The organism is Streptomyces sp. DF42, assembly GCF_058267695.1.
This window is the reverse complement of record NZ_CM177859.1, coordinates 282499-510224: the sequence shown is the minus strand read 5'-3', so window position 1 is coordinate 510224 and position 227726 is coordinate 282499. Positions and strand designations below refer to the sequence as shown.

Below are 227726 nucleotides of genomic sequence, written 5' to 3'. Positions count from 1 at the left end.
CGTCCCGTCGTACGGCGTCCACCTCGCCCTTGAGCCGGCGAGTCTGCGATATCAACGCGTCGACCGAGCCGCGTCCTGGCGGCTGGGCGGCTGGGTGATCCGCAGAGAGATGGGACGACATGACGCACTCCGATGCGGGACGGTACGACCGGGGCTGACGGCTTGGGGACCGTTACGACTGTGGCACAGCCCGCGACGCCCTGTAAGGGATTCGGCAACACCCGATACGGTGGTGCTTCTGGCATATGCCACAGTCTTCACGGAGCGACCGTGCAGTGCGGATGGCGTATACCGCTGACGGACCAAGTCGTAGGCAGGATACGCGATTTGATGTCCCGGCGAGGACTCCCGGTGGGCGTTCAATCGCACGTTCGACGGCTGCTTGTTCTATGGCGGCTCAGTGATCCCGCCCCGCCTCTTGCGCGGCAGGGAAGGCTCTGGCCGCCAAGTGACGCAGGTCACACAAACCCGCAAGCGCTTCCACGTAATGCGAACGGCACCTGCGTGCTCGTACAAGCACACCGGATAATCCGGCCGACCTCCTACCGCAGGGGAGACCGACCATGGACATCACCCTCCGACAACCCGCCCACGGCTGTCTGGTCACAGGCGATGAGCAGGAGCTCCCCGTTCCCGCCACGTTGCGCTATGCCGCCACGGACCCGCTGGCCGTGTACCTCGACTTCCCGCCCGAGGTCTCCCTCGACGGCACGGGGGTCACCTGGACCTTCGGCCGTTCCCTGCTGGAGGAGGGGCTGCGTGGCCCCGCCGGCGGGGGTGACGTGCACATCTGGCCGTGCGGCCGCGCCCGTACCGTCGTGGAGTTCCACTCGCCCTACGGCCTGGCCCTGCTGCAGTTCGACACCGAGGCCCTGCGCCGGTTCCTGCTGCGCACGTACGCCGTGGTCGCCGCCGGGCAGGAGGACATCGGGGCGGCCGTGGACGAGGGCCTGAACTCGCTGTTCGGCAGCGTCTGACGACCCCCGGGCCGCTGTGGAGAACGGTTTTGACTGCTGTTCATCTCGGGCTCACCGCACCGGTACGGCCTCTGACGGGCACTCCGGGCAACGTTGCCGCGGTGCGCCGCCCGGACACTCCAGCGCTGACGAGGACGGGGCGAATGACACCGATCACCCGAAGGGGCTTCGTGAGTTTCGGCGCGACCGTCGCGGCGGGCATGGCGACGGGCGTCGGAACGGGCACGGCGCCCGCACTTCTCCCTCCACCCGGGCGCCTACCGGGACACCACACCGTGGCAGTACACGGTCGATCCGGGCGGCACGGCCACCGAGTCCTTCAACATCGGTGCCGGGTACGGCGACGGCAGGTACGACCTCACGAGGGCCGGCCCCAACCGCTTCCTGCGGCGCTTTCGGGGCGACGCGACGAAGGCCGGCAAGTCGGCCGAGGTGAGCACCCGTTACGCCGTCGAAGCGGCCAAGGGAAAGCTCGCGATCCACTTCAGGATGGTCAACTCCGGTTCCGTACCGGTGCAGTTCACCATCACCGCCGGCCACTACCGCGGCGACGGCCCGTGGACGTACACCGTCGCCGCGGGGGGATCGGCCCAGGACCCCTTCAACGCGGTGGCGGACCAGGACGGCTGGTACGACTTCACGCTCACCGTCGACTCCGACGCTTCCTGGTCGCGCCGGTTCACCGGCACCTGGAGACGGGTGCGCCGAGCGTCAGCGGCTGACGCTCGGCGCGGTACTCGTGCCGGGCGAGGTTCAGTAGCGCAGGATCCCCGCGATCCCGTGGGCGTCGACCAACATGCCGTCCGGTACGAACCGGACGTCCGCGCCCGTCTCCAGGCACTGCTCGACGATCTCGTCCACGATGTCCTCGCGGGAGTCGAGGTCACCGCCGGCAGCCGGCACGAGATGGTCGCCGAGGACATCGCGCACCGTCATGCGGTAGTTCTCCTCGACGGCCAGCAGCCGTACCCGGCCCTCGCGGGCGCTCTGCCAGACCTCGTCGACACCGGCCGCGAACGCCTTGCGGCCACGGGCCGTCTCGAGTTCCCGGGCCACGGCGTCGCTGCTTCTGCGGGCCTCGGCGGCGACCATCGGCCGTACCGCCTGCCACACGGCGTCGGGAGTGCCGTGCGCGAGACCGCCGTGGGGCAGGTGCACCGCCTCCTTGGTGACGCTGCCGACCTCGTCCAGCACGGACAGCGCCGCCTGTTCACCGGTGACGTAGAGGGGCCGCCGCTGCTCGCGCAGGACCATCCCCATCGTGGCGTCGGCCTCCCGCAGGAAGTGCCGGGTGCCCTCGTCGCGGTAGGTGCTCGGGAAGTCGCCGATCCGCTCCTGCCGCTCGGCGTCGAAGTTCTCGGGGTGCCGGGTCAGGGGGAACCCGCCGGTCCGGTCCTCGACGACGCGATCCGTGCCGCCGCTCCACAGGGTGGCCTGGTCGGAGGAGACCGACAGCACCCAGAACGGCCGCTCGGCGGCGTGCGCGGAGACGAGGTTGCGGGTCAGGAAGGTGTCGGAGAGCACCACGCGCTCCGGCACGGTACGGGCGAGCGACCACACCTGGTGCTCACCCGGTGCGGCGAAGATCACCAGACCGTCCTCGGCATGCGCCAGATCCACCTCCCTGAGGGCCTGGTCGAGCTGATGAACCACGTCGTGGCGCCGTTCCCGGGTGACCGAGGGATCGGACTCCAGCTGCTTCTTGGCCTCGGCCACCACATTGCGCAGCCGGACCGGATCCTGGGCGTTTTCGGGCTCCCGGCGATGTGTCGGCGTCAGCACGGACACGGCCGGATAGGCGCGCGGGCGCCGGAGCTCGGACAGGGTTGAAGGACTCAGGTCGTGCTCCATAACTAGCACCATAGGACCCTTTCGCCGATCGGGCATCAGGGGCAGTCGAGCCAGGCATACGGGACATCGCAGAGGCCTCAGTCCTCCTCCTCGGGCCCGCACGAACTGCCGGTCGGCGGCAGGCTGCCGTACAGCAGGAAGCTGTCGACCTTGAGGTGTACGCACTTGGACGACGCGTAACCGGTGTGTCCCTCGCCCTTGTTGTCGAGCACCACGGCCGAGGAGCCGAGCCGCTGCGCCGTCTCCACGGTCCAGCGGTACGGCGTCGCCGGGTCGCCGCGGGTGCCGACGAGGAGCATCTTCGGAGTGTGGACGTCGTGCACGTCCTTGCGGATGAAGTCGGTGCCCTTGGGGCGGCCGTAGCACATCAGCAACTCGGTGAGGCGGTAGCGGCCGAAGACGGGGGACGCCTGCTCGTACTCGGCGCGCAGCCGGCCGAGGTCCTTGCGGATCGTGTCCGCGGCGGGCCGATCGGGGTCGTCCGCGCAGTTGATCGCCATCAGCGCCGCCGGAAGGTTGTCGAGCGGCACGTCGTTGGCGTCGACCAGCCCGCCACCGGTGCGTCCGCGTACGGGGAACACGGCGCCGCCGCTCACGAAGCCCATCACTCCGCGTGTGTCACCGTCCTCGACCAGCTGGCCGAGCGCCCGCTCCAGTGACGGCCACAGCTCCTTGCTGTAGAGCGCCTGGCCGATGGCGCCCACGAGGTCCTGCCCGGAGAACTCCTGACCGAAGTCCGTCGGCACCGGGTCCTCGTCGAGGGAGTCGACGAGGTGGACGAGCTGCTCCCGGCCATCACGCGGATCCTGTCCGAACGGGCAGGCGACGTCCTTGGCGCACCACGTGATGAAGTCCTCCAGCGCCGTCTGCTGCCCTTGGGCGCCCGCAACTCCCTGTTCGGACATCGGTTCGGTCAGCGTGTCCACCCCGTCGAGCACCAGCCGGCCGACCTTCTTGGGGAACTGGGCCGCGTAGACCGCGCCGAGCCGCGTTCCGTAGGAGAAACCGAGGTAGTTGAGCTTCTTGTCGCCCAGTGCCTCGCGCATCACGTCCATGTCGCGCGCGGAGTTCACCGTGCCGATGTGGGGGAGTACCGGACCCGAGTGCTTCGCGCACTGGGCGGCCGCCGTCCGCAACGCGTCGAGCATGGCCCGCGGATCGTCGGCCACCGCGCTCCCGTCGGTCGCCGCCGAGGCCTCGGCGGCGCCGTCTCCGCAGCTGACGGGCGAGGACCTGCCGACCCCGCGCGGGTCGAACGTCACCACGTCGTAGCCGTTCGTCAGGCCCATGAAGTCGTCGCCGCCCGCGGCGAGTTCAGGGACACCCGCGCCACCGGGACCGCCGAAGTTCAGCAGCACCGAGCCGCGCTTGCTGCCCGTCGCCCGGTAGCGGGCCAGCGCCAGGTCGAGCGTGCCGGCCTTCGGCTCGGTGTAGTCGAGAGGGACCGTGAGCTTGCCGCACTGAAGGTCCTTGGGCATGTCGTCGCCCTGGCACGCGGACCAGACGATCTTCTGCCGGTAGAACCGCGTCAAATCGGGGCCGGAGCCGTCCGAGGCCGCGGCGGGCAGACCCGCGGCCACCAGGGCCAGACCCACGGCTCCGCTGACGGCGCAGCGTCGGACAGCGGGCCGCGTTGACAACTTGGCCAGCATCGATGCCTCCAGGGGCGCCCGCCGGGGACCGGGAGAACGGCGCCTCGATCACGATAAGCGGGCGCTGCGGGGCCCGCCTCCGGGCCAGCGGGACCTCACGGAGTGCCCTACCCTGCGCACCCTCCGTGCGCATACGGCAGTTTTGCTGCTAGTTCGATAACCGTGCCGCTCGATGGGGTGAAAGACCGATAAGCCATAACCCGGATGGTTCGCCCGCGTTTTAACCCGTGCGGGCCGGTGCCCGCTTCTCCGGCGCGGGTACGTGCCCGCGACCATGTCTGGAAGGCAGGGAACCTATGAGAAGGGTTACCCGAAACGGTGTGATCGCCGTCGCCGCGGCTTCGGGCGCGATGGCTCTGGCGGGTCCGGTGAGCGTCGCTTTCGCGGCCGACGGAGGCTCTGCCGCGAACGGTGCCGGCGCCGATTCGCCCGGCGTGGTCTCGGGCAACACCGTCCAGCTGCCGGTGCACGTCCCGGTGAACGTGTGCGGGAACACGGTGAACGTGGTCGGGCTCCTCAACCCCGCCGTGGGCAACAGCTGCGTCAACAGGAGCACGGGAGGCAAGCACGCGGCGCGCGGAGCCACCTCCGGCGGCAGCGCGGCGCACGGCAGCGGAAAGGATTCGCCGGGGGTGGTCTCGGGCAACACCGTCCAGCTCCCGGTGCACGTCCCGGTGAACGTCAGCGGGAACACGGCGAACGTGGTCGGCGTCGGCAACGCGGCCGTCGGCAACGAGTCCGGGAACGTCTCCGGCCACGCACACCACTGCGCCAAGCCGGCGCCGAAGCCGTCCGCCCCGGCCAACGCGCATCCGCAGCCGGTGACCGCCCAGCGCGCCACGCCACGGCAGGGCCCGCCCTCCCTCGCCCACACCGGCGCCGACCAGACACTGCCCGCCGCGGCGGCGAGCGTCGCGCTGGTCCTGGGCGGAGCCGCCGTCCACCGGAGCGTCCGGCGACGGGCGACACGCTGACCGCACACACGCACCGCAGCGGAGAAGGGCCCTGCCGGGCGGGGGACCGGCAGGGCCTTCGGTGACTCCGGTGGGGCCACGTCCTCCAGGTCGGCTAACGGGCCACCGCGGTCATCAGCACCATCCCGGAGTCCCCGTACTCCGGCAGCGTCGGATCGCTGTCGATGCGAGTGACGGACAGGTCGCGGGTCATCGGGGTGAACACCCTGGTGACGATCTCCGGGTTCACCGGGCAGCCCGGCCAACGGGACGCGGGCCCGATGCGGTAGGTGGGCATGTTCTCCATGAAGGCGGCCACCAGGTACCCGCCGGGGACCACGCAGCGGACGAAGGCGCGGCAGAAGTCCGTGAACTCCGCGTAGTCCTCGGTGGCGCCCTCGGCGACGAAGTGCATGGACGCCAGCTCGTATCCGGCGGGCTCCAGCTCCCTGACGTCTGCGTGGACGACGTTGACGTGTGCCAGCGCCCCGGCCAGCGTGGGCGGCAGGTCGGGGTTCAGGCGCCGGGACAGCGCGTGGAACGGCAGCCAGCTGGCGTCGGGTCCGCAGAGGATCTGGTCCTCGAGGTAGGCGATGTTGCCCGCCCCCGCCTCGACGGCCTCGATACGGCGGCTCGCGGCGGCCGCGAGGATCAGGGGATACAGGTTGGGGCCCGCCCCGAACTCCACCGAGCGGCCGACGGAACCCGGCACGAACCGCCGGTAGAACGCCGAGTGGTGGCTGATGACCGCGGCGTCGGACCGGTGCAGGTCGCGATAGTTCTCCGCGAGGTAGTCCGCGACCGGCCAGGTGTCCCAGTCGACATCGTCGTTGTGGGTCGCCATGGCGGGCTCAGCCCTTCGCCTTCAGCGGGAAACGCGCGGACAGCCGGGTCAGGGTGCCGTTCAGCCGGTCGATGTCGGCGTCCGAGTTCAGAGCGGTGATCTGGACCCGGAAACCGACCCGGTCGCGCGGCACGAGCGGATAGGCGGCCAGCGTCACATAGATGCCCTCCTCCCACAGGAACGCGGCGACCGCGTCGAGATCGTCCGCGTTCGCCAGCGGTATCTCGATGATCGGCAGCCGGTCCGCGTTGAGCGTGCCGACGTCCAGCCCGTCGAGGTGGTCCAGCACCCGGACCGTCCTGCGGTACAGATCGGCACGCAGCACGTCCCCGCGCCGGTCGTTGACATCGAGCCCGGCGAGTGCCGTGGCTAGGGAGGCCGTGGGGGAGGGGCCCGAGTACAGGTAGGGCCCGGCGGCCGTCTTCAGCCGGTTCTTCAGCTCGGTGGGCAGGGCCAGGAAGGCGAGCAGCGACGAGTACGCCTTCGAGAAACCGGAGACCAGGACGATCCCGTCGTAGGACTCGCCGGTGTGCCGCACCACGCCGTTGCCGCGCGAACCGTACGGACAGGGCTCCAGCGGTCCGCGCTCCCCGATCACGCCGAACCCGTGTGCGTCGTCGACGTAGAGCGTCGCGCCCCCCGCGCGGCACACCGAGGCCAGCGCGGGCAGGTCGGGAACGTTGCCGCTCATGCTGTTGACCCCGTCCAGACACACCAGCCGCGGCAGACCCGCGGGCACCGAGGCCAGCAGGGTCTCCAGCTCGTCGGGGCGCTCGGCGTGGAAGCGGTGCAGGGTGGCCCCCTGGCCGCGGGCCACGACACAGCCGTCGTACACCGTGCGATGCGCGGTCGCCTCCACGAACACATGGCCGCCCTCGGCCAGAACGGGGATCACCGACGAGTGGATCAGCGTCAGGGTGGGCAGCAGCAGCGTGTCCGGGGCGCCCAGCAGCGCCGCGAGCCGTGCCTCGATCTCCGGGTACAGGCGTGGGCTGCCCAGCAGCCGCGACCAGCTGGGGTGCGTGCCCCACCGTCGTACGGCGGGGTCCACGGCCCCGATGACGTCCGCGTCCCAGTCGAAGCCGAGGTAGTTGCAGGACGCGAAGTCGATCAGCCAGTGACCGTGGCTGCGGATGTGCCGGCCGCGCACCTCGTCCAGCACCGCGTCGGTCATCGGGCTGGTCCGCCGCAGATGTTCGAGGTCCGTCCACAGCGCCGCGCGGCGCTGTGGGGACGAGGGCCGCGCCGTCGGCACGACCGCCGCCTTCGGGTGGCCGTTCGCGCGCGGGTAGCACCGCCCGACTCGCTCCCGCAGCACCCGCTCGCTCTGCTCCAGCGTCATCGGCCTGTCGAACAGGTACCCCTGGCCGAACCGGCACCCCATGCCGGCCAGCAGATCACGCTGCGCCGCCTCCTCGATCCCCTCGGCGATCACCTGCATGCCCAGGGTGTCGGCGATCCGCACGATGCCCTCGACCAGCGCGACCTGCTGCGCGTCGCGTGTGATGTCGTCGATGAACGTCTTGTCGATCTTCAGTGTGTCGATGGGGAAGTCCCGCAGATAACGCAGCGAGGAGAAGCCGGTCCCGAAGTCGTCGACCGCGATGTGCACGCCCAGCTCCTTCAGCGAGCGCAGCACCGACTGGATCTGGGTGTCGCGGCGCAGCAGCACCGTCTCGGTGAGCTCCAACTGCAGCGAACCGGGTGCCAGGCCCGGCGTGCGCAGCGCCTGGTCGACCTGCTCCAGGAATCCGGCGTCGCGGAACTGGCGGGCGGACACGTTCACGCTGACGTACGGCGGACTGACCGGGCCGGGCAGCCGCTGCAGGCCGACGATGTCACTGACCGCGTTCTCCAGGACCCACGCCCCGAGCGGCGCAATGTGCCCGGTCTCCTCGGCCAGCGTGATGAACTGCTCCGGTGTGATGGGTCGGTGCGGTGCCCTCGGCCAGCGGACCAGCGCCTCGAAGCCGACGACCTCGCCCGCACCGATGTCCACGACCGGCTGGTAGCGCAGGGCGAACTCCTTGCCGGCGACCGCCTCGGCGAGCCGGCTCTGCAGGTCGTGGCGCTCGACCATGCGGGTGTGCAGCAGCGGCTGGAAGCGGCGCCACTGACGTTTGCCGGCCGACTTCGCCGCGTACAGCGCGAGATCGGCGTGACCGAGCAGCTCCTGCGCGTCCGTGCTGTCGCGGGCTGTGGCCACGCCCACGCTGGCGGACACGGTCACCGACTCGTCGGCGAGGTCGAACGGCCTGGTCAGCGTCTGGATCACCTGGGCCGCCAGGAGTTCCGCGTCCAGCGGTTCCCGGGCGTCCTCCATCAGGACGGCGAACTCGTCGCCGCCGAGCCGGGCCGCGGTGTCGGTGCGCCGCAGGGTCTTGGAGAGACGGTCGCCGACGGCGATCAGGAGGTGGTCACCGGCCGAGTGACCGAGGGTGTCGTTGATCAGCTTGAAGTCGTCGAGGTCGATGAAGAGCAGACAGGTCATGGAGGACTCGCGGCGGCCGCGCAGCAGGGCGCGTTCGATCCGTTCCAGCAGCAGGGTGCGGTTGGGCAGGCCGGTCAGCGAGTCGTGGAAGGCCCGCTCGGTCAGCTCCTGCGCCAGCCGGCGCTGTTCGGTCACGTCGCGCAGGGTGACGACCAGTCCGGCCACGGTCCGCTCGTCCCGGAAGTCGCTGCACCGCACCTCCACCTCGACGCGGCCCGCGCGGTGCCGCACCCACCAGTGGTCGTGGGTGGCCCGCGGGCCGTTGTCCCGCACGGCCGTCAGTTCCCGCGTGGCGCGTTGCCGGTCGCGGGGGTCGACCAGGTCGGGCAGTGACTCACCGACCACCTCCGCGGTACCGAAGACGGTCGCCGCCGAGGGACTGGCGTACCGGATGGTGTTGTCGTCCTCGACGATGAGGATGACGTCCGAGGTGTTGCGCACCAGCGTGCGGAAGTACGCCTCGCTCTCCCGGCTGATGATCTCCTGGCGCAGGGCGATACGCTCCATGGCCAGCCCCGCGTGCGAGGCCAGGATCTCGACGGAACCCCGTGTCTCGGTGAGCGGTCCGGCCGGCCCGGTGACCAGGAGAACGCCCGGAACATCGCCGTACGGGCGCTCAGGCGGGATCATCAGGCACACCAGGACGGTCGCCGCGTCGTCCAGCTCGGCGACGCCGCCGGGACCGAGGTCGCGGGCGTGCACGATCCGCGCGTGGTGCGGCGCCAGGTCCGCCGCCCGCTCGGCGGGCAGCAGCAGGGTCCGATGGCCGACCTCGGTGCCCAGCAGCCGGTCGACGGCGGCCTCGCAGGACTGCGCGACCTCCAGCGGCCGGACCGCCGAGACCAGCGAGGCGGCCGCCTCGCGCAGCGCCAACTCCCGCGCCACCGCACTCCGATGGGCCACCACCATCCCGGCCAACCGCCAGATCACCAGCAGGAACAGCAGGGCCGAGAACGCGGCGATGACGGCCGCGTCGTGCGCCGAGCGCGTCAGCGCCTCGTACAGCAGGATCCCCGGCGCGATGAGCGTCGTCACGGCCAGCATCAGCAGTCGGCGCGGCGGCGGCAGCAGCGACCCGCGCTGGGGCGCGGCAGCGGTCAGCTCCACCATGTCCGGGTGCAGCGCGGCCTGGCCCCAGGCCGTGTAGAAGATGATCCACCCGGCATCCAGCCCCGTGCCGGCCTGCCAGGAGTTGTTGAGCTGCAGGATCCCGTATGCGATATCGAAGCCGAGGAGCGTCACCGTGCCGACGACCAGGAACTGCACGGACCGGTTGGGCCCCTCGACGGGATTCGGTGACAGCAGCCGCGCCAGCAGGGCCAGGACCAGTACGTCGCCGAGCGGGTAGGCGATGCTGATGGCCCGCTGCTGCCAGGTCAGCCCCTGCACCTGTGTGAGCGGCTGCACCAGATACACCCACACGGGCAGCGCCAGACCTGCCGTGATGATCAGCGCGTCCAGCATGCTCGGCAGGTCGTGGCCCGCCCACCGGTAGCGGACCAGGCCGGACAGCCCGATGGCGAAGAGAGGGTACGTGGTCAGGTACGAGGCGTCCGAGGGGGAGGGGAAGGGGTTGGAGGCCTGGAAGTACTGCTCCACGATGTTGTAGTACGTGTCGCCCGCGATGAAGGTGAGCAGGGCGGCGGCCAGGACCCACCAGGGCCAGCGGTGGGCAGGTCGGTTGACATGGCTGCCGATCACCACGGCGGCCGTGCCGGCGAGGCCGATGACGGCCCAGACGGGGGCGCGGGCGGCGGGCAACGCCATGTAGAGGGACGTGGCGACGGCGACCAGCGCAAGGTGAGCTGCCATCAGCCGATGTGCCGACAACAAGGGCAAGCGCCTCCCCCCTTGGAGGAGACCGGGCCGTCCACCTGGTCTGGTTCCCCATAGATCGTAGGCACCGCGGCCCGGGCCTGCATCTCGGGAACAGCAGCCCCGGGATGCTCAGGCGCCCCAGCCGTGAAAGCGCCGGTGCAGGGCCCGCACTTCCTGGGCCGGCTCGGGCACCGGGCCTTCCACCATCAGGTCCGGCGCGGCCTCGTTCACAGGCAGCGCCCGCACCGGTGCCGTGGGAACCCCCCACTCGGCCGGCCGCTAGGACGGTCGCCGCGCCGAGGCGAGGTACACGATCCGCCCGAGGTCCACCCAGGTGTGCGCGGCACCACGGTCACCGACACCACCAACCACGGCAAGGCCGAGACCCAAGTGTGGGACCGGGTTCGCCCCCGGCTTTTCTTCAGCCTCTGGCCTGGGCTCACACCATGAGCGTGTCGGATTGTTTGACGGTTTCGTCAGTCGACGATCTGAACTGGTTGGCCGTATCCCACGTGAGCGGATGCAGAACGGCTGGTCAAAGACGTGTTGCTACGCGGATCAGGTCGGCGGCTGCGCGAAGTCGGCTCTGCGACGGCCAAGCGATCACGGTTGTCACGGGCGGGGCATCCAGGACCGGCACGGCGGCGAGATCCCGGCGCAGGTCGCCGCCGGCAGACTCGGGGATGATCACGGTGGTGTGGCCGAGCGCGATCAGCTGGAAGAGCTGTGTCAGGTTCCGTACCTCCGGCCCTGGTCCCTCCGGGTAGCTGCCGCCGTGGCCCGGCCAGCGTGCCATCGGGAGTTCCGGCAGCGCGGTGACCTCGGCCACCCGGATCTGGGTGCGGCCGGCGAGGCGGTGAGAGGCGGGCAGGATCGCCACCTGTCCCTCGGTGTACAGAATTTCGGTGTCGAGTCCGGCCGCCGAATCGAAGGGCAGGTGCAGCAGAGCCACATCGGCTTGCCCGTTCTGCAGCAGTTCCTGTTGCTGATGCGCTTCGCAGAGCAGCAGATCAACGGTGGCTGCGCCGGGCTCCGCGCGGTACGCATCGAGCAGTTTGGCCAGCAACTCGCCGGTGGTGCCGGATTTGACGGCGAGGACGAGGCGGGGGCGGCTTTGCGCGGCCTGCTGGGTACGCCGCTCGGCTGCGGCTACCGCGCTGAGGATCGAGCGTGCCTCGGACAGCAGGACTGCCCCGGCCGCGGTGAGGGCGACCCTGCGGCTGGTGCGCTCCAGCAGCGTGACCCCGAGCTGTCGTTCGAGCTGGGCGATGGCGCGGGACAGGGGCGGCTGGGCTATCTCCAGACGCTGGGCGGCCCTGCCGAAGTGCAGCTCCTCGGCGACGGCGACGAAGTACCGCAGCTCGCGTATCTCCATGCATGCACGGTAACCGTGGGAAGGGCCGATTGATACCGTCCGGGTATCGCTGCGCTGCCGAGACGGTGTTGGTGCCCGGCCGAAGCGCAGCCATGCTCGGTGTCATGAGTGAGAAGACGATTGCGCTGGTCACCGGCGCGAACAAGGGAATCGGGTACGAGATCGCGGCCGGGCTGGCTGCGTTGGGTTGGAGCGTCGGTGTCGGCGCCCGGGACGAGCAGCGCAGGACGGACGCCGTGGCGAAACTGCGCGCGGCAGGCGCCGACGCGTTCGGCGTGCCCTTGGACGTGACCGACGACGAGAGCGTGACCGCCGCCGCGCGGTTGATCGAGGAGCGGGCGGGACGCCTTGACGTGCTGGTCAACAACGCCGGCGTCGCGGGCGGCTGGCCGGAGGAGCCTTCGACCATCGACCTGGAGACCGTGCGGCGGCTGGTGGAGACCAACGTCATTGGCGTCATCCGGGTCACCAACGCGATGCTGCCGCTGCTGCGCCGCTCGGCGCAGCCGAGGATCGTCAACCAGTCCAGCCATGTCGGCTCTCTGGCGCTGCAGACCACGCCCGGCGTCGACCTCGGAGGAATCAGCGCGGCCTACGCGCCGACGAAGACCTTCCTCAACGCCGTCACCATCCAGTACGCCAAGGAGCTGAGCGGCACCAACATTTTGATCAACAACGCCTGCCCCGGCTACGTGGCCACCGACCTCAACGGGTTCAGCGGTACTCAGACCCCTGAGCAGGGCGCGGCAATCGCCGTCAGGCTGGCGGCTCTGCCCGACGACGGCCCCACCGGTCAGCTGTTCGATGACAGGGGAGTCGTGCCCTGGTGACGTTCTGATGTGTTCCCGCTCGACTGGGGTTGTCGCTCAACACGCCTCGCCGGCGTCGTGTGAGCAGCCGTTTGTCACGGCGGCCGCGGGGCCGCCGGTAAAGCCGTTGCCCGCCGCGCTCCGGGATGCTGGAGTGAGCCCATGGATCATGCCGGAGTGCTCGCCCTCTTCGACCACGACATGCGTGAAGGCGCCCAACCCGACGGGCTGGACGCGCGCGTCGAGTGGGTCAGCGGCGTGGTGCGCCATGTCGCCTCGGCGCGCGGCTGGAACGGGGTGGTGTGGTCCGACCTGGCCGAGAGGGACGCGGACGCGGTGATCGCCGAGCAGATCGCGTACTTCTCCGGGCTGGGACTCGAGTTCGAGTGGAAGCTGTACGGGCACGACCTGCCGCTGGATCTGGGGCAGCGGCTCAGGGCCGCCGGTTTCGAGCCCGAGCCAGGGGAGACGCTGATGATCGCCGAGGCCGCCCGCCTCGACCTCGACGCCGAGCCGCCCGAGGGCATCCGGCTGCTGCCGGTCACCGACGCGGCGGGCGTCGACCTGCTCGCGGACGTGCACGAGAAGGCCTTCGGCACCGACGGTTCCCGGCTGCGCCACCAGCTGCTCGCCCGGCTCACGGGGGAGCCGGACACGATCGTCGCCACCGTCGCCCTCGCCGGCGACGTACCGGTGAGCGCGGCCCGCATGGAGCTCGTGCCCGGCACCCGCTTCGCCGGCCTGTGGGGCGGCGGCACCGTGGAGGCCTGGCGGGGCCGGGGCGTCTACCGCGCCCTGGTCGCCCACCGGGCCCGCGCCGCAGTGGAGCGCGGCTACCGCTACCTCCAGGTCGACGCCTCCAGCCAGAGCCACCCCATCCTCGAACGCCTGGGCTTCGAGCCACTGACCACGACGACGCCGTACATGTACGTGCCGTAGCGGCCCGCCGGAACATTCCCGTGCCGTAGCTGTATCGACCTGCCCGGTCAGTCCGGGCCGAACGCGTCCGCCCGGTGCCTCCGGCGCGGCCCACGCCGCGGAACCGGCCGGACGCTTCCAGGCCGATCGCCCCGTGCGTGGCCGATCGCCCCGCGAATAGGGCGCCCGGGCGAGCACGGCCCCGGCAGGCGCGGCCCCTCCGCATCACTGAGATTCCGGGCGTGATGTCGCCGGGCCAAGGCGTGTCCGAACTGCATGTTCTCGTCGACGGCCGGCTACATGACGCCGAGATCATCACCAGTGGCCACCAGCGGCCGCACCGCCGCCGACGGCGCGCCTCCTTCGGAGCGGGATGTCACATCCGTGACCGCCCGACCCGTCGCATCGTCATGACGACGAACCAGGCGAACCAGAAGAGCCCGAAGAACCGGAGCATCCTCCTCGCCGGCGCGAGCGGCATCCTCGGTGGCCACATCACCCGGGCACTGGCCGAGGCCGGCCACAAGGTCACCGGCCTCGGCCGTGGGCCCGCGAACGGCGTCCGGGCGGATCTCATGGATCGCGACGCACTGCTGCGGGCCGTCGACGGACAGCACTTCGACACCGTCGTCCACGCCGCGACCGCCCTGCGCAAGGCGCCCATGCGCCACCGCGACATGCACGCCACCGACGCGCTGCGCATCGCCGGCACCGCCCACCTGGTGGAGGCCGCACAGACCATCGGCGCCGACCGCTTGGTGAGCGAGTCGATGGTCTTCGGCTACGGCTACGGAGACTTCGGCGACCATGTGATCACCGAGGACGACCAGTTCGGCCCGCACGGCACCACCCCGGAGCTGGAACGGCACATCGAGGGCATGCGTATCAAGGAGCAACTCACCTTCGAGGCAAGGGGGTTGGCGGGTATCGCGCTGCGCTTCGGCCTGTTCTACGGTCCCGGCGGCACCGATGCCGTCCTGCTCATGCTGCGCAAGCGGCAGCTGCCCGCCCCAGGTGACCAGGGCCGGGTCCTGCCGTGGGTCGAACTCACCGACGCGGCGAGGGCGGTGGTCGCCGCGGTCGAGTACGGCAGCTCCGGCCAGGCGTACAACATCGCCGACCGCGCCCCGCTCGGATTCCGCTCCCATGTCCTGTGCGTGGCCGAGGAGTTCGGCCTGCCCAGGCCGATGACCGTGCCGCTGTGGATGACCAGGCCGATGTCCTACGCGCACACGATGATGCAGGCGAACATGCGCGTGTCGTCGGCGAGGGCGGAGCGGGAACTGGGCTGGACACCCCGGTACCCGTCCAGCCGGGACGGTCTGGCTGCGCTGGCGGCCGGCCGTTGAACGCCCGACCGAGGTCGCTCGGACCGCGGTTCGCGACCGGAGGCGGTTCGGGGTCGGACGGGATTCGGGGTCGGACGGGGTTCGGAACCGCAGCTGTGTCCACCGCATCGGTGCCTGCCGCAGCAGTTCCCACCATGGCCGGGCGAGGCGCCGTTGCGTCCCGCCCGGGCCTGACACAGGTGCTGTCGCCGCACTTGTCGTGTCAGCGGCGTGCCTTCGACCGGTCCAGCGCGGCCACGCCGAGTGCGGCGAGGCCGATCTGGATGAGCCACTCGATCCAGTCGATGCCGTTGGTGTCGGACACGTCGAACGCGTTGGCGATCGCCGAGCCGATCAACGCGGCCACGATGCCGACGACGATCGTCAGCAGGATGCCGATGCGCTGTCGTCCCGGGACGACGAGCCGGCCCAGCACACCGATGACGATGCCGATCACGATGGCACTGATGATGCCTGAGATCTCCATCTCCGCCCCTCTTTGTCAAAGCCCCCGCACTATCCGGATTCCCCCTGGGGACGGGGACAGTCCGTTCCGCTTAAACCAGGGGTCAACGCGGGGTCAATCTCCGTCCCGGTGTGCCCGGTGGCGCCTGTTCACGCCCCGTCCTGCCATGTACGGTTCAACCGATTCGGCCGCACGTCAGTCGTGCAGCCGTATGTCTACGCGCGCAGATGCTCGTCGTCTACGCGCGTAGGTCCGGCCCGCACCGCCCCGCACCGCTCTTCCCCCACCCCACCCGGAGGTACGTCGGATGCTCGGACGCACCAGATCCCGCCACAGACCCACCACCGCCCTGGCCGCGTTCGGTCTGCTCACCGCAGCGGCCGCCGCTCAGGCCACCGTCAGCGCAACCCCCGCCCACGCGGCCACGACGCATCGCGTCCTGTTCGACGACGGCCACGCCGAGGAGGCGGGCAACGCCGACTGGATCATCTCCACCGGCAAGCCCGATCCGCTCTCCCAGGATTCCTCCCCGTCCGCCGAGACGGACTGGACCGGCGCGCTCTCGTCGTGGGGCGTCGCCCTCCAGAAGACCGGCGGCTACAGCCTCAAGACCGCCACGAGCGCCCTCACCTATGGCGGCTCGTCCACGACCGACCTGTCGAACTTCGACACCCTTGTCCTGCCGGAGCCCAACACCCTCTTCACCACCGCCGAGAAGACGGCGATCATGACCTTCGTCAAGAACGGCGGCGGACTGTTCATGATCTCCGACCACACCGGCGCCGACCGCAACAACGACGGCGAGGACGCGGTCGAGATCCTCAACGACCTGATGACCAACAACAGTGTCGACTCGACCGACCCGTTCGGTTTCTCCATCGACACGTTGGACGTCAAGTCGGGCTACCCGGCCGCGATCGGCGACAGCAGCGACCCCGTGCTGCACGGTTCCTTCGGCACCGTCACCAAGAGCCTGATCGCCGACGGCACGACGGCCACCCTCAAGCCCTCCGACAACTCCGCCGTCAAGGGCCTGGTGTACCGCAGCGGTTACTCGGGCAACACCGGTGCCTTCTTCCTCACCAGCACCTTCGGCAGCGGCCGGGTCGCCTTCTGGGGCGACAGCTCACCGATCGACGACGGCACCGGCCAGTCCGGCAACACCCTCTACGACGGCTGGAACGACACCGGCGCCACCAACGCGGCCCTCGCCCTCAACGCCACCGCCTGGCTCGCCGGCGACGGCAGCGGCGGAGGCGGCGGAGGCGGCGGCGGTTCCGGCACCTGCACCGCCGCCCAGCTGCTCGGCAACAACGGCTTCGAGTCGGGCAGCACCACCTGGAGCGCCTCCAGCGGCGTCATCACCAACTCCACCAGCCAGTCGGCCCGTACGGGCTCGTACTACGCCTGGCTGGACGGCTACGGAACGGCCACCACCGACACGCTCTCCCAGTCGGTGACCATCCCATCCGGCTGCACCACCGCCACCCTCAGCTTCTACCTGCACGTCGACACGGCGGAGACCACCACCAGCACGGCGTACGACACGCTCAAGGTCCAGGTCCTCAACAGTTCGGGGACCGTGCTCGGCACGCCGGCCACCTACTCCAACCTGAACGCCGCCGGCGGCTACACCCAGCGCAGCTTCAGCCTCGCGAGCTACGCCGGTCAGACCGTCACGCTCAAGTTCACCGGCACCGAGGGCTCCACCCTGCAGACGTCGTTCGTCATCGACGACACGGCACTCAACGTCAGCTGACGTCCCCTGGGGCCCGGTCCCGACCGGGCCCCAGGCGGTCATCCCGCGGGAACCGTCTGCTCCGGCGTGTTCCAGCCGGAGACCCGCACCCGTGGCGCCGACCCGTGCAGATCCGCGGTCCGGTAGGTGGCGGTGAGGGTCGCCGTCTCGCCGGGCCAGAGGCTGACGTCGTTGTCCGACCACTCGATGGGCAGTACGGGCTTCCCCGTCGCGTCGACGAGATGGACGTCGGTGAGCAACGAAGGTGTTCTCCCGTCGCCCGTGTTGCGTACGGTCACCGTCGTGGTCGCCGTCCCGCCCGAGGTGTCCGTCGACGCCGCCGCCGACACCGGCACCCGCGCCATCGCGCTCAGGCCACTGAGATCGGCGTAGCTCGTCGTCGGCGTGTAGTACCAGTCGGTGTGGGCCCAGTCGAGGGTGTCCGGCCCGGTGGACAGCCAGTAGACGTTGCGGCTGACCTCCTTGGCGGAGGCGTCGGTCAGGGTCAGTCGCACCAGATACGTCGTCGACAGCCCGTTCACCGACGCCGGCAGGGTGAGTGCGGTGCTGTGGGCGCCGTCGCCGCCCACCTTCACCCCGGTGACGGTCCTGTCGTACTTCTGCGTGCCGTCGGGGTTGAACACCGTGGCACGGGCGGTGAGTTCGGAGGCGGCCGTGTGCCGGTTGTTGACCACGACCACCGAGCGGTCGTCGTAGGAGTACTGGACGTGCAGCGGCTCGTTCGCCTTCTTCGCCCCGAAGTAGGCGCCGCCCTGGTCGAGATGACGGTCCATCAGCTGCCAGTGGAGCGAGGTCCAGCCGCTGTTGAACATCCAGTAGACGACGCCGGTCGCGGGCTTCGAGGAGTCGGTGGCGTTGCGCTCGTACGCCTCGAACTGGGCGCGGACGTTCTCGTACTGCGCGAGCTGGGCCTTGCGGACGTAGTCGGTCAGGCTCGTCGGGGCGCCGTAGCGGCCGGTGAGCGCGCCGTCGTAGAGCTTGAGCGTGCCGAAGGTCGACGACGGTGAGCGGTGGTACTGCTTGGCGTCCGGGTTCTTCCAGAGGGTGTCGAGTTCGGCCGGGGTCATCATGCGGCGCAGGGTGTCGAGGGTGGGGATGTCGGGACCCGCGCTGGTCTCGGAGTTGAAGCCGGTCGCTCCGCCCTCACGCTTGGCGTACCAGTAGTTCGGCGGGACCCAGTCGTACGGGCCCGTCATCTTCATGCCCGAACTGCCCAGTTGCGGGGAGGATTGGTCGGACGCGGCGGCAATGACGGGGGTCGGCCAGTCGGCGGCCTTCAGGGCGTCGAGGTAGTTCTTCTCGATCGTCGCGTCGGGTGCGAAGTCGCTGCCGACGAGGAAGGAGAGCACGCTCGGGTGGTCGCGCAGCCGGGCGGCCTCGGCGGCCATCGACGCCCTCGCGACCGGGTAGTCCGCGGCGGTCCACTTGTCGCCGGACTCGCCGCCGTTGACCTGGCCCTCCCACTTGTCGCAGCACTCCCAGCCCGGCAGCGTCAGGATGCCGTAGCGGTCGGCGATGTCGAAGAACTCGTCCGGTTCGAGATGCCCTTCGAGGCGGATGGTGTTCAGGCCGAGATCCAGGGCGTACTTCAGCCGGTCCTCGACATAGGTCCGGTCCCAGCGCAGGTACTCGTCCGGCGACCAGCCGCCGCCCTTGATCAGCAGCTTGCGGCCGTTGACGCGGTACTGGCGCGCGCCGTCGGAGTTCAGCGGCGCCCGGACGTCGCGGATGCCGAAGGTCTGGTGCGCGGCGTCCGAGACGGAGCCGGAGTCGGGGACGGAGGCGCTGAGGTTCAGGTCGTACAGGGGCTGCCCGCCCATTCCGGCCGGCCACCACACCTTCGGCGAGGCCAGGTGGAGGCCGGGGATGTCGGACGGGGCGAACGTGACGGACTTTGTCTCGTGCGCGGCCAGTGTGACGGTCTTGCCGAACCTCGTCGTGCCGATGTTGCCGGCGACCTCGGTCGTCGCCGGTGCCCCGGAGTCGTTGCGGACCTGCGCCTTGACCGTCAGGTCGGCCGAGGCGAGCGAGGGCACGTCCAGCTTGGTCACCACGTGGGCGTCGCGCAGCGCGACCGGGCCGCCGCGGCGGACGAGGACGTCGCGGACGATGCCCATGTTCTCGTCGGGCGGCGGCTGCAGCCAGTCGATCCAGCCCATCGTGAGGTTCTTGTTCGGATCGTTGGGCTGGATCCGGAAGGCGACCGTGTTCGTACCGGAGCGGACGAGCGAGGTCACGTCCAGCTCGTGCCGGGTGTACGCGCCGGTCACGTCCTTCGCCGGGGCGATCTGCCGGCCGTTGACGTAGACGTCGGCTGCCGAGACCACACCGCTGACGTCGAGGTAGGTGCGCTCGGAGGTGTCGGCGACCGTGAAGTCGGAGCGGTACCACCAGGGGACCTGGAAGTCGGCCTTGGGGATCTTCTGCTGGTTCGTCGAGTAGAAGGGGTCGGCGTACACGCCGTTCGCCAGCAGGGTCGCGAGGACGGTGGAGCGGGGGCCGGCCGGGTACCAGCCGGTCGCCGGGTAGCCGGGGGAGGACACGTCGGCCGCCGGATCGGAGACCTTGGCCGTCGACTGGACCGTGTACCCGTCGAGGGCGGTCGTGCTGCCCGGCACCGAGGAGACCCGGGTGGGCCGCGCGTGCGGTCCCGTCCGATGATCGTGCGCTGTGGCCCGGGCGCCGGTCGTCAGCGAACACAGCAGCCCCAGGACTACGGCGGCCGTGGCGAGACGGTGTCCGTTCACGGAGTCTCCAGCCCTTCGTAAAGTTAGGAAACTTTACTAATGGCGGTCACGGTAGGGCGCCCGGTGGGCGGTGTCAATCACCGCGGCTCGTGGGCGAGTTGGTCAGGACACCGCCGACCTGCGCTCGAACACGACGTCCCGCGCGGTCCCGAGTGCCGTGGCCACCGCGCCCAGCAGCACCGCGTCCTCGCCGAGCCGGCTGGGCACGACCTTGGGCCGCAGGGGGGTGAGTGCCCGCAGGTGCTCGCGCACCGGGTGCAGCAGCAGATCCACACTGTGCCCCACGCCGCCGCCGAGGACCACGAGATCCGGGTCGAGGACGGCCGCGGCCGCCGCCACCGTGTGCGCGATGCGCTCGCCCTCCAGCCGGACCGCCTTGACCGCGGCGTCGTTTCCCTGCCGGGCCGCGTCGAACACGGCCTTCGCGGTGAGCTGCCCGCTCATGCCGAACCTGCGCGCCGCCTCGACGACGGCCACCCCCGACACCGCGTCCTCCAGCCGCTCCGGCTTCTGCTGCCCCGGCCACGGCAGGAACCCGATCTCCCCGGCCAGCCCGTGCGCCCCCGTGAACAGCCGCCCCTCGCTGACCACGCCCATCCCGAGGCCGGTGCCGATCAGGATGTACGCGAAGAGCCGGCTGCCCGTGCCGACGCCGTAGGCGTACTCGCCGAGCGCGGCCAGATTGGCGTCGTTGTGGACCTCCAGGGGAACGCCCAGCTCCTCGCGCATCCGGTCGAAGAGCCCGGCGCGCCCCCAGCCCGGCAGGTGCATCGCGTATCGCACCCGGCGCTGTTTCTCGTCGTACACGCCGGGCGTGCCCACCACCGCGTGCACCACCTCGTCCGGGGCCACGCCCGAACCGGCGACGACCTGACGGGACGTGGCCACCACCAGCTCGGCCATCGCGGCCGAGCTGCGGGCCCGGTTGCGCACGTCGGAGCGGGAGACGACGCCGCCGTCGAGGTCGGCGACGGCCACCCGCAGCCAGCTGCGGCCGACGTCGATGCCGAGGACATGGCCGGCCGACGGGTCCGGCGCGTACAGGACGGCCGTGCGGCCGCGCTCGGGGGCGAGGGTGCCGACCTCGTGGACCAGCCCGGCCGCCTCCAGCGTGGCGAGCACGCTGGAGACCGTCGGTTTGGACAGGCCGGTCTCGCGGGCCAGTTGGGCGCGCGACGCGGCGCCGCCGGAGCGCAGCCGGTCGAGCAGGAGCCGCTCGTTGGTGCTGCGCAGCCGCCGACGGTTCCAGGGCTGTTGCTGCTGGTCCATGGCATCACTGGCGGGCATCGCACCATTCTCACTGATCCGAGGGGACCTCTTGACGCATCAAGTAAGGCTCCTTAACTTTATCGGCCAGTCAGCCTCGCCGGGCCAGCCAGCCTTGGGCAGCCCAGCGCCCGGTGCGTCAGGAGCCCCCATGTCCGGTAGTCCGTCCAGCCCGCCACCCGCCGGCGGTTTCGTCCGCCGCGTAGGCCTCTTCCCGGCCACCGCCATCAACATGAGCCAGATGTGCGGCATCGGCCCGTTCGTCACGATCCCGCTCATGGTCGCCGCGTTCGGCGGCCCGCAGGCGGTGATCGGCTTCATCGCCGGCGCGGTCCTCGCGCTCGCCGACGGACTGGTCTGGGCCGAACTCGGCGCGGCGATGCCCGGCTCCGGCGGCAGTTACGTCTATCTGCGCCAGGCCTTCCAGTACCGAACGGGGCGGCTCATGCCGTTCCTCTTCGTCTGGACGGCGATGCTGTTCATCCCGCTGATCATGTCGACGGGCGTGGTCGGCTTCGTCCAGTACCTCGGATACCTCGCCCCGGACCTGGGCAGGACGTCCGGCGACCTGGTCGGCCTCGGCATGATCGCGCTGGTCGTGATCCTGCTGTGGCGCGGCATCGAGCACATCGCCCGGATCACCGCCGTGATGTGGGCGGTCATGATCACGTCCGTCCTGCTGGTCATCCTGGCCGCGGCGACGGACTTCAGCGCGCATCTTGCCTTCACCTACCCGGCGCACGCCTTCGACCTGGGCAGCAACCACTTCTGGCTGGGCTTCGCCGGCGGCCTGACCATCGGCATCTACGACTACCTCGGCTACAACACGACGGCCTACATGGGCGCCGAGATCAAGGATCCCGGGCGCACCCTGCCCCGCTCGATCATCTTCTCCATCCTCGGCATCATGGCGATCTACCTGCTGCTGCAGATCGGCACACTCGGCGTGATCGACTGGCATCGCATGATCGACGCCGACGACATCGCCTCCACGTCGGTCGCGTCGGCCGTGCTGGAGAAGACGTGGGGCAAGGGAGCGGCCGACACGGTCACCGTGCTCATCCTGATCACGGCCTTCGCCTCGGTCTTCACCGGACTCCTGGGCGGCTCGCGCGTCCCCTACGACGCGGCCCGCGAGCGCGTCTTCTTCCGCCCCTACGCCAAGCTGCACCCCCGGCACCGCTTCCCGATGCTGGGCCTGGCGACGATGGGCGTGATCACGGCCGTGGGCTTCCTGATCGGCCGGCACACGGACCTGGCGACGCTGATCCAGTTGCTCACGACGGTGATGGTGATCGTCCAGGCGCTGGCCCAGATCATCGCGCTGACGGTACTGCGCAGGCGGCAGCCGGCACTCCACCGGCCGTACCGTATGTGGCTCTACCCGGTGCCGAGTGTCATCGCCTTCGTCGGCTGGTGCGTGATCTACGGCTACGCCGACAAGAACTCGCCGGGCCGCCATCCCATCGAGTGGTCGCTGGCCTGGCTGGGCCTGGGCTGTGTGGCCTTCGTGCTGTGGGCGCGCTTCGAGAAGGTGTGGCCGTTCGGACCGAAGGAGATCTCGGAGGAGTATCCGGCCCCGGCACAGCAGGATGTGTCACCGACGGGTGCGTGAACCGTCCGCGGCAACTGCCGTGCCTGCGTCGGAGAGCCGAGGTGGTGGCGGAGGGTCGAGGTGGTGGTGGAGGTGAGAGGCGCGTCGGCCCTCGGTGGACGGCGTTTCTCAGTCGCGGCCGCGGGCCTGTTTGAAGCGGGCGAGGCCCTCGGACAGGTCGACGATCGGGTCCGGGTAGTCGCCGAGCTCGGCACGGGCGAGGCCCCGCGGCTTCCACGGCTCGTGCACCGCCGGGCCGTCGATCCCGGCGAGTTCGGGGACCCAGCGGCGGACGTAGGCCCCGTCGGGGTCGTAACGCCTGGCCTGGGTGACGGGGTTGAGGACACGGTTGGGACGGCTGTCGGTGCCGGTGCCCGCCATCCACTGCCAGTTCATCTGGTTGTTGGCGAGGTCACCGTCGACCAGGAGGTCCAGGAAGTGGCGGGCGCCCACGCGCCAGTCGACGTACAGGGTCTTCGTGAGGAAGCTCGCGGTCAGCAGGCGGGCCCGGTTGTGCATCCAGCCCTCGTACCGCAGCTGGCGCATTGCCGCGTCGACGACGGGGTAACCGGTGCGGCCCTCCTTCCAGGCCTCGGCGTCCTCGCGAGCCTCGCGCCCGGAGCGCCAACGGTCGTGTTTCGTACGGTAGTCGGAGCTCGCGACGCCAGGCCGGGCGGCCAGGACCTGACGGTGGAAGTCGCGCCAGGCGATCTGCCGGACGAAGGCCTCGCCGCCGGGACCGCCCGCCCCGCGTGCCCGGTGGACCAGTTCGACGGGCGAGAGCGTGCCGAAGTGCAGGTGGGGCGAGAGGCGGGAGGTGGCGTCGCCTGCCAGGTCGTCGTGCCGGTCCTCGTACGTGCCGATCCCGCCGCGCAGCCAGGCGGCCAGGCGCTTGCGGCCCTCCGCCTCGCCACCGGTCGCCAGGCCTTCGGACAGGCCCGACAGACCGGAGCGGGCCGGGAGCGTCTCGGAGCCCATGCCGTCCGGGACGCGCACGGCGCGCGGCGCGGCGAGCGGGTCGCGCAGGTGGACCTCGGACCATCGCCGGAAGTAGGGCGTGAAGACGGCGAAGTGGTCCGAGGAGGCCGGGGTGACCCCGCCGGGGGCGACGGCCGTGGTCACCGTGTCGTGGACGTGCAGCCGCCGCCCCCGGGACTCCAGGGCGCCTCGCAGCCGTCGTTCGCGCAGATGAGCGTAGGCGCTGACGTCGCCCGCCATGTGCACCTCGTCGGCGTCCGTCTCGGCGACCACCTTGCACACCTCGTCGACGACGTCGCCGGAGCGCACGATCAGCCGGCCGCCCCGTTGCCGCAGAGCGGTGTCGAGGTCGCGCAGGCTGTCGGCGAGGAACGCCAGCCGGTTGGGCACGGCGAACCCGGCGTCCACGACGGCCTTGTCGCGTACGAAGAGGGGGACCACTTCGTCGGCCTCGTTCGCGGCCCGCAGTGGCGGATGGTCGTACACGCGCAGGTCGGCGGTGAACAGGACGACCGAGACGTTCATGGTGCTTCTCCGGGGGAGGGGGAGTGACGGGCTGCCGGTGAGGTGCCTGCGGCCGGGTGGACGTGGCGGGCGCGGCCGTCAGCCGCTGGACACGGGTTCCCTTGCCGGGGCGGTCGGGGGCCGGGCCGCGGCGAGCGCGATGTTGCGGGCCATGCCGCCGAACACGACGGCGTGGAAGGGCGAGACACTCCACCAGTAGGCGTGGCCCAGCAGTCCGTGCGGGTGGAACAGAGCACGCTGGCGGTAGCGGGTGCGGCCGTCGGCCCCGGTCTCCGCGTACATCTCCAGCCAGGCCGGGCCCGGCAGCCGCATCTCGGCCCGCAGGCGCAGCAGACGGCCCGGCTCGATCTCCTCCACCCGCCAGAAGTCCAGTGAGTCGCCGGCCCGCAGCCGTGCCGCGTCACGTCGTCCACGGCGCAGCCCCACGCCGCCCACCAGCCGGTCCAGCCTGCCCCGCACCGCCCAGGCCAACGGGAAGGAGTACCAGCCGTTGTCCCCGCCGATCCCCTCGATCACCCGCCACAGTGCCTCGCGCGAGGCGTCGACCGGCAGCTCCCGCTCGTCGGTGTACAGGCTGCCGCCCGCCCAGTCGGGGTCGGTGGGCAGCGGATCGCTGGGCGCGCCGGGCACCGAGGCCGACGACCAGCGGGTGGTGACCTGCGCCTCGCGGATGCGCTGCAGGGCCAGCCGTACCGCCTCGTCGAACCCGACCGGATGCCCGGCGGAATCGGGCACGTGGCGCGCGATGTCGTGCTCGCGGCAGACGACCTCATGGCGCAGCGACTCCGTCAGCGGCCGTGCGATCGACGCGGGGACGGGGGTGACCAGCCCGACCCAGTGACTGGACAGGCCCGGGGTGAGCACGGGGACGGGGACGATGACCCGGCGGGGCAGACCGGCGACCGTCGCGTAGCGCAGCATCATGTCGCGGTAGGTGAGTACGTCCGGTCCGCCGATGTCGAAGGCACGGCTGACGTCGGCCGGCATGCGGGCGCCGCCGACGAGGTAGCGCAGTACGTCCCGCACCGCCACGGGCTGGATGCGGGTGCGCACCCAGCTGGGAGTGATCATCACCGGCAGGCGCTCGGTGAGGTAGCGCAGCATCTCGAAGGACGCCGAGCCCGAGCCGATGACGATCGCCGCGCGCAGCACGGCCGTGGGCACCCCCGAGTCCAGAAGGATGCGGCCCACCTCGGCCCGGGAGCGCAGATGCGGGGACAGCTCGCCCTCGGGCACGCCCGAGGGCGTCAGACCGCCGAGATAGACGATGCGCCTCACTCCCGCGGCGCGGGCGGACTCGCCGAAGATCCGTGCCGCCCTGCGGTCGGTCTCCTCGAAGCTGTCGCCCGTGCCCAGCGCGTGGACCAGGTAGTAGGCGACGTCGATGCCGCGCATGGCCTCGGCCACGGAGCCGGCGTCCGTGACGTCGCCCTTGACCACCTCCACCTGCCCGGCCCACGGATGGTCGCGCAGCTTGCCGGGAGAGCGGGCCAGGCAGCGCACACGGTGGCCCTCGTCGAGCAGCTCCGGCACCAGCCTGCCACCGATGTATCCGGTCGCCCCGGTCACCAGGCAGCGCAGGCCCGGCCCGTCCTGGTCAGCGTTCATCGGCACCGGCTCCTTCGCGTCGGTCCCCCTCGGTCCCCCCTTTTGATCACTTCCACGGATTCCGCCGTGGAGGAAGCGGGCGTCGAGCGCCTCGACCGTGTACCCACGCAGGAGGCCGGCCAGCACTCCCGGTCATCGTGCCGGTCGTTACGGCCCGGCACACATGTCGACGCGCATCGCGGGCAGACGCACGCCAAGAAGTCGTCACGCAGGTCGTGGGTGGAGGTGCTGCCGCTATGGGCGCGAAGGTGTTGGAGCGGTTTCCTGCGGGAGCTCCGCGCGGATCGTGGCCGGCGGAGGAGTACGCGGCCCGGTGCCGCGCCGAGGGCCGGCCCGCGAAAGTGGTCATGGACCTCAAGTCGGACGCGTTCCTCGTGGTGATACCGGCCGACGACGACTGACCGGCCGGCGGCGAACCGAGGCGACGACCGATCGGCCGCCGCGTCAGAGAGACCGGCCCGCTGCGTCACGGGGACGCTCCGCCCCACTCCCGCGCCCTGCGCACGAACACCTCGTACAGGTCCTGCGCGGCCTGCGGCACGGACTCCGCCCTGCGGCGCTGCAGCATCAGCAGTACCCGGGTCCTGTCGTCGGCGATCGGCCGGTAGGTGATCGTGCCCTGCCGCTCCAGCGGATCCCCGATGATGCTGAAATCCGGCAGAACCGTCACTCCAAGGCCCTCGGCGACCATCAGCTTCCCCATCTCGGCGCCGTCGGTGGAGTACGAGAAGGACGGGCTGCGGCCGTGCAGCAGCCGGTGGACATAGCGGTGCATGACGTAGCCGGTGCGCATCGCGATCAGGGGCTGGGCCAGCAGGTCGTCCACCGTCACGCTCGTCAGGGAGGCGAGGGGGCTGTCCGGGCGCACGCACACCACCGGCCGCCCGCGCAGCAGCTCCGTGCACTCGAAGCCGGCGGGCACGTCGTCGCCGTCCAGGTGGTTGACCAGACCCAGGTCGAAACCGCCCTCCGACAGGGCCCGGTGGATCTCCTTCTGCTGCGCGGCGACCACCTCGACCTGGGTGAGGGGATGCCCGGCGCGGAACTCCCGGACGACCGGAATGAGCAGGGCAACGGTCGCCGCGTTCACCGTTCCCACCCGCACCATGCGGCTGATGCGGTGCTGTTCGCCCGCCGCCGACCGCAGCCGGTCCACCGCGTCCAGCACGTTGACGATGTGCGGCAGCAGTTCCCGGCCCGCCGCGCTCATCGTCGCCCCTGACCGCTTGCGTTCCAGGAGGTCGACGCCCAGCTCGCGTTCGAGGTTGCGCACCGTCTCGCTCAACGCGGGCTGGGAAAGGCGCAGTTCCTCCGCCGCCCGGCGCAGCGAACCCAGCCGTGTCACGGCCGCGATGTATTCCAGTTGTTCCGTCCGCACGACCAGCAGAATGCGGCTGATTCGACGGGCGGTTCAAGGGTTTCCCTGTCACATGTTCGTGAAATTCAATGGTCCGGGATACGAGACCGGTCGGGTTTTCCTTGACGGTCCTCGCCGCCGGCTGCCACGATCGAGGACATGAAGATGCGACTGGACCTCACGCGGCGACGCCACGTCGACCTCGCGCGCGTCTCCAGCGCCTCCTGTTGCTCCGCGGCCTGATCAACTCCCCGAGATCCGCCGCGCTTCTCCTTTTCTCCGCCTGATTTCACCGCGTCTGCACGCGATGTGATTCGACGTGCCCGGGAACATTCCGCAACAGGAGTTCCGCATCTCCGCAGCGCCCGTGAAAGTCGCCTCGACGGGTTCTGACGCATCGTCCGCACCCACACGCCGCACGACCCCGTCGCCCACAAGCGGCGCGAGGTCGGCTGCTGGGTCCTCAAGGGGCGAACAGCCCGAACCTCCTGGTAGTCCTGACCGCTTCCCCGGGGGCGCCCGCCACGCGCAGTCGCCCCGCCTCCCTCCGAAAGAGGACCCATGGCCACCGTCCTGTCCGTCTCCGGCAGCCCCTCCGTCTCCTCCCGCACCAACCGTCTGCTGCGCCACCTGGACAAGAGACTGAGTGCACAGGGCCACGAGGTGATCCCGCTCGACGTCCGCACCGTCCCCGCCGAGGCGCTGCTCGGCGCGGACTTCCGGCACCCCGCCATCGTCGAGGCCACCGAGCTCTTCGCGCGGGCCGACGGCGTCGTCGTCGGCACCCCCGTCTACAAGGCGTCGTACTCCGGTGTCCTCAAGGCACTGCTCGACCTGCTCCCGCAGTACGCCCTGGCCGGCAAGGCCGTGCTGCCGCTCGCCACCGGCGGCTCCACCGCCCATGTCCTGGCCATCGACTACGCGCTGCGCCCGGTCCTCAGCTCCATGGGCGCGGGCCACATCGTGCAGGGTTGGTTCACCCTCGACAAGGACATCACCGTGCACGAGGACGGCTCGTTGACCGTCGCGCCGGGCGCCACCGAGGCCCTCGCCCAGGTGGTCGACCAGTTCTCGACGGCCCTCGGCCGCACCCCGCTCCTGGCCGCGGCGAGCTGAGCGCCGTGTCCGCTGAATTCGTGCGGACGAAGAACCGCCCCCTGGTTCGAGAGCGGCGTCGAGACGGCCGCCGAGGACCCGCTGCTGATCCAGCGCTTCGGTGAACCCGCCCTGCGGACAGGGGCGTCGGAGGCGCTGCTGCGCGAAGCCGCCCGCGCGGTCGACGCGGCGCGCGCCGACCTCACCGACGACACGGCGGCGGAGGCCTCCATCGCGGTCGCCGCGGCGAAGGTGCAGTCCGCGCGGCGGTCGAGGTGGCGAGGGCCCTCTTCGAGGTGTCGGGCACCCGGTCGGCGCTCAACTCCCACAATCTGCACCGTCATTGGCGGGACGCCCGCACCCACACCCCGCACCACCCGGCCCGCTGGAAGATCCAGCACATCGGCCGGTACGTGCTGAACGGCACGAGGCCACCCCGCCACGGCCTGCTCTGGCGCACGGCGCGACACGAAGCGACACCTCTGATCGGAGACCCCACGTGTCCCTCACCTTCCACTGGTTCCTCCCCACCAACGGCGACAGCCGCCATGTCGTCGGCGGCGGCCACGGCACCCCCGCCACCGGCTCCGGACGGGACCGGCCGCCCACGGTGGCCTACCTCAGTCAGATCGCCCGTGCCGCCGAGGACCTGGGCTTCGCCGGCGCGCTCACCCCGACCGGCGCCTGGTGCGAGGACGCGTGGCTGACCACCGCGATGGTCAGCCAGCACACCGAACGCCTGAAGTTCCTGGTCGCCTTCCGCCCCGGCTTCGTCTCGCCGACGCTCGCCGCCCAGATGGCGTCCACCTTCCAGCGCCAGTCCGGCGGACGACTCCTCCTCAACGTCGTCACGGGCGGCGAGAGCCACGAGCAGCGGGCTTACGGCGACTTCCTCGACAAGGACGCCCGTTACCGTCGTACCGGCGAATTCCTGCAGATTGTCAGGGGGTTGTGGGAGGGCAAGACCGTCGATCTGCACGGCGAGCACCTCCAGGTCGAGGACGCCAAGCTGGCCCGGGTGCCCGACCCGGTCCCCGAGGTGTACTTCGGCGGGTCTTCGCCCATCGCCGGAGAGGTGGCCGCCAGGTACGTCGACGTCTACCTCACCTGGGGCGAGCCGCCCGCGCAGGTCGCCGAGAAGATCGCCTGGATCCGGGGCCTCGCGGCCAAGGAAGGGCGCACCATGCGCTTCGGCATCCGCCTGCACGTCATCACCCGCGACACCTCCGAGCAGGCGTGGGCGGAGGCGCACCGGCTCCTCGACGGGTTCGACCCGAAGACGGTGCAGTCCGTCCAGGCGGGGCTCGCCCGCAGCGAGTCCGAGGGACAGCAGCGGATGCTCGCCCTGCACGGCGGCGGCGGCAACCGCGACGGCCTGGAGATCCACCCCAACCTCTGGGCCGGCATCGGCCTGGTGCGCGGCGGCGCCGGCACCGCCCTGGTCGGCAGCCACGACGAGGTCGCCGAGCGGATCAACGAGTACCACGCCCTCGGCATAGACGAGTTCGTCCTCTCCGGCTACCCGCACCTGGAGGAGGCGTACTGGTTCGGCGAGGGCGTTCTGCCGCGGCTTGCCGGGCAGGGGTTGTGGCGGCATCCCTTCCGTACGGCGGCCGCCCCCACGGCCCAGGTGCCTTTCGCCAGCTGAATGAAAATTCAACTGGTCGTGATTCAACGGTTCTCCGGGCGTTTTTCTCGTGTCGAATTCTTGTCGGTCCGTCATTAGCATGGACGTATGAACAGCACACCGGAGTTCTACGTGGTACGGGAGGGTGACACACTCTCCAAAATCGCGGCCAAGTTCCATGTGACCCTGGCCCAGATCGAGAAGTGGAACCCCCAGATCAAGAATCCGAACGTCATTCACGTGGGCCAGCAGGTCCGTGTGACGGCGCCGAGTCATCAGCCGGTCAGCGATGACGAGCCCTTCCCGGGCAAGGACTTCTTCCAGCCGTCCGTGAGCAGCCCGATCATCGAGGTCATGGGCTGGCGGCTCATCGAGGAGGGCTGCTCGGCGTATCCCGACGACGAGCCCGACTTCCAGTGGAGCGCGGAGGACCGGGAATCCTACGCCAAATGGCAGCGCAAACTCGGATTCGGCGGCGGCGACGCCGACGGAATGCCGGGGCGGCAGTCGTGGGAGCGACTCCATGTGCCCGCTCTGACCCGCTAGCCTGCCGGAGCGTCAGGAGAGCCCGCCATGGCCACTTCCGTGGCGGCCCGGGGAAGTCCCCGGGCCCGTACGCGCCGACGGCTCGAGTCCGGGCTGCGCCCACGGCCGCCGCGGTCGCCTTGGCGGGCCCGGGCCAAAACCCGACTCGCCTATCTTGAGGTACAGCTGAACCGGGAGGAGGCCAAACCGCCCTCCGCCGACCGCAAGGCCCTGCTCCAGGGAATGGAAAGCCACCTCGACAAAGCTCGCTCGGCGGCGGATGAGACCTTCGGATGGCGGCGGTTGTGGTCGGGGTCGACCGCCCAGGAAGGCGTCTGGTCGAATCTGCGCAGCGCCGACGTGCTGCTGCTCCAGCTGGTGTCCGACCGGGAGGCCGCGGGCCGCGCCAGCGAGGTCATGGCGCTGGTCAAGCGCCATCTCGGCAAGGACGACCCGCAGCGTGTCAGACTCGCCCAGCGGATCCGTCCCATCGTCTCGGGCGAGATGGCGCCGACCGACCGGGAACTGATGGTCCGGGCGCTGGACAGCGCGTACACCACCCTCGACGCCGAACTGGCCCGGGTCCGGAGCCTGCGCAACATCCTCTGGACCGCCACCGTCGTCGTCCTCCTCGGGGTCGCGGGCCTCGCCGTGTACGGCTGGTTCTACCCCAAGTCGCTCAGTCTGTGCTTCGCGCCCAAGCTCGGCCCTGACAGCGGGAAAGGCATCGACATCGTCTGCCCGAGCAAAGACTTCCACGGTATGCCGGCAGGCACCGTTCCCAGCAGTCTCGCCGAACCGAGGGACATCCTCACGGTCGAGGTGGCCGGGCTGGCCGGCGCGGCCTTCACGGTCATCGCCTCACTGCGCCACATCAGGGGCACCAGCGCGCCCTACATGCTGCCTCTGGCGTCGGCGGTGCTGAAGTTCCCCACCGGCGCCCTGTCCGCCTTCCTCGGGGTGCTGTTGATCAGGGGCGCCTTCGTCCCCGGTCTCAGCGACCTGGACAGCCGGGCGCAGGTCCTCGCCTGGGCCGCCGTCTTCGGCGCCGCGCAGCAACTGGTGACGCGCCTGGTCGACGACCGCGCACAGATGACGCTGTCGGAGGTGGGCAAACCCACCGACTCGGTGGTCGACCCGGAGAACGCCGCCGTCATGGAGGCTGCCGGGGACGGCGGCGGTGAGCGGACCGAAAGGAGTCAGGACCCGGAGGCACCGGTGGAGGAACCCGCTCGGCCGCGCCCGCGGTGAAGGGTGGCCGGCCCGCCTCACCTGGTCAGCGAGTCGAGGTGGGCCGTCCTCGATTCCTGCGTCTGCCCCTGGACCAGCAGGAACAGCCCCTCCCGTGCCAGGCGTTGGGCTCTGTGCGTCAGCAGCATCGATCGGCCGCCGCCGCTCACCACCGCGGCAGTGGTGGCCGCCTGCATCACCTCGTAGGCCCGCGTCCTGAGCGCGAGGCGTTCGGCGACGTGCTCGTGTGGTGGCGCGCCGTCGGCCAGGGCGTAGGCCTGCCGGCGCACCTCGGCCAGGCGGGCGCGCAGAGGAGCCGCCCTCTCGTCGTCCAGGAGGGACAGGGCCGCCCGTGCGATGCCGAGGACCGCCGGGCCGGCGTTCAGTGTCTTGAGCCGGTCCGTCGTGGACCAGCGGTCGCGCGGGGTGCGCAGTGCCACGGACTCCTCGGGCAGCCTCAGGCCGTCCAGCTCCAGCGAGACCGTTTGCGCGGCCGTGAGTGCCGCCAGCCGCATCGGCTCCGAGGCCCGCAGGCCCGGCCGTTCGCGGGCGTCGGTGAACGCGAACACGATCTCGTCGGAGTCGGTCACGCCCGCGAGCAGCATCACGTCGTTGAGACCCCAGCCCGTGAACCAGGGCACCGTTCCGTCGAAGCGCCACCCGTCCCGCTCGGCACTCGCCCGCACCGGTACCCGGGGGAAGGCCAGGACGTGCGCGAAGGCGATGCCCGCCAGCAGCTCACCGGTCGCCAGCGGACGCAACAGCCGCTCCCGCACCGGGAGCTCGGCCCGGGCGAGCATCCGTACCGGCGTACGGTGCTGGGTCTGCACGAACCACGTCGAGCAGCACGCCCCGGCCAGGATCTCCGCGACCTCCCGCGCCACCGCGTCGGGGGCGCCCGCACCGCCGTACCCCGGGGGTGCGCTCACCCCCAGCAGCCCCGACCGCCTGACGGCCTCGACATGGCTCTCGGGTACGCCCTCCTGGTCGGTCCGCGCCGCGTTCGGGGCGAGGAGGTCGTCCGCGAGGGACCGGGCGGTGGAGACGAGCGGGTGCGATGCGGCGGTCATGAGAGAAATTCTCCCGATCTCGTCGTGCGCGGTGTCGATCCGGGGGCGCGCCGTTCGTGTAGGAGGTGAGAGAAGGACACGACGCCAAGGAGGACGTCATGCAGTACTACCTGCTCAGCGTGATCACGCCGGCCGAGGGAACGCCGCCCGGGCCGGAGGCCATGGCGGAGATCGTCCGCAACCTCGACACCTTCCACGCGGAACTGCGCGAGGCCGGCGCCTGGGTCTTCGCCGGCGGGCTGCACGGCCCCGAGACGGCCACCGTGCTGCGGCCCAAGGACGGCGACGTCCTGATCACCGACGGCCCGTACGCCGAAGGCAAGGAGTACCTGGGCGGCATCTGCCTGATCAAGGCCCCCGACCTGGACGCGGCCCTGGAATGGGGCAGGAAGGCGACCTGGGCCACCACCCTGCCCATCGAGGTCCGCCCGTTCATGCACCAGGCCGAGGACTGATGCCTCACCCCCTCGACGTCGAGGCCGTGTTCCGTGCGGAGTACGGCCGCGCCGTCGCCGTCCTCGTCCGCTTCCTCGGTGACATCGACCTTGCCGAGGAAGCGGTGCAGGACGCCTTCACCACGGCCGTGCAGCGCTGGCCGGAGACCGGAGTGCCGCCGAGCCCGGCCGGCTGGATCATCACCACCGCACGCAACCGGGCGATCGACCGGCTGCGCCGCGAGTCCTCCCGCGAGGCACGCCACTCCGAGGCCGCCCTGCTGCACACCCCCGACGCACCGGCCGAGGAGGGCCCCGTGCGCGACGACCGGCTCCGTCTGATCTTCACCTGCTGCCACCCCGCGCTCGCCCCCCAGGCGCAGGTCGCCCTGACCCTGCGCCTGCTCGGCGGCCTCACCACGCCCCAGATCGCCCGCGCCTTCCTGGTGCCCGAGCCGACGATGGCCCAGCGCGTCGTCCGTGCCAAGGCCAAGATCCGCGACGCCCGGATCCCGTACCGGGTGCCCCGCGACGCCGACCTCCCGGACCGGCTGAAGGGTGTCCTGGCCGTCGTCTACCTGATCTTCAACGAGGGCTACGCAGGCACCCCCGACCTGTGCGCCGAGGCCGTACGCCTCGGCCGTCTGCTGTCCGAGCTGATGCCGGACGAGCCCGAGGTCACCGGCCTGCTCGCGCTGATGCTCCTCGTCGACTCGCGCCGCCCCGCCCGCCTGGACGACCACGGCGAACTGGTACCGCTGCCGGAACAGGATCGCGCCCGCTGGGATCCCGGGCTGATCGCCGAGGGACAGTCGCTGGTCCGCCGCTGTCTGCGTCGGGGCCGGCCGGGGCCGTACCAGATCCAGGCCGCCATCCAGGCCGTCCACAGTGACGCGCCCACCGCGGCCGCCACCGACTGGGGGCAGATCCGGCAGCTGTACGACCAGCTCATGGCCGTCGCCCCGAGCCCGGTCGTCGCCCTCAACCGAGCAGTCGCCGTGGCCGAGACCGAAGGGCCCCGGCAGGCCCTCGACCTCGTCGACGCACTGGACCTCGACGGCTACCACGTCTTCCACGCCGTCCGTGCCGATCTGCTGCGCCGCCTGGGCCGCGGCACCGAGGCGGTACGGGCGTACGAGGCGGCCGTCGAACGCACGGAGAACCCGGCCGAGCGAGCCTTCCTGGAACGGCGCCGACAGGAGCTCGTCCGTTCGTGACGCCGAGGGCGGAAAGCGGTGCCCAGCTCCTGCTCGCCCCGGTCGTGGGAGCTTTCGCCGCGGGCAACGCCGTGGTCGCCAAGCCCAGCGAACTGGCACCCGCCACCTCGGCCGCGATCGCCCGCCTGCTGCCCGCGTACCTCGACACCGACGCGGTCGCCGTCGTCGAGGGCGGCATCCCCGAGACCACGGCCCTGCTCGCCGAGCGCTTCGACCACATCTTCTACACGGGCAACGGCACCGTCGGCCGCATCGTCATGCGCGCCGCCGCCGAGCACCTCACCCCGGTCACCCTCGAACTCGGCGGAAAGTCCCCGGTGTTCGTCGACCGGGACACCGACCTCGACGTCGTCGCGGACCGGCTGGCCCGCGGCAAGTTCCTCAACGCCGGCCAGACCTGTGTCGCCCCCGACTACGTCCTCACCGGCCCGGCCACCGCCGCCGCCCTGGAGCCCGCACTCGCCCACGCCGTCGAGGCCCTGTACGGCACCGACCCGCAGGCCTCCGGCGAGTACGGCCGCATCGTCAACGAGCGCCACTTCGACCGGCTCTCCGGTCTGCTCGGCTCCGGCCGCGTCGTCGTCGGCGGCGGCAGTGACCGTACGGCGAAGTACATCGCGCCGACCGTGCTGGCCGACGTCGACCCCGAGGCGCCCGTCATGCGGGAGGAGATCTTCGGCCCGATCCTGCCCGTGGTCACCGTGCCCGGCCTGGACGAGGCGATCGACTTCATCAACGACCGCGACAAGCCTCTCGCCCTGTACGTGTTCTCCGAGTCCGCCGACACACGCGGCCGGATCGCCGCCGAGACGTCTTCCGGCGGCCTCGGACACGGCCTGCCGCTGGCCCATCTCACCGTCTCCGACCTGCCGTTCGGCGGTGTGGGGGAGAGCGGCATGGGCAGCTACCACGGCCACTACTCGATCGAGACGTTCAGCCACCGCAAGGCGGTCCTGGAGAAGCCGCTGAGCTGAGGCCGCCGAGTCGAGTCCCTCGAAACGGATGGGCTGCATCCGGTGTGGAGCACGCCCGGCCGTCGACAGGGCCGGGCGTTCTCGGTGTTCCGGCCCGCCCCCGGATTGACTTGCTGCTTGTACAAGTGCTGCCCGATGCGCATTCGCGAACGCACGCCTTGGGTGCGCTCGCGGACCCGGTACGCCCACGGATCCTGGAGGCCGCATCCGGACGCCTTGGCCACCGGGCCGGCCGCGGCAGGCTTGAGCGCCGGCTCCGCGGTCACCGACGACACTGCTCGGACGAGGGCCGACGGTTCATGACATCCGGCAGCGAGGCCTGGTTCGCGGCGAACGTCTCCGGCGGGGAGGACGAGAAGACGGCACGCGAGTCGGCGGACCGGACCACGGCGGCGTACACCGGAGCCTGAGCCGACCGGCCCCGGATACACGGCTGCACAGTGCCGTCGTGTGCGGCGGGGTCACTCGGCGGTCCAGACCGGCGGCCCGCCGCCGCGCCACTCGATCAGTCCGGACTGCCGCACCCACTCGTCGTCGACGTCCTCCAGGCCCGCGAGGCGCAGGAACTCGACGATGTCCAGCAGTCCGTACGCCATCCCCAGGAAGTGGTCGTCCACACGTACGCGACGGCCGCCGTCCGCGGCAGGCGGGTAGATCACGATGGGCTGTGTGCTGGCCATGGGACCAGCGTGCGGCCTGGGGCGCCTGCTCGCATGCGGGGCGCCGGTGCCCGCACGAGTACCACGGTCGAGGTGCCGGTGCCGGCTCAAGTACCGCTGTCGGCCCGCCGGCGCTGCGGGTCCTTTCCCCGGGCCGGCGTCGGCAGTCCGGCGGGTTTCCTCGCCCTCCTCGGTGCAACTTGGCGATCGGGAACAGTGATTGACTGGTCTACACCCTTGACTGGTACAGACCAAAGCGGTTGAGTGTGCCTCCACAACCCCCCACCACGGCCGTACCCCTTGCCGGGTGCGGCCGTGCTCCGTAAAGGAGTTGATCCGTGTTGAGGCGCCGCATCGCCGCAGTCCTGTCCTCGCTCGCCCTCGGGGGCGCCGTCCTGGCGCTCCAGCCGGCCCCCACGGCTTCCGCCGCCGGCTTCGTGGTGAGTGAGTCGCAGTTCAACCAGATGTTCCCGGGCCGGAATTCGTTCTACACGTACAGCGGTCTGACCGCCGCGCTCGCTGCCTACCCCGGCTTCGCCGCCACCGGCAGCGACACCGTCAGGAAGCAGGAGGCGGCCGCCTTCCTGGCGAACGTCAGCCACGAGACCGGCGGCCTGGTCCACGTCGTCGAACAGAACACCGCCAACTATCCCCACTACTGCGACGCGAGCCGGCCCTACGGCTGCCCGGCCGGCCAGGCCGCCTACTACGGACGCGGCCCCATCCAGCTGTCCTGGAACTTCAACTACAAGGCCGCCGGCGACGCCCTCGGCATCGACCTGCTCAACAACCCGTACCTGGTCCAGAACGACGCGTCCGTGGCCTGGAAGACCGGCCTGTGGTACTGGAACACCCAGTCCGGGCCCGGCACCATGACCCCGCACAACGCCATGGTCACCAGCGCCGGCTTCGGCCAGACCATCCGCTCCATCAACGGCTCCCTGGAATGCGACGGCAAGAACCCCGCCCAGGTCCAAAGCCGCGTCGACGCCTACCAGCGCATCACCGGCATCCTCGGCGTGACTCCCGGCGCCAGCCTCTACTGCTGACGCAGGCCCCCGCGTCATGGTGTCATGCACCTGACCATCGACCCGACTCGGACGAAGGGCATCACCATGCGCACCCCCCACGCCCTGCTCGCCACGACCGCGGCGCTCGCCGCCACGGTCGTGGCACCCCCGGCCCACGCGACCGCCGCGGTCCCGACGGCGGGTACCTACTACCTCCAGAGCGCCACGACCGGGCTGGACGCCGCCGACAGCGCGGGAGGCGTCGAACAACACAGACCCAAGGGCGACGAGGACCACCAGCAGTGGAGACTGGCGCCGAACGGTTCCTCGTACGTCCTGGAAAGCACCGACACGGCGGGCAGCTGCCTCGGCCGCTCCGGCGACCAGGCCCGCACCCCCGCCTGCACCAGCAGCGACGCCGCCTGGGAGATCACTCCGTCCGGCCCCGACCAGTACGCACTGAAGGCCCCGGGCGCCGAGCGGTATCTCACCGTCGCCGCCAAGCCCTCCGGCGGCAACTACCCCGCCCAGCTGACGATCGGCACGTCCGGCGGTCTCGCCGCCTGGTACCTCACGCCCGTCACCCCGACGACCGCCCCCATGCCGCCCCAGGACCAACGCACCCTGGACCAGGTCACGTTCCTCACCGCGCACAACGCCTACGCCAACGGGGTCGACGGCGGTTTCGCCCCGCCCTTCGTCAACTTCTTCCCCAACCAGGCACGCGGCATCGACCGCCAACTCACCGACGGCGTCCGGGGTTTCATGCTGGACATCCACCAGACCCCGGACGGCGCGATCCTCTGCCACGACAGCTGCACCCTGGTCAGCAGGCCGGTCGCCCTGTGGGTCGACCTCCAGCGCATGGTCGACTTCCTGAAGGCGCACCCCGACCAGTTCGTCACCGTGTTCCTGGAGGACTACGTCGACCCCGGCGTCCTCAGGTCCGAACTCGCCCGCGTCAACGGCCTGTCCGACGTCCTCTACCGACCCGACCGCACCGGCGTCCGGCAGAACGGGTGGCCGAAGCTGTCCGACCTGATCGCCGCCGACCAGCGGCTGCTGATCTTCACCGATCACAGCCGCTCCGCCGACGAGCAGGCGGGCCTCACCCGGGACAGCTTCGGCGTGATGTACCAGCCCGAATGGACCGTGGAGAACTACTGGTCCATGGGCTCGGGTGTCGGCTCCTCCGACTGGTCCTGCTACAGCCGCTGGTACGCCGCGGACACCAACGTCCCCCTGACCCGCACGGAGTCCGGCTTCCGCCCGCTCTTCGTCATGAACCACTTCCGTGACGCGGCCGTCGCCGCCACCGCGACGACCGACAACACCAAACTCACCGACCGGGCCCGGCGGTTCTGCCAGCCGGCCGCGCGCAAGAAGCCCAACTTCCTGGCCGTGGACCGCTACGACCTCGGCGACCCGGCCGCCGCCGTGAACACCCTGAACACCTACACGTATCCTTAGATACATACAGGTATCCGTAAAGTGCCCGCGGCCGGGTGCGACACATGTGCGAGACTCCGCCGATGACCTCCGAAACGATCACCGCGGACGCCGCGGGCACCTGGAGAATCGCCGACCTCACCGTCAGCCGCATAGGCTTCGGGGCCATGCGGCTGACGGGTACCGCCGCCTTCCACCTCGGCACCCCGACGAACCGGGAACGCTCGATTGCGGTGCTGCACAGGGCGATCGAACTCGGCGTCAACCACATCGACACGGCTGCCTTCTACTTCTCGCAGCTGCGCTCGGCGAACGAGATCATCAACAGCGCCCTGGCCCCGTACCCGGACGACCTCGTCATCGCCACCAAGGTCGGCCCCTACCGCGACTACTTCGGCGAGTGGGGCACCTCCGCCCGCCCCGACCAACTGCGCGGCCACGTCGAGGAGAACCTGCGTCAGCTCGGCCGGGACCACCTCGACCTGGTCTATCTGCGCCGCATGGGGCAGGAGTCCGTCGCCGAGCACTTCGGCGCCCTGGCCGAACTGCGCGAGGCGGGCCTGATCCGGCACCTGGGCCTCTCCGACGTCGAGCCCCACCACCTCGCCGAGGCGCAGGCGATCGCACCGGTGTCGTCCGTCGAGAACCGCTTCGGCCTGGACTCCCACAACCCCGCCACGGACGAACTCCTGCGTGTCTGCGGCGAACAGGGCATCGCCTTCGTGCCGTTCTACGCCGTCGCGGGCAAGCAGGGACCGCAGGCCGCCGCCGACCGTCACGACGAAGAGGTGCTCGCGGTCGCCCGCGCCCACGACGCGACCCCCACCCAGGTCCGGATCGCCTGGACCCTCCACCAGGGGCCGCACGTCCTCGCCATTCCCGGCACCAGCAACCCCGACCATCTTGCCGAGAACGTCGCGGCGGGCGCGCTGCGGCTGACGGACGAGGAACTGCGACGGCTCGACGCCCTGCACCACGCGGCGGGCTGACGCCACCGGGCGGCCGCCCCGCCCCCGTGAAGAGCGCAGCGGTGTCGATCCGCGGTATCCGGCGGTCGATCTCGGCGACGATGCCGGCGGAGGTGCTGTCGCCCTGTTCGCTCGGTGTGAGACCTTCCGTCGGCTTCCACGGAGTAGGAGAAGCCATAGGTGTGCGCACCGCCCGGCCGTCCCGCCGCCGACCGGTCCACCGTCGGCTCTCCGAGCGGTCCACGGCCGGGCGGCCACGCCTTCGCCCAGCCGTTCGGCGCGCGCGACAGAACCACAGCTGGTGTGCTGGTTCAAAGCATTCCGCACTTTCGGGAGAGGCAGATGAGCACCTACCGAGTCGCCCAGGTCGCCGCCGCCGAAGAGCCCTTCCAGATCGTCGAACGTGAAGTGCCGAGGCCGGGACCCGGCCATGTGCGGATCGCCGTGGAGGCGTGCGGGATCTGCCACAGCGACATCATTTTCGTGAACGCCGTGGTGCCCGGGGTCCGCTTCCCGGTGGTGCCCGGGCACGAGAGCGCCGGGCGGATCGAGGAACTCGGCGACGGAGCGGGGGACATGGGCTGGGAGGTGGGAGACCGGGTGGCCGTCGGCTGGTTCGGCGGCAGCTGCGGCCACTGCGGGCCCTGCCGGCGGGGCGACTTCATCGTCTGCGACAACCTGAAGGTGCCCGGGTGGGCCTACGACGGCGGTTTCGCCGAGTCGATGATCGCGCCGGTCGACGCACTGGCACGCATTCCCGACGCCCTCTCGGCGACCGACGCGGGACCCATGGCATGCGCGGGCGTCACCGTGTTCAACGGGCTGCGGCGCAGTTCCGCGCTCCCCGGTGACCTGGTCGGAGTGCTCGGCCTGGGCGGACTCGGTCACCTGGGCGTGCAGTACGCGGTCGCGATGGGCTTCGAGACCGTGGCGATCGCCCGCGGGGCCGACAAGGCGGACTTCGCCAAGCAGCTCGGCGCCCACCACTACGTCGACAGCACCGCGGACACCCCCGTCGCGGAGGCGCTGCGATCCCTCGGCGGTGCCAGGGTCGTCCTTGCCACGGCCAGCAACTCGGCCGCCATCACGGCCGCCGTCGAGGGGCTGTCGCCCCGGGGCGAGCTGGTCGTCATCGGGGCCGATGCGCAACCCCTGGGGATCAACCCCAACCAGCTGCTGATGAGCGGCAAAGTCATCCGTGGTCACCCCTCCGGTACCGCCCAGGACGTGCAGGACACCATGGGGTTCAGCGCCCTGCACGCCATCCGCCCGATGGTCGAGACCGTGCCCCTGGAGCAGGCCGACGCGGCCTACCAGAGGATGCTCTCCGGCGGCGCCCGCTTCCGGATGGTGCTCACCAACCGCTGACAGGGTTTCCGACCACTCCCGCTGCCACGCCCACGGCGAGGGCCACGGTCGCGGCCATGGCGAAGGCGGCCGCGTCACGACGAGCGGCACCGCCTCAGGCCGGTCACGACGCGTGCGGCCGCCTCAGGCCACCCACGCGCCCTCCCTCATAAGGTGCCGCTTGGGCAGCTCGCGTTGCTCGTGCCAGGCCTGGACCGCGTACGGCCGCACGCGAAAGAAGGCGTACGAAGCGCTGTCCTGCCGCGGGTCCCAGCCCGTCTTGGCGAGGAACGCCTCGGCCGCGGCGCCCGGCACCTCCCGCAGGGTGCAGGTCTCGACATGCCCGTCGATGAGCACCACGTCCCGGGTGTCCCCGAACGCCAGCCGGGCCCGGCGGCCGTCCCGCAGATTGCGGCCGGTCGGATTCGTCGTGCGGGTCGCCAGCCACACGGACTCGGCGTGCCACACGAACCAGAGCGGGACCAGGCACGGCAGCCCATCGGCGTCCGCCGAGGCCACCCAGATGTCGATCTCCTTCTCCAGCCGGCGCAGAACGTCCTGCCTGCGCTCGCGGGGGTCGCGCGGCGGCGTATCGATCTTCATGACCGGGACGCTAGCCGTCGGCGCCGGCGCGCGCCTCGGTCCCGGGTCCGGCCTCGGCTCGTACCCGGGTCCTAGGCCCGGAGGTGACTGGCGTCAGGCGCGTTTTACGTATAACCTCTCCCGTCAATCACCCCTTCCGGAAGGCACCGATGAGACGCGTCGCCCTGGTCACCCTCGTCGTCGACGACTATGACGAGGCGATCCGCTTCTACACCGAGGCCCTCGGATTCCGGCTCGTCGAGGACGCGCCCCGCCCGGACGGCTCACGCTGGGTCGTCGTCGAGCCCGGCGCCGACGGGCAGGGCACCGGCCTGCTGCTCGCCCGGGCCAAGGACGAGGCGCAGCGCGGCCGGATCGGGGACCAGACCGGCGGGCGCGTCGGGTTCTTCCTGCATACCGACGACTTCGCCCGCGACCACGCCCGCATGCTCGCCGCCGGTGTGACCTTCCTGGAGGAGCCCCGGCATGAGCCGTACGGCTCGGTCGCCGTCTTCCAGGACCTGTACGGCAACCGCTGGGACCTGCTCCAGCCCGCGGACTGACCGCCGCCCTCCGCCACCCCGATCGCCCCGCCCAGGAAAGACGCACCATGACCGCTACGCGCGTAGACGCCGCCACACTCCGCCGGCTGCCCAAGGCCGTCCTGCACGACCACCTCGACGGCGGCCTGCGCCCCGCCACCGTGGTGGAGCTCGCGGACGCGGTCGGCCACACCCTGCCCACCACCGACCCGGACGAACTCGCCGCCTGGTACTTCGAGGCCGCCAACTCCGGCGATCTGGTGCGCTACATCGCCACCTTCGAGCACACGCTCGCCGTCATGCAGACCCGCGAGGGCCTGCTGCGCACGGCCGAGGAGTACGTGCTCGACCTGGCCGCGGACGGCGTGGTGTACGGCGAGGTGCGCTACGCCCCCGAGCTGAACACCAACGGCGGGCTGACCCTGCCCGAGGTCGTGGAGACCGTCCAGGAAGGGCTCGCGGCGGGCATGGTGAAGGCGGCCGCGGCCGGCACCCCGGTCCGGGTCGGCACCCTGCTGTGCGGCATGCGGATGTTCGACCGTGTGCGCGAGGCCGCCGATCTCGCCGTCGCCTTCCGGGACGCCGGTGTCATCGGCTTCGACATCGCCGGCGCCGAGGACGGCTTCCCGCCCGCCGACCACCTCGACGCCTTCGAGTACCTGCGCCGCGAGAGCGTCCCGTTCACCATCCACGCAGGTGAGGCCCACGGACTGCCCAGCATCCACCAGGCGCTCCAGGTGTGCGGTGCCCAGCGCATCGGCCACGGCGTGCGCATCACCGAGGACATCCCCGACCTCGCGGCCGGCAAGCTCGGCCGGCTCGCGGGCTGGATCCGGGATCGCCGGATCGCCCTGGAGATGTGCCCGACGTCCAACCTCCAGACGGGCGCCGCGAGGTCGATCGCCGAGCACCCGATCACGGCCCTGAAGGACCTCGGCTTCCGCGTCACCCTCAACACCGACAACCGTCTGGTGTCCGGCACGACGATGACCCACGAGATGTCCCTGCTGGTGGAGCAGGCGGACTGGACGGTCGAGGACCTGCGCACGGTGACGGTGAACGCACTCAAGAGCGCGTTCATTCCGCTCGACGAGCGCAGGGCCCTCATCGAGGACGTCGTCCTGCCGGGCTATGAAGCGGCCCTCTGAATCAACCCCCGTACATAGGCGGCCTGTCCGGCGTGCTGGAGATCGTCGGACAGGACACTGATCAGCCGCACACCCAGGGTGACCGGCGGATCCCAGCGTTCGTCGACGACGCGCTCAAGGTCCCCGGCGGCCACCTCGCGCAGGACGCCGAGGCTCTGCTCGTGGACGGCGTCGTAATAGCCGGTCAGCAGGTCGCCGGAGTCGACCCGTACCTTCGCGACCTGCGCGGAGCTGTGCCCGTAACCGGTGTCGCGGCGTGGCAGATCGAGCCCGAAGCGCTTCTCCCAGTCCTGCGTGAGCCACACCTGGTCGCGCCCGAGGGCGCCGGCGACGTGGTCGTCCTGGACGCGGGTGAGGTGCCAGACCAGCCAGGCCACGGAGTTGGCGTCGTCGGAGGGGCGGGCGTTGAGGGCGTCCGCGCCCAGGCCTTCGACGGCGGCGTGGACCTCTTCCTGGATGCGGTTGAACGCGTCGATGAGGATGTCCTTGGCATGCATGCATCCACCATCGCGCATCACATCCCGTCCTGCGTCCCCTGTTCGAGAAGCGCCATCAGGGCCCGGGCCGCCGGACTGGTCGCCTGCAGGGGCGGAAGCAGCGCCACGGTCTCGTAGACCGTCTCGCCCGTGCCCTTCACCGGCAGGGCGGTCAGCGTCTCGCGCTTGTGCCGGAAGTGCCGGGGCACGACGGCGATGCCGAGGTTCTCGTCCACCAGGTCCAGCAGGCTGTGCACGTCGTTGACCTCCAGCGCGACCGTGCGCCGTACGCCCGCTGCGGCGAAGGCCGCGTCGGTCGTGCGGCGCGGCCCCCAGTCCGGGTGGAAGTCCACGAACACCTCGCCGCCCAGGTCGTCCGGCGTGACCGCCGCACCGCCGGTGGCCAGACGGTGGGTCGGGTGGCACAGCACGGTCATCGGTTCGGCCGTCAGCGACACCGAGCGCAGCTGGTCGGTGTCGGCCTGGGTCCGGTAGGCGAAGGCCAGGTCCAGACGCCCGGCCGCGACCTCCTCCGCCAGCGCGCCGGAGCCCGCCTGTCGAAGCCGTATCTCCACGTCCGGGTGGCACCGCCGGAACGCGGCGAGCAGCCCCGCCACATGCACTCCCGCGATGCACTGCTCGGTGCCCAGCGCGAGCGTGCCGCGCAGCACGCCCTGCACGGCCGCGACCGCCTCGTGCGCTGACCGCACCTGGGCCAGGATCCGCTCCGCCTCGCCCTGCAGCGCGCGCCCGGCCTCCGTGAGGGTCACGCGGCGGGTCGTGCGCACGAACAGAGGGGTCTGCAGCTCCCGCTCCAGCGCCCGGATCGAGGCCGACAGGCCCGACTGGGACACCATCAGCCGTTCCGCCGCCCGGGTGAAGTGCTGGTCCTCGGCGACGGCGACGAAGTGCTGGAGATGGCGCAGTTCCATGATTGAGAAGACTATCCGCTGAGTTCCATCGGATTCTCCTGTTGGACCACTGCCCGCAGGTCGCGAAAGAGTGGGTACTGGTTTCCCATACGTCCCAGGAACCGGACATTCGTGTGCCAACCCCTCTGGAGTCGCGTTGTACACCGCACACCCCGACCGCTACGCGGACATGCCCTACCGGCGCACCGGACGCAGCGGCCTGAAGCTTCCCGCGATCTCGCTCGGCCTGTGGCACAACTTCGGCCCCGACCGCCCCGTCGAGACCCAGCGGGCCATCCTGCGCCGCGCCTTCGACCTCGGCGTCACCCACTTCGACCTGGCCAACAACTACGGCCCGCCGCCCGGCGCCGCCGAGTCCGCACTCGGCGAGGCGCTGAAGGCGGACTTCGCGGATCACCGCGACGAGCTGGTGATCTCCACGAAGGCCGGCTACCTGATGTGGCCCGGGCCGTACGGTGAGTGGGGCTCCCGCAAGTACCTGCTGTCCTCACTGGACCAGAGCCTGAAGCGGATGGGCCTGGACTACGTCGACATCTTCTACTCGCACCGGCCGGACCCGGAGACTCCCCTTGAGGAGACGATGGGTGCCCTGCACTCGGCGGTCCAGCAGGGCAAGGCGCTCTACGTCGGCATCTCCAACTACTCGGCGGAGCAGACCCGAGAGGCCGCCCGCATCCTCGACGAGCTGGGCACCCCGCTGCTCATCCATCAGCCCCGCTACTCGATGCTGGACCGCCGCCCCGAGGACGGGGGCCTGCTGGACGCCCTCGACGAGCTGCAGGTCGGCTCGATCGTCTTCTCGCCGCTGGAGCAGGGTCTGCTCTCCTCCCGGTACCTCGACGGCATCCCGGAGGGCTCGCGAGCGGCGAGCGACAGCCCCTTCCTGAACTCGGACGCGGTCACCGAGGACCTGGTGGGCCGGCTGCGCGCACTGGACGAGATCGCCAAGGGCCGTGGCCAGACCCTGGCCCAGCTGGCCCTGGCCTGGGTGCTGCGCGGCGGCCGGGTGACCTCCGCGCTGGTCGGTGCGAGCAGCCCGCAGCAGATCGAGGACAGCGTCGCGGCCACTCGCAACCTGGACTTCGATGCCGACGAACTGGCCCGCATCGACGCGATCGTCACGCGGTAGGGCGCTCGCTGCTCTCCCGGAGGCGGGCAGCCGCCTCCGGGCCGGCGGGGCGGGAAGTGCGCCGGGCGTCTGCACAGCCTCGTACCGCGGTGGACGCCGCCGAGACCGGCCGACGGCTGTCGGAGCCGCGCCCCGGCGCTGCCGGGACGCCACTTTCGCAACGGCCCTATGAGCTGAGCCGTTGCTCCAGGCGCACGGTGACCGTGTCGCCCTCGCCCTTCCCGATGGCCTTGCGGATGTCGGCCTTCACCGGCAGCTTGTGCGTGCCGTCCCCCAGCGCCATGAACGAGCTGCGGAAAGGGTGTCCGTCGATCGTGCCGCGGACCTTGACGAGTCCCCGGGTGCCGAAGAACTCGACGCTCCTCGGCCAGACGAGATAGGTCCAGCCGCCCTCGTTCGCGCTCTTCCGCAGGACGGCGGTGAACTCCTCGTCCAGCTTGGCGGTCGTGGTCATGGTGGCTCCTTCGCTCGCGGTGGCCGGGCACTTCAGGAGACCACCGCGAGCGCGGAAACTCATCGCGGAACTCAGGCCCCTGCGGGCACCCGGTCCAGAAATCCGAGCACGGACCGGATCCGGCCGTCCGCCTCCAACGTGATCACGTCGAAGCCGGCGACGGGCGCGGCGCCTCCCCCGGCCTCGCTGACCAGTTCCCAGGAGAAGCGCGCCGTGTCGTGGTGGCCGTCCACGGCGCCGGTCTGCCGGAAGGCGAACCCCGGGAACTGCTCACGCGCCGCCGCGATCAGGGCAGCGATCTTCTCGTGCCCGCCGACGTCGGCGAGCGGGTCGGTGTAACTGCCGTCCGGCGTCCAGGCGGCGGCCACCGCCTTGGCCAGCTCCTCGGGCTCGTTCGCGTTCCAGGCCTCGAAGTAACGGGCGACGGCGTTTTCGTAACGGTCGGTGTTCGCGGACATGGCGATCAGCCTCCATCGAGGTGGTCATTGCTGGTCAGGTCCCGGATTCGCGCTCCGGCGACTCGGTACGCCAACCATGCCCGCAGCGTCGCGCACCGTCGATTACCCCTCGGGTAATGGCGGCACTCGCCGGAATTCGGCCAACTGCCCTGGGGAATATGCCAGGAGACTGGCCGGAAAGTCATGGTGACAGTGTTTCAGTAGTGAACATACTCAACACTGTGGAACTTCACGGCTAGCGAAGACGCCGTCACGCACAGCACATGAGCCGCATCGAAAGTGAGGACAGCCGACAGGCGAGCGAGCAGCGGGGGAGAGAACGTGCACGACGAGTTCTTATGCCATGTCACGGCGTACGGCGCCTGCGGAGGCGAGCGCATAGGGGTGCCTTTAGGCACGTATCGGGCCCCGACCCTCGCCCTCGCCCTGTGGTGGCTGCGCGATCGCGCGAACTGGATCGCCGATCGCCTCGATCCGCAACCGGAGGCGGAGCACTTCCCGGCGAGTTCGCTCGTGCCGGTCGCCCACACCGTGCCCGACGTTCCGGCCGTACTGCGCGCCTGGTGCACCAGTGACGACCAACAGGAACTCGTGGCCTACGAGTTGGCCGCCGGGCGCCTGGTGCGCATGGTGACCAGTGACGACACCACCGAGTACGAGCTGCTCGCCGAATCCGTCGACGCCCTGCGAATGCAGCGGACCGTCCCGGGGCTCTTCATGCCCGTCGGCTGACCGGCGGCTGCGCCCGCCGTATCAGGCGCACATGTGGACGAATCGGTAGAATCCTGGTCATGACAGAGCGGCCGGTCGCACCGTCCGCGCCCGAACTTGTCGTGGAGACCGAGGCGGGCTCCACGGTGATGAGTCCGGGCCGCGACTACCACGTCGGACGCGACCCGTTGAGCGACATCGTCATCGACGATGCGAGGGTCTCGTGGCACCACGCGGTGCTGCGGCCCGACGCCGATCACTGGACCCTCGAGGACGAGAACAGCACCAACGGCACCTTCACCGACGGCCGCCGCGTCCGCGCGTGGGGCGTGGGTCCCGGCAGCGTGATCCACTTCGGCAACCCGTCCGACGGCCCGCGCGCCATCCTGACCCGCGCTGCGGCACCGGCCCCCGAGCGCCCCTCGGCGGCTGCCGCGGTGTCGATGCCGGGCCTGACCGGCACCTTCCGGCGGCCCACCAGCGTACGGCCGCTGCCCGCCCGCACCGTCCGCATCGGCCGGGCCGCGGAGAACGACCTGGTCATCGACGACCTGGTCGTCTCACGCCGGCACGCCGAACTGCGCGCCCTGCCCGAGGGGGCGTACGAGATCGCCGACCTGGGCAGCCACAACGGCACGTTCCTCAACGGCTCGCCCGTCACCGTCGCCCCGATCGGTCCCGGCGACATCGTCGGCATCGGCCACTCGGCGTTCTGCCTGGTCGGCGACCAGCTGCAGGAGTACGTCGACACCGGCGAGGTCTCCCTGGACGTCCAGGACCTCACGGTCGCCGTCGACCGCGGCCGCAAGACCCTCCTCGACCACGTGTCCTTCCCGGTGGGGCAGAAGTGCCTGCTCGCGGTCGTGGGCCCGAGCGGCGCCGGCAAGTCCACGCTCCTGAACGCCCTGACCGGCCAGCGGCCCGCCGACCACGGCACCGTCCTCTACGACGGCCGCGACCTCTACCGCGAGTACGCCGAGCTGCGCCAGCGCATCGGCCTGGTCCCGCAGGACGACATCCTGCACGCCCAGCTGACCGTCCGCAGCGCCCTGTCCTATGCCGCCGAGCTGCGCTTCCCGCAGGACACCGCGAAGGCCGAGCGCCGGGCCCGGGTCGACGAGGTCATCCGCGAACTGGGCCTGGAACAACGCGCCGGCCAACCGGTGCACAGCCTGTCAGGCGGGCAGCGCAAGCGGGTCAGCGTGGCCCTGGAACTGCTGACCAAGCCGTCGCTGCTCTTCCTCGACGAGCCGACCTCGGGTCTGGACCCCGGTATGGACCGCTCGGTGATGCACATGCTGCGCGGCCTTGCCGACGATGGCCGGACCGTCATCGTCGTCACCCACAGCGTGCTGAGCCTGGACGTCTGCGACCGGCTCCTCGTGCTCGCGCCCGGCGGCAGGATCGCCTACTACGGCCCGCCCGAGGACGCCCTCGCGTTCTTCGGCTTCGAGCAGTGGCCGGAGGCCTTCGAGTCCTTCGAACGGGACCACGACCGAGACTGGGCGGGCGACTTCCGCGTCTCGCCCTTCCACCGCCACTACGTCAGCGAGGCGACGGCCCAGCCCCGCGTGTCCCGCTCGGGCCCGGTCGTCATCACCGCGCCGCCCCGGCCGCGCAGCCGGGGCGCCCAACTCGGCACCCTGGTGCGCCGCTACGCCGCCGCGCTCGGCGCCGACCGCACCTTCCTCGCCATCATGATCGCCCTGCCCTTCGTGATGGGTGCCATGGCCCGCGCGCTGGCTGGCAGCAGACTGACGCAGTCCACGGCCATGAACGCGCTGCTCATCCTCTGCGTCGGCGGGGTCCTCACCGGCGCGGCGAACGCCGTGCGCGAACTCGTCAAGGAACGCACCATCTACCAGCGCGAGCGGGCCGTCGGCCTGTCCAGATCGGCGTACCTGATGTCGAAGGTCGTCGTGCTGGGCACGATCACCGTGCTGCAGGCCGTGGTGCTGAGCCTGGTGGCCCTCCTCGGCGTCGACCTCAACGCGCCCGGCGGCGAAGGCGTGTTGATGCCGCCCCTTGTCGAAATCACCGTCGCGGTCGCCCTGCTGGCGTTCACCGCGATGATGCTCGGCCTGCTGGTGTCCGCGCTGGTGCGCAAGGAGGAGGTGACGATGCCGCTGCTGGTGCTGCTGGCCATCGTCCAAGTCGTCTTCTGCGGCGCCCTGTTGAAGCTCGACGGCGTGCCGGGTCTGGAGCAGCTGTCCTGGCTGGTGCCCTCGCGGTGGGCGCTCGGCGCGATGGCAGGCACGGTCGGGCTGGCGCGGATCGTGCCGGGCGACCTGACCGGCGATCCGCTGTTCAGGCACTCGGCCGGGGTGTGGCTGCTGAACATCGCCATGCTGGTGGTGCTGTCGGCGGTCTTCGGCTTCGCGGTGTCCCGGCTGCTGCGCCGGCACGAGCCCGCCGTGATGCGGAAGTAGGAGCCGCGATGACCACCCCCGGCTTCCGGCCCACCCACGTCGTCCCCCAGCACGGCATGCCCGCCTGGGAGACCCCCGATCCGGCACGGCCCGCCGTGCCCTTGGACCCGCTCCTGCCGGTCCAGCTCGTCGAGCGGCGCGGCGACTGGGGGCACGTCCTGTGCGCCAACGGCTGGTCCGCGTGGGTCGACGGCCGCTTCCTGGTCGCCGTACCGCAGGACCCGCCCGCCACCGGCGGCCCCCAGGCCCGCACCGCCGACCCCCGGCCCCTGCTCGCCGGCACGGAACAGGCCCTGGCCCGCTACCGGGCCGCCGTCGAGGAACTGGCACGCGGCAGTCTCGACGGCGAGTCCTTCCGCGCCCGTACGCAGGGACTGCGCGTCGGCCTCGTCGTCGACGGCGAGTCCGTCTGGCTCTACGACACCGACCGCAGCCAGTGGGTGTACGGCGACGGGACCCGCCTGAGCACCTACGCCACCGACGACGAACCCCGCGTCGCGGCCGCGGACCCCGGCCACGCCCCCACTCAGGTCGTGACACCCGATGGCCCGTGACACGAGCCTCTTCTCGGGCCGCCCCTCCGAACTGCTCGGCAGACAGGTCGCCGGCTACCGCATCGAGCGCGAGATCGGCCGCGGCGGCATGGCCGTCGTCTACCGCGCCCGCGACCTGCGCCTGGACCGGACGGTCGCGCTGAAGCTGCTGGCCCCGGAACTCGCCCGCAACGACACCTTCCGTCTGCGCTTCACCCACGAGTCCCGGGCGGCCGCGGCGATCGACCACCCGCACATCGTGCCGGTCTTCGAGGCGGGCGAGACGGACGGTCTGCTGTACATCGCCATGCGCTACGTCGAGGGCAGCGACCTGCGTCATCTCCTCGACCGGCGGGGCCCGCTCGCGCCCGCGGCCGCCCTGCGCATCGCCGCGCAGATCGCCTCCGCGCTCGACGCGGCCCACGAGCACGGGCTGGTCCACCGGGACGTGAAACCCGGCAACATCCTGGTCGCCCGCGGCACCGACAGCGACCACCCCGAGCACGCCTACCTCACCGACTTCGGCCTGACGAAGAAGTCGCTGTCCCTGACCGGCTTCACCAGCGTCGGCCAGTTCGTCGGCACCCTCGACTACGTGGCTCCGGAGCAGATCTCGGGCCGGCCCGTCGACGGACGCTGTGACGTCTACGGTTTCGCCTGTGTCGTGTACGAGTGCCTGGCGGGCCGTCCGCCCTTCCTGCGCGAGGACGACATGGCGCTGCTGTGGGCCCACCAGTACGACGAGCCGCCCCGGCTGACGGAGTCCCGCCCCGACCTCGCCCCTCAGGCCGACGCCGTGTTCACCCAGGCGCTGGCCAAGAGCCCGGACGACCGCCACGACTCCTGCCTGGCGTTCGTCGCCGCCCTGCGCACCGCCGTGACCGGAACGCCGGGCACAGGCCATCCGCCGACGGAGGTCGACCTGCGGGTGGCCCGCGCGGGCGAGGGCCGACCCGAACCGCCACCGCACTGGGCGGAACCGGTCTTCCGGAGTCGCTAGTGCCGCGTCAGTCCAGGTTTGCCCGTCAAGGAGCGGCGTCGTGGGGGAGCGTGCTCTGGGGGTCCCCCCGGCCGGAGACTGGGGGAGTGCCGGCCGGAAGTCCTCGTACTGGATGTACTTGGGCTTTCGTCCGGTGCGGCGAAGGGGATCCCTCCGTCCGAGCCGGGCGGAGCCGGTTCGAGGGCGGGGGCGCGTGCCCGGCGTCGCGACGGGGCGAAGCTTGGCTGACGCGGCACTAGCTCTCCGCGCCGAGCCCGCCTAGCGGCACGCGGTGTGCCACGATCCTGCGTCGGCTGATGCGCCAGCCCGCGGCGACCCGTACCACGACGTCCTCGTACGTGACGGATCCGCACGAGCCGTCCGCCATGATGCCCAGACCCTTGGAGCGGGCGCGGACGCTGCCGTCGGTGGTCTCCTCGAGCACCACGTTGGTCACGTGATGTGCCACGGGGTTCTTCGCGCCCAGGGCCAGCGCGGCCTCTTTGAGGGCGGCGAGCCCGGCGACCTCGCCCTGGCCGAAGTCCGACAGGTCGTGGACGACGTCCGCGGTGAACACCTCGTCCGAGCGGTCCAGCTCCCCGCCGTCGACCAGGTGCCCGTGCAGTGCGATCAACTCGGTGACGGCCAGCCGGTCCTCGAGCGCCAACGCCATGTCGTGCCCCTCCCTCGACTGATCGCACACTCTCATGGACGGCATCACGCCTCCCACTCCTTTTCGGTCGCGCCCCGCCGCCGCACGGGCCTCGCCAGCAGCGCACCGAGGAACCCGGTCACCAGCCCCCACAGCACGGCGAAACCCAGCGCGGTCCACACCTTCGGCTTCAGGGACAGGTCCCCGCCCAGATCTCCGCCCAGGTCCCCGATGCCGAGGACCGACAGCCCGTAGTGCGCGGAGATCCGGCCCACCAGGCAGATCATGAGCACCGTCAGCGTCAGGGCGACGGCCATGTGCAGGGCGTGCTGCCAGGCCTTCGTCCGGGCCGGGGAGCGGGCCGCCATCACGAACGCGGCGGCCAGCAGCAGCACCGCGTCGACGGCCAGGAGCCACCACACCCGGCCGTCGTGCTCGGCGAGCGTGCGGAGGTTGAGCGTGGAGACGTCCTTGGTGCGCAGCACCTCGTCGAGCACATGCGGCATGGGCAGCCCGAACGGCCCCTGCACCCGCCCGGCCCAGGTGGCGCCGAGCCCGAGCGTGAGCGCCAGCCATGCCAGGTTCGGCATGCCCAGCAGGATGACCGCGAGGGTCTCCGCGGCGTGGCCGCGGGTCACCATGACGACCAGCGCGATGACGACACCCAGGGCGACGAACGCGAGCAGCAGGACGACCATGGCGTACGCGGCCGGCCGCACCGACTCCTGGAAGCGCAGCAGACGGCCCGGCAGCGGTGCCCCGCGCGAGACCAGCAGAGCCAGCACCAGCACACCGGCCAGCCACAGCAGGCCGAAGACCAGGGTCAGCGGCACGTCCGCCCGGAAGCCGACTTTCGGGGACACGCCGAACAGGTCGCCGAGGTCGCTGATGGTCCCCTCGCCGAGGGAGAGCGAGAAGGTCTGCCGGGCGCCGAAGGCCAGTCCGAGCAGCGCGAGCAGCCACAGGGCCGCGACCCTGGCGGACCAGCCCGCCAGCTCCCGGGCGCCGGCGACGGCCCGGTGGCGCAGCGGACGCAGGAACGCCGTCGCGAGGACGAGGGCCCCGGTCAGCGTGACCGACAGCGGGATCACGGTCAGTCCGGCCGCGGACTCGGCGAGCGCGCCGGCGTTCCCGGAGAGCTCGATCGTGCCGCCGACTGCCGTGACGACGGTCGCCGTGACGACCCTGGGGAACGCGCGGTCCGGGAGGTCGCCCGCGCCCGCCGCCCAGAGCCCCAGGGCGGCGACCACCCCCATGGCGATCAGCGCGGCCAGTACGGCTGCGAGGGCCTGCGCCCAGCCGTGGCGGGCGGCGACGGAGGCGGAGGGGGTTCGCGGGCTCACCCTCGCCACGCTAAGCAGCGCCCGCACGCCCCGCCCGCCGGGAGGGCCGTCCGCGTCGGCTTGCGGGTGGCACGGAAGGGCAGCGCACAATGATTCTGCAAGTGGGAAAGTGTAGTAAACCAGGACAAACTGTTAGGAAATCCGCGTCGGGAAGAAGAACTCGTGAGCGTCGAACCGCCGTCCTCCGGCCGCCCCACAGGCCCGCCCTCCGGCCCGCTCTCAGGTCCCTCCCAGCCGCCCACGGGTCCGCCCTCGCCGCCACCGGGCAGCGGCGGTGGCACGCCGTCGCCGCCACCCCGCCGCCCCTGGTGGAAGTCGGCTCCGCGCGTCGCCGTCCTCACCACGCTGGTGGTCGCCGCCGTGGTCCTGGCGGTCGTGTTCACCCGGTCCGACGGCGGCACCTCGGCCAAGGGCGGCGAGGTCTTCCTGCAGGCCGCGGGCAAGACCGGCCCCGAGCCGTTCACGGAGTCGACGGCCGAGGACAGCTCCACCCCGTCCGTCTCCGCCTCGCCGGCCACCGAATCGGCACCGGCGAACGCGGTACGCGGCGTCGACGGCGACGCGCCCGGGCTCTACGGCGGCACCCGCAACGTCTCCAGCTGTGACGTGGAGAAGCAGATCAAGGCGCTCCAGGCGACCCCGGCGAAGAACAAGGCGTTCGCCTCGGTCTCCGGCGTGACCCCCGCCCAGGTCCCGTCCCACCTGCGCTCGCTCACCCCCGTACAGCTGCGCATGGACACCCGCGTCACCAACCACGGCTACCGCAACGGCGCCGCCACCAGCTACCAGGCCGTCCTGCAGGCGGGCACGGCCGTCCTGGTCGACGGCCACGGCGTGCCCCGTGTGCGCTGCGCCTGCGGCAACCCGCTGACACCGCCCGTCGCCCTCCAGACCACACCGAGGCGCACCGGCGACACATGGTCCTCGTACCGGCCCTCGAACGTCGTCGTGGTGACCCCCGCACCGCAGATCATCAACATCTTCGTGATCTACGACCCCGACCACCACGAATGGATCGCACGGCACAGGGGCGACACCGGCCGGCACGACCACCGGACCGAGCCGCCGGCGAAGGCCTCCCCGTCGGTGAGCACGACCACACCGAAGACACCGTCATCGCCGTCGTCCCCGTCCGCGTGCGCGTCTTCGCCCGGCACGGACAAGGGCAGCACCCCGCCCACCTGCCCGCCGACGTCCACCGCCCCGTCCTCCTCCACGCCGAGCTCCGAGCCGCCCTCCACCGAGCCCGGGAGGAGCGAGCCCGAGTCACCTGCGTCCTCGTCGTCCGCAGCACCCCTCGGCTCCGGTGAGACGACCGCTCAGACGCCGCCGAACCAGGCCGCCGGCGCGTAAAGTGCTGCGAGGCCGACCTGCACATCACCGGCGCTGTGCGCCGAAGCGGACAGATCGGCCCGCAAGGGGGACTGCCGGGCGCGGCTCGGGGTACGAGCACTGATGCAGCAGCGTCCGGCCAGGCCGGCTTCCGAGAGAGACATGCATGATCGAGCACGTGGGCGGGGCAGTGATATCGACTGGTTTCGACGTGCCCGTCGAACCGCTACGGCGGGCGGCGCACTACACCGGCGAACCGGGATCCATCGCCGAGGCACGGTCCTTGGCCGCGCACTTCGTGGACCAGCTCAGGACCGAGTGGTGCGCCAAGATCGCGGAACGGGCCGAGGAGGAGGTGCTGCTCGTCGTCAGCGAGCTGGTCACCAACGCCGACCGGCACAGCAACGGTCCGTACATCCTGGAACTCGAAGGCACGGACGTCTCGGTGACGGTGTGTGTCTACGACAGCAGCGCGGCCCTGCCGCGCCGCTTCCCGCGGGACCCCGAGCGCGTCGGCCGGCACGGTCTGGAGATCGTCCACGTCCTGGCGAAGAGGGTCACCGTGGAGCGGGTGCCGGTCGGCAAGCGGGTGTGCGCCGTGGTGGCCCTGAACGGCGAATGACCGCCGAAGTCGCCTAAGACGACTTCGGCGGCCATGAGCCGATGTCCCGGTCCCTCAGGCGTAGTCGAGTTCGCCCAGCATTCCCTCGCGCAGTCGCGCGATGATCCGCTTGATCAGGCGGGACACATGCATCTGCGAGCAGCCGAGCCGTTCGCCGATCTCCGCCTGGGTGGCCTCCTCCACGAACCGCATGTGGATGATCTGCCGGTCGCGTTCGCCGAGTTCCGCCATGAGCGGGGCGAGCGACTGGAAGTCCTCGACGAGCCGCAGCCCGTCCTCCTCCATACCGATGAAGTCGGCGAGCACCGCCTCGCCGCCCTCCGGACCGTCGCCGGTGAGCGCGGCATCCAGCGACGAGGAGTTGTAGCCGTTGGAGGCTATCTGCGCCTCGATCACCTGCTGCTCGGAGATGTTCATCAAGGTGGCGAGCTCGGGGACCGTGGGGTCGCGGTCCAGCCGGCTGGCCAGCTCCTCGCGCGCCTTGGCCAGCTCCACCCGCAGCTCCTGCAGCCGGCGCGGCACGTGCACCGCCCACGTGGTGTCACGGAAGAAGCGCTTGATCTCGCCGACGATGTACGGCAGGGCGAACGAGGTGAACTCGACCTCGCGGGACAGCTCGAACCGGTCGATCGCCTTGATCAGGCCGATCATCCCGGTCTGGACGAGGTCCTCCATGTCGTCGCCGCGCCCCCGGAAACGTCCGGCGGCGAACCGCACCAGCGAGATGTTCATCTCGATGAGCGTGTTGCGCGCGTACTGGTATTCGTGCGTGCCCTCCTCGAGTTCCGAGAGGCGCTGGAAGAACTGGCGGGACAGTTCCCGTGCGTCACGCGGAGCCACCGAGCGTGGCTGTGCGATCCCCGGCAGTGGTCCATCACTCGTGCAGGTTTCGGCGGCCTTCTCGACGACCCTTGCCTCCGACCGTTCCACGGCGGTGTCCATTTTCCCTCTCCCACGAAAGTCACGGTTCGACGTCTGTCTGTCTGCGGCGTCTGACTGCGGCGAGTCCTTCGTGGTGCGGGTACCCTGCCTGCGCCGGTGCATGCATGCCGTTTGTGTCACTCCCCGACGCGGGTGGCCACGATCAGGTCGTGGAGGTAGCGCTTGGTGACGGTCCCGCCGTGCCGCCTTTCGATCAGCCGGCGCAGACACGTGAGCAGACCCTGCCGCGCCGTCTCCTCCAGCGCACGGTGCCCCGAGTAGGTGAGCAGTACGTCGATGTACTGGTCGGTCGTGTAGGTGATGTCCCGGGTGTGGCGGGTCGCCACGACCTGCTCGAAGTACGGGGAACTCTCCAGCTCCCCGGAGTCCGTGGGGATTTCGGACGCCGGCAGCAGGCGCAGCCCGGGAGGTGTGGCCGGATCCCAGCGCTCGTAACAGCTCTGCGCCTGCGCGAAGAACTCCGTGGTTCCGCCGGCGACGTGGTCCGTGACGACGAGGGCGAGACGCCCGCCCGGACGCAGCGCCCGGGCCGCCTTGACCACCCGTACCGCCGGGTCGATCCAGTGGAAGGCCGTCGCGCACACCACCAGGTCGAAGGGCTCTTCGGGCAGCTCCCAAGCCTCGAACTCCGCCACCCGCACCTCCACGCGCGGGAACGCGCTCAGCCGCTGCCGGGCCACTTCCGCCATCGCGTCACCCAGCTCGACCGCGATGACACGGCAGCCGAACTCCGCCAGCGAGACGGTGAGCTGGCCGGTACCCGGGCCGATCTCCAGGACCCGGCTGCCTGGGCCGAGCCCCGTCGCCCGGGCCAGTTCGTCGACGAGGGCGCGGGGATACCGCGGCCGGGCCCGGTCGTACAGCTCGGCAGCCTCGTTGAACGTCTTCCGCAACACCGTCACCGCTTCCTCCGCCTCCGCGATTCCACCCAGGGCAGAATGCCGATCTCTTCCCTTCGGGGCGAGGGAATTTAGGCTGGGGAGGTGAGCAGCCAAGCGCCGAACGAAGCCCGAGTCATTGAGCTGCGCCGCCCGCAGGGCGCGCGCCCGGTCGCCCCTCTCCCTGCGCGCCCCGCCCCCACGGCCCCCGTGCCCCCAGCGCCCAGGGAACCCCTGTGGCGTGACCTGGTCGGCGACGTCCTGCGGCGCGAACGCCTCGCCCAGGAGCGCACCCTGAAGGACGTGGCCGACGAGGCCCGGATCTCCATGCCGTACCTGTCCGAGGTGGAGCGCGGCCGCAAGGAGGCCTCCTCGGAGGTCCTCGCGGCGGCCGCCCACGCCCTGGGACTCGGCCTGGGCGACCTGCTGTCGCTCGCCCAGGGAGAGCTCACCCGGATCACCGACCGGTCGGCCAACAGGAGCCGCCGGACGTCCACTTCGCCGTACAACGGACTGTGCCTGGTCGCCTGACGACCGGTCCCGGCACCGGCGCCTCAGACCGCCACGAGGCGCCGGCTCAGCACCTCGTCGGCCAGCCCGTACGCCACCGCCTCCTCGGCGGTGAACACCTTGTCGCGGTCCATGTCCGCGCGCAGCGTCGGGATGCCCTGGCGGGTGTGCCGCGACAGCACCTCCTCGACCTGGGCCCGGATCCGGACCATCTCCTTGGCCTGCAGGGCGAGGTCGGAGATCATGCCCCGGCTGCCACCGCTGGCCGGCTGCCCGAGGAGTACGCGCGCGTGCTCCAGCACGAACCGTCGCCCCGGATCCCCGCCGGCCAGCAGTACGGCAGCCGTCGAGGCCGCCTGCCCGACGCAGAATGTCGAGATCGGCGCCTTGACGAACGTCATCGTGTCGTAGATCGCCATCAGCGAAGTGAACGAGCCGCCGGGGGAGTTGAGGTAGATCGCGATCTCGTTGTCGGGGGCCGACGACTCCAGATGGAGGAGTTGCGCGATGACGACGTTGGCGACGCCGTCGTCGATCTCGGTGCCGAGGAAGATGATCCGCTCGGACAGCAGCCGGCTGAACACGTCGGAGGACCGCTCGCCGTTCGCGGTCCGCTCGACGACGTACGGAATCGTGTAGTTCCCCATGTCACAGCCCCATCCGTCGCTTCGAGGCGGCGGGGCGGACGTCGGCGAGCGACTCCAGCACCCGGTCCACCATGCCGTACTGCCTGGCCTCCTCGGCCGTGAACCAGCGGTCGCGGTCACCGTCCCGGGCGATGGTCTCCGGGGTCTGGCCCGTGTTCTCGGCGATGAGCCGCTCCATGGTCCGCTTGGTGTGCTCCAGGTTCTCCGCCTGGATCTCGATGTCGGCGGTGGTGCCGCCGATGCCCGCCGACCCCTGGTGCATCATGATCCGCGCGTTCGGCAGGGCGTACCGCTTGCCCGGCGTGCCGCCGCAGAGCAGGAACTGGCCCATGCTGGCCGCGAAGCCCATGGCGAGCGTGGAGACGTCGTTCGGGATCAGCCGCATCGTGTCGTAGATGGCGAGGCCCGCGTGCACGGATCCGCCCGGGCTGTTGATGTACAGGCTGATGTCGGTGCGCGGGTCCTCGGCCGACAGCAGGAGCAGCTGCGCGCAGACCCGGTTCGCGGACACCTCGTCGACCTGGGTGGCGAGGAACACGATGCGCTGTCCGAGGAGTTGGGCCGCGAGATGCTCGTCGAACCGGCCGGGTGGAGTGTCGCCCTCCTCGGCGCGGGGCGAGAGCGTGGTCAGTGGAGTCATGGTCTCTCCTGTCGAGTGGTGATGCCGTCGACTCCACTCTTGGCCCGGGCCCGCGCTCCGATGCGGTTTCTCTGCCCGCGGCAGATTCGCCACGGGCAGAGCCCGCTCTCAGCCCTTCTCGCGCAGCTGGCGGAAGAAGGCCCGCACATCGCCCACCAGCAGGTCCGGCTCCTCCATCGCCGGGAAGTGCCCGCCCCGGTCGAACTCCGTCCACCGGACCAGATTCTCCGTGCGCTGCGCCTTGTGCCGCAGCGGGAGCTGCGGCTCCGCCGGGAAGAGGGCGAGCGCGGTCGGCGCGGACGAGGGCTCGGTGGGAAGGGCGGCGCGGCCGGTGGTGTGTGCCCGCTCGTAGTAGATGCGGGCGGCGGAACCCGCGGTCCCGGTCAGCCAGTACAGCATCACGTTCGTGAGCATGCGGTCCCGGTCCACGGCCTCCTCGGGCAGCAGCTCCGAGTCCGTCCACTCCTGGAACTTCTCGACGATCCAGGCGAGTTGGCCGACGGGCGAGTCGGTGAGCGCGTACGCCGGAGTCTGCGGCCGGGTGGCCTGCAGGACGGCGTACCCCGTGCCCTCGCGCGACCACTCGCTCCACCGGCGCCATGACAGCAGCGCCCGCTCCTGCTCCTCCGTGCCGAGCGCGTCCAGCTCCTCCGGCGTCGGTTCGGTGGCCTGCTGTGCGCCCGGCAGCAGGTTGAGATGGACGCCGGCCACCCGGTCGGGGTGGGCGCGTCCCAGCTCGCGGGAGATGGCGGCACCCCAGTCGCCTCCCTGCGCGCCGAACCGCTCGTAGCCGAGTCGGCGCATCAGCTCGGCCCAGGCGTCGGCGACCCGGCCCGCCTCCCAGCCCGTGTCCGCGGCGGGACCGGACAGTCCGAACCCGGGGATGCTGGGCACGACGACGTGGAACGCGTCGGCCGGGTCCCCGCCGTGTGCCGCCGGGTCGGTGAGCGGCCCGACCACGTCCAGGAACTCCACGATCGACCCCGGCCAGCCGTGGGTGATGATCAGCGGGGTGGCGTCCGGCTCGGGGGAGCGGACATGGGCGAAGTGCACGGTCGAGCCGTCGATCGTGGTCGTGAACTGCGGCCACTGGTTGAGCTGCGCCTCGGCGGCCCGCCAGTCGTACGAGTGGCGCCAGTACCGGGCCAGCTCGCGCAGGTAGCCGGCGGGTACGCCGTACGCCCATCCGGTGCCGGGCAGCTCGTCCGGCCAGCGGGTGCGGTCGAGACGGTCGTGCAGGTCGTCGAGGTCGCTCTGCGGGATGTCGAGGCGGAAGGGGCGGATGCCTTCGGCGTTCTCGGCGTTTCCTGCGTTCCCTGTGCTCTCTGTGCTCTCTGGGTTCCCTGTGCTCTCTGGGTTCCCTGCGGGCGAAGACGTCATGGCCGCGAGCCTATTCCGGTCGGTGACGGGGCCGTCCGGATTAATCCGCGGCGCGACCGATGAGTTCCGCGGCGAGGATCGGTCGACAGAAGTGACCGCATACCACGCCCCAGGAGGACAACACATGAGCACCGACGGATTCACCACGTGTCTCTGGTTCGACGGCCAGGCCGAGGAGGCCGCGCACTACTACGTCTCGGTCTTCAAGAACTCCAGCATCGGCAGGGTGTCCCACTACACCGAGGGCGCCATGCAGCCCGCCGGCACGGTGCTGACCGTCGAGTTCACGGTCAACGGCCACACATTCGTCGCCCTGAACGGCGGCCCCCAGTTCAAGTTCACCGAGGCGATCTCCTTCCAGATGTTCTGCCGGGACCAGGAGGAGATCGACTACTACTGGACCAAGCTCACCGAGGGCGGCGGCGAGCCCGGCCCCTGCGGTTGGCTGAAGGACCGCTTCGGAGTGTCCTGGCAGGTCATCCCTGAGCGCCTCGACGAGATGATCAGCGACCCGGACACGGCGAAGTCGAGCCGTGCGATGCAGGCGATGCTGAAGATGCACAAGCTCGACATCGCCGCCCTGGAGAAGGCCTACGAGGGCGAGTGACGGCCGGCCCCCTTCCCGCCCGGCGGGCGGACCGGCCGCAATCGCTCGTCGGCTACGAGGGGGAGGCCTGCGCCAGCGTCGCCACATCGGCGGCGCTCAGCGTCCTGCCGTACACCCGGAAGTCGTCGACCGCTCCCTTGAGGTAGGGATCCGCGTACTGCGACCTGCCGACGTACGCGGTGCGGATGTGGTTGCCGAAGTGGCGCGGCTCCACGGAGACACTCGCGTTCCGGCCGGCCTCGGCGCCGTCGACGTACAGGACGGCGGTCCCGGCGCCGTAGGTTACCGCCACGTGCACCCAGCGGTCGGCGGGCAGCGGGTCGGCGTCGATGTGGTGCTCGCCGCCCGCCCCGCCGGCGGTGATCGCGTACCTCAGGGTGCCGTCGCCGCTGAGCGGGGTCAGGAACAGGTTGGCGGTGGCGCCCGTGCCGAGGTCGAAGACGCGGCTCCAGGTACCCGGCTGACCGTCCAGCCGTACCCATGCGGCCAGGGAGTAGGCGGAGGCACCCGCCAACAGGTCCTCGGCGAGGGTGACATGGGCGTCCGTGCCGTCCAGTGCCACCGCTCCGCCGATCCGCCCGGACGCCGACCACGAAGCCCCGCCGACCAGTTGGGCCGCCCTGCCGTTGCCGGTCGCGTCGGCCGCGGTGGTGCCCGACGTCTCGTCGAAGCGGTGCCAGGCGGCGAACTCCGGGGGAGGGGGCGGGGGTTCGCCGGTGAGGGCCCGGGCGGTGGCGGCCGATGGGTAGGGCGCGGTTCCGGTGGCGGCATCCGCCGTCCCGCCGCCCGTGATGGCGAGCGCCGCGGAAGCGGTACCGGTGGCCGCGAGGAACTGACGTCTGCCGAGAGGTGGGGTCATCACCAAGTCCTCCGCATGTCGGGGAGACGGGGCGACGGTGTCCCTCCGCCGCTCCGCTATGTTCGAAATGTCGAATGACGTGCGACATGCTGTGCGCGGGACACGCTGTGCGCCCCCGTGTGATGTCAACAGTGCCGGAAGAGACGGAAGTTGCCCGCGTCGGTGTCAGCCCTCGCCGGCCGGCACAGCACGGCGGAGGCCCGACGCCACCTCAAGCGGCTCATCGAGCGCGAACCCGGTCCGCGATCACCCGCGTGATCTTCCGCGCGATCCGCAGGATGCCGGGGGAGCGCACCGGGCACGGCTTCGGTGTGGAAGTGGTGGGCGCCAGGCAGAAGTGCAGGTAGTCGGCGTCGAGATGGAGAGCGGTGCGGTCGCGGCCCGGCTGGGTGCAGTATTCGGCGTGCTCCAGCTCGTAACCGCTGCACGGCAGGTACTGGGCCCAGGTGTAGCGGGCCCCGGCAGGGCTCACCGCGGCGCCAGCGTCGGCGACGAGATCGCCCGAGGCGGCGGCCTGCTGCTCGTACATCTCGTTCACGCGCCGGACCCGGTCGGGCGTGATCGGGTCCGGACCCTGCAGCACCCACACGATCTTCGGCCGCCGGTCCCCGCCGGCCGCGGCGATCTGCTCGGTCAGCCGGCGCAGATCGGCCCGGTAGCGCGTGAAGTACCTCTGCTGCGAGGCGTTGTAGGTGATCCCGTCCATGCACCAGGTGTAGCCCCAAGCGTTGCCCCAGAACTGCAGCACCACATAGTCCGGATGCCGGGAGCGGACCAGCGCGGCCGCCTTGTCCGCGTCCGGCACGAGCGAACGCTTCCCCGTGCCCTCCAGGTAGTCGCACAGCGTGGTTCCCGAGTACGGGGCGCTCGTGTACGTCGCTCGGAGGCTCCCGCGGAGTTGCTGCCCGAGGACGTTCTGCGCCTCCATCGCGAGCGAGTCGCCGAGGTACAGCACCCGAGGTGCCACCGCGGGCACTCCGGGGGAGGCCGGTGCCCGCTGGTGGGTCGTCGTGGCGGACGCTCCCGGCACGACGGGGGAGGGCGGCGCGGCCTCCGGCCCGGACGACGGGTCGCCGCACGCGCCGAGCAGCAGCACCCCGGTCAGCAGCAGGCCCACGAACCACGGCTTCCGCATACGGCAACTCCAGCCCCGGCAAGCGAAAACGGCTCCCCAGGCAAGCACAGGCCGGCCCAAGGCGGAAGACACAGAGGTGAGTTCACTCGCCGTCCCGCCTTGCCGCGCAGCCGGTACACGTGCTCGGGCAGGCGTTGATGCCCCGGCCATGTGGCGAAGGCAGAACAGTGAATGCCCACGGTTCAAGGGGCAGCCGCCCGGGGGAGTTCCGGCACGGGCTCGTGCGATGCGGAGATGGCGAAGACACCGCACGAGCCCGCGCCGGAACGTGCGCCCCGGCGCGGGTGAGTACCTACGACGTGGCCGTGTGCGTCAGACCCGGTCCGCGGCGATCAGCAGGTACTGGAAGCTGCCGTTCTTGTACGCGGTCAGGAACGTGTCCTCGATGCCCGTGACCAGGTGCTCGGCCTGCCGGCGCAACTCCCAGTAGGGGATGGTGGTCGCGGTGAGGTCCTCCACATGGACGGGTACGAGTCGGTGGCGGGCCATCGCCCGGAAGTACTCCGAGCGCGGGTGGATGTCGCAGATGTAGTGGGCGTTGATGAGGGACACCTCGCGGGACGCCTGTCCGTAGGTGTCGTTGTAGCAGCCGGTGACCACCACATAGCGTCCGCCGCGGCGCAGCAGCCGGGAGTGCTCGGCGAACAGCTGGTCCAGCTCGACGTACATGGTCGACTCGTTGTTCCACGACGCCGCGTAGGCGCCGGTCGTGAAGCCGGTGTCGAGCATGTTGCGGTGGTGGTAGCGCACCTGGCCGTCGATGGCCCGCCTGCGCGCCTGCTCATTGGCGAACGCGGCCTGCTTCGCCGAGATCGTCACGCCGTCGGCCTCGCAGCCGTAGCGCAGATGCGCGACGACACTGCCGCCGCCGCGCCCGCAGCCGGCGTCGAAGACCCGGTCGGTCGGGGAGAGCGGGCCGAGGCGGGTCGTGAGGAGTTCCGCCTGGGCGTGTTCCAGGCGGTGCAGTTCGGTGGTGATCCGCTCCCGCCGCAGCGCGGGCTCGGGCTCCTCCAGCACGGTCCAGTCGACGTCGCCGATGCCGTAGTGATGGTGGTAGAGGTCGTCGATTCGGCCGAGTTCGAGGTTGACCGGATTCTCCTCGGCGTTCCAGTAGTCCGCGACGCGGGTCTGGTACGTGGACTGGGTCGGCACCGGTGCCGCCGTCGTGATGTCGGCGTCGGGGGCGATGGTCAACGAAGACTCCTCATGGTGCGTGTGACGGTACGTCAGCAGAGCGGTCTGGAGCGGGTGTTACCAGTAGTTCGGCAGGTGGTAGCGGTGGGTGTTGGTGCAGTGCCACTCGTGGTTGCCGGCCACCCAGTCGGACAGGCCCCGGGCGTAGCGCTCCACGAGCGGTGAGGTGGCGGACAGGAGGGCGGACTCCTCCTCGAACGCGGCCATGATCTCGTTGTGGATCTCGACGGCCTTGAGATAGGCGGCCTTCAGCCCGCACCGCTCGTTGGCGGCGACGACCTGCGGCAGATTGAGGTGGGTGGGGTCGCTCGCCAGCTCCTTGGTGAAGGAGTACAGGTCGTTGACGATGGTGGTGGCGTTGCAGGCGAGCGCGGTGATGCGCTGGATCTCCGGGCGGGCGTAGACCGCCTCGGGCAGCTCGTAGCCGTCGACGGCGTCGACGATCGACAGACAGGGGCGGAAGTTGTTGAACTGCCGCATCACCAGGTACTCCCACACCCGCGGCACATACCGGACCTCCGCCCACGCGGCCTCGGCGAGGTAGCCGAGGTGCAGCCGTGCGATGTCGTGCACGAACCGGTCGGTCTGGCTGGGGGTGGCGAGGAGGGCGTAGTCCTTGAGCGCCCAGTGGTAGGAGCGCAGCGGTCCGTCTGCCTGCACTCCGTGCAGCCACTGCTCCTGCAGGGCGGGTGGGCCGTGGAAGGGGTCCAGCGCCGACTGGGCCAGGACAAGGCGGCCGCCGAGGCCGCGGCGGGCCCCGCCCCGGCCCTCGTCCTCCTCGCAGTAGCAGCTGTCGACGAGGTTCTCCGCCAGCAGCAGCTTGCCCGCCGCGGTCAGCCGCTCCAGGTCGGCGGCCGCCGGATGCTGGAGTACGACAGCCCGGCCGAACTGGAAACCCGAGAAGTCCCCCGACCAGGCCTTCGGGAACAGGTCGAGGCCGTGGGCCCAGGTCTCCAGCCTGCGGTCGACCTCCTCGGCCATCGCCGGGTCGGCGGGGGCGACGGACCGGTGTGTGAGCCCGGGAATCGCCCCGCCCCGCCGGGTGCGCACGGCGCGGGCCAGGTCGGGCGGACCCGGCAGCGGATACGAGGAAGCGGGCGCGCTCATTCCGTACTCCACCCTCAGTCGGCCGTCCGGCCGAGCTGGACGTTCTCCAGGATCCCGGCCGCGTCCGGCACGAGGATGGCCAACGAGTAGTAGGCGGTGACCAGATAACGGATGATCGCGGCCGTGTCGATGCCCATGAACCGTACGTTCAGGCCCGGCTGGTACTCGTCCGGGATGCCCGTCTGGTGCAGGCCGATCACCCCCTGGTCGCCCTCCCCGGTGCGCAGCGCGATGATGCTGCTGGTGTGCTGAGGGCTGACCGGGATCTTGTTGCAGGGAAAGATCGGCACCCCGCGCCAGGCGGGAATCTCGTGCCCCTCGACGTTCGCCGTGCCCGGCACCAGACCACGCCGGTTGCACTGCCGGAAGAACGCGGCGATCGCCTTCGGATGGGCGAGGAACACCTTGGTCCTGCGGCGCATCGCCAGCAGCTCGTCCATGTCGTCCGGGGTGGGTGGGCCGGTGAAGGTGCTCACGCGCTGGCTGTAGTCGACGTTGTGCAGCAGCCCGAACTCCCGGTTGTTGACCAGCTCCCACTCCTGGCGCTCGCGGATCTCCTCGATGGTCAGACGCAGTTGCTGCTCGGTCTGGTTCATCGGGTCGTTGTAGAGGTCGGCGACCCGGGTGTGGACCCGCAGCACCGTTTGGGTGAGCGACAACTCGTACTCGCGCGGGGCGAGTTCGTAGTTCACGAAGCCGCCGTTCAGCGTCGGCTCGCCGACGTGGCCGGCCTGCACGGGGACGTCCGCCTCGCCCTTGCGGTTCATGGGCAGCTTCTGCCGCGCGGCGAACCCCTCCAGATGCGCGGCGAGCGACGGCACCCGGTCGGTGAACTCCCTGACGACGTACCAGGGCAGCACCAGCAGCACGCCCGCCGTCTCCGCCCGCACCGAGCTCAGCCACAGCGGGTCGGACTGCCCGATGGCCTCGTCGCCCATCTGGTCGCCGCCGGAGACGACCCCGATGATCTCCTCCTCGCCGTACTTGCCCGCCGCGTAACGGGTGAACCTGCCGTGCACCACGAGGTAGGCCTCCGTGACCGGCTGCCCCGCCTCGAACAGCACCTGACCCGCCCGCACCTCCCGGACCCGGAACCGGGCGGCGATCTCCTTGAGGACGTCCGGGTCGGAGTAGCCGCGCAGGACCGGCAGTTCGGTGAGGGTCTCGGGGATGACCTTGATGTCGTCGGCGCCGTTCTGCTCGAACTGCACACGCCCGCGCCCGATCGACAGCTGGAGACGCCGGTTGACCCGGTAGGCGCCGCCCTTGACGTCCACCCACGGCAGGGTCCGCAGCAGCCAGCGCGAGCTGATGGCCTGCATCTGCGGTGCGGACTTGGTCGTCGTGGCGAGCTGACGAGCCGCCTGGGTGCTGAGACTGGTCAGCTGCCCCTCGGAGTCGGGTTCGAAGCCGGGTGCGGGTGCGGGGTCGTCGGTGGCGGGTCCGGGGGCGCTTTCGGGGGCGGACACATTCCCTCCCTGGGGATGTACATGGCGATGTACAGGGGTGAGCGCAGTGGTCGGAGATGAAGGCGACGTCGCGATGGGCTGACATTCAGGCACCGCATGTACAAGGCAAACAGCCACGTGGGGGCCCCGGAACGGCGCGAAGGGGGCGGCTTCACTCCCGGGGTGTGCAAACGCGCCGATCGAGGCAGAGCACCGACGGCCCGGTGATCGCACGCCGGGCGCCACGCTTCTGGCTCCGGCGCACAGGTGGCACAGGGGGCACGGGCAGCACACGTGAGGGCCCGCCTCCCCGGCTCACGACACGTCGTTCACCAGCACCGCCGCCCCGTCGAAGCGCCCCGCCTTGAGGTCGCGCAGTGCCCTGTCGGCCTGTGTCAGGGGGTAGGCGTGGGTCGTGGCGTGGATGTCGTGCCGGGCGGCGAGGGCGAGGAACTCCCGGCCGTCCTGACGGGTGTTGGAGGTGACGCTGCGCAGCTGCTTCTCGTAGAACAGCTCGGTCTCGTAGTGCAGCGCCGGCGTGTCACTGAGGTGGATGCCGGCGATCGAGAGGGTGCCGCCGCGGTCGAGGGCCCGCAGGGCGACCGGTACCAGGTCCCCGACCGGCGCGAACAGGATCGCGCTGTCCAGCGGCTCCGGCGGCATGGCGTACGCGTCCTGCGCGGAGGCGGCGCCCAGACCGAGCGCCAGCCGCCGCGCGGCCGCCCCGCGCGTCAGGACGTGCACCGTGGCGCCCTCGGCCAGTGCCAGCTGCGCGCACAGGTGGGCACTGCCCCCGAACCCGTACAGACCGAGCCGCCCGCCCGGTGGCAGCGCCGCCCGCCGCAGCGCACGGTAGCCGATGATCCCGGCGCACAGCAGCGGCGCGAGAGCCACTTCGTCGACGGGGCCGGCCTCCGGCAGCCGATAGGCGAACCCTGCGGGCACGGTGATGTACTCCGCGTAACCACCGTCCGCGTCCCAGCCGGTGTACCGCGAGGACGGGCACAGGTTCTCGGCCCCGCGCGCGCAGTAGCCACAGGTGCCGTCCGTTCCGCGCAGCCATGCCACGCCCACCCGGTCACCCGCGGCGAAGCCGCCGACCCCCGCCCCGAACCCGGCCACCAGGCCCACGACCTCGTGCCCGGGCGTCACGCCCGCCCGGTGCACCGGCAGATCGCCCTCGGCGACGTGCAGATCCGTACGGCACACCCCGCACGCGCGCACGTGCACGAGGAGTTCGTCCTCGGCGGGCACCGGCACCGGTTTCCTGACGCATCGCAGGCCCTCCTCCTCGACCGGCCCCGGCGTCACCACCGACCACGCGCGCATCGTCCCGTCCGCCATCCCGCACCCCGTCCGCAGCGTCGAAACCCCTTCCCGTCCAGTCTGAAACGGACCGACGCGTTCGGCGCGCGCTTCGGCGGGCGGATGGCTAGCGTGAGGAAACGGACCATCCACCGATTCGGGAGAGGGCCGCTGTCATGGCCGTACAACCTGAGGGAACCCCCTGTTGGGCCGACGCGATGTTCGGCGACGTCGAGGGAGCGAAGAGCTTCTACGGTGACGTACTCGGCTGGACCTTCGGCGAGGCGTCGTCGGAGTACGGCAACTACACCCAGGCCTACGTGGACGGCAAGGCGGTCGCCGCCGTGGTGCCGCCGATGTCCGGCCAGGAGGGCCACTCGCAGTGGTGCCTCTACTTCGCTTCGCCGGACGCCGCCGCCACCGCCGCCAGCATCCGGGAGAACGGCGGCGAGGTGCTGATGGAGCCGATGCAGGTCGGCGAGTTCGGCACCATGTGCATCGCCAGCGAGCCCAGCGGCGCCGTCTTCGGCGTGTGGCAGGGCGGCACCCACGAGGGCTTCGAGGCGACCGCCGTGCCGGGCGCCTACGGCTGGGCCGAGGTCTTCACCCGCGAACCGGAGAAGGCGGACGCGTTCTTCAGCGCCGTCTTCCGGTACTCGGCGCAGCAGGTCGTCGACGACGCGGTCGACTTCCGCCTGTTCAACCTCGGTGACACCACGGTCCTGGGCCGTATGAAGATGGGCGACGAGTTCCCGCTCGAGATGCCCTCGTACATCAATCTCTACTTCGTCGTCCCGGACTGCGACGACGCGGTGGCCAAGGCGACCAAGCTCGGCGGTGTCCTGCGCTTCGGACCGATGGACAGCCCGTACGGCAGGTTCGCGGCACTCAGCGACCCGCAGGGCGCGAACTTCTCGGTGATCGACCTCACGCGGTCCGAGGGCGAGCTGCCGAAGACCAAGGACGTCTGACCGAGGACCGACGACGTCCGAGCGAGGACCGCGGATGTCCGCGGACGTCTCCCGGAGGGTGCCGGAGGCCCCGTCCGCCCGTGGCATGATCGAGCCCATGGGTGAACGTGTGGTGGCCGCGTGCGACGGGGCCTCGAAGGGAAATCCGGGACCGGCGGGCTGGGCGTGGGTGGTCTCCGACGACTCCGAGACCCCCGCCCGCTGGGAGGCGGGGCCGCTCGGCAGGGCCACCAACAACGTCGCCGAACTCACCGCGCTGGAACGCCTGTTGGCGGCGACCGACCCCGGCGTCCCGCTCGAGGTCCGCATGGACTCCCAGTACGCCATGAAAGCGGTCACCACCTGGCTGCCCGGCTGGAAGCGCAACGGCTGGAAGACGTCCGCCGGCAAGCCCGTCGCCAACCAGGAACTCGTCGTGCGCATCGACGAACTGCTCGACGGCCGCTCGGTCGACTTCCGTTACGTACCCGCCCACCAGGTCGACGGCGACCCGCTCAACGACTTCGCCGACCGCGCCGCCAGCCAGGCCGCGAAGGTGCAGGAGCCCGCGGGCAGCGCACTGGGCTCGGCCGAGCCGCCGCCCTCCGCGGACACCCCGAAGTCGAGCGCCCCGCGCCGCAAGCCCGCGGCGTCCCGGCAGCGCGGCGACTCGTCCCGCACCCTCAAGGCGAAGTTCCCCGGCCGCTGTCTGTGCGGCCGTTCCTACGCGGCCGGCGAGACCATCGCCAAGAACGCGCAGGGCTGGGGGCACCCGGAGTGCCGTACGGCGGAGGCCGGTTAGGGCGCCCGTTGCGAAAGTGGCGTCTGCCGCGCGACGCCCGGCACGCTCCCCCGCTGCCTTGACGGCGTGGGAGGTGCCCCCCTCGCCGCACCGCCCGAAAGCCCGAGTACGCCCAGTACGAGGGCTTCCGCACGGGGCTCCCCCCAGCTTCCGGACGGGGGGACCCCCAGAGCACGCACCGACGGCGACACCAGCCGCTGCCGCTGCCGCGGCGGGCGCGTGGCCGCCCTTCGGGCGACGACGCCACTTTCGCGACAGGCCCTGGCGGCCTCCGCCGCATCGAAAAGGTGCCGGTCGGGGTGGCTTCGGTCAGACGATCACGCCGCGCCACTCCCCGGACTCCTGGCCGCGCTCCTCGATGAACTTCTTGAAGCGCTCCAGGTCGCCCTTGGTCTGCCGCTTCACGAACCCGAGCTTGTCGCCGACCTGCTCGGTGATGCTGTCCGGATGGAAGTCCATCTGCAGCATGACCTTGGTGTGGCTGTCGTCGAGACGGTGGAACGTCACCGCTCCGGCCTGCCGGGCCTGGCCCGCGACAGTCGTCCAGGCGACCCGCTCGTCCGGTATCTGCTCGGTGATCTCCGCGTCGAACTCCCGGTGCACACCATTCACGCTGGTCACCCAGTGGGTGAGCGTGTCGGTGCGCTGTTCGATGCGGTCGACGCCGTTCATGAACGCGGGAAACGTCTCGAACTGAGTCCACTGGTTGTAGGCGGTGTGCACCGGGACGCCGACCTCGATGGATTCCTCGACCTGCGACACGGGTGAAACCCTCCTTCTCATCGGTTGCGTCCGGCGCGGGTACCCGTGGCCTGCGGAGCAAACCACCCTCGCACCCGCCCCTGCCCGCGCCGCGCCCGCCGTCCTCCGCGTCCGGTCGCACTTGGGTGAATGGCTATTCACCGGCTATGGTGAATAGCCATTCACCCGTTTCCTTCCGTGCCGCGATGGAGTGCCGATGGACCAGCCGGGCCCGATACCCCGCACGCCGGAAACGGGAGCCCTGCGCGACCGGCTCGCCATTCCGGTGCTGGCGTTCGGCGGCATCCTCATGGCCGTCATGCAGACCGTCGTCGTACCGCTCCTGCCCGACCTGCCCCGGCTGACGAACTCCTCGCCGGGCGCGGTGTCCTGGATGGTCACGGCGACCCTGCTGTCGGGTGCGGTGCTCACCCCCGTGCTCGGCCGGGCCGGCGACATGTACGGCAAGCGCAGGGTGCTGACGGCGGCCCTCGTCCTGATGACCGTCGGCTCGGTGATGTGCGCCCTGTCGTCCGACATCGTCGTCCTCATCACGGCCCGCGCGCTGCAGGGCGCCGCGGCCGCCGTGGTGCCGTTGTCGATCAGCATCCTGCGCGACGAACTGCCCCCGGAGCGCCGGGGCTCGGCGGTCGCCCTGATGAGCTCCACCGTCGGCATCGGTGCCGCCCTGGGCCTGCCGCTGGCCGCCCTGGTCGTGCAGTACGCCGACTGGCACACCATGTTCTGGCTGACCAGCACCCTCGGCGTGCTCGGCGTGACGGCCGTGTGGTGGGTGGTCAAGGAGTCGCCGGTGCGCGAGCCGGGCCGGTTCGACGTGGCGGGCACGCTGGGGCTGGCCGCCGGACTGGTGTGCCTCCTGCTCGGGGTGTCGCAGGGCGGCCAGTGGGGCTGGGGCAGCCCGCGAGTCCTGGGACTGTTCGCCGCCTCCGTCGTCGTCATGGCCCTGTGGTGGTGGCAGCAACTGCGCACCGAACGGCCGCTGGTCGACCTGCGGCTGGTCGCACGGCCCCGCGTCGGCCTGTCCCACGTGGCGGCACTGCTCACCGGGTTCGCCTTCTACGCCAACTCCCTGGTGACGGCCCAGCTGGTGCAGGCACCGAAGGCCACCGGGTACGGGCTCGGGCTGTCGATCGTGGAGACCGGCCTGTGCCTGCTGCCCGGCGGCGTCACCATGCTGGTGTTCTCGCCCCTCTCGGCCCGGATCTCCGCGGCCCGCGGCCCGCGGATCACGCTCGCCCTCGGGGCGGCGGTCATCGCCTGCGGCTACGCGGCGCGCATCGCCGACAGCCGCGACCTGTGGATGATCATCCTGGGTGCGACGGTGGTGTCGACCGGCACCACCCTCGCCTACTCGGCCCTGCCCACCCTGATCCTGCACGCCGTCCCGGCCGAGCAGACCGCGTCCGCCAACGGCGTCAACGTCCTGATGCGCACGATCGGCCAGGCCGTCTCCAGCGCCGCCGTGGCCGCCGTCCTGGTACACCACACGAGCCTGGTCGGCGGGGCCCCCGTGCCCACCCTGCACGGCTATCTGCTCGCCTTCGGGATCGCCGGCGTGATCGCCCTGGCGGCCGGCGCCGCGGCCCTGACGATTCCCGGTGACCCGCCGACGGACGGGACACGCCGGGCCCGCGGCCGCACCCGGGACAGCCGCGACGAGGCCCTGGAGGGAGCATGAGTGCCGTGAGCACTCCTCCCACCGAGTCCGCGCCCGTCCGCCGGGACGCCGAGGCGACCAAGGCGGCCATCCTCAAGGCGGCCCGCCATCTGCTGGCCCGGCACGCCCACGCCGACATCACGCTCAAGGCGGTCGCCGAACGCGCCGGTGTGAGCCCGCCGTTGATCCTCAAGTACTTCGGCAACAAGGACGCCCTCTTCGCCCGCGTCATGTCCTTCGAGACCGACGCCGACGCCCTGCTGGACGCCCCGGTGGACCGGCTCGGCCGGCACATGGTGCGGCACGTGCTGGTCAGCCAGTCGCAGCAGGGCGCCGATCCCGTCCTGCGGATCGTGTTCGCCCCCCTGCAGGGTGCCCAGGGCGACATCCTGCGCGCCAACTTCCGCACCCAGGTGACCGACCGCCTCACCGAGCGCCTCGACGGCCCCGACTCGGGCCTGCGCGCCGAGTTGGCCGTGGCCAACCTGCTCGGCCTGGGCGTGATGTACGGCATCGCGCGCGGCACGCATGTGCGCGCTGCCGCGCTGGAGGACGTCGTGGACCGGTACGCGCCCGCGGTTCAGGCGCACCTCACTCCAGGCGGAGGAATCCAGCCGTCGTAGCCACGAACCGCTCGGGGTCGTCGAGCCAAGGAAAGTGACCGGCGCCCGGCTGCACCACGAGCTCGGCGCCCGGGAAGAGCCCGGTGAACTCGGTCACCGCGGGTACGGGCGAATTGAGATCGAACTGCCCCGCCAGCACGTACACGGACGCATCGAAACGTGCGAGCGCCGCACGGGTGGCACCCGGGTCGAAGGCCCCCTCGGCGCCGAAGACCGCCGCGGCCTCCTCGTTACGCTGCTCGCCACCCTCGGCATGGTGTGCCTGGGCCGCCGTGTCCCAACGGCCGTACCGGAAAGGCGCGATGGCCTCCCAGCTGCCGGCCGTCGCCCGGCCGGCGGTGATGGCCTCCAGCGCGGCGAACGCCTCCGCGAACCACGGTTCGCCACGGCGAAGCAGCGCCGTCTCACGCCGCGCCTCCCCGGGGACGGCGATCCCGACGGCCGTCAGGCTCGGCGTGATCAGCGCGAGCCGCCGCACGCGCTCCGGGTGACGGACCGTGTACAGCACCGCCGGATTGGTGCCGGCCGAGTGCCCGAGCAGATCCACGGCGTCGAGCCCGAGGTGCTCGCGCAGGGCCTCCACGTCGTCGACCAGGCGGTCACAGCGGTACGTGGCGGGGTCCGTCGGCGCCTCGGACGAACCGGTGCCCCGAAGGTCCGGCAGGATCAGCCGCCGGTGCCCGGACAGGCCGCCGAGCTCGCCCAGGTAGGCGGACGCCTGCATCGGACCGCCCGGCAGGCAGATCACCGGAGGGCCGTCCTCCCCGAACATGTGGTAGGCGAGCTTGGTCCCGTCGTACGCGGAGAAGGCAGGCATGGCGCAGACCCTGCCAGCGGCACCCCCGCGGCGGCAACCGCTTATCGGAGCAGCCGGTCGAGGAACCCGTTCCCGAGGACACGATGCGGGTCGAGCCGGTCCAGGACCCCGGCCGCCCGCCCCCACACCGCCTCGCCGAACGAGGCGGGAACCGCCGTGCCCAGCACCTCCTCGTCGCTCCAGACGGCCTCGTCCGTGTAGGCCCAGCCCTTGGACCACTCGACCCGGGTGAGCGCGTGCTCCCCGTCGTAGGTGCGCAGCAGGAACTGCTCCAGCTCCCGCAGGAAGGCCTCCGCGTGAGGCGTTCCGGGCAGCGTCAGGACGTCCAGCCACACCGCCGTGTCCCACTGCGGGTGCGTCTCGCTCTGCCGCAGCGCGGACAGCAACGGGGCGCGGGCGCCGTCGAGTTCGGCGTCCGCCGGGTCGTCGAGGCCGGTCACCCTGATCTCGACCGAGCCGTTGACCGGGAAGCGGCCCAGCGCCGCGTACGCGTTCAGCCGCTCCCGGTAGAAGGACGTGAACTCGGCGACGACATGCTGCACCTGGTCCCGGGTGGTGAGCACGGCGTAGCCGTTGGCGTTGACCCGCAGCGTGGTGGGCCGCAGGTAGAGCAGGGTGTTCTTCGAGGGGCCCCAGATGTCGGCGGACAGCGTCGCCACGAGTCCGAGCGCCGCCGCGTCGAACTGCGCGTTGCCCAGCACCGGAGCCAGATACCAGGCCGCCTCCGAGGCCATCCGCCCGACCAGGTCCGCCACGACGGTCGGAACACTGTCCGAGAACGGGTAGTTGTACGGCGACGACACCCGCCGCGAGGTGAGCGGCCGGGTCGGCGACATGCTCCACACCTTGAGCCAGGGGAACTCGGTGAAGGCGAACCAGATCGCCTCGACGCGCCCCGACCGGTCCAGGTGGCTCGCGAGGGTGCGTCCGTCGGTGCCGGGCGCCGCGAAGAGTTCGGCGGCCGGAATGTCCGTACGGCTCACGCACCGCAGACTGACGTTCGCGCCCACCCGCAGCACCACCTCGGTCACCAGGGCACGTCCGAGGTGGGTGAGCAGAGCCGCACAGTCCGCCTCGTCGCGGCCGTACGTCCGCAGCACGTACGCGCCGGCGTCCTCGTCCCACACGACCGCGGTGAGGGAGAGCACCAGATTGCTGAGCGATCCGTACGTGTGCCCGGGCAGCCGCTGCTCGCCCCGCGCGGGTACGGCGGTGCCGTGCGCGTCGACCGCGAGCGCGCCGCCCAGGGTCAGATCGCCGGGAGCCGGCGCGGCCGTGACGCCCAGGCCGTGCTCCTCCAGGTAGGTGAGCAGGGCTTCCAGGGTGACGCCGGTCCCTGCGCGTACCGCGGACGCCGAGTCGAATGACAGGCCGGTCAGATGACGGGCGGTGTCGATGAGAAGGACGGGGGCGTCCGACTCGGTGCCCGCGGTGATCGTCAGTGGCGACCAGCCGTGCGCGGAACCCCGGGCGCGGACTCTCCAGCCGTGCCGCCAGGCCCAGTTGACGACGGCGGCCACCTGGTCCGGGCCGGCCGGGGCGCAGGCCCACAGTCCGTCGGCGGTGATCTCTCCTGCCCAGTTGCGGTAGGCCGAGCGGTAGAGGTCGACGCCCTCGGGGAAGTCCGGCAACTCCCGCGCCGCCACCGCCGGATCGGCGGCGATCAGGACGGGCACGGCGGCCAGTGCGGCGGCCGAGAGCAGGAAACCACGCCGGGTCCAGGACGGGTCCTGCGCCGCCCCGGAAGCTAAGTTGCTCATTGAACTGTCGGTCACGCGCTCACGCTAGAGGCCTGTTGACACGCGCCGCCCTCCTGTCGAGTCACATCACTCATCCGAGTGAATGACGTGCAGGTGGCGCACTGGATCGATCGGTTCCGCGTAAGGGCGTGACGGATGGCAGACTGACGCCATGAACGAGCGCACATTCGGTAGGTCGGGTCAGCACGCATCCGTCGTCGGTCTCGGGACGTGGCAGCTGGGCGCCGACTGGGGAGACGTCGACGACAAGGAAGCACTGGCGGTGCTGGAGGCGGCGGCCGAGTCGGGGGTGACCTTCTTCGACACCGCCGACGTGTACGGCGACGGGCGCAGTGAGCAGACCATCGCGGCGTTCCTCGCCGGCCGGCCGGACCTGCATGTGCTGGTCGCCACGAAGATGGGCCGCCGCGTCGACCAGATCCCGGAGAACTACGTCCTCGACAACTTCCGCGCCTGGAACGACCGTTCGCGGCGCAACCTCGGCGTCGACCGCATCGACCTCGTACAGCTGCACTGCCCGCCCACGTCCGTCTACTCCACGGACGAGGTGTTCGACGCCCTCGACACCCTGGTCGAGGAGGAGCGCATCGCGGCGTACGGAGTCAGCGTGGAGACCTGCGCGGAGGCGCTGACCGCGATCGCCCGCCCGAACGTGGCGAGCGTGCAGATCATCCTCAACGCCTTCCGCATGAAGCCGCTGCGCGAGGTCCTGCCGGCCGCCCAGGAGGCCGGTGTCGGCATCATCGCCCGGGTCCCGCTGGCCTCCGGCCTGCTGTCGGGCAAGTACACCAAGGACACCGTGTTCCCCGAGAACGACCATCGCTCGTACAACCGGCACGGCGAGGCCTTCGACGTGGGTGAGACCTTCTCCGGCGTCGACTACACGACGGGTGTCGAGGCCGCCGCCGAGTTCTCGGCGCTCGCCCCCGAGGGATACAGCCCGGCCCAGCTCGCCCTGCGCTGGATCGTCGAGCAGCCGGGAGTGACCACCGTGATCCCCGGCGCCCGCTCGCCCGAGCAGGCCCGCGCCAACGCGGCCGCGGCCAGGCTCCCGCAGCCCGGCGACGCGACACTCACCGCGATCCAGGACCTCTACGACCGCCGGATCAAGGACCAGGTGGAAGCCCGCTGGTAGCGGCGAAGGACCCGCTCACGGTTCCAGGAGCAGTTGCCACTCCTGCTCCTGGTCGCCGGAGACCGAGCCCTGGTCCTGGGCCGTGAAGGTGTGGAGGAGCGTTTCGCGTGCCGTCGACACGGCCTTCGGCGAGCCCTGGACGGTCAGTGTCACCGCACCGGACAGATGGCAGGTGACGGCGGGACCGGGCCTCGGCGCCGGCGCCGGCGCCGCCGGATCGTGCTCGAACCTCGCCGTGTGGACCGAGACGTCCTCGTCGGCGGGCGGTCCCTCCCGCGCCGTCCCGAAAGCGGGCTCCAGAGCCCGTACCACCGCGCGCGCGTCAGCGGTGGTGCCGCCGCTGACGGTGATCGTCAGTTCAGTGCCGGACATGGCTGTCGGACTCCTCACGTGATCGTCGTACGCCCTGCGCTCCGTGTAACCGCCTGCTCATCGCCCAAACAGCTCCCGATTCCCGCACGGCGCGGTCAAACGGGCGCGAATCGGGAACCCGGGTACGGAAGACATCCGGGGCGACGGAGCCGGGAGGAAGCGTGCCGGCCACGAAAAGCGGTGGAGACCTGAACGAGTGGGGGCGCAACGAGACCAAGGAGGAGCGAGCCGACCGGAAGTGGAGCGACCTGATCCAGGAGGTCAGGGTCGCCCAGACCGGTGTGCAGATCCTGTTCGGTTTCCTGCTCACCGTCGTGTTCCAGCAGAAGTACGCCACGCTGGAGGACACCGACAAGACCATCTACATCGTCACGGTCGTCCTGGGCGCCGCCACGACCGGCGCACTCATCGGGCCGGTCTCGCTGCACCGCGTGGTCGCCGGGCAGCGGATCAAGACGGAGGCCGTCGAATGGGCCTCCCGGATGACCTTCGCCGGCCTGGTGCTCCTGCTCGCCACCATGTCGTCCTCTCTCCTGCTCGTCCTTCGGGTCGCGACCGACAACGCGGCCGTGCCCTGGATCGTCACGGGAGTCGTCGCGTGGTACCTGCTGTGCTGGGTCGTGGTGCCGCTGTGGACGCTGCACCGCCATACGGAGTGAGGCCCAGGGCGTCGAGCTGCCGGTCGTGCAGCCGGGAGAGCACCAGCACCGAGACCGTGGCACCGATCAGCGCGCAGAACATGTCCCACTGCGTGTCCCACACATCGCCCTGAGTGGCCAGGAACGCGTCCGCGGAATGCCCGCCGATCACCGCGGCCAGCCACTCCAGCATCTCGAAGACGGCCGAGAAGGCGAGGCACGCGCACACCGTCAGCGGACCCAGCCAGCGACTGCCCCGCAGCGGCGAGGTACGGCTGAGCAGCTCCCGCACCAGCACCGCCGGGACGAACCCCTGCATGAGATGCCCGAAGCGGTCGTACGGATTGCGGTCCAGACCGAACGTGTCCCGCACCCAGTCGCCCAGGGGCACCTGCGCGTAGGTGTAGTGGCCGCCCACCGCGAGGACGAGCGCGTGCACGGCCAGCAGACAGCACAGCAGGTTCGTCAGCGGGAAGCGCCGCCAGGTGAGCACCACCAGCGGCAGCCCCATCAGCACCCACACCGTCTCCAGGAACCAGGTCGCGCGGTCGTGCGGGGCCCAGGCCGACACCGCCAGCCCCGCGACCACGACCGCGGCGAGCGCGGCGGGCAGTTGCCGTCGCGGGACGGCGGAGTGCACAACAGCAGTCATGGGGGCTCCTTCTCGTGGGAGCCCCCATGCTGGCCGAGCGGGCGGGCTGCGGCATGAGTACGGCTACTCAGCGCAGCCCGCCGAGAACCTCAGCCCTTGTCCCCGCGCAGGGCGCTCAGACACGTGACGATGGCCTGCTGAAGGTCCTCCAGACGCTGGACCATGTCGTCCTCGACGAACTCCTGCACATCGTCGAAGGTCAGCTCCTCGAACGCCTTCGTCGCCTTCTGCAGGCTGCTGTAGAACTTCGTCCGCCGTTCCTGGACACGCAGTTCGGGATCGGCCTCCACCGTCTCGGCGACGAGGGACTTCAGGGTGTCGTAGGCCTCGGTGGCCCACTCGCCGGTGTCCTCGTCGTCTTCCAGCTCGTCAATCAGCGACAGGTGCCGCTCGGCCTCCTGGCGCAGGTCGACCGGCGCGTCGATGGTCTGCCCCGCCGGGGTCCTGACCTGGCCCGACTCGGCGATCTGGCGCACGTAACCGATCCGGTCGGCCGACCTGCTCTCGCTGGCGACGGCCTTCTTGAGATCGTCGGTGCGGACGACGTCCCGCGCCAACTCGGCCTGCAGATCCGGGTCTTCACGGACCCGGTCGAGGAGTGCCTGGCGCGCCGCCCGGGCGGTGGAGGGGTCGGCGAGGATCGCGGCCCGCAGCGCGGTCGGGTTCTCGGCGACCTCCAGTGCCTTGGTGGGCCGGATGCCCTCGGCCTCGGCCGCCTCCGCGATGGCGGTGCCGCGCTCGGAGGCGGCGCTGTTGCGGGAGACGTAGTAGCCCAGCCACACGTCGGCGTCCGGCAGTTCCACCTCCTGGCCCGGCGCAAGTGCCTCGAAGTGCGGCACGAGACCGTCGTCGGCGGCCCGGTCCCAGGCCTTGTAGTAGCGCATGACGCGCTCCGGAGAGCAGCCGGCCAGGTCCGCGAACTCCCTCGCGGACACCTTCGGTGTCTCCTCCGCGCCCTGACCGCCGGGCCGTACGCTGCGGGCCACCATCAGGCCGAAGGCCCAGCCTCCGGTGCGCGCGTAGACGCCGAACTCACGCGCGTCGCGCGCCACGAGGTCGGACAGGGGCGCGGGGGACGTCTCGGACGGGTCGATCGCCAGTGTCACCGATGACTCTCCTGTGCAAAGCTGGTCGGACTGCAGAAGTGCAGACCGGCAGCCTATTGCACCCATTGACGGCGCTTTGACGGCCCTCGGTGGCCGGCCGGGACGGCCTCAGCCGAACGCGTCCCGCAGGGCCGGTAGCAGCGTCTTCTCCGACCAGTCCAGATAAGCGGGCTGCGACTCGCCGCCGATCTGCACGAGGGCGATCTCGCCGAATCCCGCGTCCGCGTAGGGGCGCACGGCCTCGACGAAGTCGTCGGGGTCGTCGCCGCAGGGGATCGACGCCGCTCTGGCCTGCTCACTGCCCGAGGGGACGTTCACGGTTCGGTGGCACACGACTCCACTGGGCAGCACGCCGCTGCGAGCGATGCGGGCGCCCCGCAGCTCAGCCTGAGGACGACCGGAAGGTCCGCAGGAAGGTGTCCAGGGCCTGCCGGTTCGCGGAGTCGTTCCAGTCGGCGGCCGGAGTCGTCCAGCGCAGCGAGAAGCTGCGGCCGCCGCCGAGCAGGAACCCGCGTCCGAAGGTGCGCACCTGTGTGCCGTCGACGTGGGAGAGCCACTCCATGTCGGCGGCCTTGTGGCCCTGGTACGTCGTCGCCTTGATCTCGCCGATCCGCTGGAAGCCGTCGTCCTTCTGCAGCTGGGGCTCGACGTCGTCGCGCCAGACGGCGACGGGATCGGGGCCCGCGACGGTGCTGTAGGTGACCGCGAGGGTGCGGGGATCGTCGTCCGCGCCGAAGGTGACGCGGTACGACAGGTCACGCACGCGCGAGGTCTGCACCCGTGTCCAGTCCTTGGGGAGGGCCACGGAGAAGCCCTCGGGGGCGGTGTAGCGGTGGAAGCCCGCCGGCAGTGCGGTGGCCGGCGGGGAGGACGAGGGCGGCGGTGAGGGCGTCGGTGACGCCGTGGACGTGGCCGTGGCAGTCGTGGCCGGGGGCGGTGCGGGCGCTTGTGACTGCCGGCCGTCGGGGCGGCTGTCCGGCGCGGTCGCGGACGCGGTGGCGGACGCCGGCGGCTGGGGCCCGGCACCGGCCGGGGACGTGCCGGTGCCGGGCAGCCGGCCGGTGACGGCGAGCGCCGCGGCCGCCACGGTGACGACGGCGAGGGCGGTCCCGAGGGCCATGGTGCGTCTGCTCCACCCGGGGCCGACATGAAGGGCGGCGGCGTAGACACCCCGCAGCCGGGGCCGGGGCACGGTTGCGTTCTCCGCGTCGGGGTCCTCGGTGAGGACGCGGGTGAGGGACTCGCGGACCACCTGCCGGGTCAGCCGCTCCCTGGAGTTCTTCCGCAGCAGGCCCTGCACCGTCTGGGTGAGCGGCCCCGCCCGCACCGGTGTGCGCAGCGGCAGCCGGTCCACGCCCTTCAGCGTCGCCTCGGGCCGGTCCCGGTCCCTGAAGGGCGGGCGGCCCTCGACCATCGTGTAGAGGATCGCGCCGAGCGCCCACAGGTCTGCCGCGGGCCCGATGCGCTCGTCACGGGCCTGTTCGGGGGAGGCGTACGACGGCGCGGTGAGCCGCGGCGCCAGGGTCGCGCCGGCCAGTCCGAAGCCGGTGACCACGACCGAACCCCGGTCCTGCACGAAGATCTGGCCCGGGCTGAGCTCGCCGTGGGTGATGCCCTCGCGGTGCGCCGCCTCCAGCACGTCGAGCAGCTCCAGACCGATACGCGCCGCCCGCACGTAGTTGAACGTGCCCTGCTGGGCGATGAGTTCGCCCAGGGAGGTGCCGTCGATCCATTCGGTGACGATCCACAGGTCACCGGCCTGCTCCACGGTGTCGACGACCGTCGCGACCGCGCCCGGGCACATCAGCCCCATGGTCTCGGACATGCGGATGATGCGGGCGGTCGCACGGGGCGCGGCCTCACCGTCGGGGTCGTCCGGGAGCGCGATCTGGGTGAGGAGATGGGCGCGCCCGACGTTGACGTCCTTGCCGTACCAGCAGACCCGGTTCGTCTCGCGTTGGACGACATCGACGAGCCGGTACCTTCCAGCGACCAACTCGTGCGTGAAGACATGCGCCTTGACCATGGTCATCCCTCGTCGAACCCCTGGGTCTCACCTTTCACAGAGGTACGGGGAGCGCGACGGTGTGTGTTCAAAGGATCCACAAATCATTGGCGGCCGAGGCCATTTGTTCACGTGCCGTTGGAGGATTTCGCGGAAGTTCCCTTTACCTGACCGGAATTCAACGGAGTGCTTTCCGGACGGCGCCACGGACTCAGCGCAGCCCGAAGCGCTCCGCCCAGTCCATGACGGCGCCGGTCGTCACGTTGCCCCCGCACACGACCAGACCGAGCCGAGCGCCCTCGCCGACTCGCTCCAGGACCCGCCGAGCAGCGGGCAGCAGACAGCCGGCGGCGGGTTCGGCCCACACCTTGGCGTGCCCGGCGAGGTCGAGCGTGCCCTGCACCGCCTCCCGGTCCGGCACCACGAGTACCTCCTGGACCAGCGCGGAGACATGGTCGTAGGTCAGTTGTGAGACGGCGGGCGCGCTGAGCGTGGACACGATGGAGGACAGGGCGACCGGTACCGGCCCGCCCGCCTCGAGCGCCTCGGACATGGCCTCGGCACCCTCGGTCTCCACACCCCAGATCCGCACGTCGGGCCGCCGGTCCCCGAGCGCCGCCGCGACACCGGAGATCAGTCCGCCGCCGCCGACGCTGACGAGGACGTCGGTGAGGTCACCCGCGTCCGCGGCCAGCTCCAGGCCGACGGTGCCCTGGCCGGCGACGACCACCGGATCGTCGAAGGGGTGCACCAGCGTCAGCCCCTCCTCCCGCAACCGCGTCGCGAGCGCGAACGCCCCGGGCATGTCGTCGGTCAGCCGCACCGACGCACCGGCTGCCTCCGCGATCTCGACCGACCGCGCGGGCGCCGAGCGCGGCATGACCACCGTGGCCTTCACATGGAGGGCCGCGGCCATGACCGCGAGGGCGATCCCGTGATTGCCGCCGCTGACCGCCACGACTCCGGCGGCCCGCTCGCCTTCGCTCAGCGAGAGCAGCTTGGCCGTCGCCCCGCGGGACTTGAACGAGCCGGTGCGCTGCAGCAGTTCGAGCTTGACCGTGACCGGCGCGCCGAGCAGCGTGGTCAGTCCCGGGCTCGGCAGCGTCGGGGTACGCACCACGTGTCCGGCGATGTGCTCGGCCGCGGCTTCGACCTCGGAGATCCCGATCAAGACAGCCACCTTTCCCGCACGGGAGCGACGACCCGTGCCGCTTCGACCCTTGCGTGCGAGACGGCCTGGGTCAAACGCATTCGGACCGGCGGGGAGGGCGGCGGTCTCTCAGACGTCCCGCCGCATCAGATACCCCAGCAGCGACCGCAGCTCGTCCACCGCCTCCGTCTCCAGGGCCCCCTCGGCGAGAGCCGTCTCCACCGCGGTGATGTGACGCCGTGCCTCGGCCATTGCCGCCGACCGGCCTCCCAGCACATCGATCAGCGCGGCCGCCTCCCCGGGGTCCCCGCCCGCGGCCAGCAGCGCGGCGAGCCGCCGGGCCCCGGGGCCGTCGGAGTCGAGCGCGGCCAGTACCGGAAACGTCTTCTTCCGTTCCTGGAGATCGCCGTGCACGGGCTTGCCGGTGACCGCGGGGTCGCCCCAGATACCCAGGACGTCGTCGACGATCTGGAAGGCGATCCCGAGGTGGCGCCCGGCACGGTCGAGGGCGTCGACGGCCGAGGGCGCGGCGCCGCCGAGCAGGGCGCCGAGCGCCGCCCCGCAGCCCAGCAGCGAGCCCGTCTTGTGCTCGGCCATCGCCCGGTACTCCTCCGGCCGCACCCGCTGCGGTCCCGTCCAGGGGCGGGAGGCGAACAGCAGGTCGTCCGCCTGACCGCGCACCAGGTCACCCAGGGCCACCGACAGCACCCGCACGGCCTGCGGGCCGGCCGGCGCCGCGGCGAGGGTCTCGACGGCCAGTGCGAACAGGGCGTCGCCCGCGAGGACCGCGGGCCCGGTGCCGTAGGCCTTCCACACGGCGGGCCGGCGTCGCCGGGCCGCGTCGCCGTCCATGATGTCGTCGTGGAGCAGGGAGAAGGTGTGCACCAGCTCCACCGCGACCGCCGCGGGTACTCCCGCCAGTCCGGGTGCCCCCGCCGCCTCCGCCCCGAGCACGGCCAGCGTCTGTCGCACGCCCTTTCCGCCGGACGCGGCGGCCGGCGCACCGCCCACCTCGCACCAGCCGAAGGAGTACGCCGCCATCTCACCCACCCAGGGATGCATCCGCGCGACGGCCTCCACCAGCGCGGGCCGCACCAACTCGCGGCAGCGGTCGAGGACGTGAGGAGCGTCGACGGGCGCCCGCAGCGCCGAAGGAAGGGCGGTCACCGTGCGACCTCCGCCACGATGCCGAACTCCTCCTGCGCCCGCGCCACCATCTCCCGTGCGTGCCGCAGCCCGATCCGTTCCAACGCGCGTGCCAGATCGGTGAGTTCGGCCGCCGTCTCGGTTCGGTCGCGGCCCAGCCGGGCCAAGGACTTGGCGAGCCCCAGCCGGGCCAGCGCCTCCCCGCGCGGCTCGCTCATCGCGCGGAACTCATCGAGCGCCTGCTCGTACAGGTCACGGGACTCGGCGTAACGTCCCGCCCGGTACAGGACGTTGCCGCGCATCTTGTGGTTGTAGGCCAGCGCGCTGGACAGTTTCATCGCACGGCACGTCGTCTCCGCCTCGGACAGCAGCGCGAGCGCCCGCTCGACGTCCTTGTCCCGCACGGACACGATGTCGGCCAACCCGCGCAGCGCCCAGGCGTGACCGCGCCGGTCGTCGGCGCCCGCGGCTATCCCGGCCGCCTCCTCGAACAGGGCGTACGCCGTGTCGTACTCACCCGTGTTGCGGTGGATCTGCGCGATGCCCTCAAGCGCCCACACCGTGTGCCGAGCCTCGCCGCGCCGCCGGGCCTCGGCCAGCAACTGCTCGTGCAGCCTGCGTACGGCCTCGTAGTCGCCCTGGATGCGGCCGGTCTCGGCAAGTCCCGCGAGCGAGTAGCCGCGTACGACGACGTCGCCGCCCTGTTCGCCGAGTTCGGCCGCGAGCCCCAGCAGCCGCCAGGCCAGCGGGAAGGCGCCCCGCTGCCGGGCCAGGGTGCCGCCGCTCCACAGTGCCCACGCCATGGCCGCGGTGTCCCCGGCCTCCCGCGCCGCGCGGTAACTCGCCTTCCACGCGCGCTCGGCGTCCCTGACCTGCCCCAGCCTGCGGTGAGCCTCGGCGACGGCGAGTCCGGAGCGGGCGGCCTCCCCCTGCTTCCCGGCCTGCTCGGCAGCTCTCAACTCCCGTGTGCCGGCGGCCAGTACGTCGGTCAGCGAGGAGTTCACGGAGAGAGTGGTGAGGGCGCCCTGGTACTCCGGGGCGGATGCCTTGCCGTACATGGATCCCTTTCGGTCCGTATACACCGCATCTCTACGCGTTGCGTATACATGTCGGGTATACATTCTGCGTATACATGGCGTGTATAGAGCTTCGGAAACGTGCCCTGGCCCGGGAGGGCCAGGGCGTCACCTGTTGTGGATCAAGACGTCGTTGCCGCCGTGAAGGTTGCTCGTGATGCGCAGATCACATCAGCGGACCGGTCCAGAGGCTCAATTCCCGGGCCTCAGTGCTGCTGCGCCTTCTGCGGCGTCGCCTCGCTCGGCCGCACGACCACGTACCCCTCGCCCTGCAGCATCAACTGCACGGCCTCCCCGGAACCGCCGCGCAGCATCGAGCCTATGGACTGCGAACGGTGCAGAGAGGTCTGCAGACCGGCCGTCCAGCCGACGACCGCGTCCGTGTCGACGTACACCGGGAACTGCGCAGAGACGGGGATGACCAGCGGATTGCCCTCGCACACCAGGCCCAGCCTGCCCTGCCCCGTGAAGACGCTGTTGAACAGGCCGCCGCCGGCGATGCCCGCGCCCTTGACCGTCGAGATCCGGTACGACAACGAGGCGTCGAAACACAGGACGTTGCGGCCGTTGACGGTGAACTCGTCGCCGGGATCGACGTCGACGATGAAACAGTTCTGGGCCTCGTGCGCGAACCAGGCCTCGCCCTGTCCGCGTACCGCCATCAGCGGCAGCCCCTCACCGGTGACCGCGCGCTTGAGCATGCCGCCCACGCCCTGGCCCTTGCGTTCGAACTGGAGGCTGCCGCGGTAGGCGACCATCGCGCCCTGACGGGCAAGCATCTCGCCGTTCACCACGTACTTGACGCATTTGGCGTTCTCGACGGTCATGCCCGCTTCGGTGGCCGGCTGGACCATGTACTCACTGGAAAAGAGGGAACCCTTCATGCGCGCATCCTGTCCCGGAGTGTTCCGTTCCGCCAAGATCGCGGTGCGGCGAGATCTTCGGTGGTCAGGCGCCGAACAACTGGGTCCAGTACGTGCCTGCCGGGCCGCCGCCCACGAAACCGATCCCTATGTGAGTGAAGTCTGGTTTGAGGATGTTGGCGCGGTGCCCTGGGCTGTTCATCCAGCCGTCCACGACCTCGGCGGGGGAGCGTTGGCCGCAGGCGATGTTCTCGCCGATCGAGCGTCGGCGCGATCCCGCGGCGGCGGCCCGGTCCCAGGGCTGGGTGCCCTCCGGCGAGGTGTGCGAGTAGAAGGCGCGGGCCACCATGTCCGCGCTGTGCGCCTGCGCCGCGGTGGCGAGCAGGGGGTCGCCGGCCAGGGGAGGCAGACCGGCCCGGGCGCGCTCCCGGTTGGTGAGGTCGACGACCTCGGCCGCCGTCCGTGTCAGGTCGCCCGGCGTGAGGGGCCTCGCCCACAGCGCGGTCCAGTACATGTCGCCCGAGCGCCCGTCACCGACGTACGCCACGCCCGCCTGCGTGAAGGCCGGGTCGCACAGGGTGCGCCGGGACCGCCCGTCGCCCAGGCAGTACCGGACGAACTCGGAGGGTGTGCGCGGGCCGGAGACCAGGTGCTCGCCGATGGTGAGGTACGCGTACCCGGTGGCCGTGACGCGCTGGTGGACGGAGACTCCGTCCCCGCCCTCGACACCGAGGAGCCCCGCCGCGGCCATGGCACCGGCATGGGCGTGCGCCGCGGACATCAGACGGGCGTCGAGGACGACCGGCGGTGAACCGGCCGCGGCGCGGGCGGAGTTGACCAGCCCGAGGAAGCCGCCCGGGTCGGGGGACGGCGGTGGCGCGGGGGGCACGGCGGGCCGTGTCGGGGATGGCGGTGTCGGGGACGGGACCCGCCCGTGGGGGGTCCGCCGGGTCGGCGGCGACGTCGGCGGCGGTCCGGGTGCCGTCTGTGCGGGCGCCCCTGCCGTCTCGTCGATGACGTCCACGCCGAAGTCCCGCGCGAGACCGGCGAGTCCGTCGGCGTACCCCTGGCCCAGGGCTCGCAGTTTCCAGCCACCCGCCCGCTGATAGATCTCCGCGAGCAGCAGCACTGTTTCCTGCCGCGGGGGCGGCGGGGCGAACCGGGCGAGCCGGCGGCCGCCGGGAGCCGTGACGAGGAGCGTGGGCGCGGGGAGGCGGCCCAGGGGAGTGCCGGGCTCGGCGGAGCTGACGACGACGGTGATCCTGGTGGCCCCGGCGCGCAGTCGCGGCGGTTCCACGGTGAGGGTGTCGCCGTCCAGCCGGGCGCCCGGAGCGGACGGCTGGTTGTAGAAGACGAAGTCGGCGTCGCCCCGGACCTTTCCCCCGTCGTCCGTGATGAGCGCGGACACGTCGAAGGGGCCGGGCACCCGGACGGTCACGGCGCCGCCCGGGAGGGGCATGTTGCCGCCGGGGACCAACTCGCTCATCGTGCCGCCCTGGTGTCGTCGCACTCGCCTCGGTGGGCTCGTCCGGACAACGTCCACCAGGGCGGCGCGGTTCCCGCCGGGCCGGCCCCTACGACGGGCTCCCGCCCGGTCAGTCCCGTACGACTCCCGGAGCGACGTCCTCGTGGCGCTCGACGGCCGGTACGGCGCGCCGCACCTTCGCCTCCTTGCCGCAGAACGCCGACTCCAGCGTGCCGAGCATCGTGCCGAGCACGGCACCGTTGTTGGACGTGGTGGCGAGTGCGGTGAGGCTGCGCCTGCCGTCCTTCGAGGCGAACGCGTACGTGTAGTAACCCTGGACGGCGCCCGTGTGCCCGTACACCGAGACCCCGCACGACAGATCACGGCGCCGCAGCCCCAGCCCGTACGCCTGGGTGCTGTCGACCCGCACCATGCGCTCCATCTGCTTCAGCTGTGCGGACGACATCAGCCGGCCGCCGAGGAGGGCGGACAGGAACGTGTTGAGGTCCCGGGTGCTGGAGATGACCGCGCCCGCGCTCTGCGCCCAGGACACCGTCTGCTCCGTGGCGTCGACCAGGGGCGTGCCCGCCTCGTCCGGCGTGAGATAGCCCTTGGCATGCCGCCCGGGAATCTTCGTGCCGGGGTGGAGGTAGAACGTGTCGCGCAGTTTCAGCGGCTCGAAGATGCGGTTCTCGTACTCCGTCCGTACGGAGTGGCCGGACAGCTTCTCGATGAGCATCCCGGCGACGACGAAATTGGTGTTGGAGTACGCGTACGCCCCGCCCGGAGCGTTGGTGCGCGCGTGCCGCAGTGAACCGTCCAGCAGCTGACGGTAGGTGAAGACCTTGGTGCGGACCGCCTCGAAGCCGGGGACCGTCTTCGCGAACAAGTCGTTGGTGTAGTCGTACAGACCGCTGCGGTGCCCCAGCACCTGACGCACCGTGATCCGGCTGTCGGGGAGCAGCCCCGGCAGGTAGTGGTCGACGGAGGTGTCGAGGTCCAGCTTGCCCTCGTCCGCCAGCTGCATCAGCACCACGGCGGAGAAGGTCTTGGTGACGCTGCCGATGCGGAAACGGTCGGCGGTGCCCAGGGCCCGTCCGCTCGCGCGGTCGGCCACGCCCACGGCGGCCCAGCCGACCGAGCCGTGGTCGTCGATCCGTGCCATCGCCCCGGGCGCTCCCCGCTCGACCGCGGTGCGCAGAACGCCCTGAAGTCCGGCGAGGTCGGGCTTCGGCAGCGACTCGGCCGAGGCGGCGTGCGCGGGGACCGTGAGGAGCGAGAGCAGGGCCGTTCCCAGGACCGCGCTCCTGGATGCGAGATGGGTCACATTCACCTGAGGCAACTTTCTTCCGTCGCGTCACATCTTCACAGTCGCCGCACAGTTGGTCACCCGCTGATCACTGAGCGGTGTGGATTTGTAAAGTATTGCCATGTATCGCACGGAAACAGGTTTTTTAGTCTTTACATGGACATGACTCATCCGAAAGGGTTTCTTCCCGGGGCCCGACCAGCCCCTATGGCGCTCAACGGCGCCATGCCTCAAGGCGGTTGGCGATCCCGGCCGTCTGGCAAGGAAGGAACCCTCATCAGTGCGTAGACCGCACATACGCAACGTGGCGGTCGCTGTCGCCGTGACGACGGCCGCCACGGGCCTCGCGGGCACCGCCTTCGCGGGCCCCGCCACGGGGACGGGCCACACCACCTCTGCCACCGCCGGCGTCTCGGCCGCGTCCGTGGTGTCCGCCGCCCGCGCCGCCGCCTTCGCCCACGCATCGGCGACCGGCGTCTCCCAGGGGGACGAACTGCAGGCCGGGGACGTCATGATCGATCCGGAGGGCGCCCGGCACGTCCGGTTCACCCGGGTCCATCAGGGCATGCCGGTCCTCGGCGGCGACCTCGTCGTCCATCTCACCGAGCAGTCGGCGTACTCGGGCGTCACCCGGGCCGCCGGACATACCGTCAAGCCCCCTGCGGCCACCGCCGCCAAGCTGTCGGCCGACCAGGCCGAGCAGAAGGCGGCGACGGTCGCCAAGGGTGAGGCCGGCACCGCCGAACTCGTCGTGGACGCCCGCGACGGCGCGTCCGCCCTCGCCTACCAGGTGCCGGTCAGTGGCGGCGACACCGCCGAGGCCGGCGGCTCCCGGACGGTCGTCATCGACGCCGTCACCGGCAAGGTGCGCAGCAACACGCCCGACAACGACGAGTTCCTCTCGCCCCACCTGCTCGACACCCTGCGCGAGCGCGGCGAGAAGCTCGACCCCGCCACGGGCACCGGCTCGCGGGCCGCCGGCCTCACGGCGATGCCCGCCGCGGCCGCCGCCACCCGCTACCCGTCCAAGGCGAACGGCACCGGCAAGTCCATCTTCGTCGGCAAGGTCCCGCTGACCACCACCCGCACGGCCCGCACCACCTACCTCCTCAAGGACCCCACCCGCTGGGGAACCGAGACCCGGGACGCCAAGGGCCAGGAGCTGGAGAGCTTCTCCCGCGGCAAGAAGATCACCACCACCAACGACGTCTTCGGCAACGGCACCGTCTCCAACCGGAACAGCGCGGCCGCCGACGCCCAGTACGGCGTCACCAAGACCCTGGACTTCTACAAGAAGACCTTCGGTCGCAAGGGCATCGAGAACAACAGCAAGGGCGCCCAGGCCATGGTCCACTTCGGCAAGAAGGTGGCCAACGCGTTCTGGGACTCGGACTGCGACTGCATGCTCTACGGCGACGGCGACGGCGACCTGTTCAAGAAGCCGCTGGTGGCCCTGGACGTCACCGGTCACGAGCTGACCCACGGCGTGGTGGACGCCACCGCCAAGCTGGAGCCCACCCGCGTCGACGAGCAAGGCAACCAGTACGGTGAGCCGGGCGCGCTGAACGAGTCCCTCGCCGACGTCTTCGGCTCCAACGTCGAGTTCTTCACCAACAACGCGACGGACAAGCCGGACTACCTCATCGGCGAGAAGATGGGCCTGGACCAGAAGTTCCTGCGCCGGCTCGACCACCCGTCCCTCGACAAGCTCGAAGGCACGATCGACTACTGGTCGCCCCAGGCGTACGACGCCGAGGTGCACGCCGGCTCCGGCGTCTCCTCGCACGCGTACTACCTGCTCGCCGAGGGCAGCGGCCGAAAGACGATCGGCGGCGTCAAGTACGACTCGCCGACCTTCGACGGCTCGACGGTGAAGGGCATCGGCCGCACCAAGGCCACGGCCATCTTCTACCGGGCGCTGACCCGCTACATGGTGTCCACGACCGACTTCCACGACGCGCGCGTCGCGACGCTGAAGGCGGCCACGGACCTCTACGGGCCGAACAGCACCGAGTACCTGACGGTGGACAAGGCCTGGGCCGCGGTCAACGTCACCCTGGCCAACACCCCGGCCGGGCACCGCTGAGCGGTGCCCTCCGACCGAGGGCACCGGTCCGGGCACCCCGTACAGCGGGGTGCCCGGCTCAGCCTCATTGCTTCAGGCCCTCTGCTTCAGGCACTTCGCTTCACGCGGGCCACGTCGCGCGTTCGCCGATCTCACGGCCGTGCGGCTCACGACGCGGATCGGCCTCGTATGAGGTGATCGCCCCCGCCAGGATCACCGCCTGGAAGGGCTCGCCCGGAACGCGGCCCCGCGCGACGTCCGCCGGCATCGAGAGCGCCGCCCCACTCGCGTCGTACACGGGCCCCTGATGGCACAACGCGGACCACAGGTCGCTCCACACCACGTCGTCCTCGCCGCCCCCGAGAAGAGCGAACAGCCCGGTGTGTCCGCGGCCGAGCCGTAGGCGTGGGTCAGCTCGCGCCAGTCGATCGTCGTCATACGGGCGATGGTGCACGCCGGCACCGACGTGGCTGGATCAGATGTCAACCGCCCCGCCTCACCCGTCATTTGAAGGCCACCGAAACCTCACAGTCAACCTGCGGGCGATTCCTGTCTCTTTTATTGACAGCGGAAAATAAGGCACCTAGGTTCCCGGCCATGCGGTCCACTTCGCCCGTCGAGACGTTCCCGGCCCACACGCCTGCCGCCTCGCAGATCTTCACCACGGTTCTGTCCCAGGGGCCCCTCACCCGGCTGGAGGTCGCCCGGCGCGCCGGGCTGTCCCCGGCCGCCGTCACCAAGGCGGTCCGTCCGCTGCTGGCGGCCGGCTATCTGGTGGAGGCCGCCGACGAGGAGGCGCGCCCCGCCCTCGGCCGGCCCGCGAGCCTGGTGCGCGTCGACGGCGGGCGAGCGCTGTTCATCGGGGTCAAGGTGACCGGCGGCGAGCTCATCGGAGTGCTGACCGACCTGTGCTGCCGTATCCGCCTCGACCGGCGCGTCCCGCTGACGGACCGGTCGACCGAGGCCGTGCTGGCCCCACTGGCGGAGCTGGTGCGCGAACTGCTCGCCGAGGCCGAGGACTTCGGCGCCCCCGTCCTCGGCCTCGGCGTCGCCGTCTCCGGCGACGTCGACCGCACCGAGGGCGCCGTTCGCTATTCGCCCTTCCTGGAGTGGCGGGACGTACCGCTCGCCGAACTCGCCGCCAGGACCACGGGGTTGCCGGTCACCGTCGACAACGACGTACGCGCCCTGACCGTCGCCGAGCAGTGGTTCGGGGCCGGCGTGGGCCTGTCCGACTTCGCCGTGGTGACGGTCGGCGCCGGCATCGGCTGCGGCCTCGTGGTGCACGGCCGGGTGATAGCCGGCGCGCACGGCGTGGCCGGTGAGATCGGCCATGTGACCGTCGACCCGGCAGGGCCTGCCTGTCACTGCGGCAACCGCGGCTGTGTGGAGGCGATCGCGGGGGACGCCGCGATCGTCCGCCGGATCCACGAGACCACCGGCATCGAGGTCGCCGACACCGCCCAGGCCGTGGCGCTGGCCCACCAAGGAGTCGCCGGAGCCCGCGAGGCCTACGCGAGGGCGGGCGAGGCGATCGGCCGGGGCATCGCCACCGTGGCCAACCTGCTCGGCCCGGAACGCGTGATCATCTCCGGTGAGGGGCTCGCCGCCTACGACCTGTTCGCCGAGCAGATCCGCGACACCTTCTCCGCGGCCGCCTTCGGCTCCGCCGCCGACTGCGACGTACAGACCCGCCCGCTCCCCTTCGAGGAGTGGGCCCGCGGGGCCGCGGCCACCGCGATCCAGTCCTTCATCGCCCCCGACGACCCACCACCGAGCCGCTGAACCAACTCCCCCTGGAGGTACGGCCCATGCGGTCATCCTCGTACTCCGTCATGCCCGCACGCACCCTGAGAGCCGCGGTGGTCCTGGCCCTCGCCGCCGGTGCCGTCACCGTCGCCCCCGCGGCCCACGCCGAGACCACCGGGACCACCACGTCCACCGTGTCCGCCGCGCCCGCCGTCGCGGCCAAGCCCTATATGGGCTGGTCGAGTTGGAGCATGCAGTCGTCCAAATACCCCGGCCTGAACCCCGACGGCGACTACAGCTACCTCACCGAGGCGAACGTCACCAGGCAGACCGACGCCCTGGCCGCCAAACTGAAGAAGTACGGCTACGACTACGTCAACATCGACGCCGGGTGGTGGCGCGACAACACCTGGAAGCCCGAGTACGACGAGTACGGTCGGCAGAAGGCCGACCCGAAGCGCTTCCCCAGCGGTATGAAAGCCGTCGCCGACCGCATCCACGGCAAGGGCCTCAAAGCCGGCATCTACCTGCCCGCCGGCCTGGAGAAGGAGGCGTACGGCGGGGGAAAGACGCCCGTCCGGAACGCCGACGGCTGCACCACCGCCGACGTCGTCTACAACGACCTGCGCACCACCAACGGCTGGGACAGCTCCTACAAACTCGACTTCTCCCGACCCTGCACGCAGAAGTACATAGACGCGCAGGCCCAGTTGCTCGCCGGCTGGGGCTATGACTTGCTCAAGCTCGACGGCGTCGGACCGGGCTCCGGAAAGAGCGGCGACCAGTACGACAACGTTGCCGACGTGGCCGCCTGGAAGAAGGCGATCGCCGCCACCGGCCGCCCCGTCCACCTCGAACTGTCCTGGTCCCTCGACATCGGACATGCCGCCGACTGGAAGAAGTACGCGCAGGGCTGGCGCATCGACACCGACGTCGAGTGCTACTGCAACACCCTCGTCAGCTGGGAGAACTCCGTCGACGACCGCTGGGACGACACCCCCGGCTGGACCCGCCACGCCGGCCCCGGCGGCTGGAACGACCTGGACTCCCTCGACGTCGGCAACGGCGCCATGGACGGCCTCACCCGAGCCGAACGACAGAGCTACGCCACCCTGTGGGCCATCGCCAAGTCCCCGCTCTACACCGGCGACGACCTCACCCGCCTCGACTCCTACGGTCTGTCCCTGCTCACCAACGAGGAGGTCATCGCCGTCAACCAGGGCACCACCCCGCCCGCACGGCCCCTCACCCCCTCCGACCCACAGCAGGTGTGGGCCGCGAAGAACCCCGACGGCAGCTACACCGTCGCCCTGTTCAACCTCGCCGACTCACCCGCCGCCGTCTCGGCCTCCTGGGCCTCCCTCGGCTTCACCGGAAAGGCCGCCGTCCGCGACCTGTGGAACCACGAGAACCTCGGCACCCACCAGGACAAGGTCACCCAGGCCCTGCCCGCCCACGGTTCCCGCCTGTTCACCGTGACCCCGCACGGCCAGGCGCTCGCCTTCACCGGCTACGAGGCCGAATCGCCCGCCAACACCCTCGCCGGCAACGCCTCCGTCGCCGACTGCTCCACCTGCTCCGGCGGCAAGAAGGTCGGCAACCTCTACCTCGGCGGCAAGCTCACCTTCAAGGACATCGTCGTCCCCGAAGCCGGCACCTACCAGGTGAAGATCGCCTACATCAGCGGTGACGCCCGCTCGGCCGGCGTCTCGGCCAACGGAGGTGGCGGCACCAGCCACAGGTTCCCCTCCACCGGCGACTGGGGAACCGCCGAAACGGTCAGCGTGCCGCTGACCCTCAAGGCCGGCTCCAACACGATCACCTTCGACAGCGGGAACGGCTACGCGCCGGACATCGACCGGATCGACGTACCGAAGTCGTCCTGAACGCCCTCCAGGAGCCGCCATGAACACCGATCCGCCCCACCTGCTGCCCAGACGCAACCTGGTCGCCCTCGCCGCGACGACCGGAGCGGCCCTGGCCGCTCTCCCCGTCTTCACCGCCTCGGCCGCACCGCAGCGGCTCGACAACTCGGCCTCGCAGGAGAGCAGTTCGCGCCACACACTCTGGTGGCAGGCCCCCGCCGACGACAGCTCCATGATCGAACAGGGGCTCCCGGTCGGCAACGGCCGCCTCGGCGCCCTCGCGGGCAACGACCCCGGCCGTGAACTCCTCCTCCTCACCGACGCCACCCTGTGGACCGGCGGCCTCAACGACGAGCTGGACGCAGACGGCCAGTTCCCCTACGGGCGCGACGACTTCGGTTCCCTCACCCTGCTCGGCCGGCTCACCGTCGACCTCCCCGACCACCACCTCGGCAAGGTCTCCGGCTACCGTCGCACCCTCGACCTCGGGCAGGGCCTGGTCACCACGTCGTACGTCCGCTCGGGCGTCACCTACCGGCGGCAGATCTTCGCCAGCCGCCCGGACGACGTGATCGTCCTGCACTTCACACAGAGCGGAGGCGGTCGCCACACCGGCACGGTCACGCTGGAGGGCATGCACGACGAGGGCGCCTCGGTCGCCTTCGGTGCCGCGTTCCCCAACGGCCTGAAGTACGGAGCAGCCGTCACCGCGTACGGCACCGGAGGCCGCGTCACGGTCAGCGGCTCGCACATCGCCTTCGCCGGCTGCAAGGACCTCACCGTGGTGGTGAGCGGCGGCACCAACTACGCGCCGGACGCGGCCAAGGGCTACCGCGACCCCACCCTCGACCCGAAGAAGCTGGCGCGCACCAAGGTCCGCGACGCCGCCACCCACTCGGCGGACACCCTGCTGCGCACCCATACTGTCGACCACCGGGCCCTGTTCGAGACGTTCGACCTCTCACTGGGCACGTCGTCCGCGGGGCAACGCTCCCTGGACACCTGGGAGCGGCTCAAGGCACGGACGGCGACCGGCGACCCCGACCCCGAACTCGAGGCCGCCTACGTGCAGTTCGGCCGATACCTGATGATCTCCGGGTCGCGCGGCAGCCTGCCGCTGGGCCTCCAGGGGCTCTGGCTCGACGGCAACGACCCGGCCTGGATGGGCGATTACCACACTGACATCAACATCCAGATGAACTACTGGATGGCCGACCGGGCCGGCGTCTCCGTGTGCTTCGACGCGTTCACCGACTACTGCGTCGCCCAGGTCCCCTCCTGGACCGACCTGACCCGCCGCCTGTTCGACGACTCCCGCAACCGCTACCGCAACTCCAGCGGCAAGAACGCCGGCTGGACGGTCGCCATCTCCACCAACCCCTATGGCGGAGGCGGCTGGTGGTGGCATCCCGCGGGCAACGCCTGGCTGTGCAACACCCTGTGGGAGCACTACGAGTTCACGGGGTCACGGTCCCACCTGAAGAAGATCTACCCCCTGCTCAAGGGTGCCTGCGAGTTCTGGGAGGCACGACTGCTCACCACCACTCTCCCGGGCACCACGCGCGAGGTGCTGATCGCCGACAGTGACTGGTCACCGGAACAGGGTCCGCTCGACGCCAAGGGGATCACCTACGCTCAGGAACTGGTGTGGGCGCTGTTCGGCAACTACTGCACTGCGGCAGCCGAACTGCAGTGGGACAATACCTACGCGGCTACCGTTTCCGGCCTCCGCAAACAGCTGTATCTCCCGCAGGTGAGCCCCAGGACCGGCTGGCTGGAGGAGTGGATGTCCCCCGACAACCTCGGCGAAACCACCCACCGGCACCTGTCCCCGCTCGTCGGTCTCTTCCCCGGTGACCGCATCCGTCCCGACGGCTCCACCCCGGCCGGCATCGTCGCCGGCGCCACCGCCCTGCTCACCGCCCGCGGCATGGAGAGCTTCGGCTGGGCCAACGCCTGGCGCAGCCTGTGCTGGGCCCGCCTGAAGAACGCCGACAAGGCGTACCAGCTGATCGTCAACAACCTCCGCCCCTCTACCGACGGCAGCAACGGCACGGCCGCCAACCTCTTCGACATCTACGAACTGGGCAAGGGAAACGGCGTCTTCCAGATCGACGCCAACTTCGGCACCCCGGCGGCCGTGATCGAGATGCTCCTGTACTCCCGCCCGGGTCACCTCGAACTCCTGCCGGCGCTCCCCGACGCCTGGGCGAAGTCGGGCTCGGCGAAGGGCATCGGGGCCCGCGGCGGCTTCCTCGTCGACCTGCACTGGAAGGACGGCAGACCGACCGAGGCACGTATCCGCAGCGTCGGCGGCCGTACCACGACAGTGGCGTACGGCGACGCCTCACGGTCCGTGACCCTGGCCCCCGGCGGCTCCGTCACGCTGAAGGACCTCGCGCGGTGAGGGCCCGCCTCGCCCGAGCCGGCCGCCTCGGCGCCCTCCTGCTGCTGGCCGGTGCCGTCCAGGCCACGCCGGTGCACGCGTCCGGCGAGCAGCCCGAGTTCACCGTCGTGGGAGCGCCCGAGGACCACCGCTGGGTTGTCACCTGGGGCGCGAGCGCCGACCGCATGGGCGACTCGGCCGCCGACCGCGGCTACCGGCTGGTCGTCCGCACCAGCGCGGCGGGCAGCGGCCTGCGGATCCGGCTCTCCAACGCCTTCGGGGACCGGCCGGTGACCTTCGACAGCGTCTACGCCGGCATCCGGCAGCAGGGCGCCTCACTGGTCCCCGGCAGCAACCGCCGGCTGACCTTCGGCGGCGCCCGCTCCGTCACCGTCCCCGCGGGCGCCGTCGCCCTCAGCGACCCCCTGCCAGGTCGAACCCCCGCCGCCACCGACCTGGTGGTGAGCATCCACACACCGGACGCGGCGGGCCCCGCGACCGGTCACTGGATGGCCATGCAGACGTCCTACACGACCCAGGGCGACCACACCGCCGAGGAGAGCGCCGCCCACTGGACGGAGGCGATCGGCTCCTGGTTCTACCTGGACGCCGTCTCCGTACGGCCGCCCGCGGGCACCGCGGCCGTCGTCGCTCTCGGCGACTCCATCACCGACGGCTGGCAGTCCACCACCGACCTCGACCGCCGCTGGCCCGACTACCTCGCCCGCCGGCTGCGGACCGCCGGCGGCGACGTCAAAGGAGTGGCGAACGAGGGGATCTCCGGCAACAAGGTCCTGGCGGACGGCGGCGGCCAGAGTGCCCTGAACCGTCTGCAGCGCGACGTCCTCTCCCAGCCCGGCGTCCGTACCGTCTTCCTCTTCGAGGGTGTGAACGACATCAAGGCCCATACAGGAGTCACCGCCCGGGACCTGATCACCGGCTACCGGGAGATCGCCGAGCGGGTCCACGCGGCCGGCAGGTGTGTCGTGGCCGCCACCGTCGCCCCGTTCAAGGGCTGGTCGGAATGGGATCCGGCCGGCGAGACGGTCCGCCGGGAGGTCAACGAATTCGTCCGCGGCAGCGACGAGTTCGACGCCGTCACCGACTTCGACCACGTCCTCCGCAGCCCCTACGACCCCGAGCGCGTCCTCCCCGTCTTCGACGGCGGGGACCATCTGCACCCCAACGACAAGGGCATGCAGGCCATGGCCGACGCCGTCGACCTCAAGAGCCTCGACTGCACCGCCCGGCAGCACCCCGGCGGCCGGAATCAGCCCGACGCCGTCGGCTCCGGCGCGATCAGCCCCTCCCGGTAGGCGATGGCCACGGCCTCCGTACGGCTCGAAGCACCCAGCTTGGCCAGGATGTTGGAGACGTGGACGCTCGCCGTCTTGCCGGTGATGAACAGCGCCTCGCCGATCTGCCGGTTGCTGCGGCCACGGGCGAGCAGCCGCAGCACCTCCTGCTCGCGGGGGGTGAGCGGCGAGGGGCGCTCCCCGTCCGACGACGGGGCGTCGGCGAGGCGGCCGCGGCGTACAAGACCGTCCAGCCGCTCCAGCAGGGGCGCCGCGCCGAGCCGCTCGGCCACCGCGTGTGCCTCGCGTGCCTGAGCGGCCGCCTCCGCACGCCGCTCGGCCGCCAACAGGGCCTCCACGAAACGCACTTGGCAGCGCACCCGCTCATACACATCGCCGTAGCCGAACGCCGTGACCGCCTTCTCCCAGGCCGCCGCGTCCGGCCCGGACACCGCCCGCAGCCACTCCGCCTCGGCGCGGGCCAGCCAGGCCAGCCCCTCCGGGCCCTGGGGAGTGCCGTCCTCGCCGCGCACGGCTGTCTCCCGGGCCAGCTCGACCAGTTCGTCCGCGGTGTCCTTCCAGTGGTCGCAGGCGCCGCCGCCCGAGCGCAGGTCCACGGCCGCGTCGGCGACCGCCGACAGCGCGAGGGCCGCCAGCCGGACCGAGAGGTCGGGGCGGTGACCCGTCTCGTCGGTCAGTGCCTCCACCGTGGCCCGAGTCCGCTCCACGGCCTCCTGCGGCTCACCCCGCAGCACGGCGGCCTCGGTCAGCGCGATGCCCGCGACCAGTGTGGCCATCCAGTCGAACGGTCCCTCCAGCAGAACCCTGGCCCGATCCATCGCGCCCAGGTCACCGCGGGCCAGCGCCACATACAGCGCGGGACCCATGGCGTACGCGCCCGCCGACGGCAGCACGGCGACATCGTCCGCCGCGGTCCGCAGGCACTCGTCCCAGCGGCCCAGCGTGTACAGCACCAACAGCTGCAGATAGCGCATCTCCAGCGGATACGGCGACGACAGCAGCCCGGCCCGGCGGGCACGGTCCAGGCCCTCGGCAACCCACGGCAGACAGCCGTCGAGGTCACCGGACTCGAAGCAGCCGACGGCGAGATTGAACAGGGCACGCATCTCCACCGGTGCGTTCCCCGCCTGCCGGGCCAGCTCGCGGGCCTCCCGCAGCCGCTCACGGCCCTCGGCGGTGCGCCGCCCGCCGCCCTCCAGGATGGCCAGCGAGACCAGGAGGTCGGCCTGCGCGTCCGCGACCCGCAGCTGCTCGGCGACGCGCAGGGCCTGGCGGGCGACCCGCAGCGCCGTCTCGTTCTCCCCGATGTGGCGGGCGGCGATCACGTGCGTGGCGGCCGCCCACACCCAGGTCCGGGTCGGCGGCTCGGCGGGGATCAGGTCGAGCGCCTCGCTGCTGTAGCCGAACGCGGCCGTCAGACTGTCGACGCTCATCAGATTGCCGGCCAGGGTGTACCGGACCCGGGCGGCGAGCTCGGAGTCCGCGTCCTGGCCGATGCTCGCGAGCGCGGCCCTGGTGAGGGACACCGCACGGTGCGAGTCACCGGCATGCGCGGCCGCCGCCGAGGCGCGCAGGGTGAGCGTCACCCGGTCGACGCCGTCCCCCGAGGGCCGGGCCGCCGGGTCCACCGACTCCCACAGGTCGAGGGCGGTCTCCAGATGCCGCAGCTCCTCGGCGGGCGCGCCCACCCGGCCGGCGTACCCGGCCGCCTCCAGCGAGGCGGCGAGCGCCTCGGCCAGGTCATGGCTCTCGCGGTAGTGGTGGGCGCGCTCGGCCGCGCTCTCGGCCGGGTGCCCGCGTCCCGCGAGCAGGCGGGCGAACGCGCCGTGCAGCCTGGCCCGTTCCCCCGGCAGCAGGTCCGCGTAGACCGCTTCCCGGGCCAGGGCGTGCCGGAAGGCATACGTGTCGGCGTGCCCGGGGACGAGGAGCTGCCGGCCGATCGCCTCGCGCAGCGCCGCCTCCAGCTCGTCCTCGGGGAGCCCGACCGCCTCGCTCAGCAGGTCGTGCTCCACGCGCCGGCCGGCGACCGCGGCCGTGCGCAGCACCTGCTGGGCGGTGTCGGACAGCTGCTCGATGCGGATGAGGAGGACGTCGGCAAGGCCGCTGGGCACGCCGCCCGCCTCCGTGTCCGTGGCCGCCAGCAGTTCCTCCGCGTAGAAGGCGTTGCCCTCGGCGCGTGCGACGATTCCGCGGACCGTGGCCTCCGGCAGCGGACGGTCCTGCAGCGCGCGCACCAGCCGGGTCACCTCGGCGTCCGCCATGGGCCGCAGCTCCAGCCGCTCCACCGCGGGAAGCCGCACCAGCTCGGCCAGGAGGGGGCGCAGGGGATGGCGGCGGTGCAGGTCGTCCGCGCGGTAGGAGGCGAACACCGCCAGCCGGTGGGTGGGCGCACCGCCCGCCGGCCGCTGCAGGATGCCGCGGCTGAGCAGGAACCGCAGCAGATCCCGTGAGGACTGGTCGGCCCAGTGCAGATCCTCCAGGACCAGGAGGAGCGGAGCGATCTCCGACAGATCGGCCAGCAGCCCCGCCACGCCCTCGAACAGTCGCAGCCGCCCGCCCCCACTGTCCCTGTGCGGGGTCGGGCCGCCGTCGTCCCGCGTGGCGTCCGAGCCCGCGCCGAGCAGCCGGTCCACCACCGGGTGCCGGGCCAGGACGTCCGCGAACCGCTCGTCGGCGGCCGGCACACCCAGCACCTCGGTGAACGGCAGATAGGGCAACCCCACGTCACCGAGGTCCACGCAGTGACCGGTGAGGACCGTCATCCCGGCCCGGGCGGCCCGTCCGGCGACCTCGTCCAGCACCCGGGTCTTGCCCACGCCGGCGTCCCCGGCGAGCAGCACGGCCCGGGCCTCGCCGCCGCGGGCGCGCTCCAGCAGCGTGGCGAGCCGGGCGATCTCGTCGTCCCGGCCGATGAGCGGCGTGGTGAACAGGGTCTGCGGCACGCATCCATCCTGGCACGCGGCACTGACGGCGCGGCCCGGGACAGCGGAGGTCAGGGCCTCAGCGCAGCGTCTCCGTCCAGTTCGCCGGTACGCGTCCCGCCGGCCCCGGTGCGGGCTGGTCCGCGGGATGGCTCTCCGGCGGAGCGAGACCGGGCCCGGATTCGTAGAGCTCACTGCTGTCGAAGTTCCAGAACCAGCGCTCGCCCGGCTCGTAACTGCGGATCACCGGGTGGCCGGTGGCCCGGTAGTGCGCGGTGGCGTGCTTGGCGGGGGAGTCGTCGCAGCAGCCGACGTGGCCGCACTGCGCACAGCGCCGCAGGTGGAACCACCAGCCGCCGGCGGCGTCGCACTCGACGCAACCGCTGCCGCTCGGCGGGACGCTGGTGTCGATTCCGTTGTCGCTGGTCATGCAGGCTCCTCAGGCGTGTCGTCGTCCGTGGCGGTGAGCGGAAGAAGGACCTGGAAACGGGTGTCCCCGGGCTCGGACTCGACCTGGAGGGTGCCGTGGTGCTTGTTGACGACGATCCGCCAGGAGATGTCCAGGCCGAGCCCGGTGCCCTCGCCCACCGGCTTGGTGGTGAAGAAGGGGTCGAAGATGCGGTCCCGGATGTCCTTGGGCACACCGGGCCCGGTGTCGCGGAACTCCACCAGCAGCCGGTCGGGTTCCCGCGCCGTGCGCACCGTCAACGTGCCTTCCTCACCGGTGCTGTTGATGGCCGAGACGGCGTTGTCGATCAGGTTGGTCCACACCTGGTTGAGCTCCGCCGGGTAGGCGGGGATCTTCGGGAGCGTACGGTCGTAGTCCTTGACGACCTCGATCCGCGGGCCGATCTTGGCTCCCAGCATCAGCAGGGTGCTGTCGAGGAGTTCGTGGACGTCGGAGTGCTGGTAGGGGGCGCGGTCGAGTTGTGAGTACTGCTTGGCGGCGTCGACCAGATGCGAGATACGGGTGGTCGAGTCGTTGATCTCGTCCATCAACAGCTCGGTCTCGACGGTGTAGTTGAGCCAGCCGATCGCGTTCGGCAGGATCTCCGTGTCCACGGCCGCCGCGATCTGGTCCAGCCAGTCCACGTCGAGACCGGCCTGCACGAAGGTGGGCGCGATCCGCCAGCCCTCCTGGATGTCGTGGTCGTCCAGCCAGTCGGTGACGGTGTCCTCCCGGTCCGACGCCTCCAGGGGGCTCAACGTGGGCGCCTTGGCGACGCGTTCGGCCGTGCGCTCCTGGATGTCGATGAGGTTGGCCATGACCTCGGGGGGATACGAGCCCTGGGCGATGACCGCGAGCTTGTGCCGCATCTTGCCGACCCGCTCCCGCAGCGTGGAGGTGGCCCGTACGGCCGCCGCGGCCGGGTTGTTGAGCTCGTGCGTGAGCCCGGCGGACAACGAGCCGAGCGCCAGCAGCCGTTCACGCTGGCCGACGGCCCGCTGGGTGCTCTTCGAACCGAAGAACAGACCCTCCAGGAGATGGACCGCCATCGGGAACCACTCCTGCATGATGGCCGCGAACGTGTCGGCGGGCAGCACGAAGAACCGCGTCGGCTCCGTGACACGCATGGAGTTGTTGTAGACCTGACGGACCCGGTCCTCCCCGATGTAGGCCTGCATGGCCCCCGCATACACCCCGCGCTGTGAGGTGCGGGTCACCTCCACGTCGTCGCCGCCGACCCGTCGGGACAGCACGACGGTGCCCTCGATCATCACGTAGAAGCAGGTGGCGGGCTCGCCCTCGGTGTACACGGGCCCCGCCTCGTACCGCTCCACCCGCCCCTCGCTGCACAGCCGCCCCTTCTGCTCAGGGGTCAGCTTCTCGAACAGGAACAGCGATCCGATCTCCTGCGGGCTGCAGGGCGCGGGTTCCCCGCTCACGACTGCTCCAGATACCGGTGGACGAGCATCACTGCCATGGCTCCCTCTCCGACGGCGGACGCGACGCGTTTGGCGGACTCGGCGCGTGCGTCGCCCGCCACGAACACGCCGGGAATGTTGGTCTCCAGGTGGTACGGCGGCCGGTCCAGTTCCCACTCCGCCGGCGGCCGCCCGTCCGGCGTGAGGTCGGGTCCGGCCAGGATGAACCCGTGGTCGTCCCGCAGCACCGTCCCGTCCAGCCAGTGGGTCAGCGGGGCCGCGCCGATGAACACGAACATCCACTGCGCGTCGACGAGTTCGGTCTGCCCGCTGTCGACGTCGCGCAGGGTGAGCTGTTCCAGGTGGTCGGAGCCGTGCGCGGACTCGACGACCGTGCGGGCGCGCACGGAGATGTTGGGCGTCTCGTTGATCTGCTGGATCAGGTAGTGCGACATCGACGCGGACAGGTCCGCCCCGCGCACCAGCAGCGTGACCGACTTGGCGCCCCGGGCCAGGTACATCGCCGCCTGCCCGGCCGAGTTGGCGCCGCCCACGATGTACACGTCCTGCCCCTGGCAGGAGGCCGCCTCCGTGAGCGCCGAGCCGTAGAACACCCCGCAGCCGGTCAGGTCGTTGCAGCCGGGCGCCTCCAACTGCCGGTACGACACCCCGGTCGCGAGGATCACACTGTGCGCTGCGACCGCCGAGCCGTCCGAGAACCGCACCGTCCGCGCGGCCCCGTTGGCCTCCAGCCCCGTCACCTCCCGCGCGGAGAGGATCTCGGCGCCGAACCTCGCCGCCTGCCGGCGCGCCCGGTCGGTGAGCTGGGCGCCCGACACTCCGTCCGGGAAGCCCAGGTAGTTCTCGATCCGCGAACTCTGGCCCGCCTGCCCGCCGGTCGCCGAGCGCTCCACGAGCACGGTCCGCAACCCCTCCGACGCCCCGTACACCGCGGCTCCGAGCCCGGCGGGCCCGCCGCCGATGACGACGAGGTCGTAGAAGTCCGCGGCCGGTGTCGTCGCCAGGCCCACCCGCGAGGCCAGCTCGGGCGCCTCCGGCTCGACCAGGGGCGTCCCGTCCGGGGTGATCACGAGCGGCAGCCGTTGCCCGTCCTGCCCGGCCGCCGCCAGCAGCCGTCTGCCCTCCGGCTCGTCCGCCGAGTACCAGCGGTACGGCACCTGGTTGCGCGCGAGGAACTCCCGTACGTCCGAGGAACGCGCCGACCAGCGGTGTCCGACGACCTTGGTGCTGGGCACCGGCCGGAAGTCGCTGCAGCGCCAGGCCTCCAGCAGATCGTCCAGGACGGGGTAGAGCTTCTCCTCCGGCGGGTCCCAGGGCTTGAGCAGGTAGTGGTCCAGGTCGACGACGTTGATCGCGTCGATCGCCGCACTGGTGTCGGCGTACGCCGTCAGCAGCACGCGCCGGGCACCCGGATACACGTCCAGGGCCTGTTCCAGGAACTCGATGCCGTTCATCTGCGGCATGCGGTAGTCGGCCAGGATCACGGCCACGAGATCACCGCGCAGCTTCAGCTCCCGCAGCGCGTCCAGTGCGGACTCGCCGGACTCCGCGCGCACGATCCGGTACGACTCGCCGTAGCGGCGTCGCAGGTCCCGGGCGACCGCCCGGGACACCCCCGGGTCGTCGTCCACGGTCATGATCACGGTCCGCGCTGTGTCGGACGCCTGTGCCATACGTCTCCCACCCCGAGTGGTCGGGCCGACGGCACGGCGAGTCCTGTCGCAAGGGCCCCGCGCCGACTCCCGCCCATCGTATGTTCGATCGTCCCGCTTCGCTCCGGTATACAGCGGGCCGCCGGTCAGTGGCTCGTCCTTGCTTCCCTTGCGAGGTCGCGGGGCCGGGGTGGGGAAGACTGGCTGCGATGGACGTGGCCACGACACTGGAGGCAGCCGCATGACGCGCCCGATCACCGCAGGGGTCGACGGAACCGAGGAGAGCATCGCCGCACTGGACTGGGCAGCCAGGGAGGCGGTGCGCCGGGGCCTGGCGCTGCGGGTGGTGCAGGTCTGGAGCTTCCAGCCGCACCAGGGGATCGCCGCGGCCGACCCGGACACGCAGACCGGGTGGGTGCGGGACGCGCTGGACGAGGTCGTCCGAGGCGTCATCGGGCGGCATCCGGACCTCGACGTCACCACTGATGTCGTGACGGGGGAGCCGGTGGCTGCGCTGCTGGCCGCTGCCAAGGAGGCGGAGCTGCTGGTGCTCGGCTCGCGCGGGCACGGGCCCGTCGTCGGTTTCCTGCTCGGCTCCGTGGGCCAGCAGGTGATCGCCGAGGCGGCACGGCCGGTGGTGCTCGTGCGCGCCGGCGACCAGCCGGCGGGCGAGGCCGGCGGCCGTGAGGTCGTCGTCGGCCAGCAGGGGGAACCGGACGACAGCGCCGAGACCTTGCGGTTCGCGTTCGAGACGGCGGCCGCCCGGGGCGCGACCGTGCGGGCGGTGCGGGCCTGGACGCTGCCGCCGGTGTTCGCCTACAGCCCCGGTTCGATGCGCCTCCTCGACGAGGCCGGAGGCCTGGAGCCCTTCGAGAGGAAGGCACTTGCCGCGGCCCTGCAGCCGTGGCGGGAGCGGTTCCCCGGCGTGCCCGTGGTCGAGCACGTGGAGATCGGCAGCGCGGGTCAGGTGCTGCTGTCGATGACCGGGCGGGCCCAGCTGATGGTCGTCGGCCGACGGGCGCGCCGTACGGCGGTGGGCGCGCGCATCGGCTCGGTGGCGCACGGGGTCCTGCACCACGCGAGTTGCCCCGTGGCCGTGGTCCCGCACACCTGAGTCACTCGCCGGTCGTGGGCAGCAGCGTGTCGCGAGCCTTCGGAAGGATGCTGTCGATGTAGTCCTCCACCGCCGTGTCCAGCCCGATGTCGTGCTGCGCCCGCTCCGACAGGTACCAGCGGTGCTCCAGCAGCTCGTGGTAGATCTCCGCCGCGTCCATCGTGCCGCGCAGTTCCAGGGGGACGGCCCTCACGGTGGGCCGGAAGACGTCCCGCACCCATCGGTGGGCCAGCACCTCGGGGCGGGCGGCGAGGGGGTCGCCGGGCGCGTAGTCGTCCTGGGTGGCCATCCAGCTCTCCAGGTCGTTGAGGAGCCGCCGGGCCTGGTTCTCCTCGGTGTCCAGGCCGGTCAGGCGCAGCAGTTGACGCTGGTGGTGGCCGGCGTCGACGACCTTGGGCACGAAGGTGACGGTGTCGCCGTTGGAGGAGTGCTGGATCTGCATCTCGGCCACGTCGAATCCGAGCTCGTTGAGGCGGCGGATCCGGCGCTCTATGTAGTGGTGCTTACCGGCCGGGTAGACGGACGTGCGGGTCAGCTCCTGCCACAGGCCGCCGTAGCGGGCGCAGATCTCCATGCCGAACTCGACCGGATCCACCGACGGGTGCAGTGCCCCGGACGCCTCCAGGTCGAGGAGCTCGCCGCTGATGTTCACCCGGGCGAGGTCGAGGTCGTACTCGCGCTGTCCGCCGCTGAGCCGGGGGTGCAGGTCGCCGGTCTCGGCGTCCACGAGGTAGGCGGCGTAGGCGCCCGCGTCGCGTCGGAAGAGGGTGTTGGACAGCGAGCAGTCGCCCCAGGCGAACCCGGCGAGGTGCAGGCGCACCAGCAGCACCGCCAGCGCGTCCATGAGGCGGTGCATGGTGGCCGGACGCATGGTCGTCTCGAACATCGAGCGGTACGGCTGCGAGCCGCGCAGATGCCGGGTGATCAGCACCGGTTCCAGCGGGGCGCCTTCCTCGTCGGCCCGCCCGGTGACCACGGCCAGCGGATCCACCGCGGGGATGCCGAGCCGGTCCAGGTCGCGCAGCAGCTCGTACTCGCGCAGCGCGGGCCGCTCGGCGAGTTCCTTGACGGCGATGACCTCGTCCCCGGCGCGGGCGTAGCGCACGACGTGGCGGGATATGCCGCGCGGCAGCGGGACCAGGTATTCGTCGGGCCACTCCTCCAGCGGGAGGTGCCAGGGCAGGGCCAGCAGGAGCGCGGGATGCTCCGGGTTCGTCGCGCTGATCTGCAGTGCCATGGCTCGCGTTTCCTTGCCTCGCGGGTGATCGTCACCTCACCTTAGAGGGCGCGCTCCTTGGCCTGAAGTGCCGCTTCACCCACTGGACCGCGGTGTGCGGGGCCGTGTCCGGGAAGCAGCAGGTCGCCGTCCAGGGCGGCCAGTACGTCCAGTGAGGCAACCGCACGTTCGCGCTGGTGGTGGAACATGTCGGGCAGTAGCTGCGGCCCCTTGATCCGCGAGGTGGGGTGAGCGCTGGCCAGGGCGTCGCCCGAGATCAGTACCCCGGCGTGCGGCAGGTGGAAGGCGGCGTGCCCGTCGGTGTGGCCGGGCGTGTGCACCGGTACCGGCCGGCCCGGCAGATCCAGCGGGCCCGCCGCGGGGAACGGCTCCGGAGCCGCGACCGGCACATGGGCCGTGCCGCCGGAGCGGAGGGTGTGCACCGCCCAGGGCAGCACACCGGGCCGCCAGCTGTTCCGCAGGACCTGCCCGACGGTCACCTGGTGCAGGAACTCCCGGCGCGCGTGCGGCACTTCGGCCTCGTGGAGGTACACGGGCGTGCCGTAGGTGCTGCGCAGGTACTCGGCGGAGCCCAGGTGGTCGTTGTGCGCGTGCGTGATCAGCACCGCCGCGACCGCCTCCGGTGAACCGCCCACCGCCGCCAGGGACGCGAGCACCTGCTCCCGGTCCCCGGGGTAGCCGGTGTCGATCAGGGTGATCTCGTCACCCTCGGTGAGGATCACCCAGTTGGTGTTGCTGCCGTGCACCAGGTGAATGCCGTCGGCGACTTGCCGCACGTCTGCCCGCATGATTGCCCCGTGTGGTGAGGTCCCTGCCCGACCGCACCAGCAAAGCAGACCCGGCCCGCACCGGAACCGGCGGGTCCGCGCCAATCTGCGGGCGGTCCCGACCGGCGGAAGGGCTGCCTCCGGCACCGTCCGCCGGAGGCAGCCCCCTGCGTGCAGCCGACGCGGCCGCCTCTCCGCCTCACTGCACGCCGTGCGGGCGGAACTGGATGCTGATACGCGGTCCCGCGGCGCGTGCGGTCTTCGGTACGCAGTGCTCCCAGGTCCGCTGGCAGGAGCCGCCCATCACGATGAGGTCGCCGTGCCCCAGCGGGCGTCGCACACTGTCGCCGCCCCGCGCAGGACGCAGCAGCAGATCGCGGGGCGCGCCCACCGAGAGAATGGCGACCATCGTGTCCTCGCGGGCGCCCCGTCCGGTCCGGTCCCCGTGCCAGGCGACGCTGTCCCGCCCGTCGCGGTAGTAGCAGAGCCCGGCCGTGGTGAACGGCTCGCCCAGCTCCTCGGCATAGCGCGCGGACAGCGCCAGGCGGGCCTCGTCCAGCGCCGGGTGCGGGAGCGCGTCGCCCGCTCGGTAGTACGCGAGCAGCCGCGGTACGTCGATGACCTGGTCGTACATCGTGCGTCGTTCGGCATGCCACGGAACCTCGGCGGCCAGCTGTTCGAACAGGCCGTCCGAGCCGGCGAGCCATCCGGGCAGCAAGTCGATCCAGGCGCCGAGGCCGAGCTGCGTCCGGCGGATCCCGTCGAGGGAGCCGAGCCGCAGCTGGTCGGTCTGGTCGAAGAGCGAGCCCTGGAGGTGCGTGGTCATGGATCCAGCGTACTCCTTATTCGAAAATGTGTTCCCATGGATGTCGGGCCGCTTTCGATACATCGATGTATCGGATACATTCCCGTATCAAACGGAGGGCTCATGGTTGCTGGACAGACGGTGCGGCGGGTGACCCGGCGCCGGGTCCGTACGCGCGCCAACCTCCTCGACGCCGCCTTCGCCGTGTTCGCCGCCAAGGGCTTCGGGAGGGTCTCGATCGAGGAGGTCTGCGAGGCCGCCGGCTACAGCAGGGGCGCCTTCTACTCCAACTTCGACAGCCTGGACGAGCTGTTCTTCGCCCTCTACCGGCAGCGCGCCGACCTGATCGCGGACCAGGTGGCCGGAGCGCTCGCCCAGGACGGGCCGGACCTCGACGTGCCCGCCGCCGTCGACCGCGTCACCGAGGTGCTGCTCCTCGACCTGGACTGGCTCCTGGTGAAGACGGACTTCCTGGTGCACGCCGCCCGCGATCCACAGGTCGCCGAGACCCTGCTGGAACACCGGGCGCGGCTGCGCGGGGCGATCGCGGACCGGCTCGCCCGCGCGGGCGGCTTCGTCGAACCGCCCGCCGTGCTCGGCGACATCGACGGCGCGGCCCACGCCGTGGTCGCCGCGTACGACGGTGTCACCACCCAACTGCTGCTGGACAGGGATGTCGACGGCGCGCGCGCCTGGCTCAGACAACTGCTCACCGCGCTGCTGACCGACGGCAGGGGCAACCCCCGATAGAGCCCCGAAAGACCCCGGCCGGATCCAAGAGACCCCAACCAGACCCCAACCAGACCCGGCAAGACCCGGCAAGACCCTGACAAGAAAAGGAACCCTCGCCATGGACGCGGACGTCATCGTCGTCGGAGCGGGCCTCGCGGGCCTGGTAGCCGCCCACGAGCTCACCAGCCAGGGCCGGAGGGTCGCGCTGGTCGACCAGGAGAACGCCGCCAACCTCGGCGGGCAGGCGTTCTGGTCTTTCGGCGGCCTGTTCCTCGTCGACTCCCCGGAGCAGCGCCGCCTCGGTATCAAGGACTCCTTCGGCCTGGCCTGGAGCGACTGGCAGGGCAGCGCACAGTTCGACCGGGTCGACGACGAGGACTCCTGGGCGGTGCGCTGGGCGCGTGCCTACGTCGAGTTCGCGGCGGGGGAGAAGCGCTCCTGGCTGGAGAGCCACGGCATCAAGTTCCTGCCCACCGTCGGCTGGGCCGAGCGCGGGGACCTGCGCGCGGACGGACACGGCAACTCCGTTCCCCGCTTCCATGTCACCTGGGGCACCGGCACGGGCGTCGTGGAGCCGTTCGTCGACCACGCCAAGCAGGCCGCACGCGACGGGCTGCTCACCTTCTACCACCGCCACCAGGTCGACGAGCTGGTCATCGAGGAGGGCGCGGCGCGCGGGGTGCGCGGCACGGTCCTCGCCGAGGACAACTCGCCCCGTGGTGTCGCCTCCGGCCGCGACCGCATCGGCGACTTCGAACTCACCGCCCAGGCCGTCGTCGTCACCACCGGCGGCATCGGCGCCAACCACGACATCGTCCGCCGCTACTGGCCCGAGCGGCTGGGCACCCCGCCCTCCGAGATGGTCACGGGCGTGCCCGCGTACGTCGACGGCCGCATGCTCGACATCAGCGCCGAGGCGGGCGTACGCCTGGTCAACCGCGACCGCATGTGGCACTACACCGAGGGTGTGCAGAACTGGGACCCGATCTGGCCCGGCCACGGCATCCGCATCCTGCCCGGACCGTCCTCGCTGTGGTTCGACGCCCTCGGCCGCCGCCTGCCCGACCCGTGTCTGCCGGGCTACGACACCCTCAGCACCCTCAAGCACCTGCGCACCACCGAGGACATCGCCGGCCACGACCACTCCTGGTTCATCCTCACCCAGAAGATCATCGAGAAGGAGTTCGCGCTGTCGGGCTCCGAGCAGAACCCCGACATCACCGCCAAGGACAAGGGTGCGGTCCTGCGCGACCGTCTGCTCGGCAAGGGCGCCCCGGGCCCGGTCGACGCGTTCCTGCGCAAGGGCGCCGACTTCGTGAGCGCACCCACCCTGGAGCAACTCGTGGCGAAGATGAACGAGCTGACGGACAAGCCGCTGCTCGACGCGGCCGAGCTGCGCCGCCAGATCGAGGCCCGCGACCTGCAGATCGCCAACCCGTACAGCAAGGACTCCCAGGTCCAGGGCATCCGCAACGCCCGCCGCTACATCGGCGACCGCCTCGGCCGCGTCGCCACCCCGCACCGTGTCCTCGACCCCGCGGCGGGCCCGCTCATCGGCGTCAAGCTCCACGTCCTCACCCGCAAGACCCTCGGCGGCATCCAGACCGACCTCGACTCGCGCGCCCTGAACGCCGACGGTGACCCGATCGAGGGGCTCTACGCTGCGGGCGAGGTCGCCGGCTTCGGGGGCGGAGGCGTCCACGGCTACAACGCCCTGGAGGGCACCTTCCTCGGCGGCTGCCTCTTCTCCGGCCGGGCGGCCGGACGGGCGGCGGCGAAGCAGACCGCCTGACCGATTCCGCACGCGCGCGCCGCAGGGGCGGTCGGGGAAGCCAACCCCATCGCCCCTGCGGCGCGCAGGTGTGTGAACAACCGTCCGCGGCAAGGGGATTGACCGTCGCTGTCGTGCACTGGTTCAGTGGCTCAGCCACTCATCCACTCCTTTCCCGTGCGAGGTGACATCCGTGGAGGCACTGCCCCGCGAGACGATCGTGGACGTCCTGGAGACCCGGCTGCGCGAGGACATCCTGGACGGACGCCATCCGGCGGGCGGCTATCTGCCCCCGGAACGCCAACTGGCCGACGGATACGGCGTCACCCGCACCACCCTCAAGCACGCCTTCGGCCGACTGGTCCAGGCCGGCCTCCTGGAGACCCGGCACGGCGTCGGCACCAAGGTGCGCGACTACGCCCGGCTGGGCGGCGCGGACCTGCTGCCGATGCTCGTGCGGCACGACGCGACATGGGTGCGCGAGATCTTCGAAGTACGCCGGTCCGTGGGCGCGTTGATCGCCGAGCGGGCCGCGGTGCGGGCCACCCGCAAGCAGCACACCGAACTGCGCCGCCTCCTCGTGGCCGTACGGGAGGCGGACGGCGCGGACGCCGTACAGCTCGCCGACGTCGAGGTGCACCGCGCCCTCGCCAGGTCGACCGGCAACCGTGTCTACGTCCTGCTCACCAACACCCTCTTCAACGCCTACCTCCCCGTCCGTGCCGCGCTGCGCGGGCCGTTCACCGACCCGGAGGCAGCGCACGGGCGGCTCGCTCCGGTGGTGGAGGCGGTGACATCCGGCGACGGCCGACGGGCGCACTCCGCCGCGGACGCCTATCTGCGCGACACCGAGCGGATCATGCTGGAGGGACTCGCGTGAGGGGCACGTCGTTCACGGAGACCATGGCCGGGACGGTCCGGCTCGACGCCGGGGACCCGGTCCGCCGTATCCGCCTCGACCTGCGGGCCGAGGCCGACCAGGTCCTGCGGCCGCACCGCACGACCGAGGCCCGGATCGGCGGCCGTGTCCGCATCGCCGGAATGACCGACGACCCGGACGCCACCGGCGAGTTGGAGATCTCGCCCCTGGCCCGCCGGCGCATCCGCTACCGGCTGACGTTCACCGCCGCCGGCCGCCGGCTCACCCTGGACGGCTGGAAGTCGCTCACCCCGCGTCACCCGGTGAAGTCGATGACCGTCCTGCCCTTCACGCTGTACGAGGACGGCGCGCGGATCGGACGGGGCAGCCTCCGCTTCCCCCTCACCACAGGCCTGGCGCCCTTCCTCCTCAGCTTCCGCTTCCCCCGTCGTGAGGACCCCGCCCGGTACACCGCACCGCGCTGGGACGGCAGCCCCGGCCGCACCGAGGTCTGGTACACCACCCTCACCGACCCCGCCACGGGCACCGGCATCTGGCTGCACCACGAACTGGTCGCGCCCGCCGACGGATCCGCCCCGCAGGCCCACGGCTGGGCGGCCGCCTTCCCGCCCGACGCGGAGGTCCGACACGTGCGCTTCGGGCCCACCACCTGGGACAACCCCACGCGGGGATTCACTGCCGAAGGCGTCGCCGCGATCCCGGGGCGGCTGACCGGAAGTGCCGGCGACTTCCGCTGGGATCTCACCGAACAGCCGCTGGCACAACTCCTGTTCACCTTTCCCCGCTGGTCCTGGCGGCGCCCGCTGCTCCCCGCCGCCCACATGCTCCCCGCGGCGCGGGCCGCGTACGACGGAACGTTCAGCGACGGCGAACGGACGCTGGCCCTGCGCGGCGCCCCCGGTGCCTCCGCCCGCATCCACGGCCACGGCAACGCACAACGGTGGGCCTGGCTGCACGCGGAGCTGGGCGGCTCGGACGTCCTCGAGGTGATCGCCGCGGTGTCGACGCGGCCCGTGCTGCGGCGGCTGCCACCGCTCGTCTTCCTGCGCCTGCGGCACCGCGACCGCACCTGGCCGCGCCGGGCGGAGCGCTCCGCGGTGGGCCTGCTCGGCATCGGCCGGTTCCGCGCCCGTATCGGAGTGCCCGACTGGACGGTCACCGGCCGCACCCTGCTGCGCCGCATCCGCGTCGAGGTCACCCAGCCCGCCGAGCGCACCCTCGCCCTGGAGTACCGCGACCCGGACGGCGCCCCCGCGGTGTGCCGCAACAGTGAGAGCGCCGACGCGAAGATCCTGCTGGAGCGCTGGTGGGGACACTGGCGCACGGAAGCCTCCTGGACGCTGCGCGGCACCGCGCACGCCGAGGTGGGGGAGCGGTGAGCGCGCAGGGACTGGTCGCCGCCCTGCTCGCCGGCACCGGACACCCCTCAGAGGAGGAGTGGCTCGCACGCGTGCCCGGCAGACTCGACAGTTTCCTGTCCGCGCTGCCCGCGCCCGTACGCACCGGCGTGCGTGCCGCTGCGACCGCCGTGGACGCCTACGCCGTCCTGCACAGCGGTCGCCGCCTGGCCGCGCTCACGCCGGACGAGCGCGAGAGCGTGCTCGCCTCGCTCGCCGCGCGTCCCGGACTCGTACCGGCCCTCGACCTTCTCAAGGTGCCCGTGCTGCTCGCCGCGGCCACCGAGCGGACACCTTCCGCGCGGACACCCGCAGTGCCCGACGATCCGCCCCTGGACTGCACCCCGGCCGAGGAGTGGCCCGCGCGTGCCACCGCCGACGCCGTCGTCGTGGGGTCGGGCGCCGGCGGAGCCGTGGCGGCCCGCACCCTCGCCCGCGCCGGGCTCGCCGTCGTGGTGCTGGAGGAGGGCGAGCACCACACCACGGCGTCCTTCGGCCGCCGCGCACCGCTGGAGCGCTTCACCGACCTGTACCGGGACGGCGGAGCGACGGCGGCCCTGGGCGTCCCGCCCCTGCTGCTGCCGGTCGGACGGGCCGTCGGCGGTACCACCGTCGTCAACTCCGGCACCTGCTACCGCACTCCGGACCATGTCCTCGACCGCTGGAGCAGCCGCCACGGCTTCCACCTCGCCGACGGATTCCCCGCACACCTCGACGAGATCGAACGCACCCTGCGCGTCGCCACCCAGCCGCTCGACGTGCTCGGCGCCAACGGTCTCCTCGCGCTGGCCGGTGCCGGGCACCTCGGCTGGCGGGCCGGCCCACTGCGCCGCAACGCACCGGGCTGCAAGGGCTCCTGCCAGTGCGTGGTGGGCTGTCCCACCGGCGCCAAGCAGAGCGTCCAGCTGTCCGTCCTGCCCGACGCGTGCGCCCACGGCGCTCGCATCGTCACCGGCGCACGAGTCCTGCGGATCCTGACCGACCACGACCGCCCGGGCCGGCCACGGGCCGCGGGCATCCGGGCGCGCCGGGCGGACGGCAGCGAGCTGGAGATCCTCAGCCCCCTCGTCGTCACGGCCGCGGGGGCACTGCAGACCCCGCCGCTGCTGCGCCGCTCCGGCCTGGGCACTCACCCCCGCCTGGGCCGCAACCTCAGCGTCCACCCGGCCACCAGCGTCGCAGGCCGCTTCACCGAACCGGTCACCTCCTGGGAAGGCGTCCTGCAGAGCGTCGGCGTCGAGGAACTGCACGACCGCGGGATCCTGATCGAGGCGACCGCGAGCCCGCCCGGCATGAGCAGCTTCGTCCTGCCCGGCCTCGGACGCTCCCTGCGCCGGGAACTGGAGGGAGCCGACCGTCTCGCGATCCTCGGCGCCATGATCGCCGACCGGCCCGCGGGCCGGGTCCTCGGCCGCGACCGCACGCTCGTCCGCTACAGCCTGGACCCTCGTGACGGCGATCGGCTGATGACGGCCGTACGGGCCATGGGCCGGATCCTCTTCGCCGCCGGGGCCCACGAGGTCCTCACCGGCGTTCCACGGGCACCGCGTGCCCGCACCCTCGCCGAACTCGACGCGCTGCTCGCCGGGATCACCCCACGCGATCTGCACCTGTCGGCCTTCCACCCGGCCGGCACGGTCGCCGCGGGCGGCGATCCGGTTCGGTCCCCGTCCGATGCCCGGGGCAGGCTCCGGGGCGTCGACGGTGTCCTCGTCGCCGACGCCTCCGTCCTGCCCGGCTGCCCGGAGGTGAACCCCCAACTGAGCATCATGGCAGCCGCGTCGGCCGTCACCGCAAGCTACCTGGAAGGCGAATCGAGCAGCCGGATCAGCACGGCGGCGTGACTCTGCTCGGGGGCCTTGGCGGCGGTCAGCAGGGTCACAGGCCCCTTGGCGGCCAAGTCCCGTACATGGAGCAGGAGTTCGGCGGCCTCGGGAGCGTCCAGCTCGGCCTCGTAACGGTCGGCGAACTCCTCGTAGGATCCCTCGCCCGCGTGATACCAGCGGCGCAACTCGGTCGACGGAGTAAGGGCCTTGGGCCATTCCTCCACGCGCGCCGCCTCCTTGGACAGGCCGCGCGGCCACAGCCGGTCGACCAGGACGCGGACGCCGTCCTCCGGCTCGGGCGGTTCGTATACGCGACGCAGGCGAACGCTCATGGCCGGGCCTTTCTGCGATGCCGGATGACATCGAGCGTAGTGCCGAGGCGTCCAGTGACGCTGTGTGACTTGACCCGAATGAGGAGGAACCCGCGCCGGGCCGGCCCATAGCCTGAGCGTGATTGATCATCGACCTTCAGGAGCGCAGATGAGGCAGTCCCGCCGGCAGGGCGTCAGATCCACCACGGTCCTCCGCCGCGAGGCGCTGACCGCAACGGTTCCCGTCGCCCTCGCGGCGCTGCTCGCCGCCGCCGGGCCCGCCTCCGCGGGCACCGGTGGCGCACCCGGTGCCGGGGACCCGTACTTCCCGCTCGCCGGCAACGGCGGCTACCACGTCGACCACTACGGCCTGACCCTCCGTTACGACCCGGCGAGCCGCCACCTTGACGGCACCGCCGTCCTCACCGCCCGCGCCACCCAGCACCTGACCCGCTTCGACCTCGACTTCACCGGCCTGAAGATCACCGGCCTGACCGTCGGCCGCGGGAAGGCGCAGTACCGCCGAGACGGCCAGGAACTCGTCGTCACCCCGCCCCGGCCCCTGCATCCGGGCGAGGAGTTCCGCGTCACCGTCACCTACAGCGGCACCCCGAGGCCGGTCACCGACCCCGACGGCTCGCTCGACGGCTGGATACCCACCGACGACGGGGCGTTCGTCGCAGGGGAGCCACAGGGCGCCATGACCTGGTTCCCGGCGAACAACCACCCGAGGGACAAGTCGTCCTACGACATCACGGTCACCGTGCCCGCCGGACGCACCGCGGTCTCCAACGGCGTCCTGGTGGGACAGCGGACCACGCACGGACACACCACGTTCCACTGGCGCCAGCGCGAACCGATGGCCGCCTACCTCGCCACCGCGACAATCGGCAAGTTCAAGGTCGAGCAGTACACCACCCGCGACGGCATCCGCGTCTACAACGCCGTCGACCCGCGCGAGGCGTCCCAGGCGGCGCCCGTCCTGAAGAAGCTGCCGTCCGTCCTGGAATGGGAGAGCAGGCTCTTCGGGCCCTACCCCTTCAGCGCCGCCGGATCGATCGTGGACCGCGCGCCGAACGTCGGGTTCGCGCTGGAGACCCAGTCCCGTCCGGTCTACGACTCGGCCCCGGACCTGAGCACCCTCGTCCACGAGAACGCCCACCAGTGGTTCGGCGACTCGGTGTCGCTGACCTCGTGGAAGGACATCTGGCTCAACGAGGGCTTCGCCACCTACGCCGAGTGGCTCTACAGCGAGCAGCACGGCGGCGACAGTGCCCAGAAGAGCTTCGACGCGCTCTACGCCCGCCCGGCGAGCGACGGGCTGTGGGCGTTCCCGCCCGGCGACCCCGGCAGCGGTGCGCACATCTTCGGCACCCCCGTCTACGCCCGCGGCGCGATGACCCTGCACGAACTCCGCAGGACCGTCGGCGACCGGACGTTCTTCCGCATCCTGCGGACCTGGGCGGCCGTGCACCGCGAAGGACACGGGACAACCGCGCAGTTCGTACGCCTCGCGGAGCGTGAGTCCGGTAAGAACCTCAACCCGCTGTTCACCTCCTGGCTGTACGGTCGGGGAAAGCCCAACCACGCCTGAATCCTGACGAGTTCCTCATATGTGTCGGTCACAGTCGATCCGTAATCATGAATAGACGCCGTGTCGCCCTGCTCGCCGCCTCCCTGTTGCTGACGGGATGCGGCGGCGGGGCGATGGCGTCACCCGGCCACCCGACCGGCGCAACAGGCCCTACGCGCCGCCCCGGCGGGCCGCGGCGCGCCGCCGGCGCTGCAGGGCGCGCCGTTCCGTCTCGCCGGTGCCGCCCCACACACCGAGGATCTCCCCGTGGTCCAGCGCCCATTCCAGGCACTGTTCCCGCACCGGGCAGCGTGCGCACACCGCCTTGGCCTGTGCCGTCTGCAACAACGCGGGGCCTGAGGTGCCGATCGGGAAGAACAGCTCGGGGTCCTCGTAGCGGCACGTGGCCTGGTCTCGCCAGTAGTCCATCAAAAGTCACCTGCGATCGAAGTCGTACGTGCCCTCGCGAATGGCTTACTCGATTCCGGGTCACCTGTCGATGCGCGAGTGAAACAACGTAAGTCGCGAAGATCCCGTGTTCATTCTTCGCGCATGCCCCACGGGGAGCCGTACGCGGTCAGCAGGTCCAGGAACGGGCGGGCCGGGAACGCCTCCGGACCGAGGACGCCCGAGCCCGACCAGGCGCCGGTGGCGAGGAGTTCGAGGGCGACGACCGGATTGACGGCCGTCTGCCACACCACCGCCTGGCTGCCGTACTCCGCCATCGACCACTGGTTGTCGACCACGTGGTACAGGTACACCTGGCGCGGCCTCCCGTCCTTGGTGCCGCGCACCCAGGTGCCCGCGCAGGTCTTGCCGTGCATCCGCTCGCCCAGCGTCGCAGGGTCGGGCAGGCACGCGGCGACGACGTCCCGGGGTGAGACCGCGACCGGCCCCGCGGCGCTCGGCACGGTCACCGGTCCTGTGCGGTCCAGGCCCAGCAGATGCAGCGTCTTCAGCGTCTCGATGAACTCCCGGCCCAGGCCGTACTTGAAGGTGACCCGGCTCGCCTCCACCCAGCGCGGCACGAGCAGCACCTCCTCGTGCTCCACGTTCACGCACTCGACGGGACCGATCCCCTCGGGGAAGTCGAACACCTCGGGCTCGCTGAACGGTTCGGTGGTGAACCAGCCTCGGTCGGCCTCGTAGACGACGGGCGGGTTGAGGCACTCCTCGATGGTCGTCCAGATGCTGAAGGAGGGGGCGAAGCCGTAGCCGTCGACGGTGAGGTTCGCACCGTCACGGATGCCGATCTCCTCGATCTCGTCGAAGAGTTCGTCGGCGGCGAACCGCGCGAACACGTCCGACATGCCGGGCTCCACGCCCATGCCGACGAGAGCCAGCGCGCCCGCCTTCTCCCACTCCTCGGCCTGCGCGAACTGGTCGTCGCCGAGCTTCACGCCGCACACCTCGTAGGGCCGCTCGGCGTGCGGGTGCGACAGCGACATCGCCATGTCGAGGTAGGTGGCGCCGGCCCTGCGCGCGGCTCGGAACAGCGGCATCACGAAGCGCGGGTCGGTGGCGTTGAGGAGCACGTCGCAGCCGTGCCGGCGCAGCAACTCCGCCACCGCCTCCTCGTCGCGGGCGTCGACGCGCTCGGCACGGAAGCGGGCCCCCTCGCCGCCGAGGGCGGCGACCGCGGCCTCGGCCCGCGCCGGGTCGTGGTCGGCCACGACCATCGCGTCGAAGAAGGAACGCCTGGCGGCGATCCGGGTGACGGCGGTGCCGACCCCGCCGGCGCCCACGAGCAGTACACGCATGACAGATCTCCCTGTCCTGAGGACCGATGAGTCCTGAGGATCGATGACTGTCCTGAGGACCGTTGACTGTCCTGAGGATCGATGACGAGGGGCCCCTGCCGGAGATACAACGCCGACCGCTCACGTAAGGTCAATGGCGTTGGCATAAGGCGGAAGGTCGTGTCGTGCCCAAACCGGTCGTGCCCGAGGAGAAGCGGCGCAGGCGCCGGCCCACGAAGAGCGGCACCGTGCTGTCCGAGCGGCTGATCGTCGAGACCGCGCTGCGGATGCTGCGCGAACACGGCAGCGCGGGCCTCACCGCCCGCCGCCTCGGTCTGGCCCTGGACGCCGACCCGAGCACCCTGTACCGCTACTTCAGCGGCATGGACGACCTGACCCTCGCCATCGGTGACGCGCTCATCGGCGAGGCCCTCGACGGCTGGCGGCCGACGGGGGAGTGGCGGGGGGACCTGCGCGCCGTCGGCCTGCGTATGCACGCCGCCTACGTCGCCCACCCGCAGGCGGCGGTGCTGACCACGAGCCGGGTCACCGGCCGGGCCAACGAACTGGCCGCCGACGAGACCGTCCTGGACGTTCTGCGCACGGCCGGCTTCCCGCTCCCGGACACGGTCCGCATCTACCACGCCTTCATCGACCAGACACTGGCCTTCGCCGCTCTCGACGCCGCCTCCCTGGCCCTGCCGAGCGACGCACTGCGGGCCGACGAGACCATGTGGCGCTCGACCTACGCCGACCTGCCCGGCACCACCCACCCGCGCATCGCCGAGGCAGCACCCCTGCTGGCGGCCCGCATGGTCGACAGCGCGTATCCGACGGCACTGGAGATGCTGCTCGACAGCGCGGCGGCACAGCTGGAGTCCCTCGGGGCTCGCGGGACGGACCGGTCGCCGCGACGATGACCACGCCCGGTTCCCTGCTCGTCGCAGGGCCTGGGATCCACGACCCGGGCATGCGCGTCCCGAACTCTCGGACGGTGCTGGGATAGTGAACCCCGGATCCGAAAGATGTATCGAGCAACCAGGAAGCCCGTGGACACCAGCGAGAGCAGCACCGAACCGCAGACACCGGACCCGGTCGCGGCCGACCCACCCCGGCGCGGCTGGCGCCGCTGGGCCATGGACACCCGCCCCCTGCGCATCCCGGCCTACCGCCGCCTCTGGTCCTCCACGATCGTCACCGCCGTCGGCAGCCAGCTCACCGCGGTCGCCGTACCCAAGCAGATCTACGACATCACCGGATCCTCGGCGTGGGTCGGTGCCGCGAGCCTCGCCGGCCTGCTCCCGCTGATCGTGTTCGCGCTGTGGGGCGGCGCGGTCGCCGACAGCATGGACCGCCGCAAGCTGCTGCTGATCACCAACAGCGGCATCGCCGTCACCTCGCTGCTCTTCTGGCTCCAGGCCTTCGCCGGGCTGGAGTCCGTGGTCGCGCTCATGGTCCTGCTCGCCGTGCAGCAGGCGTTCTGGGGCCTGAACGCCCCCGCGCGCAACGCCTCCATCGCCCGTCTGGTACCGGAAGGGCAGCTGCCCGCCGCCAACGCCCTCGGCTCCACCGTCATGCAGACCGGACAGGTCGCCGGACCGCTGCTCGCCGGCGCCCTCATACCCGTCATCGGCCTGCCCGAGCTGTACCTGATCGACGCCGTCGCACTCTGCGTGACGGTGTGGGCGGTGTACAGGCTGCCCACGCTGCCGCCCCTGGCGGGATCCACGACGCGTCGCGCCGGCGTGCGGGAGATCGCTGAGGGGTTCCGCTACATCTCCATGCACAAGGTGCTGCTGCTGTCCTTCCTCGCCGACATCATCGCGATGGTCTTCGGCATGCCCCGCGCCCTCTTCCCGCAACTCGCCGCGCAGACCTTCGGTTCCTACGGCGAAGGGCTCGCGCTGGGCCTTCTCTTCGCGGCGATCCCCATCGGCGCCGTGCTGGGCGGACTGTTCTCCGGCACCTTCTCCCGGGCCCGCCGGCACGGCTGGATGGTGATCGGCGCGGTCGTCGCCTGGGGCGCCGCGATCACCGGCTTCGGACTCAGCGGCAACCTGTGGCTCGCCGCGGTGTTCCTCGCCCTGGCCGGGGTCGCCGACATGGTCTCGATGGTCTTCCGCGGGGCGATCCTGCTGTCCGCCGCCACCGACGAGATGCGCGGCCGTATGCAGGGCGTCTTCACGGTCGTCGTCGCGGGCGGACCGCGCCTGGCCGATGTCCTGCACGGCACCGCGGGCTCGGCTCTCGGCCCGCGCACGGCGGTCGCCGGCGGCGGCCTCCTCGTCGTCGCCGTGATGCTGTCCCTGGCCGCCGCGGTCCCGGCACTGCGCCGCTACCGCATCTGACCCCACTGCCCGAACTCCCGCCCCGAGGCGGCCCAGTGCCCCGACAGGGGCTAGTAGGGCCTGTTGCGAACGTGGCGTCTGCCGTGCGACGCCCGGCACGCTCCCCCACTGCCTTGATGGGTGGGGGGTGCCCCCAACTCGCCGCGCCGCCCGACAGCCCGAGTACGCCCGGTACGAGGGCTTCCGGACGGGGGTCCCCCCAGCTTCCGGACGGGGGGAGCCCCAGAGCACGCACCGACGGTGACACCAGCCGCTGCCGCGGCGGGCGCGCTGCCGCCCTTCGGGCGACGACGCCACTTTCGCAACAGACCTAGAGGTGGCCTAGAGGGCGCTGCGCCGGCTGATCGAGTGCTGCTCCATGAGCTTGCCTCGGGTCGTCTCCAGCCGGTGCGCGAGGATCTCGGCGACGTTGCGTACGAGCGCGAGCCCGAGTTGCGTGTCCTCCTCGCACAGCCGCAGCACCGCGGCCGCCTCGAACTCGTAGGCGCGCACAGGGCTGAAGGCCTCCGCGCCGAAGTCCCACTCGTGCGGCGGGAACAGCCAGGACCAGCCGAGCAGATCGCCCGCGCCGAGGCTCGCGACGGTCACCCGCTGCAGCGAGTTGACCCGCTGGTCGAGGGAGACGGCGCCCGAGCGGATGACCCAGAAGCGGTCGGCCCTGCCGCCCGCCTCGAAGATCCGGGTGTCCTCCGGGAAGGAGACCTCCCGCGCGAGCGCCATCAGGCTCTGGCGCTGCGGCGGGGGAAGAGCGGTCAGCAGTTTTATCGCTTTGGTCATGACGCGGGGCTCCTCGCCGAGGATCGGTTCCGGTGCTTTCCCTACGCCCATTTCAGCCGCTGCGGACGCCCCGGGCACCTCGGCGGACGGCAGTTCTCGCACAGCACCCCGAAGACATGAAAAAGCCCTGGCTGGACGGGGGAGACCAGCCAGGGCCGTAAGCGGTGGCGTCGGAGGACGGTACGGTCGACTCCGTCACCACGTATGAATGAACCGTAAACCATCTAGCGGGGTTTTGGCGCCCCCAGAACGGGCCAAGTGACCGGTTTCACTCCTGAGCCCCTTCGCCGGCCGCCCCGGGCGGTCGGTTTCGGTGCCCACCCGGCGGCTCCCCACCCGGCGGGTCAGGTCCCATCGCCGCGCTTGCCCGGTGTCAGGATCTCGTCCAGTACGCACAGGACCGCCTCGTAGGTCAGAGTCCGTACGGCGGCCTCGTGCGCCGCCTCCGGATCGGTCGCCCGCAGGCCTTCGCCCCGCGTCCGCCACGCCCGCTCCTCCCGCTGCGCGCAGTCCCGCGCACGCCGGATACGGCGCAGCAGCTCGTCTGAGTCCACGACATCGGTCATGGCATCCGCCTACCCACGTTTCTCACTCCAATGGCCTGGATCCCGCATCCGGCCGGGAGGTTTGGCAAGGCCCGTCCCGGTGAGCCGATGAGAAGAGACCTGTGGTGCTCGCGCAGCGGGAGTCGGAATCGCTGCCAACGGGCGGGGGAAGCTGCCGTGCCCGTCAGGCATCGGCCCGGACACGGCGGCCGCAGGTGTGGCCGGGGCCCGCTTTCCCCCGCACACGGAGGCCGGGCTCTTCACCGATCAGGGGAGCCAGGCGATGTGCGAGGAGCACCGCACCGAATCCGCCCTCGAACGACCGGGCGCGCGGCAGACACGGCCCTCGCGGTGGTGCAAACCCGCCGAGGCGCGAAGGGCGGTCGAGCGCGCTGTCACCGAACGCTGCCGGCTCACGCACACCTCCTGCGATCCGGAGGCCCTGGGTGACGCCCTGCTCGTCGCCACGGAGCTGACGACCAACGCGATCCTGCACGGCGGCGGCGTCACCGACTTCAGCGTCGACGTCCTCGGCACGGGTGTACGCGTCTCGGTGTGCGACCGCAGCGACCGGCTGCCCGTGTCGAGGCAGCCCGCCGACCCCCTGCGACGACAGCACCCCGGCGGCCACGGCTGGCCCATCGTCTGCCGCCTGGCCCGCGACGTACGGGTGTCCGAGCTGCCCGCCGGCGGCAAGTGCATCACCGCCGTGGTCGCCCTGGACTGAACGCTTTTTCGCAGGTGCGGTTTGTTCCCGCGTGGGCAGGGCATACGGACGTTCGTGCTTCGGACCGGAGGCGCCCCAGCGGGAGCGGTATCGCTACCCCCGGGCCCCTTCAGTCGGTCCGGACGGCGATCCTCCCGCGGTATGTCCCTGAAACCCTCGTTCAGGAGCGAATCCGCATGCTCATCGACACGTCGACAAGCCGTCCCGGCACCCAGACCCGGCCGACCGCCCCCAGCGGGCGGCGGCACGACGACGCACCCGACACGGCCGACTACTTCGCCCGTCTCGCCACGCTGGAGAACGGCCCCGAGAGGGACCTGCTCCGCGACGAACTCGTCACCGCGTGGCTGCCCATGGCCCATCGGATCGCCGGCCGGTTCCGCGACCGCGGCGAGTCCGTGGAGGACCTGCGCCAGGTCGCGGCCCTCGGCCTCGTCAAGGCGATCGACCGCTTCGACCCGGAGCGTGGCGCCTTCGAAAGCTACGCGGTGCCCACCATCACCGGTGAGGTCAAGCGGCACTTCCGGGACCGGATGTGGGCCCTGAGGGTGCCCCGCCGGGTGCAGGAACTGCGCAACAAGGTCCGGGTGGCCCGCCGTGAGCTCACCCAGACTCCCGGCACCCCGGAACCCACCGTGGCCGACCTCGCCGCGCACACCGGACTCACCGAGGACGAGGTGAGCGCCGGAATCGAAGCCCTCGAAAGCTTCAGCACCCTCTCCCTGGACGCCGAACTCTCGGGTGACGAGGACGGCTACAGCCTCGCCGACACACTCGGTGCCTCCGACACCTCGTACGACGTCGTGATCGACCGGGAGTCCGCCAAGGAAGGACTGCGCCGGCTGCCCGAACGCGAGCGCGCCATCCTCTACATGCGTTACTTCGAGGACATGACGCAGAGCCGGATCGCGGACCAGCTCGGTATCTCGCAGATGCACGTCTCCCGCCTCATCAGCCGCAGCTGCGCCCGTGTGCGTGCCGAGGCGCTGGGCGGCGGCAAGGGTGCCGACGGCCGGACGTCCGTCGCATGAGCCGGTCCGAGCGGACGAGGAGTGAAAGAACGATGCTGATCCCCCATCCTGCCGTCCTGAGAAGGCTCGTGGAGGAGTACGAGAGCGTGCAGGCCGAGGAGGCGGGGCAGAGCGGTGGCCGGATGAGCCCGCTGGCGCAGGACCTGGCGTACACCCTCTGCGTGTCGACCGGCACGCGGGATGTGAGAAGGGCCCTGGAGGCGGCACACCGGCTGCTCGAGACCACGACCACGACGACACCCCAGGTACCGCCCGCGACAACTGAGATCGGAGTCGGATGACAGGGCCCGCGCCCGGGGCGGCGGACGACGAGCCGGAGCGCGAAGGATCGGAGCGCGAAGAGCTGGAGAGGCTGCGGGCACAGGTGCGGGACCTCAGGGCCAAGGCCCGCGCCTACCCGCAGATATCCCATGCGCAGGGCATTCTCCAGGAGCGCTACGGGCTGCCCGACGCGGACAGCGCGTTCGCGCTCCTGCAGCAGGCCTCGCAGCGGCTCAACGTCAAGCTGCGGATCCTGTCCGGAGCCGTGGCGACCGTCCCGCGCCCGGACCCGGGGGAACAGCTGTGGTTCCCGCGGCGCGTCCGCCTCCCGGAGCCCGGGCTGCGCTTCGAGGCCGACCGCCCGCCGGAACCCGGCAACCGCGGTGCCGTCCTGGGCGCCGTACTGAGCCAGACGCTGGCGGTCGTCGGCACCGACATGGGAAACGTCCAGGTGGCCGACCGGGCCGGGCGCGGTCTGGTCATCGAGAAGCACACGGGTCTGACCGCGGACTTCGTCGACTTCTTCGCCTACGTCGGGCCGACCGGCACCGCCTGCGCGAAGGCCGCCCGCGACGGCACCCAGGTCACCGTGCGGGACGTGGAGAGCGACCCGGTCTTCGACGAGCCGTCGAGGGCGGCGATCCTCGCGGCCGGCAGCAGGGCCTGTCACAGCGTGCCGCTCACGACCACGGCGGGTCTGTGCGTGGGGATGGTCTCCGCCCACTCCGAACACACCCTCCAAGGGCTGACCAGGGCCCAGCTGAAGGTCCTGGACGTGGTGGGCGGCGACGGCGGCCGATGGCTCGCATGGCACGACCGCACCGTGGTCCTGGACGCCCTGGAGTATCTGCACGCCCTGGGCCGTCGCATGCGGGGCACGCGGATGCGCAGGGCATGAACACACGACGGTGTGCCCGTCCGACGTCGGGGCATTCGGATTCGGGGAGGTCCTCATGAACACGAGTGCCATGGCGCGGACGGGCCGGCTGGAGGCCGAGCGGGCAGCGCGAGGTTCGGTGGCCGGGGGCGCCGCCCGGGCAGGGCTCGCCGCACGCGGCGCCATCTACCTGCTGGTCGGCGCCCTGGCCCTGCAGATCGCCTTCGGCGACGGCGACCGGCAGGCGGACCGCGGCGGTGCCCTGGCCACCCTCGCCGCGCAGCCGTTCGGCGCCGTCCTGCTGTGGGCGCTCGGCCTCGGCCTGGCCGGCATGGCGGTGTGGCGGCTGTCGGAGGCACTGTTCGGCTCGGTCGGACCGGACGGCCGTACACCGCGAAAGCGGCTGCTCGCGGCGGTCCGCTGTGTCTTCTACGTGTTCGTCGCCTATTCCGTGCTGAGGTTCGCGGCCGGCCCCCACGACGGTGGCGGTGGGTCGAGCGACAAGCAGTCCCGCGATGTCACGGCCAGGGTCCTGGACCTGCCTGCCGGGCAGTGGCTGGTGGGTGCGGCCGGGGCCGGCGTGGTCGTGGGCGGCGTGTGGGTCGCCGCACGGGCCCTGCGGCGCGACTACCGCGACGAGCTCAGGCTCGGCCGGATGTCCCGGTGGTCCCGACGGCTCGTGGATGTCACCGGAGTGGGCGGCGGCGCGGCGCGCGGCCTGGTGTTCGCCGCCGCCGGCGCCTTCGCGGTGCGCGCCGCGGTCGACTACCGGCCGGACCGGGCCAAGGGACTCGACGACACCCTGCGCTCGTTCGCCCACACCCCGCTCGGCCCGTCGCTGCTCGTCTGCGTCGCGGCCGGTTTCGTCCTGTTCGGTCTGTTCTCTTTTGCCCTGGCTCGCTGGCGCAGGGTCTGACGCGCGGCCCACGGGGAACACGGGCGGCATGAACGAATCCGAGTTTCCACCGGAGCACCGACCCGTCGACGTCTACCTCGGTCTTCTGCGTACCCGGATGGACACGGAGGACTACAGCCGGCTCCTCGGCGTGGTCGAACCGATCCTGGAGGCGATCGAGGAGGAACGCCTTCCCGGTATGGACTTCGCGCTGGACGGGGACCACGGGGACGGCCTGTCGCAGGAGGTGCGCGACGAGGCCGCCCTGGTCATCGCCGCCGCGGTCACCGGCAGACTGGACAACGAGGTGGTCGAGATCGACCTCGAAGGAACGGGCCCGATCAGGGTGATCACCGACGCGGACACCGCCTCCGACCCGGCACGGCTGGGCGAGATCGCCGACTACATCCGGGACCGGCACCGGCAGAACGAGGAACTGCGCGGCATCGCCGAGGTGAGCGGCCTGCCCACCGACTTCTGAAGGACGGTCACCGCTTCGGCGGCGCCACCGGCACCTCCAGCGGCCGGGCCAGGCCCACCACCGCCTCGTCGAGGCGCTGCAGATGCCTGAGCACCCGGTCGGTGATGCGCCCGTATCGCGAGGTGCCGGGCAGCTCGGACTCCAGGAGTGCCGCGATGCTCGCCCCGGTCTCGACCTCGACGGCGGCCCGCTCGTCCGCGACCCGGGCGGCGATCGCCCCGACATTGCGCAGAATGCGCTGCCCGGCCCGCCGCAGACGGGGGTCGGCCGCGATCGAGGGATGCGTGGGCAGCAGCTCGGCCATCGCGGCCAGCGAGCGCGCGTGGTACGCGCAGGTCTCCAGGAGCGCCACGACATAGCGGGCTGTGTTGCGCCGCGCCCGCATCGGCGTGACCGGGTGGGTGAGCGGCTGGGTGGCGGCGCGCAGGTCGGCCAGCGCCTGGTCCAGATCGCGCGCCTTGTCGAGCAGCTCAGCCGGATCACTGCCGCTGAGCTGGTCGACCGCGGCCTCGGTGACGTCCACGAGCCGGTCCAGGACGGTGACGAGCAGGTCGTTGGTACGGCGGTCCGTGTGCACCGGCAGGACGAACGCCGCCGCGATGATCCCGCAGGCCGCGCCGAGCGCCGTCTCCTCCACCCGCAGCACCAGCACCGACAGGCTGTAGGTGTGCAGCAGCGTGTACAGCACACCCAGCGCGGCGGTCACGAAGAAGGACATCAGCGTGTACGACAGCGGCGCCGTGTAGAACATCGCGAACACGCACAGGAGCACCAGCCCGAACGCCGTCCAGGTGTGGTGTCCGACGAGCCCCGCGAGCAGCAGACCGGCCACGACGCCCAGAACGGTGCCCAGCAGCCGCCGGTAGCCCTTGACGAGGATCTCGCCGGTCGAGGCGGTGTTGATGAACACGATCCAGCAGGTCAGCACCGCCCAGTACCAGCGCTGGCCGGAGAGGAACTCACCGCCCACGATGGCGAGCGACGACCCCACCGCGACCTGCACGGCGGCGCGCGTGGTGGGCCTGTCCAGTCCCGTCGCCGACTCCTGCGCGGTCTCCTCTCCCGCGTCGATCGCCGCGTCCTCGGCGTCCAGCTCCTCGCGTGAACGGGCCGTCGACGGAGTGTCGTCCGAGTCGTCCTGCGGCCCGCCGAGTGCGATCCGCAGCCCGAGCACCGCGCGGGCGGCCTCGCCGATGCCGCGGAACACGTCCTGCACGGCGGGCGAGGCCTTCGGGAGGTTCTCCTCGTCGCGGTAGCCCAGGAGCCGGTTGCGCAGATGGGCCAGGCCGGTCCCGGTGCCCACGGACACGGGCCGCAGCACCAGCAGGCGCAGCGCCTCCAGGTCGCGGTGCAACGTGGCGGTCGCCTCGTCGGGCACCGGCAGGTGCCCGCCCGGCGGGACGGGCGCACCCGGCAGATGCAGGGTCAGCGTGTCCGCCCGCTCGGCGCTGCGGGCGGTGAGCAACAGCAGGCCCAGACGTTCGGCGGCGATCTCGGCGTCCGCGACCCGGCGCTGCACGAGTCGCGCCGCCGCCTCGTCGGAGGTCCCCTCCTCCAGCCTGCCCTGGATCATCATGGCCGTGTCGTGCAGACGCGCGGTGCCGTCGCGCACGTCCTGCAGCGCCTTGTCGATGTCGTCCGGCCCGGCGTCGAGCAGGCCGAGCTGCGCGGTCACGAGCTGCGCCAGCCGGGCGCGGAAGGCGTCGCGCAGCCGTTCCAGGATCCCCGTCGGCGTCTCGGGTACGAGCGCGAAGCGCACCACGGCGCTGGACGCGACGGCGACGGCGACCACGCCCCACAGCTTCGGCAGCACCGGCGGGCTCGCGCCGACGAACAGGGACATGAAGTAGACCTGGAAGCCGATCAGCCCGAGCGCGGTGCCCCGGTCGCCGAACCGCCGGATGTATACGGCGCAGAAGATGAGGACGACGAAGAACAGGTCACCGCCCACGACCCGGGAGTGCAGGACCGCGGCCAGGGACACCGAGGCGAGCGCGACCGCTAGGCCCAGCGCCAGCGTGACGGCCTGCGCGGCGCGCTGCTTCTCCCGGATGGCGAAGGTGGAGACCATGGCCGCGATGGCACCCGCCACGAGCAGGCGCACATCGGCACCCAGCAGGGAGAGCACGGCCAGCGTGAGGGCGATGGCGCCCACCGTCCGCAGGCCCGCGGCCAACCGCAGCAACCCGGGATCGTTGGCCGCGACGAGATCGCGCAGCCGTCCCCGGCCCGACCCACCCGCTGCCCTCACGCCGCCGTACTCACTCCCGCTTCACGTCATGATCCGGATCTCAGCATGTCACGGCGCGACCGGACGGCCCGCACCGGCTTCATGCGTCCTTGCGGTCCGTCCCCTCGACGTGGGCCCGCACCTGTTCCGGCGTCATATAGGCGTCGGTGAACTCGAAGTCCTTCAGCCTGGCGGCCTTGCGGGCCTGGAAGCCGGTGCGGACGAAGTCGTCGCCGGCGAGCGCGTTGAGGATCCAGTTCGTCAGTACGCGCGTCTTGGCGACGTTCGTGCGCAGGGCGGACCAGTGGTAGCCGCGGGCGACGGCCTGCGCGGGCACGCCGCGCAGTTCGATGCCGAGAGGCTTGGAGACGGCGTCCTTGCCGCCGAGGTCGACGACGAGGCCGAGGTCCTTGTGGACGTACGGGGCCAGCGGCCGGTTGCGCAGGGTCGCGACCACGTTGTCGGCGACGTGCTTGCCCTGCCGCATCGCGTGCTGGGCGGTGGGCGGGCAGACGGCGCTCTCGTCGTCCTTGGCCTTGTCGGGCACGGCCGCGGCGTCGCCGAGCGCGAACACACCGTCCTGGCCCGGCAGGTTCATCTCGGCGTTCACCGCGAGCCGGCCCCGCACCGTCTCCGCGCCGAGCGTCGCGATGAGCGGGCTGGCGACGACACCCGCGGTCCAGATCAGGGTGCGGGTGGGCACCACACGGCCGTCGGTGAAGGTGACCTCCTCGGGTCCCGCCTTCGCGATGGAGACGCCCAACGACACGTCGATGCCTCGCCGTCCGAGGATCTCCTGCGCGCTGCGGCCGAGTTTGTCGCCCAGCTCCGGCATCAGCTTCGGGGCGATGTCGATGAGATGCCACTTGATCGATCCGGGGGCGATGCGGGGATAGCGCTTCACCGCGCTGTGCGTCAGCTTCTGCAGACAGGCGGCGGTCTCGGTGCCGGCGTACCCGCCGCCGACCACGACGAACTGCAGGCGCGAGGCGCGCTCGGCCGGGTCGTCGCTCGCGTCGGCCAGGTCGAGCTGGGAGATGACGTGGTCGCGGATGTAGGCGGCCTCGGCAAGGGTCTTCATGCCGTACGCGTGCTCGGTGAGCCCCGGGATGTCGAAGGTACGGGTGATGCTGCCGGGGGCCAGCACGATGTAGTCGTACGGCTCGTTGACGATCTGGTCGGTGATGGTGCGGATGACGCAGACCTTGGCCTTCAGGTCGACGCCGATGGCTCCGCCCGGAATGATCCGGGTGCGGTACTTCTTGCTGCGCCGCAGCGAGACGGCGACCGACTGGGGCGTCAGCACTCCAGAGGCCACCTGGGGCAGCAGGGGCAGGTAGAGCTGGTAGGAGAACGGCGTCACCAGGGTGACGTCCGCTTCGTCGGGCGCGAGTTTCCGCTCCAGCCGGCGTACGCATCCCACACCGGCGAAGCCTGCCCCAACCACCAGGATCCTGGGTCGTGTCACGGTGTTCATCCCTCTCTGCGGCTCCAGGCGGTCTGCAACCGACGCCCTTCGACTGCCCTGGATCTCTGTGCGCACCACATCGATCCCACCCGTGCCTCAGCCGTTCCGCCAGCTGGGCGCGGCAGGCAGACGAACGCGTCGAGCACAACCATGCCCGTCCGAGTATCGAAACGCACCGGGGAACGGAAAGAAATCGATCGAGCTTCCCGAACCGAGCGGGTGCCCCCTTGTCACCCCTGGGCCTGGATGATGCGGGCGAGTGCCTCCTCGGCGCTTTCCGACACCGGCACGGTGATGCTGACGCCCGTGAGGTCGAGAATCCGTTGAACGGCGGGCGTGGGGGAGATGATGTGGACGCTCCCGGGAAGATCGCGGGCCTCCTGGTAGACGCGCAGGATGATGCTCATGCCCGAGGAGTCCATGAACGGCACGTTCGAGAGGTCCAGCAGAAAGTGCCGTCGGCCGTGATGCAGCTGGTTGGCCAGATGGTGCTCCAACTCGGTCGCGGTGTCGACGTCCAAGTAGCCCTCGACCGTGATCAGGGCCACGTCCTGGGCGGGCAGGCTGACCTCCACGGACAACGGGTTCTGGGCAACGGACACGTCTACCTCCAACAATGACGACTACTGACGGCCACTGACGACAACTTCGGCAGCCATGCGCGATTACCCGTGATCGCGCGCGGCATGCACCGAGCCGCATGCCGCGTCCCTGTGACACGTCGTACCGAATGCGAACGTTCGAACCGGGTAACAGCTGCTGTGGGACAGGTAGCCGGCGGCGCCGTGTGCGGCGGGACCGGTCGGCCGTGGCATGGAGGTCTGCTGGTGGTGAAGGAGCGTTGAGCCGGCCCGGCAGGACTCGGGCCACGGTCCACGTGACGACCGCGGCGGCGGCACGCGCACATGCGCGGTCGGTCGTCCGGGAGCAGTGGGAGTCGGCCATCGGCACGGCATGCGAGGAAGACGTGATCGATCTGCTTCTCGTCGTGTCCGAACTCGTCACCAACGCGATCCGGCACGGCCACGGACTGGCGGGGTTCGACGTCACCCCGACCTCCGACGGAGTCCGGATCTCCGTCCAGGACAACAGCGACGTGGTGCCGGACATGGCGTACGGATCCGGCGCCCTGCCAGTGGCGCACCACGGCCACGGCTACGGCTGGCCGCTGATCATCCGTCTGGCACGCGAGATCACCATCGAGAAGCGGCGTGGCGGCGGAAAGACGATCGGCCTGCTGGTACCGCTGCGTCCCGCGGACCGGCGCAGGCAGGGCGCCGAGCAGCCGGCCTGAGGTGCCGGGATCTCACCAGGGCAGGAAGACGTGTATGCCCTTCCCCTTGTCGTGGGTGGTGACGTTGATCCGGCTGCACAGGGCGTGCAGGAGATGCCAGCCGACCCCGCCGCCGCCTCCGTCGGGGCGGAAGGGGCGCGGTGCCGGCGGGACGGTGCTCGTGTCGGCCATGACCACATGGACGCCGTCGACGGTCCTGCGCATCGTCAGCCAGAAGGGGCCCGGCGCGTACTGGATCGCGTTGGCGGCGAGTTCCGTGACGACCAGGAGAATGTCGTCCCAGTGCTCCGGTGTCGCCGGAGGTGTCACCTCCGCGAGATCGTCGAGAAACTGCTCCGCGTCCAGGCGGGCGTCCGTCACGTTTCGGAGTTCGCCGGGGAAGCGAGTGACACGCTCAGGGATCCCCCCTGGAGCGAAGGTCATGTCCCAATGCGGCTCGGTCGGCATCTCACCTGTCCAGCCCCCGTGTCTACAGCTCTGTCGTCCTTGCTCTCACAACCATGGACTGTCCACGTTCCCAAGCCGGCGGATGCTACGCATGCCAGAAGCGGCAAGTGGTACGGCCGGGCCGGACACAGACGGTCACTCGCACTCACCGGAACACGTTGTCCGTCTCGTCCCAGCCCGCCAGTTCGTCCGGCACGGTCTGCCGCGGAGCGCGTGTGCGTGCCTGGTACATCGCGTCGATCTCGAACGCGTAGTGCCGCACGATCGCGTCCCGGCGCAGCTTCATGGACGGCGTGAGCAGCCCGTTGGACATGTCGAACTGCTCCGCGAGGACACGGAAGACCCGGATCGACTCCGTGCGCGACACCGCGCTGTTGGCGGCGGCCACGGCTCGTCCGATCTCCTCCCGCAGCGCGTTCTCCTCGCGGGCCTCGCGGCTCGGCGCGTCGCTCTGCAGCGCCAGCGAACCGCGCCAGTACGCCAGGAACTGCGGGTCAAGGGTGATCAGGGCGCCCACACAGGGCCGGTTGTCGCCCACGACGACCGCCTGATGGATCAGCGGATGCATTCTCAGCCGCTGTTCCAGGGAGGCCGGGGCGACGCTCTTGCCGCCGCTGGTGACGATGATGTCCTTCTTGCGGCCGGTGATCGTCAGATAGCCCTCGGGGTCCAGCCGCCCCAGGTCCCCGGTGGCCAGCCAGCCGCCGCGCAGCGCCGCCCGCGTCGCCTCGTCGTTGTTGACGTAGCCCTGGAACACCGACGGCCCGCGCACCAGGATCTCGCCGTCGTCGGCCACCCTGATGTCCGTGCCCGGCAGGGCCTGCCCCACCGTCCCCGACATCTCCCGGCCCAGCGGCTGTGCGGTGACACCGCCGCCGACCTCCGTGAGTCCGTACCCGTCGTTGACGTAGATGCCGATCCCCTCGAAGAAGAGGGACAGTTCGCGACTGAGGGTCGAGCCGCCGGACGACGCCCGGCACACCCGGCCGCCGAGCGCGGCGCGCAGCTTGCGGTACACCGTGCGCTCGAAAAGGGCGTGCTGCAGCCGGAGATCGAAACCAGGACCCGAACCGCCACCCAGCCGGTGCCGTTCCAGGGCCGCGGCGAAATCCCGCGCCGTGTCCGCGGCCCGCTCGAACAGCGCGCTGCGGCCCGCCTCCTGGGCGGCGCGCAGGAAGTTCTTGTAGATCCGCTCGAAGAGGGAGGGGACGGCGCAGATATACGTGGGGCGGAAGGAACGCAGCGCGGCCGACAGGGCTTCCTCGCTCAGGTCCGGTTCGTGGCCCATCACCATCCCGCCGCGGATGCACAGGCTCTGCACCATGAGGCCGTACACGTGAGAGAACGGCAGGAAGACGAGGACCGACGCCTGTTGCTCGCCGGGCGGCACCACCGTGTGGCCCCAGCCCGCGAGCAGCGTGTCGGCGGGGCTCGCCAGATTGCGGTGGCTCAGCGCGCAGCCCAGGGGATGACCCGTCGTGCCGGAGGTGTAGATGATGGCGGCGGTGGAGTCCGGCAGCACGATACGGCGCAGCGAGTCGACCGTCGCGATCGGGATGAACCTGCCCCGCCCCACCAGATCGTCCAGCGCCCCCGCGTCCAACTGCCAGACATGGCGCAGCAGCGGCAACGCCCCGCACACGGAGCCGACCGTCATCACCGCCTGCTCGTCCTCCACCAGCACGGCCACGCAGCCGGCATCCCTCAGGATCCACTCCACCTGGTCGCGCGAGGACGTCGGATAGATCGGGACGATCTCGGCGCCCACCGCCAACAGGGCATAGGAGAGCACCGTCCACTCGTAACGGGTACGTGCCATGATCGCCACGCGGTTGCCCGGTGAAATGCCGGACGCGATCAGTCCCTTCGCCAGATCCACAACCTCGTCGCGCACTTCCACGGCGGTCACCTCCTCCCAGGCGGCGGAGGAGGGGGTGGGGCGGCGCGCGAGCAAAGGAAGAGTGGGGTTCAGGGCTGCCGTGTCGAAGATGCTGTCGGCCAGCCCGCCGGTCAGGGCCGAGACGGCAGGGGGAGCGAGGGCGAAGTCGCGCATGCGCTGCTCCTGAGCTGTACGGAGGGTGACCATGCCGACGAGTTCCGTTGTCGACGGTGCTCGAATCTAGCCCAGCTCAGTGCGGATGGTGACCGGAACCTGGGAAGTTGCGGTTCCGTGATGACTACTCCTGTGTATGTCGCACACACGTCGTGACGACGTCCCGCAGACTGTCGGTCCGGGTGAGCAGGTCGCGCTGAATCCGCGCGCCCGTGCCGCCGTTCAGCAGCCGGGCACAGCTCGCCTCGGCGCGCTCCAGGTCACCGCTGTCGGCGAGCGCGTCGCCGACGTGTTCCAGCAGCGCCCGCACCACGGTCTCGGCGGGCAGCCGGCGCATGGTCGCGGGGTGCAGCAGCTCCTCGGCGAGACCGGAGCGCGCGGCCTGCCAGGCGGCCATCCGGAGCAGGCTGACGCTGTGGTCCACCGGCTCGTGACCCGCCCTCCACTCGCGCGCGGCCGTCTCCACCAGGCCCCGGATCAGCAGCGCGACGAGGACGGCCGTGTCGGCGTGCAGGCACACGTCCGCGACCCGGACCTCCACCGTGGGATACGTCCGGGACAGGCGCGCGTCGAAGTAGATCATCCCCTCGTCGAGGATCACCCCGCTCGCGACCATGTCCGCCACGCGGCGGTGATAGCGCTCGGCCGACCCGAAGAGCTCGGTCGGCCCGGCCGAGGGCCAACGCTGCCACACGCGGCTGCGATAACTGTCGTAGCGACTGTCCTTGCCCTGCCAGAAAGGGGAGTTGACACTGAGCGCCGCGATCACCGAAAGCCAGGGCCGGATGCGGTCGAGGACCGCGACGCCCTCCTCGTCGGAGTCGACGGCCACATGGACGTGGCAGCCGCACACCAGCTGCTCCTGGGCGGCGAGACCGTACTGCTCCACCATCCACTGGTAGCGGCTGCCCTTCCCGACGGTCGGGTTCACCGGCAGCGGCGAGCTGGCGAGGGCGGCCACCGTGCACCCGATCTCCCCGGCGTGCCGTGCGGCCTCCTTGCGGCAGCGGACGATCTCCGCGCTCAGGTCCGCCATCTCGGCTTGGGGATGCGTGGCGAACTCCAGCATCTGCCCGTAGAGCTCCTTCTCGAACACCCCCTCGTCGGTGTCGTCCTGCTCCGCCCGGGCCAGCACCGCGGCGGACAGCGCCTTCGGTTCACCGGTCTCCGGGTCCACGAGGAGGAGTTCCTCCTCCACTCCGACGGTCCGCACCTTCAGGCCGCCTCTCTGTGACATCGCCATGGCTACGACGTCACCGGGTACCCCGCCGATCGTCACACCAACGGGGTCAGCCACACGGTGGCGAGCGGCGGCAGCGTGAGGGTGATCCTGCCCTCCTCCACCTTGAGATCGTCCGGGTTGGTGACGTCGCTGCCGCCGTAGCGTGCGGCGTCGGTGTTGAGGGCCTCTCGCCAGACGGGGACGGAGTCGGGCGCCCAGAGGCGGTAGCCGTGGCGGACGACGGGGGAGAGGTTGGAGACCGCGAGCAGCGGCGTGCCGTCGGCGGCGAACCTCAGGAACGCGAAGACGTTGTCCTCGGCGGCGTCCCCCATCACCCACTGGAAACCGGACGGCCGGGTGTCCTGCTGCCACAGCGCCGGGGTGCCCCGGTAGACGGAGTTGAGGTCGCGGACCAGGTCCCTGACGCCACGGTGATCCGGCTCGGCGCCGTAGCCGGAAGAGACCAGCCACCAGTCCGGGCCGTGCGCCTGTGACCACTCCGACCCCTGCGCGAACTCCTGCCCCATGAACAGGAGTTGCTTGCCGGGATGGGCCCACATGAAGCCCAGGTACGCGCGGTGGTTGGCGCGCTGCTGCCACCAGTCGCCCGGCATCTTCGACACCAACGACTGCTTGCCGTGCACCACTTCGTCGTGCGAGATGGGCAGGACGTAGTTCTCGCTGTAGGCGTAGACCATCGAGAACGTCATCTCGTTGTGGTGGTACTTGCGGTGCACCGGCTCGTGCTCCATGTAGCCGAGCGAGTCGTGCATCCAGCCCATGTTCCACTTCAGCCCGAAGCCCAGACCACCGCTCTCGGTCGGGCGGGTCACCCCGTCCCATGCCGTCGACTCCTCGGCGATGGTCACCACACCGGGTGCCCGCCGGTACACGGTCGCGTTCATCTCCTGCAGGAACGCCACCGCGTCCAGGTCCTCGCGCCCGCCGTGCACGTTGGGCGTCCACTGGCCCGAGTCGCGCGAGTAGTCCAGGTACAGCATGGAGGCCACGGCATCCACCCGCAGGCCGTCGATGTGGAACTCCTCGCACCAGTAAACGGCGTTCGCCACAAGGAAGTTGCGCACCTCGACGCGCCCGAAGTCGAACTCGTAGGTCCCCCAGTCCGGGTGCTCGGCCCGGCGCGAGTCCCCCGGTTCGTACAGCGGATCCCCGTCGAACCGCGCCAACGCCCAGTCGTCCTTGGGGAAGTGGGCGGGCACCCAGTCCATGATCACGCCGATGCCCGCCTGATGCAGGGCGTCGATCAGGTGCCGGAGGTCGTCGGGGCTGCCGAGCCGTGCGGTCGGCGCGTAGTAGGAGGTGACCTGGTAGCCCCAGGAGGGCCCGAAGGGGTGCTCGGCGACCGGCATCAGCTCGACATGGGTGAAACCGAGGTCCTTCACGTACGCCGGTAGCTGATCGGCGAGTTGACGATACGTCAGCCCCGGTCGCCAGGACGGCAGATGAACCTCGTACACCGAGAACGGCGCCTCGTGCACCGGGATGTCCCCACGGTGAGCCATCCACTCCGCGTCGCCCCACTCGTAGTGCGGGGCCGTCACCACGGACGCCGTCGCGGGCGGTACCTCGGTGCAGCGGGCCATCGGGTCGGCCTTGAGGAAACGGCCGCCGTACCGGGAGGTGATCTCGAACTTGTAGCGGGCGCCCTCACCGATACCGGGCACGAACAGCTCCCACACCCCGGCCGCGCCCAGCGACCGCATCGGCAGCGCCGTCCCGTCCCAGCAGGTGAACTCCCCGGCGACCCGGACCCCTTGGGCGTTCGGCGCCCACACGGTGAACCGGGTGCCCGCCACCGCGTCGTGGGTCATCGGCTCGGCGCCGAGCACCTTCCACAGCTGCTCGTGCCGGCCCTCACGGATGAGATGCAGGTCGAGTTCGCCGAGCGCCGGCAGGAAGCGGTACGGGTCCGCCGTCTCGTGCTCACCGTCCGCGTACCCGACCACCAGCGTGTACTCGGGGATCGTGTCGAGGGGCAGCACGCCGGAGAACAGGCCGTCGCCCTCGGAGGCCAGCCGGTGCCGCTCCCCGCCGACGACGACACTGACCGTGCGGGCGTACGGGCGCAGGGCGCGGAAGGCGATGCCGCCCGCGACCGCGTGAGCGCCCAGCAGTGCGTGCGGATCGTGGTGCCGGCCGGCGAGCAGGCGATCGCGGTCGCCGGGGTCCAGCGCGGGAGCGGCAGCGCTCCTGGCGACGAGCGGGCCGGACGGCTCGGGGAGCGGGGTGTCACGCAGTGCCACGTCTTCAGCCTCCTCTTACGGCGAGACGTTCGATCGCCGCCATGGGTACGGGGAGCCAGCCCGGTCGGTGCCGGGCTTCGTACAGGACCTCGTACACGGCTCGGTCGGTCTCATAGGCACGCAGCAGGCCGTGCTTCTTGCGCGGGTCCCAGCCGGCCCGCTCGGCGTAGCCCGCGCAGTACGCCTCGCGGCAGCGGCGGGCCCACTCCGGGCGCCAGGGCCGGCGCTGCCGGGCGGCGTAGTCGAAGGAGCGCAGCATGCCCGCGATGTCGCGCACCGGGGACTGGGCGCTGCGGCGCTCGGCGAGCGGTCGGGACGGCTCGCCCTCGAAGTCGATCACGAACCAGTCCCGGCCGGCCCGCAGCACCTGGCCCAGGTGCAGGTCGCCGTGGATGCGCTGGGCCGGCGGCCCGGGATCGCAGGCGACCAGCGCGCCGAAGGCAGTGCGCAGCCCCGGTACGTGGGGACGCAGCGCCGGCACGCAGTGCGCCGCGGAGTCCAGGCGCTCGGCCATCGCCGCCGCCGTCCGCGCGCTCTCGTCGTGGGCCCCGGCGGGGAAGGCCGTGGCCAGCGCGAGATGCACGTCGGCGGTGGCCCGGCCCAGCTCGTGGGCCTGCACGGTGAAGTCGTCGCCGGAGGCGAGCGCCTGCAGGGCCAGCGCCCAGCCGTCGGAGGCGTCGGGCAGGAACGGCTGCAGTACGCCGAGTGTCGCCTCCTGCGGGTGTGTCGTACGGAACCAGGCCACGGGCGCCGGCACCCGCCCGCAGCCCTGCTCGGCGAGCGCTCCGGGCACCTCCAGGTCCGGGTTGACGCCGGGCTGGACGCGCCGGAAGACCTTGAGGATGAACGCGTCGCCGTACACCAGCGAGGAGTTGGACTGCTCGGCCTCCAGCACCCGCGGCACAAGCCCGGCGGGCACCTGCACGGTCGGGTCGCCCTCGAAGCGCAGCGGACCCGCTGTGCCGGGGTGCCGCAGCCGCTCCAGGAGCAACTGCGCCGAACGGGGATCCTGCAGCGCGTCGTACACCATGAGACCGGCCAGCGGTCCCGCCTCCGCCCTGCCGATCAGGGCCCGGCCGAGCCTCGGCGACAGGTGTTTGCGCACGCCGAGCAGCAGCTGGTAGCAGTCACCGGCCGATGCGGCACCGCTGGGCGCGGGAACCCCGGTGGGACCGGTGTGCACCAGCAGATGCAGACAGCCCGGGAACAGCTCGGTCACGGACAGCAGACCGAGGTCCGTGACGGGCCGGTCCTTGCCCGCGAACCAGCGCTGCCGCGGCAGCCACTCGCGCAGCAGCCCGGCGAGCGAGGCCATGGGACCGGTGGCGACGCTGCGTCTGGGACGGAGCGATGCGGTCTTCTGCATGGTGACGCGTCCTTTCCTCGCCTCACGCTCAGGGTCGTCGGCCGATGCGGGATGCGACTTGGGTGAGCCGGAACCAGTAGAAGCCGTGGCCCGCCAGGGTCAGCAGGTACGGCAGCTCGCCGATGGCCGGGAAGCGCACCCCGCCGATGAGCTCCACGGGGTGGCGCCCGTCGTAGGCACGCAGGTCGAGCTCGGTGGGCTGCGCGAAGCGGGAGAAGTTGTTGACGCACAGCACCAGGTCGTCCCCGTACTCCCGCAGAAAGGCCAGGACCGCCGGGTTGGAGGACGGGAGTTCCGTGAAGGAGCCGAGGCCGAAGGCCGGGTTCTGCTTGCGGATCTCGATCATCCGGCGGGTCCAGTGCAGCAGCGAGGACGGGTCGGACATCGAGGCCTCGACGTTGGTGACCTGGTAGCCGTAGACGGGGTCCATGATGGGCGGCAGGGACAGCCGGCCCGGATCACAGGACGAGAAGCCCGCGTTGCGGTCGGGCGTCCACTGCATGGGGGTGCGTACGGCGTCGCGGTCACCGAGCCAGATGTTGTCGCCCATGCCGATCTCGTCGCCGTAGTAGAGGATCGGCGAGCCGGGCAGGGACAGCAGCAGGGCGGTGAACAGCTCGATCTGATTCTCGTCATTGTCCAGGAGCGGGGCGAGCCGCCGCCTGATCCCGATGTTGGCGCGCATACGCGGGTCTTTCGCGTATTCGGCCCACATGTAGTCGCGTTCCTCGTCGGTGACCATTTCGAGGGTCAGCTCGTCGTGGTTGCGCAGGAAGATGCCCCACTGGCAGCTCGCGGGGATGGCCGGGGTCTTGGCGAGGATTTCCGAGACGGGGTAGCGGGATTCCCGCCGTACGGCCATGAAGATGCGCGGCATGACCGGGAAGTGGAAGGCCATGTGGCATTCGTCGCCGCCGGACTGGTAGTCGCCGAAGTAGTCGACGACGTCCTCCGGCCACTGGTTGGCCTCCGCCAGCAGCACCGTGTCCGGATAGTGGGTGTCGATGTCACGGCGGACGCGCCTGAGGAACGCGTGGGTGGCGGGCAGGTTCTCGCAGTTGGTGCCCTCGGCCGCGTACAGATAGGGCACGGCGTCCAGGCGGAAGCCGTCGATGCCCAGGTCCAGCCAGAAGCGCAGGGCGGCCAGGATCTCCTCCTGCACCGCCGGGTTCTCGTAGTTGAGATCGGGCTGGTGGGAGAAGAACCGATGGAAGAAGTACTGGCCCCGGACCGGGTCGAAGGTCCAGTTGGAGGCCTCGGTGTCGACGAAGATGATCCGCGCGTCGGCGTACTGCTTGTCGTCGTCGGCCCACATGTAGTAGTCGCCGTAGGGCCCGTCGGGGTCCTTCCTCGACTCCTGGAACCACGGGTGCTGGTCGCTGGTGTGGTTCATGACGAAGTCGATGATGACGCGCATGCCGCGCTGGTGGGCGGCGTCGACGAACTCCACGAAGTCGGCGAGGTCGCCGAACTCCGGCAGGACGGCCGTGTAGTCCGAGACGTCGTAACCGCCGTCCCTGAGGGGCGACTTGAAGAACGGGGGCAGCCACAGGCAGTCGACGCCCAGCCACTGCAGGTAGTCCAGTTTGGCGGTGATGCCCTTGAGGTCGCCGACGCCGTCGCCGTTGCTGTCCTGGAAGGAGCGGACGAGGACCTCGTAGAAGACCGCACGCTTGAACCACTCCGGGTCCCGGTCCCTGGCGGGGGTGTCCTCGAAGGTGTCCTGGACGGGCTGGTTGACAGACATGTCGCTGTGACTCTCCGATCAGTGGCTACGCGGACGACTGCTGGACGTGGAGCACATGTGCCGGGGCCCGCCCGGGATCCAGGCGCACATAGTTGGTTCTGCCCCAGTGATAGGTCTCACCCGTCAGTTCGTCGTGCGCAGACATGAATGCGTGCCACTCCAGGCCGAGTTGCGGCATGTCCAACGAGACCGTGGCCTCCTGGGTGTGGTGCGGGTCGAGGTTGGCGACCACCACAACCGTGTCCCCGCCCGTGGTCTTGCTGTACGCGATGACCATGTCGTTGTCGGTGGGGTGGAAGCGGAGGTTCCGCAGTCGTTGGAGAGCCGGATGCCGCCGTCGGAGGGTGTTGAGTTTGGTGATGAGGGGGGTGATGGTGCGGCCCTCGCGTTCGGCTGTCTCCCAGTCGCGGGGTTTGAGCTGGTACTTCTCCGAGTCGAGGTATTCCTCGCTGCCCTCGCGCAGCGGGGTGTTCTCGCACAGTTCGTAGCCGGAGTAGATGCCCCAGGTGGGGGAGAGGGTGGCGGCCAGTACCGCGCGCAGTTCGAAGGCGGGCCGGCCGCCGTGCTGCAGGAACTCGTGCAGGATGTCGGGGGTGTTGACGAAGAAGTTGGGCCGCATGTAGGCGGCCGTCTCGCCGGACAGCTCGGTCAGGTAGTCGGTCAGTTCCTGTTTGCCGGTGCGCCAGGTGTAGTAGGTGTAGGACTGCTGGAAGCCGCTCTGGGCCAGGGTGCGCATCATGGCGGGGCGGGTGAACGCCTCGGCCAGGAAGATCACGTCCGGGTCGGTGGCGTTGATCTGGGCGATCACCCGCTGCCAGAAGACGACCGGTTTGGTGTGCGGGTTGTCCACCCGGAAGATCCGCACGCCGAGGTCCATCCACAGTCGCAGGACCCGCAGGGTTTCGGTGATCAGGCCGTCCAGGTCGGCGTCGAAGGCGATCGGGTAGATGTCCTGGTATTTCTTGGGCGGGTTCTCGGCGTAGGCGATGGTGCCGTCGGGGCGGTGGTGGAACCACTCGGGGTGCTTGGCCACCCAGGGGTGGTCCGGGGAGCACTGCAGGGCGAAGTCGAGGGCGATCTCCAGGCCGTGGCCGGCGGCCTGGCGCACGAACCAGGCGAAGTCGTCGAGGGTGCCCAGCTGGGGGTGGACGGCGTCGTGGCCGCCCTCGGGGGAGCCGATGGCCCAGGGCACGCCGACGTCGTCGGGGCCGGCGGAGAGGGTGTTGTTGCGGCCCTTGCGGAAGGTGGTGCCGATGGGGTGGATCGGGGGCAGGTAGAGCACGTCGAAGCCCATGGCGGCGATGGCGGGCAGGCGGCGGGCGGCGGTGCGGAAGGTGCCGTGCGGCGTCTGGGGGGTGCCCTCGGAGCGGGGGAAGAACTCGTACCAGGCGCCGTACAGGGCGCGCTCGCGCTCCACCAGCAGCGGCAGGGTCTGCGAGGCGGTGACGAACTCGCGCAGCGGATGCCGGGCCAGCACCGCGTCCACCTCCGGCGTCAACGCCGCCGCCAACCGGGTGGCGACCGGCAACGAGTCGTCGCGCAACGTCGCCGCGGCCGCCAGTACCGCCGCACGCCACGGGCCCTCGGGAACCCCGGCGGCCAGCCGCTCATGGAGGTCGCCGCCCTCCTCCAGGACCAGGCCGGTGTCGATGCCCGCAGGGACCTTGATGCGGGCGGTCCGCCGCCAGGTGGCCACCGGGTCGCTCCAGGCCTCCACCCGATACGTCCACTGGCCCATGGAGGTGGGCGTGACCTCGGCGCCCCAGCGGTCGGAGCCGGGGGAGAGTTCCCGCATCGGCGTCCACGGGCCGTGCTGGCCCTCCGGATCGGTCAGTACGACGTTGGCGGCGACCGCGTCGTGTCCCTCCCGGAACACGGTCGCGCTGACCTCGAACGTCTCTCCCGCTACTGCCTTGGCCGGATGCCTTCCGCAGTCCACCGCCGGGCGGACGTCCCGCACCGGGATGCGGCCGATGGCCGGAGTCGAACTCATGGGTCTCACCTCCGTCGTGCTGGAGACCGGGCCGTCTGCCCGGTCGGGGATACGAGCTGTGCCGCGGAGGGGTTACCTCTCCGCGGCGAAGTGCTGGTGTGCCTTCGGCGGACCGTGCATGTCGGCGGCACCCGTCCGGGGCAGTTCTTCGGACTCCCGGAGATAGGCAGGCGTTCGGGGCGGCTCTTCGGACTCCCCGAGGTAGGCGCCGAGGGTGGACCGGAGATAGCGCTCGGCGGCGTCCGCGGCCTCGCGGGCACAGCGCTTCCCCATCAGCACGCACAACGTGTAGCCCGAGTCCTCGAAAGTGGCTCGCACCGCGCGATCGGCGGGGGACGCGAGCATGACGCGCTCCCAGGCCCGATACCGCCGCAGTTGCCGGGCCACCTCGGCTTTGGCCGGTAGCAGCATGACGCCTTCACTTTCCGGGGGCTCGATCGCACGTCTCCCGACCGTCGGGCGGCGGCCGCGCGTGGGCACGCACGGGTCCGTTACGGGCATCGAGGTCTTCACACATGGTGCACGTACAGTGACCCAACGTCTTGTTGGATCCTCAACCATTCGGGGTGTCGGTCACCCCGAGTGCGCTCGTGTTGCACGAATGGCGTAGTGCTCCCACTCTTGAGGTGACTCAGGAGCGATCAACGCTCACGCTTTGCGTACGGGGGGCTCGTCCCGCAGGGGCGAGGAGAGCGGGAGCTTCGCCGGTGAGGAGCCAACGACGATGAAGACCGCAGTGCCCTGCTACTACCACCTAGATGTGGAAGTCAGTCCGGAACGGGTCGGACAGGTTCGGCGCATCCTGGCCGCACACCTCCGGCTCTGGGATCTCGAGACGCTGGTCGAGCCCGTCTGCAGCGGCGCCGAGCTGCTGCTGAAGGCCATCGACGAGCACGCGACGGACAAGAACACGTCGATCGAGATGTGGTGGAACGGACAGCACCTGATCACCGCCGTGGCGGAGAACGACAGCGAGCTGCGTCCGGACCTGGATCTGCGCGCCTGTCTGCAGCGGATCGCCGCCATGAGCGATGGCTGGGGCTGTTGTGCCACCGACAACGGCAGCAAGGTCATCTGGTTCTCGCAGCGGGCCCGCGCCGGCGAGCGGGTGCCCCTGGTGCCCCTGGCCCCCGCGCCGAGCCTGCGCGAGGTCCTCAAGGTGCCCCGCGAGGTGCGGGCCGCGGTGCTGGCCGGTCAGGTGCGCGAGCCGGACGGCCTCCTGGAGGACGCCCGGTGACCGCGAAGCGCCGCCGCAGGTCAAAGGCAGGGGTGCCCGTCTGGAGCGGGCACCCCTACCCGTTGGGTGCCGCCTTCGACGGCAAGGGCACCAACTTCGCCCTCTTCAGCGAGGTCGCCGAACACGTCGAGCTCGTCCTCGTCGACGACCAGGGCAATGAGCGCTGTGTCCCGGTGACCGAGGTCGACGGCTTCGTCTGGCACTGCCACCTGCCGGACGTCGGACCGGGCCAGCGCTACGGCTACCGGGTGCACGGGCCATGGCACCCGGACCTGGGCCACCGCTGCAACCCCGCGAAGCTGCTCCTCGACCCGTACACCCGGGCGGTGGACGGGCAGGTGGACAACCACGCCTCCCTCTTCGAGCGTTCGCCGAGCGGCCGCTCCCGGTCCGACAGCGCCGGACACACCATGCTCGGCGTGGTCACGGATCCCGCCTTCGACTGGGGCGACGACAGCCCGCCGCGGCAGCCGTACGCCGACAGTGTCATCTACGAGGCCCATGTACGGGGCCTGACCCGCGCCCACCCCGACGTCCCGCCCGAACTCCGCGGCACCTACGCCGGACTCTCGCACCCCGCGGTCGTCGGGCACCTGAAGAACCTGGGCGTGACGGCGGTCGAGCTGATGCCGGTGCACCAGTACGTGCAGGATGGCGTGCTGCAGAGCCGCGGTCTGTCCAACTACTGGGGCTACAACACGATCGGCTTCTTCGCCCCGCACAACGCCTACGCCGCCCACGGCACCCGCGGCCAGCAGGTCACCGAGTTCAAGTCGATGGTGAAGGCGTTGCACGCGGCCGGCCTCGAAGTGATCCTCGACGTCGTCTACAACCACACCGCCGAGGGCAACGAGAAGGGCCCCACGCTCTCCTTCCGCGGCATCGACAACGCCTCGTACTACCGCCTGGTGGACGGCGACTGGCGCCATTACTACGACACCACCGGCACCGGCAACAGCCTGCTGATGCGGCACCCCTACGTACTGCAGCTGATCATGGACTCGCTGCGGTACTGGGTCACCGAGATGCACGTCGACGGCTTCCGCTTCGACCTCGCGGCCACACTGGCCCGGCAGTTCCACGAGGTGGACCGGCTGTCGGCGTTCTTCGACCTGATCCAGCAGGACCCGGTGATCAGCAGGGTCAAGCTGATCGCGGAGCCGTGGGACGTGGGGGAGGGCGGCTACCAGGTGGGCAACTTCCCGCCGCTGTGGTCGGAGTGGAACGGCAAGTACCGGGACACCGTACGGGACTTCTGGCGCACCGAGCCGCACACGCTGGGCGAGTTCGCTTCCCGGCTGACCGGCTCCTCCGACCTCTACCAGCACAGCCGGCGCCGCCCCCGCGCCAGCGTCAACTTCGTGACCGCGCACGACGGATTCACCCTGCGTGACCTGGTCTCGTACAACGACAAGCACAACGAGGCCAACGGCGAGGGCAACCGGGACGGCGAGAGCGACAACCGGTCCTGGAACTGCGGCATCGAGGGCGAGACCGACGACGCGGGCGTACGGGAACTGCGCGGCCGGCAGCAGCGCAACTTCCTGGCCACTCTGCTGCTCTCGCAGGGCATCCCGATGCTGAGCCACGGCGACGAACTGGGCCGCACCCAGGGAGGCAACAACAACGCCTACTGCCAGGACAACGAAGTCTCCTGGATCGACTGGGAGGTGACCGGGGAACAGCGGGAACTCGGCGAATTCGCCCGCCACGTCATCGCACTGCGTGCCGCCCACCCCGTCCTGCGCCGCCGCCGGTTCTTCCGCGGCGACACCGCGACGCACGCGGGCCAGCCGCTGCCCGACCTGGTGTGGCTGGCGCCGGACGCCCGGGAGATGACGGAGGAGGACTGGCAGCGCCCCGACGCGCACTCCGTCGGCGTCTTCCTCAACGGCGACGCCATAGCGGAACCGGACGCGTGCGGCCGTCCTGTGGTGGACGACTCGTTCCTGCTCCTGCTCAACAGCTACTGGGAGCGGGTCGAGTTCCGGCTGCCGGACGTCACGTACGGCGAGCGCTGGACGACGCTTCTCGACACCGCCGTCCCGGGGGACGCCCCCGACGAGACGGAGCACAAGGCGGGCACCGTCATGAGCGTCGAGGCACGCAGCCTGGTCCTGCTCACCCGCCCCGCCCGTACCGCGGGCTGAGCGTCAGCGCTCGCGGCGCGACGTCACGGTGAACTGTGCGCCGTCGGCGTCGCGCAGCACCGCCTCGTCGCTGCCCTTCGACAGGACGCTGCCGCCGTGCAGCTCGGCGGCCCGAACACATCCCGCCACGTCCTCGACCGCGAAATGGACCTGCCAGTGCGGCCGAATGGTGGGATCGGGGGCCGCCCCCAGGGCGCCGGACTCGATGCGCGCCACGATGTCGCCCTGGCTGCGCAGCACCACCTCGCCGCCCTCGTAGTGGACCTCGCAGCAGCCGGGCCGCTCGGATGCCCAGTCCAGGACCTCGCCGTAGAAGATCGCGGCGTCGAAGGCATCGCGTGTGTGCAGCCTGATGAAGGTCGGGGCCGAGTGCCGCCACTTCTCCCAGTCGCCGACGAGCGCTCCCTCCCAGATCCCGAACGTCGCCCCGTCCCGGTCGGCCAGCAGTGCCGCCCGCCCGGGCGGGAAGGAGATCGGCCCGACGGCGGCCGTACCGCCCCGCTCCTGGGCGCGCGCCACGGCCTCGTCCGCACTGGGTACCGCGAAGTACACCGTCCAGGCCACCGCCATCTGCCACATGTCGGCGACGGCGGCGAGCCCGGCCACGGGCGTCCCGTTCACCAGCGCCATACGGAAGCGGTCACCCAGCTTGGCGGGGCGCCACTCCCAGCCCAGCACGGCGCGGTAGAAGTCCTCGGTGGCGTCGCGGTCACGGCTGGTCAGACTCACCCAGCAGGGCGCCCCGAACACGGAGTCCGAGGACATGACCGTCGTCGTACCGCGCGGGCCTGAGATGTCGTTGTTCATGGCAGTCGTGTCCTGGTCTCGTCCGCCGGTTTCGTACCAGTGTCCAACCGGAACCGCTCCGGGCGCCTGCCGAGTACCCCCGGAGTGGGGCCGAAACGGCTGCCCCTGCCCCCTGCCACCCGGTGGCAGGGGGCCGGACGGGTGCCACTATGGACGAGTGGCACAGGCATCGCACGAACCCCCCGACGAGACAGCCCGCATCTTCGAACTGCAGGAAGAAGTCGATCAGCTGAAGGAAGCGGTCGCCTCGCACGCCGTCGTGGACCAGGCCATCGGGATGATGGTCGCCCTGGGCCGGGTGACGCCGGACGAGGGGTGGGCGGTCCTGAAGGACGTGTCCCAGCACACGAACATCAAGCTCCGGAATGTCGCGGACCTCATTCTCATCTGGGGTCGCAACGGCGAGATGCCCCCGGAGATCGGCGCCGAACTGGAAGCCGCCCTGGACCGCTACGGCCCCACGCAGATCCCCGGGGCCCCACCCGAGGGGTGAGGCGACGGGCCGGGCGGGGCCACCCGCCCACGGCTCAGCCGGCCTCCGCGAGGAGTTCCTCGCGCAGCTGCGCGAAACAGCTGCTGAGCAGGCGGGACACATGCATCTGCGAGATGCCGAGCTGCTCTGCGATGCGGTTTTGCGTCATGCCCCTGAAGAACCTGAGATAGAGGATGGTGCGCTCGCGCTCCGGGAGCGCGAGAAGGCAGGGCCCGACGGCCACGCGGTCGACGACGACGTCATAGGCCGGGTCGGTGCTGCCGAGCGCGTCCGACAGGGCGAATCCTTCGGTGCCGGGCATCTCGGCGTCCAGCGACAGCGCGGTGAAGCACTCCAGGGCCTCCATCCCCGCACGCACCTCGGCCTCGCTCAGCTGCGCGTGCCTGGCGATCTCGCTGACGGTGGGTCCACGCCCGGGGGTCGTCTGGGACAGCTCCTTCACGGACTGCCGGACCCTGTTGCGCAGGTCCTGGACCCGGCGCGGCACGTGCAGCGTCCACATGTGGTCACGGAAGTGCCGCTTGATCTCGCCGGTGATGGTCGGCACCGCGTACGCCTCGAAGGCGTGGCCGCGGTCCGGGTCGTAGTGGTCGACGGCCTTGACCAGTCCGAGTGCCGCGACCTGGTAGAGGTCCTCCAGGGCCTCCCCGCGCCCCTTGAAGCGGACGGCGATCCGCTCGGACATGGGCAGCCAGGCCCGGACCAGGTCGTCCCGCAGCCGCCGGCGCTGCGGACCATCGGGCAGCCGGGCGAGTCGTTCGAAGGCTTCGGCGGTGTCGGGGGCGTCGTCGTGCGGGTGTGGTTTCGCTCTGCCGCTGGTGACACGCATCGTGCGTACCTCCCTGGGGCGGTGCCGAGAGGACGGACACCATGGGAGATACGGACCCGGAACGGCGGAGGACGTCCGGAGCCTGATCGGCTCCCACGGACGTGCCTCCAGTCCGAAGCACGTAGTGCAGGTGCCCGGATTAGGAACTTCCGAAACAAAACGGACGAAGAGTGCGGCCTCGGTATCCCTCTACCCCGTCTCGATCAGGCCGGGCCGGCTCCAGGCCATCAGCAGGCTCAACCCCCTGAGCTACCAAGCGGACGCCCTGAGCGGCCTGCTCCTCGGCACGCACGCGCACGTGGCCCTCGATTTCGGGGTGCTGCTCGTGGCCGCCGCGCTGGGCGTCACCGCCGCGTCCTCGCTCCTCGGCCGGCCGGCCCGCCGATCATGTTCCGGAACGTGATGTGCGGCACGCGCGTGTGGACGTCCGTCCCGCCCGTCCGTCAGTTCTTCCTGCGCAGCGCTTGATCACTGATCAAGGGGGCGAATTCGCTGGCCACAGCGCATTCTGCTCATTTGACAGTGCACTGAGCGCAAAGATAGGAAGCAGCTCTCTGAGGTCGAAGAGGTGGACTGTGTACGAGCCGAACGTGGTCGGGGACTGGCAGGAGTACGACGAGCATGCCGGCCTGCGTGTCCGCGTCCACCGTCTGGAAGCCGCCGAGCCGCCGCGCGGACGGGACGACGCGGCCGAGGGACTCACGTACTTCAGTGTCCGCGTGACCGTCGAGAACCGGGGCAGCGGGCACTCCACCATCCATCTGGAGGACGGCCAGATCGACGTACGGATCGGCCCCGACGGTGAGGCCGCGTTCATCGACTGGCGCAACTCGCAGTTCATCGAGGGCTTCGACGTCTATCCGCTGCGCCGGGCCACCGCCGTGCTGTTCGCGGCGGGCCCCGAGGCCGGCCTCGGCCAGGTCGACGTGCAGATCCAGCTGCGGGTCGACGAGGAGTGGGCCGACCGTCGGCTGTGGGCCGGTGGCATCGGAATGCACGAGGAGGCCGTCGGCGCCCACACGGGTGCGGCACGGGACAGCCTGGCCCACCAGGTGAGCAACTTCCTCAGGGACCAGGCGGAAGAGGGCACGGCCTGAGCCGCGCCCGCCCGGTCCGCTGCCCGCTCAGTGCGGGATGCCGTCGATGAGTTCGCGGGCGCCCTGCCGCAGCAGGGCCACGGCGACCGACGTGCCCAGGGTCGCAGGGTCGAGTCGGCCGGCCCACTCGTGGGCGTTGAGCCGGGTCTTGCCGTCCGGGGTGAACACGCAGGCCCGCAGGGACAGTTCGCCGCCGTGGTCCATGCGCGCGTAGCCGGCGATCGGGCTGTTGCAGTGCCCCTGCAGGACGTGCAGCAGCATGCGCTCGGCGGTGGCCTCCCGGTGGGTGTCCGGATCACCGAGTCCGCTGACCACGTCGATGACCTCGGTGTCGCCCTCCCGGCACTGCAGGGCGAGGATGCCCGCTCCGATGGACGGCATCATCGTCTCGGGGGAGAGGATCTCGCTGATCACGTCCTCGCGGCCGATGCGTTCCAGGCCCGACACCGCGAGCAGCAGCGCGTCCGCCTCGCCGGCCGCCAGCTTCGCGAGCCGCCGGTTGGCGTTCCCGCGGAACGGCACGCACTCCAGATGCGGGTGGGTGGCGGCGAGTTGGGCGACCCGGCGCACCGAGAAGGTACCGATCCGCGTCCCGTCCGGGAGCTCGTCCAGGGTGAGGCCGCCCGGATGGACCAGGGCGTCACGGATGTCGTCCCGCTTCAGGAACGCGGCGAACGTCGTGCCCGCCGGCAGCGGCCGGTCGGCCGGCACGTCCTTGAGGCAGTGCACCGCGAGATCGGCCTCGCCCGCGAGCAGCGCGGCGTCCACCTCCTTGGTGAACGCCCCCTTGCCCTCCACCATGGACAGGGCGCCCATCCACCTGTCACCGGTCGTCTTCACCGGCACGACCTCGGTGCGCACACCGGGATGCAGGACCGCCAACTCGGCGCGGACACGCTCCACTTGGGCGAGCGCCATGGGCGAGTCGCGGGAGACGATACGGATCAGTTCGGGGACGGACATGCCGACACGATAGACCCAGGGACCGGGGCGCCCGTACGGTACCGCTCGATCGCGACCCGAATCCCGCCACAGGAATGCGCGGACGCGCCCCGTTCGGCCTGCCGGGCCCCGGCGTGCACAGCAACCAGGCCGGGCACCCGCACTCCACGCGTCTACCGCGACTCCGCGACCGCGCGTGCCGCCTTGTCCTCGGGCCAGGTCAGCACGGCGAGGGCGCCCACGGTGAGCATTCCGCCGGCCAGGAAGGTGCCGCGCGCGCCGGTGAGCGGCAGCAGGGCTCCGCCGAGGAGGGCGCCGGCGGCCACACCTGCGTTGAAGGCTGCCGAGTTGGCCGCGAGTGCCGACTCGGTGCGGCCCGGCGCCACTCGTAGGACCTGGCTCTGCGCTGCCATGAAGACCGGCGCCACCGAGGCGCCGAGCAGCATGAGCAGGGCGACCGCCGCCACCTGACTGCTCGCTGCCGCGCAGAGGCCGAGCAGGGCCGCCGCTTGGGTGGCCACCGGCACGGCGAGCGTGGCGCGCGGGAAGCGGTCGAGGAGGGGTCCGGCGAGCGCGACACCGGCCAGTGCGGCCGCCCCGAACGCGAACAGCACACCGCTCACCGCGTCCTCGCCGAACCCGCCGACGTCCTCCAACAGCACGACGACGTACGTGAATCCCGTGAACACCCCCGTCACCGACAGGGCGGTGGTGGACACGACGCCGAAGAACCGGCGCCGGTCCGGGGCGACGCCGTACGCGGCATGGCTCTCCTGGGGGCGGGAGGTCGGGAGCAGGGCGGCGACGACGGCGAGGGAGACGAGCGCAAGCGCGCCGAGCACCGCGAACGGAGCGTGCCAGCCGCCGCGACCACCCAGCCAGGTCCCGGCCGGCACGCCGAGGGCCGTGGCCAGCGAACCGCCGACCGAGAGCAACCCCATGACGCGGCCCCGCCGTTCGGGCGGGAACAGCCCGACCGCGACCGGCCCCATCAGCACCCAGAACGACGCCTGAGCGAGCGCGGTGACCACCCGCGCCGCCAGCAACAGCCCGTACGAGATGCTCCCCAGCGCCGACACCCAGCTGGCCGCCACCAGCAGTCCCAGCACCCCGGCGAGCAGATACCGGCGGGGCACGGAGCGGGTGAGGCGGGCGGCGGGCAGCGACACCACGGCCACCGTCAGCCCGTATCCGGTGACCAGCGCGCCGACGGCCGTGAGCGACACGCGCAGATCGGCCGCCATGAGCGACAGCAGTCCCGTGGGGAGGTTCTCGGCGGTGTTGAAAGTGAAGGCCGCCAGCATCAGGGCCGCGACGACGGCGCTCCTGCGCCATGCGGCCGGACGTACGCTGCCCATCCAGGTGCCCTCCTGGGTGTGGGGAAGGAGTCGGGGCAAGCGTGCTGATCCCGCGGCACGGGCTTCTACCGTTTCGTTCCAGACCGAATCGCATCCGACCGGCATCGCTCACGGAGGCCGTCTTGCCGTTGACCCTGCGTCTGGGCGCCGCCGGCCTGACGCGCTGCCGGTTCGCGATCTCGCCCCTGTGCCAGACCCACGAGGCCCTGCGCATGCTGCGCCGCCCGTCCCGGCACGGCTACCACCGCGCCTGGCTGCGCCGGACGGGCCGTACCCTGGCCGGCCTGGACCTCACGCTCCTGTGGCTGTTCGTCCCGCGCCCCGGCGGCTACACCCCGGACTTCCTCGGCCCGCCGCCCGACCGGCCGTACCCCTCCATCGACGACGAACTGGCCAGGATGCGCGCCACCGACCCCGCGCTCGCCCGCGTCGAGATGGCCCGCTCGCTCGCCTGTACGCCCGGCCTCACCGAGTCACCGCGGGGACGGGCCGCCCTCGACGACCCCGCCGGCACCGTCCGTCGCCTCGCCGACCTCACCGAACTGGCCTGGCACGCCCTGCTCGCCCCGGACTGGCCGCGCCACCGCGCCGTGCTGGAAGCCGACATAGCGCACCGCTCCCGGAAGGCCGCCGACGGCGGCCTCGACGCGCTGCTCACCGGCCTGCACCCCGCCGTCGACTGGGCCGGCCACACCCTCACCCTGCGCATGTACGAGGACCAGACGGTCGCCCAACGGCCCGACGGGCGGGGCATCCTGCTCATGCCCAGCGTCTTCGTGTGGCCGGACGTGGTCAGCGCCTACGCCCGCCCCTGGCAACCTACGGTCCTCTACCCGGCCATGGGGATGGGCCGCCTGCACACCGTCCCGGCACCACGGCCGCCCGAGGCCCTCGCCCGGCTGCTGGGTCACCACCGCGCCGCGCTGCTCACCGGCCTGACGATTCCCGCCTCCACCTCCGAACTCGCCGTCCGGCACACGCTGGCCCCCTCCACCGTGTCGTCCCATCTGACGGCCTTGCGCGCGGCGGGGCTGCTCGATGCGCGGCGCCAGGGTTACTACGTGCTGTACCGGCGCACGGTGTTGGGAGACGCGCTGGTGGCAGGCGGATAGGGGCGCCTCCCGAGGGCGGGAGGAATCCCAGGCGGGCCTCAGACGGGGCCTCGGGCGGGCCCGTGGGGCGAGTCCTGCCGGACGGACGAGTCGAGATGTCCGGCCAGTCGCTGGGTCTGGAGAAGAAGGGCGCCGTACGCCGAGGCCTCCTCGGGCACGCCCGACACGGAGCCCGGAGTCTGCCGACGCAGACCGTCCGCGGTGGCGCGCAGCTCCCGGGCGGCCTGCTGCAGTGCGGCGTCGTGCTCCCGGCCGAAGCCGCCCTCCCCGTACAGCCGCACGACCTGGGCCGCCCGGGCCAGAAAGTCGGCGTAGCCGTGGATCAGCGGCGGACGGGACCAGTGCGTCGGCCGGTCCTCGGCGGCTGCTTCGAGCAGGGTGCGGGTGAGTTCCGTGGTGTGCACGGCGGCGTAGTCCAGCACCACCATCGCGTCTTCGTGATTCCGGTCCGGCGGCGCTGCGGCGAGGCTGCGGCGCCGCACGTTTCCCCACAGGCTCTCCCGGCTCCAGCCGACGGCTGACCGGCACTCTCCCACCAGGTGCTGAAGGTGCAGGGCCTGCTCGTGCCAGCTCTTCGCCTCGTCGACGCCCCACCGCCCGTCGGCCAGGTGCCCGGACGTCTCATCGAGGAGCGTCCAGGTCTCCTGAGCGGCCTCATGGAGCACCGCCTGGGCATCCCGCAGATAGACGGGCGGCCGGATGAGCGCGTTGACCCCGATGCCGACCGCCGCTCCGAAGGCGGCCTCGGCGATCCGGGCTGCGGACGCCATCAGTCCGACGTGCGTGTCGGTGAGCACGAAGAGCGCCCCCGTGGCCGTGTAGATCCCCTGTCGGCCGAGACGCCACCATGAACCGAGGAGTACGACCAGGGGGAGGACGAGGCCCATGGCGCCGATCCTGTTGTGCATCAGCAGCGCCAGGACCGTGGCCATGATCGTTCCGGCGGCGATCGCCGCCAGCTGCTGCAGTGCGTGGGCGACGGACTGGTAGACCGTCGACTCGACGAGCAGGATCGCCACCCAGGGCGCCACGAAGGCCATGGGCGCGTGCAGCCACCAGCCGACCACCGCCCAGGACGCCCAGGCCGCGAAAGCGGCCTTCATCGCCTGCGCGGCGATATCCCGCTCCCTGCAGGGGCCTCCCACGCGCGCTGTACGGCCTGTCCCGCGCCCCGCACCTTCGTGGGCACGGCCCAGGCCGCGTCCGACATCCCTGCCATGACAGTTCCCGTCCCCGCGATCGCCGCTTCGTGCCGAAGGAACCCAGTTCCCAGGGCCGCCGGACCGAAGCCGAAGGGCCGGCTCGGATTCTGTGGGAAGCCTGCGGCGCGGCTGAACGACACGCACACGCGCGTGTCGTTCGTGAGGGACGTCGACGAGCGCTCAGAGGCCGGCGAGCAAGGAGTCGAGCGGGGCTGGCACGCCGTCGGGGTCGAGGGCCTCGACGAGGACGCGGCCGTAGCGGATCTTGCGACCCTTCTTGGTACCGAGGAAGCGCCGGAGCTGTTGCTGTGCGGTGCGCCCCTGCTGTGCGGGCTGTCGCAGGAAGGTCCGCAGGGCGCGCAGGTCGCCTTCCGCCCGGACGAGTTCCTCCACCCGGGCCACGCCCAGCGCGCGGATGAGCTCGTCCTCCAGATCTGCCGCGCAGACGAAGAAGCCGTCCTGTGCCGCTCCGACCCGCTCCAGGGCGCGGGCGTAGTACGGACGCTCGCGTTCGTCGCACAGTCCCGTGAGGCGAAGGCCGAGACCGGTCGGTCCGAGGAGGTCGGCGAACCGGCCGACGCTCATCGCACCGCCCATCGGCAGGACGCAGACTCCCTCGGCCGCCAGGTCCCGGCCCCGACGTATGGCCAGCGCGCTGACCGCCGCGGCATCGCTCGGCCCTTCGAGCAGGACCGCCGCCCGGAGGGGCAGCCGTGCGGACAGCTCGCGCGCGAGGTCGCCGGTGCCACCGGCAGCCCAGACGGTGACCGCTTGCCGGAACGACCCCATGTCAGCCATGCGACGAGTCTCGGCTCGTCACCGGCCTGGGCGCCAGGGGTTTTCGCCGGTCCTCGGTCGTCAGGTGAGCGGACCTCGTCGTCGGTGAGCCGTTCAATTCGGCCGTGGGCGGATCAGGCCGGCGGTGAGCAGCCGAGCGCGGTCAGTCGGCCCGGGCGCTGCCGCGACCACGACGGGACTCGCCCGTCCCGGAACGACTCGCCGGATTCGGCGGCGGGACGCCTACGCTCGTGAGCGCCGCGGTGAATGGGGGAGTGGAGGGGGGAGCGGACGGGGGACTCGGGCGGTGTTCAGGGGAGCGAGATGCGGAGTGAGGAAGCAGCATGACGGACGTCGACGCCTTCACGAGCCGGCTGAACCCCGACATGTGCGTGGTCACGGCCGCGACGGGTGCGCAGCTGTCGGGGTGTCTGGTCGGCTTCGCCTCGCAGTGCTCCATCCGGCCGGTGCGTTTCGTGGTGTGGCTGTCCAAGGCCAACCACACCTTCCCCGTGGCCTGTGCCGCGGACTGTCTGGCCGTTCACCTGCTGACCCGTGATCAGCACGAGCTGGCGGCGCTGTTCGGCGGGCGGACGGGCGACTCGGTCGACAAGTTCGTGCGGGTGCCGTGGAAGCGGGGGTACGGCGGGTCGGCGGTCCTGGAGGATGCCGCGGCCTGGTTCGTCGGCACCGTGGACCGGCGCGTCGACGGAGGCGATCACGTCGGGTTCGTTCTGGAGCCCGTGGAGTGGGGCGGCCGCGCCGAGGGGCCCTTGCTGCGGCTCGACGACGTCCTCGACATCAGCCCCGGCCACCCGGCATGACATCGGCCGGTCACCGCATGACATCGGCCGCGCTTCTGCGCGATGGCGCCGCCTGACGGAATCTCACGTTCCGCGACCACCCGTGAGTGGTCTGTTTCATGGTCACTACAATATGAGCTCAAGACAACCATTCGGTCGGCCCGTTGGACGCGTGCCGACCGGGGTCGCCGATGCCAGGGTCCGCTCCCCGGGCTGCGGTGATCTTCCTGCCCAGGAGGACCATTCCGCATGTTCCGACGTATTGGCACCACGGTCGTCCGACATCCCGTCTGGACGATCGTGGCATGGCTGATCGCGGCGGTGGCGATCGTCGCCACCGCACCGAGTCTGCCCTCGAACAGTGACGAGAGCAGTTTCCTGCCCAAGAGTTATGAATCGATCAAAGCGGCGGATCTCCAGCAGAGGGCGTTCCCCAGCGCTTTCACGCCGTCCGCGATCGCGCTGTACCAGCGCAGTGACGGCGGCAAGCTGACCGCCGAGGACAAACAGGACGTCGCCCGGATCACCACCGAGCTGGGCGAGAAGCACATCGACCAGGTGCAGAAGGTCGTCCCCGGCCAGCCGTCCAAGGACGGCAGGTATGACCTGACCCTGGTACAGATGGACAGCAAGAACGCCGGCCAGCCCAAACAGGCGGATGCCGCGAAGGTGCTGCGCGAGGACGCCAAGGAGCTGGCCAAGGGCACGAACCTGGACGTCGAACTGGGCGGCTCCGCCGCGCAGGCGCTCGACCAGCAGGATTCCTCCAAGCGTGGCGAGGCCCTGATCGGCATCGGCACCTTCGTGATCATCCTGGTCACCCTGCTGATCATCTTCAGGGCGCCGATCCTGGCCCTGCTGCCCCTGATCACGATCGGCCTGGTGTCCGCGATCGCCAACGGGCTGATCGCGTACGCCACCAAGCTGTTCGGCCTGCAGGCCAACAGCTCCATCTCGTCGATCCTGATCGTCGTGCTGTTCGGCGTGGGCACGGACTACTTCCTGTTCCTGCTGTTCCGCTACCGAGAACGTCTGCGGGCCGGGGACGAGCCCAAGTCGGCCATGGTGAACGCGGTCGCCCGGGTCGGCGAGGCCATCGCCTCGGCCGCCGGCGCGGTCATCATCGCCTTCCTCGCGCTCTCGCTGTCCACGCTGGGATTCCTCAAGCAGATGGGCCCGGCGCTGGCCATCGCGGTCACCGTCACGCTCATCGCGGGCCTGACTCTGATCCCGGCCGTCGTGTCGCTGATCGGGCCGAAGGTCTTCTGGCCCTCCAAGTCCTGGCAACGGGAGCCCGAGAACGCCCGTTTCGCCGCCCTCGGCCGTGGCGTGCAGCGCCGCCCGGCGCTGACCGCCGTCCTCTCCGGCCTCGTCCTGGTCGCGCTCTCGCTCGGCACCCTCGGCTTCAAGGCCACGTTCGACCTGGCCTCCGGGTCGATGCCCAAGACCAAGGAGTCGATGGTCGTCCAGGACGAGATGCAGAAGGCGTACTCGGCGGGCGCGGCCGCCCCCACCGACGTCTATCTCTCCAGCACCGACGGCAAGCCGCTCGACAAGAGCGCCTTCACCGCGTACGCCCAGAAACTCGGGGCCGTGGACGGTGTCGCGAGCACCCGTATGAGCCAGCTGAACAAGGACGGCACCACCGCCGACTTCACCGTCACCCTCAAGTACGAGGCGTCGACGGACAAGGCGATCGACGCGGTGGGCAGGGTGCGGGAGGTGGCGCATTCCGACGCGCCCGACGGCACCGAAGCCCTTGTCGGCGGTATGTCCTCGATCTTCAAGGACATCGACACCGCGGTCAACCACGACTACCGGACCGTGTTCCCCGTCGCCGCCCTGCTGATCATGCTGATTCTGGGGCTGCTGCTGCGCAGTGTGGTCGCGCCCTGGTACCTGATCGCCTCGGTGGGTCTGGGCTTCGGCGCGACCCTCGGCGCCACCGTGTGGATCTTCCAGGAGGGCCAGGGACACTCGGGGCTGATGTTCATGCTCCCCGTGATCATGTATCTGTTCGTGGTCGCCATCGGCACCGACTACAACATCCTCATGATCGCCCGGCTCCGCGAGGAAGCCCGCGAGGGCCGAGATCCGCGCGAGGCGGCCGGCATGGCGCTCAAGTACGGGGGGCCCACCGTGGCCGCGGCCGGTTTCATCCTGGCGGCGACCTTCGCCACGATGATGCTGGCGGGCAACGCGCTGCTCACGGAGATGGGTTTCGCGGTCTCCTTCGGCATCGCCGTCGCCGCCTTCGTGATGGCGATGTTCTTCACACCGAGCCTGACCGCACTGATCGGCCACGCGGCGTGGTGGCCGGGCCACGGCGACCGCGCGGAGGGACCGACCGCCGAAGCGGGCGCCGGATCCGTCGATGCCGGGCCGCACTCGGGCGGAGGCCGGGACACGGCAGTACAGGACCCGGCGGGACGCCGGAACTAGCGGCTGTGTGACGGCATGTGACGGCATGTGACGACAGGTGTCTGCCGGGCCCGGACGGCCCGGCAGACAACGTCGGAGCCCATCGGGCCGTCGGAGCCCGCCGTGCCGGATGCCTGCTGCGCGACCGCAAGGGCCCGCTGGTCCCCGACGCCCGGAGCCGGGGTGTCCTCGGCGGTCAGGCGGGCCGGAGCGCACGGGCGACCGGCTCCGCGGGGCCGGACTTCGCCGTGACCGGACGCCGTCGGGGCTGCGAACGGACCGGGCAGCCGAACTCTCGCTGCGCGCCAGGGCATGCCATGGCCCGCCGCACGGCGTCGTCGGCTCGGCGTGCCGGCGGGCGGCGGAACGTGGGTCACGGCCACCGGCCGCTCGCGACGCGGGCGATGCGCGCGTGGTGAGTGCGCCGGCGAGCGCACGTGCCGCGGAGTCGTCCGCGTCCTGCCTCGACCACAGGCCGGCGTGTTCGTCGATCGAGCGGCTTGCGACGCAGCCGGGCCGGCCGCGGGAGGGAGGACTCCCTACGGAAGGGGGTCTGCAGAAACGCCACCCGCCCCGTCGCCCCCGGCCCAGGCGAGTCGGCCCCGCAGAGCGGTGGACGGGTCCGGCGCCGTCCCTTCGTCGGTTCCCGCGCCCGGTCCCGTGATCGGGGGCACCGGTGTGTCGATGTGCGGGTCGGCCGGGTGCCCTCGGGCCCGTACACCCCGCGGCGCTCGGAGAACAGCCGCAGCAGGGTCGGGAACAGCACCGCGGCCACGAGCAGCGACGGCAGGCTGATGTCGACTCCGCCCGCGAGATCGCCCAGGGGGCCGACGAGCTGCCCCGGGAAGTCGGTGAACAGCACACCGATGAGCGCGGGCACCCACCAGGCGGTCATTGCCGCTCCGACGCCCCCGCGAGGATGAATCCTCCATCACTCGGCTTCGGTCGGGGCGTCCTCCGGTTCGGCGTCGGGGCCCTGGGCCCGCACCCGCTGGACGTGTTCGAGGGAGTCCCGCAGCTCGGTGAGCCAGTCGTCGGTGTGGCGCTGGACCAGGCGGACGCACCACGCGAGGGCGTCGCTGCGGCTGCGGGCGACACCACCGGCGATCAGGGTGTCGAGGACCTGTCGCTCGGGCTGGCGCAGCCGGGTCATCACGGGCGCGGCGACGTGGGTGAACAGGGCGCGCTCGCCGCCGCACTCCACACCCCAGGAGACCTTCCGGCGGAACCGGTGTTCGGCCTCGCGGGCCACCTCGACGCGTGCCTCACGCGTGCGCTCCCGGAACTCCTGGATGCGGCCCTGTACCGCCGCCTCCCGCTCGGCGTCCGAGGCGCCCTCGGCGAGCCGGGGTTCGGGGATGCGGCCGATCACGGTGATCTCCTCGCGGTCGACCGTGAGCTCGGCCAACCCCTCGAAGAGGTCCTCGGGGACGCGGCCGGCGAACCAGCCGCGCAGCTTCTCCTGCTGCTCTGCCGTAATCATGTAATGACGATTACGCAACCCGTTCATGAACGCAAGGGGTCGCGGGGGAGTCAGCCGACGGCTCAATCGGAATGTTTCAGGCCTATTAACGAAGCGCTGGAAACCGGCCACTTGGCTGCTTCAGGCGATCAAGAACCGCTCAGTTCCGGGGTTTGAACGATCGAATTCCGTGACTTCGCGCCACTGATTCAACACGCAAGGTTACTGAAACGCATGGGGTCGACGTGTGTTTCCGCGGCGGACTCGGCAGACTCGCGCTCGCCGGTCCGGCACCAACCCTTGAACGGTCCGGTACACCCTCGAATCCAGCGGAAGGATGCACACAATGCGGAACACCGCGCGCTGGGCAGCAACCCTCGCCCTCACCGCCACCGCCGTCTGCGGCCCCCTCACCGGAGCCGCCCTCGCCACCCCGGACGCCGCCCCCGCCTCGCTCTACGCCCCCTCGGCCCTGGTGCTCACGATCGGCCACGGCGACAGCGCCGCCGTCGCGACTCCCATGCGCGCCGTCACCCTGACCTGCGCGCCGAAGGCCTCCGGCACCCACCCGGCCGCCGCCCAGGCGTGCGCCGAACTGCGCGGCACCACGGGCGACTTCGACGCCCTGACGGCGAGAACCGACGTGCTGTGTACCAAGCAGTACGACCCCCTCGTGGTCACGATCGACGGGGTCTGGCAGGGCAAGCGCGTCTCCTATGAGCGGACCTTCGGCAATGAGTGCGTGAAGAACTCCTACGGGACGAGCGTCTTCGCGTTCTAGGACCGGGATCGCGGAGCCCTCGCGCGCACAGGAAGTGGCTCGCAAGGTGGGGAGTGCGAGTCCCTGTCGCGAGGTACCCGGCGATCTCGCACCGGGAGTCGGTCGGGCGGAGTGGGGCCGCCCGCCGACTCCTGGGATCACCTCCGCCCCTTCCCGGGACTCCGGGGAGGGGCGGAAAGCGTCCTCGCGGTCCCGCGCCGCTCAACAGCCGGTGGAGGCGGGCCGCGTCGGGGACGATGCGCAGCCGCCGCCGCGCTCACTGGCCCGTGTCTCGGCCCGGCACGGTGCGCGCAGGCCCGAACATTGGCCTTTTCGCGTACGGGGCATGCGCGGAACGCGCTATGAACCGTACGTTCGATGAGATCCCGGCTGCGGCTGCTCAGTCGCCCTCGGACTTCTCCTGGGCCTGGGCCCGGGCGTTGGGGGTGATCGCGTCTGCGGCCTCGCCTCTGCGGCGCCGCTCGGCGGCGGACTCGCGGGTGCGGGTCTCGACGTCCTCGATCTCCCGCAGAACTTCTTCCCCGGCCGTTTCGGGGTGCTCCTTGTCGTCGGACACGGCGTCCTCCTCCGTCCAGGTCGTCGGTTCAGCTCCCCACAGCCGCTACGCGCAGGGGGACCGGGTCCGGGGGTACGGGTGCCTCGTCGAGGCGGTTGACCTCGGCCCACCAGGACCCTCCGTCCTCGATGTGGCGCAGCAGGACACCCTCACGGATCGCCCACGGGCAGATGGTGACGGTCCTGAGCCCGGTCAGTTTCATGGCGGTGTGCGCGACCAGCGCGCCCGCCAGGCTCTGCTGGGCGCGCGGCGCGGAGATGCCGGGCAGCCGGCTGCGTTCGACGGCGGACAGGACCGACAGCCGGTCGATCGCCAACCGCAGGTCCGAACGCTGCAACTGCCGGTCCACGAACGGGCCGCGGCGCCCGGGGGCCGCCCCGCACAGCCGTCCCAGCTGCTGGAACGTGCGGGAGGTGACCACCGCCGTACGCGGCCCCTCCCAGCGGATCCGCGACGCGACGTCCCGCAGCTGGTGCCGGACCTTGCGCCGCAGCGCCCGCACCTGCTCCGGCAGGGGCGGGTCCTCACCCTGGAAGAACTCATGGGTCAGCCGTCCCGCACCGAGCGGCAGCGAGGCCACGAAGTCCGGCACCCGGCCCCGCCCGAAGGCCACTTCGAAGGAGCCGCCGCCGATGTCCATCAGTGCGAGGGGCCCCGACCGCCAGCCCATCCAGCGCCGCGCCCCGAGGAATGTCAGCTCGGCCTCGACCTCGCCCGGCAGCGTGCACAGGCCCACCCCGGTCCGCGACCGGACGGCGCGCAGCACCTGTTGGCGGTTCGGGGCACTGCGCACCACCGCCGTCGCGAAGGCCAGCGGACCGGCCGCACCCCAGCGGGCCGCCGTCCGGCTCGCCTCGGCAATGGCTCCGACGAGCTGCTCGACGGCCTCCTCGGGGATGTCGCTCCCAGGCGTCACCTGCTCCGACAGCCGCAGGCGCCACTTGGCGGTGTGCACGGGCAACGGCACCCCGTCCGCCGCGTCCGCCACCATCAAGCGGACGGTGTTCGACCCCACATCCAGCACGCTGATTCGCATGGGCCGGAAGTACCCCACTTTTCGACCACCCGAACGTTCGTCAGCTGTCGCGCCAGGGCGTCAGTCGCGGCCGCCACCCCGGTACCCCCTGCCGGTAGCGCACATAGTCGGCGCCGAACCGGCGGGTCAGCGCAGGCTCCTCGTACCCCTTCACGAACGCCCACATGGCCACGCCGGCACAGGCGCCGTACGCGAACAGGACCGGCCGGGCGAGCAGCACGCCCTGGCCGGCGATCGCCGCGATCACGGCGACGTACATCGGATTGCGCAGGTAGCGGTACAGCCCGCCCACGACCAGGTGCTCGGGCGGTGCGACGGGCGCCGGCGTGCCCAGGCCCTCGACCACGAAGCGCACATAGGCGGACAGCAGGACGATCACGCCCGCGGTCAGCGGGACCAGGCCGGCCGCGCGCAGGACCGGCCACCAGTCGCCGGACCGCCATCCGGTCAGCCACCAGGGCAGCAGGACGACCACGGTGCCGGGCGCGACGACCAGGAAGACCGTGCTGCCGAGGGCCGCCACCTCTTTGCGCATACGACCACCATGGCAGCGCAGAGGGGCCGCCGTCTCCCTGCGGACGGCGGCCCCTGGGACCAGTGCGGCTCGGACCGGAACGGTCACATGTGGACGACCGGTGCGGCGTCCGCGTCCTGTTCGGGCACACCGCGGCGGAAGAGCAGGAAGGCGATCACCGCGCCGGCGGCGAACAGGACCGCCGACCACCAGAAGGCGGTGGTGTAGCTCTCGATCGTCGCCCGGGCCTGCACCAGCTTGCTGGTCGCGTCCTTGCCGGCCAGGTAGTCGGTCGCGGCGCTCGCCGCCAGGGTGTTCAGAAGCGCCGTGCCGATCGAACCGCCGACCTGCTGCATCGCGTTGACCGTGGCGGAGGCGACGCCCGCGTCCTCGGCGGCCACCCCGCCCGTGGCCAGTTGCATCGCCGCCGGCATCACGAGGCCGAGGCCGACACCGATCACGATCAGCTGCGGCAGCACCGCGCTGACGTAGCTGGAGCCGACGCCGATCCCGGTCAGCCAGGCCATGCCGACCGCGGAGACCGCGAAGCCCAGCGGCACGACCACCTTCGGCCCGATCCGCGGCACCAGGAGCGTGGTGCCGAGCTGTGCCGCCACCATCAGCGCACCGACCATCGGCAGGAACGCGACGCCGGTCTTCGTCGGGCTGAAGCCCAGGTTCAACTGCAGGTAGTAGGTGAGGAAGAGGAAGACGCCGAACATGCCGCCGCCGGAGATCAGCACGGCCAGGAACGAGGCCGCGCGGTTGCGGTCCAGCAGGATGCGCAGCGGCAGCAGGGGGTGGGCGGTACGGGTCTGCCACCAGGCGAAGGCGGCCATCAGCACACCACCGGCGATCAGGAAGCCCCAGGTCAGGGCCGAACCCCAGTCGTGCGTCTCGGCGTTGGAGAAGCCGTAGACGAGGGAGAACAGACCGGCGGCGACGAGCACCGTGCCGGGCACGTCCAGCTTGGAGTTCTCGGCGTCGCGGTGGTTGGTCAGCAGCAGCCAGCCGCCCGCGAAGGCGACGACGGCGATCGCCACGTTCACATACAGCGTCCAGCGCCAGTCGAACGCGTCGGTCAGCACACCGCCGAGCAGCAGGCCCACCGCACCACCGGCGCCGGCGATGGCGCCGTAGACGCTGAACGCCCTGGCGCGTTCCCGGGCGTCGGTGAAGGTGGTGTTGAGGAGGGAGAGCGCGGCCGGTGCCAGCAGCGCGCCGAAGGCACCCTGCAGGGCACGTGCGGTGACCAGCATGCCGAAGCCGTTCGCGGCGCCGCCGAGCGCGGAGACCGCGGCGAAGCCGACCACACCGACCAGGAAGGCCGTCTTGCGGCCGAACAGGTCGGCTATCCGGCCGCCGAGCAGAAGCAGGGAGGCGAACGCCAGCGCGTACGCGGTGACGATCCACTGCCGGTTGCCGTCGGAGAATCCGAGGTCGGCCTGGGCCGAGGGCAGGGCGATGTTCACGATGGTGGCGTCCAGCACCACCATCAGCTGCGCGAGGGCGACGACCGCGAGGATCCACCAGCGCTTGGCCGAGGCCGCGGGCTGCGCCTCGACGGCAGCCGGGCGGGTGTCGTCGGTCAGAGTCTTCTGGGACATGGGAGAACCACTCCAGGGAAGTCGTTCGGGTTCGTTGGAACACGGGGGAACAACGTGGGGTAAAGGAAACCTAAACGAAACGGTTTCGTACACCTAGAGGCTAGACCACCGCGAGCGAAACGGCAACGTTTCGATGGGCTGTGGTCGCAGTGGTCTTGTATTCCTTGACGGGAATATAACTACCGAGGCATATTGGGCTCATGTCCGACGCCGCGCTCTGGACCGCCCTCGCCGATCCCCACCGGCGGGCCATCGTCGCCCTGCTCCTGGAGCGGCCGCGGCCCGTGGGCGAGATCGTGGAGGCATGCGGCCTGAGTCAGCCGAGCACCTCCAAGCACCTGAAGGTGCTGCGGGAGGCGGGCCTGGTACGGGTACGGCAGGACGCTCAGCGTCGCGTCTACGCCCTCGACCCGGCCCCGATCGCCGAGCTCGACACATGGCTGGCGCCGTACCGGGCGCTGTGGAACCGCAGCCTGGACCTGCTGGGCCGACGCCTCGACGAGACGGCGACGGACGATCCCGAGGAAACCTCCCCGAAGGACTGATCCACCATGGCCGCTGAACCCACCGGCACGTATCTCACCCTGGACGACGGCCGTCCGGCCGTCCGCTTCAGCCGCATCTACGAGCACCCGATCGAGCGCGTCTGGCAGTTCGTCACCGACGCGGAGGAACTCGCCCACTGGTTCCCGTCCCGAGCGGAGATCGACCCGCGCCCCGGCGGCACGATCACCTTCAGCGGCGACCCGCACATGCCCGAGTCCACGGGCCGGGTCCTCGCCCTCGACGAGCCGCGCCACCTGTCCTTCGAGTGGGGCGGCGACGAACTGCGCTTCGACCTCGAGGCACTGGACGACAAGCGCACCCGCTTCACCCTCACCAACGTCCTGCAGGCCGCCGACACCGCCGCCCGCAACGGCGCCGGCTGGGAGGTGTGCCTGGCCGCCCTGGACGCGAAGGCGCGCGGTGAGCACCTCGGCGGGCCGCACGCCGGGGCGGGCGTCCCCTGGAAGGAGTTCTACGAGGAGTACGTCAGGACGGGGGTGCCCTCCGGCGCCCCCGTCCCCGGCATGGACTGAAGGCTCACGCCATCTGCCGGCGCACCAGCTCGTGCAGCCGCCCGCTCGTGTCGGCCAGCAGCTGCGCGGGCGGGCCCTGCTGGGCGACCTTGCCGTCCTCCATGACGATCACGCGGTCCGCGTCGAGGACCGTGGACAGGCGGTGCGCGATGACGATGCGGGTGGCGTTGAGAGCCTTCGTGGACTCGATCACCGTGCGCTGTGTCTCGTTGTCGAGGGCGCTGGTCGCCTCGTCGAAGAAGAGGATGCGGGGCCGGCGGATCAACGCCTGCGCGATCATGAGGCGTTGGCGCTGGCCGCCGGAGACGGCACCGCTGCCCGACACGATCGTGTGCAGGCCCATCGGCATCCGCTTGATGTCCTCGGCGAGTCCCGCCATCTCGGCCGCCGCCATGGCCTCCTCCGGCGTGTACGGCTCGGTGCCGCAGATGACGTCCAGGATGGAGCCGGTGAAGGGCTGCGCGTGCTGCAGGACCACGCCGCATTGGCGGCGGACGGCCGACTGGTCGAGCGCGCCCAGGTCCTGACCGTCGTACAGCACACTGCCGGAGACCGGCTTGTCGAAGCCGATCAGCAGCCTCAGCAGCGTCGACTTGCCGCAGCCGCTGGGACCGACGATCGCCACGAACTCGCCCGGACGTATCGCGAACGACACGTCGTCCAGGACGAGCGGGCCGTCGTCCGAGTACCGGAACGACAGCCGCCGCGCCTCGATCGCGCCGGACAGCGGGCCCGGCCGGGTGCTCGCCGTGCGCACCTCCGGCGTCGCCTCCAGCACCGGTTTGATCTCCTCGAACAGCGGCAGCGCGGCCACCGCCGACACGAACGCGCCGGTCAGCTGGGTCACCGAGGTCAGCAGCATCGTCACCGAGGTGTTGAAGGTGAGGAACGCGGCCGCCGACATCACCCCGCGCGCCGGGCCCGCCAGCAGCATGAACATCAGCAGGGTGCACAGCGGCAGATACACCGCGCCCATCACCGTGGTGAGGTTCTTGATGCGGCCGACCCGCTGCTGCAGTTCACGGCTGCGGGCGAACTCCGAGGCCCAGGCCGCATAGGCGTAGTTCTCGGCCGCCGCCACCCGCAGCTTCGGCAGCCCGCGCAGGGTCTGGAACGCCTGGTTGTTCAGCTTGTTGTTGAGCACCACCAGCTTGCGCTGCCAGCGCACCTGCCACAGGCCCAGGCCCAGGAAGGCGCCCGCGATGACGACGAGCATGCCGATCGCCGCCAGCGCCATCATGGGGCTGTACCAGAACAGCAGCCCCAGGTTCATCGCGCCGACGGTCACCGACTGGGCGACCACGGGCCCGACTCCCGCCATCAGACGGCGAATCGAGCTGATGCCCATCGCCGCGCTGGCCAGCTCGCCGGTCGAGCGCTCGGTGAAGAACTTCGTCGGGAGTCTCAGCAGCCGGTCCCAGACGGCCGGTTGGAGCGTGGCCTCGATACGGCCCTCCATGCGGAGGATGGTGAGGTTCTCCAGCAGCATGAAGGCCGCCGCCACGACGCTGGTGAGCATCACGGCCAGGCAGACCTGGACGATCAGGCCCGTCTGTGCCCTCGGGACGAACTCGCCCAGCACCTTGCCGGTCGCGATGGGCACCAGCGCACCGATCGCCACCGTCACCAGACCGCTGATCAGCAGGCTCGTCAGGTCGCCGCCGGTGCCGCGCATGCTGAACCGCAGCAGCCGCAGCGGGCTGAGGGTCCGTTCGGGCAGCGGACGGTAGAACATCACCGCACGCGCCTCGAACTCCTCCGCGTTGGCCTTCTCGATCGGTGTCTCGCGGCCCGTCGACGGATGCACGGCCACATAGCCGCCGCGCCGCCACAGCAGGGCCACCGGCGCACCCGACAGGGCCCGGTGGCCCACCAGCGGACCGACGTTGTCCCGCCACCAGCGGCCGTCCAGACGCACGGCCCGGGTGCGGACACGGGAGGCGATGGCCACGAGCTCCACCGGGTCGAGCCGTTCGCTCTCCGTCCCGCTCTGCGCGGGCTCGGCCAGCGTGATCCCGGCCGCTTCGGCGACCAGCTTGCACGCCGCGTACGAGGCGTCGGCGTCGGCGGCCGTGGCGCGCTTGCCCGACGACTTGCCGATCGAGGCGAGCAACGTCTGATCGGCCTGGGCGCGGACCGCCTCACCCGCCTTGATGCCGGCAGCCGTCCGTGTCTCGTGCGAGCGCTCCAGTTGCTCGATCCAGCGGTCCAGCGTGGTCAGCAGCCGGTACTGCTGGTCGACCATGCTCTGCCAGATCGCCGGGTCCATCAGCAGGTCGGCGGCAGCTTCCGCGCCGTAGAGCGAGCCGTACTGGACGCTGCCCGGCGGCACCTGCATCCAGAAGACGTCGTCGTCCGTGACCTCGGCGGCGCCCTCGGTCGCCATCGGTGCCTGGAAGAGGACGGACAGGCTGCGGCCGACACCGAGGGCGAGGGCGTACTCCAGGGGGCTCGTCGTCGGCGGTACGTACTGGGGATTGCCGTACTCGTCGTAGGACCAGGTCTGGGTGTCGGCCGTCTGGTACAGCTCGCGCAGCCCGATGCGGTGCACCACGCAGTCGCGCAACGGGCGGGCGACCAGGGTGTGCTGCGGTCCCGGGACCGGGCCGAGGACCAGCGAGCCCGCCTCCAGGCGGCCGAGGTGGTGCCAGTGACCCTGCTGTCCGGCGTCCACGGCGAACAGGTCCAGGCTGCCGGCCGCGACCAGCCACAGCACCTGCGGTCCTTCGAGGTCGAGCCGGGTCAGGCCCGAGCAGTCGACCAGTGTGCCCATGGAGCCGAGGGCGCCGAGAACGAGGTCGCCCTCGTGTGCGGTCGTCATCTCATCGCTCCCTGACCAGCGCCGCGTACGCGCCACCGCGCGTCACCAGCTCCTCGTGCCGTCCGCGCTCCACGATCGTGCCGTGCTGGAGCACCACGATCTCGTCGCTGTCGCGCACGGTGCTGAGCCGGTGCGCGATCACCACACAGGCGCAGCCGCGCCGGCGCAGGTTGTCCATCACGACCTGTTCCGTCTCCGCGTCCAGGGCGCTCGTCACCTCGTCGAGCACCAGGATGCTGGGCCTGCGCACCAACGCCCTCGCGATCTCCAGGCGTTGACGCTGCCCGCCGGAGAAGTTGCGGCCGTCCTGCTCGACCTTGCTGTGGATGCCGCCGGGGCGGCGCGTCACCACGTCGTGGAGCGCCGCGTCCCGCAGCGCGTCCACCACGGCGTCGTCGGGAATCGAGGGATCCCACAGGGCGATGTTGTCGCGGACCGAGCCCTCGAACAGGAAGACCTCCTGGTCCACGAAGGAGACGGACGCCGCGAGCGCGCCGCGCGGGATGTCATCCAGGCGCCTGCCGTCGATGCGGATCACGCCTTCCCAGGGGGTGTACAGGCCCGATATCAGGCGGGAGACCGTGGACTTGCCGCTGCCGGATCCGCCCACGAGGGCGACCTGCTGGCCGGGGCCGACGGTCAGGTCGAAGCCGGTGAGCAGCGGCTTGTCGAGCGGGTTGTAGCCGAAGGTGATGTTCTGCAGTTCGACGTGACCGTGCAGGCGGCGCGTGGAGTCGCCGGCGCCGGGGCGGCCGTAGAGCGGGTCGGCCTGGAAGTTCTCGACGTCCTTCAGACGGGCCACGTCGGCGGCGAAGTCCTGGATGCGGCCCGCCACGCCGTTGAGCCGGGTGATCGGTGCGGTGAAGCGCGTGACCAGGGCCTGGAAAGCGACCAGCAGACCCACCGAGATGCCGCCCTCCACCGCGCGCATGCCACCGATCCACAGGATCAGCGCGCTGTTCAGGGCGGCCAGCGTCGGCGCGACCACACCCAGCCAGGCGCTCGGCACACCGAGCCGCTGCTGCTCCTCCAGCGTGGTGGCATGCTGCCCGGCCCACTTGCGGAAGTAGCCGTCCTCACCGCCGGTCGCCTTCATCGTCTCGATCAACTGCAGCCCGGTGTAGGCGGTGTTGGTGAGCCGGGCGCTGTCCGCGCGCAGCTTCGCCGTCCGGGTCGCGCGCAGGCGGATGACGACGCGCATCGCGACGATGTTCAGCAGGGCTACGCCGATGCCGAGGAACGTGAGCTGCGGGTCGTAGGTGTAGAGGAGTACGGCGTAGAGCACGACGACCACCGCGTCGACGCCCGCCGCCGCCAGATCACGGGCCAGGGTCTCGGCCACGGCGTCGTTGGACTGCAGTCGCTGCACCAGGTCGGCCGGGCTGCGCTGGGAGAAGAAGGTGACGGGCAGCCGCAGCAGATGCCGCAGGAACCGGGCGCTGGAGAGGGTGGAGGAGATGATGCGACCGCGCAGCAGATTCGCCTGCTGCAGCCAGGTCAGGACGATCGTGAGCAGCACGGACGCGCCCATCGACGCGAACAGCACGCCGAGCAGCGAGGTCTGCCCGCCGATCAGGAACTCGTCGATGTAGGTCCGGCTGAGCGCCGGCACGGCCGCGCCGACCGCGACCAGCAGCAGGCTCGCCAGTACCGCGGCGGGCATCGTGCCCGCGGTGCCGCGCAGCCGGGCCGGCATCGCGCCGAGCACACCGGGCCTGCGGCCGCCCTTGGTGAAGCCCTCGCCCGGCTCCATCACCAGCACGACACCGGTGAAGCTGCCGTCGAAGTCCTCCATGGGCACGAAACGGCGGCCCTTGCCGGGGTCGTTGATGTAGACCCCGCGACGTCCGAAGCGGCGCCCCATGCCGTCGTAGACGACGTAGTGGTTGAACTCCCAGAACAGGACGGCCGGCGTCTTCACCTCCGCGAGGGCCGCCGTGTCCATCTGCATGCCCTTGGCGGTGAGGCCGTAGCTGCGGGCCGCCTTCAGCAGGTTGCTGGCGCGCGAGCCGTCGCGGGAGACACCGCACGCGATGCGCAGCTCCTCCAGCGGGACGTGCTTGCCGTAGTGACCGAGGACCATCGCGAGGGAGGCGGCGCCGCACTCCACCGCCTCCATCTGGAGCACGGTGGGCGTGCGGACGGTCTTCGCCCTGCCCACGGGAACGGGACGCTTGGGCGGAGCGGCGCGCCGCCTGCTCCGCGTCTCCTGTGCGGTGCTCACGGCAGCAGCCAATCGACGGGACGCTGATCGGCCAGCCGGATGGAACCCGAGGCCAGGGTCATGGAGGTGAGGTCGAACGGCGGCCCGTCCTTGGACGACCACCGGTAACCGCTCTTCGTTGCGGACGACTTGTCCAGGCGCACGAGTACGGCGACCGGGCGGCCCGACCTGGTGAACTGCTCGCCCAGTTGGCTGTCCCCGAGGAACGAGGCGATCTGCTGGGCCGACTGGGCCGAGCGGTCCACCGACTTCACATGGCCGCGCAGCACGCCGTACGTCTGCGTCGGCACCGACGAGACGGTCAGGTCCACGACGGCGTTCGCGGGAATGGAGGCCGCGTTCTCGGCGGGGACGTAGACCGTGGCGTAGAGGGGATCGTCGGCCTTGGCGACCTTCTCCACCGCGGCGACGTTCGCGCCGGTCTGGATGATCTGGCCGATGGTGGCGGCGAGGCCCGTGATCCGGCCCGCCGCGACCGTGCGGACGATGGTGGCGCCCTGGCTCGTACGGACCTTGAGCACCGGGGAGTCGGCCGGCAGCCGCTCGCCCTGCTTGGCCAGCACCGCGGTCACCTGGCCCGCGACCGGGCTCTGCAGGATGTAACTGCCCTCACCGTGCGTGAGGATGGCGGGCGCGCCGACCGTGGAGGTCACCGAACCGGTCACCGCCCACACCGAGGCGGCCGCCATCGCGACCACCGTCACGGACAGCACGAGCCAGCCCTGGGGGCGGGCGAAACGCACCGGAAGGTCGAGCTCCTCCGGTGACTGGAGCTTGGCGAGGGCTTGTTGGCGGAACTGCACGGAACTTCCCTCACCTGAAAACGAGAGAGGACCGGCTCGCACGAGCCGGCTGGTTTGTGGCAACCGAAGGCCCCGGAGCCGTGTGACGGCTCCGGGACTCGACGATCACAAAAGGTGCGATCAGAGACCGGCGACCAGGCCCGTGACCGGGGCGGTGTTCAGGCCGGTCACACCCTCGAGGGTGCCGACGGCCGTGTCGACCAGACCGGAAACGGGAGCAATGCCGTCCAGCGCACCGGTGGCGGTGTTGACCGCGTTCACCGAAAGACCGCCGGAGACGTTGTCGAGCTCGGCGTCAGAGATCTCGACGGTCTCAACACGGGGGGTGGAGTTCATGATGGAACTTCCCTTCGTATGGGTATGTCACAAGGGGGGAGCGGCCCCGTCTGGGGACAGAGCGACGGCCGCGAACCGCGAGCGCCGGGCGCCCGTTTCCAGGAACCCTTCGCGGCCCCCGCGGTGCGATGGATCAAAGCACGCGGCGGGCCCGCGGTTCCAATCAACCAGGCGTCTCACCAGGCAACTTGGATCTCAGGGGCACCGAACGGTGCAGGTGTGCGCACGGCACGGCGGCGAGTTCTTCACACGCGCCACCGCATTGGTTCATTCATGGCCTTGCCGTGGTGTCGACGAATCCGACACTCCCGTCCCAATGACGTAGCGGGCGCTGTCGTGGTGTGCAGATCCTTCGCCCGCGGTGACTTGGTTGCGCATTGGATGTGCAGATTCACTGAAGCCGGGATTCCGATCGGTGTTCTGAACAGAGCGTTGCCGATCGACTGCGGACCGTGTCGGTCCAGTGGTGCACGGGCCGTGTCAGCCCAGAAGTGCGTAGACCGTGCTCGCGCGCGCCGCGAGTTCCCCCGATGCCGCGTCGGTCATCGTGACGTCCGCGAACGCCATACGGCGGCCCAGCTTGGTGAGCACCGCCTCGATGAGGACATCCGATCCGGTGACCGCGCGCTGGAACGACGTGGACTGCTGAACCGTCGTCATGGGGCCGTACGCCCCGCGTGCCGCCGACACCGCGATCACGGTGGCGGTGTCGGCGGCGGCCATCAGCGCCTGCCCCGACAGCCCCCCGCCCTCCCGCGACAGGCGCTGCGACCAGGGAAGTCGCAGCGTGGCCCGGTCGTCGGCCAACGACTCGACCGTCAGGCCCAGTTCGAGGACCCAGGGGGCGAAGTCCGCGGAAAGGATCTTGTCGGCTTCGGCGGTGGTCATCGTCATATGGGCGATTGTTCCCCGTGCCGGTTAGCCAGGCGCGTGTCATGGCCGATTCGGCATCGGGCAAAGCGAGTTGGCAAACGGAATTGAACGCACCACGAGGCCCGTGCGTACCAACAGCCATCCAGGCGCCCGAACAGAACAGCTGCCGGACGGCGGCACAGACTCCGGTCCCCCCAGGAGGTCGAGAAGCTTGAGTCACAAGCGAATTCCGAAGCGCAAGGCCGCGATCGCGGCAGGCAGCGTCGTGGCGCTCGGCGCAGCCGCAATCCTGCTGCCGAACGCCAACGCGTCGCAGGACGGCTCGTCGGCCGACGCCGCCCCCAAGACCCTGAAGGCGACCGACGCATCGGATCTCGCCTCGCAGCTCCAGGACATGCTCGGCCAGGCCTTCGCCGGGTCGTACTACGACTCCGGCAAGCAGCAGCTGGTCGTCAACGTCATATCCGGCGACAACAACGTGGTCGTCCAGGCGAGGAAGGCGGGCGCGAAGGTCCGCGAGGTCAGCAACAGCCTCGCGGCGCTGAAGGCGGGCGCACAGACCCTGAAGGCGAAGGCGACCATCCCGGGCACGGCCTGGGCGGTCGACCCGAAGACCAACAAGCTCGCCGTCACCGCCGACAGCAGCGTGACCGGCGCCCAGTGGGACAGACTGACGTCGACGGTCAAGAGCCTCGGCTCCGACATGGCGACCGTGAAGAAGTCCTCCGGCACCTTCAAGACGCTCGTGTCGGGCGGCGACGCCATCTTCGCGCAGGCGCAGGGCGGCACCGTGCGCTGCTCCCTCGGCTTCAACGTGACCGCCGGCGACGGCAGTCCGGCCTTTCTGACCGCGGGCCACTGCGGTGTGGCCGCAAAGCAGTGGTCCGACTCCGAGACCGGGCAGCCCATCGCCACCGTCGACCAGGCCACCTTCCCGGGCAACGGCGACTTCTCGCTGGTGAAGTACGACGACGCGAACACGCAGGCGGCGAGCGAGGTCAACACCGGACAGGGCCAGGCCGTCCAGATCACCCAGGCCGCGGAAGCAACCGTCGGCGAGCAGGTCTTCCGCATGGGCAGCACGACCGGCCTGCATGACGGCAAGGTCACCGGTCTCGACGCCACGGTCAACTTCCAGAGCGAGACCGACCCTGGTGGTGTCGACACGGTCACCGGTCTCATCCAGACCGACGTCTGCGCCGAGGCCGGCGACAGCGGTGGCTCCCTGTTCACGCAGGACGGCGGCGCGGTCGGTCTGACCTCCGGCGGCAGCGGCGACTGCACCAATGGTGGCGAGACCTTCTTCCAGCCGGTCACCGCCGCCCTCCAGGCCACGGGTGCGACGCTCGGCGCCGGCGGCGCGGGTGCGGGCGCCGGTGCGGGCGACCAGGCCGGCACCGCCGATCCGTCCGCCTCCGCGGGTGACCAGGCGGGCACCGCCGATCCGTCCGCCTCCGCGAGCGGCCAGGCGGGCGGCGGCGACGCCGTCGGTGGCGGCAGCCAGGCAGGCACCGCGGACCCGTCCGCGACGGCCGGCGACCAGAACGGGGCCGGTGACCAGTCCGGCGCGGGTGTGGGTGACCAGTCCGGTGCCGGTGCGGGTGACCAGTCCGGTGCAGGCGTGGGTGACCAGAGCGGTGCCGGCGTGGGCGACGGTTCGTCCCAGACCGGGACCCACTGATCGACCCGATCCGATCCGACCCGACTCGCGGTTCCGGTCGACGGTGACGGTGGACGGTCCGGCCCTCCGGCGGGAGGGCCGGACCGCGTCGTGTCCGGGCCTGTCCCTCAGGCCTGCGTACGGGCCCTGAGCAGCAGCAACGCCACGTCGTCGAGGCGTTCCCGGGCGGCCGCGCTGTGCTGTACGAGATGGTCGGCGAGCTCGTCCAGGGGCAGCTCCCCGGCTTCGGCGAGCCGCTGGCCGAGTCCGGCGAGCGCGTCCTCGATGTCGACGCCGGGGGACTCGATCAGCCCGTCCGTGTAGAGGGCGAGCACGGAACCGGGCGTGAGGTCGACCTGCGTCGTCGGATAGACGGCCGAGGCGTCGATGCCGAGGAGCGGGCCACCGGCGAGATCGAGCACCCGCACTCGGCCGTCGGGGCGGCGCAGCAGCGGCGGCGGATGACCCGCCCGGGCCATCACGGCCTGCCCGCGCGCGGGATCGAGACGCAGGTACAGGCAGCTGGCGAACAGTTCCGCACCGAGATCGATGAGCAGCCGGTTGGTGCTGCGCATGACCTCCTCGGGTGCCTGTCCGACGGTCGTGTAGGCGCGGACGGCGGTGCGGATCTGTCCCATCAGCCCGGCCGCGGTCACGTTGTGCCCCTGCACGTCCCCGATCACCGCCGCGGCCACGCCCTGCGTGGGGACCAGGTCGTAGAAGTCGCCGCCGATCTCCATGCCGTCGGTTGCGGGCAGATAGCGGGAGGCCGCCTCGATTCCGGGCAGCGTCGGCAGTGAGTGGGGCAGCAGGGCGGCTTGCAGGCCGTGGGCCAGCTGGTGCTTGGCGTCGTAGAGCAGAGCCCGCTCCAGCGCCTGCGCGATCAGACCGCCCAGGCTCGTCAGCACCGCCCGCTCGTCCGCGGGGAACGGGTGCGGTTCGGCGTAGGCGAGCACACACGTGCCCACCGGACGTCCCGAGGCGATCAACGGCAGATAGGCCCAGGCCTCGAAGCCGTCCGGGGTGGCGAGCCGTGACCGGTACACGCGCTCCAGCTGCTCCCGGGACTCGAAGAACGCCGGAACCCCGGTGTTGAGGGCGTTCGTGCCCGGCGTCGGCTCCGCCAGCGGAAGCCCGTCGAACCGCTCCACGACGTTCGCGTCCGGATATCCGTGGTGCCCCAGCACATGCAGCCGCCCCGCCCGCGAGCCGAGCACCACGAGAGCCTGGCTGCCCGCGGCCGGCGCGACCTCGTTCGCGACCAGCTGCACCACGTCCTGCACGCCCACGGCCTCGGTCAGCGCACCGGCCAGGGTCAGCACCTGCGAAATGGTGACCAGCCGGGCCGGGGTGTCGCCGGGCTGCGGACCGGCCCGGTTCATCTCCGCCACCGCCCGCGCCCGCGTGACCCGGACACTGAGCCCGGTCGTACTGGGATACATCCGGAACGACAGCCAGTCCCCGGGCGGCCGCACCGCCACGAACGAGGTGGTGTGCTGGCTGAGCAGCGCGGCCCGGTAGCGGTCCTCGTACACCGGGTCGTTGAGCCAGGGCACCGACGCCCACAGCTGGGTGCCCAGCAGTTTGCTGACCGGGAGCCCGATCAGCTCGGCCGCCGCCGCGTTGGCGAAACAGACCCGCCCGTGCAGATCCAGCGAGCACAGCCCGTACGGCAGCCGTGCCACCATCCGTGCCGACTCCACCGTGCCGAGCGTGCCGGCCGCGCCGCCCACCGGCGGTACGCCGAGCAGATCGGGTTCGTGCAGCAGCGGAAGACTGTCCTCGAGAGCGCGCTCCAGCCGGATGGCGAGACGGTCGCAGGCCGCGGTCAGATGGTCCCGCTCCCGGTCGGACAGCTCGGGCGGATGGGCGCCGGGCCAGGTCACGAAGACCGCGCCGTACGCCGTCGACTCCGTCGCCACCGGCAGGGCGGCGAGTGCGAAGGGGTACGGCAGCACGACGGCGATGCGCGGATAGCGGCGCGCCATCTCCTCCTCGCCGCCCACCCACACCAGGCGCCGCGTGCGCACCGCGTCGGCGACCGGGATCGGCGCGCTGAGTCCCACCCGCTCCCACGGCGCGGCGAAGGCCCGGGGCAGCCCCGCCATCACGGCCATCTCCAGGACCGGTTCGCGGGGCGCCAGCAGATACACCGCGCCGGAGTGCGCGTGGACGTCGTCCATCATCGACGCCAGCGCAAGGGACAGCAGCGGACGGCCCACTCGGGTCCGCGCGGCCGCCGGAGCCTGTGCGGACGTCTGCGCGTCGGACACGCCGACCACCTCCTCGCACGGCCGGGTGACGGGTTCCACGGACTAAATCTGCCCCTTGGCGGCCCGTCGCGCACGGCGAGCGGTGAGGCGACCTCACACCCGGCCCGCGCAAACGGGCGCGACACGGCTCCCCGCACGGTGATGAACCGCCGCCTACCCCCTCGGCCGCGGACCATGCCGCCTCAGTCGATGCGCGGGTGGTGCACGCAGTGCCGGGCGTGCGCCCCCACGCACCGCATTGGCCGGATCTTCGCGCCCCAGTGCGGTCGCGGACGCTGAGAATGGGCACGCGTTTCACCACCAATCAGACCGGCGGACGGAAAGCTGAGGGGCGGGCAGTGATCCGGGTACTTCTGGTGCACGACGAGTGTCTGGTGCGATCGGTGCTGGCGCAGTGGCTGCGCGGTGAAGCCGATCTCCGAGTGGAGGACGCGCCCTGGAGGAGCGCGCCGGGCCGGGTGCGTTCCCTGCGGCCCGATGTGTGTGCGGCGGACCTGGAGTGCGCGGACGCATACGGCATCGCGCCGCTCGGCGACCTGTGCTCCTGGGGCCCGGACGCGGCCCCACCGAGACTTCTCGTGCTCGCCAGTGCGAAGAGACCCGGGCTGCTGAAACGTGCCATCGAGGCGGGCGCGCTCGGCTACGTCGACAAGGAGGGGTCGCCGGACCATCTGGTGCGCGGAATCCGGCGGGTCGCCCAGGGGGAACGTTTCGTCGACGACTCCCTGGGCTTCGGCTTCCTCAAGGCCGCCGAGATGCCGCTGACCCGGCGGGAGCTGAGCGTGTTATCCCTCGCCGCCGAGGGGGCCTCCGTCGCGGAGATCGCCGGGAGCCTCCACCTGTCCCACGGGACCGTGCGCAACTACATGGCGGCCATCACTCGCAAGACAGGGGCCCGCAACCGCATCGACGCGATCCGCATCTCCCAGGGGGAGGGCTGGCTGTGACGGCACGGGCGTCCAGCCGCCGACGAGATCCCGGTACAGCGGCGAGGTCTCCAGCAACTCCTGGTGGGTTCCGCACGCCGTGCCCCGGCCGTCCATGACCAGCACCCGATCCGCGCGCCGGGCGGAGCTGATGCGATGCGCCACGACGACGAGGGTGCCGCCCGGCCGCCGGGCGAAGGCCCGCTCGGCGCGTTCCTCCGCCTGCGGATCCAGATGACAGGTCGCCTCGTCGAGCAGGGCGAGCGGGGCGTGCGACAGATAGGCCCGGGTCAGCGCGATCAGCTGCCGTTCGCCCGCGGAGAGTGCCGCGGGGTCGACCCGGGCGCCGGGTCCGCCGAGCGCGTCGAGCAGCGGGCCGAGCCCCACCGCGTCGGCCGCCGCGTGCAGCTCCGCCTCGCACACGGGGTCCGGCCGCAGATGGGTCAGGTTGTCCGCGACGGTGCCGGTGAAGACGTACGCCTCCTGGGGGATGAGTACCCGCTGCCGTGCCGCAGCGGCGGACGGCACCGCCTCCCCGCCGACCCGGATCGTGCCCCGGCACGGTTCCAGCAGCCCCGCTACCAGGGCGGCGAGCGTGGACTTGCCGATGCCGCTGGGGCCGACGACGGCCAGGTGGGAGCCGGGGGGAAGGGTGAGGCCGAGGTTGTCGATGACGGGGACGGCAGTGGGGCCGTAGGCGAAGGTCAGGGAGGTGAGGGAGAGGGCGGGGGTGGCGGCGGTGTCGGGGGTGTGCGGGGTGGGGCGGTGCTGCGGAGCGGGCGGCTCTTGCCTGTCGCCGCCGGGTGCCGGGGGCGGCGTCAGTCGCCGCAGGACCACGGTCAGACGTGAACCGCTCGTGCCCAGGCCGTGGACCAGGTTGCGGAGGGCCGGGAGGAGGGACTGGGTGAGGTAGGCGAGGGCGCCGACCACGGCGCCCGTGGTGACGCCTTGGGCCAGCAGCCAGGGTGTGGCCGCGAGCAGCAGCACGATCGGGAACTGGCCGCCGATCGCGAGCGACGCCACACGCAGCACGCCCCAGCGGGCAAGGGAACGGGCGGCCCGCAGTTCGGCGTCGATGTGTTCCCCCGCGTCGGCGGCCATGCGTTCCTCGGCGCCGGTGGCCGTGATGTCCCGCAGCCCCGGGCAGACGGCACCCAGATGCCCGGCCAGCGCCTCGTCGGCCACGAGGAACGCCTCCTGCCTGCGGGCCAGCGGCCGTAGCGACGCCGCGAACAGGGCCACCCCGGCCAGGAGCGGCGGCCCGACCACCAGCAGGAGCAGCGGAGCGAGCGAGAACAGCCCGACCAGCGCCCCCACCGCGGTGAACACGAACGAACGCGACACCATCACGAGCCCCGCGAAGGTGTCCCGCGCGATCTCCACCTGCTGAGTGAGCGCCGACAGCACCCCGTCGTCGGCCTCCCGGACCCCACGCTCGACCACGCCCTCGACGAGTCGGTCCCGGAGGGGTTCGGCCAACGCGGCGACGGCGGCGTAGACCCGCCCGGTCCCCACCGCACCCACCACGACAGCGAGCCCGGCCACAGCGAGCCAGGCGAGCCCGACATCGGCGCGCCCCGCCAGGAACCCCGCGTCGAGGGCCCGCGCCGGGGCGTATCCGGTGACGAAGGTCTGCCCGGTCTCCAGCACGGACCAGCCCCCGAGCCGTGCGACCACGCCCCGGCGCGCCCACAGGAACCGGACACCCCGCACCCCGATCCCCCCGCTCATGTCCGCCCCCCGTCCCCGAAGGCCGCCCGGTACCCCGCGATCCGCAACAACTCCGCATGCGTCCCCACCGCCCGCACCCTCCCCCCGTCCAGCCACGCCACCGCGTCCGCCCGGGCCGCCGTGGCCGCTCGGTGGGCGATGAGGAGCCGGGTGCCGCCCGAGCCGTGGGCCGGCAGGGAGTCCGTGATCTGTGCTTCCGTCACCGTGTCGAGACTGGAGAGGGCGTCGTCGAGAATGAGCAGGCGGCTGTCCTGGGCGAACGCCCGGGCCAGGCCCAGGCGTTGGGACTCGCCGCCGGAGCGCGGGGCGTCGGCGCAGCGGGTGGCGTAACCGTGCGGAAGGCGGCGGACGAAATCGTCCGCCCGTGCCGTTCGGGCCGCCTCGCGGATGCGGGCGGGGGAGGGGCGCCGCAGGCCGAGGCGCAAAGCGTCCTCGATGGTGGTGCCGAGGAGCGCGGGGCGTTCGAAGGCGTAACTCACTGACCGGCGAAGGTCGTTGTGGGTCAGTTGACAGAGGGGGACGCCGTCCAGCAGGACCTCTCCGGCGTCCGGGTCGGCCAGCCGGCCGGCGATCGCGGCGAGAAGTGACTTGCCCGTGCCGGAACGGCCGACCACGGCGAGCGTCGTGCCGCCCGGGACGACGAGGTCGAGGCCGTCGAGGACGGTGCGCTCGCCGCGGCGTGCCGTCACGCCGCGCAGCTCCAGTCGGCCCGGTCCGGGCGGCAGCCGGAGGGCACCATGCGCGGTGGCCGGCTGAGCGAGGAGCTCGTCGAGGCGCCCGGCGGCCGCCCTGCCCCGGGCCAGGCTCGCGAACTGGCCGACCAGCACGCCGACGCCCGTCGCCAGGACCGCGTACCGCGAGGCCGCGAGGACGTCGCCGACCGACAGCCGATGCCGGGTGAGGAGAACTCCGGCCACGGCGACGACCCCCAGCTGCAGCAGCGGCGCCACGGCGCTCGCCTGGGCCGCGGCCCGTCCCTGGATCCGCCACACGCGGTGTCCCGCACGCGACAGCTCCGGCAGCGGCCGCAGAATCCGCGCCGCCTCCTTGTCCGCCGTACCCGCCGCCTCGATGGTGCGGCGGCCGGCGACCGCCTCTGCCAGCGCGCCCGCGATCCGCCCCTGGAGCCGCTGGTAGTCCGCCACGCATCGGGTCGTGTCACGGGCGAAGGCACGCAGCAGGAGGGTCAGGACCGGTGCTCCGGCCAGGAACACGGCCGCCAGCCACGGGTCGATCAGGCCGAGCGCCACGATGCCCCCCACAGGACCGGCGAGCGCGGCGAGCAGTGCGGCGCGGGCTGCCGGAGTGGTCCCCGCCTGAGCCGCGTTGCCGACGAGACGGGAGACGAGTTCGCCCGGGCCGAAGTGTGCGGCGGCGCGCGGGCCCACGGCCAGCACATGGCCGGTCAGCCGGCGCCGCAGCCACGCGGTCGTCCGGGCGTCGACGGTGCCGCCGAGCACGGTCTCGCAGGCGTCCAGCAGGGCCAGCAGCAGGACGATCCCCGCGCAGTACACCACCCAGCGCGTCGCCGGGGCGTGTGCCAGGAGGAGGTCGAGGGTGCGGCCGAGAGCGGCCGGCAGGAGGAGACCGGCACCGGTGGACGCCGTGCTCATGAGGCACAGGGCCACGCAGCGGGAAGTGCTGTGCCGGGTGGCCGAGTTGAGCAGGGCGGAGCGGCGTACGGGCTCTGCGTGAGTCGTCATACGGCCGCGGCCTCGCATCCGGGGTCGGTGTGACCGTGCCCAGGACCCCGGGCGGCCCCTCCCTCGCGGGAGCGGACCGCCCGGAGCCGTGAGCGCACGATGCTCGTCAGAGACAGAGCAGAATGCTCGCCGCGCTGATGCAGGAGAGCAGGCTGACGGTGCTTGCGCCACCGCCGCCGCCGGTGTGTTCGTCGGACTCCATCGTCTGCAGGTCGAGCAATGCCATGTCGTGTCCTTTCATCGATGTCCACTCGTGGGGACGGGGTTGCGTCACGACTCCGTCAGGTTGCGGAGCCGCGTCATGAGGGCCGCCTGGGCGGCGGCAGGAAGGGCAGATGAGCGGTGGGCGGACGAGCGGTGGACCCGGCGTCCAGAGCCGCGCTCAGCGCGAGCAGGCACCCGGCCGTTCCGGTGCCCAGATCCATGGACAGCCGCATCATCTGGTGCCCGGGAAAGGCCAGTTGGCCCTGGAAGTCCATCGCGAACCAGCCCAGGGCGTCGATCTGTTCGGCCAACCGGTCCGTGGCGCCCGTACGGGCGAGGTGCAGGATCATGCCGGAGCGGCCCTGGAAGAGGCCGGGCTGCGCGTAGAAGCGACACGTGGCGGCGGTGAGAACACCCTGGCGCACCAGCTCGAACTCCCCGGTCCCGGGGCCGACATGGGCCAGGTAGTCGTCGAGGACCATCCCCACTCCGGCGCTGCCGTCCCCGAGATACGGCAGCGTCCGCCACCCCTCGTCGACCTCCAGCGCCCCGCCCTCGCGCACCACGCAGCACTCGAGGTCCCGGCGCAGTGCCGCACCCGCCGCCGCCAGCAGCTCCGGGTCGCCGGTCCACTCGTACTGCCGCAGCAGGAACAGCGCGGGCCCGCTCGCTCCCCGCAGCAGCCCGGCCCGCTGTCGGGGCGTGTCCGGCCGAGGCTCGGCGAGTCGTCGTACGAGGATCCGTGCCGCCTCCGCGGCACGCTCGCGCAGCTCCGACTCGCCCGTGGTGCGGGCCAGTTGACCGAGAACCAGTCCCAGGCCGGCCAGACCGCCGTGCAGGTCGGAGGAGAGGTTCTGCCACTTCTCGTCGAGGATGCCCTCGACCAGGTCCAGGGCCCGCCGGCGGTGACCCAGCCGGTCCAGGACATGGGCGACGCCCGCGAGACCGTCGTACAGGCCGAGCGGTGTGCCGGCGGGCGCCGGGTCCGTGTGGTCGAGCAACCAGCGCTCGCCCTCCTCGTACCGCGCGGCACCGGTCTCGGCCAGTGCGTACAGCACTCCGGCCGCGCCGTGGGCGAGCCCGAGCCCGCCGCCGTCGGAGAACTGGGCGATGTCGCCGGGGAAGAGCCGGTCGTCGCGCTCCGGGGTGGCCGAGGCGAGGATCGCCTTGACCATCGAGTCGCGGCTGTGCGGCCGGTCGCCGGGCCGCACGAACGCCGGGGCACCCACGCCGGCGCCCCGCGTGATCTCCGCGACCGCCTCGTCCAGGAACTCCTTCGGTACGTCCGGGAACTGGTCCGCGATCACCTCGGCCAAGTGCGCCGCCTTGCCCCGGTCGACCACGAACAGGGTGGTGACGGGCAGGAACAGCGCCAGCCGTAAGCAGGCCAGCGCATAGCGGTCGACGTCGAGGCCCGTCCGGTCGGGCGGAGCGAAGAAGCCCGGGTGGGCGACGACCTGACGGCCGCTCGTGGCCACCGGCGCCGCCGCCTCGAAGTCGAGCAGGAACACCGACTCCTCGTCCGGCGCGACCATGATGTTGAAGACGTGCAGATCGTTGAAGACGATCCCGCGCGCATGCACCGACTCCACCGCACGCTCCACCGCCCCGTGGATGCGCACCGCCCACTCGGTGTAGGCGGCCACGGCCTGCGGGTCGGGGTCCGGCGTGAGCAGCGGATGCCGCTCGGCGAAGAAGGAGTTGAGCGGGCGCCCCTCCAGGAAGTCCATGACGAGGAACCGGTGGTCGCCCAGCGTGAACCAGTCCCGCACCCCGGGCACCACACCGGTTCCCGCCACCCGCTCCAGCGCCAGCTTCTCGCGCTCCAGCCGGGCGACCGCGTCCGCGCCGTCCGAGGCCAAGCCCGCGTGCGGCCGCCCTTCCTTCAGGACGATCCGGCTTCCGTCCCGGGTGTCGGTGCCCGCGTACACCCCGCCGCCGTTGGAGAAGTGCAGCGCCTTCTCGATGCGGTACGGCAGTTCGCCCACCGTCGTGGTGTTGCGGGCCGCGAGATGCGGTTCGAGGAACGCGGGCAGCGTCACCCAGTCCGGCACCTGGAAGGACGGCGCCCGCCGGTCCGGCACCAGCGTGCCCGCGCCGTCCCGCACGGCCGGCACGAGCGAGCCCCGCTCGTCGACGACGAAGGTGCGCGCGAAAGCGCCGTAGCGCACATAGAGCGGACCGTCGTGCCAGCGCAGATCGGTGAGGATGTACGGCCCCTCGAAACCCTCCAGCAGCCGGCCCAGCTCGCGCAGCACCTGGTGGAGCTGCTCCTCGTCGGCCGGGTACACGGTGACGAACTTGCCGCTCGTGTCGCGGGCCGCGTACTTGGTGTTGCGCAGGTGCAGCAGATGCGGCCCCGGCACGAACTTGAACGGGATCCGGCGCGACACACAGTAGTCCCACACGATCGCCGCGATGCGCTCCGCGTCGGCCCGGGTGGCGGAAGCGTGGATCTTCCAGCCCTGAGCCGGGCCGGGCAGCGGGCTCCCGTCCGCGCCGAGCGGCGTCAGCGTCAGCCAGTCGCCGATCCGCGCCGACCGCCAGCCCTCGGGCACCTCACGACGCGCGGCGTCGAACAACGGCGCGTCCTGCCGTCCCGGCGCGGAGAGCCGGTCCGGCGTCTCGTAGAAGTGTCTGTCCGCCAGCGCGTACACCTCGTACCGCTTGTCCATGCGTCCCCCTCCGTGGCCCGGCATCGACACTTTCAGTCGACCCGCGGTCCCGGACAGTCACGACTGTCACGAGATCACCGTGCGGTACGCATGCGTAAAGACATGTTCGGCGAATTTCGAGTGGACCCGCACGACGAGTTCCACGGAATGCTCACAGGGGCTGCGCGCGCGTCCTTTACGCGCTGTAATTGCGGACGTGGTCAGTGAGGGCGCTGAGGGACGCAGAACGAGAACTCTGCGGGCCGAAGGTGCCCTGAAAGCGCTCACGTCCGGTCCGGCCTCGCCCGAACGGGTGCGTCGCATCCTGGAGCAGGCACTCGTCTACGCCGGTGCGACCTTCGCCGCCGTGTACACGCCGGGCGAGGACGGCGAACTGCTGTGCCTGGTCGAGTCGGCGGGCGTGCCGAGGACGCTGCTCGGCCTGCGCGACAGCTATCCACGCTCCGGGACCTCCCCGGTGGCCGACAGCCATCGCTCCGGGAACCCGGTGTGGCTCGGCCCGGAGCAACTCGCCGAGTCAGCCGAGGCGCGGCGGACGCCGTCGCGGGACTTCTTCCTGGCCGTGCTGCCCGCGCGCGGCGACGACGGCGGTGGCTCGCTGCTGGCCGTCAGCGAGCGGCCCGACGGGTTCGACACCGAGGACCGCAAGTGCCTCGAACTGATCGCCGATGCCGTGGGCAGCCCCACCCCCGCCCGGGCCGTCGCAGGCGCCGAGCTGCCGTCCAACGCGTTCATCCTCGCCATGGACAGCGGCCGGGTCGAGGTCGGCGACGACATCCTGGAGCTGTTCGCCCTCACCCGCTCCGACTTCGACGGCAAGGTCGAGACCCTGCTGGGCCTCACCGTGCCGGAGGACCTGCCCTCGCTGATGTCCGTGGTCGAGGCCGACCACATGTCCATCGGCGACCGTGAGCTGGAATTCCGGGTCCTGCAGCCCTCGGGCCCGCCGAAGTGGCTCAGCCTGCGCGGACGGCTGCAGGCCGGCGGCGAGGGACAGCCCGCCAGGCTCGTCGGCACCGTCGGTGACGCCTCCAAACTGCGCTCCGACGTCACCGACGTGGCCCGCGTCCAGCGCCTCGCCGCCATGCTCGCCACCGCCGGCACCGTCCGCGACGTCAGCCAGGCCGTGGTCGCCGCCCTGCGCAAACCGCTGGAAGCCGACCGGATCGCGCTCGCCGAGCTGGAGGGGGACCGGCTCGTCGTCACGGTCCTCGACCCGCCCGAACCGGAGTCCTGGCCCGAGCTGTGGCGCATGGAGTGGCGCAGCGAATGGCCCGACGCCCCGGTGCGCGCCATGCCCACGCTCGCCGCCGCCCTGCGCGAGGGCCGGGCCCACATCTGGCCCGCCGGCGCGCCCCTGGAGCCCGCCCTCGCGGACGTCGGCCCCGGCGGACTCGCCGTCCTGCCGCTGCCCGCCGGCAACCGCATGGCCGGCGCCTGTCTGATCGGCTGGGACACCCCGCACGACTTCGGCCCCGACGAACGCGCCCTGCTCACCGCCTCCGCCGGTCTCGCGGGCCAGGCCCTGATGCGCGCCCACGCCTTCGACGCCGAACACGAACTCGTCGGCATGCTCCAGCGCCAGCTGTTGCCCCGCCGTCTGCCCAAGCTGCCCGGCGCGGTCGCCGTCGCCCGCTATCTGCCCACCACGGCAGGCCTGGAGGTGGGCGGCGACTGGTACGACGTGATCCCGCTGCCCGACAACCACGTCGCCCTCGTCATCGGCGACGTGCAGGGCCACAACGCGAGCGCCGCCACCCTCATGGGCCAGATGCGCACCGCGCTGCGCGCCTACGCCGTGGAGGGACACCCGCCGGACGTGGTCGTCTCCCACGCCAACCGGCTCCTCATGGACCTGGAGACCGATCTCTTCGCCACCTGCTGCTACGTCGACGTCGACATGGAGGAGGGCTCCGCCTGGTACGTCCGCGCCGGACATCTCCCGCCGGTGCTGCGCCACCCGGACGGCGGCACGGAGGTGCCGGACGTGGAGGGCGGACCGCCGCTCGGCGTGGTCAGACAGGCCGACTTCCCGCTGAGCGTGCTCCGGCTGCAGCCCGGCACCGTGCTCGCGCTGACCACGGACGGCCTCGTCGAGTCCGCCGACGCCGACATCGACGTCGGCCTCGACCACCTCGCCCACGAACTGTCCCTGTCCGACCCCGCCGACCTCGGCCTCGTCGCCGACGCCCTGCTCGGCAACGCCCGGCGCAGCGACGACGTCGCACTGCTCCTGCTGCGCTACGACGGCATGACGCTGCGCCCGCAGCGCGAGAGCTGGACCGTGTGGCGTGTACCCGAGGCCGTCGGACACACCCGCCGTTTCACCCGGCGCACCCTGCGCGCCTGGGGCGTGACCCCGGACGACATGGACGCCGTACTTCTCGTGGTCTCCGAGCTGGTCACCAACGCCCTCGTGCACACCGACGGCCAGGTCCGCCTCGACCTCACCCTTCTGGAGAACAAGCTGCGCGTCTCGGTCGCCGACTCCTCGGCCCGCACCCCCGTGAAGCCGACCAGTATCGGCTGGGAGGCCACCGGCGGCCGCGGCATCCTCCTCGTCGAGGCCATGTCGGAGACATGGGGGACCGTGCCGGTCAGCGGCGGCAAGCAGGTGTGGGCCGAGCTCGCCGTCGGCCTGTGACGTCGGCGTGACCGTCCTGGTGACGGACGCCCGACCCCCGAACGGGACGCTCCACGCGGCATGTTCATGCGCCCGGCGCCCCCCATACGCGGCCGTTTGGCCGGGCCGCTTCCGGGGACCCGTTCTGCGGGCACTGACGAAGAAGGAAGATGAGCCGCCGTGACGTCGCACACCAGTGAGAAGCTCATGATCCGTCGACCGGAGACCGGGTGGTCGAAGGCCAGGCGTCTGCGCGGCAAGGGCGTCGTGCGCACCTGCGTGCCGGCCGTTCTCGACCAGGAGGTCACCCGGACGGACCAGCAGGGTCCGGAGGGGAACATCGTGCGGGGCGAGGACTGACCAGGCCCCTCACCGCAAGCACGTGCTGCGTCGCCGGACCGGCGGCGCAGCGCCGTCGTAACGGACCAGCCACACTGGTCGCAGCCCGTCCTCGGGGCCCGCGACTAAGGTGAAGCAGATGAAGGCTCTCGTGCTGTCCGGTGGTGCAGGTACACGACTGAGGCCGATCACGCACACATCGGCCAAGCAGCTCGTGCCCGTGGCCAACAAGGCCGTGCTCTTCTACGGACTGGAATCCATCGCCGCCGCCGGCATCACGGAGGTCGGTGTCATCGTCGGAGACACCGCCGCCGAGATCCAGGAAGCGGTCGGCGACGGATCCAAGTTCGGTCTGGAGATCACCTATATCCCCCAGGAGCGGCCCCTCGGGCTGGCCCACGCGGTGCTGATCGCGCGGGACTGGCTCGGCGACGACGACTTCGTGATGTATCTGGGCGACAACTTCATCGTCGGCGGCATCAGCACCCTCGTGGACGAGTTCCGCGGCAACCGCCCCGACGCCCAGATCCTGCTCACCGAAGTCGCCGACCCCCGTTCCTTCGGCGTTGCCGAACTCGACTCCCTGGGCCAGGTCGTCGGCCTGGAGGAGAAACCCGAACACCCCAAGAGCAACTTTGCCCTGGTGGGGGTCTACCTCTTCACGCCCCTCATCCACGAGGCCGTGCGCGCCATCAGGCCCTCCTGGCGTGGCGAACTCGAGATCACCCACGCCATCCAGCACCTGATCGACCGCCGTGCCGACGTGCGCTGCACCGTCATCAAGGGCTACTGGAAGGACACCGGGAACGTCGTCGACATGCTCGAAGTCAACCGGACCGTCCTGGAAGGCCTGGACCGCCGCATCGACGGTGAGGTGGACGAGGGCTCCGAGACCATCGGGCGGGTGGTCGTGGAGGAGGGCGCCCGGGTCGTCAACTCCCGCATCGTCGGACCCGTCGTGATCGGCGCCGGCACCGTCGTCCAGGAGTCCTACGTCGGCCCCTTCACCTCCGTCGCCGAGAACTGCCGGATCATCGACAGCGAACTGGAGTTCTCCATCGTGCTGCGCGACTCCTCGATCCTCGGAGTGGGCCGGATCGAGAACTCCCTGATCGGCCGGCACGTCGAGGTCACCCCGGCGCCCAGTGTGCCCAGCGCACACCGTCTGGTCCTCGGAGACCACAGCAAGGTGCAGATCCACACATGAACCTCCTCGTCACCGGCGCCGCCGGATTCATCGGCTCGTGTCACGTCCGCACCCTGCTCGCCGCCGACGGGCCCGAAGCGCCGCGGATCACCGTGCTGGACAAGCTCACCTACGCCGGCAGCCTCGACAACCTCGATCTCGCCCACCCCCGGCTGGAGTTCGTCCAGGGCGACATCCGCGACGCCGAACTCGTCGACAAGCTGATGACCGAGGCCGACCAGGTGGTGCACTTCGCCGCCGAGTCCCACGTCGACCGCTCGATCACCGGCGCGACCGACTTCGTGATGACCAACGTGGTGGGCACCCAGACCCTCCTCGACGCGGCCCTGCGCCACCGCGTGGAACCCTTCGTGCACGTCTCCACCGACGAGGTCTACGGCTCCATCGAGTCCGGCTCCTGGCCGGAGGACCATCCGCTGAGCCCCAACTCCCCCTACTCCGCCTCCAAGGCCTCCTCCGACCTGCTCGCCCTCGCCTACCACCGCACCCACGGCCTGGACGTCCGCGTCACCCGCTGCTCCAACAACTACGGCCCGCACCAGTTCCCCGAGAAGGTCATCCCGCTGTTCGTCACCAACCTCCTGGACGGCAGGACGGTCCCGCTCTACGGCGAGGGACTCAACGTCCGCGACTGGCTGCACGTCGAGGACCACTGCCAGGGTGTGGAGCTGGTGCGCACACAGGGCCGGCCGGGGGAGGTCTACAACATCGGCGGCGGCACGGAGCTGAGCAACAGGGACCTCACCGGCCTGCTGCTGGACGCCTGCGGGGCCGGCTGGGACCGCGTGGAGTACGTGGAGGACCGCAAGGGCCACGACCTGCGCTACTCCGTCGACTGGAGCAAGGCCCGCGACGAACTCGGCTACCGCCCCCGCCACGACTTCGCCTCCGGCCTCGCCGAGACGGTTGCCTGGTACCGGGACAACCGCGCCTGGTGGGAGCCCCTGAAACGGCGGTCGGCATGAGGTGGCCGGTCACGGGAGCCGGCGGCATGCTCGGCCGGGACACGGTCGACGAGCCGACCCGGCGCGGCGAGGACGTCACAGGGCTGGATGACGCGGCCCTGGACGTCACCCGACAGCAGGCGGTCGAGGGGGCGTTGGCCGACCACCGCCCTGATCCGGTCGTCAACCGCGCCGCGTACACGGCCGTCGGCGACGCCGAGACCGACGAGGAGCGGGCCCTGTGGATCAACGGCGACGGGCCCCGCCACCTCGCCCGCCCCCGCGCCGCGCACGACGCACGCCTGATCCACGTCTCCACCGACCACGTCTCCGCAGGCGACGCCGCGACTCCGTACCCGGAAGACCACCCCACCGCCCCGCGCACCGCCTACGGCCGTACCGAACTCGCCGGCGAGCGTGCCGTGGCCCAGGAGCACCCCACATCTGGCGCAATAGTGCGAACCGCTTGGCTCCACGGCGTCCACGGGCGTAGTTTCGTCCGCACGATGATCGACCTGGAGTCGCTCCGCGACACCCTCCACGTCGTCGACGACCAGCGCGGGCAGCCAACGTGGAGCGCGGACGTCGCCGTACGTCTCGCCGACCTCGGCCCGCACTCGGCCGGGGCGCGAGCGGTGGCTTCCATGCCACCGGCGCCGGCGAGGCCACCTGGTACGAGCCGGCCCGCGAGGTCTTCCGCGACCTCGGCGCCGACTCGGACGGGGTGCGCCCCGTCGGCAGCGAGGCCTTCCCCCAGGCCTGCTCCTCGTCCCGCGTACAGCGTCCCCGCCCACGACCGCCGGCAGGAGCCCGGCCTGTCGCCGCTGCGCGACCGGCACGCCGCCCTGCCCGAAGCACTGCCCCAGATTCGCAAGGAGTCCCTTCGTGAAACGCCATGAGTTCCTGCGGGAACTGCACAAGGCCTCGGCCAACCGCAACTACCTGGAGATCGGGGTCAACGACGGCCGCAGCCTCAAGCTGTCGCGCGTCCCCAGTATCGCGGTCGACCCCGCGTTCAAGGTGGTCACGGAGATCCGTTGCGACGTCCACCTGGTGAAGGCCACCAGCGACGACTTCTTCGCCCGGGACAACCCGCTGGCCCACCTCAAGGGCGGCCGCCATCCCCTGCGCAATCTGCGCCGGGGCCGCAGCCCCTTGGGCTACTGGCGGCGCACTACCCTCGACCTGGCGTTCATCGACGGCATGCACCTCTTCGAGTACGCGCTGCGGGACTTCATCAACATCGAGAAGCACGCCGACTGGGCCAGCGTGATCGTCTTCGACGACATGCTGCCGCGCAGCATCGACGAGGCGGCCCGCGACCGGCACACCGACGCCTGGACCGGCGACGTGTACAAGGTCATCGAGATCCTGAACCGCTACCGCCCCGACCTGGTGACCGTCCTCGTCGACACCCAGCCCACCGGGCAGCTGGTCATCTTCGGCGCCGACCCCAAGAGCACCGTGCTGCAGGACAAGTACGACGAGATCATCGCCGAGTTCAAGGTGCCCGACCCGCAGAAGGTGCCCGAGGCCGTCCTGGAGCGGGTCAAGGCGGTCAAGCCGGAGACTCTGGTGGGAGCCGACTTCTGGCGCCCGCTGGTCAGCGCCCGCAACCGCGGCCTGAGCCGCTCCCGCGGCTGGAAGGCGCTGCAGTCGGCCCTGGAGCCGCTCGCCGCCAGTCGCTGACCTTGCCGCGCAGCTTCTCGTAGCAGGCGGTGCAGGCCTCGTACGACGCAAGCAGCCCCGTCCGCCGAGCCTCGGCCGGCGACGGGGCGTCAGCGTCCTTCGGCGACGGCAGCGGGGGGACGCCCTCCGGTCAGACGATGCCCAGGTCCGAGTCCAGGCGGTGCACACCGTGCTCGCGCTCGGGGGCATACCCGGTCGAGCACAGGTACACCACCGTGGCGTGGTCGGTCAGCGCCATGAAGGCGTGCCCGAGCCCCTCCGCGAGAACGGCGCGTGCCTTGCCGTCGTCCAGGCGCACCGCCTCCCACCGCGCGAAGGTGGGCGAACCCACGCGCAGATCGACCACGACGTCCAGGATCGCGCCGCGCACGCAGGTGACGTACTCGGCCTGCCCGGGCGGCACGTCGGAGAAGTGCACCCCGCGCAGGACGCCCCACCGGGAGACCCGAGCAGTTGGCCTGCGCGGGGGAGAGGGCGTACCCGGTGGCCTCGCGGAACTCCCCACCGCGGTACCACTCGTGGAAGCTGCCCCGCTCGTCGGGGAACACCTTGGGTTCGAGCACCCAGGTGCCCGTCATGCCGAGCGATCGGACACGGTCACGTCTTTCGAGTCCTGGCCGACCGGGACGCCGTACGCAGGCCGAGGACCGCGGCGAGTGCCCGCCGCGCCCTGCGGGCCACCCGTCTCAGAGCCGAGGGCCTGCGCGTCCGCACCACCTTGACCGAGGTCGTGTCCGCACGCAGGGCGAGCGGCAGCGGGAGGAAGCGTGGCTCGTCGGCCTCCGGAGCAGCGCACAGGGCGGTCCGCCAGGTCGCGCCCCTGAGGTCGGAGACGGACAGAGCCGCCTCCAGTACGGCCCCGTCACCGGCGGGAGAGAGCGTACCCGGCGCGTCGACCGACCTGTGTGCCGAAGTGAGCCGCAGCAGCACCGCGGTGTCGGCCGGCACGTGCAGGGGGACCGGCGTACGCAGCCGGCCGCCCGCGGTGTCGACGGCCGCGGGGTCGAGGCGGTCGAAGCCCAGGCGCTTGTTCGCCCGGTCGACGTCCAGGGAGAGATTGCCGTGCTGGTCGGTCCAGTACGGCAGGACCACCCGCCCGCCCACGACGCCGCCTGACGTGGCGGCACGGGCCTTGCGCGGGCCGGGGCCGATGCGGGCCTCCTTGCTCCAACCGCCCAGCCTGACACGGGCGTACGTGTCCCACAGCCCGCCGCGCAGCGGTGTGCCGTCCACCGCGCCCGCCGGGTCGACCGCGGCAGTCGCCCGCAGCACCAGCCTTACGCGCCCGCTGTCCTCGACCGGCACGATCTCCCGGGTGACCTCGACCGGCTGGAAGTACTGGGCGGCGCTGGCGCGTTCGCGCACCAGCAGGTCCAGCGTGGCCTGAGAGAACCGGGCCACGGTGTCGGCACCCACCCAGGCGATCGCGTCCGCGATGTTGTCGGGCGGACCGTCCAGCGGGGTCTGGACCCCGCCGCCGGGGAACGTCAGCGGCGAACCCCCCGTGGTGAACTCGGCGGTGAAGCCGAGGCGCAGCGCCCCGTCCCGCCACTCGACGGTGCCGGGCCGGGCCGACAGAGTGAGCCCGACCTCCCACTCGGCGAAGGCCACGACGTCGTCGTACCGGTCGGCGGCGATCAGCGCGGCCACGACCTGCTGCGTCGGCAGCATCCCGGTGGCGACACCGGGGCCGAAGCGCTCGGCGACGACCCGGTGGATCTCCTCGAACTGCTTGCGCCGATAGTCGTCCGGTTTGCTGAGGAGGCGCCGGCCGCGCATCCGCTCCACCATCTCGACGCGCAGCCATCGGCGGTAGAGGCTGTCGCGCACCGCGCCCGGCTCGGTGTACTGCTCGACGACGTCCAGTGCCTCCCGCAGGTTCTTGAAGTACCCGGCGGGATCGAAGCGTTGGAAGCCCGCGTTGGAGGAGTCGTCCCGGCGGACGTGGTAGTAGCAGACGTAGTCACCGATCACGGAGACGTTGGCCGCGCGCAGATACGCCTCCGTCACGAAGACATGGTCCTCAAGCCGCCGCCTGCCTTCGGGGAAGCGCAGGCCGATATCGTCGAGGAAGGCCCGGCGGAACATCTTGTGCGGGGTGAGGCTGTCGATGAGCGGGGCGTCCGCCACGCTCGCGCGCGGCCGGTTGCGGCGGAACAGCTCCACCGGGACCCCGCGGCCCTGGCCGGCCATCTTGCCGACGACGACGTCCGCGCCGTTGGCCACGCCGTACTCGTACATCCGCTCCAGGGCCTCGACGCCGAGGTGGTCGTCGTTGTCGACGAACATGACGTACTCGCCCCGGGAGGCGTCGATGCCGACGTTGCGGGGCTTGCCCGACCAGCCGGAGTTCTCCTGGTGGAAGACCCGGACCCGGGGCTCTTCGGCGGCGAGCGCGTCGAGCCGGGCCGGGGTCTGGTCGGTGGAACCGTCGTCGACGAAGATCACTTCGTATGCGTCGGGTGGCAGGGACTGCTTGAGCAACGAGGTGATGCAGTCCTCGATGTAAGGCCCCGGGTTGTAGACGGGGACGATGACGCTGACCTTGACCGGCATCGGGCTCCGAGCCCCCTCGGGTCGCTCGCCGTATGGGTGGGTGCGGGTGGCCAGATGCTATCTCCGACGGGAGCCTCGGCCCACTCCGGGCGCCCCTTCGGGGGTCCCCGGCGACCGGATCAGCCGTGCGTCTTGGCCAACAGCTCCAGGATCTCGTCCGTGGTGCCCGGCTCGCCCAGACGCGGGAAGATCCGCTCGATGCTGTTGTCGTGTGCCTCGGGGCTCATGTCGCTCATGGCGTCGGTGGCGAGGGTGACGTGGTAGCCGTGCTCGTGGGCGGCGCGGGCGGTGGACTCCACGCCGATGCTGGTGGCGATGCCCGTCAGCACGATCTGCGTGACGCCGCGACGGCGCAGCCGGACGTCGAGGCCGGTGCCGTGGAAGGCACCCCAGTTGCGCTTGGTGACCCTGATATCGCCGGGGTGACCGGCCAGTTCGGGAACGACGACGTCCCAGCCCTCGGGCAGGGTGCCACCCCGGCCGGCGGCCTGGGTGCGGCCGGGGACGGCGTCGCTCCCGTCCGCGGCGAACGAGACCCTGACCAGCACCACGGGCAGGTCCCGGGCACGGAAGGCGTCGGCGAGTTCGGCCGTACGGGCGACGACCTCGGCGCCGGTGTACGGCTGGGTGGGCGCGCCCACTGTGCCGGCCTGGAGGTCGATCACGACGAGGGCGGTGCGCGGGTCGAGTGCGGTGACGGTCAAGGGCCAGGCCTTTCGGGAGCGTGCGGGTGAGTTCGGTTCGGGCGGTGCGGACCCGGTAGGCATGCGCGGGGCCGGATCGTGCCGACCTGCTGTGTCGGTGCGGTGGGAGAAGAACGTCGCGGCGGCGGCGGAGGCGGCCGGCGTGTCGAGGAAGAGGAACATGAAGGTGCGCTGCAGTCCGGCGGCCGAGGCGATACGGGCCGGCCCGGACACCGCCCCCACGGCAAGGAGTTTCCGGCCTCGCGACAGGCCGACGCCACGAAGCCTCGGTGTCACTGCTGCGTGAGCCGTTCCAGCAGGGCAAGGCCGTCGACAACGGTGCGGCGTTCGTCCTCCGTGAACCGGTCCTGCAGGGCCCGGGCCAGCCACTCCTCGCGTGCCTGGCGGTCGCCCTCGACACGTCGTCGGCCCGCGTCGGTCAGGGTGACGAGCCGGCGGCGGCCGTCGTCCGGGTCGGGGCTGCGCCGGATCATTCCCTGCCGGTCCAGAACGGCGAGCGTGGTGGCCATCGACTGCGGCCGTACGCCCTCGGCCACGGCCAGCGCGCTGGCAGTGGCGGCCCCGTGCTTGGCGACCAGGGTGAGCGCGGAGACCTGCGGCGGCGTGAGCGCGTCGTCCTCCGCGACCTCCCTGATACGGCGCCGCAGTCGGCTGAACACGACCCGCAGGTCGCGCGCCGCACGCGCGGCGGAATCGCTGATGCCCCCGTGAGGGTCGGTGACCGGTCCGTCCATACCCTCACCGTAGAATCATAAGCTGAGACTGTCCAGTTCAGCCTGAACAGTTTTCTCTGTAGATCCTCAGCTTTCTCTGCAGACCCTCCGCGTGCGCGCACACACGCCGGCGCCGGCCCGCCCCAGTGGGGCGGGGTCGGCCGCAAGCCCTGGCCGACGCACCGGGCGGTCCGCCCACCGCGGCACCGACGCGCTCTCTACGCTGCCCCTGTGCGCCTTCTCCTGACGACCGACACCCACCTCCCCAAGCGCGCCAAGGAGCTGCCCGCCCCGCTCCTCGCCGAACTCCCGCGCGCCGACGTCGTGTTCCACGCCGGGGACTGGGTCGACGCCGGCACCCTCGACCTGCTGGAGGCCCGCTGTCGCCGACTCGTCGGTGTGTACGGCAACAACGACGGGCCCGAGCTGCGGGCGCGGCTGCCCGAGGTGGCGTACGCCGACCTCGGTGGACTGCGCTTCGGGGTCGTACACGAGACGGGCCCGGCGCCGGGCCGGGAGACGCGCTGCGCCGCCCGGTTCCCGGACCTGGACGTGCTGGTCTTCGGCCACAGCCACATCCCGTGGGACACCACCGCCCCGGGCGGCCTGCGACTGCTCAACCCCGGTTCCCCGACCGACCGCCGCCGTCAGCCCCACTGCACCTACATGACCGCCACCGTGGCCGACGGCCTGCTCACGGACGTACAGCTGCACCGCCTGCCACCGCGCCGGCCACCGGTTTCGGGGTAGAGGGGCGGGGGCACCCGACAGCGGCGCTGCGCAGCCGTGCAGCAGCACCTGGCACACGGCGGCACTGTCAGACCCCACTGGTACCAAGGAACCATGACTGGAACACCGGCGACGCTTCTGCGTCGCGCGGTGAGCCCCGCACGGCCCGCGGGCTCGCCGCGCACCGTCCTGCTCGTCATGTGCACCGGGTACTTCCTGGTGCTGCTCGACGTCACCATCGTCAACGTCGCGCTGCCCGCCATCGGTTCGGGCCTGGGCACCGACGTCGGAGGCCTCCAGTGGGTGGTGGACGGCTATGCGCTGGCACTCGCCGCCCTCATGCTGACCAGCGGGACGGCCGGAGACCTGTACGGACACCGGGGGGTGGTGCTGGCCCGACTGGTCGTCTTCGGCGTGGGCTCGCTGGCCTGCGGAGTCGCCCCGGACGTGCCCGTCCTGGTCGCCGCCAGGGTGCTCCAGGGCATGGGCGCGGCCCTGCTGCTGCCGGGCACCCTGGCCATCATCAGCCGCGCCTTCCCCGACAGAGCGGCACGCGCGCGGGCGATCGGTCTCTGGGCCGGCATCGGAAGCCTGGCCCTGCCCGCCGGCCCGCTGCTCGGCGGCGCACTCGTCGACGGCCTCGGCTGGCGGGCGATCTTCCTGCTGAACGTGCCGATCGTGCTGGTGGCCCTGGTGTGGGCCGCGGCGATCGTGCCGGAGAGCAGAGAGGCGCAGGCCCGGCGTCCGGACCTGCCCGGAGTGCTGCTCGGCAGCCTGCTGCTGCTGGCGACGACGTACGCCTTCATCGAGGGCGGACGCTCGGGCGCCGCCACGCCCCAGGGGCTCACGGCCGTGATCCTCGCCCTCCTCGCCGTGCCGGCACTGGCCGTGGCCGAACTGCGCCGCGGGGACGACGCGATGCTGCCCGTCGCACTGCTGCGGCGACCCGCCTTCGACGCGGCGAACGTGGTGGCCGGGATCATGAACATGGGCACGCTCGGCACACTGTTCGTGCTGATGCTGTTCCTGCAGTCGGTCCAGGGCCGCTCCGCGCTGCTCGCGGGCGCGGCGGTGATCCCGCTGTTCGCGCCGCTCGTGGTCATCGCGCCGTTCGGCGGGCGCATCACCAGCCGGATCGGGTCCCGCCTGCCGGCCGCCGCGGGCCTGCTCGTCGCCACGGCAGGGCTCACGCTCCTGGTCCTGGCCGCGCCGCACTCCCCGTATCCGATCCTGCTGCCCGCGTTCCTGTTGTGGGGCACCGGCATGGGCCTGCTGACCCCGGCGGTCGTCGCCGCGGCCATCGCGGCTGTCCCCGCCGAACGCTCAGGGCTGGCCTCCGCGATGAACAACACCGCACGTCAGACCGGCGGTGCGATAGGTATCGCGGTGGCGGGAGCGATCGCCGGACAGCCCACCGACGTGAAGAGTTTCGTACGGGGCTTCCATGCCGTCGCCCTCGGAGCCGCGGGCCTGTACGCGACGGGCGCGGTGCTCGCACTCCTCCTGTTGCCGGGCGCCCTGCGTCCGGGCGGCGGAAAGCGAGGAGAGCAGCGGGCGTCAGCGTGACAGGGGGACCCGGGGCCCATCCGCGACGTGCGTGACTGCATGAGATCCGGGCCGCTGCATGCAGCTGCGAGCGGCCCGGGCGCTGCGAGTGTGCGCTGTCACGGACCTCCTTCCCGCAGAGGTGCTGTCTTGCGGGGGGCGTGCAATGCCTCCGTTGTCCGCCGCCTACCCCTTCCGGGGCGCCCTCACACACGGGAAAACGGTCGGCTCGGGGCCGGCGGCCCGCAGAGAAGGACGGAGGGCTGACAGACGGCACTCTTGTACGCCCACCTGTACGCCCTCTGCTCTCCGCCCGGTTCCCGCAATGGGCCCACCCTCCCGTCAGCCCGGTGCCGCAGTCCGGCATGGACAACGCCACGAACCGGCAACCCGGGTCACGGCGGCCCTGAACCACCCGGGTCACGGCAGCGCTGAACCATCTGGAGGCGACCTTCGCGGACCACCGGCGGGACGAACCCTGAGGGCGATCAACTCCGCCGCGACCGCCGTACGCCCCTGAACACGACCGCCGCGAGGACGACCGCCGCGACCACCACTCCCGCCCGTTTGGCCACCGGCACCCCGGCCGTGCGGAACAGGTCGAGGGGCTCGGCCGGCTCCGGCGGCTCCTCCACCGTCGCGGCGGGCTCGACGATCCGCTCCGACAGGCAGTCGGCGAACTGGCCGACCAGCCGGTCGCCGACCTCCGCCATCACACCGCGCCCGAACTGCGCCGGCCGCCCGGTCACCGTGAGATCGGTGCGCACCGACACGGCCGTACCGTCGTCGTGCGAGGTCAGGGTGCCGGTCACCGTGGCGCGTGCCGTGCCCTGGCCACGGGTCTCCCGGCCACTGGCGATCAGCACCATCCGGTGCGCCGTCTCGTCCTGTTCCTCGAAGACGGCGGTGCCCTTGTAGGTCACGGCGATCGGGCCCACCTTGACCTTCACCGAGCCCGTGACGGTCTTGCCGTCGTACTCCTCGACGGTCGCCCCGGGCATGCACGGCGCGATCCGCTCGATGTCGAGGAGCGTCCGCCAGGCGTCGTCGACCGGAACCGGCACGGTGAACTCGTGATGCAGCTCCATCACGTCCTCCTGGGATGCGAGGGACTCACAGGGATTCAAGGGGAAGGCCGGGCGGCGGATGAATCGCGCCGCCGGTCGCGGTCAGCGGGGTGCCGGTGCCGCCCCAGCGCAGGGCGACGATCTCGGCGGCGACGGACACGGCGACCTCCTCGGGCGTACGGGCGCCGAGGTCGAGGCCGACCGGTGAGCGCAGCCGGGCCAGTTCGGGCTCGGTGAGACCGGCCTCCAGCAGTCGCTTCATACGGTCGTCGTGCGTACGGCGGCTGCCCATCGCCCCGATGTACGCGGCCGGTCGCCGCAGCGCCTCCTCCAGCAACGGCACGTCGAACTTGGGGTCGTGGGTGAGGACGCAGATCACCGTGCGCTCGTCGGTATCGGTGCCCCGGAGGTAGCGGTGCGGCCAGTCGACGATCACCTCCACGGCTTCGGGGAAGCGCTTGGGCGTGGCGAACACCGGGCGGGCGTCGCACACGGTGACCCGGTAGCCGAGGAAGCTGCCGATGCGGGCCACGGCGGCCGCGTAGTCGATCGCGCCGAAGACCAGCATGCGCGGGGGCGGGGCGAAGGAGTGCAGGAACACGCTCACCGTGTCCTCGCGCCGCTCGCCGCGGGGACCGTAGTGGCGCAACCCCGTGGCGCCCAGGGCGAGTTCGCCGCGCGCGTCGGCGGTGACGGCCACGTCCAGGCCGGGCGGGCCCAGCGTGCCGGACACCTCGTCCGGCCAGACGGCGAGAGTGGCCCCGGTCCTCGCCGGCCCGTCCGTCACCGTCGCCACGGTCACCGGGCGGCCCGCGGAGACGGACTCCGCGACCGCCGCGAAGGCCGGGTCGGTCTCCCGGGTGACCGGCCGGATCAGCAGGGTGATCTCGCCGCCGCAGGTCAGCCCCACCGCGAAGGCGTCCTCGTCGCTGTACCCGAAGGTCTCCAGCCGGGCCTCGCCGCTCTCCATGACCTCCTCGGCAAGCTCGAAGACGGCCCCCTCGACACAGCCGCCGGAGACACTCCCCACGACCTCCTGGCCCGGGCCCACCGCCATGGCCGCGCCGGGATCGCGCGGTGCGCTGCGGCTCACGGATACGACGGTCGCGAGGCCGAACGGGGCCCGAGCCGCATACCACTCGCTCAGCGTAGGGAGGATGTCACGCACGATCCGCTCCTTCCACGGCCGCGTCGGCCCCTCGCACCACCGCCGCCAGACGTTCCAGCGCGGCCAGGCTGTGCCCCTCGACGAAAGCATCGACGCTCGGCAGTGCCGCCGCCATCCCGGCGGCCAGGGGCGCGTAGCCGGGGCGTGCCTTGCGCGGATTGGCCCAGATCACCCGGTGCGCCAGTCGATGCAGGCGGCGCATCTGAGCCCCGAGCAGCGCCGGATCGCCACGCTCCCACCCGTCGGACAGCAGCACCACCACCGCCCCGCGCGCCATGCCCCGCTGCCCCCAGCGGTTCAGGAACTCGCGCAGCAGCTCCCCGAGCCGGGTGCCGCCGCGCCAGTCGGGCACGGCCGCGGCGAGTGCGGTCATCGCCAAGTCCGGGTCACGGTGCGACAGTTCGCGGGTCACCCGGGTCAGCCGGGTGCCGATCGTGAACACCTCCGTACGGCCTCCGTGCGCGGCCGCGTGCGCGAACCGCAGCAGCGCGTCGGCGTACGGCGCCATCGAACCGCTGACGTCCACCAGCAGGACGACCCGGCGCGGCCGGTCGGACCGGGTGTGCCGCCGCAGCCGCGCCGGCTCACCGCCGCGCCGCAGCAACTCCCGCACGGTGCGGTGCGGATCGACGTCCCCGCGCCGCGCCGGCCGCCGCCGCGCGCTGCGCCGTACCTCGCCGCGCAGCGCGAACGCGGCCAGTAGGCGGCGCAGTTGCTCGCGCTCGGCGGAATCCAGCCCGGCGACGTCGCGATGGCGCAGGACTTCGGAGGAACTGGCGAGCGCGGCCGCGGGTGGCCCCTCGTCTCGCTGCTCGTCCGGAGCGCGTCCGCCGGGCACAGGACCCTCCCGTACGACCAGCCGCAGCCGTGGCGGGGGCGCCGCGGCCGCCACCCCTCTGCCGGTTGGTCCACCTCCGAAATAGGCGGCGAACACCCGCTCGTACCGCTCCAGGTCGTCCCGACCGCCGCACAGCGTCAACCGCCCCGCCCAGTACACGTCCGCCCGCACCCCGGGCTCCAACTCGTCCACCGCCCGCAGAAAGGCATGCACCCGCTCGGCACTCGCATCGCCCCCGGCCGCTCGCAGTGCCCGGGCAAAACCGAGGAGAACGGCATCGGCACGGGCCCCGGCGGCGGGCTGGGCGGCTTGGCCGGGCGGACCGTCGGCCGCCGAGCCCACGGAATCGTTGCCGCTGCCCTGTTCCGCAACACCGCCGGGCCTGCTGCGCGTTTCAACCCCCTCGCCCTCGCCCTCGTCATCGCCATGGGCGTATGCCGGCCGGTCCGGTGGAGTGCGCCCGCCGGACTGCTCGCGCCTCTGACCGGGAGTGTCGCCGCGCGGGTGGTGCGCCGCTGACGCGCCGAAGCGCCCGTCTTCCGGCGAACCCTCGTCCGTCTGCCCACTCCGCGCGCAGCTCCACCCCCACCCCGCACCGCCGCTCACCCCGCCTGTGCCGCTCACCCCGCTGACCCCGCTCGCGCCGCCCATTCCGCTCACGCCCCCCGAGTCGCCAGTACCGCCGACAGGTCGAGGCCCCGGGCCCGTTCCATGTCCTCTCGGTACTTCAGGACCGAGCCCAGCGTGGCGACCGCGAGTTCCGCGTCGACCACGTCGGCGCCCAGTGCGTCCAGGGCCTCGGTCCAGTCGATGGTCTCGGCGACGCCCGGTGGTTTGAGCAGGTCCTGGGACCGCAGGGCCTGCACGAGCGCGGTCACCTGTTCCGCCAGGCGTGCCGACACACCGGGCAACCGCCGCCGTACGATGGCCAGTTCGCGGGCGAAGCCGGGGTGGTCGAACCAGTGGTAGAGGCAGCGACGCTTCAGCGCGTCGTGCACCTCTCGGGTGCGGTTGGAGGTCAGGACGACCACGGGAGGCACCTCGGCACGCAGGGTGCCCAGCTCCGGGATCGTGACCGAGAACTCCGAAAGCAGCTCCAGCAGGAAGGCCTCGAACTCGTCGTCGGCGCGGTCGATCTCGTCGACCAGCAGCACCGACGGCTGCGTCTCCAAGGCCTTGAGCAGCGGTCGGGCGACCAGGAAGCGCCGGTCGTACAGCTCGCCCTCAAGGCGGTCGGCGTCCTTGACTCCGGCCGCCTCCGCGGCCCTCAGGTGCAGCAGCTGACGGGGGAAGTCCCAGTCGTACAGCGCCTGCGAGGCGTCGATGCCCTCATGGCACTGCAACCGGATCAGCGGCGCGTCGAGCGCCACGGCGAGGGCGGACGCCAGCGCGGTCTTGCCGACGCCCGCGTCGCCCTCGCAGAAGATCGGCCGGTGCAGCCGCAGAGCCAGGAAGCAGGCGGTCGCCAGCCCGTCGTCGACGAGGTATCCCGTCTCCTCCAGGCGGGCCCGTACCTGCTCCGGGCCGTCGAGGTCCGCGGCCGGGCCCGGCCCGTCCGCGATCGGGTCATGCGTGTGTGTGATCGGTCCTCACCCCATTCCGGCGGCGACCAGGACCGCCCGCCTGGTCAGCACCCGCGCCAGGTGTTCGCGGTACTCGGGGGAGGCCGAGGTGTCCTGCGACGGCCGCGTCCCCTCCGCCGCGGACTCCGCGGCCCGCGCCACGGCCTCCGCGTCCCCGGCACCGGACAGGGCCTCCTCGGTCACCGAGGCGCGCAGCGGGGTCGAGCCCATGTTGCTCAGGCCGATCCGTGCCTCGGCGATGTGCCCGTCGTCGCGCCGCACCAGCGTGGCCACGCCGACGATCGCCCAGGACTGCGCCACCTGATGGAACTTCTCGTAGTGGAAGCCCCAGCCGTCCGTCTTCGGTACCCGCACCTCCACCAGGAGCTCGTCGGGCGCCAGCGAGGACTGGAGATAGTCGACGAAGAAGTCGCGGGCCGGGATCGTGCGCCGTCCGCCCGGTCCCTGCGCCACCAGTTCCCCGCCCAGCGCCAGCACCACCGCGGGCAGGTCCCCGGCCGGATCGGCGTGGGCGAGGGAGCCGCCCAGGGTGCCGCGGTGCCGTATGGCGGGGTCCGCGACCGTGGCCGTGGCGGACGCCAGCAGGCCCGCGTGCCGGCGGACCAGTGGATCGCGGATGACGTCGTGGTGCGTCGTCATCGCGCCTATGACGAGCGTGTCGCCGTCCTCGCGCACCCCGCGCAGCGCGGGGATGCGGCCGACGTCCACGACCAGCTCGGGAAAGGCCAGCCGCATCCTCAGCAGCGGCAGCAGGCTCTGCCCGCCGGCCAGTACCTTCGCGTCCTCGCCGGCGTCGGCGAGCGCGCGTACCGCTTCGTCGACGGTGGCCGGCCGGGTGTAGTCGAATGCCGGAGGAATCATCGCCGGGCCTCCCTCACCGCTCGCCAGACCCGCTCGGGTGTACAGGGCATGCGTATGTCGTGCACGCCCAGGGGCCGCAGCGCGTCCATGACCGCGTTGACCACGGCGGGCGTGGACGCGATCGTGCCCGCCTCCCCGACCCCCTTGACGCCCAGGGGATTCGAGGTGGCCGGTGTCTCCGTCCGGTCCGTCACGAAGTCGGGCAGGTCAGGTGCCGACGGTACGAGGTAGTCGGCCATCGTGCCGGTGACCAGGTTGCCGTCGTCGTCGTACACGGCCTCCTCGTAGAGCGCCTGCGCGATGCCCTGCGCGATGCCGCCGTGCACCTGTCCCTCGACGATCGTCGGGTTCACGACCTTGCCGACGTCGTCGACGCTGACGTAGGAGCGGATCCGCGTCTGCCCGGTCTCCGTGTCCACCTCGACCGCGCACAGGTGGGTGCCGTGCGGATAGGAGAAGTTGTCCGGGTCGGTGAGGTGCTCGGCGTTGATGGTGGGTTCCATGCCGTCGGGCAGATCGTGCGAGGAGAACGTCTCGAAGGCGACCTCCTGGATGGTCTTCCGGGCGTCCGGAGAGCCCTTCACGGAGAACACGCCGTCGGTGAACTCCAGGTCGTTCTCGCTCGCTTCGAGCAGGTGGGCAGCCACCTTCCGTGCCTTCTCGACCACCTTCCGCGCGGCATGGTGGACGGCGGTTCCGCCCACGACGAGCGACCGCGATCCGTAGGTGTCCATGCCCTGCGGGGCTGCCTTGGTGTCGCCGTGCACCACTTCGACGTCCTCGAACGGCACCCCCAGCACGTCGGCGGCGATCTGGCTCCAGCAGGTCACATGGCCCTGCCCGTGCGGGCTGGTGCCGGTGACCACCTCGACCTTGCCGGTCGGCAGCACCCGGATGCTCGCCGCCTCCCAGCCGCCGGCCGCGTACCTGAGGTCCCTCAGCACCCGGCTCGGGGCGAGCCCGCACATCTCGGTGTACGTCGACACGCCGATGCCGAGCCGTACGGTGTCTCCCCGGTGATTGCGGTCCGCCTGTTCGGCCCGCAACTTGTCGTAGTCGAACAGCGTCAGAGCCTTCTCGGTCGCGGCCTCGTAGTTGCCGCTGTCGTAGGTCAGGCCGGCGATCGCCGTGTACGGGAACTCCTCGTGTCCGATCCAGTTCCGGCGCCTCAACTCCACCGGATCCAGGCCGAGTTCGACGGCCAGCTCGTCCATGATCCGCTCGATGGCGAACGTCGCCTCCGGGCGTCCGGCGCCCCGGTAGGCGTCGGTGGGCGTCCTGGTCGTGAAGACACCGGTGCACGTGAAGTCGTAGGAGTCCATCTTGTAGATCGCCGGATACATGAAGGCGCCCAGGATGGGGATGCCCGGGGTGACGAGCATCAGGTACGCGCCCATGTCGGCCAGCAGATCGACCTTGAGGCCGAGCAGTGTGCCGTCACGGTTCGCGGCGATCTCGACGTCCTGGATCATCCCGCGGCCGTGGTGCGTGGCCAGATAGCCCTCGGAGCGGGACTCGGTCCACTTCACGGGCCTGCCCAGCCTGCGGGCGACCGCGAGGGCGATGGCCTCCTCGCCGTACACCTGGAGCTTGGAGCCGAAACCGCCGCCGACGTCGGGGGCGACCACCCGCAGTTTGTGCTCCGGGATGCCGGTGACCACCGCCATCATGACGCGCACGATGTGCGGGATCTGGGTGGCCGAGTACAGCGTGTACTCGCCGGACGCGGCGAGCGGGGTGACGACGACGGCGCGCGGTTCCATCGCGTTGGGGATGAGCCGCTGCTGGTGGTAGCGGCGCTTGAGCGTGACCTCCGCGCGCTCCCGTACGGAGCCGAAGTCCTCGCCCGTCTTCAGCGGCCAGACGTAGCAGCGGTTGGTGCCCTTGCCGGAGTGGACCAGAGGGGCGTCCTGCGCGAGCGCGGCCTCCAGGTCCAGGACCGGGGGCAGCGGCCCGTAGTCGACCTCGATCGCCTCCAGGGCGTCCGCGGCCGCGTACCGGTCGCGGGCCACCACCACGGCCACCGGGTCGCCCGCGTACCGCACCTCGTCGACGGCGACCGCCGGGTGGTCCGGCAGCACGATGTCCTCGGTCACCGGCCAGGCGCAGGGCAGCGAGCCCAGGACGTCGGCGAAGTCGCCGCCGCTGAACGCGGCGATGACGCCGGGACGATCGAGGGCCGGCGACACGTCGATCCGCTCGATGCGGGCGTGAGCCATCGGGCTGCGCAGGATCGCCATGTGCAGCAGTCCGTTGACGCTGATGTTGTCGGTCCAGTTGGTCTGCCCGGTGATCAGCCGGGCGTCCTCCTTGCGGGGCCGGGCACGCCCGACCTCGGGTTCCACGGCCTGGTCGGTCATGCCGGGACCTCCTGCTCGGAGGCGGCCTGTACGGCCCGCACGATGTTCTGGTAGCCGGTGCAGCGGCAGAGATTGCCCTCCAGGGCGTGGCGGATCTCCTCCGAGGTGGGGTGCGGGTGCTCGCGCAGCAGATCGCGTGCGGCCATCAGCATCCCGGGCGTGCAGTAGCCGCACTGCAGGGCGTGCTTCTCGTGGAAGGCGCGCTGCAGGGCGGTCAGCTCCCCGTCATGGGCCAGCCCCTGCACGGTGGTCACCTCGCTTCCGTCGGCCTGGACGGCGAGCACGGAGCAGCTCTTGACGCTCGCGCCGTCCAGTTCGACCGTGCAGGCCCCGCAGTTCGAGGTGTCGCAGCCGATCGGGGTGCCGGTCAGACCGAGGCGGTCGCGGAGGTAGTGGACCAGGAGGAGACGGGGTTCCACGTCGTCCTCGTACGTCGTGCCGTCCACCTTCACCGAGATGTGGGTCATGTGCCCTCCCAGGATCACGGGACGTGATGTACGTCACTCTAGAGCCGCTTCTGGAAGGGTGCGAGAGCAGCGGATTCATTGGTTGAGCGTTAATCCGTTGCCGTCGTGACTGCCGGCCTGCTGGACTTTGGGTGTCCTGTCACCGCACCGCCCGGGAGCAGCAATGCGCGCACCGTTCATGTCCCGCCTGAAAGGAAACGCCCCCTCTTCGAAGGACATGACGCTTCGTGCATCTGATCAACCTCGGCATCCTTGCGCACGTCGACGCAGGTAAGACCAGCCTGACCGAGCGGCTGCTGCACTCGGTCGGCGTGATCGACGAGATCGGCCGCGTCGACGACGGGAACACCCGGACCGACACCCTCGCGCTGGAGCGGCAGCGCGGCATCACCATCAAGTCCGCCGTCGTCTCGTTCCCGATCGACGACGTGACGGTCAACCTCATCGACACCCCCGGCCACCCGGACTTCATCGCTGAGGTGGAGCGGGTGCTCGGCGTGCTCGACGGAGCCGTGCTGGTCGTCTCGGCCGTCGAGGGCGTCCAGGCGCAGACGCGGGTCCTGATGCGGACCCTGCAGCGGCTGCGCATCCCGACCCTCCTCTTCGTCAACAAGATCGACCGCCGCGGCGCTCGCCCCGACGCTGTCCTGCGAGCGATCTCCGAGCGGCTCACTTCTGCGGTCGTGCCGATGGGGACCACCGCAGGGCCGGGTACGCCCGACGCCCGCTTCACGCCGGGCCTCGCGCCGACCGCCCCGGACGTCCTGGCGGACCATGACGACGATCTGCTGGCCTCCTACGTGGAGGGCGCTGCCATGTCACACGCCACCGTGCGCAGAGCCCTGACCGCGCAGACCCGCCGGGCCCGGGTCCACCCCGTCTACTTCGGCTCGGCCATCACGGGCGCGGGCGTGGACGCGCTGGTGACGGGCATCAAGGAACTCCTGCCACCGGCCGGCGGCGACCCCGGCGGACCGGTCTCGGGTGCCGTCTTCAAGGTCGACCGCGGCCCGGCGGGGGAGAAGGTGGCGTACGCCCGGATGTTCTCCGGCACCCTGCGCACTCGCGACCGGGTCCCCTTCGGTGAGGCCGGCCAGGAGGGCAGGGTCACCGCGATCGGCGTCTTCGACCACGGCGGCGACGTCCGGGCCGACGCGGTCCCCGCCGACCGGATCGCCAGGCTCTGGGGCCTGACCGACATCAGGATCGGCGACGCGATCGGCGAACCCCGCAAGGCGTACGAGCGCTTCTTCGCCCCGCCGACGCTGGAGACGGTGGTCGTCCCGGGCCCGGGCGTGGACCGGGGGAGGCTTCATCTCGCGCTGACCCGGCTCGCCGAACAGGACCCGCTCATCGACCTGCGCCACGACGAGGTGCGCCAGGAGACCGCCGTGTCCCTCTACGGCGAGGTGCAGAAGGAGGTCGTCCAGGCCACGCTCGGCGAGGAGTTCGGGCTCGACGTCACCTTCCGGGAGACCACGACGATCTGCATCGAGCGCCCGTCCGGCTCGGGGGCGGCCGTCGAGTTCAACAAGAAGGACCCGAACCCGTTCCTCGCCACCGTCGGCCTGCGCGTCGACCCCGCGCCGACCGGCTCGGGCGTGGACTTCCGCCTGGAGGTGGAACTCGGCTCGATGCCCTACGCCTTCTTCAAGGCCGTCGAGGACACCGTCCGCGAAGCCCTTGGCCAGGGGCTGCACGGCTGGCAGGTCACCGACTGCGTCGTCACCATGACCCACTCCGGCTACTCGCCCCGGCAGAGCCACGCCCACCAGGGCTTCGACAAGAGCATGTCGAGCACCGGCGCCGACTTCCGCGGGGTGACGCCGCTGGTCCTGGCCGAGGCGCTGCGCCGGGCGGGCGTGCGGGTGTACGAGCCGATGCACCGCTTCCGGATCGAGGCCCCGGCCGACACCCTCGGCGCCCTGCTCCCGGTGCTGGCCGCGCTGCGGGCCGTACCGCAGACGACCAGGACGCGAGGTGCCGACTGCCTCCTGGAGGGTGCGGTCCCGGCGGGCCGGGTGCACGAACTGGAGCAGCGGCTGCCCGGACTCACGCGCGGAGAAGGCGAGTTGGAGACCGCCTTCGACCACCACGCACCGATCACCTACGGAACGGTTCCCGAACGTCCCCGCACCGACCACAACCCCCTCAACCGCAAGGAGTACCTGTTGAACGTGACGCGTCGAGTGGGGAGTTGAAGCGGCAGGGAGAGAACATGCCCGGGAAACCTGAAACTTACTCAAGAGTCAGAAGTATTGACGCTGTCCGGAAATCACCGGACTGTAGTGGACATGCCGAATAGCCGGGCACGTCTGCTCGTGGTTCTGGTTGTCCTCCTCGGATCTCTGACGGTGGCGGGCGTGCCGTCCGCCACCGCCTCGACCCTTCCCGACTCCCTCTGGTTCGACGACACGCCGCTCACCGTGCAGAACGGCCGCTTCGTCGACGGCAACGGCCGCGAGGTCGTGCTGCGCGGATACAACGTCTCCGGCGAGACCAAGCTGGAGGAGAACAGCGGCCTGCCGTTCGCCTCGGTGGCCGACGCGAAGAAGTCCGCGACCGCGCTGCGCGCCCTCGGTGGCGGCAACTCGGTCCGCTTCCTGCTGTCCTGGGCCCACGCCGAACCCACCCGCGGCGCGGTCGACACGACCTACCTCGCCGCCGCCACCGCGCAGATGCGGGCGTTCCTCGACGCCGGCATCCGCGTATACCCCGACTTCCACCAGGACCTCTACTCCCGCCACCTCTTCAACTCCGGCAGCTGGTACACGGGCGACGGCGCCCCCAAATGGGCGGTGAGCCTGGGGGGTTACCCGCAGGAGTCCTGTGGGATCTGCCTTTTCTGGGGCCAGAACATCACCCAGAACCAGGCCGTGACCAAGGCGCAGCGCGACTTCTGGCACAACGCCCACGGACTTCAGGACTCCTTCCTCGACACCGCGCAGAAGACGATGGCGTACGTCGAACAACACCTCAGCGACGCGGAGTTCGCCGGCGTGGTGGGCTTCGACCCGTACAACGAGCCCCATGCGGGCAGCTACGACTCGGGCCAGACCAGCCGAGCCTGGGAACAGAACCTGCTGTGGCCCTTCTACGTGAAGTTCCGGGCCCGGATGGACGCGGCGGGCTGGCAGGACAAGCCGGCCCTGGTGGAGCCCAACCTCTTCTGGAACGCCAACATCGACTCCCAGAAGCAGCAGGGCGGTCTCCTCGACGCGGGCACGCTCGGTCCGCGGTATGTCTTCAACACGCACTTCTACGACCAGAAGGCCATCTCCGGCATCTTCATGTGGGGCAAGGCGGCCGACGGCCAGTACGCGACCGACTTCGGGACGATCCGGGACCGCGCCTCGGCCGCGGGAACGGCCGCCGTGGTCAGCGAGTTCGGTCACCCGCTGTCGGGAACGGTCTCGGACAAGGCGCCGACCGTCGTCAAGGCCATGTACCAGGCTCTCGACTCCCGTGTGCCGGGCGCGAGTTGGTGGTCGAATCCGGCAGGCTCGGGTCCCGTGCTGTCCGGCTCGCAATGGCAGTGGGACATCTACAGCGGGCGCCATCACGAGCTCATGAACGACAACCCCGACAAGGTCCGCACATCCGGTGACGCCTGGAACGACGAGGACCTCTCGGCCGTGGGCCTCGACGACTCCGGCACGGCGACGCTGCGCCAGAACGCCCGGCTCCTCGACCGCGTGTACCCGAGCGCCACCGCTGGTTCGACGCTCGCCTTCACCTACGAGGACCGCTCACGCGACGGCTCGACGACCCTGACCTGGAACCCGGTGCCGAACTCGCTGCCGAACGTGGCGACGCTCGTGGGCTCGGGCCAGTACGGGCTGCTCGTATGGCGCTCGGGCAGCGGCTCGGCACCCACCGAACTGCACCTCCCGGCGTCCTTCCCGACCTCGTCGACCACGGTGGTCTCCGACCTGGGCACGGCGTACGACCCGCCGGCGTACACGACGTCGACCCCGATCGCCGCGGCTCCCGAACCGGGCGGTACCGGCAGCCGCCGACTCCTGCTCACCGACACGGACTCGGGCGCCCTGCACTACGCACTGGTGACCAACGGCGCCACCACACCCTCGGCGGGCCTGCTGACCGCGGCCAGGTCCGAACTGGCGGCGTGGGCCGCCGCGCACTTCTGACGAGGCGCCCCGGGCGGTCCTGCCGGCCGGGGATCTTCCCCGCCACGTCCGCCCGGGGGATCCTCTCCGACACGCTCCCGCGGGGCACGGTCGCGCCCGGTGGTCCGGCTCCGCGGCGAGGTGGGTCGGCCTGGTTGCCGTGCCGCCCACCTCGCGTCTCGCGGGAGTCAGCTGCCGGAGGTGCCCGACCAGTTCGCCTCCACATGGCCCAGCCGCACCCGCTGCGGATGGTCACCGACGGAGACGGACGTGACCTTCCGCCCGGTCGCGAAGTCGATCGCCGTGACCTGGTCGGCGCCGCTCTCGGAGATGACGCAGTCCTTGCCGTCGCCGCTGACCGTGGCCCAGTAGGGCTTCGAGGCGGACACCAGCGGACCCTCGTTGAGGGTGGCGCGGTCGACGACCGTCGCGTAGTCGTCCATCGTGCCCGCGACGCACAGCTTCGTGCCGTCCGGGTTCATCGAAATGCCGTGGTGGCGCGAGTCGTTGACCCAGGTGGTGCGGTCCTCGCTGGTCGCCGGGTTCTTCGGCAGCGTCTTCACCCGGGTGATCTTGTCGGTGGCGACGTCGTACTCCAGGAATCCGTTGAAGAAGGACACCTGGAAGTACAGCTTGGACTCGTCCGGCGAGAACACGGCCGGCCGCACCGCGTCCGAGAAGTCCTTCAGACCGATCGCGTCGAGCCGGTCCCGCATGTCGATGACCTTGACCTGCTTGTACGTCGTCGCGTCCACGACGGTGATGTGCCGGTCGCCCTTGGTCCAGTCCCAACCCGGGTCGTCGAGGGACGTGTTGACGTCCCCGATGGCCATGTTCCAGATGTACTTGCCATCCCTGGTGAAGATGTTCTCGTGCGGTTTGTCGCCCGTCGCGAACGAGCCGAGCTGCTTGCCGGTGTTGATGTCGAGCACGTGCACGGTGTTCGCCGTCGAGGCGGACACCGCCACCCGGGTGCCGTCGGGGGAGACCGCCATGTGGTCGGAACGGTAACCGGACACGGGGAAACGCCAGTTGATGCTGCCGGTGGCGAGGTCGATGGAGACGACGTCGGCGAAGCTCGGCCGGGAGACCACCACCGACCTGCCGTCGGGGGTGGAGTACATGTCGTCGACGAACTGGTCGTGGCCCTCGCCGACGCCGTTGCGGATCGCCATGAAGTAGATCCACTTGATCGGATCGGCGTTGATGGCCGCCATCCGCTGGTCCTTGTCGGGGATGACGTTGATGCGGCCGACCTTCGCGAAGTCGCCACTGGACTTGATGACGTCCGCTGTGCCGTCCCAGTTGTTGCCGACGAACATCACCTCGCGCAGGGCGGCTGCGGAGGAGGAGTCGGTGGCTGCGGAGACGGCGGTCGCGGGCGCGGCGACGGTCAGGACGAGGGCGGCTGCTACGGAGCAAAGGTGCCTGGTTCTGAAGGCAGGCATGAGTGCTCTCTCCTCTGAGTGGCTGGGGCGTGATGGGAGCATGCCGAACGGAATGGACACGGCCGAATCTGAATACAGGCGCCTTCAGATTCCTACTTACTGGAAAGTAAGGAAGAGGCGCCCTTCTCCACAAGACCGCGGGCACGACAAAATTGCCGGAAGGGGCGGACGAGGGAGGTTCAGTGGCGGGCAGGCTCAGGGCGCCGACCGGACGGTACGGCGGCAAGACCGCCGTGGAACGGCAGGCCGAGCGGCACAGGAGGTTCCTGGACGCCGCTCTCGAACTGTTCGGCGGCGACCCCGGCTACCGGGCCACCACGGTCTCGGCGCTGAGCGAGGCCGCAGGCCTGTCCACCCGGCAGTTCTACGAGGAGTTCCGCACTCTTGAGGACGTGCTGGCCGCCCTGCACCTCCAGGTCAACGACTGGGCCGAGGAGGCCGTCGTGACGGCGCTCGCCGACGTACAGGGCCTGCCGCTCGCCGAGCGTGCCAACGGCATCTTTCGCTCCTACGCCGCCAACGTCACCGGCGACCCGCGCCGGATACGGATCACCTTCGTCGAGATCATCGGTGTGAGCCCGCGCCTGGAGGAGCAGCGCCTCGCCCGTCGCTCCCGCTGGGTGGACCTCATCTGCGCCGAGGCGGAAACGGCCGCCGCGCGGGGAGAGGCGGCCCCGCGCGACTACCGCATCGCCGCGACCGCCTTCATCGGCGGCGTCAACGGCCTGCTCCACGACTGGAGCGCCGGGTGGGTCGACGCGACGCTGGACGAGGTCGTGGACGAACTGGTGCAGCAGCTGCTGGCGATTCTGCGTCCGCCGGGGTGGGCTGCGCCGGCGGACTGACGGGTGCGGTGAATCGCGTGGGGGCATCGTGTGCGCGTGAGCGGCAGCCCCGGTGCGCTCGTCCCGGTCGGCGAGCGTGCGATCACCAGGGCTCTTGGGCGTCCGCTCCGTTCACCGGGTCCGGCCCATTCTGCGCGCCCTGCCCGTTCTCCGCGCCGGGTGCCTTCACCCCACCCAGTCCCTTCATCCCACCCAGTCCCTTCACCGCGCCCAGCCCGTTCACCGCGGCCAGCACCGGCGCCACGCCGTCCTCGTCCCGGATCCGTGCCCCCAGGCGCGCCGCGCGCCGCCCGAACGCCGGATCGCGGGTGGCCTGCACCAGTGCCGCGGCCAGCATGCCGGCGGTGAGGCGGCGCAGCGGCAGGGCGCGCGGGGCCACGCCCAGGGCGACCAGACGGGCGGACCAGAAGCCCTCGTCGAACTGGATCGGTACCGGCACGGCGGGCACGCCGGCGCGCAGACCCGCCGCCGTCGTGCCCGCGCCCGCGTGGTGGACCACGGCGGCCATACGGGGGAAGAGCACGGAGTGCGGGACCTCGTCGACGCCCAGCATGTCGTCGCCGAAGGCCCCGAGGCCGGCCCAGCCCCGCTGGATCACGCCCCGCAGCCCGGCCCGGCGCAGGGCGCGCACGATGGCCCCGCTGAGCCGCTCGGGGTCGGGCACGGTGGCGCTGCCCAGGCCGACGTACACGGGAGGTGGTCCCGCGTCGAGGAAGTCCCGTAGATGGGGCGGGAGTTGGGAAACCGTGTCGTACGGCCACCAGTATCCGGTCACGGTGAGACCCGGCCGCCAGTCTCGCGGCCGCGGTACCACCAGGGGGCTGAAGCCGTGCAGCACCGGCGGCTCCTGCCGCTCCCGGGCCCGCCAGGCCGCGGCGGCACTCGTGCGAGGCAGCCCCAGCCGCTCCCGCACCACGGGCAGCGCCCCGGCGAAGACCTGCTCGACAGCCAAGCCCACCCCGTGCCCGGCGATCCGGTTGCCCAGGGCCCCCAGTGAGCGGCCGCCCAGCATCGGAGGCCCGAACTCCCTTGTGGGGGCCAGCGGTTGGAGCGGCACGTCCAGGTACGGCAGCGACAGTCCCTCGGCGATGGTGTGCCCGAGCGGGCCGACCGAACCGGACAGCAGCAGGACGTCGCTCGACCGGGCGGCCGCCACGAGTTCGTCGGTCATCCGCCCGACCAGTGTGCGTGCCATCGCCACCACCCGCACCATCTTCCCCACGCCGGTCCCACTGCGGTGCAGACCACGCCCGCGCGAGGACTCCAGCTCGGCCCGCGGATCCACCGGCAGTGCATGGAAGCGGACCCTCGACCCCGCCACGAGCGGCTCGAAGCGGGCGTGTGTGACCAGGGTGACCTCGTGTCCTGCACGGGCGAGCCCGTGGCCGAGTCCGGTGTAGGGGGCGACGTCGCCCCGGGAACCCGCCGTCATGATCGCTACGCGCACGACCGCCAGTATGGCGCCGCCGCACGCCGCTCAGCCAGAGCACCCCGTAGAGAGTGGCCACTTCACGCCTGTCGCATCCGTTGACTTCCCTCTCTCCAGGGCTCTACTTTCGGCGCGCGACACGTTCGGTTCATCGATCTGTGTTCGGTATGTCGAATGCGATTGGGGCGTGCTAGTCGAATGCGTTGCCGAATACCTCCCCCCTGGGGTCCCCCGCCGAAGGAGCCGCATGTACTCCCCTCCGTGCTCGCCCAGAAGTGGTCTCGTGCAACGGTGCAGAGCCGCCGCCGTACGTCTCCTCGCCCTCGCCCTGACCGCGGCCGCCGCACTGCTGTTCGCTGTGCCGGGCCCGGCACAGGCGGCGACGGCCCGTCAGATCGCCGTGCCCGCCGCGCCCATGGGCTGGGCCTCCTGGAACAGTTTCGCCGCCAAGATCGACTACAACGTGATCAAGAAGCAGGTCGACGCGTTCGTCGCGGCGGGACTGCCGGCGGCCGGATACAAGTACATCAACATCGACGAGGGCTGGTGGCAGGGCACCCGCGACAGCGGCGGAAACATCACCGTCGACACCGCTGAGTGGCCCGGTGGCATGAGCGCCATCGCCGACTACATCCACAGCAAGGGCCTCAAGGCCGGTATCTACACCGACGCCGGCAAGAACGGCTGCGGCTACTACTACCCGACCGGCCGCCCCGCCGCACCGGGCAGCGGCAGCGAGGGCCACTACGACCAGGACATGCTGCAGTTCTCCAAGTGGGGCTTCGACTTCGTCAAGGTCGACTGGTGCGGCGGCGACGTCGAAGGACTCGACGCGGCGAAGGCATACCAGTCGATCAGCGACGCGATCGCGAAGGCGACGGCAGCCACCGGCCGCCCGCTCACCCTGTCGATCTGCAACTGGGGCAAGCAGAACCCCTGGAACTGGGCGCCGGGGCAGGCCCCCATGTGGCGCACCAGCAGCGACATCATCTTCTACGGCAACAAGCCGTCGATGACGAACCTGCTGTCCAACTTCGACCAGACCCTGCATCCCACGGCCCAGCACACCGGCTACTACAACGACCCGGACATGCTGATGGTCGGCATGGACGGCTTCACCGCCGCCCAGAACCGCACCCATATGAACCTGTGGGCGATCTCCGGCGCACCGCTCCTCGCCGGCAACGACCTCACCACCATGACCTCCGAGACCGCCTCCATACTCAAGAACCCCGAGGTCGTCGCCGTCGACCAGGACCCGCGCGGCCTGCAGGGCGTCAAGGTCGCCGAGGACACCAGCGGACTGCAGGTGTACGGCAAGGCGCTGGCCGGGACCGGCAACCGCGCCGTCGTCCTCCTCAACCGCACCTCCGCCGCCCAGAACATCACCGTCCGCTGGTCCGACCTGGGGCTGACCGACGCGTCCGCGACCGTGCGTGACCTGTGGGCACGCTCCGACGTCGGTACCCACGGCACGAGTTACACGACCAGTGTCCCGGCGGGCGGCTCGGTCATGCTGACGGTCACCGGGGGGACCGAGGCGTCGAGCAGCACCTACACCGGCACGTCGAGCTTCAGCGGAGTCGCCGCCGGGAGCACCGGGGTCAAGGTCGTCGACGTCTCGTACACGAACAACACCTCCGGTGCCCGCACCGGCACCCTCAAGGTCAACGGCCAGGGCTCCACCGCGGTCTCCTTCCCGCCGACCGGACCCGGCCCGGGCACGATCTCCGTGCAGGTCGGCCTGTCCAAGGGCGCCACCAACTCGCTCACGTTCTCGGGCGCGCCGACCCTCGACTCGATCACCGTCAGACCCCAGCCCGGGGCCGACGGCACCCAGGTCGTCGGCAAGCAGTCCGGACGCTGCCTCGACATCTACAACAACACGATCACCAACGGCACCCAGGCAGAGCTGTGGGACTGCAACGGTGGCCAGAACCAGGCCTGGAGGCACACCTCCCGCAAGGAACTCGTGGTGTACGGCAACAAGTGCCTGGACGCCTACAACGCCGGCACCACCAACGGCACCAAGGTCGTGATCTGGGACTGCAACGGCAACAACAACCAGAAGTGGAACGTCAACGGCGACGGCACGATCACCAACGTCAACGCAGGCCTCTGCCTGGACGCCTACAACAACGGCACGGCCAATGGCACCTCCATGGTGCTGTGGGCATGCGGTACGGGCGACAACCAGAGGTGGGCGCTCAACTAGCCCCGGCCCAGGCGCAGGAGAGCAGCACGACACCCGCGGCCATGACCGCGGCGCACGCCAGCAGCCAGCCGGCCAGCAGGCGGCACCGCAGCCCGCGGTAGGTCTCCTCGTACTCGCCCCGCAACTGACGGGCACGCTCCGCTGTGCGCTGCCAGGAGGTGCGGGCGAGTGCGAGGTACTCCGCCTCGAACCGGCGCTCCACGTCTTCCCGTTGGGTCTCCGTCAGCCAGTCGAGCCGGGCAGCGAAGCGTGCGGCGGCCCAGCGCCCCTCCTCCCGGGCGGCGGACAGGAGCAGATGTCCCTCGATCTCGGCGAGGAGCATCTGGGTGTCCTTGCTGCTCACGGTGCGATCACTTCCCTTTCCGGGGCCGGGAGCCGGACGTGGTGCAGGTCGAACGCCGGGGATTCGCTGCGGATGCGGGGAAGGGTGACGAAGTTGTGGCGCGGGGGCGGGCAGGAGGTCGCCCACTCCAGTGAACGGCCGTAGCCCCACGGGTCGTCGACGCCGACCGGCTTGCCGTACTTGGCCGTCTTCCACACGTTGTAGAAGAACGGGAGCATGGACGAGCCGAGCAGGAACGAGGAGATCGTCGACACCGTGTTGAGGGTCGCGAACCCCTCCACCTCGAGGTAGTCGGGGATACGGCGCTGCATGCCCTCGGCGCCCAGCCAGTGCTGGACCAGGAAGGTGCCGTGGAAGCCGATGAACAGCGTCCAGAACGTGATCTTGCCGAGTCGCTCGTCGAGCATCTTCCCGGTCATCTTCGGCCACCAGAAGTGGAAGCCGGAGAACATCGCGAAGACGACGGTGCCGAACACCACGTAGTGGAAGTGCGCCACCACGAAGTACGAGTCGGACACATGGAAGTCGATGGGTGGCGAGGCGAGCATCACGCCGGTGAGGCCGCCGAAGGTGAAGGTGACCAGGAAGCCGGTGGCCCAGAGCATCGGGGTCTCGAAACTCAGGGACCCCTTCCACATCGTTCCGATCCAGTTGAAGAACTTCACGCCGGTCGGTACGGCGATGAGGAACGTCATGAAGGAGAAGAACGGCAGCAGCACACCGCCGGTGACGTACATGTGGTGGGCCCACACCGTCACGGACAGGCCGGCGATCGCGATGGTCGCGCCGATCAGGCCCATGTAGCCGAACATCGGCTTGCGGGAGAAGACCGGGATGACCTCGGAGATGATGCCGAAGAACGGCAGCGCGATGATGTACACCTCTGGATGGCCGAAGAACCAGAAGAGGTGTTGCCACAGCAGGGCGCCGCCGTTGGCCGCGTCGAAGACATGTGCCCCGAATTTCCGATCCGCCTCCAGCGCGAACAGCGCGGCGGCCAGGACGGGGAAGGCGAGCAGCACCAGCACCGCGGTCAGCAGCACGTTCCACACGAAGATCGGCATGCGGAACATGGTCATGCCGGGCGCGCGCATGCAGATGATGGTGGTGATGAAGTTGACCGCACCGAGGATGGTGCCGAAGCCGGAGAAGGCCAGACCCATGATCCACAGGTCGGCGCCGATGCCCGGGGAGCGCACCGCGTCCGACAGCGGGGAGTAGGCGAACCAGCCGAAGTCGGCCGCGCCGGACGGGGTGAGGAAGCCGCCGACCGCGATCGTCGAGCCGAACAGGTAGAGCCAGTAGGCGAACATGTTCAGCCGCGGGAACGCCACGTCGGGCGCGCCGATCTGCAGCGGCATGATCCAGTTCGTGAAGCCGGCGAACAGCGGCGTCGCGAACATCAGCAGCATGATCGTGCCGTGCATCGTGAACGCCTGGTTGAACTGCTCGTTCGACATGATCTGCAGACCCGGCCGGGCGAGCTCGGCACGCATCAGCAGCGCCATGACGCCGCCGATCAGGAAGGACGCGAACGACGTGACGAGATAGAGCGTCCCGATCGTCTTGTGGTCAGTGGTCGTCAACCACTTGAGGTGCCTCATACCCCGCCTGTGTCCGGCCCCGGCACACCGATCACACTCGGATGACGCGACGAGAATCACGAAAGCGGGTGTGACGATCCGGCCGGTGCCGGACACGAACGGAACATGAGCAACGACGAGATCTTCGCCGCTGCCTATCGCGAGCACTACTGGGCGGTCAGCCGCTATGTCGCGCGGCGACTGGACGGGCGGGCCGACGAGGTGGAGGAAGTGGTGGCGGAGGTGTTCACGGTCGCCTGGCGGCGCCGCCAGGACCTGCCGGGCTCCCCGCTGCCCTGGTTGTACGGCGTGGCACGCAACTGCCTGGCGAACGCGGTACGCGGTTACGGCCGGCGGCGCCGGCTGGTCGACCGGCTGGGCAACGACGAGACCGCGCACGGCAGGCAGATCGTGGACAGCCCCGACGCGGAGACGGCGGGCTCCTGGGTGCATGACGCGCTGGCCCGGCTCTCTGAGGCGGACCGGGAGGTGCTGCGGCTGACCGCGTGGGAGGAACTGGGCATCGACGAGGTCGCCGTCGCCCTCGGCTGCGGCAGCCGGGCCGCGTCGATGCGGCTGCACCGCGCCCGGCGCCGGCTCAGAACCGAGATAGACCGCATGCGCCTCGCACCCACGGCCGGTCCGACAGCCGCGAAGGAGCACGACCATGGCTGACGAACTCGAACTCCTGCGCCGCGCCAACCCGGCGCCGTCCGGCGGCCCTCACTACGGCGACGGCCCCCTCGGCCACCATGCCGAGCGCAGGCTCGACCAGTTGCTGCACGAACGGCCTCCAGGCCGCCGCCGGACCCGGCTCGTGTGGAGTCTCGCGGCCAGCGCGGTCGTCGCCGCGACCGTGCTGACACTGACGTTCGGCGGCCCGAGCACGACCCCCGCGGTCGCCGCACCCCGGGCGCTCGTCGTCCAGGCCGACTCCACCCCCGTACCCCTGGATCAGCTCGCCGGCCGGGCACAGCGGCAGGCCGCTGCGGACGGTGCGCCGCAGCTGCGCAAGGGCACGCACGTGCAGTCCTGGAGCATGGGCATGAGCGAGGACAAACCCCCGGTCACGCTCCCGGAGGAGCGAGTCGTGCGCTGGAGGGCCGACGGCAGCCACACGGAGCTGGTGGTGGCGACCGACCCGCGGCACCCGGGCCGGCCGGTCCTGCGCGACGAGGGCGGCGATCCGCATCTGGTCGAGGACGGCCATGTCATCAGCAGGCAGACGTATCCGCCGAGCTGGAGCGACGCGCCGCCCGAGTCGCCCCCTCCGCACGACCCGGCCCGGCTGCGGGCCTATCTGCAGGAAGCCGCGTACACCCACCACACTGGGCTGACGACTCCCGAACTCCTCGACGTCGTCGCCGAGTTGCTCGACCACTGGACCCTCGGCGCCCGGGAGTCCGCGACGCTTGCCCGGCTTCTGGCGGACGCCGAAGGGCTGCGCCCGGTCGGCCAGGTGACCGACCGGCTCGGGCGGCGCGGCCAGGCGTATGTGTACGACGCTCCCGGCAACCGCCGGATGCTGATCATGGACCCGTCCACCGGCGCCGTCCTCGGCCTGGAGACCGTCCTGACCAAGGCCCAGCCGGAGTACGGCGTCAGGGCCGGCGACGTCGAGTCGTACAGCGCCTGGATGCGCTGATCACACCCCGAGCTGCCGGGCGGCGGCATCGACGGTCTGCTCCAGCAGCGTGGCGATCGTCATCGGGCCGACACCGCCGGGCACGGGAGTGATGAGACCGGCACGCTCCACGGCGGAGTCGAAGTCCACGTCGCCCACGTTGCCCGGGTTGTAGCCGGCATCGACCACGACCGCGCCGGGCTTGACGTCCTCGCCCCGGATCAGCCGCGGCCGACCCACGGCAGCCACCACGATGTCGGCCTCCCGGAGCACCGAGGACAGGTCCTGCGTGCGCGAGTGGCAGTACGTCACCGTCGCGTCGCGGGCGAGCAGCAGCATGCCGACCGGCTTGCCGAGGATGGCGCTGCGGCCCACGACGACGGCACGCTTGCCGGACGGGTCGACGTCGTACGCGTCGAGCAGCCGCATGATGCCGCCCGGCGTGCACGACACGAAGCCCGGCACGCCGAAACTCATCGTCGCGAAGGAGGCGAAGGTGACGCCGTCGACGTCCTTCTCGGGCGCGATCGCCTCGAACGCGGCCCGTTCGTCGATGTGTTCACCCATGGGGTGCTGCAGCAGGATGCCGTGTACGCCGGGGTCGTCGGACAGTGAGCGCAGGGTGCCGACGAGTTCCTCGGTGGTCGTGGCCGCGGGCAGTTCCACGTGCCGGGATTCGATGCCGGCCTTGCGGCAGCGGTTCTGCTTCATGCGGACGTAGGTGACCGAGGCGGGGTCCTCGCCGACCAGCACCGTCGCCAGACAGGGGGCCGTGCCGGTGCGGTCGGTGAGGCCGGCCGCCCGCCCGGCGGTGTCCTCGACGATCCGCCGGGCGAGCGAGGTGCCGTCCATGAGCCGGGCCTGAGACATGATCCACTCCTGGGCTGGTGTGACCGGATCGCCCAGGCGCACGGCATCGACTCTGCGTGGCCGCTCCCCGGTGGTACTCCACCTCAGCGCCAGTCACGGCCCGCCACGACCCTAACCGATGTCCTCGCTGTGCTGCGGTGGGGCGGTCGGATCGACCCCGGCGAGGAAACCGGTCGCCTGCGCCTCGATGCGAACGGCACCGATGGCCCCGGCCCAGCGGGCGACCTCGGTGGCGAGCGCCCTGGCACCCGCCTCGTCGCCGGTGTCGCGGGCCAGCACCGCCAGCAGCAGCTGCTGGGACAGCGTGCCGGGGACCGTGCCCGCTCCGGCACCCAGCGCGGTCGCCCGCCGCCAGCGTTCCAGGGCACGGTGCGGGTCACCGAAGTCGTGGTCGTGGTCGCCCAGATGCCGCAGGGCCTCCCGGGCCAGCAACGGATCAGGGCCAAACTCCCCGGCCTCCAGCGCCGCCGTGTAGTGGGCGGGCGCGGCGGTGCGCTCGGAGAAGTGATTGTCGGCGATCAGGCCCAGATACATGGAGGCCCAGCCGCGCCGCACCTCGTCCGGAGCGCGATCGCGCAGCCCGTACGCCTGCTGCCGCATCCCGGCGAGGGTTGCGGGGTCCTTGCCGTCGGGGCCGAGGCGCAGTGCGCCGTCGACGAGGAGCAGGTGGTGGTAGGTGTGCCGCAGCCGCACGAAGCCGAGGTCCCAGTCCTCCTCGGGCAGCAGTCCGGCCGCGGCCTCGATACGGCTCCGGGCGAGGTCCGTCCCCGCGAACCAGTCGCTCTCCAGGGCGACTTCGGCGATGGCGAGGGCGAGCCGGGTACGGTCCGCCGGTTCACCGGCGGAGGTCGCCTCCAGTAGCCCAAGAGCACGGTCCCAGCGGCCGGCGAGGGACAACGCCCTTGCACAGGCGAGCAGTTCACTGAAATCCACGGATGTGCGCGAAGCACTCGTCGTGTTCGTCATGACGAGAGAAGGTAGTTATGCAAAAAACCATCCACAAGAAAACCACTGCGGGAGACAGGCGATGGAGGACTCGGCAGACCGCCATGTCGAGGAGTGGTCGAAGGAACTCGACTGGATGGACCCCGTCAAGGAGGCGATCTTCGTCCGGCTGGCGTTCCTTGCCCGCCATATGTCACAGGCGCGGCGGGACGCCCTTGACTCGGACGGACTGCGGCGCTGGCAGTACAAGGTGCTGCTCACACTGCGGCGGCTCGGTCCGCCGTACACCGCGAGCCCTTCGCTGCTGGCCGACCGGTTGGGGCTGACCCGGGGCGCGCTGTCGGCGCGGCTGGGGCCGCTGGAGGACGCCGGGCTGATCACCCGCACGCACGAGACGGCCGACCGCCGGCGCGTACGGGTCCGGCTCACCGATGCGGGAAACGCCGCCTTCGAGCAGCATGCGGTGACGGAGGAAGCGGACGAGGTCGCGCTGCTCTCAGCACTGAGCGCAGCAGAGCAACGGACACTGGCCGACCTACTGCGGAGATTGGCAGCCGCCGCCGAGGCCGGGCCGGGCGTACCCGCCCCAGCGCCGCACGGACCGAGAAGGTCCAGGTCAACCGGGTGCTGACCTGGACCCTCGCGGTTCTGCCTCCTACTCGTCCCATGCCTGGATCAGGATTTCTTCGGTGATCTTTCCGTCGCGCAACGTGATCATCGACTCGGCCAGCACGCGCGTACCGTCCGAGTACTCGCAGGACTGGCTGTAGGCGGCATGGTCGCCCTCGATGATGCAGTGATCCACCTTGTGCGTCATGTCCCGGCTGTAGATGTCCTCGAACAGCGCGCCGATCTCGCCGCGACCGTGCAGGACCTTGGGCTTGCTGGGTTGGGTGTTGCGGTCCACGATGCGCACTTGCGCGTCGTCGGCGTAGAGCGACAGAAGGTCTGCCGCCGTATGTCCCTCGACGCCCCGGCGCAGGGTGTCGGCGTTGAAGGCAGGGGTTGCCGCGGTGCCCATGATGACCTCCTTCGAGGGCCGCGACCCGACGAGGAGTGGGCCGCGGAGGGCCTCTCATCCGAGACTCCTCCGCCAGGGCAGCCTCGGCAAGCGCAGCCGGGGCGCTGCCCCTGATGGGTGAGCGCAGCGACGTGCCCGTGTCCGCCACAGGCCCGGTGACGTTGTGAAAAGCATGATCTCAACACGACGTATCGTTGCCGCGGTTGGTCTCGCCGCCGGCATCACCGCCCTTGCGGCACCTCTTGCCAGCGCGTCCGACTCGACCATCCAGAACCGGGACGGGAGCGAGCTCAACCCGATCAGCACGATCGACTCCCTCGCCGCGACCGGCATCCCGGCGGACCGCAGGGCCGAGGTTCCGCGCCCCTCCGAGCAGCTGCAGCAGCTGAACCGGCTGAACAACCTCGGGCAGCTGGACCGGGTCGCCCACATGGGAGCCGCGGGGACCGGGCTGCCCGAGGCCCTCTAGCAGACCGACGCCGCATCGCACGTACCTGTCAAGGGCCGTCCGGAACACCGGGCGGCCCTTGACTCTGCCGCAGGCTGATCACCGTCCCGCCGAGGATCGTGAATCAAATGTCACGTGGCGAACGCATGCATGGTCAGCAGGGACATGCCTGCCGCCGACGGTCCGCGGTCACTGCGCCGGGTGAGCGGCGGATCCGGCGTCGAGGAAGTGGAATCCGGGCCCGGGGTGCATCAGGAAGTCGTGGTGGGAGATGTTCCACGCGTAGGCGCCCGCCAGCGAGAACACCACCCGGTCGCCGGCTCTGAGCCCGGGCGCGGGCACCCGGCGGGCCAGCACGTCCTTGGGCGTGCACAGCTGCCCCGCCACGGTGACCCTGCCGTTCCCGGCGGCCGGACGCGGCCACGGATGCGGCCAGTCCTCCGATTTCAGCACGGTGCAGGGCTGGTCGTGCCCCTTCGTCGCCGGGGTCCGCAGATGGTGGGTGCCGCCCCGGACGACGGCGAACTCCTCGCCGTGACTGCGCTTCACGTCCAGCACCTCGGTGGCGTACCAGCCGCAGTACGCCGTCAACGCCCGCCCCGGCTCGATGCGCAGGGTCAGCCCGGGGTGCGCCTCGGTGAGACGGGCCAGCCCGCTGCCGTACGCGGACCAGTCGAAGCGGCGCTCCGGCTCGGTGTAGTCGACGGTCATACCGCCGCCGACGTTCACCTCGGCGAGCGGAACACCGAGACCCGTGGCCCACTCCACGACCGACTCGGCCACCACCAGCAGCTCGGCCGCCTCCAGCCCACTGGCCAAGTGGGCGTGAACGCCGCGCAGTTCGAGGTGCGGGTACGTGCCATCGGTCAGCGCCCGGACGACGTCCACCGCCCGCTCCGGATCCAGCCCGAACGGCGTCGGACGACCTCCCATCGCCAGCGAACTCCCCGCCAGCGATCCCTTGGGCACCGGCAGGTTGACCCGGGGCAGCACCGCCACCCGCCGCCCCGGCGCACACCGGCGCGCCAACTCGCCCAGCATGCGCAGCTCGTACTCGCTCTCCACATGGAAACGGTCCACACCCAGCTCCAGCGCGGCCGTCACCTCGTCCGGCGTCTTGCCGGGACCGCCGAAGGCGAGAGCGCGGCCCGGCACCGCCTTGGCGACGTGGGCGAGCTCACCGCCCGAGGAGACCTCGTAGCCGTCGACGTACGGGCCCAGCGTGCCCAGGATCTCCGGCTCGGGGTTGGCCTTGGCGGCGTAGTACACCTCGACCCGCTCGGGAAGTGCGGCCCGGACGGTGGCGGCATGGGTGCGCAGCGCCGTCAAGTCGTAGACGTATGCGGGCAGTTCGGCCGAGGAGAGAGACCGCACGCGGTCGTGGACCGAGGGGGTCGGGTCGGTCATCGGGTGCCCCCGGTCGTGTCGCGCAGGACGTCCTCGGCGAGCGGGGAGGGCAGTCGGACGTAGCCGGCGTCCCGGTCCGCCCTGCGTTCCCAGCGGGTGAGCAGGTTGGCCTTGGCGGGCAGAGGCACCCCGGCGAGCAGGGCGGCGAGGCGGGGCGGGTAGCCGTACCGGTCGGAGTACGTCTGGAGCGTGGCGCGCACCCGGGTCCACAGGGCCGCCTCTGCCTGCGGGTGCAGGTCGGCGAGGGCGGCGAGGAGCTCGGCGACGTGGTTGACGAGCAGGCAGTACACGACCCGGTCCCAGCCGCGCTGCGCGTCGTACGTCATCGGGCCTGCGACCTCGGGCGGCAGCGCGGCCAGCGTGTCGGTGTGCTGTTCGGGGACCAGCTTGGTGCCCTCGAGGTCGCGGAAGAGGACCTGGGCGGGCATCCCGTCGGCGCCGACGCAGATCAGGACGTTCTGCAGGTGGGGCTCGAGGACCACGCCGTGGTCGAAGTAGGCGGCCAGGACGGGAGGGACGAGCAGGTCGAGGTAGGCCGACCACCAGGCGAGGGTCGTTTGCACGTCCGCCCCGTCGAGCAGGCGGGAGATGTGCGCGGGGCCGGTCGGGTACTCGTCGGCGACGGCCGCCGCGAGCAGGGGAACCGTGCCCGGGGCGAGACGGCGCGGCAGGCCCTCGCGGACGATGACGCCGAAGCCCTCGAACAGCTCGCGGTCGGCAGAACCGTCCGGGCCGGGCAGGGCGAGCGTGCGGTAGGCCGGCTCGCGGAGCACGGCGCTGCCGGGGAAACGGTCGGCCAGGTCGGCGAGTGCCGGACCCAGTACGCCGGTCAGCGCCACGGCCCCGGCCAGCTCGTAACTGCTGTTCTTGCGCAGGCAGTTGGTGATCCGGACATTCAGGCTGAACTTGAGGAAGGTCTCCCCGTCGTACAGGGTCCGCACCGAGGCGGTGGCGGCGAAGGGGCGTCCGCCCGGGCCGAGTTCGAGGATGTCGCCGCGGTCGAGCGCGGCACCCAGAGCCGGATGCGCCCGGAGTGTCTCGTACTGCCAGGGGTGGGCGGGCAGCAGCCGGTACCCCTGCGGCACGTCCGTGCGCAGCCCGTCCAGGAGGGCGGCCGCCGACGGGTCCGCGAACTCCTCGGCGATCAGGTGGGCGCGGACGGCGAGGTGCCGTAGCGGGAAGGAGGCGCCGACCTCCGGTGCGTACGCGGCCCAGGCGCGCGGGTCGCCGGTGCGGGCCTTGGGCGTCGGGTGGAAACGGTGCCCGAACAGCAGCGACTGCTCGGAGGACAGATAGGCCGAAAGACGGTCCTCCGGTAGACGGTCGTCGGGGAGGCGGGCGGAGCGAGGGGTGGCGAGCGTCGTGGAGACGGCGCCGTGGCTGGAGGCGATCTGGTCGAGGAACTCCTCGTTGCGCACGCCCGTGCGCAACGACAGCTCGTCGTGCGTGTACTGGGCCAGGCGCCGCCAGTCCACCTCCGACCAGCCGCCGTCGCCCTGCTCACTCACGGGGCCGGTGAACCGGTGAGCGCCGAGCAGCGAGGTGCGGCGCAGGGCGATGCGCAGCAGCACTCCGCGGCGCGGCAGCCGCAGCAGGAGGTGGCCGTCGGCGACGACCGACTGGTGCTCGGGTCCGGAGACCTCGCGCAGCAGGCAGTTGAGGAGCGTGTGGGCCACGGCGTCGTCGGCGGAGGGGAGTACGGCCGCGCTCCCGGACGGGCGAAGCGAGAGGGGGGTCCCCCCGGACGAGGTCTGGGGGAGGCTCAGCGAGGGCATCAGCGGCTCCTGCGGGTGCGGTCGTTCAGCGGGGGGAAGGACGAGGTCACCACGGTGGCGACGACGGTGACGGCGGCGGCCGCGCTGCCCGTCAGCACGGGTGCGGCCGGGCCGAAGCGGGCGCTGCCCGCCGCGGCGGCCAGTCCGGCGGCGACCGCGCCGGCCTTGGAGAAGAACTCCAGTGAGCCGAACATCCCGCCCGGCGACCGTCCTTTGGCGCAGTCGGCGGCCAGGACCGACAGACACACCAGGCCGAGGGTGAGGCCCGCGCCGAGCAGCAGCCGGACGGCGATCAGCGTCGCCAGGGAACCGGCGACCCCGTGCCCCGCGAGACCGAGCGCGATGCAGGTGAAGCCGAGCGCGATCCCGCTCCGGGGCCGGTCGTGGAACGCGGAGTGCACGGTCAGCGCCGACACCAGATAGCACAGGTGGGGGAGGGCGAACAGCACGCCGGAGAGGGTCGGGGAAGTGCCCGGGAGACGGTCGTCGACCAGGGCGATCAGATAGGGGAAGGAGATGACGGTGGAGAAGACGAAGGCGAACTCCAAGGCGTACAGGGCCTTGAGGGAGATCACCGGCGTTCCGTCCGCGCAGGTCGTCTCGACGGCACGCTCCGACTCCGGTGCGGCACACTCCGGTTCGGGCAGGGCCGCCAGCAACAGGGCGGCCGTCAGCGGCAGTACGGCGAGCAGGGCGTACTGGCGGTGAGGCGACAGCCAGCCCGACAGCGAGCCGATCACGATCGGCGCCACGACCAGCGCGGCCCGGGCGCTGCCCTGCATCAGGGTCAGCGCCCTGGACAGGGCGGGACCCTCCAGGGCGGCGCCCAGGTACCCGTTGGACGCGGCGAAGGTGCCGCCCAGGATGCCCTGCAGTACGAGGGCCACGGTGAACGTGGCCAGGGAGTCCGCCCAGCCCGCGAGCAGAAAGGCCACGGCGAGCCCCAACTGGGCGCGCAGCAGCAGCCGCTTTCGGCCGTGACGGTCGGCGAGCCGCCCCCACAGCGGGGCGCCGAGCGCACCGAACACGGTCGGGACCACGTACAGCACCCCCGCCCAGCGGGCCCCGTGGTCGCCCAACTCCGGCAGGATCTCGGTGAGATACGGCGGCAGCCCGAGGGCCGCGAAGGACGCCACGAAGTAGCAGCCGGCCACCGCGTGCACATGCCCGCGAGTGAACGCCCGGTCCGGCATGCGCAGGGCTTCGGCGCTCATGCCGTGCCCCCGGTGGGCAGCAGGTAGTTGGGGCCGGTCGTGTAGTGCTTGTTGACGTCCGCGGCGCCCGAACGCTCCTTGGAGAGCAGCGTCCCGGCCGTGACCATCGCCTTGACCGGCAACCGCGGTGCATCGAGGACACGCTCGCGCAGGACCGCACCCGCGTCACCACCCAGCCGGTCGACGGCCCGGGCGAGCCGGTCGCGTACGAGACCCAGCAGCTCGTCCCGGTGCCGGGCGAGGCCGAACGCGTAGGCCCCCGCGCACAGATGGACCGTGATGGTGGCGAACAGGTCCGCGACCGGTCCGTCCCCGGCGCACAACGTCCGCGGATCGTCGAAACCCCACGGACCGGGCAGCCTGGCGGCCAGCCGTGAGGCGTTGACGCGGGGCCCGTCGTTGTCCTTGAACAGCAACCGCAGGGCGCCCTGCCCCAGCACCAGCGAGACGTTCTGCTGATGCGACTCCAGCGCGATGCCGTAGCCGAACAGGGTCGTCTGCCAGTCGAACAGCAGCGTCAGGAGGGCGTCCAGCAGGGCCAGTGGATCGCCGCCGTGGAAGCGGTCGGCCAGCAGGTCGAGGACCAGGCGCCCGCCCGGCGCCTCGGCGAGCAGCGCGGCCAGCGGGACGACGACGGAGTCCTCGAGCGCGGCCGGATGGCGGCGGCACAGGACGGCCAGCAGCTCGTGCCCGGCGTGCGCGTACGTGGCCTCGTCGGCGTGCAGGATCGTGTCCCGGAAGCGGGGCTCGCGCGCGATCACCGCCGCCAGCAGCCGTTGCCCCGCCGCACCGTCGACGAGGGTGCCGGGCTTGATGGAGCGCTTGTTGCGCAGACCCAACGTGGCGGTGACCAGGGGGAGTTTGAGATGCAGGGAAGGGTCCGCGGCCACCGCCACCGTGCGCATCGACAGCGTGGGCACGACTTCGAGATGAGCGCGCTCGGCGAGCAGCGCGCTGCCCGCCAGACCCGTGGTACGCAGCGCCTCGTCCAGCGGCGCTCCCACGGTCAACGGGTGCACGGGCAACGCCACATGGGTGTGCTCGGCCTCGGGCAGCCCGAGCAGGGCGGGCGTGGGCCACAGCTCGGGGAGCGGGACCGTCACGGTCACCGCGGCACGCGGCACGGCCAGCCAGTGCAGCGCGAAACGGGGATGGAACTCCGGCGCGTACGACCGTAGTTGTGCCTCGGTGAGCCCTGAGCGGCCGCGTGCGGTCGGGTAGACGGGATGGTCGAGGCGGGCGGCGAGAGTGTCGTACGCGATCCCCGGCCACCCGGCCGGATCGTCCCCGTACCGGCCGGTCAGCCGTCGCATGACGTCGTCCCGCGTGCGGGCGTGCAGCCGCATCGTGTCCAGTGTCTGACGGCACTCCTCGGCGAACGCGTCGAAGCCGTCGCGGTCCTCGGGCTCGGCGAGATCGCGCAGCGCACCGAGCACGGCCTCGTGCGAGGTCAGCTCGAAGGCGTCCGACTCGCGTGCCAGCAGGGGCAGCCGGGCCCGGTACTCGCCCTGGTAGCCGTCCTCGGCGACCGGCAGCAGCAGGGCGTCACCGGCAGCCGGCAGGCGCAGCCAGTCGCCGTCCGGCCGGTGCACGAGGGCGCTGCGGCTGCGCAGGCCGACCACGTCCTCGCGCAGCAGGGCGCCGAGCACGCGGGTGAGCAGCTGCGTCTCGCAGGTGTCCGTCGCGGTCGGCGCGCTCACGACTGGATCTCCCAGCTCCGGGCGGCCAGGAATTCCGCCGACACCCGGTCCACCGTCCGCTGGTCGGTGCCGACGGCCCGCAGCACTCCGAGGTAGTCGCGGTTGGTGCGGTACAGCCCGTGCCGCTCGCCCGTCCCGCGCAGCGGACGGTATGTCAGATGGACGCCGTCGACGGTCAGTTCCCCGGCGGCCGGGGCCTGAACAAGGGTGCCGGCGCGGTCGGCGCACGGGTACTCAAGACGCGCGGCGCCGTCGCGGCGGGCTCCCATGTCGGAGGGCAGGCGTTCGCCCAGGTGGGTGCGCAGCACCAGCTCGAAGAACGGTATCTCCAGCAGCCGGGCCAGCAGCAGATCGCACTGGTCGCCGATGGCACGGTAGTTGACCTCGATGATCCTGGCGCGACCCTCGTGCACCACGAACTCGGTGTGACAGGCCCCGAACCCGACTCCCAGCGCGTCCAGTTGGGCGAGCACCTGGGCGACGACGGGCTCTGGGTGGGCCGGGACGAAGGTGAGGTGTTCCTCGATGAAGTACGGCGGAGCGGACAGCCCGGTGCGGAAGCCGCCCAGCACATGGCGGACCTGCCCGTCGCCCAGTGTCTCCAGGGTGTACAGCTCGCCGGGGAGGTACTCCTCGACGACG

196 protein-coding genes, 9 pseudogenes and 1 riboswitch (2 of these 206 only partly in view) are annotated in these 227726 nt (G+C 71.3%); of the genes and pseudogenes, 90 read left to right on the top strand and 115 right to left on the bottom strand.

Translation table 11 applies throughout. The features are described 5' to 3' along the window. Nucleotides 1-121, bottom strand: the 5' end (the start) of a protein-coding gene (locus ACYUED_RS02435) for a PP2C family protein-serine/threonine phosphatase (RefSeq protein ID WP_491290670.1). The gene continues 1304 nt to the left of window position 1, outside the view; only the first 121 of its 1425 coding nucleotides appear in the window; its start codon is at nucleotides 119-121; the stop codon falls past the left edge of the window. Between the two features lie 442 nt (nucleotides 122-563). Here ACYUED_RS02435 and ACYUED_RS02430 point away from each other — a divergent pair, with 442 nt between their 5' ends. Beyond that, complete coding sequence (locus ACYUED_RS02430; protein WP_491290669.1) at nucleotides 564-977, top strand: SsgA family sporulation/cell division regulator; 414 nt, start codon at nucleotides 564-566, stop codon at nucleotides 975-977. A gap of 294 nt (nucleotides 978-1271) precedes the next feature. Further along, nucleotides 1272-1604: pseudogene (locus ACYUED_RS02425) on the top strand (phospholipase domain-containing protein); the annotation flags it as partial. Nucleotides 1605-1730: 126 nt separating this feature from the next. Here the strand turns inward: ACYUED_RS02425 and ACYUED_RS02420 are convergent. Both ACYUED_RS02420 and ACYUED_RS02415 read right to left on the bottom strand, forming a co-directional pair. After that, nucleotides 1731-2828, bottom strand: coding sequence for a baeRF3 domain-containing protein (locus ACYUED_RS02420; RefSeq protein ID WP_491290668.1), 1098 nt, complete (start codon nucleotides 2826-2828; stop codon nucleotides 1731-1733). Between the two features lie 77 nt (nucleotides 2829-2905). Continuing rightward, nucleotides 2906-4480, bottom strand: coding sequence for an alpha/beta hydrolase (locus ACYUED_RS02415; protein ID WP_491290667.1), 1575 nt, complete (start codon nucleotides 4478-4480; stop codon nucleotides 2906-2908). Nucleotides 4481-4776: 296 nt separating this feature from the next. On the opposite strand from ACYUED_RS02415, the gene ACYUED_RS02410 reads away from it, so the two are divergent. Then, entirely contained in the window at nucleotides 4777-5454 is a 678-nt protein-coding gene (locus ACYUED_RS02410) for a chaplin (protein WP_491290666.1), read from the top strand. Between the two features lie 94 nt (nucleotides 5455-5548). Here ACYUED_RS02410 and ACYUED_RS02405 read toward each other — a convergent pair whose 3' ends face one another. The 3 genes from ACYUED_RS02405 to ACYUED_RS02395 form a co-directional block, all read right to left on the bottom strand. Continuing rightward, nucleotides 5549-6277, bottom strand: coding sequence for a class I SAM-dependent methyltransferase (locus ACYUED_RS02405; RefSeq protein ID WP_491290665.1), 729 nt, complete (start codon nucleotides 6275-6277; stop codon nucleotides 5549-5551). Nucleotides 6278-6284: 7 nt separating this feature from the next. After that, nucleotides 6285-10580, bottom strand: a complete 4296-nt coding sequence (locus ACYUED_RS02400; protein ID WP_491290664.1) for an aminotransferase class I/II-fold pyridoxal phosphate-dependent enzyme — start codon at nucleotides 10578-10580, stop codon at nucleotides 6285-6287. 541 nt (nucleotides 10581-11121) lie between these two features. After that, complete coding sequence (locus ACYUED_RS02395; RefSeq protein WP_491290663.1) at nucleotides 11122-11961, bottom strand: LysR family transcriptional regulator; 840 nt, start codon at nucleotides 11959-11961, stop codon at nucleotides 11122-11124. 92 nt (nucleotides 11962-12053) lie between these two features. On the opposite strand from ACYUED_RS02395, the gene ACYUED_RS02390 reads away from it, so the two are divergent. From ACYUED_RS02390 to ACYUED_RS02380, 3 genes are all read left to right on the top strand, one after another. After that, a complete protein-coding gene (locus tag ACYUED_RS02390) occupies nucleotides 12054-12791 on the top strand; it encodes an SDR family oxidoreductase (RefSeq protein WP_491290662.1) in 738 nt (245 codons plus the stop codon). 141 nt (nucleotides 12792-12932) lie between these two features. Beyond that, nucleotides 12933-13709: a GNAT family N-acetyltransferase gene (locus ACYUED_RS02385; protein WP_491290661.1), complete on the top strand. Its 777-nt coding sequence runs from the start codon at nucleotides 12933-12935 to the stop codon at nucleotides 13707-13709. Nucleotides 13710-14098: 389 nt separating this feature from the next. Next, the gene (locus tag ACYUED_RS02380; protein WP_491290660.1) at nucleotides 14099-15037 is read left to right on the top strand and encodes an NAD-dependent epimerase/dehydratase family protein; all 939 of its coding nucleotides are present in this window, start codon (nucleotides 14099-14101) and stop codon (nucleotides 15035-15037) included. Between the two features lie 202 nt (nucleotides 15038-15239). Here ACYUED_RS02380 and ACYUED_RS02375 read toward each other — a convergent pair whose 3' ends face one another. Continuing rightward, nucleotides 15240-15503, bottom strand: coding sequence for a GlsB/YeaQ/YmgE family stress response membrane protein (locus tag ACYUED_RS02375; protein ID WP_266531412.1), 264 nt, complete (start codon nucleotides 15501-15503; stop codon nucleotides 15240-15242). A 286-nt stretch (nucleotides 15504-15789) separates the two neighbouring features. On the opposite strand from ACYUED_RS02375, the gene ACYUED_RS02370 reads away from it, so the two are divergent. Continuing rightward, nucleotides 15790-17241, top strand: coding sequence for a hydrolase (locus tag ACYUED_RS02370; RefSeq protein ID WP_491290659.1), 1452 nt, complete (start codon nucleotides 15790-15792; stop codon nucleotides 17239-17241). Nucleotides 17242-17279: 38 nt separating this feature from the next. Here the strand turns inward: ACYUED_RS02370 and ACYUED_RS02365 are convergent, their stop codons facing one another. Both ACYUED_RS02365 and ACYUED_RS02360 read right to left on the bottom strand, forming a co-directional pair. Then, nucleotides 17280-19988, bottom strand: coding sequence for a glycoside hydrolase family 2 protein (locus tag ACYUED_RS02365; protein ID WP_491290658.1), 2709 nt, complete (start codon nucleotides 19986-19988; stop codon nucleotides 17280-17282). 102 nt (nucleotides 19989-20090) lie between these two features. Beyond that, the gene (locus ACYUED_RS02360) at nucleotides 20091-21275 is read right to left on the bottom strand and encodes an ROK family transcriptional regulator (RefSeq protein WP_491290657.1); all 1185 of its coding nucleotides are present in this window, start codon (nucleotides 21273-21275) and stop codon (nucleotides 20091-20093) included. A gap of 130 nt (nucleotides 21276-21405) precedes the next feature. On the opposite strand from ACYUED_RS02360, the gene ACYUED_RS02355 reads away from it, so the two are divergent. Next, nucleotides 21406-22869 carry an APC family permease gene (locus ACYUED_RS02355; protein ID WP_491290656.1) on the top strand — a complete coding sequence of 488 codons (1464 nt, stop codon included), beginning with the start codon at nucleotides 21406-21408 and terminating at the stop codon, nucleotides 22867-22869. 108 nt (nucleotides 22870-22977) lie between these two features. Here the strand turns inward: ACYUED_RS02355 and ACYUED_RS02350 are convergent, their stop codons facing one another. After that, entirely contained in the window at nucleotides 22978-24351 is a 1374-nt protein-coding gene (locus tag ACYUED_RS02350) for a cryptochrome/photolyase family protein (protein ID WP_491290655.1), read from the bottom strand. A 78-nt stretch (nucleotides 24352-24429) separates the two neighbouring features. Beyond that, nucleotides 24430-25959: an SDR family oxidoreductase gene (locus ACYUED_RS02345; protein WP_491290654.1), complete on the bottom strand. Its 1530-nt coding sequence runs from the start codon at nucleotides 25957-25959 to the stop codon at nucleotides 24430-24432. Between the two features lie 236 nt (nucleotides 25960-26195). On the opposite strand from ACYUED_RS02345, the gene ACYUED_RS02340 reads away from it, so the two are divergent. Then, nucleotides 26196-26360, top strand: a complete 165-nt coding sequence (locus tag ACYUED_RS02340; RefSeq protein ID WP_491290653.1) for a DUF8839 family protein — start codon at nucleotides 26196-26198, stop codon at nucleotides 26358-26360. A gap of 65 nt (nucleotides 26361-26425) precedes the next feature. Here ACYUED_RS02340 and ACYUED_RS02335 read toward each other — a convergent pair whose 3' ends face one another. After that, nucleotides 26426-27337: a LysR family transcriptional regulator gene (locus tag ACYUED_RS02335; protein WP_491290652.1), complete on the bottom strand. Its 912-nt coding sequence runs from the start codon at nucleotides 27335-27337 to the stop codon at nucleotides 26426-26428. 138 nt (nucleotides 27338-27475) lie between these two features. On the opposite strand from ACYUED_RS02335, the gene ACYUED_RS02330 reads away from it, so the two are divergent. The 6 genes and pseudogenes from ACYUED_RS02330 to ACYUED_RS02305 all read left to right on the top strand — a co-directional run bounded on the left by ACYUED_RS02330 (nucleotide 27476) and on the right by ACYUED_RS02305 (nucleotide 31814). Next, on the top strand, nucleotides 27476-27559 hold the full coding sequence (locus ACYUED_RS02330) for a putative leader peptide (protein WP_351532065.1): 84 nt from the start codon (nucleotides 27476-27478) through the stop codon (nucleotides 27557-27559). A gap of 318 nt (nucleotides 27560-27877) precedes the next feature. Then, nucleotides 27878-28432 (top strand): NADPH-dependent FMN reductase, encoded by a 555-nt coding sequence (gene ssuE / locus ACYUED_RS02325; protein ID WP_491290651.1) that lies wholly within the window; start codon nucleotides 27878-27880, stop codon nucleotides 28430-28432. Between the two features lie 2 nt (nucleotides 28433-28434). Beyond that, nucleotides 28435-28863 (top strand): annotated as a pseudogene (locus ACYUED_RS02320) (acyl-CoA dehydrogenase family protein); the annotation flags it as partial. Nucleotides 28864-28910: 47 nt separating this feature from the next. After that, nucleotides 28911-30059 carry an LLM class flavin-dependent oxidoreductase gene (locus ACYUED_RS02315; protein ID WP_491290650.1) on the top strand — a complete coding sequence of 383 codons (1149 nt, stop codon included), beginning with the start codon at nucleotides 28911-28913 and terminating at the stop codon, nucleotides 30057-30059. Nucleotides 30060-30146: 87 nt separating this feature from the next. Next, nucleotides 30147-30584 (top strand): peptidoglycan-binding protein, encoded by a 438-nt coding sequence (locus ACYUED_RS02310; protein ID WP_491290649.1) that lies wholly within the window; start codon nucleotides 30147-30149, stop codon nucleotides 30582-30584. 27 nt (nucleotides 30585-30611) lie between these two features. After that, entirely contained in the window at nucleotides 30612-31814 is a 1203-nt protein-coding gene (locus tag ACYUED_RS02305) for a hypothetical protein (RefSeq protein WP_491290648.1), read from the top strand. A 17-nt stretch (nucleotides 31815-31831) separates the two neighbouring features. On the opposite strand, the gene ACYUED_RS02300 is transcribed toward ACYUED_RS02305, so the two are convergent. After that, nucleotides 31832-32863 carry an acyl-CoA dehydrogenase family protein gene (locus ACYUED_RS02300; RefSeq protein WP_491290647.1) on the bottom strand — a complete coding sequence of 344 codons (1032 nt, stop codon included), beginning with the start codon at nucleotides 32861-32863 and terminating at the stop codon, nucleotides 31832-31834. A gap of 98 nt (nucleotides 32864-32961) precedes the next feature. On the opposite strand from ACYUED_RS02300, the gene ACYUED_RS02295 reads away from it, so the two are divergent. From ACYUED_RS02295 to ACYUED_RS02285, 3 genes and pseudogenes are all read left to right on the top strand, one after another. Beyond that, nucleotides 32962-33318: a YciI family protein gene (locus ACYUED_RS02295; RefSeq protein ID WP_491290646.1), complete on the top strand. Its 357-nt coding sequence runs from the start codon at nucleotides 32962-32964 to the stop codon at nucleotides 33316-33318. After that, nucleotides 33318-34514, top strand: a complete 1197-nt coding sequence (locus ACYUED_RS02290; protein WP_491290645.1) for an RNA polymerase sigma factor — start codon at nucleotides 33318-33320, stop codon at nucleotides 34512-34514. The genes ACYUED_RS02295 and ACYUED_RS02290 overlap by 1 nt, the downstream gene beginning before the upstream one ends. A gap of 20 nt (nucleotides 34515-34534) precedes the next feature. Continuing rightward, nucleotides 34535-35488: pseudogene (locus ACYUED_RS02285) on the top strand (aldehyde dehydrogenase family protein); the annotation flags it as partial. Nucleotides 35489-35949: 461 nt separating this feature from the next. On the opposite strand, the gene ACYUED_RS02280 reads toward ACYUED_RS02285, so the two are convergent. After that, nucleotides 35950-36168, bottom strand: coding sequence for a hypothetical protein (locus ACYUED_RS02280; RefSeq protein WP_491290644.1), 219 nt, complete (start codon nucleotides 36166-36168; stop codon nucleotides 35950-35952). Nucleotides 36169-36485: 317 nt separating this feature from the next. On the opposite strand from ACYUED_RS02280, the gene ACYUED_RS02275 reads away from it, so the two are divergent. The 4 genes from ACYUED_RS02275 (at nucleotide 36486) to ACYUED_RS02260 (ending at nucleotide 40942) form a co-directional block, all read left to right on the top strand. Further along, nucleotides 36486-37196 (top strand): chitinase, encoded by a 711-nt coding sequence (locus tag ACYUED_RS02275; protein WP_491290643.1) that lies wholly within the window; start codon nucleotides 36486-36488, stop codon nucleotides 37194-37196. A gap of 66 nt (nucleotides 37197-37262) precedes the next feature. Further along, nucleotides 37263-38627, top strand: coding sequence for a phosphoinositide-specific phospholipase C-related protein (locus ACYUED_RS02270; RefSeq protein WP_491294805.1), 1365 nt, complete (start codon nucleotides 37263-37265; stop codon nucleotides 38625-38627). A 62-nt stretch (nucleotides 38628-38689) separates the two neighbouring features. Continuing rightward, entirely contained in the window at nucleotides 38690-39595 is a 906-nt protein-coding gene (locus ACYUED_RS02265; protein ID WP_491290642.1) for an aldo/keto reductase, read from the top strand. Between the two features lie 321 nt (nucleotides 39596-39916). Next, complete coding sequence (locus ACYUED_RS02260) at nucleotides 39917-40942, top strand: alcohol dehydrogenase catalytic domain-containing protein (protein WP_491290641.1); 1026 nt, start codon at nucleotides 39917-39919, stop codon at nucleotides 40940-40942. A gap of 123 nt (nucleotides 40943-41065) precedes the next feature. Here ACYUED_RS02260 and ACYUED_RS02255 read toward each other — a convergent pair whose 3' ends face one another. Further along, nucleotides 41066-41524, bottom strand: a complete 459-nt coding sequence (locus ACYUED_RS02255; protein WP_491290640.1) for a pyridoxamine 5'-phosphate oxidase family protein — start codon at nucleotides 41522-41524, stop codon at nucleotides 41066-41068. 149 nt (nucleotides 41525-41673) lie between these two features. Between ACYUED_RS02255 and ACYUED_RS02250 the strand changes: the two genes are divergently transcribed. Further along, complete coding sequence (locus ACYUED_RS02250) at nucleotides 41674-42066, top strand: VOC family protein (protein ID WP_491290639.1); 393 nt, start codon at nucleotides 41674-41676, stop codon at nucleotides 42064-42066. A 47-nt stretch (nucleotides 42067-42113) separates the two neighbouring features. Beyond that, nucleotides 42114-43193: an adenosine deaminase gene (locus ACYUED_RS02245; protein ID WP_491290638.1), complete on the top strand. Its 1080-nt coding sequence runs from the start codon at nucleotides 42114-42116 to the stop codon at nucleotides 43191-43193. Here the strand turns inward: ACYUED_RS02245 and ACYUED_RS02240 are convergent. Both ACYUED_RS02240 and ACYUED_RS02235 read right to left on the bottom strand, forming a co-directional pair. Continuing rightward, entirely contained in the window at nucleotides 43175-43690 is a 516-nt protein-coding gene (locus tag ACYUED_RS02240) for a mycothiol transferase (RefSeq protein WP_491290637.1), read from the bottom strand. The genes ACYUED_RS02245 and ACYUED_RS02240 overlap by 19 nt on opposite strands. 17 nt (nucleotides 43691-43707) lie before the next feature. Next, a complete protein-coding gene (locus ACYUED_RS02235) occupies nucleotides 43708-44601 on the bottom strand; it encodes a LysR family transcriptional regulator (protein WP_491290636.1) in 894 nt (297 codons plus the stop codon). A gap of 136 nt (nucleotides 44602-44737) precedes the next feature. On the opposite strand from ACYUED_RS02235, the gene mgrA reads away from it, so the two are divergent. Beyond that, nucleotides 44738-45730, top strand: coding sequence for an L-glyceraldehyde 3-phosphate reductase (mgrA, locus tag ACYUED_RS02230; protein ID WP_491290635.1), 993 nt, complete (start codon nucleotides 44738-44740; stop codon nucleotides 45728-45730). Between the two features lie 166 nt (nucleotides 45731-45896). Here mgrA and ACYUED_RS02225 read toward each other — a convergent pair whose 3' ends face one another. Then, nucleotides 45897-46184: a DUF1905 domain-containing protein gene (locus ACYUED_RS02225; protein WP_491290634.1), complete on the bottom strand. Its 288-nt coding sequence runs from the start codon at nucleotides 46182-46184 to the stop codon at nucleotides 45897-45899. A 71-nt stretch (nucleotides 46185-46255) separates the two neighbouring features. Beyond that, a complete protein-coding gene (locus tag ACYUED_RS02220; RefSeq protein ID WP_491290633.1) occupies nucleotides 46256-46642 on the bottom strand; it encodes a nuclear transport factor 2 family protein in 387 nt (128 codons plus the stop codon). Between the two features lie 321 nt (nucleotides 46643-46963). On the opposite strand from ACYUED_RS02220, the gene ACYUED_RS02215 reads away from it, so the two are divergent. The 4 genes from ACYUED_RS02215 to ACYUED_RS02200 are packed head-to-tail and all read left to right on the top strand — an operon-like array spanning nucleotide 46964 to nucleotide 51315. Further along, nucleotides 46964-47374 carry a hypothetical protein gene (locus ACYUED_RS02215; RefSeq protein WP_491290632.1) on the top strand — a complete coding sequence of 137 codons (411 nt, stop codon included), beginning with the start codon at nucleotides 46964-46966 and terminating at the stop codon, nucleotides 47372-47374. Nucleotides 47375-47433: 59 nt separating this feature from the next. Further along, nucleotides 47434-49782, top strand: a complete 2349-nt coding sequence (locus ACYUED_RS02210) for an ABC transporter ATP-binding protein/permease (protein ID WP_491290631.1) — start codon at nucleotides 47434-47436, stop codon at nucleotides 49780-49782. Nucleotides 49783-49790: 8 nt separating this feature from the next. Beyond that, entirely contained in the window at nucleotides 49791-50336 is a 546-nt protein-coding gene (locus ACYUED_RS02205) for a hypothetical protein (RefSeq protein WP_491290630.1), read from the top strand. Beyond that, nucleotides 50326-51315 carry a serine/threonine-protein kinase gene (locus ACYUED_RS02200; RefSeq protein ID WP_491290629.1) on the top strand — a complete coding sequence of 330 codons (990 nt, stop codon included), beginning with the start codon at nucleotides 50326-50328 and terminating at the stop codon, nucleotides 51313-51315. Before ACYUED_RS02205 ends, ACYUED_RS02200 begins: the two co-directional genes overlap by 11 nt. Before the next feature lie 235 nt (nucleotides 51316-51550). Here the strand turns inward: ACYUED_RS02200 and ACYUED_RS02195 are convergent, their stop codons facing one another. Together ACYUED_RS02195 and ACYUED_RS02190 are read right to left on the bottom strand one after the other, a co-directional pair. Continuing rightward, nucleotides 51551-51967, bottom strand: a complete 417-nt coding sequence (locus tag ACYUED_RS02195; RefSeq protein ID WP_491290627.1) for a nuclear transport factor 2 family protein — start codon at nucleotides 51965-51967, stop codon at nucleotides 51551-51553. Between the two features lie 44 nt (nucleotides 51968-52011). Beyond that, the gene (locus tag ACYUED_RS02190; RefSeq protein WP_491290626.1) at nucleotides 52012-53289 is read right to left on the bottom strand and encodes a streptophobe family protein; all 1278 of its coding nucleotides are present in this window, start codon (nucleotides 53287-53289) and stop codon (nucleotides 52012-52014) included. 162 nt (nucleotides 53290-53451) lie between these two features. Here ACYUED_RS02190 and ACYUED_RS02185 point away from each other — a divergent pair, with 162 nt between their 5' ends. Then, complete coding sequence (locus ACYUED_RS02185; RefSeq protein ID WP_491290625.1) at nucleotides 53452-54642, top strand: DUF6777 domain-containing protein; 1191 nt, start codon at nucleotides 53452-53454, stop codon at nucleotides 54640-54642. Between the two features lie 145 nt (nucleotides 54643-54787). Then, on the top strand, nucleotides 54788-55243 hold the full coding sequence (locus tag ACYUED_RS02180) for an ATP-binding protein (protein WP_491290624.1): 456 nt from the start codon (nucleotides 54788-54790) through the stop codon (nucleotides 55241-55243). A 54-nt stretch (nucleotides 55244-55297) separates the two neighbouring features. On the opposite strand, the gene ACYUED_RS02175 is transcribed toward ACYUED_RS02180, so the two are convergent. Further along, nucleotides 55298-56185, bottom strand: a complete 888-nt coding sequence (locus ACYUED_RS02175) for an RNA polymerase sigma factor SigF (protein ID WP_491290623.1) — start codon at nucleotides 56183-56185, stop codon at nucleotides 55298-55300. 116 nt (nucleotides 56186-56301) lie between these two features. After that, nucleotides 56302-57081: a class I SAM-dependent methyltransferase gene (locus ACYUED_RS02170; protein WP_491294804.1), complete on the bottom strand. Its 780-nt coding sequence runs from the start codon at nucleotides 57079-57081 to the stop codon at nucleotides 56302-56304. 87 nt (nucleotides 57082-57168) lie between these two features. On the opposite strand from ACYUED_RS02170, the gene ACYUED_RS02165 reads away from it, so the two are divergent. Continuing rightward, a complete protein-coding gene (locus ACYUED_RS02165) occupies nucleotides 57169-57594 on the top strand; it encodes a helix-turn-helix domain-containing protein (protein ID WP_491290622.1) in 426 nt (141 codons plus the stop codon). A 23-nt stretch (nucleotides 57595-57617) separates the two neighbouring features. Here ACYUED_RS02165 and ACYUED_RS02160 read toward each other — a convergent pair whose 3' ends face one another. The 3 genes from ACYUED_RS02160 to ACYUED_RS02150 form a co-directional block, all read right to left on the bottom strand. Further along, the gene (locus ACYUED_RS02160) at nucleotides 57618-58220 is read right to left on the bottom strand and encodes a ClpP family protease (RefSeq protein WP_491290621.1); all 603 of its coding nucleotides are present in this window, start codon (nucleotides 58218-58220) and stop codon (nucleotides 57618-57620) included. Between the two features lies 1 nt (nucleotide 58221). Further along, a complete protein-coding gene (locus ACYUED_RS02155) occupies nucleotides 58222-58860 on the bottom strand; it encodes a ClpP family protease (RefSeq protein ID WP_266676377.1) in 639 nt (212 codons plus the stop codon). A gap of 108 nt (nucleotides 58861-58968) precedes the next feature. Continuing rightward, complete coding sequence (locus tag ACYUED_RS02150) at nucleotides 58969-60240, bottom strand: epoxide hydrolase family protein (RefSeq protein ID WP_491290620.1); 1272 nt, start codon at nucleotides 60238-60240, stop codon at nucleotides 58969-58971. Nucleotides 60241-60364: 124 nt separating this feature from the next. On the opposite strand from ACYUED_RS02150, the gene ACYUED_RS02145 reads away from it, so the two are divergent. Then, the gene (locus ACYUED_RS02145; RefSeq protein WP_491290619.1) at nucleotides 60365-60847 is read left to right on the top strand and encodes a VOC family protein; all 483 of its coding nucleotides are present in this window, start codon (nucleotides 60365-60367) and stop codon (nucleotides 60845-60847) included. 52 nt (nucleotides 60848-60899) lie between these two features. Here ACYUED_RS02145 and ACYUED_RS02140 read toward each other — a convergent pair whose 3' ends face one another. The 6 genes from ACYUED_RS02140 to ACYUED_RS02115 form a co-directional block, all read right to left on the bottom strand. After that, nucleotides 60900-61706: a LamG domain-containing protein gene (locus ACYUED_RS02140; RefSeq protein WP_491290618.1), complete on the bottom strand. Its 807-nt coding sequence runs from the start codon at nucleotides 61704-61706 to the stop codon at nucleotides 60900-60902. A 220-nt stretch (nucleotides 61707-61926) separates the two neighbouring features. Next, complete coding sequence (locus ACYUED_RS02135; protein ID WP_491290617.1) at nucleotides 61927-62841, bottom strand: SGNH/GDSL hydrolase family protein; 915 nt, start codon at nucleotides 62839-62841, stop codon at nucleotides 61927-61929. 312 nt (nucleotides 62842-63153) lie between these two features. Next, the gene (locus ACYUED_RS02130; protein ID WP_491290616.1) at nucleotides 63154-64035 is read right to left on the bottom strand and encodes a geranyl diphosphate 2-C-methyltransferase; all 882 of its coding nucleotides are present in this window, start codon (nucleotides 64033-64035) and stop codon (nucleotides 63154-63156) included. A 57-nt stretch (nucleotides 64036-64092) separates the two neighbouring features. After that, nucleotides 64093-65142: a family 2 encapsulin nanocompartment cargo protein terpene cyclase gene (locus tag ACYUED_RS02125; protein ID WP_491290615.1), complete on the bottom strand. Its 1050-nt coding sequence runs from the start codon at nucleotides 65140-65142 to the stop codon at nucleotides 64093-64095. A 14-nt stretch (nucleotides 65143-65156) separates the two neighbouring features. Next, on the bottom strand, nucleotides 65157-66611 hold the full coding sequence (locus tag ACYUED_RS02120; protein ID WP_491290614.1) for a family 2B encapsulin nanocompartment shell protein: 1455 nt from the start codon (nucleotides 66609-66611) through the stop codon (nucleotides 65157-65159). A 294-nt stretch (nucleotides 66612-66905) separates the two neighbouring features. Continuing rightward, nucleotides 66906-67919 carry a zinc-binding alcohol dehydrogenase family protein gene (locus tag ACYUED_RS02115; RefSeq protein ID WP_491294802.1) on the bottom strand — a complete coding sequence of 338 codons (1014 nt, stop codon included), beginning with the start codon at nucleotides 67917-67919 and terminating at the stop codon, nucleotides 66906-66908. A gap of 152 nt (nucleotides 67920-68071) precedes the next feature. Here ACYUED_RS02115 and ACYUED_RS02110 point away from each other — a divergent pair, with 152 nt between their 5' ends. Next, nucleotides 68072-68866, top strand: coding sequence for a VOC family protein (locus ACYUED_RS02110; RefSeq protein ID WP_491290613.1), 795 nt, complete (start codon nucleotides 68072-68074; stop codon nucleotides 68864-68866). Nucleotides 68867-68951: 85 nt separating this feature from the next. Further along, the gene (locus tag ACYUED_RS02105) at nucleotides 68952-69647 is read left to right on the top strand and encodes a ribonuclease H family protein (protein ID WP_491294800.1); all 696 of its coding nucleotides are present in this window, start codon (nucleotides 68952-68954) and stop codon (nucleotides 69645-69647) included. A gap of 309 nt (nucleotides 69648-69956) precedes the next feature. On the opposite strand, the gene ACYUED_RS02100 is transcribed toward ACYUED_RS02105, so the two are convergent. Then, nucleotides 69957-70409, bottom strand: coding sequence for an SRPBCC family protein (locus tag ACYUED_RS02100; RefSeq protein WP_491290612.1), 453 nt, complete (start codon nucleotides 70407-70409; stop codon nucleotides 69957-69959). 196 nt (nucleotides 70410-70605) lie between these two features. Between ACYUED_RS02100 and ACYUED_RS02095 the strand changes: the two genes are divergently transcribed. After that, nucleotides 70606-72087, top strand: a complete 1482-nt coding sequence (locus ACYUED_RS02095) for an MFS transporter (protein ID WP_491290611.1) — start codon at nucleotides 70606-70608, stop codon at nucleotides 72085-72087. Continuing rightward, complete coding sequence (locus ACYUED_RS02090) at nucleotides 72084-72689, top strand: TetR/AcrR family transcriptional regulator (RefSeq protein WP_491290610.1); 606 nt, start codon at nucleotides 72084-72086, stop codon at nucleotides 72687-72689. The genes ACYUED_RS02095 and ACYUED_RS02090 overlap by 4 nt, the downstream gene beginning before the upstream one ends. Here ACYUED_RS02090 and ACYUED_RS02085 read toward each other — a convergent pair. Then, nucleotides 72658-73506, bottom strand: coding sequence for an alpha/beta fold hydrolase (locus ACYUED_RS02085; protein ID WP_491290609.1), 849 nt, complete (start codon nucleotides 73504-73506; stop codon nucleotides 72658-72660). The two genes, ACYUED_RS02090 and ACYUED_RS02085, sit on opposite strands and share 32 nt — an antisense overlap. A gap of 41 nt (nucleotides 73507-73547) precedes the next feature. Then, nucleotides 73548-75266 (bottom strand): cholesterol oxidase substrate-binding domain-containing protein, encoded by a 1719-nt coding sequence (locus ACYUED_RS02080; protein ID WP_491290608.1) that lies wholly within the window; start codon nucleotides 75264-75266, stop codon nucleotides 73548-73550. A gap of 151 nt (nucleotides 75267-75417) precedes the next feature. Between ACYUED_RS02080 and ACYUED_RS02075 the strand changes: the two genes are divergently transcribed. Beyond that, nucleotides 75418-76401 carry an aldo/keto reductase gene (locus tag ACYUED_RS02075; RefSeq protein ID WP_491290607.1) on the top strand — a complete coding sequence of 328 codons (984 nt, stop codon included), beginning with the start codon at nucleotides 75418-75420 and terminating at the stop codon, nucleotides 76399-76401. A 15-nt stretch (nucleotides 76402-76416) separates the two neighbouring features. On the opposite strand, the gene ACYUED_RS02070 is transcribed toward ACYUED_RS02075, so the two are convergent. Then, nucleotides 76417-76773 (bottom strand): hypothetical protein, encoded by a 357-nt coding sequence (locus tag ACYUED_RS02070; protein ID WP_491290606.1) that lies wholly within the window; start codon nucleotides 76771-76773, stop codon nucleotides 76417-76419. A gap of 161 nt (nucleotides 76774-76934) precedes the next feature. On the opposite strand from ACYUED_RS02070, the gene ACYUED_RS02065 reads away from it, so the two are divergent. After that, a complete protein-coding gene (locus ACYUED_RS02065; RefSeq protein WP_491290605.1) occupies nucleotides 76935-77432 on the top strand; it encodes a DUF6328 family protein in 498 nt (165 codons plus the stop codon). Here the strand turns inward: ACYUED_RS02065 and ACYUED_RS02060 are convergent. The 10 genes and pseudogenes from ACYUED_RS02060 to ACYUED_RS02015 form a co-directional block, all read right to left on the bottom strand. Beyond that, nucleotides 77356-78063, bottom strand: coding sequence for a DUF2238 domain-containing protein (locus tag ACYUED_RS02060; protein ID WP_491290604.1), 708 nt, complete (start codon nucleotides 78061-78063; stop codon nucleotides 77356-77358). The genes ACYUED_RS02065 and ACYUED_RS02060 overlap by 77 nt on opposite strands. Nucleotides 78064-78152: 89 nt before the next feature. Further along, on the bottom strand, nucleotides 78153-79169 hold the full coding sequence (locus ACYUED_RS02055; protein WP_491290603.1) for a hypothetical protein: 1017 nt from the start codon (nucleotides 79167-79169) through the stop codon (nucleotides 78153-78155). Between the two features lie 108 nt (nucleotides 79170-79277). Next, nucleotides 79278-79454: pseudogene (locus ACYUED_RS02050) on the bottom strand (LLM class F420-dependent oxidoreductase); the annotation flags it as partial. 97 nt (nucleotides 79455-79551) lie between these two features. Further along, nucleotides 79552-81201: a protein kinase domain-containing protein gene (locus ACYUED_RS02045; RefSeq protein ID WP_491290602.1), complete on the bottom strand. Its 1650-nt coding sequence runs from the start codon at nucleotides 81199-81201 to the stop codon at nucleotides 79552-79554. A 184-nt stretch (nucleotides 81202-81385) separates the two neighbouring features. After that, the gene (locus tag ACYUED_RS02040) at nucleotides 81386-82345 is read right to left on the bottom strand and encodes a threonine/serine dehydratase family protein (RefSeq protein WP_491290601.1); all 960 of its coding nucleotides are present in this window, start codon (nucleotides 82343-82345) and stop codon (nucleotides 81386-81388) included. A 108-nt stretch (nucleotides 82346-82453) separates the two neighbouring features. Next, on the bottom strand, nucleotides 82454-83491 hold the full coding sequence (locus ACYUED_RS02035) for a polyprenyl synthetase family protein (RefSeq protein ID WP_491290600.1): 1038 nt from the start codon (nucleotides 83489-83491) through the stop codon (nucleotides 82454-82456). Continuing rightward, nucleotides 83488-84528: a tetratricopeptide repeat protein gene (locus ACYUED_RS02030; RefSeq protein WP_491290599.1), complete on the bottom strand. Its 1041-nt coding sequence runs from the start codon at nucleotides 84526-84528 to the stop codon at nucleotides 83488-83490. The genes ACYUED_RS02035 and ACYUED_RS02030 overlap by 4 nt, the downstream gene beginning before the upstream one ends. Nucleotides 84529-84752: 224 nt before the next feature. Next, entirely contained in the window at nucleotides 84753-85430 is a 678-nt protein-coding gene (locus ACYUED_RS02025) for an AIM24 family protein (protein WP_491290598.1), read from the bottom strand. Between the two features lie 64 nt (nucleotides 85431-85494). Next, on the bottom strand, nucleotides 85495-86895 hold the full coding sequence (locus ACYUED_RS02020; protein WP_491290597.1) for a CAP domain-containing protein: 1401 nt from the start codon (nucleotides 86893-86895) through the stop codon (nucleotides 85495-85497). Between the two features lie 109 nt (nucleotides 86896-87004). Continuing rightward, entirely contained in the window at nucleotides 87005-88201 is a 1197-nt protein-coding gene (locus tag ACYUED_RS02015; protein WP_491290596.1) for a serine hydrolase domain-containing protein, read from the bottom strand. Nucleotides 88202-88463: 262 nt separating this feature from the next. Between ACYUED_RS02015 and ACYUED_RS02010 the strand changes: the two genes are divergently transcribed. Continuing rightward, nucleotides 88464-90269, top strand: a complete 1806-nt coding sequence (locus ACYUED_RS02010) for a M4 family metallopeptidase (protein ID WP_491290595.1) — start codon at nucleotides 88464-88466, stop codon at nucleotides 90267-90269. Between the two features lie 100 nt (nucleotides 90270-90369). On the opposite strand, the gene ACYUED_RS02005 is transcribed toward ACYUED_RS02010, so the two are convergent. Beyond that, entirely contained in the window at nucleotides 90370-90702 is a 333-nt protein-coding gene (locus ACYUED_RS02005; protein ID WP_491290594.1) for a hypothetical protein, read from the bottom strand. A 143-nt stretch (nucleotides 90703-90845) separates the two neighbouring features. Here ACYUED_RS02005 and ACYUED_RS02000 point away from each other — a divergent pair, with 143 nt between their 5' ends. Genes ACYUED_RS02000 through ACYUED_RS01985 form a run of 4 tightly spaced genes read left to right on the top strand, consistent with a single transcriptional unit; the run spans nucleotide 90846 to nucleotide 97564 of the window. Continuing rightward, the gene (locus ACYUED_RS02000; protein ID WP_491290593.1) at nucleotides 90846-92033 is read left to right on the top strand and encodes an ROK family transcriptional regulator; all 1188 of its coding nucleotides are present in this window, start codon (nucleotides 90846-90848) and stop codon (nucleotides 92031-92033) included. A gap of 26 nt (nucleotides 92034-92059) precedes the next feature. After that, nucleotides 92060-93883 (top strand): alpha-galactosidase D, encoded by a 1824-nt coding sequence (locus tag ACYUED_RS01995; RefSeq protein WP_491290592.1) that lies wholly within the window; start codon nucleotides 92060-92062, stop codon nucleotides 93881-93883. Between the two features lie 19 nt (nucleotides 93884-93902). Then, a complete protein-coding gene (locus tag ACYUED_RS01990; RefSeq protein WP_491290591.1) occupies nucleotides 93903-96269 on the top strand; it encodes a glycosyl hydrolase family 95 catalytic domain-containing protein in 2367 nt (788 codons plus the stop codon). Continuing rightward, entirely contained in the window at nucleotides 96266-97564 is a 1299-nt protein-coding gene (locus ACYUED_RS01985) for an SGNH/GDSL hydrolase family protein (protein WP_491290590.1), read from the top strand. The genes ACYUED_RS01990 and ACYUED_RS01985 overlap by 4 nt, the downstream gene beginning before the upstream one ends. Here the strand turns inward: ACYUED_RS01985 and ACYUED_RS01980 are convergent. From ACYUED_RS01980 to ACYUED_RS01965, 4 genes are read right to left on the bottom strand one after another with little or no spacing between them, the layout of a single operon-like run. Continuing rightward, nucleotides 97519-100506, bottom strand: coding sequence for a helix-turn-helix transcriptional regulator (locus tag ACYUED_RS01980; RefSeq protein ID WP_491290589.1), 2988 nt, complete (start codon nucleotides 100504-100506; stop codon nucleotides 97519-97521). The two genes, ACYUED_RS01985 and ACYUED_RS01980, sit on opposite strands and share 46 nt — an antisense overlap. A 58-nt stretch (nucleotides 100507-100564) precedes the next feature. Beyond that, nucleotides 100565-100915: a UBP-type zinc finger domain-containing protein gene (locus ACYUED_RS01975; protein ID WP_491290588.1), complete on the bottom strand. Its 351-nt coding sequence runs from the start codon at nucleotides 100913-100915 to the stop codon at nucleotides 100565-100567. Next, nucleotides 100912-102372: an ATP-binding protein gene (locus ACYUED_RS01970; RefSeq protein WP_491290587.1), complete on the bottom strand. Its 1461-nt coding sequence runs from the start codon at nucleotides 102370-102372 to the stop codon at nucleotides 100912-100914. The genes ACYUED_RS01975 and ACYUED_RS01970 overlap by 4 nt, the downstream gene beginning before the upstream one ends. Then, the gene (locus ACYUED_RS01965) at nucleotides 102369-104045 is read right to left on the bottom strand and encodes an NAD(P)/FAD-dependent oxidoreductase (protein WP_491290586.1); all 1677 of its coding nucleotides are present in this window, start codon (nucleotides 104043-104045) and stop codon (nucleotides 102369-102371) included. The genes ACYUED_RS01970 and ACYUED_RS01965 overlap by 4 nt, the downstream gene beginning before the upstream one ends. A 220-nt stretch (nucleotides 104046-104265) precedes the next feature. On the opposite strand from ACYUED_RS01965, the gene ACYUED_RS01960 reads away from it, so the two are divergent. Next, nucleotides 104266-105138, top strand: coding sequence for a universal stress protein (locus ACYUED_RS01960; protein WP_491290585.1), 873 nt, complete (start codon nucleotides 104266-104268; stop codon nucleotides 105136-105138). A gap of 1 nt (nucleotide 105139) precedes the next feature. Here the strand turns inward: ACYUED_RS01960 and ACYUED_RS01955 are convergent, their stop codons facing one another. The 3 genes from ACYUED_RS01955 to ACYUED_RS01945 all read right to left on the bottom strand — a co-directional run bounded on the left by ACYUED_RS01955 (nucleotide 105140) and on the right by ACYUED_RS01945 (nucleotide 107968). Beyond that, nucleotides 105140-106375, bottom strand: a complete 1236-nt coding sequence (locus tag ACYUED_RS01955; protein WP_491290584.1) for a DUF4032 domain-containing protein — start codon at nucleotides 106373-106375, stop codon at nucleotides 105140-105142. A gap of 41 nt (nucleotides 106376-106416) precedes the next feature. After that, nucleotides 106417-107163, bottom strand: a complete 747-nt coding sequence (locus ACYUED_RS01950; RefSeq protein WP_491290583.1) for an MBL fold metallo-hydrolase — start codon at nucleotides 107161-107163, stop codon at nucleotides 106417-106419. A gap of 178 nt (nucleotides 107164-107341) precedes the next feature. Continuing rightward, nucleotides 107342-107968 carry an alpha-ketoglutarate-dependent dioxygenase AlkB gene (locus tag ACYUED_RS01945; protein ID WP_491290582.1) on the bottom strand — a complete coding sequence of 209 codons (627 nt, stop codon included), beginning with the start codon at nucleotides 107966-107968 and terminating at the stop codon, nucleotides 107342-107344. Nucleotides 107969-108070: 102 nt separating this feature from the next. On the opposite strand from ACYUED_RS01945, the gene ACYUED_RS01940 reads away from it, so the two are divergent. From ACYUED_RS01940 to ACYUED_RS01920, 5 genes are all read left to right on the top strand, one after another. After that, nucleotides 108071-108697 (top strand): TetR/AcrR family transcriptional regulator, encoded by a 627-nt coding sequence (locus ACYUED_RS01940; protein WP_491290581.1) that lies wholly within the window; start codon nucleotides 108071-108073, stop codon nucleotides 108695-108697. 100 nt (nucleotides 108698-108797) lie between these two features. Continuing rightward, nucleotides 108798-110471 carry an FAD-binding dehydrogenase gene (locus ACYUED_RS01935; RefSeq protein WP_491290580.1) on the top strand — a complete coding sequence of 558 codons (1674 nt, stop codon included), beginning with the start codon at nucleotides 108798-108800 and terminating at the stop codon, nucleotides 110469-110471. Between the two features lie 172 nt (nucleotides 110472-110643). Further along, entirely contained in the window at nucleotides 110644-111330 is a 687-nt protein-coding gene (locus ACYUED_RS01930; protein WP_491290579.1) for a FadR/GntR family transcriptional regulator, read from the top strand. After that, nucleotides 111327-112709, top strand: a complete 1383-nt coding sequence (locus tag ACYUED_RS01925; protein WP_491290578.1) for a tocopherol cyclase family protein — start codon at nucleotides 111327-111329, stop codon at nucleotides 112707-112709. The genes ACYUED_RS01930 and ACYUED_RS01925 overlap by 4 nt, the downstream gene beginning before the upstream one ends. Beyond that, nucleotides 112706-114571 (top strand): GMC family oxidoreductase, encoded by a 1866-nt coding sequence (locus tag ACYUED_RS01920; RefSeq protein WP_491290577.1) that lies wholly within the window; start codon nucleotides 112706-112708, stop codon nucleotides 114569-114571. The genes ACYUED_RS01925 and ACYUED_RS01920 overlap by 4 nt, the downstream gene beginning before the upstream one ends. On the opposite strand, the gene ACYUED_RS01915 is transcribed toward ACYUED_RS01920, so the two are convergent. After that, nucleotides 114526-114885 (bottom strand): DUF488 domain-containing protein, encoded by a 360-nt coding sequence (locus tag ACYUED_RS01915; protein WP_491290576.1) that lies wholly within the window; start codon nucleotides 114883-114885, stop codon nucleotides 114526-114528. The two genes, ACYUED_RS01920 and ACYUED_RS01915, sit on opposite strands and share 46 nt — an antisense overlap. A 148-nt stretch (nucleotides 114886-115033) precedes the next feature. On the opposite strand from ACYUED_RS01915, the gene ACYUED_RS01910 reads away from it, so the two are divergent. Beyond that, nucleotides 115034-116458 carry a M1 family metallopeptidase gene (locus tag ACYUED_RS01910; RefSeq protein ID WP_491290575.1) on the top strand — a complete coding sequence of 475 codons (1425 nt, stop codon included), beginning with the start codon at nucleotides 115034-115036 and terminating at the stop codon, nucleotides 116456-116458. Nucleotides 116459-116608: 150 nt separating this feature from the next. On the opposite strand, the gene ACYUED_RS01905 is transcribed toward ACYUED_RS01910, so the two are convergent. Continuing rightward, nucleotides 116609-116866: a WhiB family transcriptional regulator gene (locus ACYUED_RS01905; protein WP_491290574.1), complete on the bottom strand. Its 258-nt coding sequence runs from the start codon at nucleotides 116864-116866 to the stop codon at nucleotides 116609-116611. Between the two features lie 110 nt (nucleotides 116867-116976). Continuing rightward, nucleotides 116977-118197: a saccharopine dehydrogenase family protein gene (locus ACYUED_RS01900; protein ID WP_491290573.1), complete on the bottom strand. Its 1221-nt coding sequence runs from the start codon at nucleotides 118195-118197 to the stop codon at nucleotides 116977-116979. 164 nt (nucleotides 118198-118361) lie between these two features. On the opposite strand from ACYUED_RS01900, the gene ACYUED_RS01895 reads away from it, so the two are divergent. Both ACYUED_RS01895 and ACYUED_RS01890 read left to right on the top strand, forming a co-directional pair. After that, nucleotides 118362-119096 carry a TetR/AcrR family transcriptional regulator gene (locus ACYUED_RS01895; RefSeq protein WP_491290572.1) on the top strand — a complete coding sequence of 245 codons (735 nt, stop codon included), beginning with the start codon at nucleotides 118362-118364 and terminating at the stop codon, nucleotides 119094-119096. A 129-nt stretch (nucleotides 119097-119225) separates the two neighbouring features. Continuing rightward, nucleotides 119226-120524, top strand: a complete 1299-nt coding sequence (locus ACYUED_RS01890; RefSeq protein ID WP_491290571.1) for an MFS transporter — start codon at nucleotides 119226-119228, stop codon at nucleotides 120522-120524. 321 nt (nucleotides 120525-120845) lie between these two features. Here ACYUED_RS01890 and ACYUED_RS01885 read toward each other — a convergent pair whose 3' ends face one another. Further along, a complete protein-coding gene (locus ACYUED_RS01885) occupies nucleotides 120846-121301 on the bottom strand; it encodes a cyclic nucleotide-binding domain-containing protein (protein ID WP_491290570.1) in 456 nt (151 codons plus the stop codon). A 344-nt stretch (nucleotides 121302-121645) separates the two neighbouring features. Then, nucleotides 121646-121867 carry a hypothetical protein gene (locus ACYUED_RS01880; protein ID WP_491290569.1) on the bottom strand — a complete coding sequence of 74 codons (222 nt, stop codon included), beginning with the start codon at nucleotides 121865-121867 and terminating at the stop codon, nucleotides 121646-121648. A gap of 262 nt (nucleotides 121868-122129) precedes the next feature. Between ACYUED_RS01880 and ACYUED_RS01875 the strand changes: the two genes are divergently transcribed. The 6 genes from ACYUED_RS01875 to ACYUED_RS01850 all read left to right on the top strand — a co-directional run bounded on the left by ACYUED_RS01875 (nucleotide 122130) and on the right by ACYUED_RS01850 (nucleotide 126118). After that, complete coding sequence (locus ACYUED_RS01875) at nucleotides 122130-122573, top strand: ATP-binding protein (protein WP_491290568.1); 444 nt, start codon at nucleotides 122130-122132, stop codon at nucleotides 122571-122573. Nucleotides 122574-122749: 176 nt separating this feature from the next. Beyond that, nucleotides 122750-123604: a SigB/SigF/SigG family RNA polymerase sigma factor gene (locus ACYUED_RS01870; RefSeq protein WP_491290567.1), complete on the top strand. Its 855-nt coding sequence runs from the start codon at nucleotides 122750-122752 to the stop codon at nucleotides 123602-123604. A 32-nt stretch (nucleotides 123605-123636) separates the two neighbouring features. Beyond that, nucleotides 123637-123885: a DUF5133 domain-containing protein gene (locus ACYUED_RS01865; protein ID WP_491290566.1), complete on the top strand. Its 249-nt coding sequence runs from the start codon at nucleotides 123637-123639 to the stop codon at nucleotides 123883-123885. Then, on the top strand, nucleotides 123882-124763 hold the full coding sequence (locus ACYUED_RS01860) for an ANTAR domain-containing protein (protein WP_491290565.1): 882 nt from the start codon (nucleotides 123882-123884) through the stop codon (nucleotides 124761-124763). The genes ACYUED_RS01865 and ACYUED_RS01860 overlap by 4 nt, the downstream gene beginning before the upstream one ends. A gap of 55 nt (nucleotides 124764-124818) precedes the next feature. Continuing rightward, entirely contained in the window at nucleotides 124819-125658 is an 840-nt protein-coding gene (locus ACYUED_RS01855; protein ID WP_491290564.1) for a DUF1206 domain-containing protein, read from the top strand. Nucleotides 125659-125686: 28 nt separating this feature from the next. After that, the gene (locus ACYUED_RS01850) at nucleotides 125687-126118 is read left to right on the top strand and encodes a hypothetical protein (protein ID WP_491290563.1); all 432 of its coding nucleotides are present in this window, start codon (nucleotides 125687-125689) and stop codon (nucleotides 126116-126118) included. 7 nt (nucleotides 126119-126125) lie between these two features. On the opposite strand, the gene ACYUED_RS01845 is transcribed toward ACYUED_RS01850, so the two are convergent. The 3 genes from ACYUED_RS01845 to ACYUED_RS01835 all read right to left on the bottom strand — a co-directional run bounded on the left by ACYUED_RS01845 (nucleotide 126126) and on the right by ACYUED_RS01835 (nucleotide 130418). Beyond that, on the bottom strand, nucleotides 126126-128369 hold the full coding sequence (locus ACYUED_RS01845) for an FUSC family protein (RefSeq protein ID WP_491290562.1): 2244 nt from the start codon (nucleotides 128367-128369) through the stop codon (nucleotides 126126-126128). Nucleotides 128370-128448: 79 nt separating this feature from the next. Then, nucleotides 128449-129825, bottom strand: a complete 1377-nt coding sequence (locus tag ACYUED_RS01840) for an NAD(P)/FAD-dependent oxidoreductase (RefSeq protein WP_491290561.1) — start codon at nucleotides 129823-129825, stop codon at nucleotides 128449-128451. 221 nt (nucleotides 129826-130046) lie between these two features. Continuing rightward, the gene (locus ACYUED_RS01835) at nucleotides 130047-130418 is read right to left on the bottom strand and encodes an STAS domain-containing protein (protein WP_491290560.1); all 372 of its coding nucleotides are present in this window, start codon (nucleotides 130416-130418) and stop codon (nucleotides 130047-130049) included. Nucleotides 130419-130657: 239 nt separating this feature from the next. Between ACYUED_RS01835 and ACYUED_RS01830 the strand changes: the two genes are divergently transcribed. Continuing rightward, the gene (locus ACYUED_RS01830; RefSeq protein ID WP_491290559.1) at nucleotides 130658-131110 is read left to right on the top strand and encodes an ATP-binding protein; all 453 of its coding nucleotides are present in this window, start codon (nucleotides 130658-130660) and stop codon (nucleotides 131108-131110) included. Nucleotides 131111-131122: 12 nt separating this feature from the next. Here the strand turns inward: ACYUED_RS01830 and ACYUED_RS01825 are convergent, their stop codons facing one another. The 8 genes from ACYUED_RS01825 to ACYUED_RS01790 form a co-directional block, all read right to left on the bottom strand. After that, a complete protein-coding gene (locus ACYUED_RS01825) occupies nucleotides 131123-131557 on the bottom strand; it encodes an ATP-binding protein (protein WP_491290558.1) in 435 nt (144 codons plus the stop codon). A gap of 145 nt (nucleotides 131558-131702) precedes the next feature. Then, complete coding sequence (locus tag ACYUED_RS01820) at nucleotides 131703-133610, bottom strand: AMP-dependent synthetase/ligase (RefSeq protein ID WP_491290557.1); 1908 nt, start codon at nucleotides 133608-133610, stop codon at nucleotides 131703-131705. Between the two features lie 124 nt (nucleotides 133611-133734). Further along, the gene (locus ACYUED_RS01815; protein WP_491294798.1) at nucleotides 133735-134823 is read right to left on the bottom strand and encodes a glutamate--cysteine ligase 2; all 1089 of its coding nucleotides are present in this window, start codon (nucleotides 134821-134823) and stop codon (nucleotides 133735-133737) included. A 62-nt stretch (nucleotides 134824-134885) separates the two neighbouring features. Then, complete coding sequence (gene glgB / locus ACYUED_RS01810; protein ID WP_491290556.1) at nucleotides 134886-137096, bottom strand: 1,4-alpha-glucan branching protein GlgB; 2211 nt, start codon at nucleotides 137094-137096, stop codon at nucleotides 134886-134888. 4 nt (nucleotides 137097-137100) lie between these two features. Beyond that, entirely contained in the window at nucleotides 137101-138462 is a 1362-nt protein-coding gene (locus tag ACYUED_RS01805; protein ID WP_491290555.1) for a maltokinase N-terminal cap-like domain-containing protein, read from the bottom strand. Nucleotides 138463-138490: 28 nt separating this feature from the next. Beyond that, nucleotides 138491-140209 (bottom strand): maltose alpha-D-glucosyltransferase, encoded by a 1719-nt coding sequence (gene treS / locus ACYUED_RS01800; RefSeq protein ID WP_491290554.1) that lies wholly within the window; start codon nucleotides 140207-140209, stop codon nucleotides 138491-138493. A gap of 25 nt (nucleotides 140210-140234) precedes the next feature. Beyond that, entirely contained in the window at nucleotides 140235-142202 is a 1968-nt protein-coding gene (locus ACYUED_RS01795; RefSeq protein ID WP_491290553.1) for an alpha-1,4-glucan--maltose-1-phosphate maltosyltransferase, read from the bottom strand. Nucleotides 142203-142274: 72 nt separating this feature from the next. Beyond that, nucleotides 142275-142613: a DUF5133 domain-containing protein gene (locus tag ACYUED_RS01790; RefSeq protein WP_491290552.1), complete on the bottom strand. Its 339-nt coding sequence runs from the start codon at nucleotides 142611-142613 to the stop codon at nucleotides 142275-142277. 313 nt (nucleotides 142614-142926) lie between these two features. On the opposite strand from ACYUED_RS01790, the gene ACYUED_RS01785 reads away from it, so the two are divergent. Together ACYUED_RS01785 and glgX are read left to right on the top strand one after the other, a co-directional pair. After that, the gene (locus ACYUED_RS01785) at nucleotides 142927-143439 is read left to right on the top strand and encodes a pep a2 (RefSeq protein ID WP_491290551.1); all 513 of its coding nucleotides are present in this window, start codon (nucleotides 142927-142929) and stop codon (nucleotides 143437-143439) included. A gap of 32 nt (nucleotides 143440-143471) precedes the next feature. Then, entirely contained in the window at nucleotides 143472-145589 is a 2118-nt protein-coding gene (gene glgX / locus ACYUED_RS01780) for a glycogen debranching protein GlgX (protein ID WP_491294797.1), read from the top strand. Nucleotides 145590-145592: 3 nt separating this feature from the next. Here glgX and ACYUED_RS01775 read toward each other — a convergent pair whose 3' ends face one another. After that, on the bottom strand, nucleotides 145593-146396 hold the full coding sequence (locus tag ACYUED_RS01775) for a VOC family protein (RefSeq protein WP_491290550.1): 804 nt from the start codon (nucleotides 146394-146396) through the stop codon (nucleotides 145593-145595). Between the two features lie 157 nt (nucleotides 146397-146553). On the opposite strand from ACYUED_RS01775, the gene ACYUED_RS01770 reads away from it, so the two are divergent. After that, nucleotides 146554-146889, top strand: coding sequence for an ANTAR domain-containing protein (locus tag ACYUED_RS01770; RefSeq protein WP_491290549.1), 336 nt, complete (start codon nucleotides 146554-146556; stop codon nucleotides 146887-146889). Between the two features lie 34 nt (nucleotides 146890-146923). Here ACYUED_RS01770 and ACYUED_RS01765 read toward each other — a convergent pair whose 3' ends face one another. Beyond that, a complete protein-coding gene (locus ACYUED_RS01765; RefSeq protein WP_491290548.1) occupies nucleotides 146924-147718 on the bottom strand; it encodes a SigB/SigF/SigG family RNA polymerase sigma factor in 795 nt (264 codons plus the stop codon). Between the two features lie 178 nt (nucleotides 147719-147896). On the opposite strand from ACYUED_RS01765, the pseudogene ACYUED_RS01760 reads away from it, so the two are divergent. Further along, nucleotides 147897-148121 (top strand): annotated as a pseudogene (locus ACYUED_RS01760) (ABC transporter permease); the annotation flags it as partial. 172 nt (nucleotides 148122-148293) lie between these two features. Next, nucleotides 148294-148815, top strand: a complete 522-nt coding sequence (locus tag ACYUED_RS01755; RefSeq protein WP_491290547.1) for a hypothetical protein — start codon at nucleotides 148294-148296, stop codon at nucleotides 148813-148815. 27 nt (nucleotides 148816-148842) lie between these two features. Here the strand turns inward: ACYUED_RS01755 and hemC are convergent, their stop codons facing one another. Together hemC and ACYUED_RS01745 are read right to left on the bottom strand one after the other, a co-directional pair. Next, nucleotides 148843-149778, bottom strand: coding sequence for a hydroxymethylbilane synthase (gene hemC, locus ACYUED_RS01750; RefSeq protein WP_491290546.1), 936 nt, complete (start codon nucleotides 149776-149778; stop codon nucleotides 148843-148845). A gap of 152 nt (nucleotides 149779-149930) precedes the next feature. After that, nucleotides 149931-151115, bottom strand: coding sequence for an MFS transporter (locus ACYUED_RS01745; protein ID WP_491290545.1), 1185 nt, complete (start codon nucleotides 151113-151115; stop codon nucleotides 149931-149933). Between the two features lie 122 nt (nucleotides 151116-151237). Between ACYUED_RS01745 and ACYUED_RS01740 the strand changes: the two genes are divergently transcribed. Beyond that, nucleotides 151238-152227, top strand: coding sequence for an ArsR/SmtB family transcription factor (locus ACYUED_RS01740; protein WP_491290544.1), 990 nt, complete (start codon nucleotides 151238-151240; stop codon nucleotides 152225-152227). Nucleotides 152228-152265: 38 nt separating this feature from the next. Here the strand turns inward: ACYUED_RS01740 and ACYUED_RS01735 are convergent, their stop codons facing one another. Beyond that, nucleotides 152266-153330 (bottom strand): aromatic acid exporter family protein, encoded by a 1065-nt coding sequence (locus ACYUED_RS01735; protein WP_491290543.1) that lies wholly within the window; start codon nucleotides 153328-153330, stop codon nucleotides 152266-152268. Between the two features lie 279 nt (nucleotides 153331-153609). Next, on the bottom strand, nucleotides 153610-154227 hold the full coding sequence (locus tag ACYUED_RS01730; RefSeq protein WP_491290542.1) for a TOPRIM nucleotidyl transferase/hydrolase domain-containing protein: 618 nt from the start codon (nucleotides 154225-154227) through the stop codon (nucleotides 153610-153612). 323 nt (nucleotides 154228-154550) lie between these two features. Between ACYUED_RS01730 and ACYUED_RS01725 the strand changes: the two genes are divergently transcribed. Together ACYUED_RS01725 and ACYUED_RS01720 are read left to right on the top strand one after the other, a co-directional pair. Further along, the gene (locus tag ACYUED_RS01725; protein ID WP_491290541.1) at nucleotides 154551-155030 is read left to right on the top strand and encodes a flavin reductase family protein; all 480 of its coding nucleotides are present in this window, start codon (nucleotides 154551-154553) and stop codon (nucleotides 155028-155030) included. Between the two features lie 228 nt (nucleotides 155031-155258). Further along, on the top strand, nucleotides 155259-157451 hold the full coding sequence (locus tag ACYUED_RS01720) for an MMPL family transporter (protein WP_491290540.1): 2193 nt from the start codon (nucleotides 155259-155261) through the stop codon (nucleotides 157449-157451). Between the two features lie 593 nt (nucleotides 157452-158044). Here the strand turns inward: ACYUED_RS01720 and ACYUED_RS01715 are convergent. Next, a pseudogene (locus ACYUED_RS01715) lies at nucleotides 158045-158325 on the bottom strand (cytosine permease); the annotation flags it as partial. 36 nt (nucleotides 158326-158361) lie between these two features. Further along, nucleotides 158362-158913, bottom strand: coding sequence for an ATP-binding transcription factor AbmR (abmR, locus tag ACYUED_RS01710; RefSeq protein ID WP_491290539.1), 552 nt, complete (start codon nucleotides 158911-158913; stop codon nucleotides 158362-158364). 325 nt (nucleotides 158914-159238) lie between these two features. On the opposite strand from abmR, the gene ACYUED_RS01705 reads away from it, so the two are divergent. Further along, entirely contained in the window at nucleotides 159239-159673 is a 435-nt protein-coding gene (locus ACYUED_RS01705) for a protease inhibitor (protein WP_266527762.1), read from the top strand. A 379-nt stretch (nucleotides 159674-160052) separates the two neighbouring features. On the opposite strand, the gene ACYUED_RS01700 is transcribed toward ACYUED_RS01705, so the two are convergent. The 4 genes from ACYUED_RS01700 to ACYUED_RS01685 all read right to left on the bottom strand — a co-directional run bounded on the left by ACYUED_RS01700 (nucleotide 160053) and on the right by ACYUED_RS01685 (nucleotide 163386). Then, nucleotides 160053-160229, bottom strand: a complete 177-nt coding sequence (locus ACYUED_RS01700) for a hypothetical protein (RefSeq protein WP_491290538.1) — start codon at nucleotides 160227-160229, stop codon at nucleotides 160053-160055. 28 nt (nucleotides 160230-160257) lie between these two features. Further along, nucleotides 160258-161265 carry a Ppx/GppA family phosphatase gene (locus ACYUED_RS01695; protein WP_491290537.1) on the bottom strand — a complete coding sequence of 336 codons (1008 nt, stop codon included), beginning with the start codon at nucleotides 161263-161265 and terminating at the stop codon, nucleotides 160258-160260. Between the two features lie 40 nt (nucleotides 161266-161305). Next, entirely contained in the window at nucleotides 161306-161800 is a 495-nt protein-coding gene (locus tag ACYUED_RS01690) for a methyltransferase family protein (protein WP_491290536.1), read from the bottom strand. Nucleotides 161801-161883: 83 nt separating this feature from the next. Further along, complete coding sequence (locus ACYUED_RS01685; RefSeq protein ID WP_491290535.1) at nucleotides 161884-163386, bottom strand: MFS transporter; 1503 nt, start codon at nucleotides 163384-163386, stop codon at nucleotides 161884-161886. A gap of 200 nt (nucleotides 163387-163586) precedes the next feature. On the opposite strand from ACYUED_RS01685, the gene ACYUED_RS01680 reads away from it, so the two are divergent. After that, nucleotides 163587-163931: an ArsR/SmtB family transcription factor gene (locus ACYUED_RS01680; protein WP_491290534.1), complete on the top strand. Its 345-nt coding sequence runs from the start codon at nucleotides 163587-163589 to the stop codon at nucleotides 163929-163931. Nucleotides 163932-163937: 6 nt separating this feature from the next. Beyond that, entirely contained in the window at nucleotides 163938-164465 is a 528-nt protein-coding gene (locus ACYUED_RS01675; RefSeq protein ID WP_491290533.1) for an SRPBCC family protein, read from the top strand. A 4-nt stretch (nucleotides 164466-164469) separates the two neighbouring features. On the opposite strand, the gene ACYUED_RS01670 is transcribed toward ACYUED_RS01675, so the two are convergent. The 5 genes from ACYUED_RS01670 to ACYUED_RS01650 form a co-directional block, all read right to left on the bottom strand. After that, on the bottom strand, nucleotides 164470-167286 hold the full coding sequence (locus ACYUED_RS01670) for an NHLP bacteriocin export ABC transporter permease/ATPase subunit (RefSeq protein WP_491290532.1): 2817 nt from the start codon (nucleotides 167284-167286) through the stop codon (nucleotides 164470-164472). A gap of 1 nt (nucleotide 167287) precedes the next feature. Further along, entirely contained in the window at nucleotides 167288-169510 is a 2223-nt protein-coding gene (locus ACYUED_RS01665; protein ID WP_491290531.1) for an NHLP family bacteriocin export ABC transporter peptidase/permease/ATPase subunit, read from the bottom strand. Beyond that, a complete protein-coding gene (locus ACYUED_RS01660; RefSeq protein WP_491290530.1) occupies nucleotides 169507-170313 on the bottom strand; it encodes a hypothetical protein in 807 nt (268 codons plus the stop codon). Before ACYUED_RS01660 ends, ACYUED_RS01665 begins: the two co-directional genes overlap by 4 nt. Nucleotides 170314-170433: 120 nt before the next feature. Then, complete coding sequence (locus ACYUED_RS01655) at nucleotides 170434-170649, bottom strand: type A2 lantipeptide (RefSeq protein WP_491290529.1); 216 nt, start codon at nucleotides 170647-170649, stop codon at nucleotides 170434-170436. Between the two features lie 480 nt (nucleotides 170650-171129). Further along, nucleotides 171130-171543: a PaaI family thioesterase gene (locus tag ACYUED_RS01650; RefSeq protein WP_491290528.1), complete on the bottom strand. Its 414-nt coding sequence runs from the start codon at nucleotides 171541-171543 to the stop codon at nucleotides 171130-171132. Between the two features lie 190 nt (nucleotides 171544-171733). On the opposite strand from ACYUED_RS01650, the gene ACYUED_RS01645 reads away from it, so the two are divergent. Beyond that, nucleotides 171734-173203: a S1 family peptidase gene (locus ACYUED_RS01645; protein ID WP_491290527.1), complete on the top strand. Its 1470-nt coding sequence runs from the start codon at nucleotides 171734-171736 to the stop codon at nucleotides 173201-173203. A 107-nt stretch (nucleotides 173204-173310) separates the two neighbouring features. Here ACYUED_RS01645 and ACYUED_RS01640 read toward each other — a convergent pair whose 3' ends face one another. After that, nucleotides 173311-175464: a SpoIIE family protein phosphatase gene (locus ACYUED_RS01640; protein ID WP_491294795.1), complete on the bottom strand. Its 2154-nt coding sequence runs from the start codon at nucleotides 175462-175464 to the stop codon at nucleotides 173311-173313. A 272-nt stretch (nucleotides 175465-175736) separates the two neighbouring features. Here ACYUED_RS01640 and ACYUED_RS01635 point away from each other — a divergent pair. After that, nucleotides 175737-176318 (top strand): annotated as a pseudogene (locus ACYUED_RS01635) (LuxR C-terminal-related transcriptional regulator); the annotation flags it as partial. On the opposite strand, the gene ACYUED_RS01630 reads toward ACYUED_RS01635, so the two are convergent. From ACYUED_RS01630 to lanKC, 4 genes are all read right to left on the bottom strand, one after another. Then, nucleotides 176241-178112, bottom strand: a complete 1872-nt coding sequence (locus ACYUED_RS01630; protein ID WP_491290526.1) for an ATP-binding cassette domain-containing protein — start codon at nucleotides 178110-178112, stop codon at nucleotides 176241-176243. The pseudogene ACYUED_RS01635 and the gene ACYUED_RS01630 sit on opposite strands and share 78 nt — an antisense overlap. Next, the gene (locus tag ACYUED_RS01625) at nucleotides 178109-179815 is read right to left on the bottom strand and encodes an ABC transporter ATP-binding protein (RefSeq protein WP_491290525.1); all 1707 of its coding nucleotides are present in this window, start codon (nucleotides 179813-179815) and stop codon (nucleotides 178109-178111) included. Before ACYUED_RS01625 ends, ACYUED_RS01630 begins: the two co-directional genes overlap by 4 nt. 106 nt (nucleotides 179816-179921) lie before the next feature. After that, complete coding sequence (locus ACYUED_RS01620; RefSeq protein ID WP_266527803.1) at nucleotides 179922-180041, bottom strand: SapB/AmfS family lanthipeptide; 120 nt, start codon at nucleotides 180039-180041, stop codon at nucleotides 179922-179924. Nucleotides 180042-180114: 73 nt separating this feature from the next. After that, the gene (lanKC, locus tag ACYUED_RS01615) at nucleotides 180115-182694 is read right to left on the bottom strand and encodes a class III lanthionine synthetase LanKC (protein WP_491290524.1); all 2580 of its coding nucleotides are present in this window, start codon (nucleotides 182692-182694) and stop codon (nucleotides 180115-180117) included. A 196-nt stretch (nucleotides 182695-182890) separates the two neighbouring features. On the opposite strand from lanKC, the gene ACYUED_RS01610 reads away from it, so the two are divergent. The 6 genes and pseudogenes from ACYUED_RS01610 (at nucleotide 182891) to ACYUED_RS01585 (ending at nucleotide 189496) form a co-directional block, all read left to right on the top strand. Next, nucleotides 182891-185338 carry a SpoIIE family protein phosphatase gene (locus tag ACYUED_RS01610; RefSeq protein WP_491290523.1) on the top strand — a complete coding sequence of 816 codons (2448 nt, stop codon included), beginning with the start codon at nucleotides 182891-182893 and terminating at the stop codon, nucleotides 185336-185338. A 159-nt stretch (nucleotides 185339-185497) separates the two neighbouring features. Beyond that, the gene (locus ACYUED_RS01605) at nucleotides 185498-185677 is read left to right on the top strand and encodes a hypothetical protein (RefSeq protein ID WP_266676207.1); all 180 of its coding nucleotides are present in this window, start codon (nucleotides 185498-185500) and stop codon (nucleotides 185675-185677) included. 118 nt (nucleotides 185678-185795) lie between these two features. Beyond that, a complete protein-coding gene (locus tag ACYUED_RS01600) occupies nucleotides 185796-186863 on the top strand; it encodes a glucose-1-phosphate thymidylyltransferase (RefSeq protein WP_491290522.1) in 1068 nt (355 codons plus the stop codon). After that, nucleotides 186860-187828 carry a dTDP-glucose 4,6-dehydratase gene (gene rfbB / locus ACYUED_RS01595; RefSeq protein ID WP_491290521.1) on the top strand — a complete coding sequence of 323 codons (969 nt, stop codon included), beginning with the start codon at nucleotides 186860-186862 and terminating at the stop codon, nucleotides 187826-187828. The genes ACYUED_RS01600 and rfbB overlap by 4 nt, the downstream gene beginning before the upstream one ends. After that, nucleotides 187825-188706: pseudogene (gene rfbD, locus ACYUED_RS01590) on the top strand (dTDP-4-dehydrorhamnose reductase). Before rfbB ends, rfbD begins: the two are co-directional and overlap by 4 nt. Beyond that, complete coding sequence (locus tag ACYUED_RS01585; RefSeq protein WP_491290520.1) at nucleotides 188693-189496, top strand: class I SAM-dependent methyltransferase; 804 nt, start codon at nucleotides 188693-188695, stop codon at nucleotides 189494-189496. The pseudogene rfbD and the gene ACYUED_RS01585 overlap by 14 nt, the downstream one beginning before the upstream one ends. On the opposite strand, the pseudogene ACYUED_RS01580 reads toward ACYUED_RS01585, so the two are convergent. The 4 genes and pseudogenes from ACYUED_RS01580 to ACYUED_RS01565 form a co-directional block, all read right to left on the bottom strand. Beyond that, nucleotides 189411-190074, bottom strand: a pseudogene (locus ACYUED_RS01580) (dTDP-4-dehydrorhamnose 3,5-epimerase family protein). The gene ACYUED_RS01585 and the pseudogene ACYUED_RS01580 sit on opposite strands and share 86 nt — an antisense overlap. Nucleotides 190075-190093: 19 nt before the next feature. Further along, nucleotides 190094-192052, bottom strand: a complete 1959-nt coding sequence (locus ACYUED_RS01575; RefSeq protein WP_491290519.1) for a glycosyltransferase family 2 protein — start codon at nucleotides 192050-192052, stop codon at nucleotides 190094-190096. A 119-nt stretch (nucleotides 192053-192171) separates the two neighbouring features. After that, a complete protein-coding gene (locus ACYUED_RS01570; RefSeq protein ID WP_491294793.1) occupies nucleotides 192172-192756 on the bottom strand; it encodes a hydrolase in 585 nt (194 codons plus the stop codon). Between the two features lie 272 nt (nucleotides 192757-193028). Beyond that, complete coding sequence (locus ACYUED_RS01565) at nucleotides 193029-193490, bottom strand: MarR family winged helix-turn-helix transcriptional regulator (RefSeq protein ID WP_491290518.1); 462 nt, start codon at nucleotides 193488-193490, stop codon at nucleotides 193029-193031. Between the two features lie 210 nt (nucleotides 193491-193700). On the opposite strand from ACYUED_RS01565, the gene ACYUED_RS01560 reads away from it, so the two are divergent. Then, on the top strand, nucleotides 193701-194219 hold the full coding sequence (locus ACYUED_RS01560) for a metallophosphoesterase family protein (protein WP_491290517.1): 519 nt from the start codon (nucleotides 193701-193703) through the stop codon (nucleotides 194217-194219). Between the two features lie 93 nt (nucleotides 194220-194312). After that, nucleotides 194313-195764 (top strand): MFS transporter, encoded by a 1452-nt coding sequence (locus ACYUED_RS01555; RefSeq protein ID WP_491290516.1) that lies wholly within the window; start codon nucleotides 194313-194315, stop codon nucleotides 195762-195764. A gap of 467 nt (nucleotides 195765-196231) precedes the next feature. Here the strand turns inward: ACYUED_RS01555 and ACYUED_RS01550 are convergent, their stop codons facing one another. Genes ACYUED_RS01550 through ACYUED_RS01540 form a run of 3 tightly spaced genes read right to left on the bottom strand, consistent with a single transcriptional unit; the run spans nucleotide 196232 to nucleotide 199065 of the window. After that, nucleotides 196232-196831 (bottom strand): SRPBCC family protein, encoded by a 600-nt coding sequence (locus tag ACYUED_RS01550; RefSeq protein WP_491290515.1) that lies wholly within the window; start codon nucleotides 196829-196831, stop codon nucleotides 196232-196234. 25 nt (nucleotides 196832-196856) lie between these two features. Next, nucleotides 196857-197978 carry an XdhC family protein gene (locus tag ACYUED_RS01545; protein WP_491290514.1) on the bottom strand — a complete coding sequence of 374 codons (1122 nt, stop codon included), beginning with the start codon at nucleotides 197976-197978 and terminating at the stop codon, nucleotides 196857-196859. Beyond that, a complete protein-coding gene (locus ACYUED_RS01540) occupies nucleotides 197971-199065 on the bottom strand; it encodes a vWA domain-containing protein (protein ID WP_491294792.1) in 1095 nt (364 codons plus the stop codon). Before ACYUED_RS01540 ends, ACYUED_RS01545 begins: the two co-directional genes overlap by 8 nt. Between ACYUED_RS01540 and ACYUED_RS01535 the strand changes: the two genes are divergently transcribed. Then, nucleotides 199024-199335, top strand: a complete 312-nt coding sequence (locus ACYUED_RS01535; protein WP_491294857.1) for a hypothetical protein — start codon at nucleotides 199024-199026, stop codon at nucleotides 199333-199335. The two genes, ACYUED_RS01540 and ACYUED_RS01535, sit on opposite strands and share 42 nt — an antisense overlap. A gap of 137 nt (nucleotides 199336-199472) precedes the next feature. Here the strand turns inward: ACYUED_RS01535 and ACYUED_RS01530 are convergent, their stop codons facing one another. The 4 genes from ACYUED_RS01530 to ACYUED_RS01515 are packed head-to-tail and all read right to left on the bottom strand — an operon-like array spanning nucleotide 199473 to nucleotide 204087. Then, nucleotides 199473-200399, bottom strand: a complete 927-nt coding sequence (locus tag ACYUED_RS01530; protein WP_491294790.1) for an AAA family ATPase — start codon at nucleotides 200397-200399, stop codon at nucleotides 199473-199475. Nucleotides 200400-200405: 6 nt separating this feature from the next. Further along, nucleotides 200406-201260 (bottom strand): FAD binding domain-containing protein, encoded by an 855-nt coding sequence (locus tag ACYUED_RS01525; protein WP_491290513.1) that lies wholly within the window; start codon nucleotides 201258-201260, stop codon nucleotides 200406-200408. After that, the gene (locus tag ACYUED_RS01520) at nucleotides 201257-203620 is read right to left on the bottom strand and encodes a xanthine dehydrogenase family protein molybdopterin-binding subunit (RefSeq protein WP_491290512.1); all 2364 of its coding nucleotides are present in this window, start codon (nucleotides 203618-203620) and stop codon (nucleotides 201257-201259) included. Before ACYUED_RS01520 ends, ACYUED_RS01525 begins: the two co-directional genes overlap by 4 nt. Then, nucleotides 203617-204087, bottom strand: a complete 471-nt coding sequence (locus tag ACYUED_RS01515) for a (2Fe-2S)-binding protein (RefSeq protein ID WP_491290511.1) — start codon at nucleotides 204085-204087, stop codon at nucleotides 203617-203619. Before ACYUED_RS01515 ends, ACYUED_RS01520 begins: the two co-directional genes overlap by 4 nt. Before the next feature lie 227 nt (nucleotides 204088-204314). Between ACYUED_RS01515 and ACYUED_RS01510 the strand changes: the two genes are divergently transcribed. Both ACYUED_RS01510 and ACYUED_RS01505 read left to right on the top strand, forming a co-directional pair. Beyond that, complete coding sequence (locus ACYUED_RS01510; RefSeq protein ID WP_491290510.1) at nucleotides 204315-206288, top strand: GTP-binding protein; 1974 nt, start codon at nucleotides 204315-204317, stop codon at nucleotides 206286-206288. 93 nt (nucleotides 206289-206381) lie between these two features. Then, nucleotides 206382-208238 carry an endoglycosylceramidase gene (locus tag ACYUED_RS01505; RefSeq protein ID WP_491290509.1) on the top strand — a complete coding sequence of 619 codons (1857 nt, stop codon included), beginning with the start codon at nucleotides 206382-206384 and terminating at the stop codon, nucleotides 208236-208238. A 167-nt stretch (nucleotides 208239-208405) separates the two neighbouring features. Here the strand turns inward: ACYUED_RS01505 and ACYUED_RS01500 are convergent, their stop codons facing one another. Further along, nucleotides 208406-209665 carry a YncE family protein gene (locus ACYUED_RS01500; protein ID WP_491290508.1) on the bottom strand — a complete coding sequence of 420 codons (1260 nt, stop codon included), beginning with the start codon at nucleotides 209663-209665 and terminating at the stop codon, nucleotides 208406-208408. Between the two features lie 182 nt (nucleotides 209666-209847). Here ACYUED_RS01500 and ACYUED_RS01495 point away from each other — a divergent pair, with 182 nt between their 5' ends. After that, nucleotides 209848-210510 carry a TetR/AcrR family transcriptional regulator gene (locus tag ACYUED_RS01495; RefSeq protein ID WP_491290507.1) on the top strand — a complete coding sequence of 221 codons (663 nt, stop codon included), beginning with the start codon at nucleotides 209848-209850 and terminating at the stop codon, nucleotides 210508-210510. An 82-nt stretch (nucleotides 210511-210592) separates the two neighbouring features. On the opposite strand, the gene ACYUED_RS01490 is transcribed toward ACYUED_RS01495, so the two are convergent. After that, nucleotides 210593-211942, bottom strand: coding sequence for a glycosyltransferase (locus ACYUED_RS01490; RefSeq protein WP_491294788.1), 1350 nt, complete (start codon nucleotides 211940-211942; stop codon nucleotides 210593-210595). Between the two features lie 244 nt (nucleotides 211943-212186). On the opposite strand from ACYUED_RS01490, the gene ACYUED_RS01485 reads away from it, so the two are divergent. Further along, a complete protein-coding gene (locus ACYUED_RS01485) occupies nucleotides 212187-214154 on the top strand; it encodes an RICIN domain-containing protein (RefSeq protein ID WP_491290506.1) in 1968 nt (655 codons plus the stop codon). Here the strand turns inward: ACYUED_RS01485 and ACYUED_RS01480 are convergent. Then, entirely contained in the window at nucleotides 214147-214497 is a 351-nt protein-coding gene (locus ACYUED_RS01480) for a hypothetical protein (RefSeq protein ID WP_491290505.1), read from the bottom strand. The two genes, ACYUED_RS01485 and ACYUED_RS01480, sit on opposite strands and share 8 nt — an antisense overlap. Next, complete coding sequence (ctaD, locus tag ACYUED_RS01475; RefSeq protein ID WP_491290504.1) at nucleotides 214494-216101, bottom strand: aa3-type cytochrome oxidase subunit I; 1608 nt, start codon at nucleotides 216099-216101, stop codon at nucleotides 214494-214496. The genes ACYUED_RS01480 and ctaD overlap by 4 nt, the downstream gene beginning before the upstream one ends. A gap of 105 nt (nucleotides 216102-216206) precedes the next feature. On the opposite strand from ctaD, the gene ACYUED_RS01470 reads away from it, so the two are divergent. Next, a complete protein-coding gene (locus tag ACYUED_RS01470) occupies nucleotides 216207-216755 on the top strand; it encodes an RNA polymerase sigma factor (protein WP_491290503.1) in 549 nt (182 codons plus the stop codon). Continuing rightward, on the top strand, nucleotides 216748-217725 hold the full coding sequence (locus ACYUED_RS01465) for a CU044_5270 family protein (protein ID WP_491290502.1): 978 nt from the start codon (nucleotides 216748-216750) through the stop codon (nucleotides 217723-217725). The genes ACYUED_RS01470 and ACYUED_RS01465 overlap by 8 nt, the downstream gene beginning before the upstream one ends. Here ACYUED_RS01465 and ACYUED_RS01460 read toward each other — a convergent pair whose 3' ends face one another. Together ACYUED_RS01460 and ACYUED_RS01455 are read right to left on the bottom strand one after the other, a co-directional pair. Further along, nucleotides 217726-218574: a bifunctional 5,10-methylenetetrahydrofolate dehydrogenase/5,10-methenyltetrahydrofolate cyclohydrolase gene (locus ACYUED_RS01460; protein ID WP_491290501.1), complete on the bottom strand. Its 849-nt coding sequence runs from the start codon at nucleotides 218572-218574 to the stop codon at nucleotides 217726-217728. A gap of 23 nt (nucleotides 218575-218597) precedes the next feature. Further along, nucleotides 218598-218680, bottom strand: a riboswitch (ZMP/ZTP riboswitch). Between the two features lie 5 nt (nucleotides 218681-218685). After that, a complete protein-coding gene (locus ACYUED_RS01455) occupies nucleotides 218686-219540 on the bottom strand; it encodes a hypothetical protein (RefSeq protein ID WP_491290500.1) in 855 nt (284 codons plus the stop codon). A gap of 61 nt (nucleotides 219541-219601) precedes the next feature. On the opposite strand from ACYUED_RS01455, the gene ACYUED_RS01450 reads away from it, so the two are divergent. Further along, on the top strand, nucleotides 219602-220150 hold the full coding sequence (locus ACYUED_RS01450) for a MarR family winged helix-turn-helix transcriptional regulator (RefSeq protein ID WP_491290499.1): 549 nt from the start codon (nucleotides 219602-219604) through the stop codon (nucleotides 220148-220150). Nucleotides 220151-220174: 24 nt separating this feature from the next. Here ACYUED_RS01450 and ACYUED_RS01445 read toward each other — a convergent pair whose 3' ends face one another. Continuing rightward, the gene (locus tag ACYUED_RS01445; protein WP_491290498.1) at nucleotides 220175-220540 is read right to left on the bottom strand and encodes a nuclear transport factor 2 family protein; all 366 of its coding nucleotides are present in this window, start codon (nucleotides 220538-220540) and stop codon (nucleotides 220175-220177) included. A gap of 172 nt (nucleotides 220541-220712) precedes the next feature. Here ACYUED_RS01445 and ACYUED_RS01440 point away from each other — a divergent pair, with 172 nt between their 5' ends. After that, nucleotides 220713-221009, top strand: a complete 297-nt coding sequence (locus ACYUED_RS01440) for a hypothetical protein (protein ID WP_266527893.1) — start codon at nucleotides 220713-220715, stop codon at nucleotides 221007-221009. Between the two features lie 168 nt (nucleotides 221010-221177). On the opposite strand, the gene ACYUED_RS01435 is transcribed toward ACYUED_RS01440, so the two are convergent. The 5 genes in view from ACYUED_RS01435 to ACYUED_RS01415 are tightly spaced (each overlapping or abutting the next) and all read right to left on the bottom strand, a layout consistent with a single transcriptional unit that may run on beyond the window. Beyond that, nucleotides 221178-222395, bottom strand: coding sequence for a type III PLP-dependent enzyme (locus ACYUED_RS01435; protein WP_491290497.1), 1218 nt, complete (start codon nucleotides 222393-222395; stop codon nucleotides 221178-221180). Then, nucleotides 222392-224170 carry an IucA/IucC family protein gene (locus tag ACYUED_RS01430; protein WP_491290496.1) on the bottom strand — a complete coding sequence of 593 codons (1779 nt, stop codon included), beginning with the start codon at nucleotides 224168-224170 and terminating at the stop codon, nucleotides 222392-222394. Before ACYUED_RS01430 ends, ACYUED_RS01435 begins: the two co-directional genes overlap by 4 nt. Beyond that, entirely contained in the window at nucleotides 224170-225384 is a 1215-nt protein-coding gene (locus ACYUED_RS01425; RefSeq protein WP_491290495.1) for an MFS transporter, read from the bottom strand. Before ACYUED_RS01425 ends, ACYUED_RS01430 begins: the two co-directional genes overlap by 1 nt. Continuing rightward, nucleotides 225381-227084: an IucA/IucC family protein gene (locus ACYUED_RS01420; RefSeq protein ID WP_491290494.1), complete on the bottom strand. Its 1704-nt coding sequence runs from the start codon at nucleotides 227082-227084 to the stop codon at nucleotides 225381-225383. The genes ACYUED_RS01425 and ACYUED_RS01420 overlap by 4 nt, the downstream gene beginning before the upstream one ends. Next, nucleotides 227081-227726, bottom strand: partial view of an ATP-grasp domain-containing protein gene (locus ACYUED_RS01415; protein ID WP_491290493.1) — the 3' portion only. 530 nt of this gene lie beyond the right edge of the window; 646 of the gene's 1176 nt are visible here — the last part of the coding sequence; the start codon falls outside the window, past its right edge; its stop codon occupies nucleotides 227081-227083. The genes ACYUED_RS01420 and ACYUED_RS01415 overlap by 4 nt, the downstream gene beginning before the upstream one ends.

Excerpts from the sequence above, each read along its gene's own strand:
- ACYUED_RS01500 (WP_491290508.1), bottom strand. The coding sequence starts at position 209,665 with ATGCCTGCCTTCAGAACCAGGCACCTTTGCTCCGTAGCAGCCGCCCTC.
- ACYUED_RS02080 (WP_491290608.1), bottom strand. The coding sequence starts at position 75,266 with ATGAGCAACTTAGCTTCCGGGGCGGCGCAGGACCCGTCCTGGACCCGG.
- ACYUED_RS02160 (WP_491290621.1), bottom strand. The coding sequence starts at position 58,220 with ATGGGGAACTACACGATTCCGTACGTCGTCGAGCGGACCGCGAACGGC.
- ACYUED_RS01855 (WP_491290564.1), top strand. The coding sequence starts at position 124,819 with ATGAACACGAGTGCCATGGCGCGGACGGGCCGGCTGGAGGCCGAGCGG.
- ACYUED_RS02095 (WP_491290611.1), top strand. The coding sequence starts at position 70,606 with ATGGACCAGCCGGGCCCGATACCCCGCACGCCGGAAACGGGAGCCCTG.
- ACYUED_RS01465 (WP_491290502.1), top strand. The coding sequence starts at position 216,748 with ATGGCTGACGAACTCGAACTCCTGCGCCGCGCCAACCCGGCGCCGTCC.
- ACYUED_RS02410 (WP_491290666.1), top strand. The coding sequence starts at position 4,777 with ATGAGAAGGGTTACCCGAAACGGTGTGATCGCCGTCGCCGCGGCTTCG.
- ACYUED_RS02340 (WP_491290653.1), top strand. The coding sequence starts at position 26,196 with ATGGGCGCGAAGGTGTTGGAGCGGTTTCCTGCGGGAGCTCCGCGCGGA.
- ACYUED_RS01805 (WP_491290555.1), bottom strand. The coding sequence starts at position 138,462 with ATGCAGAAGACCGCATCGCTCCGTCCCAGACGCAGCGTCGCCACCGGT.
- ACYUED_RS01525 (WP_491290513.1), bottom strand. The coding sequence starts at position 201,260 with ATGATTCCTCCGGCATTCGACTACACCCGGCCGGCCACCGTCGACGAA.
- ACYUED_RS02200 (WP_491290629.1), top strand. The coding sequence starts at position 50,326 with ATGGCCCGTGACACGAGCCTCTTCTCGGGCCGCCCCTCCGAACTGCTC.
- ACYUED_RS02370 (WP_491290659.1), top strand. The coding sequence starts at position 15,790 with ATGCTCGGACGCACCAGATCCCGCCACAGACCCACCACCGCCCTGGCC.
- ACYUED_RS02175 (WP_491290623.1), bottom strand. The coding sequence starts at position 56,185 with ATGGACACCGCCGTGGAACGGTCGGAGGCAAGGGTCGTCGAGAAGGCC.
- ACYUED_RS01820 (WP_491290557.1), bottom strand. The coding sequence starts at position 133,610 with ATGCGCGACTTCGCCCTCGCTCCCCCTGCCGTCTCGGCCCTGACCGGC.
- ACYUED_RS02125 (WP_491290615.1), bottom strand. The coding sequence starts at position 65,142 with ATGAGCGCGCCCGCTTCCTCGTATCCGCTGCCGGGTCCGCCCGACCTG.
- ACYUED_RS01765 (WP_491290548.1), bottom strand. The coding sequence starts at position 147,718 with ATGCGTGTCACCAGCGGCAGAGCGAAACCACACCCGCACGACGACGCC.
- ctaD (WP_491290504.1), bottom strand. The coding sequence starts at position 216,101 with ATGAGGCACCTCAAGTGGTTGACGACCACTGACCACAAGACGATCGGG.
- ACYUED_RS02150 (WP_491290620.1), bottom strand. The coding sequence starts at position 60,240 with ATGACGTCTTCGCCCGCAGGGAACCCAGAGAGCACAGGGAACCCAGAG.
- ACYUED_RS01825 (WP_491290558.1), bottom strand. The coding sequence starts at position 131,557 with ATGCCGACCGAGCCGCATTGGGACATGACCTTCGCTCCAGGGGGGATC.
- ACYUED_RS02430 (WP_491290669.1), top strand. The coding sequence starts at position 564 with ATGGACATCACCCTCCGACAACCCGCCCACGGCTGTCTGGTCACAGGC.
- rfbB (WP_491290521.1), top strand. The coding sequence starts at position 186,860 with ATGAACCTCCTCGTCACCGGCGCCGCCGGATTCATCGGCTCGTGTCAC.
- ACYUED_RS02295 (WP_491290646.1), top strand. The coding sequence starts at position 32,962 with ATGCAGTACTACCTGCTCAGCGTGATCACGCCGGCCGAGGGAACGCCG.
- ACYUED_RS02060 (WP_491290604.1), bottom strand. The coding sequence starts at position 78,063 with ATGACTGCTGTTGTGCACTCCGCCGTCCCGCGACGGCAACTGCCCGCC.
- ACYUED_RS01470 (WP_491290503.1), top strand. The coding sequence starts at position 216,207 with ATGAGCAACGACGAGATCTTCGCCGCTGCCTATCGCGAGCACTACTGG.
- ACYUED_RS01550 (WP_491290515.1), bottom strand. The coding sequence starts at position 196,831 with ATGGAGCTGCATCACGAGTTCACCGTGCCGGTTCCGGTCGACGACGCC.
- ACYUED_RS02180 (WP_491290624.1), top strand. The coding sequence starts at position 54,788 with ATGATCGAGCACGTGGGCGGGGCAGTGATATCGACTGGTTTCGACGTG.
- ACYUED_RS01940 (WP_491290581.1), top strand. The coding sequence starts at position 108,071 with ATGGTTGCTGGACAGACGGTGCGGCGGGTGACCCGGCGCCGGGTCCGT.
- ACYUED_RS01435 (WP_491290497.1), bottom strand. The coding sequence starts at position 222,395 with ATGACCGACCCGACCCCCTCGGTCCACGACCGCGTGCGGTCTCTCTCC.
- ACYUED_RS02225 (WP_491290634.1), bottom strand. The coding sequence starts at position 46,184 with ATGACCACGACCGCCAAGCTGGACGAGGAGTTCACCGCCGTCCTGCGG.
- ACYUED_RS01775 (WP_491290550.1), bottom strand. The coding sequence starts at position 146,396 with ATGAACAACGACATCTCAGGCCCGCGCGGTACGACGACGGTCATGTCC.
- ACYUED_RS02310 (WP_491290649.1), top strand. The coding sequence starts at position 30,147 with ATGAACAGCACACCGGAGTTCTACGTGGTACGGGAGGGTGACACACTC.
- ACYUED_RS01720 (WP_491290540.1), top strand. The coding sequence starts at position 155,259 with ATGTTCCGACGTATTGGCACCACGGTCGTCCGACATCCCGTCTGGACG.
- ACYUED_RS01690 (WP_491290536.1), bottom strand. The coding sequence starts at position 161,800 with ATGCGCAAAGAGGTGGCGGCCCTCGGCAGCACGGTCTTCCTGGTCGTC.
- ACYUED_RS01950 (WP_491290583.1), bottom strand. The coding sequence starts at position 107,163 with ATGCGGGCAGACGTGCGGCAAGTCGCCGACGGCATTCACCTGGTGCAC.
- ACYUED_RS01905 (WP_491290574.1), bottom strand. The coding sequence starts at position 116,866 with ATGGACTACTGGCGAGACCAGGCCACGTGCCGCTACGAGGACCCCGAG.
- ACYUED_RS02390 (WP_491290662.1), top strand. The coding sequence starts at position 12,054 with ATGCTCGGTGTCATGAGTGAGAAGACGATTGCGCTGGTCACCGGCGCG.
- ACYUED_RS01455 (WP_491290500.1), bottom strand. The coding sequence starts at position 219,540 with ATGACGAACACGACGAGTGCTTCGCGCACATCCGTGGATTTCAGTGAA.
- ACYUED_RS02345 (WP_491290654.1), bottom strand. The coding sequence starts at position 25,959 with ATGAACGCTGACCAGGACGGGCCGGGCCTGCGCTGCCTGGTGACCGGG.
- ACYUED_RS01460 (WP_491290501.1), bottom strand. The coding sequence starts at position 218,574 with ATGTCTCAGGCCCGGCTCATGGACGGCACCTCGCTCGCCCGGCGGATC.
- abmR (WP_491290539.1), bottom strand. The coding sequence starts at position 158,913 with ATGATTACGGCAGAGCAGCAGGAGAAGCTGCGCGGCTGGTTCGCCGGC.
- treS (WP_491290554.1), bottom strand. The coding sequence starts at position 140,209 with ATGTCTGTCAACCAGCCCGTCCAGGACACCTTCGAGGACACCCCCGCC.
- ACYUED_RS01520 (WP_491290512.1), bottom strand. The coding sequence starts at position 203,620 with ATGACCGACCAGGCCGTGGAACCCGAGGTCGGGCGTGCCCGGCCCCGC.
- ACYUED_RS01730 (WP_491290542.1), bottom strand. The coding sequence starts at position 154,227 with ATGGCTGACATGGGGTCGTTCCGGCAAGCGGTCACCGTCTGGGCTGCC.
- ACYUED_RS02240 (WP_491290637.1), bottom strand. The coding sequence starts at position 43,690 with ATGCATGCCAAGGACATCCTCATCGACGCGTTCAACCGCATCCAGGAA.
- ACYUED_RS01745 (WP_491290545.1), bottom strand. The coding sequence starts at position 151,115 with ATGGGCAGCGTACGTCCGGCCGCATGGCGCAGGAGCGCCGTCGTCGCG.
- ACYUED_RS01790 (WP_491290552.1), bottom strand. The coding sequence starts at position 142,613 with ATGCTGCTACCGGCCAAAGCCGAGGTGGCCCGGCAACTGCGGCGGTAT.
- ACYUED_RS01430 (WP_491290496.1), bottom strand. The coding sequence starts at position 224,170 with ATGCCCTCGCTGAGCCTCCCCCAGACCTCGTCCGGGGGGACCCCCCTC.
- ACYUED_RS01875 (WP_491290568.1), top strand. The coding sequence starts at position 122,130 with ATGTGCGAGGAGCACCGCACCGAATCCGCCCTCGAACGACCGGGCGCG.
- ACYUED_RS02395 (WP_491290663.1), bottom strand. The coding sequence starts at position 11,961 with ATGGAGATACGCGAGCTGCGGTACTTCGTCGCCGTCGCCGAGGAGCTG.
- ACYUED_RS01425 (WP_491290495.1), bottom strand. The coding sequence starts at position 225,384 with ATGAGCGCCGAAGCCCTGCGCATGCCGGACCGGGCGTTCACTCGCGGG.
- ACYUED_RS01915 (WP_491290576.1), bottom strand. The coding sequence starts at position 114,885 with ATGAGCGTTCGCCTGCGTCGCGTATACGAACCGCCCGAGCCGGAGGAC.
- ACYUED_RS01440 (WP_266527893.1), top strand. The coding sequence starts at position 220,713 with ATGATCTCAACACGACGTATCGTTGCCGCGGTTGGTCTCGCCGCCGGC.
- ACYUED_RS01990 (WP_491290591.1), top strand. The coding sequence starts at position 93,903 with ATGAACACCGATCCGCCCCACCTGCTGCCCAGACGCAACCTGGTCGCC.
- ACYUED_RS01850 (WP_491290563.1), top strand. The coding sequence starts at position 125,687 with ATGAACGAATCCGAGTTTCCACCGGAGCACCGACCCGTCGACGTCTAC.
- ACYUED_RS01565 (WP_491290518.1), bottom strand. The coding sequence starts at position 193,490 with ATGGACGGACCGGTCACCGACCCTCACGGGGGCATCAGCGATTCCGCC.
- ACYUED_RS01675 (WP_491290533.1), top strand. The coding sequence starts at position 163,938 with ATGGCCGCTGAACCCACCGGCACGTATCTCACCCTGGACGACGGCCGT.
- ACYUED_RS01485 (WP_491290506.1), top strand. The coding sequence starts at position 212,187 with ATGTACTCCCCTCCGTGCTCGCCCAGAAGTGGTCTCGTGCAACGGTGC.
- ACYUED_RS01450 (WP_491290499.1), top strand. The coding sequence starts at position 219,602 with ATGGAGGACTCGGCAGACCGCCATGTCGAGGAGTGGTCGAAGGAACTC.
- ACYUED_RS01445 (WP_491290498.1), bottom strand. The coding sequence starts at position 220,540 with ATGGGCACCGCGGCAACCCCTGCCTTCAACGCCGACACCCTGCGCCGG.
- ACYUED_RS02270 (WP_491294805.1), top strand. The coding sequence starts at position 37,263 with ATGCGCACCCCCCACGCCCTGCTCGCCACGACCGCGGCGCTCGCCGCC.
- lanKC (WP_491290524.1), bottom strand. The coding sequence starts at position 182,694 with ATGGACAAGCGGTACGAGGTGTACGCGCTGGCGGACAGACACTTCTAC.
- ACYUED_RS01785 (WP_491290551.1), top strand. The coding sequence starts at position 142,927 with ATGAAGACCGCAGTGCCCTGCTACTACCACCTAGATGTGGAAGTCAGT.
- ACYUED_RS01840 (WP_491290561.1), bottom strand. The coding sequence starts at position 129,825 with ATGAACACCGTGACACGACCCAGGATCCTGGTGGTTGGGGCAGGCTTC.
- ACYUED_RS01870 (WP_491290567.1), top strand. The coding sequence starts at position 122,750 with ATGCTCATCGACACGTCGACAAGCCGTCCCGGCACCCAGACCCGGCCG.
- ACYUED_RS01680 (WP_491290534.1), top strand. The coding sequence starts at position 163,587 with ATGTCCGACGCCGCGCTCTGGACCGCCCTCGCCGATCCCCACCGGCGG.
- ACYUED_RS02420 (WP_491290668.1), bottom strand. The coding sequence starts at position 2,828 with ATGGAGCACGACCTGAGTCCTTCAACCCTGTCCGAGCTCCGGCGCCCG.
- ACYUED_RS02145 (WP_491290619.1), top strand. The coding sequence starts at position 60,365 with ATGAGCACCGACGGATTCACCACGTGTCTCTGGTTCGACGGCCAGGCC.
- ACYUED_RS02090 (WP_491290610.1), top strand. The coding sequence starts at position 72,084 with ATGAGTGCCGTGAGCACTCCTCCCACCGAGTCCGCGCCCGTCCGCCGG.
- ACYUED_RS01885 (WP_491290570.1), bottom strand. The coding sequence starts at position 121,301 with ATGACCAAAGCGATAAAACTGCTGACCGCTCTTCCCCCGCCGCAGCGC.
- ACYUED_RS02195 (WP_491290627.1), bottom strand. The coding sequence starts at position 51,967 with ATGGCGTTGGCGCTCGAGGACCGGCTGGCCGTCACCGAGTTGATCGCA.
- ACYUED_RS02305 (WP_491290648.1), top strand. The coding sequence starts at position 30,612 with ATGGCCACTTCCGTGGCGGCCCGGGGAAGTCCCCGGGCCCGTACGCGC.
- ACYUED_RS02380 (WP_491290660.1), top strand. The coding sequence starts at position 14,099 with ATGACGACGAACCAGGCGAACCAGAAGAGCCCGAAGAACCGGAGCATC.
- ACYUED_RS02030 (WP_491290599.1), bottom strand. The coding sequence starts at position 84,528 with ATGTACGGCAAGGCATCCGCCCCGGAGTACCAGGGCGCCCTCACCACT.
- ACYUED_RS01505 (WP_491290509.1), top strand. The coding sequence starts at position 206,382 with ATGCCGAATAGCCGGGCACGTCTGCTCGTGGTTCTGGTTGTCCTCCTC.
- ACYUED_RS01555 (WP_491290516.1), top strand. The coding sequence starts at position 194,313 with ATGACTGGAACACCGGCGACGCTTCTGCGTCGCGCGGTGAGCCCCGCA.
- ACYUED_RS02385 (WP_491290661.1), top strand. The coding sequence starts at position 12,933 with ATGGATCATGCCGGAGTGCTCGCCCTCTTCGACCACGACATGCGTGAA.
- ACYUED_RS02085 (WP_491290609.1), bottom strand. The coding sequence starts at position 73,506 with ATGCCTGCCTTCTCCGCGTACGACGGGACCAAGCTCGCCTACCACATG.
- ACYUED_RS02115 (WP_491294802.1), bottom strand. The coding sequence starts at position 67,919 with ATGCGCGCGTGGTCGGTGGTGACGCCGGGGCCGGTCGAGGAGGAGGGC.
- ACYUED_RS02265 (WP_491290642.1), top strand. The coding sequence starts at position 38,690 with ATGACCTCCGAAACGATCACCGCGGACGCCGCGGGCACCTGGAGAATC.
- ACYUED_RS02330 (WP_351532065.1), top strand. The coding sequence starts at position 27,476 with ATGAAGATGCGACTGGACCTCACGCGGCGACGCCACGTCGACCTCGCG.
- ACYUED_RS02045 (WP_491290602.1), bottom strand. The coding sequence starts at position 81,201 with ATGACCATGGTCAAGGCGCATGTCTTCACGCACGAGTTGGTCGCTGGA.
- ACYUED_RS01515 (WP_491290511.1), bottom strand. The coding sequence starts at position 204,087 with ATGACCCACATCTCGGTGAAGGTGGACGGCACGACGTACGAGGACGAC.
- ACYUED_RS02280 (WP_491290644.1), bottom strand. The coding sequence starts at position 36,168 with ATGGCCAGCACACAGCCCATCGTGATCTACCCGCCTGCCGCGGACGGC.
- ACYUED_RS01865 (WP_491290566.1), top strand. The coding sequence starts at position 123,637 with ATGCTGATCCCCCATCCTGCCGTCCTGAGAAGGCTCGTGGAGGAGTAC.
- ACYUED_RS02220 (WP_491290633.1), bottom strand. The coding sequence starts at position 46,642 with ATGTCCGCGAACACCGACCGTTACGAAAACGCCGTCGCCCGTTACTTC.
- ACYUED_RS02235 (WP_491290636.1), bottom strand. The coding sequence starts at position 44,601 with ATGGAACTGCGCCATCTCCAGCACTTCGTCGCCGTCGCCGAGGACCAG.
- ACYUED_RS01725 (WP_491290541.1), top strand. The coding sequence starts at position 154,551 with ATGACGGACGTCGACGCCTTCACGAGCCGGCTGAACCCCGACATGTGC.
- ACYUED_RS01705 (WP_266527762.1), top strand. The coding sequence starts at position 159,239 with ATGCGGAACACCGCGCGCTGGGCAGCAACCCTCGCCCTCACCGCCACC.
- ACYUED_RS02070 (WP_491290606.1), bottom strand. The coding sequence starts at position 76,773 with ATGTCCGGCACTGAACTGACGATCACCGTCAGCGGCGGCACCACCGCT.
- ACYUED_RS01670 (WP_491290532.1), bottom strand. The coding sequence starts at position 167,286 with ATGACGACCGCACACGAGGGCGACCTCGTTCTCGGCGCCCTCGGCTCC.
- ACYUED_RS02075 (WP_491290607.1), top strand. The coding sequence starts at position 75,418 with ATGAACGAGCGCACATTCGGTAGGTCGGGTCAGCACGCATCCGTCGTC.
- ACYUED_RS01630 (WP_491290526.1), bottom strand. The coding sequence starts at position 178,112 with ATGAGCGGGGGGATCGGGGTGCGGGGTGTCCGGTTCCTGTGGGCGCGC.
- ACYUED_RS01625 (WP_491290525.1), bottom strand. The coding sequence starts at position 179,815 with ATGACGACTCACGCAGAGCCCGTACGCCGCTCCGCCCTGCTCAACTCG.
- ACYUED_RS01960 (WP_491290585.1), top strand. The coding sequence starts at position 104,266 with ATGACGCGCCCGATCACCGCAGGGGTCGACGGAACCGAGGAGAGCATC.
- ACYUED_RS01910 (WP_491290575.1), top strand. The coding sequence starts at position 115,034 with ATGAGGCAGTCCCGCCGGCAGGGCGTCAGATCCACCACGGTCCTCCGC.
- ACYUED_RS01600 (WP_491290522.1), top strand. The coding sequence starts at position 185,796 with ATGAAGGCTCTCGTGCTGTCCGGTGGTGCAGGTACACGACTGAGGCCG.
- ACYUED_RS02350 (WP_491290655.1), bottom strand. The coding sequence starts at position 24,351 with ATGAACGTCTCGGTCGTCCTGTTCACCGCCGACCTGCGCGTGTACGAC.
- ACYUED_RS01945 (WP_491290582.1), bottom strand. The coding sequence starts at position 107,968 with ATGACCACGCACCTCCAGGGCTCGCTCTTCGACCAGACCGACCAGCTG.
- ACYUED_RS02105 (WP_491294800.1), top strand. The coding sequence starts at position 68,952 with ATGATCGAGCCCATGGGTGAACGTGTGGTGGCCGCGTGCGACGGGGCC.
- ACYUED_RS01975 (WP_491290588.1), bottom strand. The coding sequence starts at position 100,915 with ATGACCAGCGACAACGGAATCGACACCAGCGTCCCGCCGAGCGGCAGC.
- ACYUED_RS02025 (WP_491290598.1), bottom strand. The coding sequence starts at position 85,430 with ATGAAGGGTTCCCTCTTTTCCAGTGAGTACATGGTCCAGCCGGCCACC.
- ACYUED_RS01695 (WP_491290537.1), bottom strand. The coding sequence starts at position 161,265 with ATGCGAATCAGCGTGCTGGATGTGGGGTCGAACACCGTCCGCTTGATG.
- ACYUED_RS02405 (WP_491290665.1), bottom strand. The coding sequence starts at position 6,277 with ATGGCGACCCACAACGACGATGTCGACTGGGACACCTGGCCGGTCGCG.
- ACYUED_RS02135 (WP_491290617.1), bottom strand. The coding sequence starts at position 62,841 with ATGCGGAAGCCGTGGTTCGTGGGCCTGCTGCTGACCGGGGTGCTGCTG.
- ACYUED_RS01650 (WP_491290528.1), bottom strand. The coding sequence starts at position 171,543 with ATGACGATGACCACCGCCGAAGCCGACAAGATCCTTTCCGCGGACTTC.
- ACYUED_RS02260 (WP_491290641.1), top strand. The coding sequence starts at position 39,917 with ATGAGCACCTACCGAGTCGCCCAGGTCGCCGCCGCCGAAGAGCCCTTC.
- ACYUED_RS02210 (WP_491290631.1), top strand. The coding sequence starts at position 47,434 with ATGACAGAGCGGCCGGTCGCACCGTCCGCGCCCGAACTTGTCGTGGAG.
- ACYUED_RS02140 (WP_491290618.1), bottom strand. The coding sequence starts at position 61,706 with ATGACCCCACCTCTCGGCAGACGTCAGTTCCTCGCGGCCACCGGTACC.
- ACYUED_RS02415 (WP_491290667.1), bottom strand. The coding sequence starts at position 4,480 with ATGCTGGCCAAGTTGTCAACGCGGCCCGCTGTCCGACGCTGCGCCGTC.
- ACYUED_RS01965 (WP_491290586.1), bottom strand. The coding sequence starts at position 104,045 with ATGGCACAGGCGTCCGACACAGCGCGGACCGTGATCATGACCGTGGAC.
- ACYUED_RS02400 (WP_491290664.1), bottom strand. The coding sequence starts at position 10,580 with ATGGCAGCTCACCTTGCGCTGGTCGCCGTCGCCACGTCCCTCTACATG.
- ACYUED_RS02290 (WP_491290645.1), top strand. The coding sequence starts at position 33,318 with ATGCCTCACCCCCTCGACGTCGAGGCCGTGTTCCGTGCGGAGTACGGC.
- ACYUED_RS01860 (WP_491290565.1), top strand. The coding sequence starts at position 123,882 with ATGACAGGGCCCGCGCCCGGGGCGGCGGACGACGAGCCGGAGCGCGAA.
- ACYUED_RS02205 (WP_491290630.1), top strand. The coding sequence starts at position 49,791 with ATGACCACCCCCGGCTTCCGGCCCACCCACGTCGTCCCCCAGCACGGC.
- ACYUED_RS01955 (WP_491290584.1), bottom strand. The coding sequence starts at position 106,375 with ATGGCACTGCAGATCAGCGCGACGAACCCGGAGCATCCCGCGCTCCTG.
- ACYUED_RS02375 (WP_266531412.1), bottom strand. The coding sequence starts at position 15,503 with ATGGAGATCTCAGGCATCATCAGTGCCATCGTGATCGGCATCGTCATC.
- ACYUED_RS01735 (WP_491290543.1), bottom strand. The coding sequence starts at position 153,330 with ATGAAGGCCGCTTTCGCGGCCTGGGCGTCCTGGGCGGTGGTCGGCTGG.
- ACYUED_RS01685 (WP_491290535.1), bottom strand. The coding sequence starts at position 163,386 with ATGTCCCAGAAGACTCTGACCGACGACACCCGCCCGGCTGCCGTCGAG.
- ACYUED_RS01620 (WP_266527803.1), bottom strand. The coding sequence starts at position 180,041 with ATGGCATTGCTCGACCTGCAGACGATGGAGTCCGACGAACACACCGGC.
- ACYUED_RS02020 (WP_491290597.1), bottom strand. The coding sequence starts at position 86,895 with ATGAGCGAGTTGGTCCCCGGCGGCAACATGCCCCTCCCGGGCGGCGCC.
- ACYUED_RS02110 (WP_491290613.1), top strand. The coding sequence starts at position 68,072 with ATGGCCGTACAACCTGAGGGAACCCCCTGTTGGGCCGACGCGATGTTC.
- ACYUED_RS02360 (WP_491290657.1), bottom strand. The coding sequence starts at position 21,275 with ATGCCCGCCAGTGATGCCATGGACCAGCAGCAACAGCCCTGGAACCGT.
- ACYUED_RS02255 (WP_491290640.1), bottom strand. The coding sequence starts at position 41,524 with ATGAAGATCGATACGCCGCCGCGCGACCCCCGCGAGCGCAGGCAGGAC.
- ACYUED_RS02250 (WP_491290639.1), top strand. The coding sequence starts at position 41,674 with ATGAGACGCGTCGCCCTGGTCACCCTCGTCGTCGACGACTATGACGAG.
- ACYUED_RS01935 (WP_491290580.1), top strand. The coding sequence starts at position 108,798 with ATGGACGCGGACGTCATCGTCGTCGGAGCGGGCCTCGCGGGCCTGGTA.
- ACYUED_RS02155 (WP_266676377.1), bottom strand. The coding sequence starts at position 58,860 with ATGACTCCACTGACCACGCTCTCGCCCCGCGCCGAGGAGGGCGACACT.
- ACYUED_RS01880 (WP_491290569.1), bottom strand. The coding sequence starts at position 121,867 with ATGACCGATGTCGTGGACTCAGACGAGCTGCTGCGCCGTATCCGGCGT.
- ACYUED_RS01655 (WP_491290529.1), bottom strand. The coding sequence starts at position 170,649 with ATGAACTCCACCCCCCGTGTTGAGACCGTCGAGATCTCTGACGCCGAG.
- hemC (WP_491290546.1), bottom strand. The coding sequence starts at position 149,778 with ATGTCCGTCCCCGAACTGATCCGTATCGTCTCCCGCGACTCGCCCATG.
- ACYUED_RS02355 (WP_491290656.1), top strand. The coding sequence starts at position 21,406 with ATGTCCGGTAGTCCGTCCAGCCCGCCACCCGCCGGCGGTTTCGTCCGC.
- ACYUED_RS01575 (WP_491290519.1), bottom strand. The coding sequence starts at position 192,052 with ATGCCGGTCAAGGTCAGCGTCATCGTCCCCGTCTACAACCCGGGGCCT.
- ACYUED_RS02000 (WP_491290593.1), top strand. The coding sequence starts at position 90,846 with ATGCGGTCCACTTCGCCCGTCGAGACGTTCCCGGCCCACACGCCTGCC.
- ACYUED_RS01795 (WP_491290553.1), bottom strand. The coding sequence starts at position 142,202 with ATGAGTTCGACTCCGGCCATCGGCCGCATCCCGGTGCGGGACGTCCGC.
- ACYUED_RS01995 (WP_491290592.1), top strand. The coding sequence starts at position 92,060 with ATGCGGTCATCCTCGTACTCCGTCATGCCCGCACGCACCCTGAGAGCC.
- ssuE (WP_491290651.1), top strand. The coding sequence starts at position 27,878 with ATGGCCACCGTCCTGTCCGTCTCCGGCAGCCCCTCCGTCTCCTCCCGC.
- ACYUED_RS02300 (WP_491290647.1), bottom strand. The coding sequence starts at position 32,863 with ATGACCGCCGCATCGCACCCGCTCGTCTCCACCGCCCGGTCCCTCGCG.
- ACYUED_RS01535 (WP_491294857.1), top strand. The coding sequence starts at position 199,024 with ATGCACCCGCTCGGCACTCGCATCGCCCCCGGCCGCTCGCAGTGCCCG.
- ACYUED_RS01900 (WP_491290573.1), bottom strand. The coding sequence starts at position 118,197 with ATGCGTGTACTGCTCGTGGGCGCCGGCGGGGTCGGCACCGCCGTCACC.
- ACYUED_RS01490 (WP_491294788.1), bottom strand. The coding sequence starts at position 211,942 with ATGACGGCGGGTTCCCGGGGCGACGTCGCCCCCTACACCGGACTCGGC.
- ACYUED_RS02245 (WP_491290638.1), top strand. The coding sequence starts at position 42,114 with ATGACCGCTACGCGCGTAGACGCCGCCACACTCCGCCGGCTGCCCAAG.